The organism is Dyella amyloliquefaciens (assembly GCF_004296575.1).
GTDB lineage: Bacteria > Pseudomonadota > Gammaproteobacteria > Xanthomonadales > Rhodanobacteraceae > Dyella > Dyella amyloliquefaciens.
Genome location: NZ_SAYT01000002.1, coordinates 112,314 through 342,999, shown reverse-complemented (window position 1 = coordinate 342,999; position 230,686 = coordinate 112,314). Strand labels below are relative to the sequence as shown.

The following is a 230,686-nucleotide window of genomic DNA, read 5'->3' as shown; positions in this document are numbered from 1 at the left end:
GGACACGCAATGCCCGGGCCAGCCGGTACACTGTCGCCATCGACCCGGCCAGACCGCCCAGGCATGTCTCAGCGTGACCTAGACATCTATTCCAGCGCCCCTCTGCGCAATCTGCTGGCCGAAGAATCGGCCGCATTGATGCCGGGCCTGCAGCGATGCAGCGGCACGCATGGGTTGCTGGTGAGCGTTACCCCGGAAGATGCCCCCCCGATGCTGCCCCTGCTGGGCAACTGGACGCGGCTCAAGCTGGAGGGAGACCGCTATACCGGCGACCTTGACGCCCGCGGCGACGAGCCTCTGCCGTTCCTGGACGACGCTTTCGACCTGGTGCTGCTGAGGCATGCCCTGGAGGTGTCGGCCACGCCGCAGGATCTGCTCGAAGAAGTATCCCGCGTGCTTGCGCCCGGTGGCGTCCTGGCCATTACCGGCCTGCATCCCTTCAGTGCATGGTTGCCCTGGATGATGTGGCGCACGCGGGGGCGTTCACCGGCGATGCATTCGCCGATTCTGCTCGAGCGCTGGGTAAACCGCATCGAGCTGGACATCGAGCGCGTGGAGCGGGTGGGGCATCTCTGGCCCAGCAGCCGCGGGAGTTTCGACGCGACACATGTCTTCGGCGGCGGCTATCTGATGCTTGCTCGCAAGCGTCGGCGCATGGCCACGCCTATCCGCCTCAAACCCAAGGCCGTGCCCGCCACGGTGAATGTGGGTCTGGCACCGGGTGCCCGACGCAATGCGGCGTCCTGATTTTTCGTTTTGATGGGTGACAATGACTGAAGTGCAAGCATTTACGGATGGTGCGTGCCTGGGCAATCCCGGGCCGGGCGGCTGGGCTGCCCTGCTGCGCGCCAAGGGCACGGAGCGCATGCTCTCAGGTGGCGAGACGGCCACCACCAATAATCGCATGGAGCTGATGGCGGCCATTGGCGCGCTGGAAGCGTTGACGCGCCCCTGCACGGTGTCGCTCACCACCGATTCGCGCTACGTCATGCAGGGCATCGAGGAGTGGGTGCCCAAGTGGCGCGCCAATGGCTGGCGCACTGCCGACAAGAAACCGGTGAAGAACCAGGATCTATGGCAGCGCCTGTCCACGGCGGTCGAACGGCACCAGGTGCGATGGCATTGGGTGCGCGGACACAACGGCCATGTTGAAAACGAACGGGTCGATGTCGCTGCACGCGAGCAGGCCGAACACTTCAGGAGCAAGGCATGAGGCAAATCGTGCTGGATACCGAGACCACCGGTCTCGAGGTACGTCAGGGCCACCGCCTGATCGAAATTGCGTGTGTGGAGATGATCGAGCGTCGTCCGAGCGGTCGCCATTATCAGACCTATCTCAACCCCGATCGCGCGATCGATGAAGGGGCGCGCCAGGTCACCGGCATCGAAGATGAGTTCCTGCTCGACAAGCCGCGTTTCGCCGATGTCGTGGAAGAGTTCCTGGCGTTCATCGATGGCGCCGAACTGATCATCCACAACGCGACCTTCGACGTCGGCTTTCTCAATGCCGAGCTGGCGCGCCTGGGCGAGTCGTACGGCCGGATCGAAGATCGCTGCAGCGTCCTCGACACACTGATGATGGCGCGCGAACGCTATCCCGGTCAGCGCAACAGCCTCGATGCGCTGTGTAAGCGACTGGGCGTGGACAACTCGGCGCGCGACCTCCATGGCGGCCTGATTGACGCTCAGCTGCTCGCCGAGGTTTATATCTCGATGACCTCGGGCCAGGTCGTGCTCGACCTTGGCTTCGAGGGGGCGCACGAGCAGGGTGCGACAGTGGCGCTGGCACCAGTGGTGCTGCATCGCCGGCCGCGCGTGTTGCGCGCGAACGACGACGAGCTTGCCTCGCACGAACGCCGCCTTGATGGGCTCGACAAGAGTGCCGGTGGAACCAGCGTGTGGCGTCGCGAGGATGCGCCTGCGATCAACTGAGCGCCTGGCGCCTCAGTTGATGCGCGCAAGGATCGCCGTGATGTTGTCGCTGCCGCCGGCATCCAGTGCGGCGAGCAAAAGATGCTCCACGCTTTCCTGTGCGGAGAGATCACGGCGCGACACGACGCCGGCCATGGCGGCGTCGCTCACTTCTTCGGTAAGGCCATCGGTGCACAGCAGGAAGCACATGCCCGGTTCGAGTCGACCGCGCGCCATGCCGATATGCAATTGCTCCGGCGCCGTGATGCCGAGTGCCTGGGTGATCACGTTGCGCTGAGGATGACGCGCCGCCTGCGTGGCGTCGAGCGTGCCTGCTGCGACCAATTCCTGCACCAGTGAATGATCGTGGCTGACCTGGCGCAGGTTCTTCTGCCACAAGTACACGCGGCTGTCGCCGACCCATGCAACCTCGTAGGTATCCGCGTGCAGGCGCAATGCGGCGATGGTGGTACCCATCGGGCGTGAATCCTGGAAGCCGCGGCTGTGCTGGATCAGCCGCACGTCGGCGGCACGCACGGCCTCGACCAGGCTGTGACCGCGTGTCACCAGATCGGTTACTGCATCGCGCACCAGCGCCGAAGCAACTTCGCCATGCTGGTGACCACCCATGCCGTCCGCGACGAGGAACAGGCCGAGCGAAGCGTCGGCGTAGTAAGTGTCTTCGTTGCGCGTGCGGCGCAGGCCGACGTGGGTTCCGTGTCCAAATTCGATCATGGGAAGCCTGGTATGGCGGTGCGGTGCGAGCATGACGGAAGTGGGGGGAATGCGCAAAGAATCGATGGGGTGGAAGTGAAGCGACGCGCGAGAACCATTCACTTGTCATCCTCGCGAAAGCGAGGATCCAGTGACGTTGGTTGCGCGCTTGTTCCAGATTTGCAGATGGGATTTTGGACTGTGGCGATGCAGAGCCTCACACGCATGCAGGGTGGGATTGTTGGGGCCTTCCCTGGCCCGACCCCTTCGCGCTTTCGCGCTGCGGGGCCAGCCTGCGGCTGTCCAAATTCGTTCCAGACGAATTTGTCGAACCCGGTGGGTTCTCACCCGGCCGTCACCCTCAGAAAAACTGAAACGCCCGGTGATCATGCAAGGTGGGATTGTCAGGGCCATCCATGGCCCTGACCCCTTCGCGCTTTCGCGCTGCGGGGCCAGCCTGCGGCTGTCCAAATTTGCTCCAGGCAAATTTGTCGAACCCGGTGGGTTCTCACCCGGCCGTCAACGTCAGAAAAGCAAAACGCCCCACGAGGGGGCGTTTTGCTTTTCTGGCGGAGAGGGTGGGATTCGAACCCACGGTACGCTTACACGTACGCCTGATTTCGAGTCAGGTACATTCGACCACTCTGCCACCTCTCCAAAGCGGTGCGTGTGGTCCACGCGAGCCGGCAATTGTACGCACCGGATGACAGTGTGGCAATGGGGGCGATGCGGTTTATTGCAGGGAGGCGCCCCAGCGTCCTTCGCGAGGCAGGTAGTGGTTGCCAGGGTCGAGTGAGACGACGACGCGGGTGGCGCGACCGGTGATCTCTTTACGCGGAAAGAAGCCGAAATAGCGGGAATCTGCACTGTTGTCGCGATTGTCGCCCAGCAGCAGGTATTGGCCGGCCGGTACGGTCACGGGACCAAAGTCGCTGCTGTGGCCTTGCGCGGCAATTGACCAGCGTACGGCGTGGTGCAGGGAGTCGATGGTCTCGGTGGCGTAGAGCGCGGGGTCTTCCCGGTCGTCGCGTATACCCTCGACTCGGGTCGGTTGATAGCCGGCATATTGCCCGTTCACATACAGCAGGTTGTGGCGCAGTGCCACCGTATCGCCGGGAATGCCGATGACGCGCTTGACCAGGCGTTCTCCTGCCGCTGCCGAGTCGAGCACCACGATGTCGCCCCGTGCGGGATCGGCCAGATGCAGCAGCGAAACATGGGTGAATGGCAGGCGCACATCGTAGGCGGCCTTGTCGACCAGGATGCGATCACCGATGCGGATGGTCGGTTGCATGGATCCCGTCGGCACCACGTTCCAGTCGGCGACGGCGCTGCGGAACACCAGCATGCCGAGCATGAAGACGATGAAACCCTTGTTCCTTGTCAGGAGTCTGGTCAACCGCTGCATGGGTGTTCTCCGTTCGCCCGTCAGTCTGGGTGGACCTCCACCAAAGATGAAGGTTCCGGATTGCCAGGAGAGCAAGCCCTGAACCGCGCCGGTGGCAGCGGAGGGGGAGGCTGGAGGTACGTTTCCCTGGGAGTACCTCAATGATTCCGACCGCCTTGCTTCTCATGGCCGCTGCCACGGCATCGCCCTCCGTCCATGCAACGCCACAGACGGTGGTGCGCGCGATGTTCGACGCCTTCAATCGCCATGATGCGATGGGGATGGCCGTCCTGTATGCGGAGGACGCCCGGTTGTCGTCGTCAGACTTCTGCACGGTACGCATGGGACGGGCAGGGGTGGTGCGCACGTATCGCGCGCTGTTTGAGCGGCTTCCCGATATCCACGATGAGGTGCAGGACGTGCTCATCGACGGCGATCGCGTGGCCGTGCGTTTCGTCGCGAGAAGCGGGCAGGGTGCAGGCTCGCTGGCGTTGCCCATAGCGACCTTTCTCGTGGTGGAGCAGGGGTTGATCCGCTCGGACGACAGCCTGTTCGATAACGCGGGCCATCCTTGCGAATCCTGACGTCGGGGCAGCAAAAAGGCGGCGCTTTCGCGCCGCCTTCTGCTGGCTGCCTGGAACTCAGGCGGCCTTTTTCTTCTTGGCGAGACGCAGCCAGGTATCGACCACGGTATCGGGATTCAACGATACCGACTCGATGCCCTGGTCCATCAGCCACTCGGCAAGATCCGGGTGGTCGGAGGGACCCTGGCCGCAGATGCCCACGTACTTGCCCTTTTCGCGAGCCGTCTTGATCGCCAGCGCCAGCAGCTTCTTCACCGCCGGGTCGCGCTCGTCGAACAGGTTGGCCACGATGCTGGAATCGCGATCCAGGCCCAGGGTGAGCTGGGTGAGGTCGTTGGAACCGATCGAGAAGCCGTCGAAGATCTCCAGGAACTCATCGGCGAGCAGCGCGTTGGACGGCACCTCGCACATCATGATGACCTTGAGGTCGTGCTCGCCCTGCTTGAGGCCGTTCTTGCCCAGCACCTCGATGACCTTGCGGCCTTCGCCGAGGGTGCGCACGAACGGGATCATCACCCACACGTTGTCCAGGCCCATCACTTCACGCACGCGCTTGACCGCCTTGCACTCCAGGCCGAACGACTCGGCAAAGCCCGGATCGACGTAACGGCTGGCGCCGCGGTAGCCGATCATCGGATTCTCTTCGTGCGGCTCGTAGCGCGAGCCGCCGATGAGGCCGGCGTATTCGTTCGACTTGAAGTCGGACAGGCGCACGATCACCGGCTTCGGGTACACCGACGCGGCGATGGTGGCGATGCCTTCGGCGAGGCGATCGACGTAGAACGACACCGGGTCGGCATAGCCGGCCATGCGCTCGTCGATCTTCTTCTTGGTCTCGGCGTCCTGCTTGCCGTATTCCAGCAGCGCCTTGGGATGAACGCCGATGTGGCTGGCGATGATCATTTCCAGGCGAGCCAGACCGATGCCGGCGTTCGGCAGCATGCCGAAGTCGAAGGCGCGTTCCGGGTTCGCCACGTTCATCATGATCTTGAGCGGCGCTTCGGGCATGTCGCCAAGGTCCGCGGTGACGCGGTCGAACTTCAGCTGGCCCTCGTAGATCATGCCGGTGTCACCTTCGGCGCAGGACACGGTGACTTCCGCGCCGTCGGGGATCAGGTCCAGCGCATTGCCGGTGCCGACCACCGCGGGCACGCCCAGCTCGCGGGCGATGATGGCGGCGTGGCAGGTGCGGCCGCCGCGGTTGGTCACGATCGCGGCGGCACGCTTCATCACCGGCTCCCAATCGGGATCGGTCATGTCGGCGATCAGCACGTCGCCGGCCTGCACCTTGTTCATGTCGGCCAGCGAGCGGATCACGCGGGCCTTGCCGGCGCCGATCTTCTGGCCGATGGCGCGGCCCTCGGCCAGCACCTTGCCCTTCTCGTTGAGGTGGAAGCGCTCGAGCTGGGTGGCGTGCGCACGCGACTTCACCGTCTCCGGGCGGGCCTGCACGATGTAGAGCTTGCCGGTGTTGCCGTCCTTCGCCCATTCGATATCCATGGGACGACCGTAGTGCTGCTCGATGATCAGCGACTGGCGCGCCAGTTCCTGCACATCCTCATCGTTGATGCAGAACTTGTTGCGCAGGTCGGCCGGGGTCTCTTCGGTCTTGACGCGCTCACCCGGCGCGCTGGAATAGACCATGCGCAACTGCTTGGCGCCGAGGCTGCGACGCAGCACCGCCGGCTTGCCAGCCTTCAGCGTGGGCTTGAACACGTAGAACTCATCCGGGTTCACCGCGCCCTGCACGACCATTTCGCCCAGGCCGTAGGAGCCGGTGACGAAGACGACGTCGCGGAAGCCGGACTCGGTGTCCAGCGTGAACAGCACGCCGGAGGCGCCCACGTCCGAGCGCACCATCAGCTGCACGCCGGCGGAGAGGAACACGTCCTCGTGCTTGAAGCCCTGGTGCACGCGGTAGGCAATGGCGCGGTCGTTATAGAGGGAAGCGAAGACCTCTTTCACCTTGTGCAGCACATCTTCGATGCCGACCACGTTGAGGAAGGTTTCCTGCTGGCCGGCGAACGAGGCGTCCGGCAGGTCTTCGGCGGTGGCGGAGGAGCGCACGGCCACGGCGATGTTCTCCGCACCCGCGTCCTTGCAGAGCTTGGCGTAGGCGTCGCGGATGGCGTTGTCCAGATCAGTCGGCAGCGGCGTCTCGGTGACCCACTCGCGGATTTCCTTGCCGGCGGTGGTCAGCGCCTCGACGTCGTCAACGTCCAGCGAGGCCAGGCGTGCCTGGATGCGCTTGGCCACGCCGCTCTTGTCGAGGTACTGCTGGAACGCATCCGCGGTGGTGGCGAAGCCACCGGGCACGGACACGCCGAGTTTGGCGAGATTTCCGATCATCTCGCCCAGTGACGCATTCTTGCCGCCCACCTTGCCCAGGTCGGTCATGCGCAGCGTGTCGAGCCAAAGCACCAGGTCGTTCAAGGGAGTCTCCTCAAGAGCTCTTAGTTTCGAAGTGGCTTGGCCGGTTCGGTCCAAAAACCGGCAACAAAGAACTGGTATTGTCCGCTGTCGATGGTGCGCAGCACAAGAAGACCATTCCGCGCAAAACCCACGCCAGCTGCATACCAGTCAGGCGGGAGTCAAGCAAAGACAGGCTTTATGCGTTGCGCTAAGGTGATGGCCAGGAACAGTCAGGGACTTCGGGTTAGCCATGCAACGAACCGTTTTCTTCATCTCCGATTCCACTGGTATTACCGCGGAAACGATCGGTAACAGCATCCTGGCCCAATTCGAGGGGGTCCAGTTCGACAAGCATCGCCTGCCGTTCGTCGATGACGCGCATAAGGCCGAGGCTGCCGCGCTGCGCATCAAGACCCGCTACGCCCAGACGGGCGAGCGCCCGATCGTGGTGAACACCATGGCGTCGCGCGACCTGTGCGAGATCGTGGCCGAAAGCGGGGCCCTGATGCTGGACGTGTTCGCACCCTTCATTGGTCCGCTGGAGGAGGAGCTGGGCGCCAAGCGGTCCGGTGCGGTGAACCGCTCGCATGGCCTGGTCGATTTCGACAAGTATGAGGCGCGCATCAACGCGACCAACTACGCCTTGTCGCATGACGACGGCATTGATGTGGACTATGCCCAGGCCGACCTGATCCTGGTCGGCGTATCCCGTTCGGGCAAGACGCCGACCTGCCTCTACATGGCCTTGCATTACGGGGTGAGTGCCGCCAATTACCCCCTGACCGACGACGACCTGGACAAGCTGGAACTGCCCGCGAGGCTGCGCCCTTACAAGGACCGGTTGTTCGGTCTCACCATTGATCCACAACGGCTGGCGCAGATCCGTGAGCAGCGGCGCGCCGGCAGTCGCTATGCCAAGTTGGAGCAGTGCAGGTGGGAGCTGGCGCAGGCTGAAAAGTTGATGCGTCGCGAGGGCATTCCCAACCTCAACACCACTCACGTCTCCATCGAGGAGATCGCCAGCAAGATCTTCGATCGCTTCGGCATCGAGCGCACCATGTTCTAACGAGGAGTCATTGCCGCCCATGAGTGTCGTACTGGACAGCCGCAACGCCCTCCTGCCAGGCCGCTTCGGCTTCCTGATGGGGTTGTATGCGGAGAACTACCACCGGCTGGTGAGGTTGTTTGCGCCAGAGGAACTCGCGCCGGGGTTCTATGTGTCCAGTGTGGACGATGGGCTGGACGTGCGCCTTCAGGTGCAGGAGCGGCACCCGTATACGCTGGAGCTGGAGCTCACCTACAACTTTGTCGATGCGCATACTGGGCAGCCGTCGCCGTCGGCACAGTTGCGGATGTATTCCGATGCCCACGTGGCCGAGGCGCTGCATTGCCACCCGGGGCGCCATCTGTGGCAGGTGCTTGGACCGTTCCCGCCGGCACATACGGTGCTGCAGCACCGGCTGCGCATGAACGGGTTCCTGTCGCGCTGGCTGGAATACCTGGCGGAGCAGGGTCACTCGAAGGGGACGCTGGAGCGTCTGGAAGACCATCGTTCGCCGGATGAGGCTGCGCTTCCGTAGGTGTCTGCGGTGCGTGAAAGTCCGGTATAGCCAAATATCGCGAAGCTGCGGTCGCGGAAAGCCGTGCAGGCTTTTCTTCAGGCAACAAAAAACCCGCCAATGGCGGGCTCTTTGTAAAGTGGCGGAGCGGACGGGACTCGAACCCGCGACCTCCGGCGTGACAGGCCAGCATTCTAACCGACTGAACTACCGCTCCACGTTTTTACAACTTCCAGTACTACACCAACAGATTTCATCCTTGACCACTCTTGCCGCTACGCCGGAAACCGGTTTGGCTTTAGAGTGGCGTCCCCACGGGGATTCGAACCCCGGTCGCCACCGTGAAAGGGTGATGTCCTAGGCCTCTAGACGATGGGGACGTATCTAAATTTGGTGGAGCCAGGCGGGATCGAACCGCCGACCTCCTGCATGCCATGCAGGCGCTCTCCCAGCTGAGCTATGGCCCCGTGTGCCTCTGGAAGCCCGAAAGAATAGGTTGGGATTGCGATTTCGTCAAGCGCTCGCGACGAAATTTCTTCAATTATTTTTCACGTATTAATCACAACAAGCAGTTACGTCGAGTCGAAGACGGGGGCTTGATGTGCGACGGACGATTTCTTCGACACATTCATCGGCGTGAGCAACTCACATCGCTGCGCAGGGCTGTGCAGCGCGAGTTCGATTGCTAGTCTTGCAAGACGTCCCCACGGGTTTTGTCGATGCACGATTTGCACTTCATCCAGGATCTCGCGACGGTCATGTTGATCGCGGGACTGACCACGGTGATCTTCCAGCGGCTGCGTCAGCCGGTCGTACTCGGTTACATCATCGCTGGCGTGCTGGTGGGGCCTTATACGTTTCCCGTGGTCTTCATCCACGATGAGCAGACGATCCGCACGTTGTCAGAACTGGGCATGATCCTGCTGCTGTTCGCGCTAGGGCTCGAATTCAGCCTGAAAAAGCTGCGCGAGGTCGGTGGCGCGGCGCTGGTGGCGGCTGTATGCGAGATCGTGCTGATGCTGTGGCTCGGCTACGAGATCGGCCGGTTCTTTGGCTGGAGTTCGATGGACGCGTTGTTCCTCGGCGCCATGCTCTCGATGTCCTCGACCACCATCATCATGAAGGCGCTCGATGATCTGAACCTCAAGCGCGAGCGCTTTGCCCAGCTGATGTTCGGCATCCTCATCGTCGAGGACGTGCTGGCCATCGTGTTGATGGCGTTGCTTACCGGCATCGCCAGTACGGGCGGCCTGGAAGCCAGCGAGGCCGTGGGGGCGGTGGGGCGCCTCACGTTGTTCATGGCGGTATCGCTGGTGGTCGGCTTGCTGCTGGTGCCGCGTGTCGTCGACTACATCGCGAAGGTGAGTCGCGACGACGTGCTCCTGGTGGCGGTGCTGGGCCTGTGCTTCGGCTTCTGCCTGCTCGTGTCGGAGATGGGGTACAGCGTGGCGCTGGGAGCTTTCATGATCGGCGCGATCGTGGCCGAGTCGCAAAGCGTGGAGCGGGTGGAGCGCATCATCGGCCCTGTGCGCGACATGTTCAGTGCGATTTTCTTCGTGGCGATCGGCATGCTGATCGATCCGGCCATGCTCAAGGAGTATTGGCTGCCGATCCTGGTCGTGACGGTGGTCGTTGTCATCGGCAAGGTGCTGACCTGCGGCTTCGGCACTTTCGTCGCCGGCAATGGTGGTCGCACATCACTGCGTGTCGGCATGGGCTTGGCGCAGATCGGCGAATTCTCCTTCGTGATCGCCTCGCTGGGCCTCACTCTCAAGGTCACCAGTGGTTTCCTCTATCCGGTGGCGGTGGCCGTATCGGCGATCACCACCTTCCTGACGCCTTACCTGGTTCGTTCGTCGGACCCGCTGGCGGATGTGCTGAGCAGGCGCCTGCCGAGGACATTCACGAGCGCGCTGGCTGCGTACACCGACTGGATGGGCAGCCTTAGCCTGAGCGGGCAGGGTGCGGTAGTGGCGAAGATGATCCGCCGCCTGGTGTGGCACGTGATCATCAACATGATGCTGGTGGTGGCAGCGTTCCTGATCATGTCCTACCTCTACCGACGCGGTTTCTTCCATTGGGATTTCCTGGCGGACCGACCACAGGTGAAACGCAGCCTGGCCTGGTCGATCGCCGCGCTGATTTCGCTGCCGATGATCGTGGCGGCTTACCGCAAGGCTTCCGCGTTGGGCATGCTGCTGGCGGAACTGAGCATTCCCGAGCGAATCGGTGGCGCGTACAACATGCGCATTCGCGCCGTCCTTGCACGCTTCATCCCGTTGATGACCATGTGGGTGCTGGGCCTGCTGGTGGCGGCACTCGCATCGACCATCCTGCCTCCGCGCGAGGTGGCGGTGGTGCTGGTTCTGGTGTTGCTGTTGCTGGCCTGGCTGCTGTGGCGAGGACTGGTGCAGGTGCACGCGCGCCTGCAGGCGGCGCTGCGGGATACGCTGGAAAAACCCGGTCGCTCCGGGGATGGTCACGCCTGATGGTGGTCGCAGCATCCCTGAGCATGTGCAGAAATCGTAAAAAACCGCGGTAAATCAGCCAAGTCGTGAACTTTTAATCACGACTGACGGTCGTAGCCCCCACAGCGTTGCCAAGACTCGACAAGGACCGCACAATGCGGGGCCTGCCTCCATCGGGGGGGGCTTAGTCCGGTAGCGCCGGCACACTCAAATACGAGGGAGTTCCAAATGAAGCAATTTTTGCGTCCCACGCTGACGGCGGCCGCGCTCGCTGTTGCCCTGGGCATGACCGCTGGCGTGCACGCACAGGCTGCGAAGACTGCCGCCCCCGCCGCTGCCGCACCGGCTGCGGTCGACAAGACCAAGGCCAGCTACGTGGTCGGTTGGGATCTGGCCAGCTCGCTGCCGCCGCTCGTCCGCGAGGAAGTGGATCCGGCGACCGTCGCCCGCGCCCTGCAGTCGGCGCTGTCGGGCCAGAAGCCGACCATGAGCGAAGCCGAAGCCAAGCAGGTGCGTGACGCGTTCGTGGCCAACCTGCAGGCAAAGGCCAAGGCCGAGTACACCCAGGTCGCCTCCAAGAACAAGACCGAAGGCGATGCCTTCCTCGCCAAGAACAAGACCGCTCCGGGCGTGAAGAGCACGGCTTCGGGCCTGCAGTACCAGGTGATCAGCCAGGGTACGGGCGCTCGCCCGGGTCCGGGCGACACCGTGCAGGTGAACTACGTCGGCACCTTCGTCAATGGCGAAGTGTTTGACGATTCGTCCAAGCACGAAGGCGGCGGCGCTGCGTCGATCCCGCTCGCCGGCGTGATCCCGGGCTTCCGCGAAGGCATGCAGTTGATGCAGGTCGGCGGTCACTACAAGTTCTTCATCCCGTCGAACATCGCTTACGGTGCGCAGCCGCAGAACGGCTTCCCGCCGAACGCGACGATCATCTTCGACGTCACCCTGGTCAAGACCGGCGCGACGCCGGCTGGCGAGCAGGCTGGCGGCGCGAAGTAATCGGCCAGACGTCTCTTTCGAGACCATGCACGGGGCGCGAAGCAATTCGCGCCCCGTGTTTTTTTAAGTGACGACTGATGGTGCGGAAGGCGGTTCTGATCTGGATTGGCGTGCGGTAGCGCACGGTCCTGCTAGAATCCCGAGCCTTGCCTTTAGGAGTTGTTGCGACAATGAAGGTCACCATCTTTGGCACCGGTTATGTGGGTCTGGTCACCGGAGCCTGCCTGGCAGAAATGGGTAATCACGTCGTCTGCGTCGACATCGACGCGGGCAAGGTGGCTCGCCTCAAGCAGGGCGAGATTCCCATCTACGAGCCGGGCCTGGAGCCCATCGTCAAGCGCAACCATGCCAGTGGCCAGCTCGATTTCACGACGGATCCGGCGCCGGCCATCGAGCACGGCCAAGTCCTGTTCATCGCGGTGGGTACGCCGCCGGACGAGGACGGCAGCGCCGACCTGAAATACGTGCTCGGCGTGGCTCGCACGATCGGGCAGCACCTGGACCGTTACACCGTGGTGGTCAACAAGTCGACCGTGCCGGTAGGTACGGCGGACCGCGTGCGCGAGGCGATCGCCGGTGAGCTGGCGAGGCGCGGTGTGTCGGTCGAATTCGACGTGGTGTCCAACCCGGAATTCCTCAAGGAAGGCGACGCGGTTGAAGACTGCCTGCGCCCGGATCGCATCATCATTGGCAGTTCCAGCGAGCGTGCAGTCAACGTGCTGCGCAAGCTGTATGCGCCGTTCAATCGCAATCATGACCGCACGGTGGTGATGGACGAGCGCTCGGCCGAGCTGACCAAGTACGCGGCCAACGCGATGCTGGCCACCAAGATCAGTTTCATGAACGAGATCGCCAACATCGCCGAGCGCGTGGGCGCCGATGTGGAGCTGGTGCGCCAGGGCATCGGCTCGGATCCGCGCATTGGCTATCATTTCATCTATCCGGGTGCCGGTTACGGTGGCTCGTGTTTCCCCAAGGACGTGCAGGCGCTGGAGCGCACCGCGCGAGGCGTGGGTTACGACGCGCGCCTGCTGGGCGCGGTCGAGGCCGTCAACCATGATCAGAAGACCAAGCTGTTCGAGCTGATCTCGCGTCATCTGGATGGACAGCTGAAGGGCAGGACGATCGCGCTGTGGGGTTTGGCGTTCAAGCCAAACACCGACGATATGCGCGAGGCATCCAGCCGTAACCTGATCGAAGCTTTGTGGAAGGCGGGTGCCAAGGTGCGCGCCTTCGATCCCGAGGCTCGCGAGGAAACCCATCGCATCTACGGCGATCGCGATGACCTGGTGCTCTGCGATAGTGCCTATCAGGCGCTGGAAGGCGCCGATGTACTGGCTATCGTGACGGAGTGGAAGGCCTTCCGAAGCCCGGATTTCGCCCGTATTCGCGGCATGCTCGGCAGTCCTGCGATCTTCGATGGCCGCAATCTGTATGACCCGGCGGCGGTCGAGGAGGCTGGCCTGGCGTATTACGGCATCGGCCGCGGCCGGAGCCTGAGGCGCTGATCATGTCGGACGACTCGCTGCAGCAGCGCCTGACCGAACTGGAAGTACGGCTCACCTTTATCGACGATACGGTGAGCGCACTGGCATCGGCGGACGCGGAGCTGTCCATGCGCATCGCCGCGCTGGAGGATGTGATCCGAGGACTGCGCAGCGAGCTGTCGTCGCTGCGCACGTCGCAAGGACACGATCCGCATAGCGAACCGCCGCCGCCGCATTATTGATTGATCCTTACCCGTACCTGCACCACGTCAGCGAGTTCAGAACATGGCCGAATCCCTGCGCGATCAGCTGCTCAAGAGCGGCATCGTCAAACAGGTCCGCGACGAAAAGCGCCCCAGTCCTCCCAAGGGCGCTCCTTCCTTTAAGGGCGGCAAGCCACCTCATCCCAAGCAGCACGGGGCGAACAAGCCCCAGGGCAAGGGGCAGGGCGAGATTGATCTCGCCAAGGCCTACGCCATTCGCGCCCACACGGAGGCGAGCGAGCGCAAGCAGGCCGAGCAGGCCGCCGCCGAAGAGGCTCGCCTGCGTCGCGAGCGCAAGCAGAAAATCCAGCAATTGCTTCAGGGCAAGGTGCTCAACAAGCCTGAAGTCGATCATGTCCGGCATTTCGAGTACGGCGGCAAGATTCGTCGTGTGCACGTGGATGCCGAGCAGTTGGCCGCGCTCAATGCCGGTGAGCTTGGCGTCGTGCAGCAGCAAGGGCGCTACCTGTTGGTGACGCGCGAACTGGCCGAACAGGTGCGCGAGATCGATGCGCAGCAACTGGCCTTGCTGGTCCAGGCGGGTAGTGCCGGCGGCGTGGGTGAGGATGGTGTTCCCGACGATCTGATGTGGTGAAGCCTTCCGGCGCGAAACCATGCGTCCATAAAAAAACGCCCGGCGACAGCCGGGCGTTTTTGTTTGCACCTGTCGATGGCAATCAGGCTTCGACGTCTTCCGTCTGCTCGGTCGTGACGGCCAATCCAAAGCCGGTCTGGGCGAGCGTGGGCAGATCCCAGCCCTGCTTGGGCGAGAAGCGCTCGCCGTGACGCTGGGCGAGCTTCTCCAGCTTGCCCCGGATCACGGTGGCGCCTTCGCTGCGCACATACTGGATCGGGCCGCCGCGGAACGGCGCGAACCCGGTGCCGAAGATCACGCCGGCGTCGAGCAGGTCGGCATCATCCACCACGCCATCGGCCAGGCAGGCGACGGCTTCGTTGACCATCGGCAGGACCATGCGGTCCTGCAGGTCGGCGGGAGCGACATAGTCCGGGTCGACTTCGGGCTTCTGCGGCTTGCCGTCCTGCCAGACATAGATGCCCTGGCCGTCCTTCTTGCCACGCTTGCCGGCAGCAAGCTTGTCCTCGAGTCCCGGAGGCAGTTCCAGGCCAAGGAAGGGAGCCAGCTCCTTGCCGACAGAGGCGCATACGTCCAGGCCCACCGTATCGGCCAGCTCGATCGGGCCCATGGGCATACCGAACTTCTTGGCTTCCTTGTCCAGCACGGGCCCGGGCACGCCCTCGCTATAGAGACGCATGGACTCGAGCAGGTAGGGCATCAGGATGCGATTGACCAGAAAGCCGGGCGTCCCCTTCACAGCGACAGGGAGCTTGCCGATCGCCTTGCAGAACGCGAGCGCGCGCTTCTCTGCGGCCGCATCGAGCTGGTCATGGCGGACCACTTCCACCAGCGGCATCTGTGCCACCGGGTTGAAGAAGTGCAGGCCAAGGAAACGCTGCGGCGCCTTCAGTCCCACGCGCAATTCATCCAGTGGGATGCTGGAGGTGTTGGTGGCCAGCAGCTCATCCGACTGGAACTGGGGTTCGATGGTGGCGTACAGCGCCTTCTTGGCTTCGGCGTTCTCGTAGATCGCCTCGATGGCGAGGTCGGCCGTGGCCACGCCCTTGCCCTCGACGTCGGCGCGAAGCCTGCGCGCAGTGGCCTCGACCTTGTCCGCAGTCTTGAGCTTCTTTTCGTAGAGCTGACGGGCACGATCCAGCGCTGGCTGGATGTACTTCATTTCGCGGTCCTGCAGGGTGACCTCGAAGCCCTTGAGTGCTGCCCAGGCCGCGATGTCGCCGCCCATCACGCCGGCGCCAACCACGTGCACGTGCTTGATGCCGTGCTCGATGCCGCTGCCCTGGGCCTTGAGTCGTTCCTGCAGGAAAAAGATGCGGATGAGGTTCTGCGCGGTGGAGGTTTCCGCGAGCTTCGCCACCGAACGGGCCTCGAGCTTGAGGCGTTGCTGGATGCTGGGGCCTCCGCGCTTCCACACGTCGATCAGCGCGAACGGGGCCGGGTAGTGTTCCTTGCGTACCTTGGCGGCGGTCTGCTTGACCACCATCGGCGCCAGGACCTGGCGAGCTACCCAGGTATTGGTCGCCCAGGCCTTCGCGCGCTGCGCAAAGGGGCGGGCATGGGGGCGACGCAGGAGTGCCCTTGCCTCTGCCAGCAGTTCGGCCGGGGGCGCCAGACGATCGACCACGCCCAATGCCAGGGCGCGCTTGGCCGACAGTGCCTTGCCGGTGAGCATGACCGGCAGCGCGTCGGTCGCACCGATCAGGCGCGGCAGGCGAGCTGAACCACCCCAGCCGGGATGGATGCCCAGCATCACCTCGGGCAGGCCGATACGGGTTTTCTCATCGTCCGCGGCGATACGCTGGCGGCAGGCCAGGATCAGCTCGGTGCCGCCACCCATGCAGGCGCCGTGCACGGCAGCCACGGTCGGGCAGGGCAGGCGGGCCAGCGATTCGAACACGCGCTGGCCGTTTTCGATATTTTCCAGCACGGTGCCGTGCTGGGCGTAGGTGACGAATTCCTTGATGTCGGCGCCCACGGCGAAGCCAAAGGGCTTGGCCGAATGGATCAGGACGCCCGCCGGCTTCTCGATGGCCAGGCGTTCGACGATCTGCCCGAGCTCGTCCAGCACTTCGCGCGAGAAGGCGTTGACGTTGCTGCCGGCGCGGTCGAGGGACAGCGTGACGATGCCACTGTCGTCCAGGCTCGTCTTCCAGTGATTGAAGCGCAATCCTTCGAACATGGGGGTACTGGGGTGACCGGGAAGCTTCGCACCATACCTTCCCGTAGCGAGGAATGCGAGACAGCGCCGGCGGCCTGCCGAGGCATTCATGAAGATCCTGTAAAACCGCATCCTGTGAGCTGACGCATGAAATGCGTCACGGAATCCGACAAGGCTTGCATCCCACCTAGGCGAACACCTTCAGACCACGTAATTTAGGCCCGGATGAGTACCGCTATTGCCCCTTCACCCAGCCAGACCGGTGCCGAGATTCTCGAGCGCATCCTGAGTGCGCGCAGCAACCTGATCGCGCTCGAGGGGGGCGAGGATCTGGGGTTGATCGGGCAGTTGCGCTCGCTGGTACGGCGTAGCGGTCAGGCGGTCTATCTGTGGACTCCCGATATCGGCCTGGGCAACCTGCGCGAGGAGCACATCGGTCTGCCGGGCTCGCAACGCCTGAACATCGCCCTGCGCTATATGCAGCAGAGCAATCATTTCGGTGTCTACCTGTTGCAACGCTTGCCCCTGCCGCTCGCCATGGCCGATGCCACGCTGTTGCGACAGATGGCGCGCGCGACCACCGGCCACGTGCGGCGCGTCGTGCTGCTCGATCCCCCCGAAAGCGTGATCACCAGCTTCAACGACGTGCTGGCTCGACTGAGTTGCCATCCCAAACCGGCGCAGCGTCCGCGCCTGCGAGATGGAAAGTGGCAGCTGGCATGACGGGCTCCGCTGGCATCCTCGTTGTCGCCGCGCAGCGTGAACTGCGTCGGGCACTGTTCGATACGTTCGAGCGCGACGGGCATTTCATCGTGCATTCCGCCCGCGATGCCACGCACGCGGGGATCCTGCTGGAGGGACGTGCTCCGCTCGCCTTGATCGTGGTGGTGTTCGATGGCGACGGACGCGACGCTGCGGCTGGGCTTGGCGGGCTGCGTCAGCTGCCAGCCTGTGCCGATGCGCCGCTGATCGCGGTGCTTGACGACGCAGCCATGCTCAAGCCCACCGTGTTGCCGGCGGGCGTGGCGGATTGGCTGTATGCCTCGCAGATTGAGCACGAACTGCTCGCGCGCTGGCAGCGCGTGCAGAAGGCGTTGCTCGCTGGCATGACGCCGGGTGCGCTGCCCGCCTCGGGTGAGGGCGACTATCGGTTCGCTTTTGATGAAGTCGACAGCGAATGGCTGGTGATCGACGCTGCACGCGGCCGCATCCTTGAATACAGCGCCGCGGTCGCGCGGCATAGCGGCCTTGGTGATCACGAATTGCGTGGTCGTCCGCTGCAGGACGTATTGGCTTTCGCTGAGGTAAGCGCCGAGCAGGTGCTCGCCGAAGGCGCCCGCCACTGGTATCTCTGCCGTCGCCGCTCCGTGCGCGGAGCCGACACGGGAGAGGCCAGTGCGCGTGCCGTCCGGCATGCCGGACGCGATGCGGTGGCGCTGATGTTCCGCAGCGATCGCGCGGGCGTACGCGCCGAAGTTGCCCTCGGCTTGCTGGCAAGGATGTTCGGGTCCGGCAGCGGCGATGAGGGCATCGCCGAAGCGGCGCGACTGCTTTACGAAGAAATGGGGCTGGATTACGTCGCCGTATGGTCAGCCAGGCAGGACGAGGGCGGCGCGCCCGTGCAAGTGGTCCAGTTCTGGCGTGGCGACGAGCAGCTGTGGCCCGGCCCGCACATGCAGAGTTCACTGCGGCTGGTGCTGTCGGGACAGGCGATGATGCACCAGGCCGATGCCGCGCGCCTGGCCCCCATGGATCCCTTGCTTGAGCAACTGGGCCTGGCCGGCTTCGCGGGCTGGCCGTTGCAGGATGAGCGCCGTACCGTCCTGGGTGCCTTGCTCGTTGGTACCCGGCAGCCGCTGCCTTCGCTCGCCATCGTGCAGCCGGTGCTGCGTTGTGCGGCGTCGCGTTTCGCGCATGCGCTCGAACTTCGCCACACGCGCGAGCAGGGACGCGCCGAGGGCTTGCTCGACGCGTTGACCGGCCTGCCGAACCGCCTGCTGTTCAACGATCGCCTGGATACGGTGATCCGCGAAGCCAACCGCACCGGCGAGTCCTTTGCCCTGTTGTTCGTGGACCTGGACCGCTTCAAGACCATCAACGACACGCTCGGTCACGCAGTGGGCGACCAGGTGCTGCTCACCACCACGCAAAGGCTGCGCGGTTCCGTGCGCGCCTCCGATACGGTGGCGCGCTACGCCGGTGACGAGTTCGTGGTGATCCTGCGCCATATCCTCAAGAGCGAGGACGTGTTGCGCATCGCCGAGAAGATCGTGCAGGTCATGGGCGCGCCGCTGCGCATCGACGATGGCACGGAGCTGCAGGTCACCGCATCGATCGGCGTGAGCTTCTTTCCGGATGACGCACCCGATGCGGAAACCCTGCTCAAGCACGCCGATGAGGCGATGTATGCGGCCAAGAGCCTGGGCCGCAACAACTACCAGATCTTCGAGGGCAGCGCGCAACAGTCGCAGCAGCAGAACCTCGCACTGAAATCGGGCTTGCGCCACGCGGAACACAAGGGCGAGCTGCGTGTGTTCTACCAACCCCAGGTCGACGCCAAGAGCGAAGACATCGTCGGCATGGAGGCACTGGTCCGCTGGGAGCATCCGGAGCTCGGTTTCATCGGTCCGGGCTTCTTCATTCCGTTGGCCGAGGAAACCGGCCTGATCGTTTCCATTGGCGAGTGGGTGCTGCGCACGGCCTGTCGCCATGCGCAGGAATGGGAGCGCCGCTTTGGCCTGCGCCTGCGCCTGGGCGTGAATCTTTCCGCCGTCCAGCTGATGCAGCCCAACCTGCTCGAAGTGGTGGCCTCGGCGTTGGATGACAGCGGGCTGGAAGCGGGCCTGCTGGAGATGGAGGTCACCGAGAGCATCAGCATCAAGGAGGCCCCCAACCTGGTGGAAAACCTGCAAGGCCTCCATCGGCTGGGGTGCCGGATCGCCATTGACGATTTCGGCACGGGTGCAGCCTCGCTCGATTACCTGCGCAAACTGCCGGCCGACCGCATCAAGATCGACCAGAGCTTCGTCAAGAACATCGGCGTGGACCCGGACGACGAAGCCATTGTCCGTGCCACCATCGAGATGGCCCATCGCCTCAAGCGTGGCGTGGTGGCCGAAGGCGTGGAAACCGAGCAGCACATACAATTCCTGAGCGCCAACCACTGCGACGAGTTGCAGGGCTTCCTGTTCTGTCGCCCGCTGCCGCAACCGGCGTTCGAGAAGCTGCTTCAGGAGCGCCAGTCCCTTCTGGCAGGGATCACCGGCACTGCCGCCTGACTTGCACGCACTGCTGAGACCCCCATATCGATAGTCGAGCCAGGTGCCTTGCGCACCCGGTGGCCCGGTTCCGGGAAGGGACGGGTGGGCTCGCCTATGGGTACGCCTCAGGCATGTTCATGCGTTTCACCTGATGGTCGCCTGCGGGCGACCTCCCCCCTCAGGGGTTGGTAAACGTGCCGCGGCATGCTGAACTAGGACGCGATGCGCTTGTCTGAGCAACTCGCTCCCATCCTCAGGGCATCCCAGGCGCTTGGCAGCATCGACGAAGGAGACGGCCCGGATGGGCGAAAACGAACTGGACAGTGCACTGGTCGAGCGTGTCCAACAAGGGGACAAGCGGGCTTTTGACTTGTTGGTACGCAAGTACCAGCACAAGGTCATCGGACTGGTTTCGCGCTATGTGAAGAACCAAAGTGAAAGCGAAGACATCGCACAGGAGGCGTTCATCCGCGCCTGGCGCGCCATCGGTTCGTTCCGTGGCGAAAGCGCTTTCTATACCTGGCTGTACAAGATTGCCGTGAACACGGCGAAGAACCACCTGGTCGCCATGGGACGCCGCCCCCCGACCGACGACATCGCGATCGACGATGCCGTTTTCGTGCCCGGCGCGGACCGCATGCAGGAGAGCGCCACGCCCGAGCGCGAACTCATGCGGCAAGAAATTGAACAAACCGTGTTTTCCACTGTCCAATCGCTGCCCGAAGAATTACGGACCGCGATTACCCTGCGTGAAGTGGATGGCTTGAGCTACGAGGAAATCGCCGAAGCCATGGGTTGTCCGATAGGTACGGTACGTTCACGTATTTTTCGGGCTCGTGAAGCTATCGATGAGAAACTGCGGCCGCTCCTGTCCGACCGCGAGGACAAAAAACCATGACTGACAACCAACGCGAAAACCTGTCTGCCGGCATGGATGGCGAACTGTCGAAGGAGGAACTGCGATTCCTCCTGCGGCGGGTCGACCATGACGCGGCGTTGCAGCAGGCGTGGTCGCGCTATCACGTGGCCCGTGATGGCCTGCGCCGCCAGCTGCCACCGCTGGCCAGCGGCGGCTTCGCGGCGCGCGTCATACAGGCCATCGAACAGGATGGTCTCGCGGTCCGTGGCAAACCCCGCCGGCATTGGCTGCACTGGTCCGCAGGTGGCGCCATCGCCGCCGGCGTCGCCGTAGCCGCGCTGATGGTGGCGCAGCCAGCCGGCCAGCCGGATCAGTTCTCGCCGCAAGTGGCATCGGCACCCAGCCGGACCATTGCGCAAGACAGTGGGGCCGCGTTGACCGGCACCTCGGGGGCGCCCGCAGTGGCACCACCTGGGCTCAACGTGTACTCGGAAGTGCCGTACCACATCAGCCAGCAGGCGTCCGCCACGCTGGAGGGTGACAACCGTACGCTGCTGTACTCGCGCAACAGCATGTCGCCGTATCGCGTGGCGCGCTATCCCGCCAGCAATGGTGACGGCAGCTACCTGTTGTTGATCCATCCCGACCAGGCGCAGCAGCCGTCGACCCAGGCGCCCGCCACCCCGCAATGACGCACGGCCGTGTGTCGCCCGCCACGGCCTTGCCCCTTTCTGAATCCACGTGTCCCATCAGGCCTGCCCTGCGGGCTGGTGAGGCGCGCGCGCCAAACACCACGGAGGACTAGATGAACCGATTCACCCTGCGCACGCTTTCATGCGGTGTCTTGATCAGTCTCGCCTTGGCTGGCGGTGTCCAGGCGCAGAGCGCTGCGCCTGCATTGTCGGGGCTGCCGGATTTCACCGGCATCGTGCAGAAGAACGCTCCGGCGGTCGTGCATGTCGAGGCGAAGTACAGCGGCAAGAAGACCCCCAAGGGCCGCGCTGGCGCCAGGGGCATGCCGGATGCGCCGGATGACGACGATCCGCAGATGGAGATGTTCCGCCGTTTCTTCGGCATGCCGATGATGCCGTCGCCGGAAGATCAGCAGCACACGTCGCTGGGCTCGGGTTTCATCCTCTCCAATGACGGCTACATCCTTACCAACACGCATGTGGTGGACGGAGCGGATACGGTCACCGTACGCCTGCAGGACCGTCGCACGTTGACGGCCAAGGTGGTGGGTAGCGATCCGCAGTACGACATCGCGCTGCTGAAAGTGGATGCCAAGGGCAGCCTGCCTGCCGTGACCGTGGGTGACTCGCGTTCGCTCAAGCCCGGCCAGTGGGTGCTGGCGATCGGCTCGCCGTTCGGCTTCGACTACACGGTGACGCAAGGCATCGTCAGCGCCGTGGGCCGCAACCTGGGTAGCCAGGATCAGCCGTATACCTCGTTCATCCAGACGGATGTGCCGATCAACCGGGGCAACTCCGGCGGGCCGTTGTTCGACCTGCAGGGCCGCGTGGTCGGCGTCAATTCGCAGATCTATTCCAACACCGGCGGTTACCAGGGCGTGGCGTTCTCCATTCCGATCGACGTGGCCATGAACGTGGTCAAGCAGATCAAGGAGAAGGGCTATGTGTCGCGCGGCATGTTGGGCGTGGTCGTTCAGCCGATCACCGACGATATAGCCAAAGGCCTCCAGCTGGATGACAGGTCCGGTGCGCTTGTTGCACAAGTGAATAAGGGAAGTCCGGCGGAGAAGGCTGGCTTGCGGGTCAGGGACATTGTCCTGGCTTTCAATGGGCAGCCCATTACCTCTAGTGCGGACCTTCCCCCGTTGGTTGGTCAAGTGGCACCGGGCTCCAAGTCAACTGTTGAAATCTTGCGTGACGGCAAGAGGCAGAACGTGCCAGTGGTCGTTGGCGAGATGCCGCGTGACAGCACGGAGGGCACGACTTCTGGCGGAAAGGATCAACCTGGCGGCCGTGCAGATGCCGGTGCGTTGGGCCTGTCGGTGCGGGATATGGACAACGATACCCGTCAGCAGCTTGGCCTGAAGAATGACGAGGGCGTGGTAATCAGCAATATCACCGGTTCGGTTGCCGCCCGCGCCGGCCTGCAGCCGGGCGATGTAATCCTCATGGTTAATCGGAAACAGGTGAATAGTGCCGCAGCATTTAATGAGGCCATTAAGAGTCTGAAGTCGGGTGACACCGCGTTGTTGCTTGTTAAAAGGCAGGGTCAAAGCAGCTTTATTGCCCTGACATTGCCATAAATCGGGAGGTGCCTCTCCGGGCACCTCCCGGATCATCGGCGATTTCGTTGCTTAGACCTCAATGACCGGCGCATCCGAGCAAGCGAGAATCTTTCCATGGTCAAAGTAGCAGCAGACATCATTTCTACATTCAACGGTGATTGAAGCAGCGTGCTTTGCGTTGATGCCTTGACCGGCGGCGATTGAGGTGGATGGGGTTGAAAGCATGGCCATTGCCAGGAAGCAGCCCGATTTTGCAAGGAACGATTTCATAATCATATTGAATTTCCCTCAGGTTGTTTGACCATATTGAGCGAGTCGCAAGAAGGCGCGGCTCGTCCCTCAGGCTGAGTGGCGAGCGGAAGCTTTTGGATAGGCGTAGCCCCCCAATGAGGGTGGGTTTTGAGCTAACCGGGGTGTACAGGCGCGGTGCGCCAGGGTTCGGGCGTGGCAGCGCCTGGCAGCGCAACCGTAGCCGGCGGCGGGAAGGCGGGTGCTTGGGCTGTCGTCGTCCCGCCGCCAAATGGCTTGCCGGCAAGGGGTGGCGGCCGTCTCGGGGGCCGGCAAGCGCGAACCTGCGTGAGATGCCCGGCTGGCGCCGGTTCCATGCGATAATGCTAGGTTCGTATGATCATCCCGGTCATGCGCTGCCTGCGCGCCGCGCAGGGCAGTGAACGCAGCCAGCGTGTTCCATGGAACTGATCCGAAATTTCTCCATCATCGCCCATATCGATCACGGCAAGTCGACCTTGGCCGACCGCATCATCCAGATCTGCGGCGGCTTGACCGAGCGCGAGATGGAAGCTCAGGTACTCGACAACAATCCGATCGAGCGCGAGCGCGGCATCACCATCAAGGCTCAGTCCGTTTCACTGCCGTACAAGGCACGCGACGGCAAGACCTATCAGCTCAACTTCATCGACACCCCAGGGCACGTGGACTTCTCCTATGAAGTCAGCCGCTCGCTGGCCGCTTGCGAAGGCGCCTTGTTGGTGGTGGACGCGGCACAGGGTGTGGAAGCCCAGTCGGTGGCCAACTGCTACACGGCGGTGGAAATGGGCCTGGAAGTGGTGCCCGTGCTCAACAAGATCGACCTGCCGACCGCCGACCCCGAGAAGGTGAAGGGCGAGATCGAGGCGGTCATCGGCATCGACGCGGATGACGCTGTCGCCGTCAGCGCCAAGACCGGCCAGAACGTGGTCGAGGTGCTGGAAGCCATCGTGGCTCGCATCCCGCCGCCGAAGGTAGGCGACACCGATCGCCTGCAGGCGCTGATCATCGACTCGTGGTTCGACAACTACCTCGGCGTCGTGTCGCTGGTGCGCGTGGTGCAGGGCGAGATCAAGCCGGGCGACAAGCTGCTGGTGATGTCGACGGGGCGCGCGCATGAAGTGAGCGAAGTGGGCGTGTTCACGCCCAAGCGCAAGAAGCTCGAAAAGCTCTCACCGGGTGAAGTGGGTTGGATCACCGCTTCGATCAAGGACGTGCATGGCGCGCCGGTAGGCGACACGTTGACGTCGGCTGGCAAGCCGGCCGAGAAGCCCTTGTCGGGCTTCCAGACCATGCAGCCCCGCGTGTTCGCCGGCCTGTTCCCGGTCTCGGCGGACGACTATCCGGCGTTGCGTGAGGCACTCGACAAGCTTCGCCTGAACGATGCGGCGCTGTTCTTCGAGCCGGAAAGCTCCGAGGCGATGGGTTTCGGTTTCCGTTGCGGCTTCCTTGGCATGCTGCACATGGAAATCGTGCAGGAGCGCCTGGAGCGCGAATACGACCTCGATCTCATCACCACGGCGCCAACCGTCGTCTACGAGGTGCTCAGGAGCGATGGCTCGATCCTGATGCTGGACAATCCGGCCAAGTTGCCGGCCTCGCACCTGATCGGCGAGATCCGCGAGCCGATCATCGTTGCCAACATCCTTACCCCCCCGGATTACATCGGCAACATCATCACGCTGTGCGAAGAGAAGCGCGGCGTGCAGCGTTCGATCCAGTACCTCGCCACGCAGGTGCAGATCACCTACGAAATGCCGCTAGCCGAGGTGGTGCTGGACTTCTTCGATCGCCTCAAGTCGGTGTCGCGCGGCTATGCGTCGATGGACTACCACTTCGAGCGCTTTGAGGCCGGTCCGTTCGTGCGCGTGGACGTGCTGATCAATGGCGATCGCGTGGACGCGTTGAGCCTGATCGTGCATCGCGTCCATGCCGAACGTCGTGGCCGCGATCTGGTCGAGCGCATGAAGGATCTGATCCCGCGTCAGCAGTTCGACGTGGCGATCCAGGCTGCGATCGGCGCGCAGATCGTCGCCCGTTCCACGGTGAAGGCGCTGCGAAAGAACGTGCTGGCCAAGTGCTATGGCGGTGACGTCAGTCGCAAGAAAAAGCTGCTCGAGAAGCAGAAGGAAGGCAAGAAGCGCATGAAGCAGGTTGGCCGCGTGGAGATTCCACAGGAAGCCTTCCTTGCCGTATTGAAGGTGGATAAATAAAACTGCGGATCCGGTGCCGACGCACCGGCCAACCTTTGGAGTAGGGCATGGATTTCGACTTTTCGGCGATTCTGCTTGGCCTGACCGTGCTGTTCGGCGTGGTGTGGGGCCTGGACCGCCTGTTCTTCTACGGCCCTCGCAAGGCCAAGGCCGAGGCAGCTCGCGCCGAGATGCGCGAACCGATGGTCGTGGACTGGGCGCGCTCGCTGTTTCCGGTGGTGCTGGTGGTGCTGCTGCTGCGCTCATTCGTGGCCGAGCCCTTCCGCATCCCTTCGGGGTCGATGATGCCGACGCTCGACGTGGGTGACTTCATCCTCGTCAACAAGTTCTCCTACGGCTTGCGCATGCCGGCCTTCAACAACAAGTTCCTCAGCCTGGGCGAACCCAAGCGCGGCGACGTGGTGGTATTCCGTTTTCCGGGTTACCTGTGCGAGGACGGCGGCAAGCTGGTGCGCAGTGGCGATCAGAGCTGCGCCGATCCGCACGCGCCGGTCCCCAGCCAGAACTGGATCAAGCGCATCATCGGCATGCCCGGTGACCGCGTAGAGATGCGCGGCGACCAGCTGATCGTCAATGGCGAGCCGGTCGCCGCCGATCTGCTGGGTCCGTACGAGGGCGATCCGAAGCGGGCCGAGTCACGCCTGATGCTCGAGATGGGCGCCACCGTGTGGAACGAGCACCTGCCGAACGGCCAGGGTGGCGTGGTCAACCACCTGACCGCCCGCATGCCCAACTATGCCATCCCGCCTCCGCTGCCCAATGCGCGGGTCCCGCTGGTAGTTCCGCAGGGCTGCTACCTGGCGATGGGCGACAACCGCTACAACAGCACCGACAGCCGCTGGTGGGGGTGCCTGCCGGAGCAGAATCTCGCGGGCAAGGCTTTCCTGATCTGGCTGAGCTGGACGGGTTCGGGTGTGGCCTTCCATCGCATGGGCACGGTCATCCATTGAGGCAAATCGTGACGTGTGTTGATCGGACCTGAGTGACGGCAGCGCTGCTTGCAGCCACAATGGCTGTGCGGCACCGGGCTCCCCCTGAATAGGGGGAGGGTGGCCGCCGCATCAACCAGGTTTCGCCACAGAACGGCATAGCGAGGGGACTATGAAATCGAAGCAGTCGGGCATCACCCTGATCGGGTTTTTGTTTGTGTTGGCCATTGCGGGCTTTTTCGGCTTCATGGCGATGAAGCTGGTGCCCTCGTATATCGAGTTCATGGGTGTCAACAAGGCCATGAGCCAGGTGGCTTCGAGTGGCGTGGAAGGCAAGACGCTGGACGACCTGCGTCGTGACCTCATGTTCAAGATGGGCTTCCAGTACGTGGACGATGCCACCATCAAGCCGAAGGACATCACCGTCAAGCGCAGCGGCAACAGTGCTGAACTGAATGTCTCTTACGACAAACGCGTGCCCTTCATGTACAACATCGACTTCCTGATGCATTTCGAGAAAAGCGTGATGCTGCAGGGCAATGTCGGTGGCTGACCTTAGGCCCAGGATTTGACCCGACTCGCTTACCGTTTTCGTGATCCCGCGCTGGGTCAGTTGGCGCTGACCCATCGCAGCGCGGGCAAGCCGAACAATGAGCGGCTGGAGTTCCTCGGCGATGCTCTATTGGGTGTGGTCGTTGCCGAGCTGTTGTATGAAGCGCACCCCCATGCCAGCGAAGGCGAGCTGTCGCGCTTGCGCGCGCAACTGGTCAACGGGCAGGCGCTTGCGGTCATTGCCCGTGAGCTGGAGCTGGGCGACGAACTGAAGCTGGGTTCGGGCGAGCTCAAGAGTGGCGGCTTTCGCCGGGATTCCATCCTTGCCGATGCGTTCGAGGCGCTCGTTGCGGCGGTTTACCTCGATGCGGGGTTTGAGGGGTGTCGCGATGTAGTACGCGCGCTGTTCGAGCCCTTGGTGGCGGCTATTCCTCGATCCTCCAAGGATGCCAAGACGCGCCTGCAGGAACTCGTGCAGGGCAAGGGCTGGCCACTGCCGCAATACGAGCTGGTCGATAGCCATGGCGAAGATCACGCCAAGACCTTCGATGTGATCTGCGAAATCACCGAGCCGACGGCCATCCGGGCCGAGGGCCGTGGAAGCAGTCGACGGGCAGCCGAGCAGGAAGCCGCGGAAACCGTGCTGCATCGCCTGCAGGAGCTGCAGGACTGATATCGGCCCTGGCTTAGTCCGGGCCTACCCCGGAAAAGGCGTTACACCCTTTCGCCGGCAACGACTTACACTTACTTCCGTTCCTCCTACGGGACGCCCCGGCCCATGCCGGCGCGCCAGCGGAAACCCGAAACAGGCTTTGAGCATGAACGACAACGACGACCTCGACCTCGGCGCGCCCGCCGAGCTGCCCCACGATGACTTCCGCTGCGGCACGGTGGCCCTTGCGGGGCGCCCGAACGTAGGCAAGTCGACCCTGCTCAATGCGCTGATCGGTTTTCGCCTTTCGATCGTCAGTCCGCGCCCGCAGACCACGCGCCATCGCATCCTCGGTATCGCCACCAGCGATGCTGGCCAGATCATGTACGTGGATACCCCGGGCCTGCACCGTGGCGCCAAGCGCGCGATGAACCGCAGCCTCAACCGTGCCGCCCGCTCGGCGATCAGCGAAGTCGATGTGGTCGTGCAGGTGATCGAGGCGGGGCGCTGGACCGACGAGGACGAGGCGCTCTACGAAGCACTGGTCGAGCAGAAAGTGCCGCGTCTGCTGGTCATCAACAAGGTCGACCTCGCCAAGGAAAAGTCGGCGATGCTGCCGTTCGTGGCCGAGCTGATGACGCGACATCATTTCGATGACGTGTATTACATCAGCGCGCTGAAGCAGAAGGGCCTGAAGGAGCTGGAGCAGGGCATTCTCAAGCGCTTGCCGGTGCAGCCGCCCGTTTACGGTGAGGACGAAATCACCGATCGCAGCGAGCGTTTCCTTGCGGGGGAAATGGTGCGCGAGCAGCTGATGTTGCGCCTGGACCAGGAGCTGCCCTACGCCACCACGGTGGAAATCGAGCAGTTTCAGGACCGTCCGGACGGCGTGGCCGAGATCCATGCCGTGATCTGGGTCGAGCGCGATGGGCAGAAGGCGATCGTCATCGGCAATGGCGGCGCCCAGCTCAAGGCCATCGGCAGTGCTGCGCGGCGCCATATGGAGCGTGCCTTCGAGCGCAAGGTGTTCCTGCGCTTGTGGGTGAAGGTGCGCGAGGGCTGGGTCGACGACGAAACGATGCTCAAGAAATTCGGCTACACGGACTAAATCCGCCAGCCAGGCCGCCGTCCTCGCCACTTTGAACCGGTCGCCTCATGCGCATCGAGCAACAGCCGTCCTACGTCCTGCACGCGCGACCCTATCGCGAGACGTCGCTGCTGCTCGAATGCCTGACTCGCGATCACGGTCGCATCGGCGTGGTGGCCCGCGGCGTTCGCGGCGAGAAGGCTCGCCTGCAGCGCGCGCAACTGGAGCCATTCCAGCCGATCGCGCTGGACCTGATGTTTCGTGGCGAGCTCGCCACCCTGCTGAACGTCGAGGGCGTCGGCGCGCCACAGCGCCTGCCGGGCGAGGCAGGACTTGCAGGTCTTTATCTCAACGAGCTGGTGGTCCGGCTGACCGGACGCCAGGACCCCCATCCCGAATTGTTCGAGGCCTATGCGCGGACCCTGCGGCGGCTGGCCGATGCCGAGCCGTTGGCCTGGACCTTGCGCCGCTTTGAGCGGGATCTGCTGGAGGCGGTGGGTTATGCGCTCCAGCTGGCATTCGAGGCGGAATCAGGCGAGCCGGTGGACGAGGTGCAGGTCTATCGTTATCACGCCGAGATGGGGCCGTCCCCGTGCCGCCCCGGGACGGCCCATGCGTTGCGAGGCCACGACTTGATGGCGTTGGCCGAGGATCGGATGCCTGACGTGGCTGGCTTGTCGGCCCTGCGCGTGATGATGCGAGAGGTCATCCGCTTCCACCTGGGTGGAAGCGAACTGCATGCCTGGCACGTGCTGGGTGGCGCCATGTCCCGGCGTTGAATTTCCCGGGCGGCTGTCCTGGCGTCAGGCGGTTTCGGTATCGAGGGCTTCGATAGTGGCCATCAGTGCCTTGCGGAAGCGCGACAGTGGCGCCAGCGAGCCGGAATGACCCAGTTTCAGGTGGCGTTGCAGCAACATGGCTTGCGTCGCGAGAGCCGCGGCGCCGCAGAACCCACAGGATGAGCGCAGGCGGTGAAGGCGCTCCGCCAGCGAGGCGGGGTCGTCGCGCAGCACGTCCAGATCCTGGTACAGGCCAACCAGTTCGGCGCGAAGCAGGGTGCGCATGGCCTTCACCACGTCCGCATCGCCCATGGTGGCAATGGCCTGGTTGTCGTCCAGCAGGGGTTGGCCCGTGGTGCCTGCCTGAACAAGAGCCAGGATGCGCCGCAGGTCGGCGACATTGCAGGGCTTCTGCAGCACCTCGCTGAATTCGGCCGCCAGTAGGCGCTGGCGTTCGGTGGCGTCCATTTCGGCGCTGGTGGCAACGGCCGTGCAGTCGCTGGAGCGGGCGGCCGGGTCCTGCCGGAGTGCGGTCAGCACTTCTTCGGCGCCCGCGCCGGGCATGCGGCAATCGAGCAGCAGCAGGTCGAAGGCTTCGTCGTGCGCCAGGGTGATCGCAGCGGTGCCGTCGTGGCAAGCCTGGGCTTCCAGGCCAAGGCTACGCAGGGCCTCGACTAGAAAAAGGCAGCTGGTGGGGTCGTCGTCGGCGACCAGGGCGCGGACGACTGGAGGGGCGCTGCGGGCGCGCGAAAGGTCGCTGGAAAGCGTGTTGAACATGACTAGTCCGTGTCGTTCAGCTGATTTTGGCAGAATGGCGCCTCATGCGCTCCACATCAAGTCATCTGTTGCTCATTCTGGTGGTCCTGCTCGGAGCGGGATTCATGCCGTCCGCGTGGGCGGACGTGGCGTTGGGGGCCAAGGCTGTCAGCATTCCCGGCCTGAAGATGCAGGATGTACAGGCGCGGCTGGGTGAGGATGGCCAGGGCGGCCTGAGGCTCACCCTGCGCGCCAGCAAGGCCGAGGTCCCTGCAATGGGCTGGAGGCGTGTGGGCGTGGATGTTCAGGGCACCCTGCAGCGCGACATCCACATGCGCTGGTTGTTCGACGGGGCGGTGCAGCTGGCGGGAGCGCCAGGCGGCGCACTGGGAAATGCCACCGTCGGCATGATCATCGACGAGGCGGCCAATACCCTGGAGATCGACTTCAGCCAAGGGCAGGCCCAGGCCACCACCGCCTTGCCGCTGGATCAGCCGACCCACGCACAGATCAGCCTGAAGGGCGTTCCGGTCTTGTGGCTGCAAGGCCTGTTGAGCACCGTCTGGTCGGGCCGGGCCACCGCCGGCAAGCTCGATGCTGACATCGCGCTGGACATGGCCGAGAAGGGTATCCAGGCGTCAGGCCAGTTCGCGCTGAGCGGGGCAGGCTTCGACACGCCGAGCGGAACCCTGGCCGGGCAGGGAGTGAACGGCAATGGCCGCCTGAACATCGACAGCACGGGGACCCCGTCGCGCATCGATCTCGATGCGAGCCTGCGAGGGGGCGAACTGTTGCTTGGCCCCATCTTTGCGCATCTGCCGGATCACCCGGTGCAGCTCAGCCTGGCGGCCGCCGCGCAGGGCGGCGCCATCGACCTTACGCGTCTGCGGGTGGCCGATGCCGATGCCTTGCAGCTGGACGGCGCGATGGCGTTCAACGCCAAGGGCGATTTGCAGCGCTTGAAGCTGGATCGCCTGCAATCCCGATTCCCCGCGGCCTACCAGCGTTACGGGCAGGCCTGGCTGGCTACCTTGGGCCTGCGTGATATGCGAATCGAAGGACAGCTCAACGGCTCGATCGATATGGGCAGCAATGGCCTGCGCAGCTTTGCCTTCGAGACCGAGGGGCTGGATGTGGAGGACGGGTCGGGCCACCTCTCCACCAAGGGGTTGCGTGGTGGACTCGATTGGGCGGCGGACGGCGATCGTCCGGCGACGACGCTGGCCTGGCAGAGCTTGCAGGTCTATCGCATGGCGAATGGTGCGTCCCAGTCGCGCTGGCAGAGCCGCGACGGCGCACTGAGCCTGCAGCGCGGGCTCGACGTGCCGGTGCTCAATGGGCGCGCACGCATCGGCGATTTCGAATGGCGGCCGGCGGCGGTCAAGGGGCGTCGCCTCTCAACGTCCGTGACCTTCACCGGCATCGACATGGCGGCTTTCTCACGTGCCATGGGTTGGCCGGAGTTTCCCGGCACGTTGGGTGGCGCTATTCCTGCGCTGCGCTGGTTCGATGACCGCGTGGAGCTGGATGGCGGCCTTTCGGTGAACGTGTTCGACGGCTTCGTCGATATCACCCGCCTGTCATTGCAAGGCCCCTTCAGTCCCAGTCCGGTGCTTACGGCCGACGTGCAGCTGCGGCAGCTGGACCTCGCGGCCATGACCAGCGTGTTCGATTTCGGCAACATCACCGGCCGCCTGGATGGCTCGATCGACGAGCTGCGATTGGTGAACTGGAATCCCGTCGCATTCAAGGCCAGCCTGCTGGCTGGCGGCGGTGGACGCATCAGCCAGCGCGCGGTAAACAACCTCACTGCGGTTGGCGGCGGTGGCGCCGCGGCAGGTTTGCAAGGTGCGGTGCTGAAGCTGTTCAAGACCTTTGGTTACAAGCGCATCGGATTGAACTGCACGCTGCAAGCTTCCGTGTGTCACATGAGCGGTCTGGAAAATGAAGCGGATGGCTACACTATTGTCGAAGGCAGTGGCTTGCCGCGTCTGCAGGTGATCGGACATCAGACGCAGGTGGATTGGCCCACTCTGGTGCGCCGCCTCAAGAGCGCCATCGAAGGTAACGGACCGGAAGTCCACTGAGCGTCCCCACACCGAAGGAGTCGAACATGCGCAAGCTCGTCTATGGATTACTGACCATGCTGGTGGTCGCGTTGGTGGGGTGCGTCACCATCAACGTGTATTTCCCCGAAGCCGCCGCCCAGAAGGCGGCCGACCAGTTCATCGGCACGGTGCTCGACAGTGCGCCGGAATCGTCGCCGAAGACAGAGCAGCCGGCGGCGCCGGCGAAGAAGGACAGCCAGCCGTCCGCGATGTTGCTTGACCTGCTGATTCCGGCGGCCTATGCGGCCGACGCGCCGAATATCCGCATCCAGACGGCCACCACCGAGGCAATCCAGGGCCGCATGCAGGAGCGCTTCCGCAGCACGCTCGCGCCCTTGTTCGACAGCGGGGCGATCGGCTTCACCCAGGATGGCTTGGTGGCCGTGCGCGACGCCGCCAAGCTGCCGCTGGACCAGCGAGCGGGCGTGAATGCCGCCGTGGCCGACGAGAACCGCGACCGCAATGCGCTCTACCGCGAAGTGGCCAATGCCAACAACCACCCGGAATGGGAGTCGCAGATCCGCAGCACTTTCGCCAAGGGCTGGATCGAGCGGGCCCGCGCAGGCTGGTATTATCAGGACTCTTCGGGCGTCTGGAAGCAGAAGTAAGCCGTTCGCCCCTCTTTGCCCGACTGCCGCGCCCGGGTCTCCTGATCCGGGCGCGTGCGTTTCTGGAAGACGTCGTATCCATGAATGAACTTCAAGCCACCATTACCGACCTGACCCACGAGGGCAAAGGCGTCGCCCGCATCGACGGCAAGGCCGTCTTCGTCAGCGGCGCGCTGCTGGGCGAGGAAGTGAAGCTGCGCATCCGCAAGCGCCACCGCCACTACGACGAGGCGGAGGTGGTGGAGCTGCTCACGCGCTCGCCGCATCGCGTGGAGCCGCGTTGTCGTCACTTCGGTCAATGCGGCGGCTGCTCCTTGCAGCATCTGGATGCCGTGTCGCAGATCGAAGTGAAGCAGCGCGTGCTGAAGGACAACTTCGAGCGGATTGGCAAGGTGGAGCCGGCCCTGTGGCTGCCGCCGCTCACCGACGAACCCTGGGGTTATCGCCGCAAGGGACGACTGTCGGTGCGCTCGGTGGCGAAGAAAGGGCGCGTGCTGGTTGGTTTCCGCGAGGAGAGCAATCCGCGCTTCGTTGCCGACATCAGTCAGTGCGAAGTGGTACATCCGGCACTGGGTCCCAAGATCGGCCTGCTCGCCGAGCTGGTGAGCAGCATGGATGCGGCCAATGACATCCCGCAGATCGAATTCGCCGCGGGCGACGACGTCGTGGCACTCGTGTTCCGCCATATGTCGGCCTTGAGCGATCGCGATCGCGATGCGCTGGTCGCATTTGGCAAGGAGCATGGCTTTGCCATCTACCTGCAGCCGGGTGGTGTGACGAGCGTGCATCCGTTGTGGCCCGAGCATCCGCGCCTGGCGTTCCGCATCCCGAGTGGCGACGCGGCGTTCGACGACGTGGAACTGGAGTTCCGTCCGCTCGACTTCGTGCAGGTCAATGCCGGCATGAATCAGCGCATGATGGCGCTGGCGATGCAGCTGCTCGATCCGCAGCCGGGCGACCGCGTGCTCGACCTGTTCTGCGGTCTCGGCAACTTCACCTTGCCTATCGCTCGACGCGTGGCCGAAGTAGTGGGCGTGGAAGGCGAACATGGCCTGGTGGAGCGTGCCGCCGAGAATGCGGCGCGCAACGACATCACTCACGCCCGTTTCGAGGTGGCCAACCTGTTCGAGGACCAGCGCCAGGCCCACTGGGCCCGCCAGCCCTGGGACAAGCTGCTGCTCGATCCGCCGCGCGCGGGTGCGGACAAGGTGCTCGAGTACCTGCCGCACAAGGAAACCCAGCGTATCGTGTACGTGTCGTGCCATCCGGGTTCGCTCGCGCGCGACGCGGGCATCCTGGTGCAGAAGCACGGCTTCCGCTTGAGCGCGGCCGGTGTGATGGATATGTTCCCGCATACCGCTCACGTCGAGTCGATCGCATTGTTCGAAAGATGATTACCGGGAGCTGCCGTGGGTATTGAGATCGAACGCAAATTTCTCCTCAATGGCGACCACTGGCGTGATGCCGCCTCGCACAGCGAGCGCATCGCGCAGGGTTACCTGGTGGGCGCGCAGGCATTGCGCGATGGCACGGCGCTCGCTTCGGTGCGGGTGCGGCGCATCGGCGAACGCGCCTGGTTGAACATCAAGTCCGCGCAACTGGGCATCGAGCGCGCGGAGTACGAGTATCTGATTCCGCTGGCTGACGCCGAACAGATGCTCGCCACGCTTTGCGACGGAGTGCTGGAAAAGATCCGTCATCACGTCGTCGTGGATGGCGTGCTATTCGAGGTGGATGAATTCTTTGGCGACAACGCCGGGCTGGTGGTGGCTGAGGTGGAGCTGCCCAGCCAGGACGCGCCGTTCCCGCGCCCGTCGTGGCTGGGGCGCGAAGTGAGTCATCTGGCGCGCTATTACAACGTCAACCTGATCGCACATCCGTATGGGCAGTGGAGTCAGGAAGAGCGACAGGCCGCAGGAGAGCCCACGGCATGCTGATGATCGGCCTCGCGGGCACCACCCTGGTGCCGTCGGAGCACGCGTGGCTCACCGCGCCGGGCGTGTCGGGCGTGATCCTGTTTGCGCGCAACTTTGCATCGCGCGAACAGTTGATGGCACTGGTCGATGCGATCCGCGATGTCGGTGGTGAGGACATGCTCATTGCGGTCGATCAGGAGGGCGGCCCGGTGCAGCGTTTCCGCGAGGGGTTCACCCGCCTGCCGCCGCTCTCGACCATCGGCGCCGAATACGGGCGTGACCCGGAGAATGCGATTCGCCTGGCCGAAGAACATGCCTGGGTGATGTCCAGCGAGCTGCGTGCCAGCGGCGTGGATTTCAGCTTCGCACCTGTGGTCGATCTCGCTCGCGGCAATGCGGCCATCGGCCCGCGCGCGTTCCATGCCGATCCGGCCATCGCCGCTGAACTGGCACAGGCCTATGTGCGCGGCATGCACCTGGGCGGCATGGCGGCGGTGCTCAAGCACTTTCCGGGGCACGGCTCGGTTGCCGTGGATACGCACAAGGCCACGGCCATCGATCCGCGTCCGCTCGACGAGATCCGTCGCGACGACCTGGTGCCATTCGTGGAAGGCGTTGCCGCGCATGCCGAGGCGGTGATGATCGCGCATGTGATCTATCCCGAGGTCGATGCGCAACCGGCCGGCTTCTCCAGACGCTGGATCGGCGAGATCCTGCGTAGCGAGCTTGGCTTCGGCGGTGCGGTGATCAGCGATGACATCAGCATGGCGGCGGCCGGTGCAGCCGGCGGCGCGGCCGAACGTGTGCATGCCCACCTGGATGCCGGTTGCGACCTGGTGCTGGCGTGTTTCCCCAATGTCGTGGACGAGGCCATCGCGGCCGTGCAGGGGCGTGCGGCCGCAGCCCCCGAGCGACTGGCCGCCCTGCGTGGCGCCGTGGCGTCCACCTGGGAAGGGCTTCTCGACAACCCACAGCGCGATCGCTTCATCGCGCGCGTCACGGCGCTTAACGCCGTGGAAGGATCATCTGCAGCATGACGACCACCCCTTCATTGGCGGCAGCCCTGGCTGATGCCGACCTGTTGTTCGACCGCGCGGACCTGGAGTCGGTCATTGCCGACATGGGGCGCCAGATCGATGCCGAGCTCGATGGCGAGCGCGCCGTGTTCCTTACCGTGATGAATGGCGCGCTGATCTTTGCCGGTCATCTTGCGTTGGCGATCCGCACGGACGTGGAGTTCGACTATGTCCATGCCACCCGTTATCGAGGTGCCACCTCGGGCAGCGAGCTGCACTGGCTGCGCGAGCCGGCGGCGGATCTTGCCGGGCGTACCGTACTGCTGGTGGACGACATCCTTGATGAGGGGCATACCCTGAAGGCCGTGCGCGATGACTGCATGCGCCGTGGCGCGCGTCGCGTGCTGGTGGTCAGCCTGTGCACCAAGCAGCACGATCGCCTGACCGATGGCATTGCCTCGGACTTCAACGGCGTCGAGTTGCCGGATCGCTATGTGTTCGGTTTCGGCATGGACTACCACGAGCAGGGCCGCAATCTGCCGGGCATCTACGCACTGAAGTGAGCCTGCTCGTGCCGGCGTGGCCGGCGTCAGCGCAAGGAGTGGACGCATGAACATACTCGGGATTTCCGGCAGCCTGCGGCAGGCCTCCTTCAATACCGCCTTGCTGCATGCCGCCCAGGAAGTCGCGCCGGCAGGGATGAACATCCTTATTCATCGCCTGCACGAGCTACCCCTGTTCGACCAGGATGTGGAAGAGCAGGGCGATCCGGCACCCGTCACGGCCTTCAAGGAGGCCATTGACAACGCCGACGGCCTGCTGATCGCCTGCCCGGAGTACAACGGTGGCATCACCGGCGTGCTCAAGAATGCCGTGGACTGGGCGTCGCGCATTGGCAAGGCACGACAGACCGCCGTGCTCACCGGCAAGATGGTGTGCATCGTGGGTGCGAGCCCCGGCATCACCGGTACGGTTCGTGCGCAGGACGCGCTGCGACTGGTGTTGCGCCGTGCCGGTGCACGCACCGAGCCGCAGGGTGACGTGCTGGTGTTTCAGGCGCACACCAAGATCATCGAAGGCAGGCTGGCCGACGAGCGCTCGCGCGAGGCGCTCGGCCGACACCTGCAAGGATTCGCCGACCGGCTTTCGGCCGAGGCAAAGAGCTACTAATTGAAACAGGAACGACCCGTGACTATCGATTTGGCCGTCATTGGCGGCAGTGGCTTGTACAACTTCCCGGGGCTCGAGAACGCATCGCGCCATAGCGTCGACACGCCGTTCGGCGCAGCCTCGGGTGACGTGGTGATCGGTGACTTCGCCGGTCGCCGGGTGGCCTTCCTTGCCCGGCATGGCGAAAGCCACACCGTGCCGCCGCATCGCGTGAACTACCGCGCGAACCTGTGGGCATTGCATTCGCTGGGTGCCCGCCGGGTCATCGGCGTCAATGCGGTGGGCGGTATCCGCAGCGACATGGGGCCGCGGGTGATCGTGGTGCCCGACCAGATCATCGATTACACGCACGGTCGCTACACCAGTTTTTGCGATGTGGAAGGTGCCGAGGTCCGCCATATCGATTTCAGCGAGCCCTATACCGAGACGCTGCGCCGACAGCTGATCGAGGCAGCGTCGTCTGCAGGCGTGGCGGCGATCGACGGCGGCTGCTATGGCGCCACCCAGGGGCCGCGCCTGGAAACCCGGGCGGAGATTGCCCGCATGAAGCGCGACGGCTGTGACCTGGTCGGCATGACCGGCATGCCGGAGGCGGTGCTCGCCCGTGAGCTGGAACTGGATTACGCCTGCCTTGCACTGGTGGCCAACTTCGCGGCCGGCTGCGGCGACGAGGCGGAGATCAGCATCGAAGAAATCTTCGCCCATCTGGCAGCAGCTACCGCCGAAGTACCCCGCATCCTCGGGGCGTTGCTCAAAACATGAGCAGTGGTCGGCTGTTTTGATCGTGCGAAAGGACTACCCATATTGCGCTTTGACATGAAACATGTTGATACTTCCGCTGTGCCAGGGGCGGCGGACCAAGGGGTCAAGGTGGTTCAGCGCTATACCGTGGTGCATCCAGTCCATGATTCAGAGGTTCACGCAATGCGTTTCGGTACGGTTAAGTGGTTCAACGACGCCAAGGGTTTCGGCTTCATCGCACCCGAGGACGGTGGGGAGGACGTGTTCGTCCACTTTTCGGCGATCAACGCCAAGGGCTTTCGCAGCCTGCAGGAAGGTCAGCGCGTGAAGTTCGAAGTCACCACGGGCCCGAAGGGCGCGCAGGCTTCGGGCGTCGAAATCGCTGGTTAATCGACGAGTCGGCGCACGCGCCACTCATCGAGGTGATTAAGGAAGCCCCGCGTCGAAAGGCGCGGGGCTTCCTGCTTTCTGGAACGAGATTATCGGAGCAGAGATGGCAGACCGTAGAGATTTTCTGAAAGCTTCGCTGCTGGGTGCTTCCGCCCTGGCATTGACTGGCAAGGCAGACGCGGACACGCCGTTGCCTGCCAAGGGCGCCACGGGCGCTCGCGTGATCTCCACCTGGGACTTCGGCGTTGCCGCCAACCAGGCGGCATGGGCAGTCCTCTCCAAGGGAGGCCATGCGCTGGATGCCGTCGAGGCGGGCGCCATGATTCCCGAGGCCGACCTGAAGAATCACAGCGTGGGGCGAGCGGGTTATCCCGACCGCGACGGCCAAGTAACGCTCGATGCCAGCATCATGGACGCCGATGGCAGCTGCGGCGCCGTGGCTGCCCTTGAGCACATCGCGCATCCGATCCAGGTGGCGCGTCGCGTCATGGAACGCACGCCGCACGTGCTGCTGGTGGGCGATGGTGCGCTGCAGTTCGCACTGGAGCAGGGCTTCAAGAAGGAAGAGCTGCTGACGCCCGAGTCGGAGAAGGCCTGGAAGGAGTGGCTGAAGACCGCCCACTACCAGCCCTCGGCCAATAGCGAGGTGCGTGACTACGGCAAGACCGGCCTGCCGGGTGGCAAGGACAATCACGACACCATCGGCATGCTGGCGATCGATGCCAGTGGTCGCCTGGCTGGCGCCTGCACCACCAGCGGCATGGCCTGGAAGATGCGCGGCCGCGTGGGCGACAGCCCGATCATCGGTGCTGGCCTCTATGTGGATGGCGATGTGGGTGGTGCGACTTCGACCGGTGTGGGCGAGGAAGTGATCCGCAATGCCGGCAGCTTCCTGGTGGTCGAGTTGATGCGCCAGGGTCGTTCGCCGCAGGAGGCCTGTCAGGAAGCGGTCATGCGCATCGTGAAGAAGCGACCGAATGCCTCCAAGGATCTTCAGGTCGGCTTCCTGGCGATGAATCGCCACGGTGAGGTAGGAGCGTTTGCGATCCAGCCAGGCTTCTCCTACGCCGTATGCGATGCGAAGCGGCAGGACGGCCTGTTGCCCTCCAAGAGCGTGTACTGACATGGCGACGCGCGTGCTCGAGGTTGCCGCCAACTCGCTGGACTCCGCGCTGGCCGCGCAGGCCGGCGGTGCAGGGCGCATCGAGTTGTGCACGGCGTTGGAGCTCGGCGGGCTGACGCCTTCGCATGGCGAGATTGCCTTGGTGCGCGAGCACGTGCGTCTGCCGTTGTACGTGCTGATCCGTCCGCGTGCGGGCGATTTTCTCTACAGCGAACACGAGCGGGCGACCATGCGTCGGGACATCGAGGCATGCGCGGCGCTCGGTTGCGATGGTGTCGTGTTCGGTGTGCTGGATGCCGATGGTGACGTGGACATGGATTGCTGCAGTGAGCTTGCTGCAGCAGCCGGTCGGATGGGCATCACCTTCCATCGCGCCTTCGATCTTGTGAGGGACCCGGAGCGCGCGCTGGAAGATCTCATTTCACTGCGCGCGGAACGGGTGCTCACCTCGGGCGGCGCGCGTTCGGCGCTGGAGGGTGCCGAGCGTATCCGCGAGCGCATCGCGCAAGCCCACGGACGACTGGTAGTGATGCCGGGCGCCGGCATCACGCCCGCCAATATCGCGCATGTCGCCGCGTTGACGGGGGCCGACGAGCTGCATGCATCGGCGAAGCGTGGGCATCCTTCCGGCATGGCCTATCAACCGGACGACACCCTCGGCATGGCTGGCGGCGAGATCCGCACCGACGAAGACGAGGTGCGTGCACTCATGCGTGCCTGGGCAGCGGCGTAGGCGTTTTCCTACGTCTTAGGCTGGATTGAAGCGACAAGGCAGCGGCATACCCTCGGCAAGGTCTTGCGGCTGAGGGCATGTTCATGCGACGTTGGAACCTGGCTCTGCTTGTCCTTATCGGGACGCTCGCCGGCCCCGCGCTGGCGCAGTTGGCACCTCCGCCGGCGCCGCCGCAGCGGCCCGTGCAGGACACCTACTTCGGCACCACGCTTACCGACCCATACCGCTACATGGAGAAGATGGGTGACCCCGAGGTCGCGGCGTGGTTGAAGGCGGAGGGGCGCTACACCTCGGCCGTGCTTGACTCCGTGCCCGGCCGCGCGGCCTTGTTCAAGCAGGTGGCCGACCTGGCCGGCGCCTTCACGCTGGTGACGGACGTGGTGCGTAGTCATGGCGCGCTGTTCTACAAGGAGCGCGCTGCCGGTTCGGACAATTTCGACCTGTGGGCTCGCGACGCCCAGGGCAAGGCGCGCAAGCTGGTCGATCTGGCGGCGTGGCGTGTGAGGCACGGCGGCAAGCCTTACGCGGTGGACTATTTCCTGCCATCTCCCGATGCCAGCAAGGTGGCGGTCGGCATCTCGGCCGGAGGGTCCGAGGACGCGTCGCTCTATGTCTATGACGTGGCGAGCGGCAAGCAGATCGCCGGCCCACTGGCGCTGGCCGGATTCGGGGCGACGGCCTGGACGACTGACAGCAGGAAGGTCTTCGTCCTGCTGCAGACCAAGTTGCGCGACGGGGCGCCGGAAGCGGACAAGCTGCTCAACATCCGCAACGTCGCGTGGGATCTCCAGCATGAGCCGGTCACGGTGCTGGGAGGTTCGACGAGTGCCATCAAAATGCCGCCGGAAAAATTCCCCGTGGTGCTGGTGCGGCCCGGCGCGACGGTCGCGCTCGCCAACATCGTCAATGGCACGCAGAACGAAATGGAAATCTGGTCGGTGCCGGTGGAGAAGGCGGCAGACCCACGGGCTCCCTGGAAGCCGATGGTCAAGACGTCCGATGGCGTGACGGCGGTGGACGTGGTGGGCGACCGCGTGTTTGTGCTGTCGCACCAGGATGCACCGACGTTCAAGGTGCAGGCATTCAAGATGGGCGAGCCTTTGTCGGCGGCGAAGACGATCGTCGCGGCGCGGCCGGGCCGTGTCATCGAGGGATTTGCCGCGGCAGCGGACGGTGTCTATGTCTACGCGCGACGCGGCGTGTATTCCGAGCTGTTCAAGGTGTCGTTCGAGGGTGGCGATGAGCAGTCGATTGCCTTGCCTTTCAAGGGCTCGGTGTCGGGGCTGTCCGCTGATCCCCGTGTGCCCGGCCTGTTGTTCAGCATGGACAACTGGGTGACGCCGCTGACGGTGCTCGCCTATGACCCGGCGAAGGGTGCGTTGGCCGACCAGGGCCTTGGGCGTGCGCCGGCACGCTTCAATCCGTCCGCCTATGCGGTGGACGAGTTGTCTGCCAAGGCGAAGGATGGGGTGTCGATTCCGTTGAGCTATGTGGAGAGCAGGCACGCCCGGCATCCGCAGCTGCTGGTGATGTACGCCTACGGCTCGTACGGTATGACGCTGTTTCCGGCATTCACGCCCCGCTGGGCCAATCTGCTGGACAACAACATCGCATTCGCTGTCTGTCATGTGCGCGGTGGCGGAGAGCTTGGTGACGCCTGGCGCCTCGCGGGCAAGGACGCCAACAAGCCCAACACCTGGCGCGATCTCATTGCCTGCGCGGAGGATGTTGTTGCCCGTGGCTACACGACGCGCGACAAGCTCTTCATCCTTGGCGGTTCGGCCGGCGGCATTACCGTCGGGCGCGCGATGGAAGAAAGGCCCGACCTGTTCGCGGGCGTGATCGATCAGGTGCCGGCAGCCAACACGGTTCGCCAGGAATTCTTCTCCAACGGTGTGCCGAACATTCCCGAGTTCGGCACCGTGAAGGACGCCGCGGGGTTCCGCAACCTGCTGGCGATGGACAGCTACTTCAACGTCAAGGACGGCACGCGTTATCCACCGATTCTCATCACCACCGGACTCAACGATCCGCGCGTGCCATCGTGGGAGCCGGCCAAGTTCGCGGCGCGGCTGCGCACGACGGGATCGAAGTCACCGGTGCTGCTGCGCGTGGATGAGGAGGCGGGGCACGGTATGGGGTCGACCAAGGCGCAGATGGACGCCTTGTTCACCGATATCGTCACCTTCGTGCGCTGGCAGGGTGGCGAGCCCGGTTGGACGCCACAGGCGACGCCTGTCGGAGTCGCCGAGGCGGACAGGTAAGGTGTTGCGTCAGGCCGTGAACTGTAGTCGCGCAAGTTCCGCGTAGAGACCACCTTCGGCCAGCAGGCTCTGGTGCGTGCCCTGCGCCACGATGCGGCCGCCATCCATCACCACGATGCGGTCAGCACGCTGCACGGTGGCGAGGCGGTGCGCGATGACGAGCGTGGTGCGGCCCTTTTCCAGTCGCTCCAGCGCCTGCTGGATCGCCGCTTCGGATTGGGCATCGAGTGCGGAGGTGGCTTCGTCCAGTAGCAAAAGCGGAGCGTCACGCAAAATGGCGCGCGCGATCGCAATGCGTTGGCGCTGGCCACCGGAAAGCCGTACGCCGCGCTCGCCGAGCTCCTCGTCATAGCCCTTGCTCATGGCGCGGATGAACTCATGCGCCTCGGCGGCCGTGGCCGCCTCGCGCACCTCGTCATCGTCCGCGTCCTGGCGACCGAAGCGGATGTTGTCCGCCGCGCTGCCGCCGAAGATCACCGTTTCCTGCGGCACCAGCGCGATCGCGCCGCGCAGTTCGGGCAGCGACAGGGCGCGCAGGTCGACGCCGTCGAGCGTGATGCGCCCGGCCTGCGGGTCGTAGAAGCGCAGCAATAGCGCGAACACCGTGCTCTTTCCCGCGCCCGATGGGCCGACCAGGGCTACCGTTTCGCCGGGGCGAATCGACAGGTCGAAGTCGTACAGCGCGGGGGCGTCAGGTCGCGAGGGGTAGTGGAATTCCACGTGGTCGAAACGCAGCGCGCCCTGCACGGGCTTGGGCAGCGGGGTGGGCTGTGCGGGACTGGTGATGTCGGCGCGCTCCTCGAACAATTCGCCGATGCGCTCCATCGCGCCGGCGGCGCGCAATACGTCGCCCCACACTTCGGAGAGGCCGGCCAGCGAGCCGGCGGCGAAGATCGCATACAGCACGAACTGCCCCAGCACACCGGCACCCAGCGTGCCGTTCAATACGTCGCGTGCGCCTGCCCACAGCACCAGGGTGATGGCGCCGAAGAACAGCACGATCACGGTGGCGGTCAGCGCGGAACGCATGCCGATGCGCTTGCGCGCCATGGCGAGCGCGCGGGTGATGGCTGCGCCGTAGCGCGTGCTTTCGATGTCCTCGCGCGCATAGGCCTTCACGGCGGGCGCGGCGTTGAGGGTCTCGTTGGCGATGGCCGCAGTGTCGGCAAGGCGATCCTGGCTGGCGCGCGACAGTTTCTGCACGCGGCGTCCGAACACGAGGATGGGCAGCATCACGGCGGGGATCACCAGCGCCGTGAGGCCGGCGAGACGTGGGCTGGTCCAGATCATCATGGCAGTGGCGCCCAGCAGCATCACCGCGCTGCGCAGGGCGACCGAGATGCCTGAGCCGATCAGCGCCTGGATCACTTCCGTATCCGTGCCCAGTCGGGAGATCAGCTCGCCGACACGGCTGCGTTCGAAGAAGCTGACGTCGAGCCGGATCACATGCGAGTACAGCTTTGCGCGCAGCGATGCGAGCGCGCGCTCGCCCAGCAGGGTGATGCAGTAGTAGCGGGCGGCCGTGGCGAAGGCGAGCACCAGGGCCACACCGAACAGGCCGAGGAAGGTTGCGTTGATCGCCGAGGCGTTCGAGTGGATGAAGCCCTGGTCGATCATGTGGCGCACCGCCATCGGCAGCACCAGGGTGGCGCTCGAGGAGATGCCCAGGAAGACCAGCCAACCGATCGCCAGCCTGCCGTGGGGCTTCACGAACGGCCAGAGCTGCAGCAGGGCGCCGACACGGCGCGCGGGGCGTTGCGGGGTGGCGGGTTCGGTCATGGGCGGCATCGGGTTCCGAAAGGGGGTCGAGGGCCGGATTGCCCTCGCAACCCAACTACGTGGGGCGATGCGCCTGCGATATCAATCCAGCCGCCTGGCGCCGTGGCGGCCGCGGCTGATGTCGGTGACGCGGGCCTGCGCCTCGGTCACGCGATGTTCGGGCAGCTGGATCTCCAGCGTGGCGCCATCCGCGCCGAATTGCTCGTCCACGATGTCCGCATCGAGCTCGCGCAAACGCGCCTTGAGCAGGGTGAGCTCGGCAAAGTCGCAGTTCACGCCCAGGCGCGCCATGGCGACGATCGGCATGCGCTCGGCTCGCCTCAGGCACTCCGCTGCGGTGCCGCCGTAGGCGCGCACCAGTCCGCCCGCACCCAGCTTGATGCCGCCATACCAGCGTGTCACCACGACCACGGCGCGATCGATGCCCTGGCCTTCGATGGCTTGCAGGATCGGACGCCCGGCGGTGCCGCCCGGCTCGCCATCATCGTTGAAGCGATAGTCCTGGCCGATGCGATAGGCCCAGCAGTTGTGCGTGGCCGCGACGTCGCTCACCTGCCGGATGAACTCCAGCGCCTGCACGGGCGTGTGCACCGGCGCGGCCTGGGCGAGGAAGCGGCTCTTCTTGATGTCCTCGCCGTGCTGGCAGGCCGTGGCGAGGGTGTACAGCGTGTCACTCATGATGCGCTTGCTGGCTTTGCAGGTCGTCGGGCACAGGGATGTCCGGATGAGCTTGCCGGAACGCGGCGAGTCGCTGCAATGCTTCGTCGCGGCGTTGTTGCGCAAACAGTCCGCGGATCTTGTCCAGCTCCTGCTCGGGACTGTCGGCAGGATTGGCAGCGGTCGGGTCGGGTGGCGATGCGGCCGGCGGTACGGCGGCGGGCGCGGCCATCATTCTCGCAGCCATGGTGTGAATTGCATCTTCGCTGCCGCGCTCCTGCTTGGCCATCGGCGATGGTGCATAGGTCTGCGCGGCGGCGGGTGCCGACGGTGCGGGCAGCGGCGCGGATTCCACCATGCTCTGGTCTTGCGGCGCAGGCGTCGCTTGCCGTGTCGTTGGTGTGGCGGCGAGCACGCGCGGCTTCAGTGCGGAGCGGATGGTCTCGTTCGTGCGTGGCGTCATGGCCGTAGTCGGCTGCACGGGCGCGGGTGTCGTGGTACCCGCGGGTTCGGCCGTGACCTTGGCGGCCGGGGCGATAGGCGCAAGAGAGCGGTCGCTTGCGATGTTCGGTGTGGGTGCGGGCACGTAGCCCGAGGCTTGTTCGTGCAGATGCCAGCTGACGCCGGCAGCAAGCAGCAGCACGGCGGCGCTGGCCGCGGTGATCGGCCAGCGAGGACTGCGCCTTGCGGGTCGCACGGCATCGGCGGCCGTGCGTCGTACGGCCTGGTCGAGCGACGGCGAAGGCTCCTTGCGAGGCAGGCTGTCGTACAGCGCCTTGAGTTCGTCTTCGCCGGGCAGCGAATCGTCGTCGTGATGATCGTGCGTGTTCATTCGGCCAGCTGCTCGCGCAATCGGTTCATGGCGTAGCGCAGGCGCGATTTCGCGGTTTCGCGTCCCACGCCGGTGACTTCTGCAATCTCCTCCACGCTCAGGTCATGCTCCAGGCGAAGCAGCACGGCAGCGCGCTGTTCGTCGGGCAAGGATTCGATCGCACGCTGCAGGCGCCGGCGACGCTCGAAATCCGACAGGACATGCTCGGGTTGCTCGTGTCCTGGTGCCGGCAGGTTATCCAGTGCCTGCTCGGCGGCCTCTCCATCGGCCATCGGGCGCTTGCGACGATAGCTGTCGATGAGCAGGTTATGCGCAATTTGTAGCAGCCAGGTGCTGAACTTCGCCTGCGGCGTGTAACGTGCGCGCGCTGCGACGACACGGCTCCAGGTTTCCTGGAACAATTCCTCGGCCAACGCGGGGTCCCGTGCGCTGCGCAGCAAAAAGCGATACAGGGCGCCTCGGTGGCGCGCGTAGAGCGCGTCGAACGCCGATAACTCGCCTCGGGCATAGGCAAGCATCAACGTTGCGTCGTCATCCCCGGAGGCATCCATGGATGACGAGATTAAGCGAAAGCGGCGGTCAATGCCCGGCGATGCGGGTGTGAGCCGGAACGGATCGGGCATGGTGCGATGGGGTGAGGGAAGGGTGCATACCGGTGTAACGCGCGTGCCCCTCGATCGGGGTTAGGGTGCCAGCGGATTACTGGGGCGTGTACGTCCAGACCCTTGCTTCGCTGGCGATGCTCAGGATGCGGCCGTTTCGCCGGATCAGGTGATCGGTCGTACGGTCGCGGGCCAGCGTCATGTCGCCCAGCTTTGCAGTCGAGACGGTCTGCACCGTGGCACGCTTGCGGTCGGGCGAAAATTCGATGTTCTTGATCTCGTAATCGATCTTCAACGAAATCCGGCCACCCGTGGCGACGCTCAGTTGCTGCATGGCTTCGATGGATCGCTTGATGCGCTTGCACTGGCCGGCCTTGTCGAAATGCTCTTCGAAGTCTTCGCCATCCTGTCGGGATACTTCGCTGCCCGCGAAGTCGTCGCTGATGCGGGCACAGAGGAAGTCGCCATCGAAACGGCGCGTGGCATCCATGTCGGCTTCGTAGCTGGCGCGGACATCCGCCTCGGTGATGCGGCGGCCATGGTCGAAGTACCACCATGCCAGGCCGGCGAGTATCGCCAGCAGAATCAGCTTCTTCATTGCTCTCTCCCTGAGTGGACCAGCAGTCAGCTGCCGGCGGCGCTCGCATCCTTGATGCAGCGCAAGTTCTTGCGACTATGCATCACGCCGATCGGCGTGTCACGGGGTTGGGATGACAGGGCCTGGCGTGGGGCGGCTGAAATCCTCAGGGGTGAGCTTCTGCGTCAGTCGGAACACACCCTCATGCACGAGTCGCGGCAGCACCACATCCAGCACGGTGCTCTGGTGGGCGCCGAGGGCGTCGAAAAGATCATCGCTGGACGTCATGGCAGCCAGCGCATGGTGAACCAGCCCGGCAAGATCAGCCGGCTGCACGCTGGCGCTGTAGGGGCGATGCGCCTCGATGGCCGCGCGCAGTGTCTTCCGGCTGCTGACCGGATCGGCGACCCGTGGGGTGCCGGCGAGCAGGGCGTGATTGAGGAACAGCGACACCACGTGGGGCTGGCGGCTATTGGCCTGACGGTCGAGCATGAAGCCTTGCGGCATCCAGTCCGGGTTCGGCGGCGTGCCGGCGTTGAGCAGCATGCGACTCCCGCGCAAGGGTTCGCCGGCCTCGTCGGTGAGCCGCACGATCAGGAGGCTGCGGGGATCGTGGATATGCACGCGCGGCGAGAAGGGGCCAACGGGTTCGAATTCGACGCGCTCGGCATCGCGCTCGGTGTTCTCCGCATCGAACGCATCGCACAGCTGCTGATAGCTGGCGGTGTCCTTCACGCGAAGGCAGCGCAGCAGGGCATCCACCGTGGCAGGTGGTGCGGAAGCCATGATGCCCTGGTCAGTGCCGGAGTGGGATGCACCGGGAATCAGCTTGAAAGCCGTGCGCGACGCCTGCGTGACATGCAGTGCGAGCGTGTCGATGGCTGCATCGTCGTCGCGCGCAAGCACGGCGTGGCGTGCATTGAGGTTCGCAGCGGCGATGCGCACCACGCCATCGGAACCATCCTCGCCGGTGTAGCTGTTGATGTGGTCGTATAGCGAGCGATCGGGACGATCGCCGGTGAGTACGAACAGGTACTGGCCCTTCTGCGCCGGATCGTCACCGTGGATGTGGTCGAGATTGAGTGACAGTGATTCGGCGCTGCCCAGTTCCAGCCAGTCGAGGATGCGCTGGCCTGGCTCCACGCCATCGAACCATGCGTGCAGTCGTCCAAGCACGCTCTTGCCGAGTTGTGCCAGGGCGGACCCGAAGTTGGCAGGCGCCAGCATCATCAGGTGGGTGAGGCGAATGGTGCTGTAGGCGCCGGGACGCTCACGCTGCGCCCGCAGCCATTCGCGCACCACCGGGCCGCCGGTGGAGTGGGTGATGCAGGTAAAGCTCGCGTCCAGCAGATGCAGGTCGCGCAGGGCGCGGTCGAACGCACGCACCACGTCGGGCATGGTCACGGCATCGTCGAAGCTCACGTATTCCGACAGCCAGATGTCGGCGGTGTCGAGCGTGACGCCTTGCGCCGCCGCCTGCTGTTGCAGGCGCTGGGGCAGGGGGCCGTAGGTCGAGGTGTTGGTGACGCTCCAGCCGTGGACGAAAACGAGTGTGGTCATGACCAGGTTCCCTGCCGGGTTGAGATGCCGCCCTCCAGGCTGCGGGCTAGCGATGGGCTATCGCCCCGCCTTGCGGCAAGGCCCTAAGATGCCACGACTCTCCACGGATCAGGAAAACCCATGCTCTCCGTCCTGTTCGCGATGATGCTGCTCGCGTGGTGGTGCTTTCGGCGACGCTGGCGTCGCTTCGGCACGGTGATGGCGACACTGACGGTGGTGCTGTTGTTCGCAGTGGGGTCGGGTGCGATACCGCGCATCCTGCTGCATCCCTTGCAGGGCCATTATTCGCCGGCGCCGCGGATCGACTGGGCCGGAACCAATGTGATCGTGCTGCTGGCCGGCGGAACCGCGGTGGTTGGTGACGAGCCCCTGCAGCCTTCGTATTTCGCTGATGGCCGTGTGCTGCGTGCCGCGCAGCTGTATAGCGAATGCCACGCGGCCGGCAAGGTGTGCAGGCTCCTGGTAACCGGTGGAGACTCGCAGGATCATGGCGAGGCGGAGTCGGTGGTGTACGGTCGTGCCCTGCGTCGGTTGGGTATTCCCGAGACGGACATCCTGCTCGAAACGCGCAGCATGACGACCTGGCAGAACGCCCAGTTCAGCCGTCCGATCCTCGTGGCCCAGGCCCCGCAGCACGTGGTGCTGGTGACTTCCGGTGTGCACCTGCGTCGCTCGTTGCTGTATTTCGGGCACTTCGGCATCGAGCCGCAACCCGTGGCGGGTGACTGGGTCAATCCGCGCAGGGAGCTCTTCCCCGACTCGTGGAATGTGTTGCTGACGGACGCCTGCATGCACGAGTACCTGGGCATCCTTCGCTACTACGTTTACAACGCCCTCGGCATGAACGCGCCGCCATCGCCCCGTCTGGGCGATTGAGTGGCTGCACCCCGTTCATTTTCCAGCCAGCTACGGCGGTTATATCCACGTAACCTTGGTGGATTAACCAGCCGGGTTTCCCCCATGGATACCGATTCGACGCCCCATCCGCACACCCGTGCGGCGATTCCGCTTGCTCCTTCGCTGGATCCGGCGCTTACCGAGGCACACATGCCGCGGCAGTTCCGTCCACTGGAGCTGCGGGTGGCGTGGATCGCCGCGCTGGCCATGGCCCTGGGTGGCCTCGTCGCGCTGGTCGCTCGCGCACTGACGGCGTTGATCGGCCTGGTGACCAACCTGGCGTTCTATGGGCGCGTGAGTACCGAATTCAGCAGTCCCGCCGGAAATCATCTGGGCTTGTGGGTCATCGTCGTGCCAGTGGTCGGCGGGTTGATCGTCGGCGCCATGGCCCGCTGGGGTTCGCGAGCCATCCGCGGCCACGGGATCCCCGAGGCGATGGAGCAGGTGCTGCTCAACGAAAGCCGCATCCCGCCACGCATGACCTGGCTGAAGCCGGTCTCGTCGGCCATTGCCATCGGCACGGGCGGCCCGTTCGGTGCCGAAGGTCCGATCATTGCCACGGGCGGTGCGCTGGGATCGTTGCTGGGCCAGTTCCTCCATGTGACGGCCGATGAGCGCAAGACGCTGCTCGCGGCTGGTGCGGCCGCCGGTATGGCGGCGGTGTTCTCCGCGCCGATCTCCTCGGTGCTGCTCGCGCTCGAGCTCCTGTTGTTCGAACGTCGCGCCCGTTCGTTGATCCCGGTGGCGCTTGCCGCCGCCGTGGGCACGGGTGTGCGTTATGTGCTGGAAGGCAACGAGCCGATGTTTGCCATGCCGGCGCTGGCCGCGCCGACGCTGGCGGCGCTGGCCGCCTATATGGTCATGGGGCTGGTGACAGGCGTGGCGAGCGTGGGTATCACCAAGCTCACCTATGGCATCGAGGATGCGTTCGAGAAGCTTCCGATCCACTGGATGTGGTGGCCGGCTCTTGGCGGCGTGGTGGTGGGTGTGGTCGGCTATGTGATGCCGGCGACGCTCGGTGTGGGCTACGACAATATTTCGATCGTGCTCAGCGGGCAGATCGGCATGGCGGCCATGCTCACGCTGTGTTTGCTCAAGCTGGTGTCATGGTCGGTGGCGCTGGGCAGCGGTACCTCGGGCGGCACGTTGGCGCCGATGTTCACCATCGGTGGCGCCCTTGGCGGCGTGATGGGTGCGGCATGCGTTGCGTGGTTGCCGGGCCTGCACGTGGATCCGCACATGGCTGCGCTGGTATGCATGGCGGCTATTTTTGCCGGTGCCTCGCGCGCGTTCCTGACCTCGGTGGTATTCGCGTTCGAGACGACGCAGCAGACGCAGGGGCTGTTGCCGTTGCTCGCCGGTTGTGCGGCGGCTTACCTGGTGTCCGGCCTGCTGATGCGCCACACCATCATGACCGAGAAGATCGCGCGTCGCGGTGTGCACGTGCCGTCGGAGTACGCGGCCGATCATCTGGAGCGCATCAGCGTCGGTGAGGCTTGCAGTCGCCATGTGGTGAGCCTGCGCGCAGCGCAGTCGCTGGGCGAAGTTCGTGACTGGCTCGGGGAAGACAATGCCCAGACCCGGCACCAGGGCTTTCCCGTGCTGGATGCCGATGGACGGTTGCTGGGTGTAGTGACGCGTCGTGATCTGCTGGCTGCGGACAAGTCCGCGGATGCACTCGTGGGCTCGCTGGTCCGTCGCCCGCCGCTGATGGTGCGCGAAACCCACACCTTGCGCGAGGCTGCCGATCACATGGTCGAGGCCGACGTGGGTCGTCTGGTGGTGATGGGCGGTGAAGGTGGCGGACACATGGTCGGCATACTCACTCGCGGTGACCTGCTGGCCGCTCACGCGCGTCGTCTGCGCGAGGCGCGCGAGGCAAGCCGTCATCTGGGGCGCAAGGGCGCGGCCTGAGAGCCGCGCCCCTGGTTGCTCAGGCAGCCTTGAGCGACGCGATATCGATCACGAAGCGGTACTTCACGTCGCTCTTCAACATGCGCTCGTAGGCGGTATTGATGTCCTTGATATCGATGACCTCGATATCGCTGGCGATGCCGTGCTCGGCGCAGAAGTCGAGCATCTCCTGTGTTTCGGCGATGCCGCCGATGGCGGAGCCCGAGATGGAGCGGCGACCCAGGATCACCATGCCGGCCTGCACCGCTGGCTCGATCGGCTCCAGCAGGCCTACCAGGCAGAGCACGCCATTGAGCTTGAGCGTGCCCAGGTACGGGTTGAGGTCGTGCGGCGAGGGCACGGTGTCGAGGATGAAGTCGAACTGGCGTGCCACGGCAGCCATCTGCTTCGCATCGGTGGACAGCACCACATGGTCGGCGCCAAGGCGGCGGGCTTCCGCTTCCTTGTCCGGCGTGCGAGTGAACAGGGTCACGTCGGCGCCCATCGCCTTGGCGAACTTCAGGCCCATATGGCCCAGGCCGCCCAGGCCGATCACCGCCACCTTGCTGCCCTTGTCGATCTTCCAGTGGCGCAGCGGCGACCAGGTGGTGATGCCGGCGCACAGCAACGGTGCCGCCGCCTTCGGATCCAGCTTGTCGGAAATGCGCACGACGAACTTGTCGGACACGACGATGCGCTCGGAGTAGCCACCGAAGGTCGGCAGGCCGTCATGGCGATCCTTGTCGTTGTAGGTCCAGGTCGCGCCGTTCTCGCAGTACTGCTCGAGGCCGGCGCTGCAGGAGCCGCAGTGCTGGCAGGAGTCGACCATGCAGCCGACACCGACCATTTCGCCGACCTTGAACTTGCCGACCCTGTCGCCGACCGCGCTGACGCGGCCGACGATTTCGTGGCCCGGCACCACCGGATAGATGCTGCTGTGCCACTCATTGCGAGCCTGGTGCAGATCCGAATGGCAGACGCCGCAATAGAGGATGTCGATCACCACATCGTCAGGCCGCGGGTCGCGGCGTTCGAACTGATGGGGTGCAACCGGGGAAGTGGCCGATTGAGCGGCGTAGCCGCGGATGGAGAGAGCCATGCATAACTCCTGGGGACGGGTGACGAATGCGTAGACGTTGAAGTATGGCGGGCAAGCGCGTGTGTCGGGTAGTCGGATCCTGTTTGATCCTTGCCTGATCCTGCGCGAAGGTGGAAAGGGCACTCGTCATCATGTGCAGGAACAGGCAAGCTTGTTTTGCTCAATGTTTCGATAAGGTCATGAACAGCAAGCCTTCAAGTGCCTCGGAATACTCTCGTCTCGAGCAGGATCGCGAGGAATTGACGGCCCTGGTTGAACGATTGGCGGCTACAGAGGGCGTGCATGCCACGGCGTGGCCGGCGCTCAGCTTGTTCCGGGCCGATTCGCCGGGAGTCCCTGTCTGCGCCATGTATGAGCCGGGGCTTGGCCTGGCATTGATGGGGGCCAAGCAGATCCTGCTGGGGCAGCAGACCTTCGTGCACGAACCTGCCTCCTATCTGGTCACGTCGGTGGACGTGCCGGTGTCTTCGCAGGTGCTGCGCGCAACGAAGAACGAGCCCTGCCTGTGCCTGACGTTCCGGCTCGACATGGCTCGCATACGCGAGATGTTGCCCGAGGTGGTGGACGATCGGGCGGCGGGCACGCCTGCAACCGGCATTTCGCTGAGTCCCCTGGATGGAGGGCTGCTCGATCCGCTGCTGCGTCTGGTCCGTCTCCTCGATGCGCCACGCGATCTCGCCATGCTCGGGCCGTTGATCGAGCACGAAGTGCTCTATCGGTTGCTCACTGGCGGCCAGGGCTCGCGGCTGGTGCAGATAGCCACCTCGGGCAGTCAGGGGCATCAGGTGTCGCGCGCCATCGAGTGGTTGCGCAGGCACTACGACGAACCGCTGCGCATCGACGAGCTGGCAGGGCGCATCAACATGAGCAGTTCATCGTTGCATCACCACTTTCGTGCGATTACGGCCATGAGTCCGCTGCAATACCAGAAGCAGCTGCGGCTGCACGAGGCGAGGCGACTGTTGTTGGCCGCGCAATGCGACGTGGCAACTGCCGCCCATCGTGTGGGCTACGAAAGCCCGTCGCAGTTCAGTCGCGAATACAGCCGCCACTTCGGCGCGCCACCGCTGCGCGATGTGTCGCGTCTGCGATTGGCGGAGGTCGTAGCCGAATAGCGTCGCCATGCAGAAGCGCACCCGGTGCGCGAATGCCTTTCGCGATGACGCGCAGTCCCATCGCGCACTGGGTGCGCTCCTACACAAGAACGAGAACCCGAATCTAGTAAAGGGAATGCATGAATCTGGCTTTGTTCGATTTCGATGGCACGATCACCACCAGGGAGCTGTTTCGTCCGTTTCTGGAATTTGCCGTGCCGTCGATCAGGTTGCGTTGGGGCGGTCTGCTGCTGTCGCCGATGGTGCTGGGCTACAAGCTGGGCATCGTGCCTTCCAACACCATGCGTGCGAGTGCCGTCCGGCTTGGCCTGCAGGGTATGGACGAGGCGCATGCGAACGAGCAGGGGCGTCGTTTCGCCCGAGACATCATTCCCCGAGCCGTGCGCGACAATGCGCTCGAACGCATCCTCTGGCACAAGCAGCAGGGCGACCGCGTGGTGGTGGTCTCCGGTGCGCTGGATATCTATCTCTCCCATTGGTGTCGGCAGCACGGTCTTGAGTTGCTGTGTTCGGAGCTGGAGAGAAATCAGGGCAGGCTCACCGGGAGATACAGGGGCGCGCAATGCGTGGGTGCGGAGAAGCGTCGTCGGGTTCGCGCGGCATACGACGTCGATGCCTATCCGGTCGTCTACGCCTATGGCGACACGCACGAAGACCGCGAGCTGTTGCAGATGGCCCATCGCCGCTACTTCCAGTGGCGCGAGGTGGCCTGAGCCGAGCGCCGCCTCCATTAAACCCTGCTGCACCCCGAGGCATCCAAGCCGGACTTTGCGTGCAGGCGGCCGGCGATGGTCGCCTGCGTGATCTGCCTCAGGAGATGCACATGTTGCCAGCTCGTTCGTGGAAGACCGTTGCAGCCGGAACCCTTGGCCTGATCATGGCGCTGGCCGCGCCAACGACGATCGCTCAATCGAAGCCGGAACCCGTCCAGGTCATGATGGTTGGCCTCTTCCACCTGTCGAACCCGGGTCACGATCTCCACAACATGAAGGTGGACGACGTGCTGGCACCCAAGCGCCAGGCGGAGCTGGCCGCCATCACCGATGCGCTGGCGCGGTTCAAGCCCGACAAGGTTGCCGTCGAGTGGCCGCGTGATGCGGTCGACGAGCGCTATCCCAAGTATCTGGCCGGCACGCTGGCGCCGTCGCGCAACGAAGTCGTGCAGCTTGGCTTTCGCCTGGCCAGGACGGCCCATTCCACCGGCGTGTATGGCATTGACGCTGATGGCGATTTTCCCTATGAGCCCGTCAAGGCCTATGCCGATGCGCATGGCCTCGCCGGCCTGCTCGACGCCGAGAGTGCCAAGGTCGACCGCCAGATGGCCGAGCAGCAGCGGCTGCTCGCCGAGCAGGGCCTTTCGGCGGCGCTGCGGCGGGTCAACGACCCGGCCGTGATCCAGCAGGACAACAGCTTCTACCGCACCGCGCTGCGCATGGGTTCGGGTAGCGAACAGCCCGGTGCCGAGCTGCTCACCGCCTGGTATCGCCGCAACTTCCTCATCTGCGCGAACCTGCTGCAGCTGGCGAAGCCGGGCGACCATATCGTGGTGTTCTACGGCAGCGGCCACGCATTCCTGCTGCGGCAATGCGTGAGCGAGACGCCGGGCTTCCAGCTCGTGGAACCGAACGACTACCTGCCTCGCTGAGCGGGTCGCGTACGATTTTGCGGGGTTGTGGCAGGTTGGCTTGCTCGACCCGTGCCTAACGGCACTGGTGTCCTCGGTTGGCCTGCCGCTTCTATGGCGGTTGCATCCGACACCAGCATGGCTGCGTCTGTTGAGCGCAGCGGGGAGCGTGCGTGTCGGGCATCTGCGTAGCTAACTGCCATTTGGCCTTTGCGAGATTCCTGATGAAGCTAGATTTGCCTGTTTGTGGTCGCACCGCCCGCGCGGGGCGTGGTGCCGCCTGGTTTGCTGCCGTGTTTGCCTTGGGCGTGGTCATGTCGCCGTGGTCGCTCGCCATGGCGGCCGAGGGCAAGGACGCCAAGCCGGCTGCCGAGGCGGAAAAGAAGGCCGACGCGGAGCTCTCGCCGCTGCCGGCCGACAAGACCATCAAGCAGAGCGTGCGCGTGGGTGGCCGTACGGTGTCCTATGAGGCGACCGTGGGCACCATCCCGGTGCGCGACGCCAAGGGCAAGAAGATCGCCGACGTGGTCTACACCGCCTATGTGGTGCCGGGCAACGACCCGCATCGTCCGGTGACGTTCGCCTTCAACGGCGGTCCGGGTGCTTCGTCGGTGTACCTCAACATGGGTGCGATCGGGCCCAAGCGCATCCAGTTCGGCGTGGATGGCGATGCGCCGTCCGATGCAGCCGTGACCAAGGACAACCCCAACACCTGGCTCGACATGAGCGACCTGGTGTTCATCGATCCGGTCGGCACCGGCTTCTCGCGTTCGCTGGAGGACGAAGACAAGACCAAGAAGGATTTCTACTCCACCGAGGCGGACATCAAGTACCTCTCGCGCGTGGTGTACGACTGGCTGGTCAAGCACGGCCGCCTGCGCGCTCCCAAGTACGTGATGGGCGAAAGCTATGGTGGCTATCGCGCGCCGCGCATTGCCTATGAACTGCAGACCCACATGGGCGTGGGCGTGAACGGCCTGGTGATGGTGTCGCCGTACCTCGATCCGGCCGCCATCGGTGATGGCGATGCGTTGTCGCCGCTGCCGTGGATGATCAACCTGCCGTCGATGACGGCGGCCCACCTGGAATCCCAGGGCCGACTGACGCCGGCTGCGATGACGGATGTGGAGAACTATGTCCGCACCCAGTTCGTCACCGACTTCCTGGCGGGGCGTTCGGATCCGGGCGCGATCGGTCGCATGGTGCAGAGGGTGTCGGGCTACACCGGTCTTGATCCGTCCGTGGTGTCCAAGCTCGACGGTCGCGTCGACATCGGCACCTACCTGCGCGAGATCCACCGTACCGAGAAGAAGATCGGCAGTGTGTACGACTCCAACGTCACCGCATTCGATCCGTTCCCGGGTTCGGCGCGTCGCCAGTCGGGCGACCCGATCCTCGAGGCGCTGCTGGCGCCGACCACCAGTGCGATGGTCGATTTCGTGACGCGCGAGGTGGGCTGGAAGACGGATGCGCACTACGAGGCGCTGTCCTTCACCGTCAACAACGCCTGGGATCGCGGTGAGTCCGACGACAAGCCGGTGGCCGACCTGCGCAAGGCGATCGCCAACGACCCGAACATGAAGGTGCTGATCGTGCACGGCTACAACGACCTGTCGTGCCCGTTCTTTACCTCGCGCCTGATCATCGACCAGATGCCGACCTTCGGTCAGCAGCAGCGCGTGAAGCTGTCGGTGTATCCGGGCGGTCACATGTTCTATAGCCGCGACGGCAGTGCATCCTCGTTCAAGGCGGATGCGGCCCAGCTCTACGGCGCGAAGTAAGCCGCACAGGCAAGACAAAGGCCCGGCCGCCGCAAGGCGCGCCGGGCCTTCTTTTTTTTGGTACTGATTACTGCTTGAGGTCGGCCGGCGGCTGCACCAGGTAGCCCATCGACCTCAGCGTCGCGAGATAGCCCGTGGGCGACATCAACTGTTCCATCGTCAGTACCGCGACCGTGCGCCGGTTGCGCGTGAGCGCGAGGTCGGCTTCCTTCACCCATGCAGCGTTGATGCGTTGGGGCAGGTCGTTGACATTGAGCTGATGCTCGAAATCACCATTGATCGCGCTCACCACGCAAGGTTCGCGGCTGCCCTGCATGAGCTTTTGCAGCGTGGACGTGTCGCCGGTGGCCCAGGCATTGGCGCGCTCGGTGAGCTTGGACATGTCGTGCTCGATGATCTGCATCGTCTCGTCGAGACAGGCGATGCCCTGCTGCTGGTCGCTGTCCACGCTTCCGGTGGGCTCCGCTACCTTGCGTATCACCAGTTCATAGCGAACGGGCACCTGCCGGGCGCCGTGCTTGCGCGCAAGCTTCTCGACGATGTCCTCGATGTCGGTGTCGCCCGTCAGGCCGTGGGCGCTGAGCGCCTGGGTGAACAGCTGCTCGGCGACGATGATCGGGCGCTGGTACTCGTAGGCGTCGTCGTCATGCAGGTACTCGCGCCGCAACACCCGCCAACGCTCGTACATGTCGGAGGGCAGAAGGTGTTCCAGCGTCGCACCGCCCGGGTTGAGGCGTGCCGCCGGCTGCAGTGCCAGGCGGGAGAACAGGCTGGGCGGCATCTTCAGGCGTGCCGAAGGCGCCTCGAGCATCTCGCTGGATTTCCCCAGTGCCTGCTCCAGTTGTGTCCACTGCCAGGTGGCGTACTTCGGCAGCGGCGAGATGGTGCCGAGGATCCACAGCACATGATCGCCCTTGCGAACCTCCCACAGCGCCGGTCCGGGCTGTGCTCCCCGCACGGTGACCGCCTGCAGGTTGATGGGTTTGGCGGGTGTTTCAGGCGAGCTCGTGGTGGGCGCTGGCGGGGCCTGTTGCGCCAGGGCGCTGGCACTCATGAGCAGAGCGCCCAGACACAAGGCTAATTTCGTGGGCATCCGTCGGGCTCCACCGGGGGCAAGGGGCATATCGGGGCATGCCGGGTTGGGTGTGAAGATTGAACACCACCCGGCACCCGGGCGCCACAAGCGGCGAAAGCGGGTTCATGGGGCGTAAAAGCTCGCGGCGCCGGTCAGCCTGGCGTCGCGACGCTGCACTCAGAGTTCGCGCATCACCATGAGCCGGATTTCCGTCATGTCCTCGATGGCGCAGCGCACGCCCTCGCGGCCGATGCCGGAGAGCTTGATGCCGCCGTAGGGCATGTTGTCCACGCGGAAGCTGGGCACGTCGTTGACGACCACGCCGCCTTGCTCAAGCTCGTTCCAGGCGCGCATGGCATGGGCGAGGCTGTCGGTGAAGATGCCGGCCTGCAGGCCGTAGTCCGAATCGTTGACCATGGCCACGACCTCGTCGAAGTCGCGGTAGGGCGAGAGCAGGGCGAAGGGGCCGAACACTTCCTGGCGATGCACCTTGGCGCTGGTCGGCACGCTTTCCATGAGGGTCGCCTCCAGCATGGCGCCGTCGCGCTTGCCGCCGCACAGCACCTTGCCGCCCGCCTTGCGGGCCTCCTCGATCCAGCCGTGCAGGCGCTCGGCCGCGGCCTCGTCGATCATCGGGCCAAGGAAAGTGTCCTTCTTCTTCGGATCGCCGGCCTTGAGCTTCTTCACGGCCGCAACGAGGCGCTTCTTCAGCTCGTCGTAGATGTCCTTGTGCGCGTAGATGCGCTGCACGCTGATGCAGCTCTGGCCGGACTGGTAGAACGCGCCGAACACCAGGCGATCGATCACGCGATCCAGGTGCGGGCCCTGGTCGGCGTCGATGATGCAGGCGGCGTTGCCGCCCAGTTCCAGCGTCACCTTCTTGTGGCCGGCGCGCGTCTTCAGGTCCCAGCCGATCTGGCTGCCGGTGAACGACAGCAGCTTGAAGCGCGGGTCTTCCACCAGCGGGTTGGCGTGCTTGCCGTCCAGCGTGAGCACCGAGAACGCGCCCTTGGGGAGGTCGGTTTCGGCCAGTACTTCGCCGATGATCAGCGCGCCGATCGGCGTGCGTTCGGCCGGCTTGAGCACGAACGGGCAGCCGGCCGCGATCGCCGGCGCCACCTTGTGGGCGACGAGGTTCAAGGGAAAGTTGAACGGGGTGATGAATGACACCGGCCCCAGCGGCACGCGCTTGGTGTAGCCGTGATAGCCGTCCAGGCGCTTGGCGAGCTCCAGGTTGATGGTTTCGCCGTTGACGCGCACGGCCTCCTCGGCGGCGATGCGGAAGGTCTCGATGAGGCGGGTGACTTCGCCGTCGGAATCCTTGATCGGCTTGCCGGCTTCCACGCATAGCGCATAGGCGAGTTCCTCGCGACGCTCAGCGAAGCGCTGCGCGCAATGCTGCAAGACCTGCTGGCGTGCCCATGGCTTGAAGTCACGCATGGGGCCGGTGGCCTTCACCGCAGCGGCGATGGCTTTCTCGGTGGCCTTGGCATCGGGTACGGCCACGCGCGTGGCGACCTTGCCGCTGTACTTGTCCAGCACGTCCATCGTTTCTTTCGAGGTCTGCGGCTGGTTGGCGAGGTAGTAGGGATAGCTTTTGGCGAGCATGGAGACTCCAACGATCAGACGGCTGCGCTGAGCCGGCGGATCTCTTCGTTGAGGATGCGGTGATTGTCCGAATAGTCGATGGCCAGATCGATCAGGTGCACGCCGCCGGCGTCGAACACGCGCTGCAGCGTGGGCAGGAATGCGCCGGCGCTGCCGGGGCGGTGGCCGTGAGCGCCATGAGCTTCGGCGAACTTCACGAAATCCGGGTTGCCGAAGGTCATGCCGTAGTCGGCGTAGCCCATCTCGGCCTGCTTCCAGCGGATCATGCCGTAGGCGTCGTCGCGCAGCAGCAGGATCACCAGGTCGAGCTTGAGGCGTACGGCGGTTTCCAGCTCCTGCGCATTCATCATGAAGCCGCCGTCGCCGCAGATCGCCAGCACCTTGCGCTCGGGGTAGACCATCTTCGCCGCCATCGCCGAGGGCAGGCCGGCGCCCATGGTGGCCAGCGCGTTGTCGAGCAGGATGGTGTTGGGCTGGCGTGCACGGTAGTAGCGCGCGTACCAGATCTTGTACATGCCGTTGTCCAGGCATAGCACGGCGTCGTCAGGCATGAAGCTGCGCGTGTCGTCCACCACGCGCACCGGGTGCATGGGGAAGCGATCGTCGCTCGCATGCTCCTCCAGCTGCTTGTGGAAGGCCTCGCGCACGCGATCGAAGAAGCTGAAGTTCCAGTGCTCTTGTGCCTGTAGCGCATCGGTGAGGCGTTCGACGGTGTGAGCGATATCGCCCACCACTTCGATCTGCGGAAAATAAACCGCGTCGACCTCGGCGCTGGAGAAGTTGATGTGGATGACCGTGCGCCGTCCCTTGCGCATCAGGAACGGTGGCTTCTCCACCACGTCATGGCCGACGTTGACGATGGCGTCGGCCGCGTCGATGGCCCGGTGCACGAAGTCGCCATCGGACAGCGCCGCATTACCCAGCCACAACGGATGGTCCTCGTCGATCACGCCCTTGCCCATCTGCGTGGTGAAGAACGGGATGCCGAGCTTGTCGATGAAGGCGCGCAACGCCACCGTGGTGCGCTGCCGGTTGGCGGCCGCGCCGATCATCAGGATGGGATGCCTGGCCTTGCTGATCGCCTCGGCGGCCTGCACCAGGGCGGCATCGTCGGGCGAGGGACGGCGCGCGTACTCGGTGGGCAGCAGGATTGCTTCCTCGACGCTGTCGCGGGCGATGTCCTCGGGCAGTTCCAGGTGTACCGCACCGGGGCGTTCTTCTTCCGCCCGGCGGAAAGCTTCGCGGATGCGTGCCGGAATCGTCGCGGCCGAGACGAGCTGGCGTGTGTACTTGGTCAGCGGCTGCATCATGTCCACCACGTCGACCAGCTGGAACAGGCCCTGCTTGTGTTCGCGGATCGGCTTCTGGCCGGTGATCATCAGCATCGGCATGGCGCCGAGTTGCGCATAGGCCGCTGCGGTGACGAGATTGGTGGCGCCGGGGCCCAGGGTGGAAAGCGCCACGCCGGCTTCGCCGGTCAGTCGCCCCCATGTCGCGGCCATGAAACCGGCGGCCTGTTCATGGCGGGTCACGATCAGGCGGATCGATGAATCTCGCAGTGCTTCCACCAGGTCCAGGTTTTCTTCGCCCGGCACACCAAAAATGCTGTGTACGCCTTCGGCTTCCAGTGCCTTCACGAACAATGCCGCTGCCTTCATGCCGCGCTCCCGTGATCGGAACGCGAAGGATGCGGGATGGATCGTTCACATCGCGTGAGCCGAATCGATTCGCACGCTCGCCTGTAGGAGCGCACCCAGTGCGCGAAAAGCCTACGGAGCGGTGATGCTGCGGTTCTGCGATCGCGCACTGGGTGCGCTCCTACAGAAAGCTCGTGTCACTGCTTTTTCGGCGCTCCCTGTGCGGGGTTGGGGCCTGCAATCAGAGGCAGCTCGCCATCCGCAAGCCGCCCCCGCAGCTTTGCCCCTTCAGTGACGCCTTGCGCGGAACGCACGACCTTGCCCTGCTCATCGAACAGGATCGCGTAACCGCGGTCCAGCGTGGCCAGCGGGCTGATCGCATGCAAAGCGCGAGCCGCCTGTCGCAGCGTGAGTTGCTCGCGTTCCAGGCGTCGCTCCATCGACTGGCGCAGGCGTTGCGACAGTTCCGCCAGGCGGCGGCGCAACAGCAGCAGGCGCAGCCGTGGATGTTGGGCGATCAGGCGTGCGTGGGCGCGTTCCAGCGCCACGCTACGCATGCGGGCCTGCTCGCGTTGCACGCCAAGCAGCCTTCGCTGGAGGTTGACCAGTCGCTCGCGGTCACGAGCCAGTCGCGCCTGCGGCTTCTGCGCCTGCAGGCGTGCATAGAGATGATCCACGCGCTGGATGCGCGACTGCAGCTTGCGTTGTTCCAGCACGGCGAGGCGCTGCTGCAGTTGCTGCAGGTGCCGCTGCATCGCTGCGGCGTCGGGCACCAGCAATTCGGCCGCGGCCGAGGGCGTGGGGGCGCGAAGGTCCGCCACGAAGTCGGCGATGCTGAAATCGATCTCGTGGCCGACGGCGGACACCACTGGCACGGCGCTCGCATGAATCGCGCGGGCCACCTGTTCGTCGTTGAACGCCCACAGGTCTTCCAGTGAGCCGCCGCCACGGGTCAGCAGCAAGACATCGTAGCGACCGCTGGCCGATGCCTTGCGCAGCATGCTGGTGATCGCCGGCGGTGCTTCGCGACCCTGCACGGGTACGGGCAGCACGTCGACCTCGGCCAACGGCCAGCGCCGCGACATCACGCTGAGCACGTCGCGGATCGCCGCGCCGGTGGCCGAGGTGATGACGCCGATGCGGCGTGCATAGCGCGGCAGGGGGCGCTTGCGTGCCGGATCGAACAGGCCCTCGGCATCCAGGCGTGCTTTCAGTTGCTCGAATTCGCGCTGCAGGGCGCCTTCACCGGCCGGCTCCATGTGCTCGGCGACCAGCTGGAACTCACCGCGCGGTTCGTACAGGCCCACGCGCGCCCGTACCAGCACATGCATGCCATCCGTGGGGCGGAACTTCAGCCAACCGGTCTTGGGGCGGAACATGGCGCAGCGCACCTGGGCGCCGGCGTCTTTCAGGGTGAAATAGAGGTGTCCCGACGCCGGGCGCGCCACGTTGGACAGCTCGCCCTCGATCCAGATCAGCGGCAGCGCGTCCTCCAGCAGATCACGCACCAGCCGGTTGAGCGAACTGGGCGTCAGGATCTGGCGAGGCGGATTACCGCCGGGGTCGTGGCTGTAGTCGTCGGGCGAGCGCATGGACGCGGGAGCCTAGCACGACCGGAGAGGCATGAATGCTTGGATTACATTCGCTTGCCGGATCAAGCATAGCAAGATCTTGAAGCAAGCCGCCTATCTCATTGATAGTTAATTATTAATCCTGCGGTGGGTCGTCGAGTTCCACCGCGCGCTGGCGAAACCGCCTTCTCAATCGCCACGCACGAACCCCAAAGTTGAGGGCCAGCCAGGCGGCCACGGCACCCAGAGGCCAGCCGATCACGGCGGGCCAGAGGAAGCCCACGACGGCTAGCGCCGTCAGGGCGAGGGTGCCGGTTATCAACGGGCCCGAGGCGGTGTCGCCCAGGACGCGTCGGTCCGTCAGCGCGGCGCCTACGGTATTGGCGATGCGCAGTGCCCCCGCCGCTGCGCGCCCCGAGCTGCCGCCCATGGGGCGCGGGCGTGGTTGGGTGTAAGGCACCTTGCTTTGCACGTGGTCCCGGTGTGGCCGCCAGCGGCGCGGAGCGAGCACGATTTCGGTGGCGTGTTCCAGGTCGCGCTCGTACTGCTCGGCCAACTGCCGGGCGAAGCCGCTGTCTTCGACCGCCACGTCGATCTCGCGGTTGCTTAGCCAGCTTGCCACGTTGAGATTGGAGGAGCCCACGCGCGCCCAGAGCTTGTCCGCCACCGCGGTCTTGGCGTGCAGCATCGAGCCGTTCCATTCGAAGACGCGGACGCCAGCTTTCAGCAGCGGCCGGTAACCGGATCGCGACATCCCGGCCACAGCAGGAATATCGCTGCTGCCAGGCACCAGCAGGCGCACGTCCACGCCATCGCGCGCCGCCGAAGCCAGGGCCTGCACATAAGGCGCGATGCCGATGAAGTAGGCGTCGGTCAGCCATAGCGTCCGCTTCGCCATCGCAGCGATGAGCTGGTCGAGGCGATACATGCCTGCCGTGGCGGGCTGGGTCGCGATGACGCGCAGGGCCACCGAGCCGGCCGGCTCCTGTGGTTCGGGGCGTGTCGGGAAAGGGGGCAGTGGCGAGCCGATGTTCGCCCAGCTTTCGGCGAAGGCGTGCTCCATTTCGGCGACAGCCGGGCCGCGAAGCGCCACGCCGGTATCGCGCCATGGCGCCACGCCGCGCGCCGGATCGCCCAGCCATTTCTGGCTGATGCATACGCCGGAAAGGAAGCCGTGCACGCCATCGACCACCAGCAGCTTGCGGTGATCGCGGCTGATCCAGCCGAAGGGTTGACCAAGCTGCGGCGGATTGAAGGCGCGTACTTCGCCGCCGGCCGCACGCAACGGTCGCCAGAAGCTGTCGCGCGATTGACCCTTGCAGCCCAGCCAGTCGTACACCACGGCGACCCGAACGCCGCGTTTGGCGCATTCGACCAGGGCGTCGCGAAACTCCCGCCCGACGGCGTCGTCGCGAATGATGTAGTTCTCCAGCAGTACTCGCTGGCGGGCGCCACGGATGGCTGTGAGCCACGCGTCATAGTGGGCGGCGGCATCGATCAGCAGCTCGACGGCATTGCCACCAAGCAGCGGTGCACCGGCGGCGCGGCTCAACGCCTGTTCGGCTAGCAGTCGGGCAGGCGCGGACGCGAGCTTCGGATTCATGGGGGAGAGTAGGGCATGTCATCCGGCTTTCTTCAAGCCGCGTTCACCCCGTGCGTGCGTCCAATACGCATCACTCGACTGGTGGTGTCGTCCCGATGAACCTTCTGTCATGCTCGTTCCATGTCGCCTGAGCAGTGTTTCACCGACATCGAAGGCTGCGCCCATCACATCGCCGAGCGACTCGGCCCGGACCTGCGCGTCGCTGCACCACTGGGTCTCGGCAAGCCGCATGGCTTGCTCAACGCGATCTATCGGTTGACCAAGGCGGACACGTCGCGCTCGCTGTCGCTCTATACAGCGCTTTCGTTGACGCGTCCGCGGCCTGCGCCCGGCCTTGAAGCCCGCTTCCTCGGCCCCTTCGTGGAGCGCCACTTCGGCGCCGATGCGGTCGATCCCGAGTATGCCGTGGATCAGGCGCGCAACGCGTTGCCTTCAAACGTGGCGGTCCACGAGTTCTACATGCAGTCCGGTGCCTTGCTGCACTCGGGCAGTGCGCAGCGCAACTACATCAGCCAGAACTACACCCATGTCGCGCGCGACCTCGCGGTGCAGGACATCAACCTGCTGGTGCAGCTGGTGGCGCGACGCGAGACACCGGAAGGCGTGCGTTACAGCCTGTCCTGCAACCCGGACCTCACGCTCGACTTCCTCGAACAGGTCGTGCAGTCCGGCAAGCCACGCCCGCTCTGCGTGGCGGTGGTGCATCCGGACCTGCCCTATGTGAGCGGGCATGCCGAAGTGACGCGCGATTACTTCGATATCGAGTTGCGCACCGAGACATCGCCGCCCTTGTTTGCCGTGCCCCGGCAGCCGCTCGATGTCGTGGAATACGCCCTGGGCATGCACGCGAGCGCGCTGGTGCGCGACGGTGGCTGCCTTCAGATCGGCATCGGTGCGTTGTCGGATGCGCTGGTGCATGCCCTGCGCTGGCGACAGCAGGACAACACGCAGTGGCGTCGCGCGTTGGTGGCGCTCGATCCGCGCGGCGGCACCCATGCCCTGGCGACGCGCATAGGCGGTCTCGCGCCGCTGCGCACCGGCCTCTATGGCGCGAGCGAAATGGTGATGGATGGCTTCATGCACCTGCAGCAGGCGGGCATCCTCAAGCGACGCGCGTGGGACAACATCGGCCTGGAGCGCGCGGCGGCCAGTGGGCGGTTGTCGCCCGAAACGCCGGGTGGCCATTACCTGCGCGGCGCGTTCTTCCTTGGCTCGAAGGCGCTGTACGACTGGGTGGCGGCGCTAGAGGCCGAAGACGCAGATGCGCTGGACATGTGCCGCGTTTCCAACGTCAACCAACTCTACGGCGATCATCAGGTGCTTGCTTCGCTGCAGCGTCGCGGCGCGCGCTTCTTCAACACCTGCATGATGGCAACCTTGCTCGGCTCGGCCGTTTCCGATGGATTGGAGAACGGCGAAGTCGTCAGCGGAGTCGGTGGCCAGTACAACTTCGTGGCGATGGCCCACGAGCTTCCGGATGGCCGCTCGGTGCTGCTGTTGCGTTCGACGCGCGAAGGACGCAGCGGAGTCGAGACCAATATCCGCTGGAATTACGGTCACACCACGATTCCGCGCCACCTGCGCGACCTGTTCATCACCGAATACGGCGTCGCGGACTTGCGCGGCAAGACCGACAGCGAATGCATCGAAGCGATGCTCGCCGTTTCTGATGCGCGCTTCATCGATGCCCTGTGCGCCGAAGCCAAGGCGCACGGCAAGTTGGCAGCGGACTTCCAGGTGCCGGAGCGCTGGCGCAACAATCGACCGGAATTCCTTCGCGACGCGCTGGCTCCCTGGCAGGTCAAGGGGGCGCTGGTGGCATTCCCCTTCGGCAGCGACTTCACTGAAGTCGAGCAGCAACTGTTGCCGGCGCTCACCTGGCTGAAAGCGCGCGGGAACAGCTGGCGCGGGCGGCTCGATATCCTTGGTGCTGCCCTCAAGCCTGGCGACATGGTTCGTGGTGAAATGGAGGCGATCACCCGGATGGGTTTCGACGCGCCGGCCGGCATGAGCGACCGCCTGTGGCGTCGCCTGCTCAGGGCCGCCTTGCGCAGGACAGGGAGCCCGGCAGAACCGGCGAGCGTCAAGCCGGAACAGGACGGAGGCGAAGATGCAGAAGGGTAGTTGTCATTGCGGGCGCGTCACCTTCGAGGTAGAAGGCGATCCCGCCGGCGTGGTGGAGTGCAATTGCACGCACTGCAGCCGCAAGGGGTTCCTGCTGTGGTTCGTGCCGCGCGAGCAGTTTCACCTGCACGCGGCCGACGATGCCTTGTCGAGCTATCAGTTCAACCGGCACGTGATCGACCATCGCTTCTGCACGCAGTGTGGATGCCAGCCTTTTGCCTATGGCAAGGATCCGAAGACGGGTGCGGAGATGGTGGCCGTCAACGTGCGTTGCCTGGAAGGCGTGGACCTGGCGTCCATGGAACGGCGTTCGTTCGACGGGCTTCACCTGATGTGAAAGCGTGCCACTGGCCCGCAGGAGCGCAGTCCGCGCCCCTGCGGTGATCGCGTCAGCTCATCAGCAGCGACTGCCCGAGTTCGCGCAGGGCAGGCAGGTTGAGCACGTGCAGGCCGTGGCGGTCGAGGGCCACCAGGTCGCGCTGGCGGAAGCGGCCCAGCAGGCGGCTCACCGTTTCCGTGGTGAGGCGCAGGTGATTGCCGATATCGGCGCGGGACATCGGCAGAGGCAGGTAGTCGGCGGACAGGCCCAGCAACGCACGGCGATCGCGCATGTCGACCAGAAAGGCGGCGAAGCGCTCTTCGGCCAGGTAGTTGCCGCCACTGAGCTGCAGGCGGGAGATGCGATGGCTCGCGGCATTCATGAGATGCCAGGGCACCTCCGGCTGCTCCATGGCGACCTGGCGCACGGCTGAATACGGGAAGCGGCAGAACTGGGTCTTGCCCAGCGCCACCACGGCGTTCTCGTGCAGCTCGCGATCGATAGCGTCCAGGCCGATCATTTCACCCGGCAGATGGAAGGCCAGCACCTGTTCGCGGCCCGCCACGTCCACCGCCACCGTCTTGGCCATGCCCGACTGGACGGCATAGAGCGCGCGGAACGGCGACATGGGGCGGTAGAGGTACTCCCCGGTGCGCAGCGGGCCGATGCGTTCGGCGATATGGCGCAGGCCCGAGAGCTCGGCGCGGTCATAGCCGCTGGCCTGGCAGACGGAGGCATGTCCGCAGCCTGCACAGGAGGGCGAAGGGGTCATGCGGTTGGCGCCATCCTGGCGTGAATATGTCTGAAGCATGGTGCGCTGAGGCCTCCTGGTCCTTGCTCGGTATCCAGGGCGCCATGATCCTCGCAAGCGGGACGGGAATGGCTGTGCTGCGCGTTTATGCCGCATCGCTGAACCACGTTTCCGGCTTGCTAGGGCGGCCCGGGGCATTCGGTTATCCTCTTGCAGTTGCCGCACCCGCCCGCGGCCCCGAAGTGCAGCCGAATCCATCCATGAGCGACCAGTCTTCCTCCCCCCGTTCCGCCCAGCCCGCTTCGCGTCGTCCGAGTGTCGGCGTCAAGATCGGCAAGATCACGGTCGGCGGTGGCGCACCCATCGTGGTGCAGTCGATGACCAATACCGACACCGAAGACCCGTCGAGCACCGCCAGGCAGATTGCCGAGCTGGCCCGCGCGGGTTCCGAGCTGGTGCGCATCACGGTCAATACGCCGGCCGCCGCGGCCGCGGTGCCGCGCATCCGCGACAAGCTGGCCATGATGGGCGTGGACGTGCCGATCATCGGCGACTTCCACTACAACGGTCACCAACTGCTCGAAGCCGAGCCGGCCTGCGCCGAGGCGCTGGCGAAGTACCGCATCAATCCCGGCAACGTCGGTTTCGGCAAGAAGAAGGACAGCCAGTTCGCTTCGATCATCGAGATGGCGCTGCGCTATGACAAGCCGGTGCGCATCGGTGCGAACTGGGGTTCGCTCGACCAGTCCATGGTCGCCATGCTGATGGACGAGAACCACAAGCGTGCCGAGCCCTGGGATGCGTCGCATGTGGCGCGCGAGGCGCTGATCCGTTCGGCGCTGGATTCGGCGATTCGCGCCGAGGACATCGGCCTGCCGCGCGATCGCATCATTCTTTCGTGCAAGGTCTCGGGCGTGCAGGAGCTGATCGCGGTGTATCGCGATATCGCCGGCCGCTGCGACTATGCGCTGCACCTGGGCCTGACCGAGGCCGGCATGGGCTCCAAGGGCATCACGGCGTCGTCCGCTGCACTGGCCGTGCTGCTGCAGGAAGGCATCGGCGACACCATCCGCATCTCGCTGACGCCCGAGCCGGGCGCGTCGCGCACCGGCGAGGTGATCGTGGCGCAGGAGCTGCTGCAGACCATGGGCCTGCGTGCGTTCACCCCGCTGGTCACGGCCTGCCCGGGCTGCGGTCGCACCACCAGCGAATTCTTCCAGGAACTGGCCCGTACCGTGCAGTCGCACGTGCGCGAGCAGATGCCGCTGTGGCGCGTGAAGTACGACGGCGTGGAGAACCTCACGCTCGCCGTGATGGGTTGCGTGGTCAATGGCCCGGGCGAATCCAAGCACGCCAATATCGGCATCTCGCTGCCGGGCAATGGCGAGGCGCCTTCGGCACCCGTATTCATTGATGGCGAGAAGGCCATGACCTTGCGTGGCGACAACATCGCCAACGAGTTCATCGGCATCCTCGACAACTACGTGGCCACCAAGTACGCCAGCCGGGCTGGCTGAAGCGACGCATGAACGGCGTCGCGAGCGAAGCACTCATCCTCGACGCCTGGCAGGCCAACGCGCAGGCATGGGAACGTGCCGTGCGTGGCGGCGTCATCGAAAGCCGCAAGCTGGTGACCGACCGGGCCATCGTCGAGGCTGTGCTTTCGCGCACGCCACGCAAGGTGATCGACCTGGGCTGCGGCGAGGGCTGGCTCGCCAGGATGCTGGCCGCGACAGGCATCGAGGTGACGGGCGTGGATGTCGTGCCGTCGCTGGTGGACGCCGCGCAGAAGCAGGGCGGTGGCTCGTTCAGGGTCATGTCCTATGAAGACGTGGCCGCCGGTGCCTTGCATGAGCGCGCGGATGTCGTGGTATGCAATTTCTCCCTGCTGGGGCATGCCTCGGTCGATGGCTTGCTGGCAGCCGTCCCTGGCTTGCTGGAGACGGGCGGGGTGCTGCTGGTGCAGACGATCCATCCCTGGTCGGCTGGCGTGGAGCCCTACCGCGATGGCTGGCGCGAAGGTTCCTGGGCCGGTTGCGGCGAGGGCTTCGGCGAGCCAGCCCCGTGGTACTTCCGCACCCTGGACGGCTGGATGGCCAGCTTCCGGGGTGCCGGTTTGCGGCTTGTCGACCTGAAAGAGCCCATCCACCCTCACACAGGCAAGCCCGCGTCCGTTATCTTCATGGCGGGGTAAGCCTTGGGGGCAGGGAATGAACAGGCATCGCGCAGTAGCGTTTCGTGCCGTTGTTCAGAGTGGGCAGAAGCAATGGCTGGTGCCGTTACCGTTCGATCCGATTACCAAATGGTCCACGCCGGCGCGTCCGTTGTGGCGATGCGGCCATGGACATCGTGTCCGTGGCAGCCTCAATGGACAGACGTTTCGTGCGCTCGTGGTGGAGCGTGCGGGCGGCTTCTGGCTGTTGCTGGAAGAGTCGCTCGCCATGGCTGCCGAGCTGGGCGCAGGACAATCGGTGGATGTCCTGCTCGAGCCGGATGACGCATGATCCACGGGAGCGTGACTGGGTCGCCTGGCAGGCGCCACGTCTACGGGTATGCTGCACGCGCTGTGACAGTTCCGGGCGGATGCCGGGACGGCGAATAGGGAGGAACGGTGACCGTCAGGCCACAAATTCGCACTGTTGCCATTTATGTGACGCTGGCGTTGGCATGGGTCTACCTGTCCGATCGCCTGGTGTTTTCGCTGGGCTACGACGAGCGCACGCTGGGTTGGCTGCACAGCCTGAAGGGCGCCATCTTCGTGGTGCTTACCGGGGCGTTGCTGTACTGGCTGATCGGGCGCGACATGCGCCGGCTGGATCGACTCAATCACATGTTGCTTGGCGGCAACGAGCAGTCGTTGCGCGTGCTGGTATCCGCCATGGACGCCCGGCACAAGGAAACCCGAGATCATTCCGAGCGCGTCATGCGCATGACGGTGGCACTCGCGCGCATCGCCGGACTCGAGGGCGACAGTTTGCGCAACGTGCGATTCGGGGCGCTGCTCCACGATATCGGCAAGCTGGCGTTGCCGGATGCCATCCTGGTGAAGCCGGGGCCGCTTACCCCTGAAGAAACCGCCGTGATGCGTACGCATCCCACGCTGGGGCGTGACCTGCTCATGCGCACCGCGTTCCTGCGTCCAGCGATCGACATTCCGTATGCGCACCATGAACGGTGGGACGGCACGGGTTATCCGCGTGGATTGGGTGGCGAAGACATTCCACTCGCGGCGCGCATCTTCAGCGTGGTCGACGTATGGGATGCCTTGAGTTTCCCGCGCGTCTACAAGCCCGCTTGGCCCGAGGACGAAGTGATCGATTATCTGCGCAAGGCGGCGGGCGGCCAGCTGGATCCGGACATGGTGGCGCTGTTCCTGCGGCACTACGACGAGCTGAAGGCGATTGGGCTGGATCCGGTGGCGAGCCACTGAGCGACTGGCCTGGCAGGCGAGCTGCAATCATCGGCGGCCATCATGGGGCCCGAGGCGCCACTGGCAGAAAGCGGATGCTTCTAACGTCCGGGCGTCGCCGTTAGGCTGTGCTCACCGTATTGGGAGTGGAAGTCCATGCTTGCCTTCCTGGATTACGTTGCCTTCGGCCTGTTGGGCCTCCTGCCTATTGCCAACCCACTGACCAGCGCCACGGTGCTGCTCGCGTTAACGGGGCGCTATCCCGCGGCGGAGCGTAATCGACAGATCAACCGGGCCACGATCTATTCGATCGTCGTGCTGCTGGTGTGTTTCTACGCTGGCAATGCGGTGATCAGTGGGTTCGGCATTTCGATCCCTGGCCTGCGCGTCGCCGGTGGCCTGATCGTCAGCTATATCGGTTTCGGCATGCTGTTTCCCCCGGCGCGCGTGGCGGAGGACGAAGTGCAGGCGGAGATGGCCTCGCACGAATCGACGGCCAAGCTGCCGGATATCGCGTTCATTCCGCTCACCATGCCGTGCACGACCGGCCCGGGCACCATCGCCTTCATCATCAGTGCTTCGGCGGCGGCCTCCGAGAATGGCGTGCTGTTCACGCCGATGATGCACGCCGTGGCGATCACCACGACGCTGTTGTTCGCCCTGGTGTTCTGGCTTTGCCTGCGCGGCGCCACCAGCATCATGAAGTGGCTGGGCGAGACGGGCATCGATGCGCTGGCGCGCCTGATGGGTTTCCTGCTGGTATGCATCGGCGTGCAGTTCGTCATCAACGGCATCCACGAACTGCTCAAGGTGTGGGGCTTTGTCGTCGCCTGAGGTGTCGCGCGCTCTCTGCTTGCCGGGTCATGATCTCTCCCGGGAAATAACGGCTTCGTTCTGCTGGAGCCCGGCCGCAATACGCTACCCGAGGGAGGCGCAGAACGTGCGTCGGTACTGCGTGGGTGAGGTGCGGTAGGCACGCTGGAAGTGTTGCCGCAAGGTTACCGGTGAGCCCAGCCCGATCGTCGCGGCGATGCGCTCCAGCGGCAGCTGGGTGGTCTCGAGCAGGCGCTGTGCTTCGCTCAGGCGTTGCGACAACAGCCAGTCGCCGAAACTGCTGCCGGTGAGCTGGCGGAAGTGGCGGGTGAAGCTGCGGCGACTCATCGCGGCCTTTTCCGCGATGTCGTCCAGGCTGTGCTCCTGGTCGAGGTGGCGCTGCACCTGTTCGAGCAATCGGGCCATGCGGCGATCGGACGGCGCCTCGGGCATCGGTTGTTCGATGAACTGCGCCTGCCCGCCGCGACGGAACGGCGGTACGACCATGCGCCGGGCGATGCGATTGGCCATGTCCGCACCCAGCATCTCGCGCACCAGATGCAGGCAGCAGTCGATGCCGGCGGCGGCACCGGCCGAGGTCACGATGTTGCCTTCATCGACGTAGAGCACATCGGCATCGACCTGTACTTGGGGAAAGCGCTCGGCCAGATCGTTCGCCCAGCCCCAGTGGGTGGTGGCCTGCCGGCCATCGAGCAGGCCGGCGTGGGCCAGTACATAGGCGCCCAGGCACAGGCCGACCACACGTTTGCCCCGCGCCGCGGCCTTGCGCAGCTGCAGCAGCAGCGCCTGCGGCGGTATTTCGGCCGGGTCGCGCCAGGAGGGCACGATGATGACGTCCGCGTGCGCCAGTTCGTCCAATCCGTAGTCCGTGCCGATGGAAAAGCCCGCGGCACTGGTGAGGCGTCGCCCTTCGGCCGAGCACACGCGCAGGCGGAACGGCGAACTGCCTTCCGGCGAGGGTGACTGGAACACCGCGCAGGGCACGGAAAGATGGAACGGAAGGATGCCCTCGAAGGCAACCACGGCGATGCGTATGCGTCGCATGAGGGATATTCCTGGTGGCCCGATCACATCGATCATTGTCCTTCAGGCCACTCGTGTGCAAGTGCGCCGCCGGCGCACCATGCACTCCATCCAAACACGCAAGGAGCTGTGCCATGGCTGTCTCTCCCCGCCGCGCGCTGATCGTGGTCGACGTGCAGAACGAGTACTTCACCGGCAACCTGCAGATCGAATACCCGCCTTCGTCCGGCTCGCTGGCCAACATCACCCGGATCATGGACGCCGCCACGGCGGCGGGCGTGCCGGTGATCGTGATCCAGCAGGATTCACCCGCGAACGGACCGGCATTCTCCGTGGGCAGCCATGGCTGGCAGTTGCACGATGAGGTCGCCTGGCGCCATCGCGACGCGCTGTTCAACAAGCCGCTGCCCAGTGCCTTCAGCGACACCGGCCTGGCCGCATGGCTGGAGGCGCATGCCATCGACACGGTGACCGTCGTGGGTTACATGACCCACAACTGCAACGACACCACCATCAAGCATGCGTTCGATCGCGGCTTGTCGGTCGAGTTCGTGCACGATGCCTCCGGTGCCGTCTCGTACGCCAACCGCGCCGGTTACGCGAGTGCCGAGGAGATCCATCGCGTGTTCAGCGTGGTCGAGCATTCGCGGTTCGCGGCGGTGCTGGGTACGAACGAGTGGCTGCAGGCGCTGGCTACGGGCGAAGTGCCGGAGCGCGGTGACATCCTGGGTTCGTACCGGGCCGCGCAGTCGCGCCAGGCTTCAGCGGCTGCCTGAAGGAAGCACCTGGGCCAGCGGCGTGAACTCCTTCCACGGGCCCGGCTGTCCTGGCAGGTGGGCGAGCTGGCTCACGGTGCGCAGGAACTGTGGGCGTGGGTATTCCACTGCGCCCAACGCCAGCAGGTGGGCATTGGTCACCTGCGCGTCGATCCACGGAAAGTCCCACTGGCGTAGCAGTTGGGCGAGTGCGGCGAGCGCGACGCGCGAGCCGCCACTCTCGCGACTGAACATCGATTCGCCGCAGAACAGGCGGCCGACGGCAATGCCGTAGATGCCGCCGACCAGTCGTTCCTGTTCCCAGACCTCGACGCTGTGCGCGTGCCCGAGCGCATGCAGCCGCGTATAGGCCTCGACCATGGCGGGCACGATCCACGTGCCGCTCTGGCCGGGGCGCGGTGCGGCGCAGGCTTCCACCACCTCTCGAAATGCGTGGTCCACGGTGATGTGCCACGACACCTGCGCAAGGCGACGGCGCAGGCTGCGGTTGGGGTTCAGTGCCGGGGTATGAAAGACGCAGCGTGGGTCGGGCGACCACCACAGCAACGGCTCGTCTTCGTTGAACCAGGGGAAGATGCCCTGCGCGTAGGCCGCAAGCAGGCGGCGCGGCGAGAGATCGCCGCCGAATGCGAGCAGGCCGTTGGGCTCGTCCAATGCCTTGCGCGGGTCCGGAAAATGCTCCGGCTTGGCCGTATCGAGCAGGGGCAGTCGAATCATGGCGCCTGGATCATCGGTAGGGCGAGTCGGGGATGTCGGTACATGCTACCGGCACGGCGATGTGGTTAGCATGTCCCACCCTTGCGTCCACGGAGTTGGCATGCGTCGTCGTTACCTGTGCTGGATGGCCTTGCTTGCCCCTGCGGCCATGGCGTCCTCGCCATCGATCGACCCGGCGCTGGCCAGCCGCATCGATGCTGACGCGCAGGTGGTGCTGCAGCGTACGGGCACGCCAGGCGCGACCATTGCGATCTATCGGTACGGCGCGCCGCTCTACGTTCACGCGTATGGCCTAAGCGATCGCGAGCGCAACACGCCTGCGATCACGACGACGCATTTCGAAATAGGCTCCATCACCAAGCAGTTCACGGCCGCCGCGATCCTCCAGCTGCAGGAGGCCGGGAAACTCGATATCAACGCCACGCTGGCTACCTATCTGCCGGATGCGCCACACGCGAAGGAAGTGACGCTGAAACAGCTGCTGTCCCACACCAGCGGCATGCCGGAATATCTCGACGGGCCCGACGTCGAGGCGTGGGCCGTCAAGCCGGCGACGTTCGGCCAGATCATGGCGCGCATCAAGGACCGGCCGCTGGATTTTCCGCCCGGCACGCGCTGGTCCTATTCCAACAGCGGCTACGTATTGCTGGGCCGGGTGATCGAGGTGACGTCGCACGAGTCGTACGAGCACTACGTAAGGACGCATCTGCTGGCGACGGCAGGCATGACCCACACGACGACGGTCGCTGACGAGGCGCGCGTGGCGGGCATGGCGAAGGGCTATCGACATGTGGATGGCAAACTCGGGCTGGCGCCGACCATCCATGCCACGGTGGGCTGGGCCGCGGGCAACCTGGTGTCCACCGTGTCGGATCTGGAGCGCTGGAACGTAGCGCTGCAGGGCGGAAAAATCGTGCGCCCCGCGGACTACGCGCTGATGACAACGCCTGCGGCGGGAAGCACGGACTACGGCCTGGGCCTGTTCGTCGACACCCTCGACGATCAGCCGCGCATCGGCCATACCGGTGGTTCGTTCGGGTTCACCACGTCGAACCAGTATTTTCCGAAGCAGGGCATCCAGATCATCGCGTTCACCAATGTGGGCGACAATCCGGAGCCGGGGCAGATGCTGGTGACGGCGACGTTCGAGGCGCTATATCCGGATCTTGCCGCTGGCGCGCGCAAGCCCGCTGCCGGTGAAGTCCCTGCGATAACAGACGTGGCGCGCCAGGCATTCGCCCGGCTGCAGGGCAGGGGCGACGATCTTTCCATGTTCGACGACAGGCTGAAGGCGAAGATGGATTCTGGGCTTTCGCCGCGCATGGCCAAACAGCTGTCGCCATTCGGTGCGCCGTCTTCCTTCATCTACAAGGGGCAACGCCCGGACAAGGAAAAGAACCGCGTCTGGAACGACTACCGGATCGACTTCGGTCCCGGCAACAGTCTTCCCTTCGGTGTGGAGCTGGACGCCAACGGCAAGGTGGCCGGCATTTCCATCGGCTAGGACATGCCTGCCTGCGCGATGTGCGCGTAGGGGCTGTGCTGCAGCAGCTCCCGGGCGTAATCGTCCATGGCTTCCGCTTCCTGTGTCAGCGCCTGGCGCACGGCGTCGCGGAAGCTCTCGTTGACCAGGTAATGGCGTGAGTGCGTGCGCACGGGAAGAAAGCCACGTGCGAGCTTGTGTTCGCCTTGCGCGCCCGGTTCGAAGCGTTGCAGTCCGTGCCGTATCGCGTGCTCGATGCCCTGGTAGTAGCACAGCTCGAAGTGCAGGCCGGGTACGTCCACTTCCGCACCCCAGTAGCGGCCGTACAGCGTGTCGTGACTCTGCAGGAACAGCGCCATTGCCACGATGTCACTGTCCATGCGCGCCATCGCCACCTGCACGGCATCGCCCATCGTTTCGCCAAGCGCCGCGAAGAACGGGCGGGTAAGGGCGGCATGGTTGCCCTTGCTGTCGAAGGTGGCCTCGTACAGCGCATGGATGCGTCGCCACTCGTTGGCTGTCAGCTCGCTGCCTGTGCGCATTTCGATGGCGAGCCCGCTCGCGGCGACATGCGTGCGTTCCTGGCGGATGTTCTTCCGCTTCTTGTGGTTGAGCGCGGCGAGAAAGCCGGCGAAGTCCTCGTGCCCGTGGTTGCGCCAATGGAATTGCACGTCCGAACGGCTCAGCCAATCGCCATCGAAAGCGGCCAGTTCGTCGTCGCGAAGAAAGTTGGCGTGCACGGAGGAGAGGTTCATCCGCTCGGCGAAGGTCTTCATCGCGCCGGCGAGCGTCGCTTGCAGTGTGGCAGTGCGAGGGCCTTGTCCTGCCAGCAGGCGAGGGCCGGGCACAGGTGAGTAGGGCGCGGCATTGAGCAGCTTGGGGTAGTAGTCGCCGCCGGCGCGCTCCCATGCGCTGGCCCAGCTCCAGTCGAACACGAATTCGCCGTGCGAATTGCCCTTGAGATAGAGCGGCGCCGCGGCGACCAGTGCGTCGTTCTCATAGAGGCCGAGATGATGCGCACGCCAGCCCCAGTCGGGGCGGATGCAGCCGGTGCGTTCGAGCAGGGCAAGGAAGGCGTGCGAGACGAACGGGTTGTCGTCGGGCCGCAGCGCATCCCACGCCTCGGCGGGGATGCTGGCAATGCTGTCGTGGAAGCGGGCTTCGATCACGTCTCAGTCAATACGCGGATGGCGCGATGGGCCTCGTGCTGTCGGCAGGTGCGGCCCTTGTGGGCTGCGTCCAAACCTTCATGCCTCAAGACACTGGATCCCAGCTTTTGCTGGGATGACGACAATGAAGCGTGGCGGGATACGGAGTTCCTCATCTTCAAGCTCGTCATTCCCGCGAAAGCGGGAATCCAGTGACTTGCCACGTAACCGTCAGCTCGCCGGACCCTGCTGGTCGAGCCAGCGCTCGGCGTCGAGCGCGGCCATGCAGCCGAAGCCGGCGGAGGTCACCGCCTGGCGGTACACGTGGTCGGCCACGTCGCCGGCAGCGAACACGCCCGGCACCGAGGTCATGGTGGCCATGCCGGCCAGGCCGCTGCGGATCTTGATGTAGCCGTCGTGCATGTCGAGCTGGCCGTCGAAGATGCCGGTGTTCGGCGTGTGGCCGATGGCGACGAAGAATCCGGTGACCGGGATATCGCGCGTCACATCGGAGTTGATGTCCTTCACGCGCACGCCGGTCACGCCGGTGTTGTCGCCCAGCACTTCATCGACGGTGTGGTTCCACACCAGCTCGATCTTGCCGGCAGCCGCCTTCTCGAACAGCTTGTCCTGCATGATCTTCTCGGCGCGCAGCTTGTCGCGGCGGTGCACGAGATAGACCTTGCTGGCGATGTTGGACAGGTACAGCGCTTCCTCGACCGCGGTGTTGCCGCCGCCGATCACCGCCACTTCCTGCTCGCGGAAGAAGAAGCCATCACAGGTGGCGCAGGCGGACACTCCCTTGCCCTTGAAGTGCTCTTCGCTGGCAATGCCGAGGTACTTGGCGGTGGCGCCGGTCGCGATGATCAGCGCGTCGCAGGTGTATTCGCCGGAATCACCCTTCAGGCGGAACGGGCGCTGCTTGAAGTCCACCGTATGGATGTGGTCGAACACCATCTCGGTCTTGAAGCGCTCGGCATGCTCAGCCATGCGCTGCATCAGCGCCGGTCCCTGCAGCCCCTCGACATCGCCCGGCCAGTTGTCCACCTCGGTCGTCGTCATCAGCTGGCCGCCCTGCTGCAGGCCGGTGATCATGGTCGGCTTGAGGTTGGCGCGTGCGGCATAGACGGCGGCGGTGTAACCGGCGGGACCGCTGCCCAGGATCAGCAGGCGGCTGTGCTTGGTGGCTGTGTTCATGCGTTCCTTCTATCCGCCAACGGCGGTGGTGTTCGTGGATGGGTGGAATCCGGTGCCGGTCGCGGCGGCGACCAGGCTCCTGGGTATGGTGTTTCGGCGCGCCCCGTATATGGAGGTTCCGAACCTGGTTTTCATCGAGGCAAGGCCTATCCCTTTGACTTTGCTGCAAATGCGCAAGCGTGGCCTGCGCGCGCATCGTGGCGGGAATGTGAAAACGGCCTGCCCGCCATGGCTATAATCCTTCGGGTTTGCTGGCGACTCGTATAGTCTTACGCTCCATGGCCTTGCGACGGTTTCTTCAAGTCGTGTCGCAGGTAACGGAACGAGGCTTCCGGACCCGCAAGGATGGGGAAGTCGCCGGGCCGATTCAAGGCTGCTGGATCGGGTTTGCCACGCCGGTTTCGGTGTGGCGCCGGTGCCGCTTGATGGTTTCCCTCACAGGATTCATTCCCCGTGCGTGTCGGTACTCCCCCCGAAACCAGGACCCTCGAGAGTGGCATCGCCCCCATTCCCGCCGTTGCCCACCTGGCGCGCCAGGCCTGCATCACGAATATGCTGCGTGTCGCTCCGCAGGCCTCGTCGGTGGCGATTTCTGCCGCTATCCTCCCCTACGTGCAGCGTCTGGCCGGCGGCAATGAATCGTGCCAGTTCGAACCGCTGCAAAGGGGCATCAACGTCGACAACGGCGAGCTGGTTCATCCGGCGCTCAAGGGCATGATCTAAGGTCTAGCCCGCCGTTTCGACGGATGTAACAAAGGTCGGCCGCCATGATGGCGACCGGTCTCACGACAGACGACAGGAAAAGGACCACGGTGCCGCGTAGCGCGAACGTCAAGAAGGAAAAGCAGCGCGAGGGACTCAGCGAAGAGCTGAAGCGCCGCCTGCGCGAGGCCGGTGCGCTGCTGTTGCTGCCGCTGGCGCTGTACCTGCTGGTCTGCCTGTTCAGCTACAACGACCAGGATCCGAGCTGGGGCCATGCCGGTACCGTCGAGCACGCCCGCAACTTCGGCGGCTCCATCGGCGCCAATATCGCCAACGTGCTCCGCTACATCTTCGGTGTGGTGTCCTACTGTTTCCCGCTGCTCCTGTTGTTCCTGGGCATCCAGGTGTTGCGCCATCGCGGCGAACGCACGGTGCAGCCGTGGGAGCCTTCGCTGCGCCTGATCGGTTCGGTGTTCTTCTTCATCACCGCGCCGGCGCTGCTCTATCTCAATTTCAACGACGAGCCGGTGCTACCCCAAGGCGTGGGCGGCATCATCGGCATGTGGGTCGGCCGCGGCCTGCTGAGCGCGCTGGGTGACAAGGGCGCCCCTCTGCTGCTGCTCGCGCTGTTCCTGGTGGCGGTGACGCTGGCCACCGGTCTTTCCTGGTTCAAGGTGATGGACCTGACCGGGCAGGGCGTGCTTAAGCTCGCCGGCTGGTTCGGCGGCAAGCTGCGCGAGGCGCCGGAAGTGCTGGCCGCGCGCCAGGCACGCGCCGAGCGCGAGGTGGTCAAGAAGACCGAGGCCGTGAAGCAGGCCAAGCGCGAGCCCGTGCGCATCGAGACGCCACCGCCGCCGGTGGTCAAAAGCGAGCGCGCCAAGCTGGAAACGCAGATTCCGCTGTTCACCGGCGCCTCGGTGCCGGGCGAGCTGCCGCCGCTGTCGCTGCTGGACGAGGCGCCGCCGCAGGGTCCGGGTTATTCCGAAGAAACGCTCGAGGTCCTGTCGCGCCAGGTCGAGCTGAAGCTCAAGGACTTCCGCATCGAAGCGAAGGTGGTCGGCGTCTATCCGGGCCCGGTCATCACCCGCTTCGAGCTGGAGCCGGCTGCGGGCGTGCGTGGCTCGCAGGTATCCAGCCTCGACAAGGACATCGCGCGCGGCCTTTCCGTGGTCAGCGTGCGCGTGGTCGACGTGATCCCGGGCAAGAACGTCATCGGCCTGGAAATCCCCAACGCCAAGAAGCAGATCGTCTACCTCTCCGAGATCCTGCGTTCGGAAAAGTACGACCAGATGAAGTCGCCGCTGGCGCTGGCGCTGGGCAAGGACATCGCCGGTCGTCCGTCGGTGGCCGACCTGGCGAAGATGCCGCACCTGCTGGTGGCCGGCACCACCGGTTCGGGCAAGTCCGTGGCGGTCAATGCCATGGTCCTGAGCCTGCTCTACAAGAGCAGCCCGAAAGACGTGCGCATGATCATGATCGACCCGAAGATGCTGGAGCTTTCGGTCTACGAAGGCATCCCGCACCTGCTTGCGCCGGTCGTGACGGACATGAAGGAAGCGGCCAACGCGCTGCGCTGGTGCGTGGCCGAGATGGAGCGCCGCTACAAGCTGATGGCCGCCGTGGGCGTGCGCAACCTCGCCGGCTTCAACAAGAAGGTGAAGGAAGCCGAGAACGCCGGCCAGCCGCTGCTGGACCCGCTGTTCCGCCCGAACCCCGAGATGCCGAACCTGGCGGCCGAGCCGCTGGAGCCGCTGTACCACATCGTGATCATCATCGACGAGTTCGCCGACATGATGATGATCGTCGGCAAGAAGGTCGAAGAACTGATCGCCCGCCTCGCGCAGAAGGCGCGTGCCGCCGGCGTGCATCTGATCCTGGCGACGCAACGCCCGTCGGTGGACGTGATCACCGGCCTGATCAAGGCCAACATCCCCACCCGCATCGCGTTCCAGGTGTCGAGCAAGATCGACTCGCGCACCATTCTTGACCAGTCGGGCGCGGAAACGCTGCTCGGCCACGGCGACATGCTCTACCTGCCGCCGGGCACGGCCACGCCGGACCGCGTTCACGGCGCCTTCGTGGACGACCACGAGGTGCACAACGTGGTGAACTGGCTGAGGGCGCAGGGTTCGCCGCAGTACATCGAAGGCGTACTGGAAGAGGTGCAGGCCACCGCGGACGGCAAGTTCATCAACGACTCCGGCCTGCCGCAGGACGGCGAGGAAGGCGGCGACGCCGACGCGCAGCTCTACGACAAGGCCGTGCGCATCGTCACCGAGTCCCGCCGCGCCTCGATTTCCGGCGTGCAGCGCCACCTGCGCATCGGCTACAACCGCGCCGCGCGCCTGATCGAACAGATGGAGCAGGACGGTGTGGTGAGCGCGCCGCAGCACAACGGCAACCGCGAAGTGCTGGCGCCGCCACCGCCGAAGCATTGAGCAGCCGGACGCCACGGCTCTCGGCCGTCATTCCGGCGCAGGCCGGAATCCAGTAGCGGCGAGACTCGATCTTCGCCCCTGTGTCGCGCATGAGGTTTATCGCGACAACCCGGCCATATCGCCACTGGATTCCGGCCTGCGCCGGAATGACGGGCCGGCGTCGCCGCGATGGCGGTCCTGAAGAACCGTGCGCTTTGCCATTAAGCTTGCACCCGTCAAAATTCGCCGATCCGCCTCCCTTCCAGGGCACCTATGAAACGCTCGCTCCTCCTCGTCGCTGCCACCATCGCGCTCTCGCTCGGCAGCCTCGCCCATGCCGCCGGCCCGGCGCGCAGCAAGCTCGACGCCTTCGCCAATGGCCTGCATTCGTTGACCGGCAAGTTCTCCCAGACCATGAGCGATGCCAACGGCCATCCGGGCAAGCCAAGCTCGGGTACGCTCGCGCTGCAGGCGCCGCGCCAGTTCCGCTGGGAAACGCTGGCGCCGTCGAAGCAGACCATCGTGGCCGACGGCAGTCGCGTGTGGTTGTACGACCCGGACCTCGAGCAGGTGACCGTGCGCGTGCAGAGCGCCGAGGAGTCGCACAGCCCGCTGACCGTGCTGACCGACGTGAAGCAGATGGACAAGGACTTCAACGCGGTGGAGCAGGGCGAGCATGACGGCCTGAGCTGGCTGCGCCTCACCTCCAAGGCGAAGGATCCGCAGTTCGACTACGCCGACCTTGGCTTCGATGCCAATGGACTGGCCCGTATGGTGTTCCGCGACCAGCTCGGCACGACGACGGACATCCGTTTCTCGGGATGGCAGCGCAACGTCGACGTCCCGGCGTCCACCTTCAACTTCGTCCCGCCGCCGGGCGCAGACGTGATCGGCGACCTGCCGGTCATCCAGACCCAACCCATCAAGAACTGATCGCGCCATGCTGCGCCAGCTGCCTCGCTGGGCCTGGATTGGCGGCGGGCTGCTGGCGTTCATTGCCGGCAGCATCAATACGGTCGGTTACCTGTGTTTCCGGCATCAGCCGGTTACCCATCTGACCGGCACCAGCACCGAGCTGGGCATTGCCATGGCCAACCTGGATGCAGGAGAGATCCTGCATTGGGGCCTGACCATCGGCGCGTTCCTGCTGGGCGCAATGCTCAGCGGATTCATCGTGCAGCAGCGCACGTTGCAGCTGGGCAGGCGTTATGGCGTCGTGCTGATGATCGAGTCGGCACTGCTGTTCGCTGCCACGCCATTGATCCATGGCGCCAGCGACCTTGGCCTGTACTTCGCGTCGATGGCCTGCGGGCTGCAGAACGCCATGGTCAGCACCTATAGCGGCGCCACGTTCCGCACCACGCATCTTTCGGGCATCTTCACGGATCTTGGCATCTACGTGGGGCAGGCCTTGCGTGGCCTGCCGGTGGATCGCCTGCGCATCCAGGTGTGCCTGCTGGTGGCGAGCCACTTCATTGTCGGCGCCATGGCCGGCGCATTGGGATTTGCGGTCTTGCAGGAGCGTGTGTTGCTGGTGCCTGCCGTGGTCACCGGCGCCGCGGGGCTGGGCTACACGATCTATCGCAACCGCATGCTGCGCCGGCGCTGACGGCGCAAGGCTTACTCCGCCGCCTTCGCGCGATTGCGTCCGTTGCGCTTGGCTTCGTAGAGCGCGCCGTCCGCGCGCGACAGCCATTGCGACAGCGATTCGCCTTCCTGGTAGGCGGCCACGCCGATGCTGATGGTGACGGCAACGGTAGCGCCGTCGTGCTCGAACGGCGTGCCGGCGATCGCGCCGCGGATGCACTCGGCGATTGCCATGCTCGGTCCGAGGCCGGTGCCCGGCAGGCAGATCACCAGTTCCTCGCCGCCATAACGGCCGATCAGGTCGATGCCGCGGCATTGCTGGCGCATCGTCTGGCACACATGGCGGATCACGGCATCGCCCGTCAGGTGGCCATGCGTATCGTTGATGACCTTGAATCCGTCCAGATCGAGCAGCGCGATGCAGGCCTCGCCCTCGCGTGATTCGAGTCGCACCTGCTCGGCCAGCTCAAAGAAGCGGCGTCGGTTCAGGGCTCCGGTCAGCGGGTCGGTGCTGGCCAGTTCGTCCAGTCGCTGGTTGGCGATCAGCAGGTCGTGCGTGCGCAGGTCCACCTGCTGCTGCAGCTGCTGCGCCTGACGCCGCAGGTACAGCGTGCGCAGCTGCGTCACCAGGTAGAGCAGCGCGAGCAGCAGCACGCCGAACCCCACCAGGGCGGCGATGGTTTCGTACCAGCGGGGTGCGACGGTGACCGACAGCGAGCTTTCGATCGTACGGGGCTGCATGCCCTGGGTCTGCGCGCGCAGGCGCAGCAGGTAGTCACCGTGCGGAAGGTTGGTATAGATGGCGGCGGGCTGGCTGCCGCGCGGCACATGGACCCAGTCCTCGTCCATCCCGTCCAGGCGGTAGCTATAGCTGGTGTCCGCCGTGGCCTGGAAATCGAGCAACGCAAAGTCCACGCGCAGGCTGCGGCTGTGCGAGCCCAGATGCAGGGATTCGCCGGGCCGCGGTAGTTGGCCGAAAGGCAGCGGATTGCCGTTGATCGCGGCCAGGGTGACGGCAAGGGGTGCGTCGGTGGACTCGGGTGGCTGCCAGCCGGGCCGCAGCACGGTCAGCCCGCCCAGTCCCCCGAACAGCAGTTCGCCATCGGGCGCGCGTGCCGCGGCGGCATAGACATAGCTGGCGATGTGCAAGCCGTCGCGTGCACCCAGGTTGTGCATGGCATGCGTGTTGCCGTCCATCATCGAAATGCCGTTCGGCAGGCTGACCCACAGGTTGCCGAGGTCGTCGGACAGCGCGGCGTTGATGTTGTCGCTGCTGAGGCCGTCGCGCGTATCGAAACGCTTGAAGCGGTAGGGCTCGCCGGCCGCCCGCGATTCCAGCATGGCCAGGCCGCCGTAGGTGCCGATCCACAGGTTGCCTTGCGGGTCGGTGGTGATCGAGCTGGCCAGATTGTTGGGCAGGCTGGTCGGGTCGTCGGGGCGATTGAGCAGGTTCTCGAAGTTGCGGTCCTGCGAGCCGTTCGCGGCGACGCTGATGCCGCGGCCGGTCACGTACCAGATCTGGCTACCCACCCGCGAAATCAGTCGCACGGTGTCGCTGGCGAGGCTGCGCGGGTCGCTGGGGTTGTTGCCGAAATGGGTGAGGGCACGCGTGTGCAGGTCGTACCGGTAGACCCCGTCGTAAGTGGCGATCAGCAGTCGGTCGCCGTCGGGCAGCAGGTGCAGTACCGGCGAAGCTTCGAGCATCGGTATGACCGAATTCTGGATGTCGAGTGTCGCCGGATCGATCCGCGCAAGCCCCTGTGTGCCGACCCAGATCGTGCCATCGTGGGTTTCGGCGAAGGCTTGCACGTCACGTCGCGCCTGGTCGCCGCCAAGCTGAAGGTGGTGGATGACGCCGTGGTCGAGGTCAATGAGCTCGATGTTGCCGGCATTCATGCCCAGCCAGATGCGCCGATGCGAGTCGACGAAGATGGTGCGCACGTTCGAGCTGGCCAGTGCGCGTGCGTCGTGCGAAGAGGGCAGCAGGGCAAAAGCCTTGCGTGCTTCGACGTTGTTGCGCGCCACGCCGAGGTCGGTCGCGACCCAGATGTTGCCCGAGCGATCGCGCATGAGCGCACGCACCGCGTCCCCGGGCAGGGAAGAGGGCATGGCGGTATCGTGGGTGATGGCACGCAGCGTTCCGTCGCTTGGCTTATAGGCCAGTACGCCATCACCGTCGGTGGCCAGCCAGAGCGTGTCGGGGTCCACCTCCACGAAATCCCGCACGGTGGCGCGGCGCTCGTGATTGCGCTGGAAGCCGCTGAAGCCTTCGACGGCATGCCAATGTTCGTTCGCGTCGCGATAGACCGCGCCGGCCTGCGTGCTGCCTACCCACAGGCGTCCCGCGCGGTCCTCGTCCAGTGCCCAGATGCCATCGTTGAGCACGGCATCCACGGTGCCGCGGTCCGCGGGCCGAGGAGCGCGCTCGAACGCATGGTCGCCCTGATGCCGGACGAACAGGCCGTTGTTGTTGCCCAGCCAGAGATTCCCGGCCCGATCCTGCAGCACGCTGAAGTTGCGCGGCGAGGTGCCGGCGCCGGTGGGCACGACGACGATCTGGTTGGTGTGCAGGTCAAGGCGATCAAGGCCGTGTTCGCCCGCGATCCACACGCCGTCGTTGCCATCGCGCGCCAGTGCGTAAATCTTGCGCGAGCTCGTGCCGTCCTTGCCGACCGGATAGGTGTGGAACGCATTGTGCAAAGGATTGAAGCGGCTCAGTCCACCCGAGTTCGTGGCGATCAGCATGCCGCCATCCGGCAGCGCCAGCAGGGCGCGCACATAGGCGTCGGGAAGATCGGCCTTGGGACCGCCGGTGGCCGTGAACACCTGCATGCGAAAGCCGTCGTATCGCACCAGGCCGCTCTGCGTGCCGATCCACACCAGTCCACGCTGGTCCTGCGCGAGAGCTGTCGTCAGCGAATGTGGCAGGCCGTCGCTGACACCCACCCGGTCGAACCAGGGCATGTCGAAGGCCGCCCAGGGATCTTCGGCGGCCCGCGCACCGAACGACAGGCCCGCGAGCAGCAGGAGCAGCCAACAGCAGCGCACGAAGCGGATCAGCGGATGGATCCTCGGCAGGAGGCACGTGCGCGCAGCGAACACGGTCCACATGTGGGCGCGTGGTCCGGGACGACAGTTCGCTTGTATCGCCATGGCCTTCGCCCCACCGATAGCTCCCGCTGAAAGCGCACCAGGCGCGGTCCACATGATAACGGCTGGCGGGGGATTTCCCGAGATGCCCTATGATCGGCGGATGACTGTGCGAGCGGTGTTACAAGGTTGCGTCCCGCTGGGAGCGCGCGTATCGAGTGTCTGCAGCCCCGGCGCTGTCCCATCCCCGCGATCATTCCCATGCGGCTGCTGATCGTCGAGGACTCGCCCACGCTGGGGCCGGACCTGCGCATCGCGCTGACCCGCGACGGGCATGCGGTGGACCTCGCCGTCGATGGTGTGCAGGCGCTGGCCTTCGTGGCCGCCTATGCCTATGACGTGGTGGTGCTCGACCTGATGTTGCCCAAGGTGGATGGCTGGTCCGTGCTGCAGCGGATCCGCCAGGGGGAGGGCAGCCCCGGCGTGCTGGTGTTGTCCGCGCGCGACCAGGTGGCCGACCGGGTGCAGGCGCTGAACCTCGGTGCCGACGATTACCTGGTGAAGCCCTTTGCCTACGACGAGTTGCTGGCGCGCGTGCTGGCCATTTCGCGCCGTGGGCAGGTCCAGTTGCCGCTGCTGCGCGCCGGGGCGCTGGAGGTGGATCCGCGTGCGAGGCTGGCCCGCGTCGATGGCGCGGTGTTGGCGTTGACGCCCAAGGAATACGCGCTGATGGAGGCCTTGCTGGTTCAGCGCGGCATCGTGCTGGCACGCGGCGAATTGTTCGAGCGACTGTATGACGCGCGCAGCGAAGCGTCCGACAAGGTGATCGAGGTGCTGGTGAGCACGCTGCGCGCCAAGCTCGCGCGCGCCGGCTTGCCCGAGTTGATCGAGACGCGACGCGGGTTCGGCTATGTCGTGGCGTAACTGGCTGCTCCGCTCCATCCACGGGCGACTGCTGCTCACGCTGTGCGTGGGGCTGAGCCTGCTGATGGCGCTGATGTTCGTGTCGCTCGACTACAGCATCGACCGCAAGATCTACCAGCGGCTCGACGACGACCTGCTGCAACGGGCGCGGGGCATTGCGGCCCTGCTGGAAACCCCGCCCACCGACGTGGCGATGGCGCGCCTGCAGACGTTGCATCCCGCCTATGCTGGCGGCGGCCATACGGAGTTCCTGCAGGTGTGGGATGCCGAACGCCGCACCCTTGTGGTTTCCGGCAGCAATGCGGCCGGCCGGCTCGAACTGCCATCCGGCATGAAGGCCAATCAGCCGCTCTTCTACGATCTGGCCTTGCCCGACAACCATCGCGGCCGCGCCGTCGCCCTGCGCCTGCTGTTTCCTGGCACGAGCGAGCCGGCCACGCTGGTGGTGGCGGAGGAACGGGAGCACGTCGATCGTTTCGAGCGTGGCGTGCACGTCGCACTGTTGATCGGCGTGCTCGCTACCGCCCTGTCGGCGGCGTTGCTTGCCATCATTACGGTGAGGCGGGGCTTGCGGCCCTTGCTGCGGTTCGGTCAGGTGGCGCGCACCCCGAACGAGGCACCGCACTTGCCGCAGACCCAGCTGCCGCGCGAGCTGACGCCATTCGCCGAGGCACTCAATGGCGCCTTCGACCGGCTGCATGCGGGGATGGAGCGCGAGCGCCGTTTTTCCCACGACGTGGCCCACGAGCTGCGCACGCCGCTGGCCGAAATGCGGGCTGCGGTGGAATTGGCGCAGCGCGATCCTGGCCAGGCGTCATCGCTGGACAATGCCAGCGCCGCGATCGATCGCATGCAGCGCTGCATCGACAGCCTGCTTGCCGTGTCGAGCTATGAATCGGGCCTGGCGCAGCCGGAACTCGAGCCCATGGACCTGGTGCCCTTGCTGCGCCGGGCCATGGGCGCGGATGCGCGGATCAGTGCGAGCCTTCCTGCGGAAGCCTGGGTACAGTCTGATCCGGCCTTGCTCGAACGCATCGTCGACAACCTCATGCTCAATGCGCGCGAATACGCGCCTGTCGATAGCGGCATCAACGTGGCCTTGGCCAGGACGCAGGGACAGTGGCATCTGCGCATCGGCAACGCGACGCCCGATCTGAGCGAGGCGGATCTGCCGCACCTGGGTCAGCGCTTCTGGCGGAAGTCGCCGGCTCGCGAAGCCACGCTTCATGGCGGCCTGGGGCTGGCCCTGGCCGGCACGCTGGCAGGCGTGCTCTCCACCGAGCTGCGTTACGAACTGCGTGAAGGCGTGCTATGGGTAACGTTGGGGCCGTTGCCGGATATCGAATCGATTGAGGCTTAGCGGGCTGGTGCCGCCGCAGTCGCTTGACCTGGTCCCGAAATTAAGCAAAACCAAAGCCTCGTGCCCGAAGCTGGTCGTTGGTCGGGCTTAGGGCGCGTGCATCGACAGCCCTGCGTCATCGTTTTCGCCAGAGAGGTCATCATGTCAGCTGCCCGTTACACGCCATGGATGCGTCGCTTTCACTGGGCGATTGCCTGGTTCATCGTCTTTGCCCTGGTGCTGATCGAGGTCAAGGGCTGGTTTCCGCGTGGTTCGGCCTCACGCACCGCGGTGAAGTGGGGGCACATGCAGTTCGGCATCGCGGTGCTGCTGCTGATGGTGCCTCGCCTGCTGGTCCGCCTGCGCCATGCGGCACCGCCGATCACACCGGAGCCGCCGCGTTGGCAAGCCTTGCTGAGCAAGCTGGTGCACCTTGCGCTGTATTTGCTTGCGTTTGCCGTGCCGCTGCTCGGCGTAACGATGATGTTCATTGCCGGCAAGCCGTGGAACCTGCTGGGGCTGCCGTTGCCCGTGCTGGCGACACCCAATCCCGATCTTGCGCACGCGATCGAGGACATCCACGAGACCATCGGCAACGTGCTGATGTGGCTGGCCATCGCCCACGTGGCTGCTGCCTTGTTCCATCACTTCGTGCAGCGCGACGACACGCTGCTGCGCATGCTTCCCGGAAAACGCAACCGCTTCCGCTGAGGGTTGGGTCCAGCGCGTCGCAATCCACCGCGACGTGCTGCCGCGGTAATACCTTCGCCGTCTTAAGCAGCTTCAAAGCTCGCGCTTCAGATACTCGCCGCAGCATTGCTACGGGAGATCTTGCATGCGTCGTTGGTTTGCTGGCCTGGGGCTGGCGTCCCTGGTGGTTACGGCCGCACTGGCTGCTGAGCCGGTGGTTGCCATACCGACAGCGCGTGCCGCGCGCGTCGATCGCGTGCCGCTGGATCAGTTGCCTGCCACCGTAAAGCTGCCCCTGGAAGGAACGGCCGTCGTGGTCACTCCGTTGGGTGGCATCGCACTCGAAGTGTTGGTGCGCGAGGGCGATACGGTCAAGCGCGGGCAGGTGTTTGCCCGCCTCCAAAGCCGGGAGGCGATGACGCTGGCCGCGGATCTGTCGGCGGCCCAGGGTGCTTACCGGGTTGCTGCCGCGCAGGCGGGACGCGACGAGCAGTTGCTCAAGGAAGGCATCGTGCCCGAGTCGCGGCTGCAGGCCAGCGTCGCCTCGCGCGACGCCACGGCGGCGCGCGTGCGCGAACTGCAGGCGGCTCGTGCCTGGGCTCCCGCTGCCTCGGGTTCGGGCATGGGGGTCTACGAGCTACGCGCCCCGATGGACGGTCGCGTGATCGAACGCGCCATGCAGCCGGGTGGCACGTATGACGCGTTGGCCAAGGCCTTCGTCGTCGTGGCTGGCCAGCGCGTGATGCTCGAGTTGCGGGTGCCGGCTTCGTTCGCGACCCAGGTGCGCCGCGGCCAGGAGGTGCGAACCCGCGAAGGCGCCATCGCGAAAGTCAGCGAAACCGGCGGCGCACTGGATGTGGCCAGCCAGACGGTGCTGGTTCGTGCGGAGGGTGAGGCGGGTTCCCTGCTGCCGGGCATGCAGACCAGCGCCACGCTGTGGTTGCCTGCGCCGCAGGATGCGGTATCCGTGCCGAGTGGCGCGCTGCTGGGCGAGGGCGGCGCCGCCCTGGTTTTCATGCGCACCGCCACCGGTTTCCGCGCCGTGGACGTGACCGTGCTGGCTCGCGACGGCGAGTCGCGGCGCACCGTGCGCGGTGGTCTGAAGCATGGCGATGAAGTCGCCACGGGCATGCTCGATACGCTCCGGGCGCGTACGTCTACGGAAGGGCAGTGAGATGCTGCAGCGACTCATTGCATTCTCGCTCGCGCAGCGCCTGCTCGTGCTGGTGGTGGCCCTGGGGCTGGTGGCGGCCGGCGTATGGGCGTTCCTGCGCCTGCCCATCGACGCGTATCCGAATATCGCGCCCACCCAGGTGAAGCTGATCCTGAAGGCGCCCGGCATGACGCCCGAAGAGGTGGAAAGCCGCGTCGTGGTGCCGCTGGAAATGGAGCTGCTGGGCGTACCCAGTGCGGTGATGCTGCGCTCCACCGCCAAGTACGCCATCGCCGACATCACCCTCGATTTCGAGGAAGGCACGGACATCTATTGGGCGCGCCAGCAGGTGGCCGAACGATTCGCTGGTGCGTCGGCCGAGTTGCCCGCCGATGTGAGTGGTGGGCTGGCGCCGATGTCCACGCCGTTGTCGGACATGTTCATGTTCACTATCGAAGGCGGGCATCTTTCGCTGGCCGAGCGCCGCAACCTGCTGGACTGGACCATTCGTCCCGCGCTGCGCACGATTCCCGGCGTGGCCGATCTCAATGCGCTTGGGGGCGAGGTCCGCAGTTTTCTCGTGACGCCCGATCGTTCGCGTCTTTCCGCGGCCGGGCTGCATTTCCGTGACGTTGTCGACGCCATCGGGCGCAACAACCGCAACGATGGCTCGGGACGTTTGCGTGACGGTGAGGATGCCCTGATCGTGCGTACGGCCGGCGCCATCGCCACGCTCGATGACTTGCGGCAAGTGGTGATTACCATGCGAGGTGACGTGCCGATCCGCGTGGGCGATGTCGCCAAGGTCGGTTACGGCGCTCTGACCCGCTACGGCGCCGTTACCCGTGATGGTGAGGGCGAAGCGGTCGAAGGCCTGGTGGTCGGCCTGCGTGGCGCCGATGCATCGCAGACGGTGATGGCGGTGCGCGAGCGGCTGGCCGAGCTGCAAGGCAGCCTGCCGGCCGGGGTGCGCATCGAGACGTTCTATGACCGCAGCGGCCTGATCAAGCGTGCGGTGGGCACGGTGCAGAGTGCCTTGGTAGAAGCCAGCGTGCTGGTGGTGATCCTGTTGCTGCTGTTCCTGGGCGACGTGCGTGCGGCGCTGGTGGTCTCGGTGACCTTGCCGCTTGCCGTGCTCGGTACCTTCCTGCTGATGCACTTCGTCGGCATGAGCGCCAACCTGATGAGCCTGGGTGGCCTGGCCATTGCCATCGGCATGCTGGTCGATGCGGCCGTCGTGGTGGTGGAGAACACGGTGAGCCGGCTTGCTCCGGCAGCGCACGGGGAGGAGGCGCCTCTGCCGCGCCTGCATCGCGTCTATCGCGCCGCACGCGAAGTGGCGGTGCCCGTCACCGCGGGCATCGTCATCATTGCGCTGGTGTTCGCGCCGTTGCTGAGCCTGCAGGGCCTGGAGGGCAAGCTGTTCGCCCCGGTCGCGCTGACCATCGTGTTTGCGCTGGCGGCATCATTGCTGCTGTCGCTCACCGTGATACCGGTGCTTTGCTCGCTGATCCTGCGCGAAGGCGCCCATCGCGAGCCCTGGCTGATGCGCCAGCTGGAGCGTGGCTATCGTCCGTTGCTCGACTGGTCGCTCAGCCATGGCCGCGCGATGGCAGCGATGGCCGCCATCGGTCTCGCTGTTGGCGCGGTGGCTTACGTGAGCACCGGCAAGACCTTCATGCCCACCATGGACGAAGGCGACATGCTGGTGCAGCTGGTGAAGCCGGCCTCGGTGTCGCTGGAGGCCTCGCGCGACCTGGACCTGAAGATCGAGCGCGCCATCAAGGCGAAGCTGCCGGAGGTGGAGCATGTGGTCGCCCGTCTCGGTTCGGATGAACTCGGCCTCGACCCGATGGGCCTCAACGAGACCGACATGTTCCTGCAGCTGAAGCCCCGCAAGGATTGGCGTGGCCCGGATGCCGCGTGGCTGGAACAGCAGCTGCGCGAGGTGATGAGCGGCTTCCCCGAAGTGGAGTTCGGCTTCACCCAGCCTATTCAGATGCGCGTATCGGAAATGCTCACCGGCAGTCGCGGCGACGTGGCAATCAAGGTTTTCGGTCCCGACTTGCAGGTGCTCAACGAACTGGCGAACCGCATGGCCGCCGTCCTGGAGCGTACGCGGGGCAGTCAGGACGTGCTCGCCCAGACCCAGGAAGGCATGCGGTACCTCGGCGTGCAGGTCGATCGCCAGGCGGCGGGCCGGTATGGGCTGGACGTCAGCGCCGTGCAGGACGAACTCCGCGCCCAGCTCGAAGGAAGCCAGGCGGGTGTGGTGATCGAGCAGCAGCGTCGCACGCCGATCCTGGTGCGCGGTGATGAGCAGGTCGCCAATGCGCCCGAACGTTTCGGCCAGATCAGCGTGGCCCGCGCCGACGGTGGCGAGGTGCCGCTGGAGCATCTCGCCACGCTGGAGGCAACCAGCGGCCCGGTGCAGGTGCGTCGCGAGAATGCCTCGCGCTATGCGCTGGTGCAGGCGAACGTCAGTGGCCGGGATCTGGTCGGCTTCGTCGATGAGGCGCGTGCGGCCGTGGAAAGCGAAGTGCAGCTGCCCGCGGGTTATCGCGTCAGCTGGGGCGGACAGTTCGAAAACCAGCAGCGTGCCGCGGCGCGACTGGGCCTGGTGGTGCCGGCAGCGCTGGGCATGATTTTCCTGGTGCTGTTTTTCACTTTCGGTGCCGTGCGCGAGGCGCTGCTGATCCTTTGCAATATCCCGTTTGCCCTCGTCGGCGGCGTGGTCGCGCTGTGGTTGTCGGGTCAGTACCTGTCGGTGCCGGCGTCGGTGGGCTTCATCGCCTTGCTTGGCATTGCCGTGCTCAACGGCCTGGTACTGGTGTCGTTCTTCAACCAGCTGCGCGAATCCGGCATGCCGCTGGAGCAGGTGGTGCGCGAAGGCGCGCTGCGCCGGCTGCGTCCCGTACTGATGACGGCTTCCATTACCGCGCTGGGGTTGGTGCCGCTGTTGTTCGCCAGCGGCCCTGGCTCCGAAGTGCAGCGACCCTTGGCCGTGGTGGTGATCGGTGGCCTGGTGACCTCCACGGCGCTCACGCTGTTGCTGCTTCCCGTGCTGTTCCGCCGCTTTTGCGCCGCGAGGTAAGCCATGTCGAACGAACTGAAACGATTGACCCTGGTGGCGTCGCGAGCACTGGAAGAGGACCTCGTGGCGACGCTGCTGGAAATGAAGCCGGCCTTGCCGGGCTTCACCACGGCGCACGTCGCCGGCCATGGCGAGGGCTTCGCGCGGTCGCGGGTGGTTGAGTGCGTGCAGGGGCGCATCGATCGCGTGCTGCTGTGGCTGGTGCTGCCCGAGTCCTCGGTGGATCGGGTACTGGCGCACCTGTGCGAGGCGTTGCCGCAAAGCGAGGTGGTGTGGTGGATCGAGCCGGTGGAAAAGATGGGGCGTCTGGCATGAAGCGATGGTTGGGATGGTTGCTGCTCGCGGGTTGTGCGGCGGCAAACGCGGGCGACGCGGATGATCCGATGCTGCCGCCGTCGGAGCTGGTGCTGCGCGCCATCAGCAGCACGCCTGAGGTACGTCGCGCCGAAGCGGGCGTGTCCACGGCCGATGCCCTGGCGCGCATGCGTGCGTCCGGCAGCTACGAAGGGCAGGTGACGGTGATTCCCCAGCGTCGCCGCGTCGAAGGCGATCGCGACTACAACGAGTGGGAGCTGGACGTGACGCGCCCGATCCGTCTGCCGGGCAAGGCGCGGCTCGATCGTGAAATCGGGGCCAGGGGGCTGCAGGCCGCACAGCTGTCACTCGAAGATGCCCATCACGCCGCCGCCCGGCGCCTGCTTGCCGCATGGTCGGACTGGCAGCGGGCGAGGGTGGCGCGCGAGCAATGGCAGCAACTGGTCGACATTGCCCGGCGCGACCGGGATGCAGTGGCCCGTCGTGTCGCTCTGGGTGATGCCGCCGAGCGTGAGCGCCTCGCCACCGAGTCGGCGCTGGCGCAATCGCAAGCGTCGTTGTTGCGCGCACGATCGGCCCAGGCCCAGGCGGAGCTGGCCTGGCGCAGCGTATTTCCCTCCTTGCCATTACCCGAGCGTGAGGCTGCCAACGCCTATGCGCCACCCGCGCTCACCGGGAGCGATGAGGCGTGGGTGAGGCTGATCATGGTGCGCAGCCATGAGGTGGGGGCGAGTGAAGCCCTTGCGCGCCAGAAAGACGCCGAGGCGCGCCGCGCACGCGCCGACCGCGTGCCGGATCCCACCGTAGGCATCCGCATGCTCAATGACCTTGGCGGACGCGAGCGCGCCTATGGCGTAGTGCTTGGCATTCCGTTGGGCGGCAGTTATCGCAGCGCGGAAGCCGCCAGGGCGAGTGCCGACGCACTCGCGGCGGAAGCGGATCTGGCTGGGGTAAGGCGTGACATCGAGCAGGGTGCGCGTACGGTGGTCGCGTCGGCGCGCGCAGGTCATGCCATCTGGCAGAGTCAGCGCGACGCCTTGCAGGCTGCGAGTGCCAGTGCTGCCAAGGTGGCGCGTGCCTACGCCCTTGGCGAGGCCGGCATCGCGGAGCTGCTGGCTGTCCGGCGCACCGAGCAGGAAGCGATGCTTGCCGAGCGCCAGTCCGCCATCGATGCACTGGAAGCGCTTGCGCGCGTGCAGGTGGATGCCCATGCGATCTGGCATCGCCACGATGCCGACGATGACCGACCCTCCGCTTCCGGCCTGTCGGCATTGCCTGACATCGAGGGTTGATCGACCTCCCGGCTATCGCTGCACCCCGCATGGCACACTGCCCCATGACAACCCGGGCGGGTAGGGACAGATAGGTCATGATGCTTCTATGGATGGTTATTGGCACGGTGCTGGGGGCCCTCGTTACGGAGGGCAGCGTCTCCGGCTTCGTGTTCGGGGCAGCGCTCGGCCTGCTATGGGGTCGGCAGGGGCAGTTGTCGCGTGAGCTGAAGGAGGTCCGCACGCGGCTGGCTGCCTTGTCGACGGTTGCTCCTGCGCACGGCAAGGACGCCGACGAGCGCCCATGGACGACCGCGGCCGAAGTGCGCGACGCGATGCGCGAGTCCGAACCGCCGGCCATCCCGTCACCGGCGCCACCCGTGCCGCCGCGCAGTGAGCGGCCCGTTCCTGTAGCCCGTACGGCAGCCACGCCACCGAGGCCCGCGCCGGTAGCGCCAAACCAGCCATCCGGGCTGGATCGCCTGCTTCAGCGCGTTTGGCGGTGGTTCACCGAAGGCAACGTGCCGGTGAAGATCGGCATGCTCGTGCTGTTTGCGGGCGTGGCGGCCCTGCTGAAGTACGCCTCGGATGCCGGCCTGTTGCACACGCCGCCGGCGCTGCGCGTTTCCCTGATCGCCCTCGCGGCCATCGCGGGCCTGGCCTTCGGCTGGCGCCGGCGTCGTGAGCAGCGCGTGTTCGCCTTGTCCGTGCAGGGCGGCGCGATTGGCGTGCTGATCATGACGGTGTTCGCCGCGTTCCGCCTGTATGACCTGATGCCGGCAGGTCCGGCCTTTGCCCTGTTGATCGTGCTGGTGGCTGGCATCGGAGTGCTGGCCGTGATGCAGGACGCGCTGGCCCTGGCGGTGCTCGGGCTGCTTGCCGGTTTTGCTGCGCCCATCCTGGTGTCGACCGGGCAGGGCAGCCACATCGCGCTCTTCAGCTACTACGCAGTGCTGAACTTCGCCATTCTCGGCATCGCGTGGAAGCGCTCGTGGCGCGTGCTGAACCTGCTGGGCTTCATCGCTACGTTCGCCATCGGTTCCGCGTGGGGCGTGTTGCGCTACGAGCCTGCGCTGTTCGGCAGTACCGAGCCGTTCCTGGCGCTCAATTTCCTGTTTTACCTCGTGATTCCCGGGCTGCACGTGCTGCGCGCGCCGGTGGATCGCAAGCTGGTGATCGACGGCTGCCTGATGTTCGGCAACCCGCTGGTCAGCTTGTTGCTGCAGGGCGCGTTGCTTCGCTGGGACGGCACCGGGCTCGCCATCTCGACGCTGGTGACGGCGACCACCTACGTGGCAATCGCCTATGTCGTGCGCCGACACCCCGCGATGCGCCTGCTGCGCGACACCTGGGCCGTGCTTGCGGTGGCCTTCGCCACGCTGGCGGTGCCACTGGCGTTGCGTGCCGACGTCACCGGTAGCATCTTCGCGCTGGAAGGCGCGGGACTGATCTGGCTGGGGCTGCGCCAGCAGCGCCGCCTGGCATGCTGGGGTGGTCTCGCACTGCAGGTATTCGCGGCTGGCGCGTTGTTGCTGGATCGCTACCACCACGGCAGTGGCGACTGGATGCCGCTGCTCAATCGCGCCTTCATCAGCGCCTTGCTGCTGGTTGCGGCGGGGTTCGCCAGCAGTCGTGTCTACGCACGCCTGGGTGGCGATGGTGCGACACCCCGCCTGTTGGCGGTGGCGCTCTATGCATGGGGGCTGATCTGGTGGCTTGGTGCGTGCGGGCAGGAGATCGATCGCTTCGTGCCCGTCACCTGGCAGTTCGCGGCGTGGCTTGGCTGGCTGGCGTTGACGGCATGGGGTGCTGCGGAAGCTGCGCGACGCAAGCCGCCGCACGAGCTTGGCATCGTGCTTTCCTGGAGCCCGTTCGCGTGGATGCTGGTGATGGTGCCGCTGTTGTTCGGCGCCGGCTTCGTGGCGCAGCAGCCGTTGCACCGCTGGAACCTGCTTGCCGTCGCCGCCGCCGCCGTGCTCGGCTGGCGCAGCCTGGTCTGCCTGCGTGACTTCGGCTTGCCCGCGGCCCTGGCACATCTGGCATGGCTGTGGCGCTGGGTGCTGATCGCCGCTGTCGCCATCTACGTTTCGCTGGATCGCACGCGCTGGCTGTCCGACAACTGGGTGATGCTGCTGAGCGTCGCACCGCTGCTGCTTGCCTTTGCCTGCACGCAGTGGCATCCGCGTCTGCTGGCGCTGCCGCAGATCGAGCGTATGCCGCTATGGCTGCCGCCGTTGCGCTACTCGCTACTGGTGGTGCTGGGCCTGCTCGGACTGATGGCGCTGCTCCAGGGCGGCAATGCGTCGCCGTTGCGCTTCATTCCGTTGTTCAACCCGGTGGAGCTGCTGATGCTGCTTATCGCCGGCAGTTATGCGGTCTGGCTGACCGATCCCGCATTGCCGTCGATGTGGAAGCCATGTCGAGGTCCGGTGCTCGGCGGCATCGTGCTGGTGCTGGCGACCGACTTCACCCTGCGCGCCGTGCATCAGCTGGCCGGCGTTCCCTGGGACGATGCCTTGGCCAGTTCGAGCCTCGCGCAGATGTCGCTCACCGTTGTTTGGAGCGTGCTCGGCCTGTTTGCGTGGGTGTGGGGTTCGCGGCACGGGCAACGCCTCGCATGGCTGGCCGGCGCGGTCATCCTGGGTGTGGTGCTGGTGAAGCTGGTCGTGGTCGACCGACGCCATCTGGGGAACCTGTTTGGCATCGCCTCGTTCATCGCGTTCGGCCTGCTGTGCAGCGTTATCGGATATCTGGCGCCGGCGCCGCCGCGCCGCTCGTCGTCTATGGAGGAAACCAGGCATGCGTCTTGATGTTCGCTGGGTGGCACTGACCCTGTGCCTGCCACTGGCCGTGGCCCATGCCGGCACGGATACCGATTACGCCTATGCATTTCCGCTCGACACGAAGGAAACGGCCGAGGCCTATCGGGTCGTGCTCAGCCCCGAGGTGTATGCCTCGGTCAATCCGTCCGCCGGTTTGCGTGACCTGGTGGTGGTGAATGCGCTGAACCGTCCGGTGCCGTTCGGCGAACTGCCGTTGCCGTCGCCGCTCAGGCATGACTTCTTGCTCGATGCGCGGTTGCTCCCGGTGCCCGTCAATGCCGCCACGCACGATGGCGTGCAGATCGAACGCAGCACCACTGGCGGCATCGTCATCAGTCAGCCGCCGAATGTGCCGTCGCCGCAGCGCCCGCGTCAGTGGCTGGTGGATGCAGGGCGCGCAGTCAGTCTTGATCACATCGTGTTCGATGCGTCCACGCTGCAGCAGGATTTCCAGGTGCGCCTGGCGGTCGATGTCAGCGACGATCTGCGCGAGTGGACTGCGCTGTCCGGCGATGTCGGCGCCACGCGTGTTCATGGCGAGAGCGATCAGGTCGAGCAACTGTCACTGCCATTGAGCGGTTCCGTGGCGGGTCGCTACTACCGCATCCGACTGGTCGACGGCGATGTGGACTGGAGTGACGACCATGTACCCTCCGTCCAGCTCATGGGCAGCTATGCCGATGCCGTCGCCGATCGCCTGTCCCAGCTGCAATGGCTGCAGGCCGCGAACACCGGCAGCAACGGCAACGATTACGACTACACGCTGCCCGCGTCGCTGCCGCTGGAAGCGGTGAAGGTCCTGTTGCCTGCGCCGAACACCGTTGCCCGTGTGCACGTGCAGTTGCCGCAAGACGAGGGTACGTCGTCGTGGTTCGATCTCGCCACGCTCGATCTGGTGCGCGCTGCCGGCAAGGTGGGTGAGGCGGATGCGCAATTCGCGCCACGCCGGGTGCAGCACCTGCGCCTGCACAGCGAAACACCGCTGGCCGATGCGCCGGTGCTGGCGATTGGCTGGCTGCCGCCGCAGTACTTCTTCATGGCCGAAGGTGCAGGTCCGTATCGGCTGCTGGCAGGCAGCTATGCCTCGCGCCGAGGCGAATATCCGGTGGCCGAAGCCTGGGACCGGCTGCGCGCCAGGTACGGCGAGTCGTGGACGCCGCCCGCAGCAACGCTTGGCGCTCGTGTGGACGACATGGGCGCCGAAGCGCTGAGCGCGCCCAAGGTGCCCTACGACTGGACTCGTCCCTTGCTGTGGGGCGTGCTGGTGGTCGGTGCGCTCGCAGTCGCAGGCATGGCGCTGAGCCTGCTGCGCCAGGCGAAGCGGGACGAGGCGGGCTCCTGAGCGGGCGCTGATCACCGTCTCATGGCCGACGCGGACGCCATTCGGCGTCCGCGTCGCGCCGATGCCCTATCATGCGGGGCATGTCACGCAGCGATATGTACGACGCGCCGGGCCTGTTTGCCGAGCCCGACGATCTCAAGCCCCTGGCCGAACGCATGCGGCCGCGCACTCTCGATGAAATCGTGGGCCAGCAGCGCGTGCTGGCGCCGGGCAAGGCGTTGCGCCGTGCGCTGGAAGCGGGGCGCGTGCATTCCATGATCCTGTGGGGCCCTCCCGGCTGCGGCAAGACCACGCTGGCCCTGCTGGTGGCGCGCTACGCCGACGCCGATTTCCGCGCGATCTCGGCCGTACTCTCCGGCTTGCCCGAAGTGCGCAAGGCGCTGGCCGAGGCCGAGGCGAACTTCGCGCAGGGGCGGCGCACCGTGCTGTTCGTGGACGAGGTGCACCGCTTCAACAAGGCCCAGCAGGATGCCTTCCTGCCGCACATCGAGCGCGGCGTGATCATCTTCGTGGGCGCCACCACCGAAAACCCCTCGTTCGAACTCAACTCCGCGTTGCTCTCGCGCTGCCGTGTGCACGTGCTGGAAGCGGTGACGCCGGACGACATCGTGATGGCGCTGCGGCGTGCGCTGGAAGACAGCGAGCGCGGCCTCGGCACAATGCAACTCGAAGTTGCCGATGACTCGCTGCGCCTGATCGCGCAGGCCGCCGATGGCGATGTGCGCCGTGGCCTGACCCTGCTGGAAATCGCCTCGGAACTCGCCGAAGACCACCGCATCGACGAAGCCACGCTGACCCAGGTACTGGCCGATCGCACGCGCCGCTTCGACAAGGGCGGCGAGCAGTTCTACGACCAGATCTCGGCGCTGCACAAATCGGTGCGCTCCTCCGATCCCGATGCGGCGGTGTACTGGCTGACCCGCATGCTCGATGGTGGCGTCGATCCGCTGTACCTCGCGCGCCGCATGACGCGCATGGCGGTGGAAGACGTGGGTCTCGCCGAGCCGCGCGCATGGCGCATGGCGCTGGACGCGTGGGACACCTACGAGCGGCTCGGCAGCCCCGAAGGCGAACTGGGACTCGCGCAGCTGGCGATCTGGCTCGCCATCGCGCCCAAGAGCAATGCCGCCTACATGGCCTACAACCAGGCGCGCGCCGTGGTGCGCGAAACCGGCACGCTCGAAGTGCCGATGCACCTGCGCAATGCGCCGACCAAGCTGATGAAGGGCTTGGGTTACGGCAAGGGCTATCAGTACGACCACGACGCCGCAGGCGGCATCGCGCTGGACCAGCAATGCCTGCCCGATGCGCTCGCTGGCACGGTGTTCTACGAGCCGGTCGAGCGCGGCCTGGAACTGAAGCTGCGCGAGAAACTGCTCAGCCTGCGCGAAGCCCGCGAGCAGGCCCGCAAGAAGTAAGCCCCGTTGTTCTCGAGGATTCGCCATGTCGATCGTCTGGTACTACGACTTCATTTCGCCGTTCGCCTGGCTGCAGTGGCCCAAGATCAAGGCGTTGGCCGCGGAGCATCCGATCACGTTGCGGCCGATCCTGCTCGCCGGCATCCTTGACCTGTGTGGCCAGAAGGGCCCCGCCGAGATTCCGGCCAAGCGCGAGTTCACCTATCGCTACACGCTGTGGCGCGCTCGCCAGGCCGGCGTAACGCTGAACTTTCCGCCGTCGCACCCGTTCAACCCGCTGGCCGCATTGCGGCTGTGCATTGCGGCCGGCAGCAGCGGTGCCGCCACCGAAGCCATCTTTGACTGGATATGGGGGCATGGCCGGGCAGGCGACAGCATCGAGGCGCTGGCGCCGGTTGCTGCTGCGCTGGGTATCGACGACCCCGTCGCGGCCATTGCCGATCCGGCGGTGAAAGCCCAGCTGCGCGAGAACTTCGATGCCGCCGTGGCGGAGGGCGTGTTCGGCGTGCCGACGCTGTCGATCGATGGTCGCCTGTTCTGGGGCGATGACGCGCATGAGTTCGCACTGGCCTGCCTGCGCGATCCGTCGTTGTGGAACGAGCCGGAGATGCAGCGGGTCGCAGCGCTGCCCATCGGTGCGGCGCGCCAGGCCTGACCCGGGGCGCAGACTTGCAGCGGCCGTCGCGGCGGACATAGATTGAACTGACCAACAGTCACGCGGGGAGCACCGTCATGCGGGTACTCGTAGCAGCCCTGATGGGTGGGATTGTGATGTTCCTGTGGGGCGCCATTGCACACATGGCGCTGGGCCTGGGTAACGTGGGCATGCGGCAGCCGGTCAGCGAGGACACGGTGCTGGCCGCGCTGCAGCCGGGCCTGGGCAATCGTCCCGGTGTCTACATCCTGCCTTCCGTCGACCCGGACAAGATGCGTGACAAGGCCACGATGGACGCCTACTCGGCCAAGTCCAAGGTGTCGCCGTATGCCTTCATGGTGTATTTGCCACAGGGCGAGGACCTGTCCGACATGAGCGCCCAGTTACCGCGCCAATGGGCTTCGGACACGCTGTCGGCGCTGGCGCTGGCCTTCGTGATGGGGCTGGCGACCTTCAGCTTCGTGACCCGGCTGAGCATTGCGCTGGCGGCGTCGGTGTTCGCGTGGCTCAGCACCATGGTGCCGTACTGGAACTGGTACCGCTTCCCCACCAATTTCACCGTCGCTGCGCTGATCGAGCAGGTGATCGGCTGGCTGCTGGCGGGTGCGGTCATGGCCTGGTGGCTGGGGCGCAATCACCGCCGAACTGGCTGAGCGGTGCTTCAGGTTCTCATGCCCGTCCTTCTTGCCGAGACTGGATGGGCCTGGCCGGGTGCTCCCTTGTAGGAGCGCACCCAGTGCGCGATTGCCTTACGCCTCAGTTCTCCCTATCCGTCATTCCTGCGGAGGCAGGACAAGCGCGAAGCGCGCAGAACGCCCGTAGGGCGGCCCCGAAGGGGCGAGCGCAGCGAGTCATCCAGCGACTTGGCTCTTGGCCTTCGGCCGCGACGTCTCCGCCAGCTTGCCCGCCTGCCGCGGGCTTCCGAGCCGCTGCCGCGGCCCGGGTCACTTTCTCTTGCTTGCCCAAGAGAAAGGAACCAAAGAGAAGGGCACCCCGCGTGGCGCTGGCCGGGCTGCGCCCAGCCAGTCCGTGAGGGGCGGCCGGGCTTTTCGACCGGGCTCCTGCCCGGACGAAAAGTGCCCGACATCCCTGTCGGGCACCCCTGCGGGGCCTGATCGACCACCCCTCACCGCCACACAGGGGCCACGTGAAGGCTCGTGCCGCTGCGCGGCACATTGCGATGCGGAGATTCAGGCCTCTGTCCTGATGGTGGCCTCTGTTCTGGCAATGACCTCCGCTCTTTTGTAGGAGCGCACCCAGTGCGCGATCGCCTTTCGCCTCAGTCGCCATCGCAGGTAGCCACCTCTCCCTTGTGGGAGCGCACCCTGTGCGCGACAGCCTCTCGCCCCGGTCCCCATCATCATTCCCGCGGCCCCGCGTTCGTGAGGCAAGCAAGGCACCCAACCAGGCCCGCCTCCTGCCTGCGCTAGCCAGCAAAAATTTCCCCGCTCCATGTCGAAACCCCCTCTACCCAAACGTCGCCATAGAGAAGGCCCCACAACCAAGGAAATCCGCAAATGCGCCAGCTCATCCTGAAGATGTCCATATCGCTCGACGGCTTCGTGGCCGGCCCGAACGGTGAGATCGATTGGCTGTTCCGCAGCAGCGATGAAGGCAGTCGCCGCTGGGTGGAAGAGACGCTTTGGCAGGCGGGGCTGCATGCGATGGGCAGCCGGACGTATTTCGACATGGCGCGCTTCTGGCCAACGGCAAACCACCCCATGGCCGCGCCCATGAACGAGATTCCCAAGGCCGTCTTCACGCGGCAGAAAGCCCTGGATCTCCATGCAGGCCACACCACGGCCGCCCTGCGCGACGCCCAGGCGCAGGAAGGGGCGGCTGAAGTGCCGGCCCACTTGGAAAGCCTGAGAAGCTGGGCCGAGGCCGAAGTGGCCCATGGCGACCTGGTGGCCGAGGTCAATAGGCTCAAACAGCAGCCGGGCAATTTCATCCTGGCCCATGGCGGCGCCAATTTCGCGCAAAGCCTGGCGGCGGCGGGCCTCATCGATGAATACCGGCTCGTCATACACCCGGTCGTACTGGGCAAGGGCTTGCCGCTCTTCAGTCAGGTGGCCAAGCCGATGGACCTGGAGCTTTGTTCGGCGACGCTCTTTCGCTCCGGCATTGCCGCGCACGTCTACCGGCCCGCCAGCCAGCCCTAGTCCCATCCGGCGGCAGGGCTGCACGTCGACCGAGAATCCGCTCGCAGGCGGGTAGTGACGGGCGTCGAACGGGCCATCCCGGCCCGTTTCGGCCCCGACATTGCGACCCTCGCCGCCCGGCAGCGATAATCCCCGGTTCCGATGCCCTGATTTGGACCCATCATGCTGGACCCCGCACTGCTGCGTTCGCGCTTGGCCGAGACTGCCGAGCGCCTCAAGGAAACCCGTGGCTACGAGCTCGACGTGTCCGCCATCGAGTCGCTGGAAACCCAGCGCAAGCAGCTGGCCACCGAGACCCAGGAGCTGCAGAACCTGCGCAACACGCGGTCCAAGGCGATCGGCCAGGCCAAGGCCAAGGGTGAAGACGTCGCTCCGCTGATGGCCGAAGTCGCCGGCATCGGCGACAAGCTCAAGAGCAACGAGGCCGCGCTTGCCGACGTGCAGGCCAAGCTCGCCGACATCTCGCTGGGCATTCCCAACATCCCGCACGAGTCCGTGCCGCTGGGCAAGGACGAAACCGAGAACGCCGAACAGCTGCGCTGGGGCACCCCGCGCGCGTTCGACTTCGAGGTGAAGGATCACGTCGACCTCGGCGCTCGCCACGGCTGGCTCGATGCCGACGCCGGTGCCAAGCTTTCCGGCGCACGCTTCACCGTGCTGCGCGGCCAGCTCGCGCACCTGCATCGCGCGCTCGCGCAGTTCATGCTCAACCTGCACACAGGCGAGCATGCCTACCTCGAATGCAACGTGCCGCTGATCGTCAACGGCGAAACCATGCAGGGCACCGGCCAGCTGCCGAAGTTCGAGGAAGACCTGTTCTCCACCCAGGTGGGCGACAGCAAGCGCTACCTGATCCCCACCGCCGAAGTGGCGCTGACCAACCTGGTCGCCGACACCATCATCGAAGCCGACGCGCTGCCGATGCGCCTCACCGCGCACTCCATGTGCTTCCGCGCCGAGGCCGGCAGCTACGGCCGCGACACGCGCGGGATGATCCGCCAGCACCAGTTCGAAAAGGTCGAGATGGTGCAGATCGCCACGGCCGAGCAGTCGCATGCCCAGCTCGAGGAAATGGTCGGCCACGCGGAGAAGGTGCTGCAACTGCTGCACCTGCCGTACCGCAAGGTGATGCTGTGCACTGGCGACATGGGCTTCGCCGCCATCAAGACCTACGACCTCGAAGTGTGGCTGCCCAGCCAGAACACCTATCGCGAGATCTCCTCGTGCTCCAACTGCGGCGACTTCCAGTCCCGCCGCATGCAGGCCCGCTGGCGCAACCCCGCCACCGGCAAGCCGGAGCTGGTGTACACCCTCAACGGTTCCGGCCTCGCCGTGGGCCGCACCCTGGTCGCCGTGATGGAGAACTACCAGAACGCCGACGGCTCGATCACCGTGCCCGAAGTGCTGCGCCCGTACATGCGCAACCTCGAGCAGATCGCCTGAGCCCGACGCCATGAGTAGCCAACGCTGGGACAAGGTGGAACTCGCAGCCAGCTACACGCTGCTGACCATCCTGGCCACCGAACTGCTGACCCGCCTCGGACTGGTCAGCATGTTCGAGATCCCCACGGTGGACCTGGTGCTGAGCATCATCGCCACCGTGCTGGTACTCGGCGCCTTCTGGTTCGCCCGCCATAGCCGCAAGCTGCGCTTCGCCGTAATCGCCTTCGCCTCAGCTACCCAGCTGGTGCCGATGGTCATCCGTCAGCCGGTGCTGCTGCTGCCTCTGATCGGCGCCGCCGTTCCGGTCGGCATCATGCTGTGGGCGATGTTCGCGTTGTCGAAAAAGGGGCAGGGCAGAGCCCATTCCTGATAGGATGGCGACCCGCGATGGCGAGCCTGGGCGACCCTTGCTCGTCATTCCCGCGAAAGCGGGACAAGCGAAGAGCAGAACGCCCGGAGGGCGGCCCCGTAGGGGCGAGCGCAGCGAGTCATCCAGTGCCTTGCACTGGACACAACCAAGCCCGGAGAGATGGCCGAGCGGTTTAAGGCAGCAGTCTTGAAAACTGCCGTAGGTGTAAGCCTACCGTGGGTTCGAATCCCACTCTCTCCGCCAGATACGCAAACGCCCCCAACTGGGGGCGTTTGCGTATCTGATGGACAGACGGGGATGAGAACCCATTGGTTCGACAAATTTGTCTGGAACAAATTTGGACAGCCGCAGGCTGGCCCTGGAGTGCGCAGCGCGGAAGGGTTGGGTGCATGGATGCACCCAACAATCCCGCTCTCTCCGCCAGAAACGAAATCGCCCCCGCTTGGGGGCGTTTTCGTTTCTGACTGAGCGACTGGGTGAGAACCCACCGGTTCGACAAATTTGTCTGGAACTTGTTGGACGGCCGAAGGCCGGCCCCGCAGCGCAAAGCGCGGAGGGGTTGGGTGCATGGATGCACCCAACAATCCCACGGCCGTGACGTGCGTCCCCGCTGAGGCAGCCGGCACTGGCTACCGAACATTCTCAAAAGGACTCTGCTTCTCTTGTTCGGAGAACGGTCAGAGGCAGTCGTTGAGTGTCCGAGAATCCGAGAGCAAATTACTGGGTAGTCAGTTATGAGAACAGAAATCTAGCTTCGTTCAACAAGATCGATAAGACGCAAATAGCGTGGATCTGATATCAGATCAGGTTCGGCTTCCGCAATCAGTGCTAGCACCTTGGGTAACTCATACGGCGAATGGGTGAGGGCTCGAGGGGTGGCTCTGTTCATCAAGTCTAGCGTTGCTTCAGGGAACCGGGTGGTAATCGGCCCTTCTCCGCTGAATTCTTTGGTGAACCGGTAGAACGGATGGTCATTTGCCTCCACGGGCACCAAGAACTTCTTCACTGCTTCATACACAATTGGGAACCGATCTCCGGTGTCACCAAGTAGACCGATCCACGCCCGCACCGATGCTGAGGTTCGGTATCGGCGCTCTCTCGGCCAGTCTTTGTTGATTAAGGGGGCGACGTGTTTGGCCCAGCCGCTCTCGTTTTTCTGTCCAACTTGGCTCAACCAGGAAATGAATCGGTTCCGAGTATCATCGGACATGGCGCGGAAGACTGAGCGCATTTCGCTTCGTGAAAGACCAGTCGGCTCATCCGGGTGAGACATCCGCATGAGGCCTAGCCATTGGGCGGCTACCGTTGAGAGGTCGCGATTCCAGGAGAATTCTTCGACCCAAGGAAAGAGGTCGATCAGCAGCGGTTTTATTATCTCTGCCAACGGCGACCAAGGTATTCGCCCGCTATGAAGAAACCCGTTCCACGCGGGCTCCGAAGCCGAATGCTCGAACGCTAACATCGGAATAAGACGCTCTTTTGTCCAGGCGGGATCAACAAACATAAGCCAGTTCAGCTTTGCGCACGCTATCGACACAGCATGATCTGAGCTCTCACCCGATGCGGAGAAGAGGCGCTCGACGCGAGACTTGATGTGATCTGGAATCAGTGAGAGCGCCTCTTGTTTCTCTCCAGGCACTGCATGGAATAAGGCTTCAGCACACATGCCAATGGGGCCATTGATTGCATGATCGAACGTGCGCCGGGACCGTTGAATGACTTTTCCGCCTTGGTGGATTTCGCCCAAGCCGCTCTTTGATGCATCTACTCCACCGCTCAGGATGCCATCGACGATGTGATCGTAGACTGCCCAGCCGAGGTCGCCATCAAACTCGAGGGCAGCGACTAAATTCTGTTGGAGCCATCGGCCCAGCGTATGGCGTAGTTCCACAATGGCCGCATATGGAAGGCGTGCTACGCGATTCAGGAATACTCGCCTCAGCCTAGGACTGATGTCTGCGGGAAGGTTGTTGATCATGGACGACCAGAATGCCTCTGGATAGTCGCCAGCCTTTCCTGCAATCGTTAGCGCAGACAGCGCCTTTCGTGGGTTGGCTTTTACCAGGCCAGTGAACGGTCGCTTCTCGGTTAAGGTTCCAACGTCAAGCTTCAGATCTTCCTTTGCTCTGGAAACTATCTCGTTTGCAGGAAGGTTCAGGACTGCATCTGGTCTTTCGTCCGTGCCGACCCAGCCCGTATGGGAGCCTCCTTCGATCACTGTTGAGGTCGCCCAAGTGTCACTCCATCCCTGAATGCCGCTGATCGACTCGGCAAGTTGCTCACTGTGGCCCGCCGTCAGTTCACAACCTTGTAGTTCGAGATATCGAGCGTACTTGGCGGCGAAATAAACCCGCAATTCTTGGAATTCCTCGCTAGACCAGTGGGAAAGCTGATCGGGGCCCGTCAAGATTCGGTCGGCGATCCGATTCCGGTTCTCCTCGGAGAACTCTCTCCATCGATCCACCAAGAGAAAAAGGAGCTCTCGGCCCACGGCGACGTCCCAGAATGCCTCTTGATCTAAGGACAAGACTTCCTTGGCAACTTGGTCGGCCTCGAAGGCATCTGCTTTGTTGAACGCATAAAGCTTGGCCTTTCGGAAGAAGAACCGGTCCGTTGCAGGCCAGGTCGTTGCATGCGCATTTGCCAGTTCTGGCCGCGTAACAGCCATTCGGTCAATGAGTTGGACGAACCAAGCCATCGCCTCCGCGGCTTTGGTGACGTGCTCCCTCCCATTAACCTCACGGTTTGGATAGCAGGTTGGTGCATGGAAGTAGACGGGCTCGATGTCCCGCAATAGCCCCGAAGCGACGGTTAGCTGTTCTTCCAGGATGCCGAATACCTGTGGCAAAACATTGTCAGGAACGTCGACTTCTTCGTTGTGCCGTTCAAGGATGATGACATCGCACTGGCCCAGGTCGCTGAGATCAGTTTCTTCCCATGTTGCCAACGGCGGCCTGGACTGCTTGAAGCCAGACGGCGGCTTGATTTCCAATCGCGGTGTCGCGATTCTCTGAAAAGCTCTTAGTACACTCGAAGTCCAACCTTCCGCATTGACCCGCGTCTTCAAATCGAACCACTCGCCATCCCACTGACGATTACGAGGATCTCGATGGTGTTCGAGGATGAGATTCCAGATATGACGAGCACGCTCACTGAGCGTTTTCGACTGCGCTACTTGCCACTCCAGTTGCTTCAGGAGTCGCGGATGAAGCCCATTTTGTCGAACCGCCCACCAAGCAAGCACGGGACTATCAATGGACTTGCTTACCCAGTTGATGAGGTGGCCAAGCCTAACCGGTACTGCTTCAAAACCTTCGGACTGGCGCCCGCTCAGTCGATGAAATTCATGCGGATTGTCGTCTCCTTCACGCCAAACTAAGAGATTGTCATTGGTGACTCCCTGCTTGCGATCTTCCTCGGAGATATCGCCTCGATCGTCATCCAAACCGTAGACGGCTCCAGGGTCGAAGGCTTCTGCGTTGTCGCCGTAGCCTCGAGTCTGTTTCACTGACCGAACGTTCGCATCCATCACGCATACCCATTCCGGATGAGGTGATGGATCGGCCTCTGAGAACAACCTCGCCCCTTGTGCTGTGCGCAGAACATGGGCAAGTTGGCCGCGTTCGTGAGCGGTCAGACCCTTTGGGTCTCGCCGGCTTTTGGCGATTACAGATGCACGCCACTTGCGCGGATCGTCGGCCCGATCTGCCCACGCTTCCATGGTTTTCCACAGGTCTGGATGATCGGAATAGGCTATAGCTGTGACGCCTCGGTCACGCCACTTGGCTTCGATTTCCTCGGGAAGTCCACGATCGAATGCATAAAGTCTAGATCGGTCAAACTGGCCATCGTGATTGAGGCCTTGAAGAAGATATTTGACTGGCGGGTCTTCCGCCTGGTAGCCGACTAAAACGACGGTATATCGTTCTAGGAGATGCCGAATGAAGTTGGTCGCCCATCCTTCTGACAGGTAGGCACGTCCGAAGTCTGCGCTGCTCAGTACGTAAGGATGAGTTTCGGCGGTTGCGTCTACCAGTCGCCCATGTAGATACGTGATCCCCTCGATCTTTGATCCGAAGTTCAGGTCGGGAAGAGCTGGAGCTACATGCTGAATCAGGTGCTCCGCTTTCTGGCCTACCTCAAACAACCGATCGAAGTTTGTCGTGACGATTTGCGGTACGCCGCTCTGGTTCGAAGAAATCCGCTTAATTAGTTCGTGCTCGCGTCCAAAATCTCTCATTTTCAGGGAGGAGCTCAGCCGCTCCGTGACAAGGGAGTTAACTTCATCCTTGCCATATTCAAGGTGAAGGAGGTTGAAGATCTGGTCGAGCGGAACATTCGTTGCAGATTGACCATCCAGCCATGGCCGAAAAGCGATCATAATTTCCGAATCGGCTGGTGGGTCAAAGGAGTTGATGACGTACTGAGTGAGGCCGACAAAGGTCGGCATTCCAGATGGCAATGAAACCCCAGCGCCGCACAGAAACACGACGCGTCCAGCATCACAGCGTTCCAGAAGGATATCCGGTATAGAGGGGCCGTCGGGATGGAATCTCATGAGCTCAACTTGTCAATGATGTTCGCGAATTCTACTGTGGGATTGGCGGGTCTTCGCCTATTGTGGTGCCTTGCAAATCCGGATGTCCTTCAACGCATCTTCCATCTGGATCGCTTTAGCGGGCTTCGAATCGCGCTGTTCGACTATGTGCCTATGGCGGAAGGGCTAACAGTAGACGCAAGCATGGCTCGACTGTGAACATGAAGGTTACAGGCCCAGCCTTTATCGCCAAGCTTGATGTGCCGGCATCCTTCTTTGAGTGGTCGTGTCAGAATATGAGGGCGTATCGACCTTATTGGCTGGATTACTACTATCCAAGCTTGAAGTCGTTACAGACACATCGCGAAAGGCAACGTGGAGTGATGTGCGAGCCCGGTCCGAAGCGGACGCTTTGGCGAGAGTTCATGGCTCAATAGGTCATTGAGTGCCGACATACGTATCGGCACTAAGCTAGGTCGTAACGTAGTGATCCCCGACAGGCTATGCCAGTGTCGTTTGCTACTTTCGACAAGCCACTTCGACGTCGATAGAAACGCATCGCTGGTGGCCTCGACACCAATGTCGTGAAGCGCGGGCCGCATGAGCGGCAACCCATACGACCCGCTGACCATCACCAACTGGAACGGAGTTGATCATGGCTGCACGCGATCATACGGGACGCATTCGTCCGTCCATCCCCCTCGATGGCATCCTCACTTCCTGTTCTGTCGCCCCACATGCGGCGGGTAGCGCAGTTCACGGCTGCACGTGTCAGCTTTCGCCGACAGCAATCATTGGCTACGGATATATCCCACGCCCCGCGCTGCGGCGCTTGATACGAAGTCCTAAGTGAGCATTTCCCGCATCCGTTGATCGCTTCCGCGGCTCTTTGGCTTGTCAGTTGCCGCACGGCCCCTCAGCGATCACTTACATCGTCCCCGGCATACGCCGACACGGAAGCCTGTAGGGCTTGATCCGTCGTTGAGCCGTGCCTGACAAGAAAGGAAGCCTCATGAGCCTGATTCATATCGATCCGCTGATGGACTTTGACCCATCCATGCTCTTGCGCAGCCCAGGCGAGGTGCTGCTGCTCGACTACATGCTTCCGGCAACGCTGAATCACCAGCAGCTCGCCCGTCGCACAGGTATCCGGGCACCACATCTCAGGGAGTTCATCACCGACGCCCGCCCCATGACGCCCCGGCAAGCCATGCGGCTCGCCCTCGTGCTGGACACATCTGCGCTCTATTGGCTGGTGCTGCAGGCCCGTTACGACCTGGCCCGCGAAGCTCAAAGGCCCTCAGTCGATCGTTAGGTGTCAGCGCCTTGCAACCGCCGCGTGCAGACAGGGAGGCGATCAGGGCTGCCTGGTTGCTCAAACAGATATAGGCGAGGAGTGTTTTTTCTGCACGGCGGCGGCCTGCTGACCTTGATGGATAAGATCACGACCCTTTTTCGTCATAGGGTACAAGTGAGTGGGCCGGACCTTGTCGCTAATGGGTGCTACGCAATGCGCGCTTTAGCGAGTGATTGGCATGGTTCCAAGCCAGCTACTGCAAGGCCGCAACTCGTCCACGGCGGCTATTCCTCTTCGCCCGGCTTCTTCACCAGCTCATGCTGGTAGTACGTATCGAGCGGGTCATCGAGGATCGCGTACGACGACGACAGGTTGTGCGGGTCGGGCTCAAGCCATGTGTCGATGTTTTCGGGCTTCAAGGCAATGATGCAGCGGTCGTGGCCTGCCTGCTGCACTTCGGGCGGCGGGTCGCGTGTGATGGCCGCGAAGCCATGGAAGCCTGGTCGGTCGCCCTCCGGTTCGACGTACCGCCACAGGCACGCCAGGATCATGTCCTGATGCGGTTCCAGCGTGAACGCAATCTCCACTGTCTGCTCGCGCTCTCCCGGTGCCAGTTGCCGATGCTGGTTGTTGTGGAGGCTGACGCTTTCGTAGAAGCGGCTCGCGACCACGACGCCGTGCTGGTAGCCGAACAATCCCTTCCAGACGGTTCGCAGGCTGTCCTTGCGCGCGTTGTAGCAGCCTGGCTTCGCTTTTTCATCGGCTTCGGTCCACCCGATCGGTCGCGCGCGATATCTCATGGGCACGATCAGGCGTTCTCCGGTCGCCGGGTCACGGATCAGGACAGGCGCGTAGTGCCCGGGCCAGATGCGGCCGTAGCCTTCGCCCTTGGCAAGCGTCGCGAGTTCTTCCAGCTTCGCTCGCGCAGCATCAATCTTGGTCTTTGCGATGCGCTGGTCGTTGGCCGCTTTTTTCGTGGGCTTGGCGGACGCCAACACGGCCTCAGCTTTGACCAAGCGCTCCGTCTGTTCGGCCAGTTCCTTCTCCAGTACGAGAGACACGCTGCGGTATGCCTCGATTACCGCGTTCTTGACCTCCTGCTCGCCTTCGTTGCGAGGGAGCATGAAGGCGTCGGCCATGGCCTTCGGCATGACCTTCATGAGGTCGCCGTTCTTCTTGCGCTCCCAGAAGACCTGCACGAACGACTTGAAGTCGAGCTTGCCGCCGTAGCGTTCGTACTTGCGGTAGTCGGCGTAGACCTGGGCGGAGTAGCACACGGCACGCTCCCTATGGGGCAGGCGCCCCATGGAAGGTCAGCATACTCTCGAGCTTATCGGCGACCCACTCGTGCTCTTGCCCGGCTTCTTCCAGGAGCGAATCCGCCTCGCCGGCGAAGGCTGGCCAGAAGTCCGCCGGGTCCGGGTACTCGTCGAGCAACCTCGGGAGGTGGCCCTCGATGAGGTTCAGGGCTTTCTGCAGATGGGCGCGAGGGGTCATGGTGGGCACCCTATAGGCGCCGCATCTCAAATATGGAGACGGCACCGGCCCAGTAAATCGGTGATCTGCGGAGCGGAGACGGGCGCGACAAAGCCGCCATCCTCATGCCCAGTCGCCATGGCGCGATGCGCGGTCGACTCGCAGCGCCTCTGGCGTCTTCCCAATCTAGTCATTGAATGCCCGAAAGGACGAACTCGGATACTCGGTGCCGCGGAGGAGGTCGATCTGGCTGGCCGAAAGTTTTATCTGCGTCAGGTAATGCGTCGCCAGGTCTTTCCGGGGTTTATTGATGACGCTTCGAAAGTTGTCGCCTCCTTCTTTCAGGCGGCGTTGCCGGTTGCTCCATCTTTACAGTGCGCCCCCGCGACAAACGACCGGCGTGTCTTGGAGCAAGGCCTGGTGATCAAATGACCGGTGGAAGAGCGCGAGGGCGTCCTTGTTGCCGCGTGCAATCTGTTCCTGGGTAAGTGGCGGGCCTTGCATGAGGCGGGGCGCCAGGTAAATGGCCTGAATCAACCCGTTCAGCTGGTTGGCATAGGTGCTATCTGCTCCCAGCTGAAGAAGGCGATTCATGACGTACTGCGTATAGATGTCATTTTTGGTGACGAGTTCAAGCGGATTGTACTGGTCGCCGTGGCCGCCACGTGCGAGAAGGGCAACGATGCGCCAGTCGCCTCGCGAAAGACCATGGGCAATGTAGTTGGGCGCATCGCGTAGATAGTCGTCGATGTCCTGCTGAGAATAGGTCAGGTCAACGCCCTCACTTTGATAGAGCGACTGGACGTAGCAGGCCTGTGCGTCGGTGTCGCCCTGTGCTGCTGCTGCCTTGGTTGCCTCGTAGAAGAATTTGGCAGTGGCCGTTTCCTTGGGGCACGCTTCGGCCGCCTCGCTCAGTTTGTCGGTCCGCGCTCGGTTCATTTCGATGCTGTTTGCGCACGCCGCGCGCCGGCCCTCCGTTTCAGGAGTTTGGGGCAGGGTTAGACACGCATTGATGATCGACTTTGCGGCAAAGGCATTGTTCCGCAGGAAGTAGCAATCGCGGCTCGCTTCGAATGTCGCCTTGATGGCCTGTGCATCCGCGCGAGGACTGGCAGGGTCTGGGTCTGGCGGCGTGGCGCGCAGTTCAGCCTTGTCCCCCTTGGATCGGGCGGTAGGCGTCTGGCTTGTGGGTGCCGCGATGTTTGGCGTGCCTGGCGTCCGGGGCGATGACCTCCAAAACATCCAGGCCGCAGTGGCGACGATCAGGCTTCCAGCGCATGTCACGGCGAGGCGAGTTCCATTCATGCGGGAAACTTATCAGCACCCAGGCGCTGAGAGAATGCGTGCCCGGGCGAGGTGCTGCGGCGATGAAAGGTGGCGCACCAGACTGTGAGATGCCCACTTTCGCGACCAGGCCGAGGCTACGGCGCGTGGCTGAAGCACTCCCGCAGTTACGTAGTTTTACGCAACCGGCACCCCGTAGATTTCCCGTCGCGCCCGGCTGAGGTCGGCGCGCATGCTTTCCCTGCGTGCCACGCAAACGTGCTGACGACCAGGGCGCCAAGAGGCAACGCGGGTGGCGGGCCGTCGTTGCATGTCATTCCGATGGATGGCGGATACGCGCAAGGCGAGGACGGTGTCGTTGCACGGTGCTGGCTGGCCTTTCAGGTGCGAGATGCCGAGCCGGATGTTGTTCACATGCTCAGGGGGCATCAGGCCATGCAAAGAGGCCGAAGGTAGGCGTAGAGGGTGCGATGGAGACAGAGCCATGCACGAGCGGGCAGGTCCGTGAGGTGTTGAGAGAAATGGCTAAAAGGAAGACGGCCACCATGGACGAGTTGGAACAGGTGCAGCAAGGGTCGATGTGGTTGACGCTGCACATACAGCGTTACGGTCTCGGCGCTGATATGCCCGATGTTGTGTGGCAGTTTCTCTCGGATGCCGACATTCGCCACAAGTCGCCCGCTTACGGAGAATTCCAGGTGTCGCGCCTCCTCACTGCCTTGGCAGAGTGGGAGGTTCAGGACCAGCGCTCATAGGGCAGTGGCTTGCGACCAGTGGCGGCTTGAAGAGTGGCCGTCACTTGCGACGTAGATGATCGGGCAGGGGTGTTGTCGTAGGCGGGTAACTGAAATGGCTACACACGCGGTGCCAGATTTTGTTGCCGAGATCTGTCTCCTTCCGGGAGAACTCGGCGACTTCCACAGCCACCTCTCCGGCGGTGAGTGGCAGACTGTCTTGGAGATCAACCACGAGTTCTGGTCGGCGACCATGCATTTCGATGGCGAGCACTTGCCGGGCGAGCTGTTCGAAGCCGAGGTCTGGTTGCTGCTGGCTGACGTGGCGCTTCCGATGTTCGGGCAGGGGGCGAGCTTTGCCATCTGGGAGGATGGGTCGCACGCTTTTGGCAGCGTGAAGCGGCTGACTCATGGTTCGGACCTGGAATCTCCCATTGCCCAGAGAGAGGTGTCAGTCGGCGCGGGTGTCATGCGGGCAGGGGCGGGCGCATGACGAGCCACCCGACTGCAACACCATCATGGGCGGCAAGGAGCACGACTGGACGCTGGGAGCCAACGGGTACCCCGGCGAGCATCTGAAGATGCAGGCGAACTGCATCTGGGCCTTCAGCGACCGCGGCAAACTGCAGGTGAATCCGCGCATCTTTGAAGTGCGGGCGCAGGTGTCGTTCTAAGGGCCTGGTGCATCGGGCGGCGCCCCGGCAAGCACTTTGGTCGGAGTGGGACTTCAGCGAACTGGACTCTGACGCCGCTGAAATGGAACCCCGACTCCTGTTCCGATCTTTGCGCGCATCAGAGCCGAACCCGTGTCGCCACGCGCGTGATCACCAGCCACGCGAACAGTGCGACGCCGATACCGGTGACGAGCGAACCGATGCCCAGCACCGGATCAAGCCTGGGCACGCCTTTGAGCTGCGCGGCGAGCGCGATCAGCATCGCCGGCAGGCCGATGTTGTATAGCCAGAACTGGCAGCGGGCGAGGCGCCCCTCGGTAATGGCGGGATAGGCCAGGCCGATCAGGCCGAACAACGACATCGACACCCAGCCGAGCAGATTGAGGTGGGCATGCACGGCCATCAGCGAGTGATCGCCCGAGCCGCCCATGACAATGCCCAGTGTCACGGCGATGGCAAAGTAGACGACGGCCACGCGGAACCACGTGCGGCTGTGCGGGTTATCGGTCATGACGTTCTCCTCATTTGTAAGGGTTTGTCAGGGGCACGGGATAGCCGTGATGTTCCAGTCTTGTTCGCTATCACCCGCGCTATCGCCGGGTATTCGTCAATCAGGGCGGCACGCCTTTTTGGTGATGCGCCAGCCGAGCGTCACCCATGGCTCAATGAGTGGCGTGCTGCGTCTCTCTGCCTCGCTGCGCCCGATCCTCGGCATGGGCGTGAGCATCGCCCATGCGTCGAGTGCGGACTGCACGACACCATTCCCCGTTTCGCTGCCCCCGATGCTGGCCTGACATTCCCTGTGCTCGCGCAGCATGCAACGCCGCGTTAGCCGACCATGGCCCACGGTAAGCGTCTATTGACCGGATGGCCGAGGCTGCATGGTCGTTATGTGGACGAGGACGTCAGCTGCCTGGGAGGCAACTGCCTTGGCATGTGGGGTGTATCAAACCTGCTGAACGTCGCCGGAGATGTGCGGATAAGCGAAGTCGGGCGCACCTTCCATCGGCGAAGTACTGGCACGCTGATGAGGTGGCCGAGTGGTGGCGCGCGATACGCAGATGTCCAACTTGCGTATAGCGATGCGAAGGCAGGGCAGGCCTTTGCAGGTGCCCTGCGCTGCAAGCGTGCCAGCGCGTCAGCGAACGCGCGTATACGTCACCTGCAGTTTGTCATTCGGGGTGCCCGTGACAAATGAGTCGCCGTAGAAGGTGACGACCACTTCTTCCGTCTGCGTCATGCCCTTCACCTGCTTCGCGACGACGTTATGCGTGATGACCGTGTTGCCTTCGACCTCATAGGTTCCGCCGGAAGCGATGAAGGGAGCCCATTCGTCATACTTGGCGATCTTTTCGGCGTCGGTCGGGTGCTCCGGGTCTTTGGGTGCCGGTGCCTGTTTGCGTGGCCCGTTGCTGTTGTCCCTGATGACGCTGTAATAGCCCTTGTAGAGCAGCGCGATGCTCGGCTGCGGATGAGTATCCGTGCCTGCGTCAGTTCCCGTCCTGACGATTCTCGTCACCATCCAGACGCCCTCGAGAGACTGCGCGCTCATTGCGTTCTGCGCACCTACGGTCGACCCGGAGGCAACGAAAGCGAAGGCTGCCAAAAGAGGCAGTGATAGCGAACGCACCCATAAGGCGGGCTGTGCAGTTTTCATGGCATTACCCCCTGGCGATTGGACCGACCCAGGCCTCGTCTGGCGGCGGGCCCTGCGCCGGTCCAGCGATGCCGCCGGCAGGAATCGACTGTCGTCGGTTAATCACCGTAACTCCTCCACTCAAAAGCGGCCGAACCACCCAGCAAGTGGCGCGTGCTGGCTTTTTGAAGAAGCGTATTCATTGAACTATGTCCGTGTTCTGGGCAACGGCGATCATCCATCTCGGGCCGGAGCGCACAAGAACGTTGGTAAGGATGCCGGACCGGCCGGGTACGGGCTCGCCTTTCATCGTGGTTTGGCCTGCAAGGTGCCAGGTGGATCTGGTCACGATGACATCCGGGCTAAGTTGCCTGATGGTCGTGTCGTCAACGGTCAGGTGGCTCTGCTTGAATATGGTTGTGTGCACGAAGGTGTGGGCCTCCTTGATGGCCGAGCGGCTACGCCAACGCGTTCCTTCGATGTTGACGAAGTCGGCATCTTCGGCAAACAGGTTGGCGAAGGCATCCATATCGTGCGTGTTCCAGGCGCGCTCCATGGCGGCGATGGTCGAACGTGCCGCCTCCGCATCCTGGCTATTCTCTGCATGGCAGATTGGCGCGCCGAGCGTAGTGATCGCCGCCAATAGCAGGGTAAATACGTGACGCAATGACATGTTCATTTGCAAATCCTTATGGTTTTGCTTGGGCTTTTGGCCAAAGTTAGTTGAGCCCAGCGGTGCGTGCCGCAACGAATCATGCCTCCCATGGCCCGCGCCGGCTGAGCGTTCCTGGTCAGGCGCCGTCGATGTGAGATGACGTGGCTGGGAGGGCCATCTGGCGAAGACGTGTCGCGATGAAGAACAGCTAGAACATCATGATGACGACAAACAGTCGATTGGCGAGTCCGTAGGGCATGCCTGGGTGCAATGTCTTGAACTGCAAAAACAGCGCGAGGATCAGTAGCAGCGCGAAGCCGACGCAACCCGACCGATGGGTTCGCCAGCGAGAGTTGTGCAACGAAACTACGGCTATTGTCACTGCGGCAAGTACAAGACTTGCCACGTTGACGTAGAAGCTCATGGCATGGATGTTGCCGGATGTTGTCGATGGCGCTCCTGGCAGGTCGGTTGGAAATACCGCAGTGATTGCGGATCCCATTGCCGTGATCGCAAACAGCGCTGTTACAAGCCAGGTCGCCATCGAGCCAGGGACGCTGCCCGCAAAGGCCACGCTGAGCATCAAACTCCCAAGGCTTATGCAGGCAAAGGCGGCTGTCATGACGCTGCCCCATCGGCCGACTGCGTAGTCGCTAATCATGTGGGTCGAAGGCGCGTAGTCGGGACGCAATAGATGCATGACCGCCAGGCCGAATGTAAAGACGGCGAAACAGGCGATGGCGGCATTCGCGAACAGCGGGGCGTGTGGGCCAGTTGTGGAGGGGTGCATGAACACTCCTTGGCGAATCGGTCAAGGCGGGCCCTGTGGTGAGAATGGTGCATTTCGAGCGTGATACTACGGCCCAGGTTCGGCGGGGCTATCGACTATGATTGCTATGCACATTGGCATATCGATGGGCAATGAAGGCGCGCTATCCAGTTCGGGTCGGTCGCTATGTCCTGGCGGGAGAGGGCGTTCACATAGTCAAGCCCCATGGGATCGTTCTCCGGCAGGTAGCGGCTATGCTGCAAGCCCAAGGCGTAGCCAACGACGTGCGTGGCCGCGGCATTCGTGAGGTCGCGGCCAGGCTGCTCGACCAGTTTGATTCCGTGTGCCCGGGAGCCTCATCGTCACCGCGCCGTATAACCCGTGTCAGGTGCCCACAACATGAAGTTCAGCGATATCGAAAAATCAGCCCTGCAGCTAAACGATCTCTACGAACAGCTTGAGATCAAGCGATGGGGACGTGTTTGGAGCACGGGAGAGCTTGCGCTTGGTTTCGTGGGTGACGTCGGCGATCTGGCGAAGCTGATCCAGGCAAACGCGGGTATCCGGAATATGGATGACTGCAAAGCCAAGCTTGGCCATGAATTGTCGGACTGCTTGTGGTCGATCATCGTGCTTGCCAACAAGTGCGGCATCGATCTGGAAGCGGAGTTCGTCAAGAACACCAGGGAGTTGAGCGAACATGTATCCAGCGAGCTGGGCACATGACATGCCGTGATCCAGGGACGACTATGGACTTCCGATGGTCCGCTCGGTAACGGACATGGGCAATGGAGAGGCAAGCAATGAGCGATTCCATCCCCGGCTTTGCTGCAATCTATCGGTGGCGGGTGCGTCCGGGCATGGAGGCTCAGTTCGTCGAGGCTTGGACGCGTATCTCCGAGCTTTATCTGGATCGGCACGGATCGCTTGGTTCACGGCTGCATCGTGGTCCGGACGACATCTGGTACAGCTACGCACAGTGGCCGGATGAGGCCGCGCGGGTGAGGGCGTTCTCGGCGGATTCGCTCGACAAGGAAGCCGGGGAGCTGATGCGAGAGGCCATTGCCGAATCTCTCCCGGAGATAGTTCTGGAGCCGGTGGTTGATTTGATGGTGCCGACCCGCGGCGCGAAGTCCGAAAGTTAACCATTCGGGCCACTGTAAAAGTCTGCTTTCGACCTCTGGCGCACTGAGCCGTCCAAGGTCTTCTCATCGAAAGGGTGGTTGTCGCATGGACACATCAACTCGAGCGGGAAAGGGCCTCTGGGTGTTTTTGGCGAGGCTTGCTCGTGCCGTGCGTTGGTTATTCCTGGTGGCGTTGGACCTGGTCTCGTTGGCCATTGCCCTTGCGATACTGTTTTCACTCCGGCTTACCTGGTAGCCGTTGATAGTGATGCGCTTCCCACGCATGAGCGAAACCTGCCCGTGGTTTCCATGGCGAGGGCCCGTCGCTTTTCGCGCATAAGAACTTTGGCCGGACGCCAAGGTCTCCTAGCTGCAGCTGATCGCCCAAAGACGGTCAGTCCGGGCGGGGTGAAAGCGTCATGGGGAGAGGGAAGGGATGGAACCCGCATACCGTCGTGTGTCTGCTCGCCGAATCCTGGCTTTGGCCGTGGCCATGGGATGCCATGGCGTTGTGCTGGTGGTGCTGCTGATGCCCGCCTCACCTGACGACCCACCGCGCGTCATCGCGCAGATGCACGACGCGCAGATCAAGGTGCGTTGGATTCCATCACGATCACGCGCCGCCGCGGCACCGGCGACGGTGCCATCGGCGGCACCCACCCCGATCTCCCGCGCGAGACCTTCGTCATCGCACGCGACCGAGTCGAAGGCGGCACGGCCCACGACACCCGGCACCGCACCCGATGTCCCGTCCCGGCTGGTGTTGCCGAACCCACTGGCGCTGCCCGTGCAGCCCGCTGGAGCTTCGAGCACCACGGCCGATGCCGGATTCCACAACCGCGTACACGACGCCCAGCACTCGCGGGACGTCCGAGGGATACCCGGGTCGGATCGGCGCATCGTTCCCGGCATCGTGCTGATCGACCCTCGGAAGCAGGGCGTCGGATCGGTGTTGCGCAACGTGCAGCGCCTTTTCGGTATCACCCAGCACGCCTGCATGGATGTCGACGCCCTGCACCAGCTCTCGCCGGAGGAGTTGGCCGCGCGCCACCTGACGCAGGAGGACCTCGACAAGCAGGCCGAGAAGTACCAGTGCAACGAGCCGCTGGGGCAGCACTTCTAGTCCTGCCGGCAGGGGCCTGGGCTGCTTATCCGGCCACGATGTCGTATGCCTCGACGCAAAGCCGGCTCCGTGGAAAGGTCGGCTTCGGCCACTCAGTACGCTGTTTGATGTCGCTGGCATGGCGGTCGCGGTCGCCGGGATTGCACCTGTGCATCCGGAGCCAGTGCTTAGGGCCACCGCTTGTCCCTGGTTGCCCACTTTTCGTCCCCGCATCGCGTCAATCCGACCCAATCCATCTGGTCCGGTCGCCGCTGGCCGGCGAATATCGGGGTCCGCGCTGACGTGCAGCAAAGTCGGCCAGCAAACGTGACTCCACCGAAAGGAAGCGCATGGACCCCCGATTTGGCCCCGCCTTGAACTTGGCCTGGTTGACCGTTCTTGTTTACTGGCTCTGGAGCGCTCGTCGCGTAAAGGCGCCGGTACAAAGCGAATCCTTGGCCAAGCGCTTCGTTGCTTATTGGCTGCCGTTGATCCTGGCTTTCTTGCTGCTGGGGCCAGGGGAATGGTTTGCCGGTTGCCCGCTCAGGGAGCAGTTCGTGCCGCACTCCATCGCCTTCCAGTCAGCGGGGATTTTCCTGTGCTTTGCGGGTGCCGCCATCGCGTGCTGGTCGCGGCATGTTCTTGGAGGGAACTGGAGCGCCACCGTTCAATTGAAGAGCGACCACCGGTTGATTACGCGTGGGCCCTACGGCCTGATTCGGCACCCCATCTACACCGGGTTCCTGCTGCTGTTCCTTGGCAATGCCGTGCTGGTGGGCGACTGGCGCGGACTCGTGGCGGTTGCCATCGTGTTTTTGTCGTTCTGGCGGAAGCTTCGTCTCGAAGAACGCTGGCTGTCCGAACTTTTTGGCGACGCATACCGCCAATACGCAGCCCGGACCAGCGCGCTCATACCTGGGTTGCTTTAGCTTCACGCCAGCCACGGTCTGCTTCGGACCACAAAAGCAGCCATGGCGGCCAGTCGCTTATCCCTGAGCATCGCCGGCAAAGGGCAGGGAACTCTTTCCTGGAGCAGGAATGTCCGCAGCTGAAGCGGACATTCCACTGGGAGGCCGCCGTGTCAGGGCGTTGGCCGATCCCTCGCCGCAACAAGTTCGCTCAACCGTTCACCGGGTGCCGATACGCACTGACGATCAAGCCGCTGCTGTCGAGAAGCAGGTAGATCGTTTCCGCGCCGTTGCTGCGCTCGACAACATAGCGGTCCCAACCGAAGTCGGTAACGCCGCCGAACTTGTAGGAAGTGACGGGGCCGAGGCCGGCCAGGTACTTTTCACGTCCTGCCTTTTGCTCCTGCCGCACCCTTGCAAGTTCCGGGCTGATGCCGGCGCTGCCGTCAGGGTCGCTCAGCAGAAGCTGAAGCGCCTTCTCGCTGCCGGGGAAAGGCTTCTGGTCGGCAATCCTCTTGGCCAGGGCCTTGTTGATCTGGTCCACTGCCGCCTCGTTCACGCGGGCGGCATTGACGGCAACGTGTCCTTTGATACTGCCCGTCAGTGCTTTCGTGTTGCCCTGCACGTCCTGGATGAAGTCGACCGTGGCATCCATGCCTGGCACGAAGAATTGGGTGTTGTTGCGAGGGTAGAGGTCCATGGGCCCCTTGAACGCGACCTGTCCGCTGAGGCGGAGCACAAGATGGTTGTCACTGCGCGTAACCGTGATGGCAGACAGATCGCTGACCTTGTAGTAACCCACGTACTTATTCAGCACATCCGGGCTGAGTGTCACCGCGTTATCGGTGGCCTTGGTGTTTGTGTCCGGTGGTGTGACCTGGGCAGCAACCGCCGCTACGCCTAGCGAAAAACAAGCGAGGCCGATGGCTGTTGCACGCGCCCACTTCTTTGGTTTCAGGAGCATGAGCTTGATCCTCTGTTCAAGGAACGACACGGATTCCGACATGCCAGCGGCGACGCCGATGGTCGTCGAGCGGTACTGCCCAACTTCAATTAAGGTTTCGCAGTATTCGTGCAGATCGCCGCCGCTCTGAAGAACACGGGCATCGCAATCCACTTCCACCGCGCGCCGCAGCCGGTGGAATTGCCACCACAGCGCGATATTCCACGGGAAGAGCACGACGAGTGCGAGCACGAGTGCAAGCAGTTGCGGATCACGCGCTCGAAGATGCGAGCTTTCATGCGCAATGACATGCTTTTGCTGGGCCTTGGGAGCCTCGGCAAGCCAGCCCGGCACGACAATGTGGGGCTGCAGGATGCCGATGACAGCCGGGCCGATCTTGGGCGAAAAGAGCACCTTGGTCCCGCAGAGATGTCCTTCTTTCCAGCTTCGCTTCTGTCGGTGCAACGAAGCTGTGGCGAAGGCGAAGACGCCAAGCAATAGCGCGGAAAGGGCCAGCCATAAACCGCCTACGGCCGTGTTCACCCTGTGTGCCGTTGTCGCATGCTGTTCAGTGACGACCCAGTCGAACATGCCAGCAGGCATGGGTATCGACGTTGTTCCGCGCAGCACAAGCGTGGTCGCCGGGGCGTTGGCGTGGAAGGTCAGCGGAATCCGGATCGAGGCAAAAGCGATCATCACGGGCAGGAGCAGGGAGAGGAGCATGGTGCTCAACCAGATGCCGCGCGTTGCCACCTGGCGTTGCTTCGCCGCGTGCTCACCGATCAGTGCGGCCATGCTGAGAAGCACGGCAACCAGTGTCGCGTAGGTCATCCAGGGGAGCATCAGGGCTTCTCCTTGTCCAGCCGCTCGGCCAGCAGCTTTCGCATGCGCGCCATCTGTTCGGGGCTGAGCTTCTGGTCGGACACCAGATGTGTCAGCAGCAGTTCGGTGGACCCACTGAAGAATTTCTCGGTCAGGTGCTGAAGCGCGCTCTTCTGTGCCGTCTGCTGCTTGATGCTGGCGAAGTAGCGATGCCCCCGGCCTTCCTCGTCGTGATTGACGTACCCCTTGGCTTCAAGGGTGCGGAGCACCGTGAGCACGGTCGTATAGGCCAGGTCATCCTTCAGGCGCTCGCGGACTTCGGCCACCAGCGATGGACCGTTGTCCCACAGCACTTGAATGACGTCCGCCTCCCGGTCCGTCAACGAGATCTTCATGGGCATGCCTGCTCATCTACTAGTCTTATAGTTAATAAAACTCACGCGGGCCATGCTTGTCAACTATATCTTTAGTAGATGGTTTGGCGATGAGGGTTGGGGGCAGGGCCTCGCCGCGGCGCTGGAGCACAGCAAGCATCATCAGCGATGCAGCAACGCGCGGGCGTTGGTCGCAGGGTTCATCCTAAGTCGGTCAGTGGTGGCGCGTAGAAGCCAGGGTGGCCACGGCAATGACCGTCCATTGAATCGACTGCAATGCTTGCCCCTGCGGGTATCTATCTGCCCGACCGATGCCTTCACTGAGAGACTGCCCACGTAGTCGTGGGTTTGACAGCTTTCATCTCACGCCGGGTGATCCATCGCCGCGTTGCCGCTTGCACGGTACGCACGGCGCGACATTTCGCCCCGGTCTTAACCATTTGTTATCGATCGAACAGAAGCGGGCGGGAAGGTCATCGATGCTGGGGACGAAAAGAATCGTCTATCTAAGTATCAGTAGAGCCTCACCATGTCCCCATCCATCGTTCGCCCCTCCATTCGACGCGCCAGCCTGACCCTGGCGATTTCCGCCTGTCTCGGCATCACGGGTTACGCGCATGCCGCATCCCCGGCCGTGATCTACCAGGACAATCTGTCGGGCAGCGCCAACTACGGTGTTCCCGGCAACAACGTCCTGGTCTTTGGCACGGATAACACGGACACCAGTTTCGCTGGCGTCATCAACAATGCCGGTAGCGCCAGCGATTCGAATGCCAATCAAGGAGCTGTGGTGAAGACCGGAACCGGTACGGTCACCATTGACGGCGCGACTTTCAATGGCGGCTCGACCTATGTAACCGGTGGCGGATTCGCGGTCACTTCCGGCACGGCGTCCATCGATTATCTCGGCCTCGGCGAACTGGGCAATGGACTCCCAGGGTCAACCGATTCGGGCACGTTGAAGGTCAGTGGCGGAACGCTATCGCTCGGCCAGCTCCAGGTGGGCGACTTCGGCGGCACGGGCACCGTGACTCAGAGTGCAGGACAGGTGGTCTTCAATGGCGGCAGCGGTGCGCAATCGCTCAACATCGGAAACCAGGGCGGCAACGGTACCTACAATCTCAGCGGTGGCTCGGTAACGTTCGGCAGCGGACAGTCCGACTTTGTGGTGCTGGGAAGAACCTCCGGCAACTACGAGTTCGGAAGCGGTACGCTCAACCTCAGTGGTGGGTCGTTCATTCTGAATAGCGGCTCCATGTTCCTGGGATCGAACGCTGTATCGACGTGGGGCGAGGGCGGCAACGAGGGCAGCGGCACCATCAATCAGACGGGTGGCACGCTAACCGTTTTCAACAGTGCGCAGCTTTACCTCGCCGCAGTCGGTAGTGGCACCTACAATTTGTATGGTGGCACCCTGCAGATCGGCGGTTCGTCGCTTCACGGCTCTTACAACAGCTACCCGGCGTCCTATGCCTTCAACCTGGGTGGCGGCACGATCCAGGTCACGGGCTCTGCGCTGAACGCCGACGTCGATGCCACTCTGGTCGATGGCACAACGTCCAACATCGACACCAACGGCATCGGCGCAACATGGTCCGGAACGCTGTCGGGTGGCGGTGGCCTGAACAAGATGGGCGGGGGCGTGCTGACGCTCACCGGCGCCAATACCTATGCCGGCGGCACGACCGTTACGGGCGGCATGCTGCAGGTCGGTGCGGATGCGAACCTGGGTGCAGCTACCGGCGCGATCACCTTGAATGGTGGCGCGCTGGAAAACACGGCCTCGATCACGACCTCGCGAGCGATGACGATCGGCATCAACGATGGCGTTGTGCTTACCGATGACGGCACCACGTGGGCCACGTCAGCCGCGGTCACCGGCGCAGGCGAGCTAATTAAGGTCGGCAACGGCACACTGGTCCTGGCGGGTGGTTCCTCGCTCGATCAGGGCACCCTGGTCGCTGGCGGTACGCTCGTCCTGCAAGGCGGTACGCATGCCTCCCAGTCTGCACCTGTGGTGACCCTGCGCGGCACCGATCCGGTTGCGCTATCGGTGGACGGCGCTACGCTGACGAGCGGTGCAGGCGCGTTGCTCGCAGCGGACAATGCCGCCGCTGCGACGCTCACGGTGAGCAACACCTCGTTGTCCGCCGCAGGGCAGGACCTGTTCGACGCCAGGAATGGCAGCCAGGTATCCCTGGTCGCCGACAACGCCCAGTTGGCCGGCAACATCGTCTTCGCAGACAGCAGCCAAGGCAGCATCAGCCTGACGCATGGCAGCCGGTTGTCCGGCAGAATCGATCCGGCGGATATCGCCATCGATGCGGGCAGCAGCTGGAACATGACCGGCAGCTCGCAGGTCAACACGCTGACGCTGGCCGGCAATGTGGCTTTTGCAGCCCAGGCTGGCGCCTTTGCGCCGAAGACCCTGACCGTGCAGTCGCTGGTTGGGCAGGGCGGTACCGTCACGCTCAATGAAGTGCTGAGCAACGGCGCGACCGCGGGCGATGTGCTGGCGGTCAACGGCGGCAGCGTCAGCGGCCACACCAACCTCGGCATCAACAACGTGGGTGGCCTGGGCGCTGCCACCACGGGCAACGGCATCCTGGTCGTGCAGTCGTTGAATGGCGCCGACACCACGGCACAAGGCAGCAAGGACGGCTTCGCCCTGGCCGGACCGGTGCGGGCAGGTGCCTTCGACTATCACTTGCAGGCAGGCGACAGCAGCGGCCAGGGCCAGAACTGGTACCTGACCAGCACTGCACCGGCTCAGCCGGTTGCACCGAGCGATCCGGTGGCACCCGTCGCGCCGGTGGCGCCATCAGAGCCGGCAGCAGCCGTCGCGCCGATGCCACCCACGGAACCGCTGGTGGCTGTCACGCCGGCCTATCGCCCGGAGACTTCACGCCTCCCGGCAACGATGAGCATGATGAACCAGATGACCAGTCTGGCGCTGGCAACTCGCCATGACCGCGAGGGTGATGTTCCCGCGACCAGCGACGGCAATCCGTCCCCGTGGGCCCGCATGATTGTGTCCAATGTTGCTGACAGCAGCGCTGGCAATCTGTCGGCCGCCTATTCGGGCAGCATCACGGGCGTGCAGGTCGGTACGCCGGTGTGGCACGCAACGGCGCGTGACGGCTCCTCGCTCGAGGTCGGCGTATTCGGTTCGGCGCTGGATGGTCGAGGTGATGCGCAGGGCACCGTAGACGGCGTGCAGAATGCAGCGGCGGGCGCCTTGAAGACACGTGCCTATACGCTCGACGCCTATGTCACCTGGCAGGGCGCCCATGGCGCGTACGTCAACGGCCTGCTGCAGGGCGCACGCCTGCAGGATCGCACCTCGGTGATCGATGGTCGCGTCAACGGCACGAGCCTGACGGCCGCGGTAGAGGTCGGCGACGTGTTTGCAGTCAACGATCACTTCTCCATCGCCCCGCTTGCGCAGGTCAGCTATCAGTACGGCCATTTCGATGGAACCGCGCTGCCGGAAGGCACCCAGGTCGACTTCGACCACGCCTCCGGCGCCAGCGCGAAGCTGGGCGCCCGTGCCTCCTGGGATCTCACTGGCGCCAACCATGCGTTGGTCAAGCCGTTCGTCGAACTCTACCTGGTCCACCAGGCGGCGACCGATTTCACCGCGAGCTACCTCACGCCCGTCAGCCGCACTTCGCTCGACAGCCAGTTCGGCAGCAACAGCGTGGAAGTCGGTGCCGGCTTGACGGCACAGCTGAGCGACCGCTGGAGTCTGTACAGCAAGCTGGACTATGCCCGCTATGTGCCGGGCGGTGCATCCGGTGGCCATGTGGCTACGGTGGAGGCAGGAGCGCGCTTGTCGTTCTGATGAAGGTAATGAGCGGCCGACACCCGTCCAGGGTGATCGGCCGCTCGCTTGTCGCGCGACGGATGGATGTCGTGATCCTCGCGACGCGGCTCACAAGGAGGTGGGTTCGCAGCGACGTGATCGCTATATGCGAACGAAGTCCACCCGATCTGTTGCCGAAGGAGCGGACCTGTCTCGACATGTCGGCCCGACTCCACCGGAGGGTGGCAAAAAAAGCACCGTCGCCTGCCACTAACCAAGGGTGATCGAGCGAGACAGGACTGCATGCCGATGACTGTCGTTGAATGCGTTCTCGCACTTGTCGGGTTCGCGTTGCCATTGATGGCGCTGGCCTTCGCTTCCATTACGCTTCGACTGCGTGCGGTATTCAAGCTGCGCTCTATCCGGGCCTGCTGCAGCAATCCGCCGCATGTCTGGAATCGAACAGATCCCTGCCTGCGCATTCCTTAGGATTGCGCCCGCATATCGTTGGCCAGGATGCGGCGGGAGGCAGTTCCACTTGGCCTCGCGAACTGTATTGCCCCGGTCGACGACATCTGTGGTGACGTTTCAAAAGGCAAGCCGGTGAGTGCCTTCATAACCCCGGCAGCGCAGGTTTTGGCCATCCGCATTGCGGCGGTTTGAAGTTTCGTTAACCGCATACCCCCAAGATGACTTCGCTGGCAGCCGGGAAAGACCGGCCATCGCCCTCGTTCCGGGTGCACGGAACACTTACCCTTCGGCGTGCAAAACACAGCTCTTCCGGAGGGCGATGGAGTCGCGATGCACGGTTTTGCGGGGGTTCCGTAGCGGGGTGGTCATCACCCATCCATCACGCTGCGCTGATCGCACTATCGAGCCATCAGCCGTTTGCGAACAACTGGCCGCGATAGTGGGTTACACGCCAGTACAACTGTCATCTGTCTTACAGCCGACCGCGATGAGTGTTCCTAACATGACATTCAACGCAATGCTCATTTCATCTCATGGTCTTCAGCGCCTCACATATCAGCCGATCGAGCAACAGCCACCGGAACAGGCAGGCAGTGCATCCGAGTGGGCCCGAGCTGAGCGCCGCCTTGCTGAAGAACATGGTGTGGGCGCGCGATTGCGATGAATTCACCCTTGGTGAACTCGCAGCCCTCGGCCGGGTGGTGGCCTTGACGCAGGGTGAAAGCGTGATTGCCCGTGGTAGAAAGACCGATCAACTCGGCCTCGTTCTTTCCGGCATCCTGAAGCTCAGTGCCACGTGCTGCAAAGGCAGCCGGCATATCGCGGGATACATGCGTGCAGGTGACCTGTTCAATCAGCTGCCCGTTTTCGACGGCGGTGGATCCGCGTACGACTATGACGCGAAGACGGACCTGGCCATCGCCTACTTTGATAGATCGTCCATTTTCCAGCTGATGGGGAGGGACGCCAACTTCAGCCTGGTGATGGCACGCTCGCTCTGCGCTCGCGCACGCCGGCATCACCGAGATCTGATCAAGGTCTGCTTGCTGCCCCTGAGAGAGCGCTGCGCCTTGTCGATCATCGAACTGGCCGAGCAGTTCGGCATATCGACGACGGATGCTGCGACCCCGTCCTTTCGTCTGGCGCAGCAAGCGCTTGCCGACATGGTTGGATGCTCGCGGCCGATCCTCAACAAGGAACTCAAGGCGCTGGAGAAGCTTGGCTTTATCGCCATCGCCAACTGCAACATCACCATCACCGACCTGCCAGGGCTGGGCGCCGTTGCTTGTCGTCATCACCTTTAGACCTTGCCATTTGTCTCGTACAGAACAGAACGCAGGTGGCCAGGTACGTCAAACTCCTGCCGGATCACGAATGCATGCCGTGTGCACGTCGCCACGGAACAAGCCGTGTATCCGAACGCTCGAGGAACGCACGTGGTTGCCGAGGTGGTGGGTCAGTGTTACGAGTCGTGGAAAAGCTTCAGGAGAGAATCCCTCCCCAAGCCAACCCCGGATGAATTTTGGCCGTTCAAGGCGGGATTCTTCCGCGGCTACGGCTGGCTGAAGAGCCAGCTCGCTCCAACGCTGGACGACCAGCCCGTGGCACTGGTCTCCGAGTTCGATGTGGAGTTTCTCCGCGGGCGTTCTGATGGCTCACGGTGGCCTGCAGGCACCCGGCTGTATGCCTCGCCCTACGCCACCGAGACGGATGCACTGGACGCTTCCCGCTGGCGCAGTTTTGTCAGGGCGCTACAGGACGGCGATCGGCGATTCCTCGATGCGTTCCTTCAGGACATCGAGACGATGGGGCCCGTCAACGCCCGGGGCATTACCGAAGCGTTTGACGAAGTGCTGTTCCGGCGGACACGCCTGTCGCTGCAGCCCATCACGTCCCCGACTGCAGCGTTCTCCAGCAATGCTGAAGGAAATGAGACGATCCGCAGCGCCTGGTAAGGCAGTATCGGTGCGCTTCGCCTTACGCCCTGCTCACGCTTTTCCGCGCGAACGCTGGCCCTGGTTGGAGGGAAGGCGCGCCGGCATCCAGAATTCGTACGCAACGCTTTCCGTCGCCCGCAGGGGGCTGGTCTGCCAAGGGTGATGCTGGTGCAACCGAGGCTTGTATCGGCAAGGTTGGCCCCGGCGTGGAGCCCGCACGGTCAAATCCCGGCGAATACCGCTCACCGATGCTCGATAGCCTGCATGGACAGGGCCGATAAGCCTTGCTGAACCCAGGCGCGGGATACGGGCCGTGCCCTCGCGTTCGACTTTTGAGCGACTAAACAGGAATGACGGGATTCAATGGACGCGGGCTGCTTGCGCGGCCTTTGAGTGCATGTCCGCCAGCCACTGCGTCCGCAATTGCTTGCCGTGGCTCTCGCCAACGCGACGGATCGCCTGCTCGGTGTCCGTGTCCAGATGCAGGGGCTTGATGGGAGCTGCACCGTTTCCCGGTGCGCCCAAGCTGGGTATGGCGCAAAGCGCGCTATGCAGTTGCGCCGCGTAGCATGCCAGCAGCTCGCTGGCTTCGCCCGGGCTCAAGCCGAATGCAGCTGAGTCCACCACCTCCTGTGCATGCAGGACCCACTCCGTGAGCTGGTCCAGGTGGCTACTGGGCCTTGTCGCGTTACGGTACTGGCAATCCAGTTCGCCCAGCAGTTCTTCGCAGTCGAGCCTGGTCCGCACGCTCTCCGACACACTCATTTCCTTCCTCACTTGCAGACATCTACTGACCCACGACGATGACGGCGCGGTGGCCGGGTTCATCGCCTGCTTTCGATTGACGACGCGTATCCGGAAGGCCGACAACCTTGCGGTCTCCGCGCGGGCAAGAAAGCGCCGCTACGCTTGGCAAGAGCACGATTCACGCAGATGCGTGATGTCGCTCCAGCCACGATCGACGCGGAATATAGGGCGATGGCTGATGCCGGTTCTGTTAGGGAAAGTACAAATCGAAGTGCATCGAAGCGCCGGGCGTGAGCGCTCGTCTCCGAGGAAGCGTGCGGCAATGACCGAAGTCCAGCTTGCCCATGCCAGCGGAGTTCGCGGTCTTGTCGCTGCCTGGCTTGCAGGAGGCTATTCGGCCGCCCCGTTCCCCACCTGGACGTATCCGCGGAATGAGGGTGCAGGGCGGCACAGTTCTGGATGGATTTGCTCCCGTCGGAGCCAGCGCCCCGAGCTACTGCGCGAGGACCCACCCGTCATCGGTCTTGATGAATCTCTGGCGCTGCACGCCAGCCGGGCCTTGAACGTCGCACTCGTAACCGTGGTCGGCGGACTTGCAGCCGAGCACCTTGATGGCGTCGATCTCCTTGGCGTACAGGTCTGCGGCCTGGGTGCCTCCGATGGAGGTCATCTGTTTGCGCACGGCGATCTTCACGTCATCCGCGCTTGGGCCCGACGAACAGGCGGCGAGGGTCAGTGTGGCCAATGCTACGGCGATCAGACGTTTCATGGGGATGTAAAAGCAGGAAGGGAGGCTGCGCGTCAGCACGGCGATTCGCTCGACATTTCGATGCCGCCGGACTGCGCGGGCTCGGGGAGGTTCAGGGCCTTCCGCGTGGTGGAGCACTTGATGTCGATGGGGCCGAGGTCTTTGCCGTTGATCGTCAGCAGCGGCTTGCCCGTCTTGCGGTCGACTGCCGTGATGGCATCGATGCCAAAGATGATGGTGTCATCGTGAGCGGGGCTCGAGATCGTGGCGAGCGGATGACCTTCGTACTGGGCGTAGACATTGATCGAGCCTCCGCTGGCGTCGCGCTGGGCTGCCAGGGCAGCCTCGATCGCTCGGGCCTCGGCTTCGTCCTTGGGCTTGTAGATCGCCTCATGCCCGCTCGCCACGCGCGGGATACCCACAAAACGGAAGCTCCACGCACCGTAGGGATGACGATTGCCTACGCTCTTGAACACCCCCACGGCGGAGCGCTCGTCGTCACTGGAAAAGAGCACCTTGAAGCCGCCCGTCGATGCGTCGTACGGAAAGACCTGCATCAGGCTTCGGGTGCGCACCGCATAGTCATGTCGCTGCTGGGCATCGCCATAGGCCTGGTCGAGCTCGGACGCATGGGCCTTGGCAATGTCGGCGCGCTTGAAGCTGTCGGTTTCGGCGCGGTAATCGGCCAGGTAGTCGAAGGCGAGCGCGGCCGTATCCTTCGGCGTCGCTGACCAGTAGGCCGCCCGGACCTGCCTGATCAGTTCCAGGTAGGTCGGCTCGGGGAAACTCGCCGGCGAAAGGTCGATGACCTCATAGGCATCCATCGGCTTGGCGGCGCGTCGTTCCGGGCCGCTCTGGCTGTGGCTGGGCGTGCTCGCGCTGGAGGCATCTGGCTGGGCGGTAGAGGATTCGTGCTGGCCGCAGCCGGCGAGCAGCGTGGCCGCGAGCAGGCCGCAAAGGAGCGAAGGGCGGTTCATGGTGGTCCTCGGGTGGCGAAAGGGAAGGCAATCGAGTCGCCTTACCACCCCATACGGACTTCCGGCCTCAAAAGCGCCATGCCGTGAAATGAATCTGGCACCATGGCTCCGCGGCGCATGACGCGGCCGGTCACCGCTGTGCGGCGGCGAGCCAAGTCATGCCCAGGCATTTTCCCCAAGCCTTGCTCATGACGAATAACTCCACTCGCCCCCTGTCCGCCGAACTGCTCGCCACGTCCTACGACGAACTCAAGCGCATGGCTCATTCGCGTTTGCGCAAAGGCGAAGCCTTGACCCTGCTCAATACGACGTCCCTCGTGCATGAGGCCTGGGTTCGCATGTCCAGCCGGAACGGCCCATGGGAGAGTCGCGCCCATTTCTTCGGCTATGCCGCGCAGGCCATGCGATCGGTGGTGGTGGATGCGGCGCGTGAACGATCGGCTTTGCGTCGCGGCGGTGACCTGCAGCAGGTCACCCTGGCGACCGAACTGCCGGCTGCCCCGGGCGATGCGGAGATCCTTCGTGTCCACGAGGCACTGCAGGATCTCGAAAAGCTCGATGAGCGTCTCGCTCGCGTGGTCGAATTGCGCTACTTCGTCGGCCTGGATGAATCGGAGGCGGCAGAGGCCTTGAATGTCTCCCGCCGCACGGTGCAGCGGGACTGGATGAAAGCGCGCGCCCTGTTGTGGGAGGCCATGGCGTGACGCAACCCAATGCGATCTCCTGGTCCCAGCTCTCGCCCTTGCTGGACGTACTTTTCGACCTGCCACCGAGCGAGCAGGAGCGGCAGCTGGTAGCGTGGGAGGAAAGCACTCCCGCCGTCGCGGCGCGGCTGCGCGAGCTGCTGGCTTCGGCCAGTCACGCGGATGCATCCAGTTTTCTGGAAACGCTGCCGGTCGTGACCGGTGCAGATCCTTCCCATCTTTCTACGCATCAACCCGGAGACGGGGTGGGCCCGTGGAGACTGCGCACGCAAATCGGGCGCGGCGGCATGGCTGAGGTATGGCTTGCGCACCGTGAGGACCAGCTGATTGATCGGGATGTGGCCCTCAAGCTGCCATTGCCCGGATACGGCACGGGGCGTCTGGGTGCGCGTTTCGCCAAGGAGCGATCGATCCTGGCTGGGCTGAATCATCCGCACATCGCCCGTCTCTACGATGCGGGTATCGATGCCAACGGTCAGGCCTGGTTGGCGCTGGAACATGTGGCGGGCGACGATATCGTGGGGTGGTGCCGTCAGCATGAGGCGAGCACAGCGCGGCGCCTCGAACTTTTTCTGCAGGTGTGCGATGCGGTGCAGTACGCCCATGGTCGGCTGGTGCTTCATCGAGACCTGAAGGCGGGCAATGTAAGAGTCAACGAAGAGGGGCAGGTGCGCTTGCTCGACTTCGGGATAGCGCAGCTCCTCGATGCGGACGAGGAGTCTTCCTCTTTGTCGCTTGCCGATGGTGTGCCGCTTTCACTGGACGGTGCGGCGCCTGAGCAGGTTCTCGGTGAACGTCTCGGCATTGCGGCGGACGTTTACGCACTTGGGGGGCTCCTCTACAGGCTGCTCAGCGACGAAAGCCCTTATGAGCCGGTTCTGGCCGGCCGGCGGGCACTCACGCAGGCCATTCTTGACCAAGTACCACGGCGGCCGAGCGAGCGGGCAAACAGTCCTGCACTTCGGCGCGCCCTGAAGGGCGATCTGGATACCATCATTCTGAAGGCGCTGGAGAAGCGTCCGGGTGATCGCTACGCCACCGTGCGAGACCTGGCCGGCGACATCAGGCGCCATCTTCGACGTGAGCCTGTCATCGCCCGTCGCCCGAGTGTTCACTACCAGGTGGCTCGTTTCATTGGCCGCCACAAAGTGGCCGTGCCGGCTGCGGTGGCAGCGATCGCAGCGTTGGTTGCGGTCACCGCTATCGCCTTGCAGCAGGCCCGGGTGGCTCGCGCACAAGTGGCGCGCACGGAGGCCGTCAATCAGTTCGTCCTGGGAATCTTCAATCCCAAGAACCAGCCCATTCCCGACACCAGCACCCGGAACATGCCGGCACACGAGCTGGTGGCAATGGCAGCGGCGCATGTCGCCGACAGCATGCCCGATCAGCCCGAGGCTCGATTCCAGTTGATGCAGGACCTCGCGGCACTGACCACCAGTCTGGGTATGGCCGATGCGTCGTCCAAACTGCATGCGGCGCGGCTTGCTCAATCATTGGCGCAGATGGGAGAGGACAGCCCGGAGTATGCCGACGCACTGCTTGATCGGACGTCGGAGCTGGAGGGGCAGGGGAAATACCCGCAGGCCTACCAGGATGCGCAGAAGGCGCTCGCCATCTACACGGCCGCGGGCATTTCCTCGCCGGACCGTTTGGCTCGCGCCCACTACCAGGTGGCCGCCTTCGGCATGCACTCGCATGCTGCCGGAGATCCCGAGGACCTCAAGCATCTTCTGGCGGCGGCGGATCTCTGGCGCGGCCGCTATGGCAAAAGTGAGTACGGCTCCGTGATGGAGCGGCTCGTCCAGTTCTATCTGCTGGCCGATCGCCCGCAGGAGGCCTATGAAGCCGCGCGATCGGGCATGGTCAACAATCGCATCCAGTTTGGAGAGCGCAGCTGGAAGACTGCGGCGGCTGAGGAGCAGACAGGGCTGGCGTTGAGTACCCTTTTGCGGCCGGCAGAGGGCGAACCATTGCTACGCCAGGCCCTTGCCACACAGCAAGAAGTGTGGGGCGACGGCCACTTCCTGGTCGCCCGGTCGAAGATGTATCTGGGCAACCTGCTGGCAGCCTCTGACCGACACGAGGAAGCCAACGTGCTGTTGCGTGAAGCATCAGCGGAGATTCATGCCGATCAGTGGAAAGGCAACAAGGTGGTGTTGACGGGCTTCATCGACGACGCCAATGCGGAGCTGGACGATAAGTGGGGTGATCAAGGCCATGCGCTGGCGACATGCGAGCCCTACTTTCAGGGCGTGCCCGCGATGCAGGCGCCTGTGCACATCAGGCTGGATCTTGTTTGCTCCCACGTTGCACTGACTGCCGGCAGGACATCGATTGCTCAACAACTGGTGTCCGATGCCGCCGCGACGGTGGCTGCCAATTGGCCCACCGATTACGCACGCATGGCGCCGGTTTGGCGCAGGCGCGGCGACATCATGTCGGTGTCCGGTGATTCCACCGGCGCCATGCGCGCGTATTCGGAAGCCATCAGGCTGGCCGACAGGGATGATCTGGATACGCGCTCCGGGGCGTGGCAAGGTCTCGTTTCATTGGATGGCGGTGACCTCGACAAGGCCCAGCGCCTGGCGATGGTTGAACTGCTGAATCGGATTGAGTCATTGCCATCGGCCCACTTCTACCGGCTGTACGCAGACCGCCTTCAGGCGTCCATCCAGCGACAAAGCCAGTAACGACTGAGCTTGGCTGCCGGATCAGGGAGACCATCCCATATGAACCGGTAGCTGGCTGGCTTCAGAATATTTGCATTCGATCCGGAGCGGGCACCTGAAGGCAGCATGGATCGCACGCGGCGTTCTCGCCGTCATGACGGTCATTCAGTTTCGGGTGAGGCCCATGCTTGGCCACGCCGCCTTGGTGGCCTTGGTGGTCGCCTATGCACCGGCGTACTTCGCGGCGTGGCATCAGCCCGCGCTCGTTCCTTACTGGCTATCGCTTGGCGCCATCGGCCTAGGGACTTTTGCCGTATTCCATGGCGAGCGAAAGGGGGGCGTAAGGGGAGGGCAAGGGGGCTTGAAGTCCCTGCTTGCGGTCCAGAGCGGGCCTGCCGCTGTTCGGGAAGGCCGCCAGAGGGCCACTTGAGCGAGGACTTTGTCAGATATTTGGACTTTGGGCCGGCGATCCTCTATTGTGTGCCGGCTGAGTTTCAAGGGTCACCGTGAATTGTGGCCGGATGCTGTAGATTGCGATTCAACTACACCGTTAACCCCCCTTCCTCCTTGCAACCAGCTTTTTCGCCGCTTTGCGGCCTTACTTGTTCCAAGGAGAAATAAAATGTCCCAAGCAGAAACCGGTACCGTCAAGTGGTTCAACGACGCCAAGGGCTTCGGCTTCATCAGCCGCGACAAGGGCGGCGATGACGTGTTCGTGCACTTCCGCGCGATCCAGTCCTCGGGCTTCAAGAGCCTCGTCGAGGGTCAGAAGGTGTCCTTCGTCGTGACCCAGGGCCAGAAGGGCCTGCAGGCAGACCAGGTGCAGGTGATCTAACAGATCCCTGTCAGGTTGAAAAAAAAGCCCGGCCTTGTGCCGGGCTTTTTTTTGCGTCGAAGGTTTACCGCGGACGGCTGGTTGGCGCGCGCCGAAGGCGTCGCGACAGCTTACGCATCGGTGGCGGTGGATGCCTTTGCGGGGGACTCCGTCTTGGTGTCTTCGCGCGTCGCTAGTTTCTTGGCCTGCTTTTCGTCCTGCTTCTTCTTCTTTGCGATCTCGCGCTGGCGCTTTTCGAACGAATAGTTTGTCTTTGCCAATGGAGTACTCCTGGGCAGGATGGTGAGGGGCTGGGTATGCGAAGTGTATTCGCCGGCATGGTCGTGAGCGAGTAATCCCTGTGCAACTGGCTCGGGTCGCGTACCAGTGGCGATGGACTCACGATAGTCGGCGCGAACAGCTTTGCAATAGGCCCCGTTCATCACAAACCGGCGACACACCGAAGGTCGGGTCTCATAGATGCTGCAGTTCATGCGCGTGCTGCTCAAGGCCACGCACCAGCCGTCCTTGCCGCGCTTCATGATGCGCAGGCCTTCGGGCGAGTAGGTGGTCAGGTGGTCCGGGATGGACTCCTCCGGCTGCAGGATAACCGTGAGACGACAGCAAATCGCCTCACACGTTGAGCAATGCGCGGCACCCTTGGCAGGACTGGTTGGAGAGTTCATGCGAAAGAAGCCTCCGGGCTTCGGTGTAGCGTAGCCGGTTGCCGTAGTGCGGCGAGCGGGCAACCATCCCTGGGCAGTCTTTTCTGCGGGCCCGAAAGGTTGTTCCGTCCATGGCAGGCTGGCGAGAAAGCTATGGCAGGGCCGGTTGAGTCGGCCATCACCGTAGTCAAAGGATGGACCTGCCGCCTGGTGATCTCGGCGAGCACAACTGCAAGTCCAGGCTCAGTGATCGCGACAAAGACTTCGATGTGATCTATCGGTGTTCCGGCGTGCGGCAGGATGGGCATCGTTGGCAGGCGATGCATGCAGGTTTGCATTCTACGCGACTACGGTCTCAGCCACGGCGCGAGGCGACGGTCCGTGCGGACGGGTCATTACGCCCACCGTCGGGCGGCCCGATGGGGTGCCGGAAGTGACGAGGGTGTCGCCAAGCACGGAGGGTCCTCGCTCATGCCTTTTCATATGGCGCCGCCATGGTGTTACGGCGGCGGTGAGGATCGGTCGGCACAAGCAGGGCGGCGCTTTCGACTCCGGGCGGCTCTTCGGCGCGGCGCAGTGTGGACCGGCCGGTAAACCGGGCTCTCCGTAAAACTACGGTTTGCTGAAGCACGCCTTTGCGGGACGATGGGGCGTGGCGGCCGCCTGGTTGCGCGGGAAATCGATGATCGTCACTCCGGTCATCGTCATCGGGCCCAAGGTCTCACATCACCCGCCATGCGATTGGTAACCCGAACCTTCACCCTCAGTCATGGAGGCATCCTATGAAAGGTCGACGCTTCGTCCAGATGTCCATGGTGCTGTGCGCGCTGTCCCTCTCCCACATCGCCAGTGCCGCCAGCCTGGAATGCACCATGCGCTTCAACCTGTCCGGCTGGTCGGTGATCTACAAGCACATGAGCGGTACCGGTGTGGTTACCTGCAAAAACGGCCAGACCATGAAGGTCAAGATCGAAAGTCATGGCGGTGGACTGACGGCCGGTAAATCGCGAATTGACAATGGCGTCGGCAATTTCAGCGATATCACCAAGATAAGCGACGTGCTGGGTACTTACGCGCAGGCGGATGCGAGCGCAGGTGCCGTGAAGGCCGGTACGGCACAGGTGCTCACCAAGGGCGAGGTCTCGCTTGCGTTATCAGGCGCGGGCCAGGGTGTCGAGCTTGGTGTGAGCGTAGGTGGCCTGACGATTTCGGAAGACAAGTAGGTTGAGCTTTTCTGAAAGCTCGTCGTCCTCGAGCAGATGCTCCGGGAAGGTCCGCTTCAATCCCGAGGCCGAGCATGCTGCTCAGGTCCGCTTCCGACCCGAAGCGGACCTGAGGGTTGGGGGCTAATGAAGTATGCGAATCACTGAAGATCAAACCGACCCACGCTCTTTGTCAGCCCTGGGGGGCGAAGCGGCCATGGTGCGATGAAGCTGCTGCTCACTTCCGGCGGCGTCAGCAACCAGAGCATCCGCGACGCCCTCGTCGGCATGTTGGGCAAACCCATCGCGGAATCCACCGCCCTGTGTATCCCTACCGCGATGTACGGCATGCTGCCCGGCACCGCGGTCATGACGTGGCGGCAGATAGCCGGGCAGACGTCCACGCCCATGGTCGAGCTGGGATGGAAGTCCGTGGGAATGCTTGAGTTGACTGCGTTGCCCAGCATCGCCGCGGAGAACTGGATCCCCCTGGTCCGGGAGGCCGATGTGCTGCTGGTATGCGGCGGAGACGTCCTGTACCTGCATCACTGGATGCGTGAGTCCGGCCTGGCGGATCTGTTTCCGTCGCTACGCGAGACGGTCTATGTGGGGCTGAGCGCCGGCAGCATGGTGATGGCCCCGTGCGTTGGCGAGAGGTTCGTGGGCTGGAAACCGGCCGCTGGCGGAGACGGTGCGCTGGGCCTGGTCGGCTTCTCGATCTTTCCGCATCTGGATAACGTCATGTGCCCGGAGAACACCATGGCCCACGCCGAGAGGTGGGCCGCGCGCATGCCGGTGCCGGGATATGCGATCGACGACGAGACGGCCATCAAGGTGGTAAGCGGCGGCGTCGAGGTCGTCTCCGAGGGGCACTGGAAGCTCTTCGAACGCTAGGGCGTCGAGTCACGATCGCAGCGTGGTCATCCTCCCGGGTGAAGACCTGGAGTCCGCGTTCGGCCCTATGCGGGCCTGAAGGTGATGGCCGTCGAGCGCTCTGCCGCGTCAGGGTGCCGGGAAGGTGCCCGGCCCCCTTTTGGGTCGGCAGTCTCTTACGGCTTCGTCAACGCATCCCACTCCTGCGCTCCGCGTTCAAGCAGTGCGGGGCGATCTTCGGTGAGTATCCAGCGCTGCTTGATGAGTTCGTCGAGCGCGGCTGCATAACGGTCCAGGTAGTCCTGGCGGCCTGCATAGCGTTCGCTGATCGATGGGCGAGGATCGTGCTTTGCCTCGCGCTCTGCGGGAGTCCTGGGGAAGGGCAGGAACGAGCCCTCGAAGGCGACACGCTCACCGGGCGCGCCGATGGACGGGTCACGCAGGTTCCAGGGGGTATAGGTCGCCAGCGGCACGCTGACCTGAGGCAGGCGCACGCCATCGAGTTCGTTGCCGTCGGCATCGACCTGCGGCACGAGTACGGCGAAAGGTGCGCCGACCCGCGGGGGTTGGTACTCGACGATGCCGCGCGACCAGTTCGGCCCGAAATCGATGTGCTTGGCATGGCTGGCTTCGTGCGGCAGGTTGACGCCGGGCAGCTTGGGGAAGGCGTAGGCGCTCAGTGGGACGAGCGTGTGGTCGGCGATTCTCGGATAGCTGCTGGCCGGCGGCTCGATGCCGCTGCGCACCCATGCATCCATGTTCGAGATCATCGCGCGCCAGAAATAACGTATCGGCAACGGTGATTGCGGCTGCTGGCCGACCAGGTCGCCCGTGCCGCGCTCCGGCGGGAATGGCACGGAGTAGTGCTGGAGTCCGGTGAAGTGATAGACGCGAACGTTCGGCGAGAGAGTGGCATCGCGCTTTCCATCCGCCGTCATGGTGACAAGCGATGCGACGCGGCCCCAGTACTCGTAGGACGTGTTCGACAGGAAGATCTTGGGTACGACATGGTCGGCGTTGGCGCGATCGAGCAGGCCGGCCTTTGCGCCGGTCTGCGGGTCGACCTCGGGCATGTCGGTGAACGGGAAGATATCGGTGGCGAAATTGACCGATGCCGTTGGAGTGGCGTCTCGCGATGGTTGGGCGAAGCGATAGTTGAAGTTGCCGCGACCCGCGCCGGCGACGTGGGCAAGCACGCCATCAAGCGCGATGCGACCCTGTTCGTCGGCATTGAAGCCTTGATAGAGAAAGTCGCGCAGGAAGCGGCCGTTCTGCGAAATGCCCTCGCCGTAGACGCGCTGTGCGTGAACGAACGCATCCGGCGCGTGCTTGAGGTAGGAGGCGACGTCGCGTACGGCGGCGAAGCCCAGGCCGGCTACCACCGGGTCGGCCACTACGTAGACGTATTCGTAGATCTTGCCGGGTTGAAAGCCACCGTCGAGATGGATATGGCGATCGCTCGGCACGAGCGCTCCGTTGACCTCGTGTGCGAAACGCCAGCGCGAGCGCGGAATGATCGTGCGTGGCGCGTCGCGCGAGTCGCGAACGGTCAGCGTGTTGCGCGGATCGTCGGGTGCGGCTACCGGATACTCCTGGCCGCCGATCTTGCCGACGATGAGGTGGCCAAGCGGGATGTCGTCACGCGCTTGCGAGGGCATGACGTCGCCGCGCAACAGTCCGGTGATGGTCTTGCCGTGATCGCGCGCGACAGGTGCATACAGGCGCAGTGCCGCCTCGCTGCCCGCGTCCCATTGCCAGCCCAGCGACACGATGCTGTAGCCGTTGCGAAGCAGCCAGCCGTCGCCCGCGTCCTTGTTGATGTCCGCGTCGCCACCATCGACCAGCGCAACAATGTGGTTGCCGCCGCGATTGGGGTTCTCGAACAGCACCGAATCGTTTCCCTTGCTCGCGTCCTTGGGCTGGATCGCGATGAAGTCTGCCGAAAACTCGACCTTTCCGTCCTTCAGATTGACCGCGTTGCCGAGGTCGACGATGGCGCGGTTGTGTGCATTCGCAACGGCGACGGAAAAATACACTTTGCCGGCAAGGCGTTCGTACGCACCGCTCGTCCCGAATACCTGGCCGCCAAGGATGTCGCTGCGGGAGACGATATCGACCCGGGTGACTTCGGCGTGGGCCGCGAGCGTGAACAGCAGAGGCAGAACATACCTCAGGGTGCGCAGGAACATGGATGGTGACCCCTGGTTACGGCAATTTGATGCGCAGGCGCTCCGCGCGCTCGCTGTCCGAGAGTAGCAGTTCGTCGTCGTGTGCCGATCTGCATTGTTCAAGGCGGTCGCTGTGGCGCAGGGTGATCGCGCCCTGGGAGGACGAGATCATGGAGCGTGGCATGCTGGACCGGCGTGGCTATAGCCGTGCACGCAGTCGCAGGCCAACGATCGTGGCGTTGCCGACGCTGGTCAGCCCATCTCCTGTCCGGTTCAGTGATTTCTTCAGCGCGGGGCTCACGAATTGCACGTCTGCAGTGACGTTGAGCCAGTGGGTGACCGCCACGTTGTAGTAAGCCTCGATGGCATCCTCGCGATCCAGGCCCAGCCCCAGTTGTTGACGCAGCAACGGAATGAACGTGCCGCTGAACCTGGTGCTTGCCACGCCGATACCGAAATTGTCGTCGGGGCGGGAAGGGCCGACTCCCTTGCCGCCGATACCGGCGAGATAGGCGTACCGGATGGGGTTGGGGTTTCCATCGGATGCCCCGAACGAGAAGAACAGTCCGACGCCGTGTGTCTGGTCGCCGTTCGGTTGCCACAGGTATTGATCGAACGCGTAGTTCACCGACCAGCTCTCGGCTTTTGTGTTCGCGGCTTGAGCACCCGGCGTCAGGTTGGGGAAGTACTGGGACAGGTATTGCGCGAGCGTGGGCCCGATATCGCCAAGACGCGGAAAATCGTTCTGCAGCAGGAGCTCATCCAGGTCCGACGGCGTTTGATTCAGCGAGAGACGACGCTTGTCGCTCCACGCAAAGCTGAGCCCCTGATGGCCGGCTCGCTGGAACGGATGGATCGTCCATTGGGCGCCGCCCGTGACTATGACGCCATCATCAAATGCTTCGCCCAGGTCGTTGCTGTCCGGCGTCCCGCTGGGATCGAGCGCGTAGACCGACAGGTTGAGATCCTTGGTCGCCTGGAAGATCACGCCCGCGCCGAAGGCGGACTGGGGCACCTGTTCGGTTGTCACGGGGAAATTGAAGGCGCCGTTCAAGAACTGGCTGCTGTAGTCGCCGTAGAACTCCTGCGCACCCTGGTCAAACGTATTGAACTTGCCGATGGCTACGGCGAACGCGTCGGTGAAGTACTGGGTGAGGGTCGCGTTCATGAGCACGGTCGTTCGCTCGTTCGCGCCCGGTACCAGGGTGGCGGTATTGATCGCGATGATGGCGCCGGATCTTTTGTTCATTGATCCAAGGCCGGTGTCGGCCTGGACATTGATGAAGCCTCCTTTCCAGAGCCCGAGTTTCTGCGTGTCGATGTTGAGGGTGTAGTCGACATTGCTCCATGTGTTGCTGCCCGTGCTTCGCCCGCCGCTTACGACGGCAATCGGGGTGGCCAGTACATCCACGTCGAACTGAACACCCTTGCGAGCCAGATCGTCCCGGAGTTCACCCCAGTCGCCGGTCAGTCGTGGGCGGGATGCCAGGTCGCCGCCCCAGGTGGGCGGCGCGCTGGCTTCCTGGGCTTGCGTGGCACAGGTAGTGCCAAGCCAGACCAGGCCTGCGAATGTTTTCGACCGCCAGCTGATGGAATGCCCGCGTCGTCCATGGAACGATGTGCTCGCGTGGGCCAAGAGGGAAGACCTCCGTGCTGCCTGGTGGCCATACAAGCATGGGCGAGCACCATGCGGCCTCCGAGAAAGTACGGGGAGGCGTTGCGTAAAACTACCTAGGCAAGCGCATCAGGGCGCCGGGTGTTGCATGCTCCCGGACTGCGATCCGTCGCCAATTTCGTTACGGGTGCTGCCGCAGTCAGTTGCTGCGTTGACTGGGCTGCGGCGACGTTCTCTTGAGTTCGCGCGTCGTGAGGGAAGGGGCGGCGCCATGCAGCGCAGCGATGCCGGGACAAAGGCCGGTAGACTTTTCCGCAAGGCGCCGGCCTGATCGAGCCGGCGCCTCGCGTTCTGACTCAGCGCGTTACAGCCACTGCCTCAGTGGTGATCGTGATCGCGATCATCCGGGTCCTGGTCTGGCGTAAACGAGACGCCGCGAAGCACCTCGGCAAACCTGGCCGAACGTAGCGTCACGAACTTCTCCTGTGCGGCGATGGTGGCGTCGCTGTTCTTCAGCGTGTCGCGAATCGCCACCAGCTGGTTCGGGTCGGCGCCCGTATCGCCGTTGCCGCTGACGGTGGATGTGGTGGCCCAGATCGTCACCTTGCCGTCGTGATCGACACGACCCACGAGGTTGCGCAGGCCGTCGGTCGCGGGCGACCAGGGCAGGCCCGTAGCGGTGTTGATGCCGGTCGGATAGCCGCTCACCGTGTACGCCTGGCCGAGGTTGAGGCCCGCCTGCAACGTGTAGGCCAGTGACCAGGTCTTGCTGTTGCTGTCGTACACCCACTTTTGCAAGCCCGCTGTGGTCTGCGCGGCTGCATGCGTGTACAGACTGGCGTCGGCTGCATAGCCGTCACCCTCATCGGCCACATACAGCGTGTTGGCGTCGGCGAACCACAGCGAGAACGGATACGAGACGGGCTTGGCGGTCTTCGCCGGCGTGGTCGGGAACCCGGCCAGGATGCACATATTGGTCGGCAGGCCGTTGCTCAGCAGGGTGGTTGCGTCGTAAGCCAGTGGGGCGCTGGGCAACGGGGCACCGGCCACCGGCACACCAACGCCGTTCGGGCATGCCGTGCCGGTGGTATCCACGAAGTACACCGTATTCACGCCATTGCTGCCGCTGCCCTTGGTGAAATACACCACGTCGTTGTGCACGGTCATGCCGCGGAAATTGTCGTCCTTGCCGATCTTGTCGGCCTTCAGGCCAAGCGCGGCGATGGAGAAGCTGGCGAGAGGAGTGGTCGTTCCCGGGTGCTGCGAGATCTCGGGCAGGTGTGCCGGCGTGATGAACTGCGCGCCGGCGCCAAGGACGATGCCGGCCGGCTGCGGATTGCCACCGTTCCCCGCGTTGCCGGCCGTGAAGAAGTAGTCGGCTCCATGGCGGTTGAGCAGGATGGCGGCGCGGCCGTTGTTGCCGCTGTAGGCATTGGTTTCAGTGAAGCTGAAATGCCCTTTGCGATCCACCGTGGCCACTGCGCGGTAGATGTTCTGGCCGTCCGGGTTGGTCGGATCCACGGCGCCGGGCGTATTGGAGTTGGACACGTCGATGGCGTTCACGGGAGCGACGTAACCCATGAACGTGAGGTACTTGTGATCCTGCGACAGGTGCAGTGCAAGCTCGGACTTCGAGCTGAAGCTGGTCACCAGCTCGCCTGCCGGTGCCGTCGGAAGCAGGCTGTTGGGAACCTGCAGCGAGTCGACCAGATGGCCGTCGGGCGTGAGCTCGTCAAGGTAGATGCGTGCCGTGATGCCGAAGCTGCCGTCATACAGGACGTCGTTCCACACATACGGGTAGGTGCCGTCGAACGGCGCGCCACTGGCGGCGGCGCAGCCGCCCGTCGTGCTCGCGCAATTCACCGGCAGGATCGCGCCAACCTGTACATTGCTGGCCTTGTTGTCGTACACGCTGCGGCTGAGGACAAGGTTGCCCGGATAGAAGCGGAAGTCGCGCCGATTCCATGAGTCATCGGCATGGGCGAGCGCGCCGGTGCCGAGCAAAACGAGCGCAAGGGTCGCGCCGATACGCTGCCGAGCAAAACGGTTTGTCATGGTGGTCTCCAGGAGGTCGGGCCTGCCCAGGATGGGCGAGCGGGATCACGCTAGTGCTGGCTCATGAAGAATTCTTTACAGGATGGCCTGGCGTGTTACGAAAGAATGGACGTCCATACGGCCATATAACGAAGCGTATTTCGATCTTCGAAAGAGCGTGCGAAATAGGGTGGCCCGATGCGTGACAGGCTTGATACACTCGGGTCCGGATTGTGTGGATTTGGCGTCCGGTGCAAGTTTCGTGTATGGCAAATCCGTCCATCGTGTCATTCGCGAGCCCGCAACTATCTGCGTTGCATGCCGGGCGGCGTTTGGGTCGCGCCGTGCGCAATCGCCAATCCTGTCCACGAACAAGAACGGTCCGCAACGAATACGAGGCATGACATGAGCTTTCGCATCCTTGTCGCTGGAGGTACCGGCCAGGTTGGAGCAGCACTGGTGCGAGCCTTGCTCGCTACCGAAGCATGCGCCGGGATCGTCATGGTCAATCGTCGGGCGGCGCCCGTGGCGGTCGATGCGCGTCTTCGCCAGACCGTCATGGACACCGGTGACCCCCGTTTTTCCGAGGAGATAGCGGAGCTCGCCAGGGAGTTTCGTGCGCAAGGCGGTCCCTTGTATGCCGCATCGTGCATCGGTATCGGCAAAGGCAGTGCGCAATGGAGCGAACAGGACATTCGAAAGCTGGAGATTGGCGTGGTCGGCGCGTTCGCGCGCGGTTGCCTGGAGGCGGGAGTCGACACATTCGGCTTGCTTTCGGCTGCGGGCAGCAGCGCGAAGAGCCGGATTCGCTACGCCCGCATCATGGGTGAAAAGGAAGATGCCGTGCGCAACCTCGGGTTCAGGCGTCTGGCCATTTTTCGCCCTGGCATCATTGCTGGCAACGCGCACACCCCTGGGCTGCTTGCTCTTCTCGGGCGCCTCATTCCGGGCTCGTTCGGGACGATCGGCCAGGATGTCATCGCGCGCGCTTTTGTCGGTGAGTTTCTCCACGGCTCTGACGGAACGACGGTGCTGGAAAATGCTGCCATGAGGCGTCGGGCGCGATCGTCCTAGTGGCGCCATGGTTTCTGTTTTTCGGGCACTGTCCCGCGCTCCGCTTGGCGACTCAGTTTCGACTCGCGGGATAAGTCTCCCGCATCAACAGGGCGATGATCAGCGCGAGGCAAAGGCCAGCCATGAGGGGCCTGGCCGCAAATTGGGCAAGCGCAAGAGAGGCGGGTGCGACGCCCTGTTCAAGTCCGGAGGCAGCACGCATACCAGGCCTGCTGATCATCAGGCCGGCGACGACGGACATGATGCCGCTGACCAAGGCAGCCGACGTGCCGATGTATTCCTTGGCAACGACGTCGGCGGCGGTACTGAAAGCCAGCATATGGACCGCATTGCCCAGACCAAAAACAAAACAGAGCACCATGTCGAAGGCGCGGCTGGCTGTCGGAACATAAAGAAGAAGAGCCAGCGTGCACAGCTGCACGACAAGACCGATAAGGATGGGCAGCTTCCGTCGCCGCATGCGGTCGGAAACCCAGGGAAAGATGAAACTTCCGACGGCACTGCCGAGCCACAGCAGGGAGGAGGCGAGGTTGGCCGATTCGCCGCCAAACCCCCGGATCGTCATGAGTTTCGGCCCCCAGACCACACCAAGGCTCAGCAGGACGCCAAAACACAGGGCGCCAAAGATCGCTGCTGCCCAGGCATGAGGCACTCTGGCCACTCGCGCGAGCGAGCGGGACACTCCCTGGAGGAGCGTGACCGTGGCGTGTCCGGATGGGGTGCGTATCGGCTGGGCGTCACGCAGCCAGAGGATGGCAACACCAAGGAGTAGTGCGCCTCCCGCCGCCGCGCCATTGAACAACGGTCGCCAATGAAGAACGGGCAGGGCCCAGGTAAGAAGGTTCTGGCTGAGGACGGCAAGCAGCGAAGAGGTGAACTGAACGAGTCCGAACATGAAGCTGAATCTGTCCCAGCCGAACCAGGTGCCGCCGATATAGCCCGCACCCACAAACCCCGAGCATGAGCCGAGAGCGACCAGGGTTTGTGCCAAAAGCAGCATCCCGTAGCTTCTGGCGTTGGCAAAGGTGAGCACGCCCAGCGTCACCAGTCCGATGGCGGGCAGCAGTACGCGGCGTGCTCCAAGACGGTCGAGTAGCGGCCCGCTTACGAACTGGCAGGCGGCCATGACCCAGGTGTAAATCGCCGCGATATGGCCTACTTGCGAGATCGATAGCCCAACGTCCTTCTGTACGCTGGCATTGACGATGGAGTAGGTGGTCTGAAAGCTGAAGTAGTAGCTGACGAACGCAACCGCAATGCACCAGGCAGCCCACGCTTTCGCGCCGCCGTGGTAAATGGGTGTGGAGGGTGTGTTCATCGCCGCGCCAGGGACATCAGCGATCCGCTGGAAGTCTGTGTTGCCCTGATGAATGGTCAGGAACGGGCAAGCGAATGCGCGTGTCGCGCCAGCGCGTCGGACTATCCACGAGGAGGAAGGTGGTCTGTGGATGCGGCTGCAAGATTTGAAGCGTGGCATTCATGGCGTCCCTCCCACTCGATCACGCCGGGACAGAACAGGCTTGGCGATAGATGCTGCGCCAGGGGATAAGAGAAGTCCACGGCCACACTTGGCCGCCTTGGTGCAGGTCGACCCTTGTCCGCGCGTGGCGTTCATGTCGATGTCGCCATGTCAGTGGTCCGCTGTCGCGGTGGATGCTGAAGACACACTCCATGACGATGTGAGCGGCGTTCGTCATGTGGACGGCGTATCCGCTCGCGGCTACGACGAATTTCGCGGAAGTCTATACGCCCGCACGCGGCTGCCTTTGTTCATCAGCCATCGTCTTCCCATGGCCGTCTTCCACGTGCGGTGATTGGAGTGCGCTACTGCCGGCGTCCCGCTATACGCAGAGCGAACAGGTAACGTGGTTGTCGCAAGTTCTTGCTGTAACCAAGCGCTAAATCACTCGCAAATCCGTCGAGATTTTGCGCAAGGAAATAAACAGCTGTGATAACGTTCGCGCGGCAACATCACTTGGGGGAGTGAGCGTGCATTTGCCTTTTCCGATCGCCAGCCACGTTGCCTATGGCAAGCCGGTCGTGCCGCTGCCTCGCGAGCTAGGGCAAGCGGTCCAGTATCGCCAGCGGCTCCCTGGAAATAGCGCGAGCCATGGTCTGCATCACAAGGAATTCCCGGTCACGCGCTAGTCGTGTTCGGCTGACGGTGCCTGGTCGTTACCGTTGCCAGCGTTGATGCCCGGTCTAGCGGTCGAGGTTGTGCCTGGTTGGCAAGCTTTGGTCGCTTGGTGGCGTAGTCGCTTGAATCCGTTCGCGCTGGAATGGCGAACACTGTTCATCTGGTCGAATGCTTGCAGACAGGGGCTGATGATTCCGCAGGGAGAGCACACATGGCAGTTCGAAACTGCCGTTTCGTTTGGACAGGGATCGGGGGATCTGGCCTGAAGCGCGACCCATACGTACGACGTGACTTCTCGCCACCGGCCTGGTTGCGGCCGGCGCGTTCGCGTGACGGCGAATCAGCTCCCCCTGGCAAGGGTTCGATATCGGTTTCAGCCTTCGGCTCGCTCCGAAGCGCGTGAAAGTAGACGAGCGGAAGCTCACAGGAAGGGACGCAGGCAGTCCGGCAATGACTGTTGATGTCCGATGACTTTTACTTGGATGAGGTAAATCATGCGCAAGTTGCTACTCACTGTGTCGTTGGGCGCCGCAATGGTTGTGGCTCCCCTGGCCAGTCACGCACAACAAGTTGGAAACGGTGACCTGTTCATCAACGGAAGCGTCGGCCAGTCGCACTCCAACGTCGACGAACTGAACCACAAGAACGACACCGGCTACGGTTTGAACTTCGGCTATCGCTACAACGATACCTGGGGTCTTGAGGTCGGCTATGTGGATCTCGGCAAGCCCAACGCCTCCGGCAGCGTGCCGGGCGGCTACAGCTACAACGTGAACCTGCAGGTCACCGGCTGGACCGTTGGCGCCAATGGCAAGTACAACTTTGCGCAGCACTGGTTTGTGAGCGGACGCCTTGGCGCCTTCTTCTCCACGACCAAGCTCGATGCGAATGCGGCTGGGCTTTCGTACGATCAACATGCGCACGATACCAATTTCTACGCTGGCGTCGGTGCGGGCTACAACTTCAATCGGAACTGGAGCCTGGGCATCAACTACGACCACTACTCGGCCAAGGCGGACGGCATTCTGACGAAGACCAATACCCTGAGCCTGCTCTCGGGGACGCTCGAGTACCGTTTCGGTATCTGATCGACCTGGCGTTGCAACCAGGCGTAAGGCGTTTGCGGGCCGACCACGTTCGGTCCGCGAACGCGGCTTCTACATGGCGGCTGGGTCATGTTGCGCTCAGTAGCCCAAAGAACAGGCGCCGATCCGTCACCTGCGCGGAAGCGTCTCCGTAGCAGCCGTGGCGTGTTGCAGGGAAGCCTTCTTCAGGGGGTCGACCATGAAACGGATGTTGCCGCTGGCGTGCCTGTTGGCCGCCTTTACATCGCTCTCGCATGCCTCAACGGTGCGTGCTGACAAGTTGCCGGCACCGACCACCATGACCTGCCTGCAAATGAAGCAGGATATTTCCTATACGCTCAAGCGGGGATTGCTCCGCATTCCCTGGGACTACAAGCTGGAGCGCGGTGCTTATATCTCCGAGCACCAAGACGCCGATGGTGTCTACTATCGAGCGCCGGCCGGGGCGATTACGCTTCGGCGCGCCGACCTCAGTGACAGTTCGGCGGGTGGGCATCGTTCGACGTTCGAAGGTGGCATTTATGTCCCCAACGATCCTGCCGTCGCGCCGACGATCTACGAATACTATGGAACCAGTACCGGCGCGACGCGGTTCGCGCCCGACATTACGGATTGCTCGACGGTCACCTATACCGTTGACCCCTTAACCCACAAGGTCAATGTCTGGGCCATCGGGGCGGCCACCGGCATCGGTGCCGCCACGGGCATGGCGATCCATCCGCAGGTGCATGCCAGCTACGGGCAATCCGTGGGAGTGGGCCTGGTTGGCGGCTTGATCGGTGGATTGATCGTCGGCGCCATGGAGAACAGCAAGATTGGAGAGATCGTGGCGGGCCCGCCGCTGGACGATGTTGCCGTCGACAAGATCAAGGCGTTGGCAGGAGAGAAGGTGGCCATGACGATTCATGGGCATGCGGCTGGTTCGGTCGCTCCGGTCGCTCCGGTCGCCGCGCCTGCTACCCCGGCGACGCAAGTCGAGACGACATCATCGGATGCGAGTGACGCGGCCCAGGCGCCCGCAGGCTCGATGCCGGACGCGCCGGTTGCCGATCAGGCCACTGCCATCTCGACCGTGGCCGCCGTCACCACGGCCAGTTCGCCATGGGAATCGCAGGCACAGAGTGTGGCGAACCAGCTGGGCTGTGGTGCGGTCAAGGCCACTGCCACGGGTGGCTATATCGCGCCATGTGGTTCGCATGGCGTGTATATCGAGTGCGATACGGGCCGCTGCCGACCCACGCACACGGTCAAACCGGACGCGTACGAGTAACGTCGACGGATCGATATACGCCACTGAAGAACGAAGTCGCCGTGCCGGGGAGTGGCCACGTCCCCGGCACGGCTGCGCCCTCTACTCGTCGGCATCATCGGTCCGCACGATGGCAATGCCATTGGTGGCGCCGCTGTTAAGTGTGACGTTGCCCTCGAGGTCGAAGTTGCCGTCGCCATCCACCTTGAAGATGGAGACGTGCGATACGGCACCGGTGCCATCGACAACGGCGGCGAGATTGTCGCGGTAGGTGATATCGGTCGGATCGCCGTTGAACGAAGCAACGACGGCTTCCTCCTGCACGATCGAGTGTCCGGAAACCAGGTAACGGGACACCGAGTGACTGGGTGAATTGGCCGAGAACAGGAACGGTCCGTCCAGCGTGACCCAGCACGGCGCCATCTGCGTGCCGGAGCCCGTGACGGTCAGGACGGCATCGTTGCGCACGAGGCTTATTTCGTTGGCGTGCGCGATGGTCACGTAGGCGTCGTCGCCGCGCGTGGCAAGTCCGAAGGGTGCGTTGACGTTCGCCGGAATATTGGCCACCAGCCTGGTCGTGCCGGTGACGGCTCCATTGTTCGCCAGGCGCACCGTTTCGATGGCGTTGCTCTTTTCCGTGATGATGAGTTGCGGGCCAATGACGCCCACCTGGGCGGCTGAGCCGTCGGCATGCGCCAGCTGTGCGTTGCCGTCGGCGATCGAGCTGACGCCGTATCGATCGATGGGATGGGATTCGATATGCGCCGCGGTCAGGATATACAAATGATGATGGCCGAAAGCGACGCTGACCGGGTTGGTGATTGCCGGCACGAGCTTCGCCAGTTGCAGTGGCGTGGCGTCGCCGGTCTTTCGGAAGATCGACACATTGCCGGAGCCGAAATTGACGACGGCGAGCAGGTCGCGGTTCTGCGCAATGCCTCCGGCATTGCCGCTGACGCCACCTGTGCCTCCGGTTCTGGCTTGCTCGACCAGCGCACCGTGGGTGTTGTAGACCAGTAATGCGTTGTTCGGCGCATTCGATGAGGTGGCGATGAGATCGCCCTCGTTCCAGTCGTCGCCAGGCTGTGCGTGAACGGCTCCGGTCACCATCAGTCCCAGCAGGGCCGATCCAAAGATTGCCTTGTTCATGATTGTTCCCCGATGTGAGCGTCAATGATTGCGGCCATGCGAATGGCCGCAATGGTTCGCCAGCAGCGACCGCGCGCGTCGCTCCCTTGTCATTCGCGCGGACCGCTTGTCCAGTTACGCCTGCCATCGTTGGCAGGGGAGGTTGCCGTAACGCCGATTGCGTGCATTCAGCGTCAGGTGAAGAACGGTTGGTGCGGGCGCCGGCTATGGCACGAAGCAGGCCGCTCGTCCTTCGCGGGACGCCCTTCGTCACGTCTTCCTTGCCTCTTCGTGCTTGCACGGTCATGGTCGAAAGTGCATGCCGACCTTTCGGTTTGCCGGCGTACATCCCTGCCCATAGGAGTTGATACGGGGGCGCGTAAGGCGCCACCCAAGCGTCACTTGCCTGGTGCCAGCGGATTGCACCGGTCTCAACGGCTTTGCGAATGAGAAGGCTCGCTGGGGCGCTTTGCCGCAACGAGCTTGTCGCGTGCCCTGATCGTGCATAGATCTGCGGGTGACCGGCGCGTTGATGCCTGACAGGCATTCGATGCGTACCGGCGCTTATGTTGCGAGTAGTACTTCATGACTGATTCCATCCCCTCGTCCGTGACGATTTCGCGCGAACTGTTCGACTCCGTGATCTCCGCCTTGACCAATCTTCGCTTCATCGGCGAATCCCTCGCCCATTTGCAGGGCAAGGACGCCGAGGTCTTGCCGCATACGCAGCACGCATCGGCAGTGATCCTTGCGCTGTTCAAGGCAGCGTTCTGACGTTGGAGCGTGCGTTGAGTCAGGCAAGCCCCGGCCGACCTCGCTCGAGGCGGCATCGGGAGAAGCCAGGAGCTGCGCTGACACCCTGATTGCGCGGGTGGCCGCTAAGCGCGTCGTCGGCGGCAATCAGGCCGTGTTGGCGTGGCCGTTGTTCTCTTGCGCTCAGAAGCGTTCGTCGTGTCTGCGTGGGGGGCAGTCACGTCAGCCCTTTGCGTGGCCAAGCTCGTAGTTCTACTTAGTCGCGCAGGGTAGTTTTTCGCTGGCAGTGGCATCGAGGATTTCGCACCATCGACGCATACTTTGCGTGAAGCTTGTTCCGCGTGTGGGATGTGCTGCCGCTTGCCTTTGGACTGCCGAGGGACCGCATGCGCCGTCTAGCAGGCCTATCCACGATGCTCGTGGTGTCGATGTTCTGCGGCACGGCGGGCGTCGCGCAGGCCACGGAAGGCGCTGGCGGTTTGTATCTCCTGGGAAGCCAGGCACTGGGCGCCGGATTGGCACCTGCTCCGGGCTGGTACGTATCGAGCGCCATGGCCCAGTACAGCGGACGTGTCGGCAGCGCGTCCGTCGGTGGCGTGACGCTGCTGTATCTCAAGAAGCGTGTCGACAGCGCTGGCGTCAATCTGCTGTATGCGCCCAAGACACACATACTGGGTGCGCAGGCCGCGATATCGGTCACGTTGCCTTATGCCTATCTGCGCCTGACCGGTGAAACCACGGGACGCATCGAGGGCGTGCATTCGGTGAGCAACACCAGCCTTGGTGATGCCGCGATCACCGGCCGCCTCGGCTGGAAAGTCAACGATGCGTTCTCGAATGCCGTGTCGTTGACGCTATGGTCCCCCACTGGCGACTACAGCAAGGGTTTCAGCGCCTCCATCGGGCACAACCGCTGGGCATGCGACATGCTCTGGGCGATGACCTACATCTCGCCAAGATCGCACCTGGAGTTCTCTGCCGCGCTGGGATACGGCATCAATGGCACCAATCCCCTGACACATTATCGCAGCGGTGACGAGGCGCATCTCGAGCTCGCCGTCGGAAAGCGCTTCTCGCCGCACTGGGTGGCGGGGCTCGCTGGTTATGCCTATCGGCAGGTGACCGCTGACAGCGGCATTGGCGACAGGCTGGGCAGTTTGAAGGGGCGCGTTTTTGGTGCCGGGCCCGCCGTGAACTACAGCACGCGCCTTGGTGGGCACGGCATCGCGGTAGGCGCCCGCTACTATCGCGAGTTTGGCGCGGTAGATCACTTCCATGGCAACGTGGTGATCCTGTCGACCACCATCCGCCTGTAGCGAAGCCGTTGCTGCGCATCCCTTGATGGGCGGAGCCGTCGTCAGTAGAACGCCTTGCGCACCTGCGCCCAGAACCGGGTGGAGGTATCGACGCGACCGGCGAGCAGGTCGGGCGGGCCACTGATGGGCTTGGCAACGGTGGCCGCAAGATGCCAGCCATGCGTGGCTGTCCAGTTCACGCCGACGCCCAGGCTGTCCAGTCGCGCGCTGTTGAGGCCGTTGAGGAAGGGTTTTTCGTAGACCTCCACGCGGCCCGTGTCGAAGAAGGCAGTGAATTGCCACACGCCCGGCACGGATGAGAACACGGTGTCGTGCCGGTATTCGACCGTGCCGAGGTTTCCTATGGAGCCCGCGATCACGCCGATGTCGTAGCCGCGCACGCTGTCGGGGCCACCCAGGAAAAACTGTTCGGAACTGTCGAGATTCTTGTTGGCGGTCTGGGCAGAGAAGCCGAGGTAGAGCGCATTGGTCGGGTTGAGCTGCTGCAGGCGGGAGATCGACAGCTCGAACTTCGTATAGCTGCCGGAGGTCCTTGCGCCGAAGTAATCGAAGAAGGCGGTCTGGAAGTTGTCGGTGAACAGGCGTCCGTAGTCCACCGAAAGACGCGCGTTGGTGACGCCGGAGGCGTCGATCTGGTCGCCGGCCAGCGTCGCGCTCCAGCGGTCGATGTGCCGGTCGTTGTCCAGTCCGATCACATCCACCCGGTCGTCCAGTCGGCGGTGATCGTACTCGACCATGGCGTACACGTTGCCCGCCGTGTTGCGGATGATCGGCTGCGACAGGAAGATGCTGCCCACCGTGGCGGTGCCGTGCGCGTCGAGGTTCTTCGCATCGCCCTTGAGGCGGTAATCGAGGCCGGACAGGGCGATGCCGATCGTCGTGCCGTAGCCGTTGAGCCGATAGCGGTATTCGCCGCGCCCGTATTTCATGCCGCTGCCGCTGGTGGTGGCATCGAAATCGAGCAGGTCGCCTTGTCCGAACGGACTGTTGATCGCGAAGCTGCCGGTAGCGCGTATGTCGCCGGTGTATTGGGCGGCGAAGTTGTCCAGCCCGACTTCGCCGGTGTAACGCGGCTGCGGCGTGACATCCACCTGCAGGTCCGAGGTGCCGACGGCCTGGCCGGGGCGAAGCGTGGAGTTGGCGGTCGCACCGGGAATGTCCGAAAGCAGCAGGAGGCTGCGTTCGAGCGTGTACTGGGTGACGGCCTGATCGGCTTTCAGTGGCGCCAGCGAAGCGTTGAGCACCCGGTCGGACACGTAGCTCTGGTTGTTGACGGTGACGGCGCCATAGCGCGCCTCCGCCACGTCGATGCGTACGACCCCATCCTTGATCGTCTGCGCAGGAACATAGGCGGTTGCCAGCGGGTAGCCATGCTTGTGATAGACGTTGCTGATGCGTAGGGCGAGCGCGTCCAGGTCGCCCAGCGTCAGCTCGTGTCCCTCGCCGGAAGCGACTTCGGCATGCAGCAGTTCGGTTGGCAGCTCGGTATTGCCGGTGATCTGGATGCTGCGCACCATGAATCGGGTGGTGTTCCTCGAGGCCTCGTTTGTTTGCGGCTGGATGTTCAGATCCAGCTTGGATGACGGAGGTTGTACCGGTGGCCGTGTCACCTGTTGCAGGATCTGACCGCTACTGACCGGCGGCGTCACCGGCTGGGTCTGTGCCCATGCCGCATGGGCGTTCAGTGCGATGGAAATGGCCGCGCAAAGGCGAACGCCCCGCGATGTGGTCAAACGGATGGATCGCATAAGCGCAAGCCTGTGGTTGCCCATGGGGGCGCGTCGATGAGAGGCGGTGTGGCGGGTCATGGCGACTTGTTCGATGGCAGGCGCACGCCGCCGTCAACCACCTGCAAAGGCAGGCCCGGATGGAAGTCCGAACGGATACGGTTCCGCTCCAGCGGGTGATCGGCCTCCAGCTTCTGGTTTCCGGTGTACGCGCCGGTCGCGTTGTCCCGCGCGGTGCCGTAAGGCGTGTCGATCTCGTTGTGGGCCATCGGCGATTGCAGGGCCGCCAGGAAGCCGAACGGGAACGGATTGGGAAGCGGAGGCGTCGGTGGTCCGATCGGCTGGGTGATGTCTGCCGTCAGGCCGGTCGGCTGCACCAGCACGTAGTTGCCCGCGTCGGCACCGCTGATCGTCATGCTGGTGTTCACGGGTTTGTCGTTGCCGACATTCGGGTCGTTGAACAGGCCGGTCGCGTCATTGCCGAGCACGACATCGTCGCTGCCCAGGATGCCGGCGAGCGTCGCACCGGAAAGGCTGTCGAGGGTGGTGCCGTCATAAGGACGGTCGGTGGTCTGCGTGCCGGTGACGGTCAGCGTGGCGGGCGTCACCGTGACCCAATCGAATCCGCCGGCCAGCGTGTAGTTACTCGCAAGGGCGTTGCCATTGCCGGTGAGCGTGAAGCCGGCAAGACCATTGGGCGCGAACGCCTTTTGGTTGCCCACGTTCTTGTCGGTGAGGACGCCGCTACCGCCGAGCGTGAGCGTTTCGCCGTTGACGCCGGTCAGCACGCCGCTGTTGCCGAACAGGCTCGCGGACGCAAGCGTCGTGGCATCGTAGACGCGGGTGCCGGTGAGGTTGAGGATGACCGGGTTGATGTTGGCCTGGGTGACGGCGGTGTTGTTGAACGTGTAGTTGCCTGCATCGGCGCCGCTGGCGCTGATGCCATCCACCGTCACTTGCTTGCCGGTGCCCGCATCCTTGCTATCGAAGTTGGCCGAGCTGTCGCTGAAACTCACGTTGTCGCCGGCAAGCACGCCGTTGCTGCCGAGGCTTACCGTGGCGGTCGTGTTGCCGTCGTAGGTCTTGTCACTCGCGCTGGCGCCAACGTTGATGGGCAGGCGGGTAATGGTCACCCAGTCCGTGCCGCCTGTCAGCGTGTAGTTGCTGGCCAGGGTGCTGCCGTTGCCAGTGAGCGTGAAGCCGGCCAGGCCATTCGAGGCAAAGGACTTGCGGAAGCCCACGTTCTTGTCGGACAGCGTGCCGCTGCCGCCAAGGGTCAGCGTTTCGCCATGGACGCCCGCCAATACGCCCTGGGTGCCAAACAGCGATGCGGCGGCAATGTTGCTGCCATCGTAGGTGCGCGTGCCGGTCAGGTTGAGCACGAACGGGAAGATGTCCGCGGCCGTTGGCACGATGGACGGGTAGATATAGTTGCCTGCGTCCGTGCCGGTGAGGCTGATGCCATCGACGATGATCGGGACGCGGTCGCCGGCATTGGGAGAGACGAACTCGGCGGACGTATAGCTGATGGTGACGTCGTCGCCGGCAATGATGCCGCCGTTGCTCAGGCCAAGCAGCGTTGCCGCGGTGGTCCCGTCGTAGGTCTTGTCCGCAACACTCGCGGTCACCAGGATAGGCTTGGGCGTGATGGTGACCCAGTCAGTGCCACCTGCGAACGTGTAGTTGCTGGCCAGTGCGCCGTTGTTTCCGGTGAGGCTGAAGCCATTGAGGCCCAGCGGCGCAAACGACTTCTGCTGACCCACATTCTTGTCGACCAGGGTGCCGCTGCCGCTGAGGGTCAGGGTTTCGCCGTCGGCGCCGGTAAGTACGCCCTGGTTGCCGAACAGACTGGCATTGGCGGTCGCCGTGCCGTCGTAGATGCGTCGGCCCGTGAGATCCAGGATGAACGGCGTGATGTTGGCGGTGGTGGTGGCGATATTGTTGAAGCTGTAGTTCGCCGCGTCGGCGCCGCTGTCGCTGATGCCGGTGACGGTGACCAGCTTGTTGTTGCCCACGTCCTTGCTGGCGAAGTTGGCGGCGGTGAAGTTGAAGTCCACCGTGTCGCCGGCAATCAGCCCGCTGGGTGTCAGCAGGGCGGCCTGGGCCGCCGTGGTGCCGTCGTACACCTTGTCCTGTGCGGTGACGGAAAGGGTGATGGCCAGTGGCGTGATGGTCACCCAGTCGATGCCGCCGTCGAGCGTGTAGTTGCTTGCCAGCGCGCCGTTGTTGCCGGTCAGCGTAAAGCCCGCCAGGCCCCCGGCTGCAAACGGTTTCTGCACGCCGACGTTCTTGTCCATCAGGGTGCCGCTACCGCCAAGCGTTAGTGTTTCGCCATTGACGCCAGTGAGCACGCCGTTGTTGCCGAACAGGTTTGCGGCGGCATAGGGCGTGCCGTTGTATACACGTGCACCGGTCAGGCTGAGGATGTACGCAGTGATGTTGGCGCTGGTGGTGACCGAGCTGGGGAAGGTGTAGTTGTTGATATCGCTGCCGCTTCCGCCAATGCCGCTGACGGTAATCGGAATGTTGTTGCCCGCGTTGGCCTGGGTGAAGGCGGCATTGGTGTAGACCAGCGATGCGCTGTCACCCGCGACCAGGCCGTTGACGGTAAAGCTGCTGAGCTGCGCGGCGGTGGTGCCGTCGTAGACCTTGTCCTGGCCGACGGCCGTGACCGTGAGTGCCTTGCGGGTAATCGCCACCCAGTCGCCGACGCCCGTGCCCAGCGTGTAGTTGCTGGCCAATGCGCCGTTGTTGCCTGTCAGTGTGTAGCCCGCGAGTCCGTTGGTGGCGAACGGCTGCGCGTTGCTGACGTTCTTGCTCGCCAGCGTGCCGGTGCCCGACAGCGTGATCGTCTCGCCGTTGACGCCGGTGAGTACGCCGTTGTTGCCGAACAGGCTGGCCGCCGCGTTGGCCGTGCCGTCGTAGACACGGGTCCCCTGCAACATCAGAAGATACGGCGTGATGTTGGCGCTCGTGACAGCGGTGGTGTTGAAGGTGTAGTTGCCGGCGTCGGTGCCTGTCGCGTTGATGCCGCTCACGTTGACCGGCTTGTTGTTGCCGACATTCGGGTTGTTGAACAGGGCGGAGCCGTAGGCGAAGTTGACGACGTCGCCGCCGAGCACACCACTGCTTCCCAGCGTGACGGTGGCGTTGCTGTTGCCGTCGTAGACCTTGTCCTGGCCGGTGGCTTGCACCGTGATGGCCAGTGGGTTGATGGTGACGAAGTCGTTGGCCGGCACAGCCAGCTGGTAGTTGGCGGCCAGGCCCGTGCCGTTGCCCAGCGCAAGCGTGCCCAGGCTGGCCAGTGCCTGCTTGCCGACATTCTTGGACACCAGCGTGCCCGAGCCGGACAGGCTCAGGGTCTGGCCGTCGAGGCCGGTGATGGAGCCGAACACCGAGGCATCCGCATTGACGGTGGCGTCGTATGTGCGAGCGCCGTTGAGGCTGAGAATGTACGGCGTGATATTGGCGGCCGTGGTCGCCGTGGTGTTGAACGTGTAGTTGCCAAGGTCGGCGCCGGCGCCGCTGATGCCGTTGACTGTGACCTGGATGCCGTTGCCGACATTCGGCGTGGCGAAATTGGCCGTGCCGTAGCTGAGGGTGAGCTGGTCGCCGGTCAACACGCCGGTCGAGCTGACGTTCGCCGTCGCGGTGGTGGTCGTGTCGTACACCTTGTTCTGTGCCGTGGCGTCAACCGTAATCGCCAGGGGCGTAATGATGCCGTCGGTGAGCGCGGAGGGCTGGCTTAGCGTGTAGTTGGCCGCGTCCGCGCCGCTGATGGTCATGGTGCCGGGGGTGACTGTCTTGCCGGTGCCGACGTTCTTGTTGTCGAAGGTTCCGCTGGTGTCGTTGCCCAGGGTGACCGTGTCGCCGGAGAACACGCCCACCAGGGCGGAGCCCTGCAGCGTGGCGTTGGTCGTGGCGTCATAGACCTTGGGCACCGAGGTGGTGCCGGTGACGGTCAGGTTATAAGGCTTAATGGTGACGGCATTGTTCGCCGGCGCATCGAGCTGGTAGTTGGTGGCCAGGCCACCGCCGCTGCCGTCCGCCAGGGTAAGCGTGCCCAGGCTGGAGAAGGCTTCCGTGCCGACGTTCTTGGAGACCAGGACGCCACTGCCCGAAAGAGCGAGCGTTTCGGTGGTGCCATCGACGGTCACGCCGTTGAGTACGCCGCTGTTGCCAAACAGGTTGGCGTTGGCGTCAGGTCCGGCGTCGTAAACGCGCGTTCCGGTCAGCTTGAGTATGTAGGGGGTGATGTTGGCGGTGGCAGTGGCCGTGTTGTTCTGGAAGACGTAGTTGCCCGCGTCGGCGCCGCTTTCCGTGATGTCGGCGACATTGATCAGGATGCCGTTGCCCACGTTCTTCGTCACGAACGTGGCCGAGCCGTAGCTGAAGACGACCGTATCGCCCGACAGCACATCACTGCTGCTCAGGTTGACGGTGGCGTTCGTGGTGCCGTCGTACACCTTGTTGTTGCCGGTGGCGGTCACCGTGGCCGTGACGATCAGTGGCGTGATGTTGGCAGTCAAGTCCGTCGGCTGGTGAAGCGTGTAGTTGCCGGCGTCGGTGCCGCCGATCGACATGCTGGTGGTTACCGGCTTGTTGTTGCCGACGTTCTTGTTGTCGAACTGGCCCAACGTGTCGTCGCCGAGCGTTACCGTGTCGCCACTGAGCACACCGCTCAGGGTCGCGCCGCTCAGTGCGGCATTGGTGTTGCCGTCGTACACCTTGCTGGCTGCCACCGTGTTGAGCACGTACAGGTCCGCCGGGGTGATCGTCAGCCAGTCGGTGCCGCCGACCAGCGTGTAGTTGGTGGCCTTGGCACCACCGCCGGTGCCGGTGAGGGTGAAGCCACTCACGTTCATGGCTTTCTGGTTGCCAATGTTCTTGTCGGCCACGGTGCCGCTGCCCGACAGCGTGAGCGTTTCGGTGACGCCGTTGACGGTCACGCCGTTGAGTACGCCGCTGCTGCCGAACAGCGCGGCGTTGGCGATGTTGGTGGTGTCGTAGATGCGGCTGGCCGTCAGGTTGAGGATGCGCGCAAGAATGTTGGCCGTGGTGGTGGCGCTGTCGTTGAGCAGGGTGTAATTGCCTGCATCCGCACCGGTCAACGCAATGCCGGTTACCGTCACCGGGAGATTGGTGCCTACGTCCGACTGGGAGAAGGTGGACGAACCGGCGGTGTAGCTCACGTTGTCGCCGGCGATCAGGTCCGGAATGGACAGGTAGTTGACCTGCGCCGCATTCGTGCCGTCGTACATCTTGTCGATGCCGGTGACGCTTACCGTGACGCCCAGTTTCGTAATGTCAGCCACCAGGCCGGTAGGTTGGATCAGGTTGTAGTTGCCCGCATCGGTGCCGGAGATCGTCATGCTGGTGGCGACAGGCTTGTTGGTGCCCACGTTCTTGGTGTCGAACGTACCGACGGTGTCGTTACCCAGCGTGACGACGTCGTTGAGCAGCACGCCATTGAGCGTCGCACCGGTCAGGGCGGCGTCGCGGTTGCCGTCGTACACCTTGCTGTGGGCCACCGTGTTCAACACGGTCAGGTCGGCCTTGGTGATGGTGACCCAGTCGTTGGCAGCCACGTCCAGCTGGTAGTTGCTGGCCAGGCCCGTGCCGTCGCTCAACGCCAGCGTGCCCAGGCTGCTGAGCGGCACCTGCACGCCGACGTTCTTGCTCGACAGCGTGCCGACGCCGGACAGGCCGAGCGTCTGGCCATTGACGCCGTTGACGAGGTCGTTGACGGAAAACACGCTGGCGTCGGCATGGGTGGTGGCGTCATACACGCGAGTGCCGGTGAGCGTGATGATGGCGGCCGTGATCTCTCCCAGCGGCCCGGTGGCCGTCGTGGGCAGCAGGTAGTTGGACAGATTGGTGCCGAGCGGCGAGGTGAAGTTCGACGGTTCCAGCGTGGCCGTCAAGCCGATGTTGGTGCCGACATTGGGCGACAGATAGGCACTGCTGGTCGAGCCGTTGATGGTGGCGCTCTGGCCGCTGACGAGACCGCTGATGGTGTAGTCGCTGGGTGCGAGCGAAACCGAGGTGGTGCCGTCGTACGCCTTGATCGGATTGCCGGTGATGCTCACCGTCAGCGGCCTGGGTGTGATGTTGGCCGTCAACCCGTACGGCTGCGATACCGAATAGTTGCCGGCCTGCGCGCCGCCGATGGTGAAGCCGCTGCTGTTGACGAGCAGGCTGTTGCCTACGTTGGCGGTGATGAAATTGCCGGTGCCGCCCGCGACGTTGAGCGTCACGTCATCGTTGCCGAGCACGCCGGACAGGGATGCCCCGCTGGTATTGATGGTGGCCGTGGTGGTGCCGTCGTAGACCTTGTCGTTCGCATCGGCGCCGATGATGGTGAGCGGGGCAGGGGTGATATTCGCGGCCAGCCCGCTGATTGGCTGCAGCAGGTAATTGGCTGAGGCACTCCCCGAGATGCTGAAGCCGCTGGCGCTTACGGCGATGCCGTTGCCCACGTTCGACTGCGCGAAGGTGCCCGTGGTGCTGGTGTTGAGGGTGACGTTGCCCTCGTCGCCCGCCACCAGACCGGAAAGCGCCGCGCTGGCCACGTTGAGCGTCGCTGCCGTGGTCGTGTCATAGATCTTGTTGTTGGCGTACGCGTTGATGATGTACAGCGGCGCCTGGAGGATGCTGCCCGGGCCGGCGGCGGATGTCGGCAGGTCGTAGTTGGTCAGCAGCGTTCCGCTGTCGGCGGTGAAGTTGCTCGGTACGAGCGAGCCGCTGACGGTCCAGTGGCCGGCATTGGCGCTGGAGTAGCTGAATCGGGTCGTCGGCGTGATGGTGGCGCCCTCGCCAGTCACGAAGCCGTCGATCTGGAATTGATAACAGGTCACGCAGGCGTCGGCGGTGCCGTTATAGATCTTGGTGGGGTTGTTGATGATGGTGGCGGTGAGCGGCGCGGGGATAATGGTGCCGGTGCCGTAGGCATCCACCGGGAAGCTGTAGTTGTTGAGGTCCGTCCCGGGATCAGGCGTGAAATACGATTCCAGCATCGTCGCGTGCACCGGCTGCGAGCCCGCGTTCTTGCTGGCGTAGTCGCCGGTGACGGTCTGGTTGACGGTAGCGCCCTGGCCCGGCGCAAAACCCGATAGGGTGAAATCGCCCGCAGCGATGATGGCGATGGTGTTGCCGTCGTAGACCTTCGACGGGTTGCCGGTAATGGACACCGTGAAATTGCCGTCGATCGGCGCCTTGTAGATCGTGCCCATGCCGGTCGCGGTGGTCGGTAACAGGTAATCGCTCAGCAGCGTGTTGGGGCCGGCCGTGAAGTTGCCCGTCGAAAGCGACGTGGTGACGTTCCAGAAGCCGACGTTGGACGAGGCGTAGGTGCCGGTGGTCGGTACCGGGCTGAGAGTGATCTGCTCGCCCGGAATGGTGCCTGTCACCGTGTAGTTGCCCGGGCCCAGCGTGGCGACATCGTTGCCGTCGTACACCTTGCTCGGGTTGTTGACGATGTCGACCTGGATGGGTTGCGGCTGGATGATGCCCGTCGCGCTGGTCAGGCTGGCGGGGAAGCTGTAGTTCGACATCGACGTGCCGGCATCCGGACTGAAGTCCGATGCCGTCAGCGTGGCTGTCACCGGGATGTTGGTGCCCGCGTGCTGCGTGGCGTAGCCGCCGGTAACCTGCGTGATGGTGGCGCCCTGGCCGGCCACGAATCCCGAGATCGTGTAGTTGGACTGGTTCAGGGCGACGGCCGTGGTGCCGTCGTAGATCTTGGTCGGGCTGCCCTGGAAGTCGATGGTCAGCGGCGCGGGCGTGATGTTCGCAGTGATCCCGGCGAGGCTGCTCACGCTGTAATTGCTGGCGGCCGAGCCGCTCAGGGTGAAGCCGTTGACCGACACCGCCAGGTTGTTGCCCACATTGGACTGGCTGAAGGTGCCGGTGCTGCCGGTGGTCGATAGCGTGACGTTGCCCTCGTCCGAGGCCACCAGGCCGCTGATGCCGGCGCTGCCCACGTTGAGCGTGGCGGAGGTGTTGCCGTCGTACACCTTGTTGTTGGCGGTGACGCCGGTTACGGTCAGCGGCCTGAGCGTGATGTCCGCCTCCAGGTAGCCGGCCGGCTGCAGGAAATAATTGGCCGCCTTGCCGCCACTGAGCGTGAAGCCGCTGGCGATGACCTGGATGTTGGTGCCCGCGTTGGGTGACACGAACGCCGCGCTGGCGCCCGTCGTGCCGAGCGTGACCTGTCCGGCGTCGGTGCTGATCAGTCCGAACAGCGTGGCGCCGCTGGTGCTCAGCGATGCCGTGCGTGTGCCGTCATAAACCTTGTCCGACGTGGTCAGTCCGCTGACGAGCAGGGGCGCCTGGTCGATCGTGCCCGTTCCGGTCGCCGTGGTGGGCAGGATGTAGTTGGAGAGGCTGGTGCCGCTGTTGGCGACGAAGTTCGTCGGCGTGAAACTGGCGCTCATCGCGATGCCGCTGCCGGCATCGGGTGTGGCGTAGCTCACTGAGCTGGCCTGGTTGACCGTGGCACCCTGGCCCGCCACGAATCCGCTGAAGCTGTAGTTGCTTGATGTGAGCGTGGCGCTGGTGGTGCCGTCGTAAACCTTGGTCGGGTCATTGACGATGCTGGCCGTGAGCGGCGCCCTGGTGATGGTGCCGATCGCGGCGCTGGTCTGGCCGGTGCCCTTGTAGCCGTAGACGGGAATGGTGCCCGTCGCGTCGAAAAAGGTGACGTTGGCGATCGAAGTGGGTGAACTCACCACCAGGCCGGTGCCCGCGTTTGCCGTCGCATAGGTGCCGATCGCGCGCGTCACCTGATCACCATTGACCAGGCCGGACGTCTGCAGGTTGGCGCCGGTAAGGATGGCGGTCGTGGTGCCGTCGTACACTTTGCTCACCGTGCCGGTGAGGCTGGTAAGCGTCACCGTGGGCGCGAGGCTGTAAAGGAAGCCGTTGCCGCTGCCAGCGGGTGCATCGGGGTAAGGGGCGTTGTATTGGATGAACGACGGAGTGAGTCCTCCCGTCGTGTTGCGAGTGGGATTGCTCGAGTAGATCAGCCACGGTGCCGATGTGCCTGTGCTCACCGCACTGGCCCCGCCGTTGTTGATGAAATTGCCTGCGGTAACGAGAGTGACGCCCGCGCCACCCACCACGGAGGCGCCCGACCCGATCGTCAGGTTGGCCGCGCGTGCGAACATGTTGATCTCGCCGGCGCCGCTGATCGCTGCGTTGACGTTGATGGCGTTGTACGCATCAAGCGTCAGGCTGGCGGCAGCATTGCTCCAGCTGATGGGCGCGGCCACGGTGATGTCGCCATTGCCCGGGCTCTGCACGCCCGCACCAGAGGCGCCGTTTGCCGTGGTCTGCTCGACGACATTGGTGCCGCCATTGAGCGTGGTGGAGATGGTGGTGGCAGCGGCGCTGTCGATGGTGAGATCGGTGGGGTCGACCAGCCAGGTGCCCGCGCGACCATGCGGAGCCGCGGCGGAAATCTGTGCATCGGGCGCCAGCTTGAAGTGGGCCGCCGAGGTTTCGATGGAGCCGCCACTGCCTCCGTTCGGCGCGCTGGCATCCAGTTGGCCGCCCACGTTGACCTGGCCTGCCGTCATGCCGCCCAGCAGCGTGATGGTGCCGTTGTGGTTCTCCACGGTTTGCGCGCGCACCTTGCCCGTGTTGTTCACGACGCTGGCGAGCAGTGAATCCTTGGCGCCGGCCGTCATGACCACCTGACCACCATCGGCAACGATCAGCTGGTGATTCTCGGCAAGGTTGTTGAGCGTGCTGCGGTCGACCTGCACGCGCACGAGCCTCACATCGTCGAAGGTGAGGGTGACCGCGCTGCCACCGGCCAGTGCGACGGAACCGAGCCGCGCGCTGATCACACCCTGGTTGGATACCTGGTTGCCCACCAGGGCGACGTAGCCACCGGAAGCCGCCTGGATCACACCCTGGTTGACCACGCGTCCGGTACCGGAGCCGCTGAAGGTGTGCTGGTTGCCGGTCAGGCTATCGGCACCCGGATCGAGCGTGGATGCGACGAGTCCACCCACGTTGACCTGCGCGCTCTGTCCGAACAGGACGCCGTTGGGATTGATAAGCCACACCTGGCCGTTTGCATTCAGACGTCCAAAGATGTCGCTTGGGTTGTTGCTGAAGACGCGATTGACCGCAATCGCACTGCGGCCTGGCTGCACGAAGTTGACGGTTTCGTCGGCACCGATATTGAAGCTCTGCCAGTTCAGCTGCAGGGTGGGGCTGTTCTGCTGGATGGTGGTGATGAGGCCGGCCTGCTGGATGCTGCCGCTACCCGCAATGACCTGGCCGCCAGAGGGGCCGTTGGCGGCTTGCGCGACACCAGCCATGGCCAATGCACTGGCGAGCAGTGACAGCTCCAGTATCCGCCGGTGCCTGCGGCACGAGGTGCCGGTGGATGAGGCGGATCGATCGCGCGCCAGTTCCGATGCAACAACCCACTGGCGAAGGGCTCGATTCCAGCACAGGCGATAAATCCGATTCATGGTGTTTGCACCTCTGAAAGACCGAAGCCGCAAGTCCTGGAATCGCCGGCGAGTGAAGAAAGCCTCGCGGCCTTGGGCTACGGCCTGGCTTCGGACGATCTATCTCGCGGCGTGGGAACGGCGCCGCGAGCCATGGCGGTCGGCATGGAGACGAGTGGATTCGCTCTCATGATGACCTCTGTCGATGGTTTGCATGGCGCCCGTGTGCGCGCGATGTGGGAGGGTTGGCGGAGGGTGCGCATGCCAAGAATGGGGAAGGTTCTGACATCCGACTCAAGGCAGCGCGCCGTGCGCTCCTCTTCAATGGTCGTGCTGTCTTGAGGGGTGCAGTCTGTCGCGGGGCACCCTCCTGCACGAAACCATGCACGTGTTACCTCCCGACTTCTGGGCGTCTGTAGTCTTCGCAGGGGCGATGAAGACGAAGCAGGATCCCTTGCGCGAACGCATGTTCATGCGTGCGTTGGGAGCATGTGCCACCGTTGAAATTCTCGCTACCGCAAAAATACCTACGGGAAACTGTCGCCCGCGTTGCCTCTTTCAAGCCATGGCGCGGAGCTGTTGTGCTTTTATCGTGAAAGGGTGAACGGCCTGCCGCGGTTGGGCGCACAAACCAACTCGAGTCGCATGGACTTCTGCAAACTTTGAAGTCGCTGCGTTCTCATGGATCGGCAGCGGACTGAAGCAGGGGATCGTTGAAAAGGTGCGCGCTCCTCGCTGTCGGTCTCCGATAGCACGAGACGATTTCGTTTCACTTCATCCATACAAGGCTGTACAGGTTGCCGAACAGACGGCGGCCTATCGAGTGCACGGAATGACCTCACTGTTCGTCCTGTGCTGTGAAGCACTTGCTTCCGCCCGAGCGGGCTGAAGGCTAGAGCTGGTCGACTTTCTGCAAGAACATCAATTCCGATGGGGTCTGAAAATCTCTCTGGCTCCGGCCGGCTGCGGGCACTCGCTTACGGCTAACTCGGGAGAGGTCCGTTCTTAGACGCATGGCGGGCCTCTTTGGGTTCATCCAAGGGATCCATGGCAGGTCCTTGCCCGTAGATCTACGTAGCAAGCATTGGTACTTCTTCGCTGGTTTCAATTTCTTGCGGCCACCATCATCGGTCGCAAGAACCAAGCAAGCTTCCCATCTGCGGCGTTCGCGATGAGCGATGAGTCGGGTTTGAGATGGCGACATCAGGGGCAAATCAACGGGCGTTCGCAAGAGCGAATTCATGTCTGGAGGTCGCGTTATGAAAAGTAAGAGATCGAGGCTTGTGTCCTCGGTTGGCCCGCTGTTGCTCGCCAGCCTGGTCATGATGGGTGGAATCATCGGTTGTTCTCAATCCGGCCAGGGCATTGGGTCCGGCCAAGCCAGTACCACCGGGGCGAGCGCTCCCAGTATTCCAACTGGCGAGCCCGTGGTCCCCGAGCCGGTCAATGCAGTGACACCGCCTCCTCTCCCGGCTGTCGCAAACAATCCCGCAAACAACGGGAAGCGACCCAATATCGTGGTGATCTGGGGTGACGATATCGGCATGTGGAATGTCGGCGCCTACACGCACGGAATGATGGGTCACACGCCAAACATCGATTCCATCGCCAGGGAGGGCATGATCTTTACTGATCAGTATGGTCAGCCCAGTTGTACGGCCGGTCGCGCTGCGTTTGCGATGGGCCAGCTGCCGATTCGTACCGGCATGACCACCATCGGCATTCCCGGATCGACGCGCGGTATACAGAAGAGCGATCCGACCATCGCGGAGGTGCTCAAGTCAGTGGGCTACGCCACCGCTCAGTTCGGCAAGAACCACCTGGGTGACCGCAACGAGTTCCTGCCGACCGCGCATGGTTTTGACGAGTGGTTCGGCAACCTCTACCACCTCAATGCCGAAGAGGAGCCCGAGCAACTGGACTATCCCGGCCAGAAGAACCCCGCCTACAAGGACAAGTATGGTCCGCGCGGCGTGCTGCATACCTGGGCCACGGATACGGACGATCCGACCAACGATCCCAAGTTTGGGCGGGTGGGCAAGCAGAAGATCGTCGACACGGGGCCGCTGACGCGCAAGCGCATGGAGACCATCGATCAGGAAGTGACCGACGAAACGTTGAAGTACATGGACAAGGTCGGCAAGGGAGATAAGCCGTTCTTCATCTGGTACAACTCGACGGCCATCCATGTCTGGTCGCATCCCAATCCGAAGTACGTGCAGATGGCCGTGGACGAGGGGAGAGCGGAAGAGGATGTGGTTCGCGCCCGCATGCTTGAGCATGACGAACTGGTCGGAAAGATCCTGCAGAAGATCAAGGATCTTGGCGTCGAAGGCAACACCATCGTCATCTACAGCACCGATAACGGCAACGAGTACATGTTCTATCCGGATGGAGGAACGGCACCGTTCCGCGGCGAGAAAGGCACGACCTGGGAGGGCGGCCTGCGCGTGCCGATGCTGGTCAAGTGGCCGGGTCACATTCCCGCCGGCCGCGAAGGCAATGGCATACAGAGTCACGAAGACACCTATGTCACGCTGGCAGCCGCTGCAGGTCTTCCCAATCTGAAGGATGACCTGCTCAAGGGTTACACCATGAACGGCACGAAGTACAAAGTGCACCTGGATGGCTATAACAATCTCGACTATTGGACCGGCAAGACCGACAAGTCGGCGAGGCGAGAACTGTTCTACTACGACGAAACCGATCTCATGGCGGTTCGTGTCGATGGATGGAAGATGCACATCGGCGTAAAGCACCACGGAAGCTGGTTCGACGAAAAGTCCTTCCCCAGCGTTCCCTACATCGTGAATCTGCTGATGGATCCGATGGAAAAAGTCACGCCTGACTCCGAGGAGTACCAGTACGAGGGTCGCAAGTTTGTCGCCCAGAAGTTGTGGGCGCCAACAGCGGCGGTACCTTTCCTCGCCGCTCATCTGAAGAGCTTGCAGGACTTTCCACCAAGTCAGGGTTCCGACACCTTGAGCATGAAGAAAGCCATCGACGGCGCCATGCAGAAGCTGCAGAACCCGAACGGCAGCAGCAACTGATCGCCACTTGGCTACAAAAAGGCACAGGGATTGCTCCCTGTGCCTTTTTCTTTTGGAAACGGACGATCCGTGGAGCCCGGTAGTTGGCGGCCTCACGCCGTCACTGGAACAGCGGGGCTCAGTCCAGCGGGACTTCGAAAATGGCCTTGAGGGTCAGCTTGTCGCTTGCGCCGTTGAGGCCGTGGCCGATGCCGAAGTTGAAGGGAAGCGGGCCGCCAGTGACATCGATGGCGGCAAACAGCTGCTGGTCCTGCTTGTGCGGAGGTTCGAAGTTTCCGACGGAGCCGAAGTCGTTGTAGTACTCCAGGCCTAGCGCGGTGTCCTTCGCCACGGTTCGCGCGATCTTGAGGCCGGGATTGAAGTCCGGCCTGTCGCTGACATGGCGGGAACGATACGTCTCATCGATCACCGGATTGAACGACACCAGCCATAACGGGCTGCGATAGCCGACGATGGGGCGAATCTCCACCGCGGGACGGCCTTGCTCGAACCGTTCGTTGACGGCGGATACTTCGACATTGAGGCCGTAGAAGATGCCCGAGCTTCCCTCTTCGGGACGCTGCGGAATCCACTTCAGCCGGAAGCGCGGACCGGGAAAGTAGGTGCTCCCGGTGCTGTCATGCACGATCGGGAGATACAGGCCGGCTTCCAGCGTGTCGGTGAGGCCGTAGGACCACTCCATGGTGGTGCGGAAACCATGGTTCGGAGTGATTTCACCAGGCCATTCCGGCGTGGAGCGACCGTCCACCGTGGTGTTCAGGTGAAGCTCCAGCCCGACCTGGCCGCGCTTGTTGATGCTGTCGTCATAGACCTGGATTTCATCGGTCAGGTCGGCGTGGGCAGTGCGTGCATACAGCCCGATCAAGGGCGCGCACGCCAGGGCGATGAGCGGGATGAATCGTCGCGTCGACGACATGGGCGCGGCAAGCAAAGGCATGGTCAAAGTCGCTGTAATTCGTATCGGACCAGCGCGGTCAGGCGCCCGGTGCCGGACACGAGTCTTCTTCCAGGGCGGCAGACCGGACGCGTCGCGCACCTTTCGCACCGAAAGAAAAGTAGATGAAGGCACCCAGGCAGGCGTAGCCACCGAGAATGCTGGCGGGCAGGATATTGCCGCGTCGCGCCGACTCGATGATGTCGAGCGTGATCGGAAGCACCATGGCGACACAAAGTATGATCGCCGCAGTGGGGATATAGCCGATCCACACCTTGCCAACACGGAAACCACCCAGCGGCACGCGGAACGGGCGGGGAATATCCGGGCGCGTGGTGCGCAGCCACATCAGGCTCAGTGCGACGATGCTGAAGGCGAGTGCCGTGCCGATGCTTACGAAGTCACCCAGGATCGACAGCGGGAACAGTGCGGCCAGTACGGCGGAGATGCCGCAAACCAGGATGCAGCCGATCCACGGGGTGCGGAAGCGCGAACTCAGGCGCGCGAACACCGGCGGAAACAGCCCGTCCTGCGCCATCGCATAGCAGATGCGCGAGTGGCCGTAACCGTTGACCAGCAGCACGGAGGAGAGGCCGGCCAGGGCGCCCACCTTGATCATCACTGCAAAGCCGGGATGGCCAATGCGATCAACGGCCACGGCGATCGGATCAGGCACGCCCAGTTCGCGGAACGGCACGATGCCGGTAAGCACGGCGGCGACGACGATATAGATGAGCGTGCTGACGCCGAGTGCGCCGAGAATGCCGATGGGCATTGCTCGCTGCGGATTGGCGGTCTCGCCGGCCGCGGTGGAGACCGTCTCGAAACCGAGATAGGCGAAGAACAGGATGGACGACGCGCGCAGCACGCCTTGCCAGCCGTAGGTGAAGCCACCTTCGTTGGCGGGGATGAGTGGCGTCCAGTGATGCACGTCGACCGCACCGATACCGATGGCGACGAACGAGGCGAGTACGGCGAGCTTGATCGCCACCAGCAAGGTGTTCACCCATGCTGCCTTCGATACGCCAAGGACGAGTACGACGGCGATGCAGGCAAGTGCGCCCGCGGCGACCAGGTTGAGTCCGCCGGTCTGGTGGAAACTGATGTGGCCGTCGACCACCGACGACTGCAGCCAGGAAACCGAAATCGCGTCGGGCAGATGAATGCCGAAATTTGCCAGCAGGCTGGTGAAATAGCCTGCGAAACCGACCGCCAGAAGCGAGCCCGCGAGGCCGTATTCCAGCATCAGCAGCCAGCCCAGCGTCCATGCGTACACTTCGCCCATCGCGGCGTAGCAATACGCATACGACGAGCCGGCGGCAGGCACGGCGGCAGCGAGTTCGGCGTAGCACAGCGCGGTGAGCGAGCATGCCGCGCCGGCGATCAGGAACGAGATCATCACGCCCGGGCCGGCATAGCTCGCCGCGGCCGGGCCGATCATCACGTAGATGCCTGCACCCACGATGCAGCCGATGCCGAGCAGCACCAGCTGCAGCGGCCCCAGCACCTTGCGCATGCCGTTTTCCTGGGTCTGCCGCTGCAGGGTTTCGATCGACTTGCGCGCGAACAGGCGGGAGGAGGTCATGCCTGGGCGTTCCCGCCGCGATGTGCATTGAACAGCTGCATCATCGCGATGAGTTCCGCGTGGCCACCTTCGTTGCCGAGGCCGGCGATGATTTCCGGATAGACGTCTTCGCGTTCGTCCTGGCCGAGCTTGAACTTCGACTCGACGCCGGTCACGGTCGCGCGGAAGGCGATGATGCGCGTGGCGAGCAGGGCATAGCGGGCCTGCATGTCATCGACGCTCCAGGCGTTTTCGCGGCCGGTTTCCATGGCGTCGACGAGGTCGCGAACGATGCGCTCGAGGTTCTCGGCGTCGTCCAGGAATTCGATCTGCACGGAGAAGTTGGCGTAGGCGTAGTTCCAGGTGGGCGCCTGGGTGCGGTCGGTCAGCCAGGACGGCGAGACATAGCCGTGGGGGCCGAGGAACAGCAGCGACGCGCTTGGGTTGGCGCGCAGCGCCGCGACTTGGGGATTGGAACGCCCCATATGGCCGGTCATGCTGACGATATCCGAGCCAGCGGTGCGCTCGATGCGCATCGGCAATGGCGTCACGCGCAGGCCGGCATCGCCCGAACAGGCAAGCAGGGCCAGCGGGTGCTTGGTGACCAGGTCGGCCACGTCCGTATCGGTGATTGCCTTGAAATAGTTGCTGCTCATGTTGCCTCTACCGTCCGGGTGCGTTGCCGAGTCGTCATGCGTAATTTGCGTCGTGCCCACCACAGTGCCCCGCCGAACACGGCCATCGTGATCAGCCAGAGGCCGACGAACAGCACGACGACACGTCCGCCGATGCCAAAGAATTCGCCGGTGTGGATGGAGTAGAACGAGTTGTAGATCTTGTTGTTGAGCGGCAGCCTGGATGCGGGCACATCAAGCAGCACGCGACCGTCCTGCGCATCGACGAGCACCGAGGTCCAGCCGAACACGCGGCGTGAATCGCCGTCCTGGCGGAAACGGATCCGGTACCACGGATGGTCCGTTGCCGGCATCTCGATCATGGCAATCGGCGTGCCCGGATAGCGCGCGATCGCAGTCGCCAGCGCATCGCCGAAGGGCACGGCGAACGGTACGTGACTTTCGCGGGCGGGCGGCTCGGGGCGTTGCACGCCCATCCAGTCGTCGATCGGGTATTCCTGCAGCACGCCGGTGGTGACGGTCACGACGGTGACTGCCGCGAATACCAGGCCCAACGCGCGATGCCATTTGAACATCTTCACGGGCAGCGGGCCCGCCGTGCCGGGGAGCAATACGCGGCGCCACGGCTGCCCGCGCCGGGGCCACGCGATGATGATGCCGCCAATGATGTTGGTCAGCAGCAGGAAGCCACTGACGCCCATGAACCACATGCCACGCTCGCCGGCGAACAGGCTTTCGTGGAAGTCGAGCGCCGTCTGGAACAGGCCCGGTGCCGGGTAATCGTGATCGCGCGGACGATCCACGACCAGTTGGCCTTCGCCGTCGACGCGCACCGCGCGGGTGCGGCCGTCCGGCGCCTCCATCAACAGGTCGTAGCGGTTCTTCGAGCCTTCGCTGGGGACGACGATGGTGAGAGCGGATGGTGCATGCTCCGCCGCCAGCCTGGCGACCGCTGTCGCGAATACGGCGGGCTTCAGCGGCTGGTTGGGGCCCGCGAGGGTGGCGTCGTCGATTTCCCCGCGAAAGACCAGCAGCGTGCCGGTCGCGGCCTGGAGCAACCAGAGCAGGCCAAAGGTAAGGCTCAGGTATTTGTGCGCGGTGCGTAGAAAGGGCGACATTTCCTCGAAGCCTTCGTGACGATCATGGGGAGGCTGTCAGCTAATGTCGTGGTAAAGGCCCCCGGAGGCTGCTCACTTGGGGACTTTCGTCGTTGCAAACGGGCCATTTTTTTACGGTGCCTGCGCCGGCGTACGGGACGGCGACGCGGCGGGGAATCTGCTCAGCTGATCTGCGAACCCTGCGTTGATTCGGTGACGGCGTAATGCGTCGGCGGTGCGCCGAACGTGCGACGGAACACGGCCGCGAAGGCGCTGGGGCTGTTGTAGCCGACATCGAGTGCGGCCGATGCCACCGAGTGGCCGGTGGCGATGCGCGAAAGCGCATCGATCAGGCGAACCTGCCTGCGCCAGGTCTCGAAACTCATGCCGGTCTCACGGCGGAACGTACGCGTGAAAGTGCGCCGGCCCATGGCTGCCGCATCGGCCCATTCGTCAAGCGGGGTGTCCTGCGCGGGATCGGCAAGAATCGTGCTGCACACGTGGGCCAGGCGCTTGTTGGCGGGCATCGGCACAAAGAGCGGGATGCGCGGCGCGGCGCGGATCATGTCCAGGATCAGCGCCATGATGTGGGCTTCGGTGCCTTCCAGTGAATATTCGATGGGCAGCTCAGCCGCGGCGATGATCAGTTCGCGCAGCAGGTTCGACACTTCGAACACGTGGCAGGACTGCGGCAGGTCGGGCGCGGCTTCCGGCGAGATGTACAGGGTGCGGATCTGCACGCGACCGCGACAGAACACTTCGTGTTCGACGCCGGGCGGCACCCAGATCGCGCGCTGCGGCAGGGCCACATAGCTCGCGTTCTGCGTGGTCAGGATAGTGACCCCGCTGATGGCATAAACGAGTTGTGCGCGCGGGTGGGAATGCAGGGGGTCGTGGAAACCCGAAGGGTATTCGTCCGTCAGCACGGCGATGGGGCGCGGCACGTATTGGTAGTCGATGCCTTTCTTGCTTCGCTGCATTTGGAGCCTCTGCACAATGCTGAACAGCTGGTACGGCTATGGCGGTTTTGTGACGAACCGCCAACCTACCGCCAATTCGTGGCCTTGGGAAGCTAGTCGGGCAATCTGTCGGCGCGCCCGGGAAGGCCTGCAAGTTACGTGAAAACAATGATTTGGCCAGCAGGCTCGGGCGGCTTCGCCAGCAAATGATTCTGATAGTGCCAGCAGTCACGATCGCCGCCTGGGCGCGGCCGCCGCTCGCAGATGCATGAGACGCTAGCCCTCTAGGCGGCCAAACATGCCAGCGGGTACGCCCTCCGGACGGTCATTCCCTGGCCCATGCAGTGCTCGTCGCATCGCATCACATACATAAGGAGTGGCCGCTGCACGCCGGGCGGGCCGGGTCGGTCGATTGGCCCACTCAAGACAATAAACGATCCATCTTCGATGGCGGATTTCGGGGCGTTGGCTACATTGAAACCACGCAAGGCGGCACCGGAGGCATAGCGCCATCCGTCACGCCATCACCGAAAAGAACGCCGTTCGGAGGCATCGTTGCAAAGCTTTGGACCTTCCGGTACCAGCCCGGAAACGCAGGTTGGCGATTCGCTTGACCCGCAGATTCGCCGTTTCGTTTCTGCCCTGGCGGAAGCCTGGGCGCAGCATCCGGAGGTGGCGTCGCTGCCCGTCACGGAAAAGCGCCGTATCGCCGAGATCGTGCGTACGCCGTGGCGCCAGGGCGGACCGGTGATGACGGAGACGCGCGATATCAGCCTTGCCACCCGACACGGGCCGGTCCGGGCACGGCTTCATCGCCCCACGGGTGGGGATGAAGCGCTTCCGGCGTTGATCTACCTGCATGGCGGCGGCTGGACGATGTTCAGCCTCGATACGCACGATCGCATCATGCGCGAACTGGCCGCGAGGTCGGGCGCAACGGTCGTCGGTATCGATTACAGCCTGTCCCCCGAAGCGAAATTTCCCCAGGCCCTGGAAGAGATCGTGGATGCGGTCCGCGGCTTGCACGGCCAGGCGCGCGCGCTGGGCATCGATCCCGAGCGCTTCGCGATTGGCGGCGATTCGGCCGGAGCGAACCTTTCCGTGACGACGAGCCTGCTCTTGCGGGACGCCGGCACGGGACCCGCGTTGCGCGGCATGCTGCTGATCTACGGCTGCTTCATCGACGAGATTTCGCCCGAGGCGAGCAGCGGGTTCGGCGCCGATGGCAATCTGCTTACCACCGCGGAGATGGCCACGTTCTGGCACAACTATCTGGTCCGTCCCGAGGAGGTGCTCAATCCGCTGGTGTCGCCTTTGCGCGCCGAGCTGGCTGGCTTGCCTCCTGCCTTCGTGATCGGCGCACAGTGCGACGTGCTTGCCGAGCAGAGTCGTGCCTTCGACGCGAAGCTGAGCCAGGCGGGTGTGGACGTGCAGTTCATCGAGTACGCCGGAGCCACGCATAGCTTTCTCGAGGCCGTGTCCATTGCGGACGTCGCCGAGCGGGCCATCGCGGATGGCGCGGCATGGCTGCGGAAGTCGTTTCAGCAATAAGTGGCGGGGCAGGCCTCGCCATGAAGCATTCAGGCAAATAGCAGCAAATGACGATGGTCACTGTCGGACACCGGAACGCAACGGTGCGGCGGCGGGCGCGATGGCCCGAGCGCGACGACTAAAGACCCCGCCGAGTATGCACGGCGAGGGCAAGAGGACGAGAGTGACCATCACGGAATTCATCAGCAGTCCGGACAAACTCGGGGGAGGCGTCCATGGGAGTTGTCGTACCTGTGAAGGGGAATAACTATGATCGTTCGTGAATCGGCCGGCACGCACCGCTCCTGGCAGCGCGGCCTGCTGCATATCGCCGTGTCGCTGGCACTCGGCACTTCTGCGTTCGCTGCCTACTCGGCACCCGTCGACGCGCAGACGGACAACACCAAGAGCACCGATGCATCCACGGATGCGGCCAACAAGAAGGCTGCCAAGCAGCTGGAAGGCGTGGTGGTCAGTGCGCCGAACTACGTGCCCAAGCAGACCAATGACGCGGTCAAGCTGGCGATTCCGCTGATCGAAACGCCGCAGTCGGTGACGGTGATCCCGCGCGACCAGATCGATCTGCTGGATTGGCAGAACCTCAGCCAGGTGGTGCGCTACACCTCCGGCGTGATCGGTGAAAACTACGGTCCGGACCCGCGCTACGACTGGCTGACACTGCGTGGCTTCACGCCGCCGGAATACATCGATGGCCTGCAGGCGCCGATCGGCTCGGTCGCCAGCGTCGGTCTCGACCTGTACGGCTTCCAGAACGTTGAAGTGCTCAAGGGCCCGTCGTCGACGGTGTACGGCCTTTCGCCTCCGGGCGGCATCATCAACCTGACCAGCCGTCGTCCCGAGGCGCAGTTCAGTGGTGAGCTTGGTGCCCAGTACGGCAGCTACGGCAATGCCCAGCTCAACGGCGACTTCACCGGCCCGCTCGACGCCGATGGTCACTTCCTGGGTCGCCTCACGGCTGTGTGGTTCGACAAGGGCACGCAGACCGATGGCGTCGACACCGATCGCCAGTACATCGCACCGGCAGTCACCTGGGTGATCTCGCCCGATACGAACCTGACCCTGCTGAGCTACTTCCAGCACGACGACGTGTATGGCGACGGTGGCGGCTTCCTGCCGATCTACGGCGTGGCACTGCCCAATCCGCTGGGTACGGTGCCGACCAACCGCAACCTCGGCGAGCCGGACTACAACCATTTCGCCCGCGACCAGTACGGCGTCGGTTACGACTTCAGCCACAAGTTCAACGAAGACTGGCGCTTCGAGCAGAACCTCAAGTACTTCTCGAACGACGTCAAGATCAAGCAGGTCTACGGCGCCGGCCTCGAGCTCAATGCCGATGGCACGCCGACTGACTATCGCACGGTCGATCGCTACAACTTCCCGTTCAACGAGAACGTGAAGTCGTTCAACGTGGACTCGCGTGTCGAAGGCAAGGTCGAAACCGGCCAGCTGGATCAGAAGTTGCTCTTCGGCATCGACTATCGCCGTTATACCGATAGCGCGGCTTACGGTTTCGCGGTGGCGCCGTCGATCGACCTGTTCAACCCGGTCTACGGTGCGGCCATCACCACGCCGCCGCTCTTCCCGTATACCCAGGAAGTGCAGAAGCAGACCGGCTTCTACGGCGAAGACCAGTTCAAGATCGACCATTGGGTGCTGACGCTGGGCGGCCGCTACGACCACGTCGAGTCGGACAACTTCGGCAAGAGCACCACCGATGACAAGTTCACCTATCGCGCAGGCCTGAACTACCTGTTCGAGAACGGCATCGCGCCCTACGTGTCCTACGCGACGTCGTTCCAGCCGGTGGCTGGTGCGGATTTCAGCGGCAATGCGTTCAAGCCGACCGAAGGCAGCCAGGTCGAAGCCGGCGTCAAGTTCCAGCCGACCTTCCTGCCGAACGGCCAGAACATGCTGCTGACCGCAGCGCTCTACGATTTGAAGCAGAAGAACGTCCTGACGCCCGATCCGGATCCGGCACACGTGTTCTTCAGCGTGCAGACGGGCGCGGTCGAGGTGAAGGGTGCCGAGCTCGAATTCGTCGCTCGCCTCAACGAGATGTGGAGCTTCAACGGCGCCTATACCTACACCGATTCCGCGGTGACCAAGAGCAACGGGTCCGATCTGGGCAAGGAGCTGGTGCAGGTGCCGAAGCAGATGCTGTCGGGCCTGGTCGACTACACCGAGGCAAGCGGCCGACTCGGCGCCAGCCTTGGCATGCGCTATGTCGGCGAGAGCTATGGCGACCCGGCGAATGCCTTCCGTACGCCGCCGGTCGTGCTGTGGGACGCCACGGTGCACTACTCGATGGACAAGTGGCTGTTCCAGCTCAACATCGCCAACCTGTTCGATCGCGAGTACCTGTCGCGCTGTTCCAGTGATTCGCAGTGCTTCTACGGCCTGCGTCGCGCGGTGAACCTCACGCTGACGCGCAGGTTCTAAGCGCATCGCATGAAGCTTGTCTCGTTCATCCTGGCATGCTTCGTGGTGGCCTCGGCGGCGGAAGTGATTCCGCGCGCCGAGGCTGCGCCTGCACCACGGGATCACGACAAGGCGTCATTGCCTTGGTTGAGCGATCCCTATCCGAGCACCTACACGCCGCTGCCGCGGCAAGACACCTTGCTGGTCAACGCCACCGTGCTCGACGGTGCCGGCCGTCGCTTCGAGCACGCGAACCTGCTGATGCGCAACGGCAAGATCGTGGCGCTGAGCACGACGCCGATCAGCGTGCCGGCAGGTACGGAAACGATCGACGCCAAAGGCCGCTGGGTCACCCCGGGCATCATCGACGTCCATTCGCACGACGGTGCCTTCGCCGCTCCCTTCACCAGCCTGGATCTGGAGGAGTCGGACGTCAGCGAGACCAGCAGGCCGGCGACGCCCGACGTCTGGGTCGAGCACTCCATCACCGTGCAGGACCCCTCATTCGCCCGCGCGCTTGCTGGCGGAGTCACCACACTGCAGATCCTGCCTGGCTCGAACAATCTGATCGGCGGCCGCAGCGTCATAGTGAAGAACGTCCCTGCGACTACCGTGCAGGCGATGAAATTCCCCGGTGCTCCCTACGGCCTCAAGATGGCCTGTGGCGAAAGCCCGAAATATGCGTTCGGCGAAAAAGGGAAGTTTCCCGGCAGCCGCATGGGCAATGTCGCCGGTGTCCGCGACGAATTCCTCGAAGCGGCGGAATACCGGCAAAAATGGCTGGACTATCTTTCAGGCAAGCGCGACAAGCGGCCGGACGATGACCTGAAGGAAGACACGCTGGTCGGCGTGCTCAACGGCGACATCCGCGTGCACTGGCATTGCTACCGCGCCGATGACATGGCGACGCTGTTCGACCTCGCCAAGGAAGAGGGCTTCCACATCACGGCGTTCCATCACGCGGTCGAGGCGTACAAGATCCCGCAGCTGTTCGTCGCGAACCACACCTGTGCCGTGGTCTGGTCGGACTGGTGGGGCTACAAAATGGAAGCGCTCGACGGTATCCGCGAGAACGCGGCATTCGTCGATGCGGCGGGCGTCTGCGTCGCCCTGCATTCCGATTCGCCATGGCTGGGGCAGCGCCTCACGCTCGAGGCAGGCAAGGCGATGGCATCGGGTCGACGCGCGGGGCTGAAGATCAGTGCCGAGCACGCCATCCAGTGGGTCACGCTCAATTCCGCCAAGATCCTCGGACTGGACACGCAGATCGGCTCGCTGGAGCCGGGAAAGAACGCGGACCTGGTGCTCTGGTCAGGCGATCCCTTCAGCGTCTACACCAAGGCAGATCAGGTCTTCATCGACGGTGCGCTGGTCTACGACCGGAACGATCCTGCGCGCCGGCCACGTTCGGATTTCGAACTCGGTGAGCCAAGCATGTCGGACAAGCCCGCGGCGGTTGGCGATGACCAATAGGCGCGGGTCGTTCGTATGCATGGTCGCCGCGGGCCTGGCGCTTTGCTTTGCGTTTGGTGATGCGGCGGCCGGAAGCGCTGTAGCCATCATCCATGCCCAGGCGTGGACGATGATGGATGCCAGTGGCGGCCGCATCGACGATGCCACCATCGTGATACGCGATGGCCACTACGAGTCGGTGGCGCGAGGGGCGCCGCCGCCGTCCGATGCCCGCGTCATCGACGCGGCGGGGCATCTGGTGACCCCGGGCCTGATGAACGCGGATACGCAGCTTGGACTGGTCGAAGTGTCCTCGTTGCCGGAAACCCGCGACTACGGAGTGAATCGCGGTCCGCTCGGCGCGGCGTTTGACGTGCAGTACGGGCTCAATGCGAACTCGATGTTGCTGCCGGTCGCGCTTGGCGACGGGCTGACGCGCGCGGCGACCAGCCCCACGGCTACGCCGGACCCGGTTTTCCTGGGTATGGGTGCCGTGCTGCGTGTCCAGCCGGGTGGCGACATTCTCGATCGTCCCAGGGCGGCCATGTATGCGGGAGTGGGTGGCCTGGATATCCGGCGTGAGGGCGGTTCGCGCAGCGCGCAGTGGCAGCTGCTGCGCAATGCCTTCGACGAAGCGAAAACCTTCAATCCGTCCAGGTCGGCGGCGGTACCGCGCGATCAGCTGCAGAACGCCGTGAACATCGCCGCTCTGCGCGCCATGCTCGATACGCACATGCCGCTGGCGATACGTGCCACACGTGAATCGGATATCCGCCAGGCGGTGGCGCTTGCGCGTGACTACCACCTGCGGCTGATCGTGGTCGGCGGCAGCGAGGCCTGGCGTTGCGCCGACCTGCTCGCCGCGAACAAGGTTGCCGTGGTGCTCGACCCAGAGGCGGATATTCCCTGGACGTTCGATGACCTTGGCTCCCGTGCAGGCAATGCGGCGATGCTGGTGAAGGCCGGCGTGACCATCGCCTTCAGCGTCTCGGGTAACACCATTCAGCTCAGTCACAATGCCGGCTCCGCCGTGCGTGAGGGCGCCGGCCTGGCGGTGGCGAGCGGTCTTCCGTATGCCGAGGCACTGAAGGCGTTGACGGTCAATCCCGCGCACATCTTTGATATTTCCGATCACTACGGCAGCATGGCGCGGGGGCAGGACGCCGATCTCGTGGTATGGGATGGCGATCCGCTGGAGCCGTCCACGGCGGCTGACGTCGTATTCGTTCGCGGCGTGCAGGCGGGGCGGGTGACGCATCAGTCGCTGCTGCGCGATCGTTATGCGCCTTCGCATGCGCAAGACCGCTGGCCGGCTGCCTACCGTCCCTGATGCGCCGTGTGTTGTTGATAATGTTCACTGCTGGAAACGTGATGTCATGCGCCTGAATCGATTGCTGTTGCTCGTCGTGTGCTGCCTCGTCAGCGGACTTGCTGTTGCGTCCGACGACGCCTTGCCCCTGACGCCGGCGCGGCATGTCCGCTTCGATACCGACGAGGGCACCTGGGTCTCGCTGGACGTGGCGCCGGACGGTCGCAGCATCGTGTTCGACCTGTTGGGCGATCTGTACACGCTGCCCATCGGTGGTGGTACGGCGACCCCGATCACGCAGGGACTGCCTTTTGACTCGCAGCCGCGGTACGCGCCCGATGGTGCGCACATCGTTTTCGTGAGCGATCGTTCCGGCAACGAGAATGTCTGGATTGCCGACAAGGACGGCTCGCATCCCCGGCAGATTTCCCGTTTCGACGACAATGCGGTGTTCACCTCGCCGACCTGGTCCGCGGACGGGCGCACGATCTTCGTCTCGATCTTCCACTCCGACCTCACGGCCTATGAGGTGTGGCGATTCGCGATCGATGGCGACGGCAAGGGCGAGCGCGTTACGCACGGCAAGAGCTACGACGCGCAGCCAAAGGATGAGCGCTACAGCGCCCTGGGCGTCGTGGCGGCACGCGATGGCCACACGCTGTATATGGCCGGCCGCTATGGAACGTTCGACGAAGACATGACGCTCCCGATGTGGAGCATCGAACGTCGTGACCTCAGCACCGGCAGCAGCGACACCATCATTACGGACCAGGGCAGTGCCATGCGTCCGGCCCTGTCGCCGGATGGCAAGAGCCTTGTCTACGCCATCCGCGCCGAGGGCAAGGCCGAGCTGCGTGTGCGCGACCTCGCCAGTGGCGCGGATCGCGAGCTGATCCGGATGGTGCAGCACGATGACCAGGAGGGCCTGTCGACGCGCGATCTGATCCCGGGCTATGCATTCATGCCGGACGGGCGTTCGCTGATCGCCGCCTACGAGGGCAAGATCCACCGGATTGACATGGCCAGCGGCAAGGCGGTGGTGATCCCGTTCCACGCGCATGTCGATCTCGGCGTCGGTCCCTCCCTGCGCCAGTCCTTCAAGGACGGAACCGGCCCGGTCAGGGCACGGCTGATCCAGGCGCCGGCGCTTTCGCCGGACGGCAAGCACATGGCGTTCTCGGCGCTGGGCCGCATCTACACGATGGACCTGACGGCGAATGCACGGCCTCGCGCATTGAGCCCGGCTGACCAGGCGGCATTTCAACCGTCGTGGTCGCCGGACGGCAAGACCATCGTCTATATCACCTGGAGAGCGGCGGACAGCGGCCAGATCTGGCGCGTCGATGCGAACGGCGGCGTGCCGAAGAGCATCGCGCCCGCTGCCGCGTACTACACCAATCCCGTGTTCACGCCGGATGGTCGCAATCTGGTCGCGCAACGTTCCAGCAACACCGAGCGCATGCGCACCTACATGGAATACGGTCCGCTGCGTGAAGCCGATCTGGTCCTGCTGCCGGCGAGCGGTGGCGAGGCGAAGGTGCTGGCACACGGCAGCATGGGTGGCGTGCCGCATTTTGCCGGCAACACTTCCGAAGTGAATGTGGTCTTCGACGAGGGCCTGGTCGCGGTCAAGCTCGATGGCTCAAGCAAGCGGAAGCTGGTTGCCGCCACCGGCCCGGGCTTTTACTTCCAGGAGGGACGGGTGCCGGTCGACGACATGCGCCTGAGCCCGGATGGCCGCTACGTGCTGGTGCAGACGGTGCAGCAGTTGTTCCTGTTGCGCATGCCCGAGAAGGAGGGGCAGACGGTCGATCTCGCCGCGCCGCCGCTGGCGCACCGGAGGCTGACCGATGCCGGCGCCGACTTCTTCGGCTGGGCTGACGGCGGCAAGAGCGTGTTCTGGGCGATGGGCTCCACGCTGTATCGCCAGCCGCTGGCGGATATCGCCATGGATCGCGCAGGCGAAGCCGGAAAGGGCGCCAATCCGCGTCCCGGCAAGGATGGCGTAGAGGCTTACCCCGCCGTGGTCGAAGTGCCGCGCGACGTCCCGCACGCAACCATCGTGCTGCGTGGCGCGACGGCGGTGACGATGCACGGCAACGAAGTGCTGAAGGATGCCGACATCCTCGTCATCGACAACCGCATCGCGGCCATCGGCAAGCGTGGCGAAGTGAAGGTGCCCAAGGGTGCGGTCGTGCGCGACCTGTCGGGCAAGTTCGTGGTGCCGGGCTTCATCGATACGCATGACCACTGGGCGGAAGTCCGTCGTGGCGTGCTGGACATGCAGAACTGGAGCTACCTGACCGACCTGGCCTATGGAAAGACCGCGGGCCTGGATCCGTCACCGCTGTCGATCGACATGCTCGCCTACCAGGACATGTTGAACGCCGGACTCTCGCTCGGGCCGCGTGTTTATTCGACCGGGCCGGCAGTCTTTTCGTATAACGACTTCACCAGCCTGGATCAGGTGCGTGCGTTGCTTGCGCGCTATCCCGATGCGTACCGGACGCACAACCTCAAGGAATACCGCACCGGCAACCGCCGCGTTCGCGAATGGGTGGTCATGGCGTCGCACGAACTCGGCCTGCAGCCGACGACGGAAGGCGCGCTGGACATGAAGCTCGATCTCACCCAGATCATCGATGGCTTCGCCGGCAACGAGCACGCGCTGACGGCGGCGCCGCTCTACAAGGACGTCATCCAGCTGCTGGTGCAGACGCGCGTGAGCTACACCACCACGTTGCAGATTTCGCACGGCGGCCCGCCGGCGCAGAACTATTTCATCGAACGCGACCTTCCGCAGACGGATGCCAAGCTGCAGCACTTCTCGCCGCCACTGCTGGAAGAGAAGAAGTTCTCTCGACGCCATTGGTATGCACCGGGCCAGTATGTGTTCGGCGACATCGCAGCCGGCGCGGCCAGCAGCCAGCGGGCGGGTGGCCTGGTGGGCATGGGCTCGCATGGCGAAGTGCCTGGCTACGGCATCCACTGGGAGATGCAGGCCCACGCTGCCGGCGGCATGACCCCGCATGAAGTGCTGTACGCGGCGACCATGGGCTCCGCCGAGACGATCGGTCGGCAGGACGAGATCGGCAGCCTGGAGGTTGGCAAGTTCGCGGACATGGTGGTGCTTGACCGCGATCCCCTGGTCGACGTGCGCAATGCGCTGGCGATCTCCGCGGTGATGAAGAACGGGCGCCTTTACGATGCGGCAACCCTGGACGAAATCTATCCAGAGCAACGCAAGCTCCCGAAACAGTGGTACAGCGACGAGCGTAGTTCGCAGTCCACGCATTGAGGCCGGGCAGGGCGGCGTCACGGATGAATCCGACGCCGCCTCGGTTGGCCCATGTCGACTCGCGACACGTCGCGCGGTCGATCGCCTGGTGAGTTGTGCCCTGCAAGGCAAGGAATGGATATGACCCGGATTGCATTCATCGGTGGCGGCAACATGGCGCAGAGCCTGGTCGGTGGCCTGCTGCGCACCGGCGTCGCCGCCAGTTCCCTCAGCGTGGCCGAGCCCCATGCGGAGACACGGCAGAAGCTGGAAGCCACGTTCGGCGTGACCTGCCATCAGGAAAACCGCGCGGCCGCCGCCGACGCGGACGTGCTGGTGCTGGTGGTGAAGCCGCAGGTAATGCCGCTGATCCATGGCGAGCTGAGGGAAACGCTGGCCGTGCGGAGGCCCCTGGTGATTTCCATCGCGGCCGGCGTCCGCATCGATCAGCTCGAACGCTGGTTTGGCCACGACCTGCCCATCGTTCGCTGCATGCCCAACACCCCAGCGTTGATCGGCGCCGGAGCGACCGGGTTGTGCGCCAACACCAAGGTGAGCCCCGAGCAGCGTGCGCAGGCCCAGCAGCTGATGGACGCGGTAGGGCTGACTCGCTGGATGGATGACGAGGCGCTGATGGATACCGTCACGGCGATCGCGGGCTCCAGCCCGGCCTATTTCTTTGCCATGGTCGAAGCATTGGAAGAGGCTGCCGTCGCGCAGGGGATGCCGCGCGACGTCGCCCGATCACTGAGCGCCCAGGCCTGCCTGGGTGCAGGGCGCATGCTGGTCGAGAGTGGCGAGGATCCAGCGCTGCTGCGCCAGCGCGTGACCTCGCCCAAAGGAACCACCCAGGCCGCGCTGGAGAGCTTCGCTGGCGACCACTTCGACCAGGTCGTTGCCCGTGCGGTCGCCGCCGCCACGCTTCGTGGCGGTGAACTGGCAGCCGAGTTGGATGAGGGCATTTCCGGTAGCTCGCCGGTCTCATCCGCTGAGACCTGAGTGCCGCAAGCTGGGGGCGTCGACGCGGCGCGGGGGAAATCTTCGCCGTTTCGTCGGCGCTTCGCCGGCAAGCAGTGAACCTGGCCCGTTCCACGGTTAAGCTTGCCGCCCCCCATTCATGCCCTCTCGAATCACCCGATGAATCTCCGCACCATTACGCTGTTTGCCGCGCTCGCCTGCGGCCTGGCTTCGCCTGCCGCATGGGCCGGCAAATCGCCCACGCACGCCGTGCGCGTCGGCTCCTACCGCGTCGAACGCGATGTGAAGCCCGGCCGCAACAGGGTAGTGGGTACGCTTTCCAATACCGGCCGCGTGCGGGTTCACACGGCACGAGTCAGCTTCCGCCTGTTCGATGCCAAGGGGCGCGCGATTGGTCGTGCGACCGACGAGGTGCACAACCTCAAGCCGGGGCAGACGTGGAAATTCCACGCCCTCGCACGAGGCAACGTCAGCCGCGCACGGCTGCTAAAGGTCGAGGCGCAATAAGCGCTGACGGGGCATCTGTACGCGGCTCGTGACGCTTCCGTTGCCTGGTCTGGTAGCGCGGAGCGGCGCATCCGCCTGACGCAAATTTTTTGATTCTGTTTGGATCCAGGTCAATGGAGTGACCTCGGGCTCTCCTTATGCTCGGGCGCTTTCGTGCCCCATCGATAGGGATCCCTATGCTCAAAGTACCTCGCCTGCAGCCCAAAAGGTCCGAAACCATCGGCGTGAGACTGACGGTTTCGCGGGTGTCCGATGGCGCCATCGAGGTGGCCGTGAGCACGCCGGAGCGCCTCAAGGTAAGGCAGCCGGCCGAGCGTGGCGGGCGTGCAAAACCCGCAGCCGCTGCGCGCGTGAAGAAGCTCGGCGGAAAATAGCGCGTCGAGATGGATTTCACCTGAGCGTCGATAACATCGACTGCCGTTGTCGGGCAGCCTGCCGGGCGTGATGCCGCGGCTGGATCGAGTCACGCGACCACCTGTCTTCCTGTTCCTATGAATTCGATCAAAGCCTATATGGCTGGCCCTGATGTGTTTCTGCAGAACGCCCAGGAAAAAGCCGATGAAATACGCGCGCTGTGCCTACGGTACGGCGTGGAGTCGTTGATTCCTGCCGACAACAACGAGCCTGGGGATGAACCAGGGGCTCAGTCTGAAGAGGCTCTGTCGCTGCGGATCTTCCGGAAGAATGTCGCCCTGATCGATCGAGCCGATCTGGTGTTTGCCAATCTTGAGCCCTTCCGGGGACCTTCGGCGGATGTCGGTACGGTGTGGGAGATCGGATACGCCTTTGCGCAAGGAAAAAGGGTCTTCGCCTACTCATCGATGGCGTCCCATTATCTGGCCCGGGTCAGCCCGAAAAAGCCCGTTCAAGGAGCGGACTGGGTTGATCAGGAAGGCATGCTCATCGAGAATTTCGGCTTGTTCGACAACCTCATGATTCACCACTCGCTGGACGGACTTTATCCGGATCTATCATCGCTGCTGTCCTCCCCGGAGGTTCAGGGTTATCTGCGATCTGCCGGGGATGGCTGCGGCCAGGAGGCCTGAGCATTTGCTGCGCAAGAGAGATCCGTCGACCTTGATTCGTCCACGCATGGGATGCGAGGGGCGTCGATGTCGGATACGCAACACCCCATCACGCCCATGTTTGCTTCGGAACGGGGCGCCATCCGTCGGGGTGATGTGCCAGGTCCGACTATCGAATCAGGTTGACTCGGTCGCCGCGCCCTTGAACGTCACGACAAGCACATCGCGAAAGGCGGGCTCGTTCGGAGTGAGCGGGCGCACCGGCGTCACGCCGTGATAGACGCTGTGGTCATCGATCAGTGCGGCATCCAGCGGATGCGTCAGCGTGAAGTCCCCCAGCTGTCGCCCATCCGGCGTGTGGATGGTGGTCGTGCCACTGGCGATGTTCTGGCGGTTCACCAGCAGGACGAGCACATGGTCCACGCCATCGCGATGGCTTCCTTCCGGCGTGGGCTCGCCGGCCGTGTCTGCCGTGGCCTCGATGCGAAACTGATGCACCTCGATGTGCCAGCGGTGTGCAGGTGGTGCCACCTGGCCAAAGAGTTGCTGGCAGAAGCGGAGGATGGTGTGCAACGTGATACTGCCGACGATGGCGTCGGTGACCGGCGCGAACCAGCGCTGGATATCGCCTTGCAGGACGTTGTACTGCAGGCTCTGGAAGTGCGCCTGATGAGGCTGAGGTGTCACCGGACCATCGGCGGTGGCCGAAAACGTCGCGTGGCGCCTGCGGCGAAACCGTCCCTTGGCGGCCAGATAGGCATCGGGCTCCAGCTGGTTCCAGCTTTCGACAAAGCTGTCCCAGTCTGTCAGCTCACCCGCCGAGGCGAGCAGTTGCCGCATGTCGTCGCCGTGTACGAAGGCAAAGCCGGGTGAGCGCACCTGGTCGATGATGGTCTGGAAAAGCGGGCTGGCTTGGTTGTGCATGGTCCCATCATAAGTAATCGCGGGCATCGAGGCGGCATGTTGCGCATTGATGCCTGCGCCCAGGTTTCATGGGGCGGACTCATGCGCCAGGTGTTGCGCCACCTTTGGGATGGCAGTCGCCATCATGTTCGTGAGCATCCTCGCTACCAGAGTCGCGTGCGCCTGGCGGGTGGAAGAAACATCGGGTCGCCTTCCTTGACCTTGAAGGCTTGATAGAACACGTCCTGGTTGGAAGCGGCGCCGATCACGCGAAAAGGATCCGGCGCGTGGGTGTCGGCCAGTGCCTGCGTGATACCCGCCGGTGTCTTGATCGGCTCCGATGCCCAGATTCGCGCAAAACCCAGGAAGAATCGCTGCGCGCCGGTGAAGCCATCGAGTACCGGCGCCGGTTGATGCTGGAGTGAGATGAGGTAGGCGTCGTAGGTGATCGCGAGGCCGGAGTTGTCGGCGATGTTCTCGCCGATGCTCAGTTCACCGTTGAGGTGCTGGCCGGGCGCCACTTCGTAACCGTTGTATTGATCGATCAATGCATGTGCGCGGCGTTCGAATTCGGCACGGTCTTGAGGCGTCATCCATTCGACTCGCTTGCCGAGGCCGTCGTACTGGCTACCCGCGCGGTCGAAGGCATGGGTCAACTCATGGGCAATGAAGAAGCCCAGCCCTCCGTAGTTGACGGCATCGTCGGCACCCGCCTGGAAATAAGGTGGCTGCAGCAGCGCGGCCGGCAGCACGACCTGATTGCGACTGACCGAGTAGTAGCCGTTCACCGATTGCGGCGACATGGTCCACTCTTCGCGGTCGACGGGGCGGCCCAATTTGTCGATCTCGAGGCGAGCCAGCAGCGCACGCGCTCGCATCCAGTTTCCGACTGCGTCGGTGGGGCGGGTCACCAGGCTCGAATAGTCGCGGATGTGATCCGGTGCGCCCATGCGTATCACCAGGTGATCCAGCTTGGACAGGGCGCCGTGCTTGCTGGTGTCGCTCAACCAGTCGGAAGCCTCGATGCGCTGACGGAAGGCCGTGATGACATGGTCGAGCACGGTGCGCGCCCGCGCCTGCGCTTCGGGCGGAAAATGACGCTGCACGTAGAGCTGGCCCAGTGCGTCACCCATGGCGTCCTCGAGCACGCCCATGGCGCGCAGCCAGCGCGGTCGACTCGCCGTGGTGCCGTACACGGTTCCACTGAAGAAGCGATCGGCCTCGTCGCGATAGGGTTGCGGCAGGAAGCGTGCGAGATGGTCGATCAGCCGTAGTCGCAGGTAAGCGCGCCAGGTGGGAACAGGAACTTGACTGAGGAGCTTGCCGTACTTTGCGAAGTAGTCCGGTTCGCTGACGTTGAAACGGGTGACGGCCGCAGGTATGCCGATGCCATCCGCAAACAGGCTGAGGTCCATCCCGGGGAAGGTCGAGGCCAGTTGAGGGCGGCTTTCGCGATGCGAGGTGGCGCCGGGCACGCGCGTGGCGACCTGCGTCCACTGCGCCCTTGCCATCTGGGTTTCGAGTGCCACCACGGCGCTGGCCTTCGAGGCGGCGTCCGCAAGCCCGGAAAGTGCCAGCACGCGTTCGGCATGGCGCACATAGGCGTCGCGGACGGTCGCGAACCGAGGCTCCGCGCTCAGGTAGTAGTCCCGCTCGGACAGGCCAAGATCGGACTGGACGAAGTCGGCGAGGTAGCGATGAGGATCTTCGTCATCGGGATGCACCCAGGTGCCGATGCCCACGTCCAGCCCCTGGGCGGAGAGCATCGCGATGATCTTCAGGACATCGTCGGGCGTGGCAGCGGCATCGATCCGCGCGAGATAGGGCGCAAGCGGCTGCAGGCCGGCCGCGTCGATGCGCGCGGTATCCATGTAACTGGTGTAGATGTCCGCCAGCTTGCGCTCGTTGGCGGTCGCGCCCGATGCGCTCGCCAGTCCTTGCACGTCCTTGTCCAGCGCCTCATAGATGCCGAGTTGCAGCTCCCTGCCTGCGCTCCAGCCCGGCATATAGGCGGGGCCTTTGACGCGCTTGATCCAGCCGCCCACGGCGAACTGATAGAAATCCTCCTGCGGCGCAACATGGCGATCGATGTCGGCCTCGGCGACGCCGGACGGTGGCTCCGATCTGGGCGCGGCCATGGCACTGGACGTGATGGCGCCGAGGCAGAGCAGGGCCGAACGCAGGAAGAGCCAACGCATCGCCAATCCCCCTAAATATGTTCAATGAAACGTAACATGTGACATATAAGGGTGCAAGGCGGAGAGTTTCCGGCTAAATTCCAGACATGAATGACTTCATCCACTCCCAGGGTCTCATCTTCCTTCCGCACGTCCTGAGGCGGCTGGCAAACCGTTTCATCGATACCTGTGATGACATTTTTCCGGAGCTGGGGCTGTTGGTTCCCCCGCGCCTGGTGTCGTCGGTGCATCTGTTGTTCGAACGCGGCCCCCAGTCGATCACGGACATTGCGGCGGCGATCGGACAGTCCCACCCGTTCGTCATCAAGGCGGTAAAGCAGCTCAAGGCACTCGGGCTGGTCGATACGCGCTCCGACCCGAAGGACGGGCGGCGCACCATCGTGAGGCTGACGTCCAAGGGAAAGAGCCAGGCACAGCGATTGCTGGACGTGCGGCCAGTTTTCGAGGCGGCGTATCGCCGGCTGATGCGTGAGGCCGATGCGGAGATATTCGAATCGCTCTGGCGTCTCGAGGACGCGCTCGGCAAGAAGGATTTTTCGGACCGCATCGCCGCAGAGCGAGGCGGTGATTCCGCTTGATCATCGGAAGCCTGTTTTGCCTATGCCTGGCCGGATCCACGCACCCAGCCGTAGGGCTGCGTGACGCCTTGCCACAGCCACCTCATGCTGTCCCGCAGGGGTGGGACGTGAGATGATGTCTGGAGCCTACTCCAGGCTTGGTTGGGGACGCAGTTGATCCGTCGAAGGACACCACTACGGTTGGTTGCATGGCTGGCTATCGCCGCCATGTGGCTGCTGGTGGCTGCGCCTACGATCTCCCGGACGCTGCCTGCGACGGATGCCTGGCCTGAGCTGGGCGCCTGGTGTACGGGGCACGGACTCGACCTGCATCATCCTTCCGCGCCAGACGCCCCGGCGCTGCATGCCGACGAATGCGGCTACTGCGCACTGCTCGGGCACAGCCCGCTGTTGACGGGCGCTGCGCTCGCCACGCCTGTTGCCTTCGTGTTGCCGGCGCTTGCTCCGGTGGGCGAGGCGGGCTGGCACTGGCGGCCCTTGCCGCTGCTGAGTGCGAATCCACGCGGGCCGCCGCAGGCCTGACTGCAAACGCCAGACTGGATGGCGCGCCACGGCGCGTGATGGATCCCGTATCGGAAGGCTGTTCGTAAATGCTGGCATGCGTCGCGCTGGATGCGCGACGCTGGTTGCCGCGCATGCGCGATGGCTTGCAGCTATCCCGGTATCGCCCTGCGTTGCCGGTGACCCAAGGATGTCCTGCCATGTGTTGTTCTTTTCTGCGTAGCGCGCTACTCGGCTTGCCGCTGAGCGTGCTCGCTTCTTCCATCGCACTGGCCCAGAGTGGGCCGGCCGCCGATGGTCCCGACGTGGTCGATGGTCAGGTGACCAGCCTCGGTGCGGTCCGCGTGACCGCCGATACGCCGGCGCTCGCCGCTCCCGGCTTTCCGTCCACGGCGGTCAATATCCCGATCGAGCGCGTCGAGGCGACCATCAATGCCGTCGACGTGGAGGATGCCGCCAAGTACCTGCCGAGCATCTTCATCCGCAAGCGCAACTACGGCGATACGCAGCCGGTGCTGGCGACCCGCACCTGGGGTGTGAACTCCAGCGCGCGCACGCTGGTATATATCGATGACATCCCGATCTCGGCGCTGGTCGCCAACAACAACACGATTGGCGCGCCGCGCTGGGGCATCACGTCGCCCGACGCCATCGACCACATCGATATGCTCTATGGACCGTTCTCGGCGGCGTACGCGGGCAACTCCATGGGCGGCGTGATGCGCATTGTCACGAAGATGCCGGACAAGACGGAAGTCACCATCAAGCAGACCGAGGCGGTGCAGTCGTTCGATCTGTACGGTACGCACGGCAACTACAGCACCAGCCAGACCACGCTCACTGCCGGCGGACGCAACGGCGACCTGGGCTGGTTCTTTGGCGCCAACGCCGCGAACAGCTTCAGCCAGCCGCTGTCCATGATCACCGGCACCTCCACGCCAGCCGGCACCAGCGGCACGGTCCCCGCGCTCAACAAGCTGGGGCAGGTCGCCAACGTGTACGGCGCGGGTGGCCTGCTGCACACGCGCATGCTGGACCTGAATGGCAAGCTCACTTACGACATCACGCCGCAGTGGCGTGCGACCTATCTGGTCGGCTACTGGAGCAATCACGGCGAGTCCGGGGTGGATAGCTACCTGACCAATGCGTCCGGCGCGACCACCTACGGCAAGATGGCCGGATTCGCCAGCAACACCTACGACCTCAGTGCTCACCACCTGATGCAGGCGCTGTCGCTCAAGTCCGATACCAAGGGCGACTACGACGGTTCCTTCGTCCTGACCCACTACGACTTCCTGAAGGACAGGCAGTGGTCGCCGGCAGGTGTCGTCAGTGGCACCGACTTCACCACCAATGGCCGACTGGCCAGCTACGACGGCACGCAATGGACGACGGTCGATGCGACCGGCTTCTGGCGTCCACAGGGTTACGGTGGCGCACACGAAGTATCGATCGGCGCGCACGCCGATCAATACGAACTCAACAATCCAACCAGCAATCTTGCGGACTGGCAGGATCCATCCAGCCGCACAACGCTGTACTCGTCGGGGCGAGGCAAGACCCAGACGCAGGCGCTGTGGATACAGGATGCCTGGCAACTCGCTCCGGCGTGGCTGCTGACGCTGGGTGGGCGTTACGAGTGGTGGAAGGCGAGCGACGGTTACAACTACAGCGGCAAGACTGCGGTGAGCCAGCCGGAGGAGAAGGCGGATGCGTTCTCGCCGAAAGCTACCTTGCAGTGGAGCGTGACGCCGGATTGGCGTGTGACCGGCTCGCTCGCCAAGGCCGTGCGTTTTCCCACTGTAGGCGAGCTGTACCAGCTGGTGTCCACCGGCTCGACCTACAGCGTGCCCAATCCCGACCTGAGGCCCGAGACCGTGCGTAGTGGGGAGCTGGCCGTCGAGCACGCGATCGACCAGGGCTTGCTGCGGCTGTCGCTGTTCCAGGAAAACACGCGGCAGGCGCTGATTTCGCAGACGTCGACGCTACCGAACGTGGCAGTGCCGGTGACCTACGTGATGAACGTGGGCGAGCTGCGCAATCGTGGCGTGGAGCTGGTGGCGCAGAAGGACAACGTGCTGGTGAAGGGGGTGGAGCTTTCCGGCAGCATTACCTTCGTCGACTCCACCATCCTGTCCAACGACAGTTTCGTCAGCTCCGCAGGCACCACGTCACAGGGCAAGCATGCGCCTTACGTGCCGCGTTGGCGCGCCACTGCAGTGGCCACTTACCGACCCGACGAGGCCTGGGCCTTCACCCTGGCGGGGCGCTACAGCGGCAAGCAGTACTCCACGCTCGACAACACCGACAACACCGCCCATGTGTTCGGCGCATTCGACAGCTTCCGGGTCTTCGACCTGCGCGCGCATTACCAGATCAACGATCATCTGGCGGCTTCGTTCGGCGTGGACAATTTCACCAACGAAAAGTACTACCTCTACCACCCGTTCCCGCAGAGGACGTATATGGCGGACTTGAAGCTGAGCCTGTAAGCCGTGCCGGCCTGACGCCCGGGGGATTGAATCCGGGCGGTCGGGAATCGGTGCGCCCATGCAGGGGCGAAGAAAGGCTAATCGAGCAGGATCGGCTCATGCCTGCCTGGCAGGCGTACCGAGTAGCCTTTCCCGGTGAGGCAGGTTTCAAGCGAGCGCATGCCGCGCTCATATTCGCCGTGGACGAGGAATACGCCCCGGCGTGGCTGCGGGCCGAGCCACGCCACCAGCTCATCGCGCCCCGCATGCGCGGAAAAACCGTTGATGGTCCAGATTTTCGCGTTGACGGCGATGTCTTCGCCGAAGATCTGTACGCGTCGCGCACCATTGACGATGGTGCGGGCCAGCGTGCCTTCCGCGGCATAGCCGACGAAGACGATGCTGCTCTTTTCCCGCCACAGGTTGTGGCGAAGGTGATGGCGAATGCGTCCGCCGTTGCACATGCCTGAGCCTGCCATGATGATCGCGCCGCCCTCGATGCGGTTGATCGCCATAGAGTCGGAGGCGTCGCGCGAGAAGCGCAGGTTCGGCATGGCGAACGGATCGTCACCTCGCAGCACCTCGATGAACTCTGCATCGAAGCATTCCGGGTGGCGTCGGAAGATTTCGGTGGCGGAGATCGCCATCGGCGAGTCGAGGAAGACTGGCGTATGCGAGGGGATGCGTTGCTGCCGCATGCCCTGGTGCAGGTAGTACAGCACTTCCTGGGTGCGCTCCAGCGCAAAGGTGGGAATGATGACGTTGCCGCCGCGGCCCAGGGTGGAGCTCACCGCCTCGTAGAGTTCGTTCACCGAATCGGGCAGGGCCCGGTGGTCGCGGTCGCCGTAGGTGCTTTCCATGACGACGAAGTCGGCGGGCGGTGCCGGCGTGGGATCGCGCAGGATGGGGCGCCCCGGACTGCCGAGATCGCCGGAAAACAGGATGCTGCGCACCTGTTCGCCATCACGGAGCTGAAGCAGGATGCTGGCCGAACCGAGAATATGGCCCGCATCGAGAAATTGCGCCTGGATTCCGGGCGCGACGTCGACGGTTTCTCCGTAGCCCACCGGGTCAGCAAACAGCTCGAGTGCGTTGAAGGCGTCCTCCAGCGTGTAGAGCGGCGGCTGGGTCGCTTCGTTGCGGCGACGGCTGCTGCGTTCGGCGCGGGCGGCATCCTCTTCCTGCAGGCGCGCTGCGTCGAGCAGCACGATGCGGGCGAGGTCGCGCGTGGCCGAGGTGGCGAGGATCTGGCCGCGGAAACCTTCGCGCACCAGGCGTGGAATGCGTCCCGCATGGTCAAGGTGGGCATGCGTGAGCAGCAGGGCGTTCACCTGGCCCGGCTCAAAGCCAAAAGGTTCGGCGTTCGCCTGCTCCTCTTCCCGTGAGCCCTGAAACATGCCGCAGTCGATCAATACCTGGCTGTCGCCGCATCGGACCAGATGGCAGGAGCCGGTGACCTGTCTCGCCGCGCCGTGGCAGCTGTAGAACATCGACGGGGGCATGACTGGCGCTCCTCAGTGATACGTGGCACACGTCGCCGGGCGATGCCTGGCAGCCCGCGAGTGGGAATGGCGTCGGACGGTCAGTGCTGCATCAGTATTGGCACGTTGATGTGTTGCAGGATATGGCGCGTGGCGCCGCCGAGTACGCGCTCACGCACACGCGAGTGTCCGTAAGCCCCCATCACCAGCAGGTCAGCTTTCGCGGATTCGGTTTCACGCTGGAGGGCCGCACCTGCCTCGCCTGGCGTTGCATGTACTCGGTGGATACGGGTCTTGATGCCGTGATTGGCGAGATAGGCGGCAGGGTCGAAGTGGGGCGTGTGCTGCTGCTCGTCCTCGTAGGAGGGCGACTCGCCATCCAGCAGCAACACGTCGCTGGCTGCGCGTGCAAACGGAAGGGATGCATGGATGGCGCGGATCGACTCGATGCTTCCGTTCCAGGCCAGGGCAACGCGCTGCATGCGCACTGGCCCGGACCACGCGGGCGGCAGCAGCAGGCAGGGCGTCCGGCAGGTGAGCAGCACTTCGCCCAGCACATCGAACGCACTGTCTGAGTCGATCATGTCGCGCTCGAACACGATGAGGTCATGCCAAGCGCCCAGCTGTCTGGTTGTCTGGGGAATACCGGAACTGGCCGCCATCCACGAGGCCCGGTGCACGCCGGACTCGCGTGCCATGGCGAGGAACGCGTCACGATCTGCTGCGTTCTCATGCGGGACGTCGAGCAGCAGGGCGATGACTGAAGGGTCGGGATCGCCACCATGAAGCATGCGCAGCGATGCATCAACGTAACAACCCGTGAGCCTCGCGTCGAATGTCGCGGCGAGTGCCGCGGCAGTGATCGCGGCGGGGCTCCAGGGTGAAGTGGATGTCACCAGCGCCAGAACGTCCGTGGGCGCACCGGCCAGCGGTTTCGAGGAAAGTGTTGCACTCATGGCGATGGCATCGGCAACTCGAGCGTGTGGATGACTTGCGATGGGTCTTCGGGATCCAGTCGGCACTGGAAGCCCAGTGTCGACGCCAGCCTGCGCATGGCCAGGTTGCTGGCCGCGTCGATCGAAACCATGTGCCTGAACCCGTGGCGTTCGGCTTCGTCGATCAGATGACGCATCAGCAGCACGCCCAGCCCCAGGTGTTGCCATGCGTCGGCAACCGTAATCGCGCACTCGCAGGCGCCCTCGTCCAGTGTGGCGCAGTAACGGGCCACCCCGATCTCGCGAAGCTCGCCTTCGACACGTACCAGGGCGATGAATGCCAGGCGTCGGTCGTGGTCGACGTCCATCATCTGGTCGATGAGCGCCTCGCTTGGCTGCTTGAAGTCGCACAGGAATCGCTGGCGTCGCGTTTCCGGGGACAAGTTGCGTATGAAATCCGTCTCCAACTGGCGATCGTCGGCACGCAACGGGCGGATCAGCACGGGTGCTCCGTTGCGCAGGACCTCGTGGTACTCCGCGAAGGCGTTCAGGCGTGCCTTGCCCAGGGTGCAGGGGACAAGGCGGATCTCGGGGGCATGGGTAGCAAAGGACATAAATCCTCCTGGCAGATGATGATTCGCCAGGCCGGGCTCCATGTCCTGGCGGTTATTGCGGTTGGCGCGACTGCAAAGAGGGCATTCGCACCCATGTCGGGCGAGCGGACCGAATCAACCGCCCGCCATGTTCATTGGCAGACCAGCACGGGAACTTCGCTGCCCAGCAGGACCTTTTGCGTTTCGCTGCCTAGCAGGAGGCGCGTCATGCCGCGGCGCCCATGCGAACCCATCACGATCAGGTCGCATTGCTTCGCCTTCGCGACGCCAAGGATGGTTTCGTTGGGGTGCTCGCCAAAGTCCGCTTCGCCGGCGAAGGGGACGCCGGCGGCCTCCGCCAGTGCCTGGATGTCCGCGAGGTATTGCTGGCCATCCGTCTTGGCCTGTTCGTTGTAGGCGAATTCTGTGGCGGCCAGTAACGCACCCATGTACGCAATGGTCTGAAAGGGAGGAATGACATGCAGGACCGTTATCCTGGCCTGGCACAGCTTGGCCAGTTCGATGGCCTTTTCGGCGGCGCGCCTGGAAAGATCGGAGCCGTCGATCGGAATGAGGATGTGCTTGAACATGGATGCCTCGCTGCAAGCCGCGCCAGCGGCGAAAGGAAATGACATCTAGCGTCGCCTATGCCTTGTGCAACGCCTGTCATGACGGTGCCTGTAGTCAGCGTAGTCCTGTGGCAGACGGGCAGGGCACCCTGGCGTCAATCTGCCGCACGGAAGGAAAGCGTTTGGCCATCCGTGTGCACATTGCGCAAACAGTCGCTGTTTAGACTGGATAGGGACAGGCCAAGGGAGGCGCGGCGATGTTTCAGAGCATCCTTATTCCGGTCGATGGATCCGAGCATGCCTTGAGGGCGGTGGACGCCGGTGTCGAACTGGCCGGTCGGCTGCGGGCAAGGGTGTACGGCCTCCATGTCGTACCGCCGTTGCCGGCCATTTCGTATGTGGCCGAACTGATCCAGTCACGCGATTCGTACAGCGACCTTGCCAAGGAGCGGGCACAGAGTTACCTCGACGAGATCAGCAAGCGGGCCGCCGCCGCAGGCGTGCCCTGCGAAACCGAATTCGTGTTCGATCTGCGGCCCTACGTCGCCATTGTCGCCACGGCGGCAAAGCATCATTGCGACCTGATCGTGATGGCCTCGCGCGGACACCAGGGTATCGAGCGCGTATTGCTGGGCAGCGTCGCGCACAAGGTGATGATCAGCTGCGACGTGCCCGTCCTGGTCTGTCACTGAGGCGGGGTGGGGCAGGGACGACCGCCGGGAGGCGCGATGCGACTTCGCCGCCGGCGGGGCGGGCGATCTCTGTTGCGTCGCAATATGCAAATCAGATCTGATCGGCGGGCGGCACGAGGCGGTGCTTCACCTGGATGGCATCCAGCCGTTCGCATACCCAGCCGTGATCATCCGGTCCGGCGTTGTCCTGGACGGCCTGGGCAAGCTTGTTGAAGGCATCCCAGAAGTCTGCCGCATGGGGCTTGCTGCTCTCCAGGCCGGGAATGAAGTCATCCAGTGCATCGAGCATCTGATTGAGTTCGGCGTGTGACTTGGCCATGGGTCCAGCCTACACCTCGTGCCGATGAATTGGGCGCGAAAGCCTTAGCCAAAGGGTCACAGCCGCTTAACGGCCACGCAGGCAGCTTAAATATCCCACCTCCGACGAGCGGTGCGCATCATGGAACGGGACCGCGAAAACGACCTTCTTTCCCGGGCTTGCGATGAGCTGCTGGAGCAGAATGCCTTGCTGCAGCAGGAGGTCGAGTTGCTTTGCGCCCAGCTCCGCCGGTATCCGGCCGGGGAAACGCAGATCCGCGAAGCGCGTCGCCAGATGGAAGAGCTGACGGAATCCTCGCGCGGCCACACGCCGTTCCCATCGATGGCCGGCCTGGAGGCTGGTGCCTATTAGGGCGCATCCGCGGTTGCCGGCCTGCAAATTCCACGTTGTCGATGCTCCGCGTGCGTGTGGATGCACCGTCGTGCGGACCATCCACGATTTCGCTTAGCGCAGGGCGCGGCTGCGGACACTGCGTGTGGCGCGGGTCACGCGGATATCGTCCGATCCGCGAACGACATGGACGTCCGGCAAGGTTCCCAGGTAAGTGAGGAACGCTTCCGTGTCCCGGGCATGGAAGTGGCCAGAGATGCGCATGGCAGCGATGGAGGCATCTTCAATTCGCAGCGGCTGGGTGCTGTATGCATTGAATCGTCGCGCCACGTCGGCCACGGTGCATCGCTCGAAATGAATATCGGTCGGCAGCCAGGCGGTGCTCAGGCCAAGATCGGCGTGATGATCGATGAGATCCAGCGAGCCATCGCGATGCATGCTGGCCTGTTGTCCAGCGCCCAGGTCGGCGATGAGCTGACCATCGGCAGCGAAGTTTGCGGAGGTCCCGGCATCCTGCTCCCGCTGCCATATCTTCACCCGGCCGCTGACGACGGTTACGTTGCCGCCATCGGCCGACTGGTGCGCGTCGAACACGGTGCCGATGTCCTCAAGCACATTGGCCCCCAATTGCACGTGCAATGGGCGCGTTGCGTCATGACCGATATCGAACAGCGCACCGCCGCGTAGCATGCCAAGGGTTCGCTGCTGCGCATCGAACCGAACGGCGAGCACGCTGTCCCGATCCAGTTGCACCAGGGTGCTATCGGGAAGCGTGACCCTGCGAACTTCGGTCGGACCCGACGCGTACATCGTCCAGGTGCCAGGCCTCGGCGTCATCGCTGCGGCCGCTCCGACGGTCAGCACGATGAGTGTGGCGATGGCTTGCACAACCCAGCCATGCAGGCGGTGTCGGAGCAGTGTCGTTGGTAAGGTCGCGGCGGACTGGGTTGTCATGCGAGGTGGATTCACGGTGTATCCGCTCAAGACCACCCCTGGGTCCGGCGCACTTGGCGGTTGCAGTGCTGCCGTGGTGGCGAATTCACTGGAGCGCACGGATGGGGCGCCAGTGAATTCGTTTCAGCGATGACGCTAGTGCGCCTTTGTGACCGTTGCGTGAATCATTGAGGCATTACGCCGGGCTTTCGTGAAAGAGCCGTGACGGTCAATGCGTCGCGCGTAACGAATCTGAGCATCCGGTGCGGTTGATGCCGATCGAGGACTTACGTTCCTGCTCGTGCGTGAGGCACATTCGATGGGCCGGTTCCGGCCGTTCTCGCGGTGGTGCCGGCTTCGCATGATCCAATGCATTTCGGACCAGGGACCAGCTAAGGAGGGAATACTCATGCAGCACACAGGAAGTCGTCGCTTCGTACGTCTCGTTGCCGCAGGTCTGGTGGTCATGGCGCTGGCGTCAGCCAATGTCATGGCGGCAGGAGGCTTGCCCGCCTCCGGATTGGGGCAGTCATGGCCCAATGCCACGGACGTCAGTGCAAGCCCGCGTTGGCATGTCTATGTCTTCGAAAGGAATGGTGTCCGCTACGTGCAAATCAACGATCTCGGCGGAAAGGTGCGTGCCGCGTTCGCCAGCTCAGGCGGAAACTTCCTTGCGTTGCCACTGGGCGTGGATGCCACGCGACTGGCTACGCCCGAGGAGCCGCTGGTGGCGTCCGGGCAGACGCAAGGAGATATCGTCTATCAGGACGCGAGCACCAGGGTGCTGGTAGCGCCGCAGGCCGACGGCACGGCCCGCGTCTATGCCGCCAATGGAGACTGCAAGGATCCGATCGAGTGCAGTTCCCGCATCCAGTAAGACGCGATCAGGTGTAACACCAGGGCGCCTTCAAGCGGAGGCGCCCTGGTGGATCGACACCGAGCGCAGGGAGTCGTGCAGCAGCAGCGTCACGCTCAATCCAGGCTGTAGGTCGCGCACGTGAACGTCGCCGCCATAGATGTGTGCACGGTCGCGAATCGCGCCCATGCCCAGGCCGCTGGCGCCAAGCAGGGTCATGGCCTGTTTCCAGGACGCCTCGCCTTCGCGGGGGAACGGTTCGCTGCGGCGATCCGCATCTTCCGTGACAGGTTCGCCCGTCACGCGCATGACGACCCAGCGGCGGCCGCCGGTGTAGCCACCGCGTAGTTGCAGATGCACATGCTGCATCGGGGTGCGCGAGAGCACGTACACCAGCACCTCGCAGGCAAGGCGATAGAGCGTCAGGTGGACATCCGGCGCCAGCTGGCTCAGGCCGCGACCGGACAGGTCGCACTGGTAGGTAGCTCCGGCGAGGTGAATGGCCTGGGCGAAGGGGCCCTCGCGCAAGGTGGCGGGTACGCCGCGTTCGCGCCACCCGCGCGGATGCAGCGCATTGGCGAGCCGGTGCATCTCGTGCTGGGCAAGTACTACGTGCCGGGAATAGATGTGCTCTTCGTTTGCAGGCAGCACGTGTCGAAGACGATCCAGCAGGCGATTGTGGTTTTCGCGGATGCTCTGGCCGATATGTTCGAGCGCATCCGCTGCCTGGCGCATACGCAGCTCTTCCAGGTACAGGCCCTGCTGCGCCAGTTGGAACCCGCGCAAGGTGTCGAGCTGATTGGAGGCGGCGTTGTGTGCCTGGTGCGCGATGCGTGAGCCGAGCAAAAGCAGGGTGGTCACGGCGAAGGCGATCAGCGCCTGCGCCTGGATGACGCCAGGGTCACGCACCATCGTGGAGGTCATCGTGACGGCGAAACCCGCCAGCGTGCCGCCTATCGCCGCACCTTGCCAGCCGTAGCGCGAAGTCAGCCATGCCACAGGCAGGAACATGGCGATGCGGAACACCTGCATGTTGTCGCCCTGGCTGCTGAGTACCAGCCCGACCAGCACGAACAGCGGGAGCAGCACGCCGATCAGGCAGTCGCGGGCGAGCAGGCCATACCAGCGCGATGCGCTGCGCAGCGGTTGGCCCGCCCGAGGGAACGCAAGATAGATGGCAATTGCGGACGGCGCGATGGCGATGGCACCCAGGTAGTTGCCCAGGAAGTATCCGAAGACGATCTGCTTGGTGACGGAGAGTGTCGTGCCATCGGGCGGCAGTCGGACGGCAGCGAGCGTCGCGGCGTCGCCCGCAGCGGTAAGTGCTGCACCGGCGAAGATCACGCCAAGCAGCATGGCGACATTGATCTCGCGCGCCCCGAGCATGAGTCTCGCCTGTCGCCTGGCCCACGCCACGGCCAGCGACAGCGGCAGGATGGGGGGTGTCGCCGCGAGTGCGGCCCAGCGCCAGCCGAAATCATCCCGGCAATACCACGCGTGTTCGCCCACGGGGATCAGTTCGCCGACGATCAGTGCAGGCCAATACCGGTAGGGAAGCAGGAGCAGGCAGGCGATGCGCAGGCCGGCAGTCAGGTTCCAGTGCGAAACGGAAACTCCGCGGAGCAGCGCATATGCACACGCATAGGCTACGACGATCGCCAGATGGCGCCCCCATCGACGCAGCACACTTGCTTCCCCCATGACTACCTCCCCATGTTCGCCGCCGTCTGCAGGTTCACGTGGACCTGCAGTTTTGCGGCCGGCCGATGTTGCGCGGCCGGTCAGGTGTTGAAACGCTACTTATCACCACGCGACTTGTCGTAGCTCGTCGCGCATGATGCCGGAAAGCGGGCTTCGTGACTTCTTGCGGTCGACATGGCGACGCGCTCGATCTTCCACAGCGGAATGTGCCACGGGAAACGGTGACGCTGTGGTGAAAGAGCGCATGGGACTCGACGCTCTGGCACCCCGCGTGGTTACGCCTGTGCAGTCGATCACATTGCGCCTTGCCTTATCGATCAATCTGTTGCGCGATCATCTCCACGCACGCTGGTGATGCCTACACCTTCCCGCATGGCTTTGGTGACGGGCGTATTGGCAACGATCTCGAGCAGTCGCTGCCACTGCTCATCGGACAGCGGGCCGCTGGCATGCAAGACGCGCTTCACCTGCAGCTTGCCGTCGTCGTCGCGCTCCATGGTCAGTTCGGCACGAAACTCGCCCAGGTCCCATCCCTTGCGTTGCGCATACATGCGCAACGTAATCGCCGTGCATGCCGCGAGCGACGCCAGGTAGTAATCGAATGGCGCGGGCCCGGCGCCCTAGCCGCCGAGCTTGAGAGGCTCGTCGGTATCCATGGCGTAATGTCCCGCCTGGATGTGATGAAGATAGTTGCTGTCGGTGGAGACGACGGTGGCGGACGAGACGCGGGACATGGATCAGGGCTCCTCGATGGGTGGCGCGCAACGCATCGAAGCTACGCAATGTGGAGGCGCGCGCCAAGTGGCCTGGGGTGCCGTCGCCCGAATGCCATTGGACCATGGTAGTAGCTGTTTTCCCGGCGCCCGGACTCACTCAGCGATGCGACGTCGACACGGCGGCGATATAATTTGCTGCATGTGCATATCCCCAGCTTCAGGCCCCGACGTCGAGCGCTCCTGAAACCGTCGGCACATGAACCGATATTGCAGGCATGCGTGGCGCGCCATGGCATGCACCTTCCCCCGGATGATCCTCGCCATGCGTTCCTTTGCACTTCCTGTCGCCATCGCGTTCTGCCTTGCCCTGGCCGGCTGCGCCACCAGTCGCGGACTGCACACCACCGGCACGATGACCGATCCCGGCAAGCTCGCTTCCGAGCGCAGCCTCGCCGACGTGCAGCTCAGCCCGACCGCATGGCCGACGCAGGACTGGTGGGTGGCCTATGGCGACCCGCAGCTCACCGCCTTGATCGAAGAGGCGCTGAAGAACAACCCGAGCCTGGACCAGGCGCAGGCGCGGGCCCGCCAGGCGCAGGCCGTCGCCGACAACGTCGACGCAGCGCGCATGCCGCAGGCGAAGCTCGATGCTTCGATCACCGGTGCGTATCTTTCCAAGAAGAACCCGATCTATCCGCCTTATGTGCTCGGCACGTTTGCGTGGAGCAAATCCATCCTGGGCGAATTCTCCTGGGATATCGACCTGTGGGGCGGCAAGCGTGCCGAATGGGAAGCCGCGCTGGGTCATGGTCGCGCCGCGCAGATCGATGCCTACGCAGCGCGCATCGAGCTTTCGGTGAACGTGGCCCGCGCCTATGTGCGCCTGGGCTACGCGTTCGCGCAGCAGGACGTGGCCGAGGCGGAGCTGAAGCGCGCCGGCCAGTCGCTGGATGTGACGCGCAAGCTGGTTGTCGGCGGCCTGGAGACCCCGCAGCAGGAACACCTGGCCGATTCGCAGATGGCCGGCGCGGAACAGCAGAAGGTGGCCGCCGATCGCGCCATCGATGCGGCGCGCAGCAGTCTGTCGGTGCTGCTGGGGCAGGGGCCGGATCGCGGTCTCGCCATCGAGCGTCCGCACATGCTGGATCGCGGCCCGGCCGTGCTGCCGGACAAGCTGCCGGTGGACCTGCTCGGCCGTCGCGCCGACCTGGTGGCGGCGCGTTGGGAAATCGAAGCGGCAAACAAGGACATCAAGGCCGCGAAGGCGGACTTCCTGCCGAACATCAGCCTGACTGCGGTCGCGGGTTTCATCGCCGTCGGCGGCAGCACTAATGTGCTGCAGCTTCCGGCGCGCCAGTATGCGTTCGGTCCGGCGCTGAGCCTGCCGCTCTTCGATGGCGGCCATCGCCGCGCCCATCTCGCCATGGCCGATGCGGAATACGACGCGCTGGTGGCCCGCTACAACGGATTGCTGGTCAGTGCGCTGAACGATGTCTCCGACCAGGTTTCCGCGCTGGCTTCGGTGCGCCAGCAGATCACGCTGGAGAAGCGCTCGGTTGACGACGCGCAGAAAAGTTGGGATGACGCGATGCTCGCCTACAAGGGCGGCCTCAAGGGTCCGCTCACGCCGCTCACAAGTCGCCAGCAGTTGCTGACCGCGCAGCAGCGTCTCGCTGCACTGGAGAGCCAGCAGGCCGATCTGTCCATTCGCCTGATCGAAGCCCTCGGTGGCGGCTTCGACGGTACGGCGGAAGTGGCGGATATCGATGCCGCCAAGCTGCAGCAGGCCTCCGCGGCGCAGTAATTCGCCAGCCGGCCGGGTTTCCCTGGCTGAACGCAGGCCCCGGCCTCGCGTGAAAAGCGCGCCGCGCGTCCTTATATTGGTCTGACGCCGCTACGCCGGGAGGTTCCTGGCGTGGCTATCGGTGCGTCATGGCGGGCGCATCGCCACTGCACGTCGGGAGGCGATTCCTATGGCTACTGGCTGGGCCGGCGACGGCGCCGTACAAGAACAGATCGACGCCACCGTCGAAGACGCGGTGAAGCGCGCCCGCAGCCGCCTGCAGAAGGGGCCGAGCCTGGAGCGCTGCGAAGAGTGCGATGCGCCGATCCCGAAGGCGCGCCAGGCGGCCGTGCCGGGCGTGCGCCTGTGCGTGGCCTGCCAGGAAGCGCATGACCGCGACGAGGCCGCATTCAGCGGTTACAACCGCCGTGGCAGCAAGGACAGCCAGCTGCGCTGAGCTTGACAGTGGCGCGCGCCACGTTGGTCAATACGGGGCTTACTCGCCCTAGAGTGCTCGAACACATGACCATGTCTCTCCCCATCGGCCGTCATTCCACTTCGATGATCCGCAAGGTGCAGCCATGAGCGGCCGCCTGAGTCCGTTGGCCGGCAAGCTTGCCCCGAACGAATTGCTGGTGGATGTCGAGCGCCTGCGCGATGCCTATGTGGATCTTCGGCCGGACCCGGCCGTGCCGGCGCAGCGTGTGTCGTTCGGCACGTCGGGGCATCGCGGCAGCTCGTTCGACCGCAGCTTCAACGAATGGCACGTGCTGGCAATCACCCAGGCGATTTGCGAATACCGCAAGGAGCAGGGCATCGATGGTCCGCTGTATATCGGCATCGATACGCATGCGCTGTCGCAGCCCGCGTTCGAGAGTGCGCTCGAGGTGCTGGCCGCCAATGGCGTGCAGACCATGATCGCCAAGGGCGGCGAATACACGCCGACGCCGGCGATTTCGCACGCCATCCTCACCCACAACCGCGGCCGCGCGCATGGGCTTGCCGATGGCATCGTAGTCACGCCGTCGCACAATCCACCCGATGGCGGCGGCTTCAAATACAACCCGCCAAACGGTGGCCCTGCGGATACCGATGTCACCGGCTGGGTCCAGAAGCGCGCCAACGCACTGATCGAAGGCGGCCTGCGCGACGTGCGTCGCGTGCCGTACAACCAGGCAAAGCATGCATCGACCACGCACGAGCATGATTTCATCGCGGCCTACGTGGGTGACCTGGGCAACGTGATCGATTTCGATGCGATCCGTGGCAGTGGCGTGCATCTGGGCGTCGATCCGCTGGGCGGCTCGGGCGTGCATTACTGGGCCCCGATTGCCGAGCGCTATGGCATCGACCTTACCGTGGTCAACGACACTGTCGACCTGACCTTCCGCTTCATGAGCGTGGACTGGGACGGCAAGATCCGCATGGATCCTTCGTCGTCGCACGCGATGCAGAGCCTGATCAATCTGAAGGACAGTTACGACGTGGCCTTCGCCTGCGATACGGACCACGATCGCCATGGCATCGTCACGCGCAGCACCGGCCTGTTGCTGCCCAATCATTATCTCTCGGTGCTGATCGACTACCTGTTCCGTCATCGTCCGGAATGGCGCGGTGATGCCGCCGTGGGCAAGACCCTGGTGAGCACGGCGCTGATCGATCGCGTCGCAAAACGCCTCGGTCGCCGCCTCTACGAGGTGCCGGTCGGCTTCAAGTGGTTCGTCGATGGCCTGTTCGAAGGCTCGCTGGGCTTTGGTGGCGAGGAAAGCGCCGGCGCCTCGTTCCTGCGTCGCGATGGATCGGTGTGGAGCACGGACAAGGACGGCATCGCCGCTGCACTGATGTCCGCCGAAATCATGGCGCGTACGGATCGCGATCCGGGCGAGCTGTACCGTCAAATGACGGCTGAGCTCGGCAATCCGCTGTCACAGCGCGTCGATGCGCCGGCCAATGTCGAGCAGAAGGCCCGCCTTTCCAGGCTGTCGCCGGATCAGGTCAAGAGCACGAGCCTCGCTGGCGAGAAGATCGAGAGCGTGCTGGATCGCGCGCCGGGCAATGGCGCCTCGATCGGCGGCATCAAGGTGACCTCGGCCAACGGCTGGTTCGCCGCGCGCCCGTCGGGCACCGAGGACATCTACAAGATCTACGCCGAGAGCTTCAAGGATGAGACGCACCTGGAGCAGTTGCTGCAGGAGGCGCAGGCTATGGTGGATGGGGCGCTGGGGGCCGGCTGAGGCGGCGAGGCCTCGGCTAGCTGGCCAGTCCCGCAAATCGTGTATCTGGTGGCCTTGGCTCTCTCGGGAGCCAAGTCACTGGATCCCTGCGTTCGCAGGGATGACGAGCCAAGTGTTGTCGGGCGTTGTATTGGCGATAACGTTTCATTCGTCATTCCTGCGAACGCAGGAATCCAGTGCCTTTCGCAGATCGAAGCCACTGAATTCCCGTGCTCGCACAGATATCGAGCTGATGGACCTCAAACCGGCGGCGGATTGCGTTCGCCAAAACCCCGCTGGTGCCAGTACGGATACGCCGGCGTCAGCTCGCTGGCGGCATCGAGCTTGGCCACCTGTTCGCGGGTGAGGTCCCAGCCCACGGCGCCGAGGTTCTGCTTCAGCTGCTCCTCGTTGCGCGCGCCGATCACCACGGTCGATACGGTGGGACGCTGCAGCAGCCAGTTCAGGGCGATCTGCGGCACGCTCTTGCCGGTCTCGGCCGCCACTTCGTCCAGTGCATCAACCACGCGATACAGGTATTCGTCGTCCACCTGCGGGCCGACGTCGCCTGTCTTGTGCAGGCGGCTGACGGCGGGCAGGGCGGCGCCGCGGCGCAGCTTGCCAGTGAGGCGACCCCAGCCGAGCGGGCTCCACACCACTGCACCCACGCCCTGGTCCAGGCCCAGCGGCATCAGTTCCCATTCGTAGTCGCGGCCGATCAGCGAGTAATAGGTCTGGTTGGCAACGTAACGCGGATAACCGTGGCGATCAGCTGCCGCGAGTGACTTCATCAGGTGCCAGCCGGAGAAGTTGGATACGCCCACGTAGCGGATCTTGCCGGCACGCACGAGATCGTCCAGCGTCGACAGGGTTTCTTCCACCGGCGTCATGGCGTCGAAGCCATGCAGCTGGAACAGGTCGATGTAGTCAGTGCCCAGGCGCTTGAGCGCGGCGTCGCAGGCCTTGAGCAGGTGATAACGCGACGAGCCGACGTCGTTGGGGTTCTCGCCCGAGCGGAACGTCGCCTTGGTCGAGATGAGCACGCGATCGCGGCGACCCTTGATGGCCTCGCCGAGTACGGACTCGGCGGCGCCGTCGGAGTAGATGTCGGCGCTGTCGAACATGGTGAGACCGGCATCGAGGCAGATGTCCACCAGACGCTTCGCTTCCGCGACGTCGGTATTGCCCCAGGCGCCGAAAAACTCACCCTTGCCGCCGAACGTTCCGGTACCAAAGCTCAGCACCGGCACCCTGAAGCCCGATGCACCCAGTTGCCTGTATTCCATGAGATGACCTCGTCGTGGTGATGGGTTGTCGATGGGGGCGTGAAGCATCAAACCAAGCATGCACGGGCATCGATGAAATTTTCTTCATCTCGACGCGGTGGCGCGCCTGTCACGCGATGGACATCTCGGCGATGGCCTCGGCGTGCAAGGTGGTGGTGTCGAACAGCGGCACCGGGGCATCCTCATGGGTTACCAGCAGCATGATTTCGGTACAGCCAAGGATGATGGCTTCCGCGCCGCGCGATGCCAGTTCCTGCATGACGTCGCGCAGCACGTCGCGCGAGGCGGGCTCGATCCGTCCCTGCACGAGTTCGTCGTAGATGATGCGGTGGATGGCCTGGCGGTCCTGCGGGCCGGGCACGAGCACGTCCAGGCCATATCGCTGCTGCAGTCGGCCCTTATAGAACTCCTGTTCCATGGTGAAGGCCGTGCCGAGCAGGCCAACACGCCGGTGGCCGGACGCCTTGATGCGCTCAGCGGTGGGGTCGGCGATATGGAGCAGGGGCAGGTTGATCGCAGCCTGCACCTCATCGGCCATCCGATGCATGGTGTTGGTGCAGATGGCGACGAAGTCCGCACCGCCACGCTCGAGCCGGCGCGCGGCTTCGATCATCAGTCCGGTGGCGGCGGCCCAGTCGCCGGTGTGCTGCAGCGCCTCTATCTCCGCAAAGTCGAATGACCACATCAGGCAGCGGGCCGAGTGCAGGCCACCGAGGCGGGTGCGGATCCGTTCGTTGATGATGCGGTAGTACTCGGCCGAGCTTTCCCAGCTCATGCCACCGATAAGGCCGATCACTTTCTGCGTCATGCGCTGCGCCAGGCTGGGACCGGCTTTCAGGGTAACCGCCCACCCCGGAAACCGGGCTCCCCGAACCTCCTGTATCTCATGCGGTGAGAGTGGCTCCGTGCTATCTTGATTACCGGCCCATTAATCAAGATAGCCCCTATGCCTCCTGCCGAACATGGTGGACGCCGCCCCGGCGCCGGTCGCCCGGCCGGTGAGCCCAGTCAGCGCATCCGCGTGCCTGAAAGCCAGGTGCAGGCGGTGCTGGCCTATCTGGACGCCTATCGCGAGCCGGCATCGCTGGACGCGCCCCGGCCGGTGTCGCTGACACCCTCGACTGTGGCGCTGACCGCCTTCCTCAGCCGCGTGCCGGCCGGCGTGCCTTCGCTGGCTGACGACGACGTCGACGAGGTGGTCGACCTCAACGAGCACCTGGTATTGCCGGGGCATGAGCCCAGCACCTTCATCATCCGCGTGTCGGGCTGGTCGATGATCGGCGCAGGCATTTTCGATGGCGACGAAGTGCTGGTGGATCGCGCCCTCGCGCCGCGCCAGGGCGATATCGTGGTGGCCCTGGTCAACAACGAGCTGACCATCAAGCGCCTGGGCAAGGTGGATGGGCACATCGCCTTGCTGCCCGAGAACGCACACTTCAAACCCATCGTGTTCCGCGAGGGCGAGACGTTGAGCGTGTGGGGCGTCGTCACCCGTTGCCTGCGCACCCTGCGCTGAAGGTTGCCGCCATGGGCCAGCTCGTCGCGCTCGACACCCTCATCCACACCCGCCAGGTGTGGCAGGGGCGAGCCGCGAGCCTGCCGGGTAGCAGTGAATCGACCGGCTGGCCGACCTTGGACGCCGCATTGCCCACCGGCGGCTGGCCCGATCATGCATTGACCGAAATCCTGCTGCCGCTCGATGGCATCGGCGAATTGCAGCTGGTATTGCCCACGCTGGCGCGCATGACGCAGGCGGCACGCAACGTGATGGTGATCGCACCGCCTTACGTGCCTTGCGTCGCAGGCTGGGAGGCGCGCGGCGTGGTGATGTCGAACGTGGATATCGTGCAGGCCGGTGCGCGCGACGTGATGTGGGCGGCTGAGCAATGCCTGCGTTCGGGCAGTTGCGCCGCCGTGCTGGCATGGCCAGCCCAGGCCGATGAGCGCGCGTTGCGCCGGCTGCAGCTGGCCGCGGATACGGGCAGGGCGCTGGCCTTCGTGTTTCGTGATCATCGCCATGCAGTGCAGGCTTCGCCGGCTGCGTTGCGCCTGGAGCTGGAAAGCCATCCTGCGCCGCGGGTACGCATCCGCAAATGCCGTGGCGGCAATCCGCCGGCGCAGGCCGTGCCGCTGGCCGCCGGCTGGTCGTGACGAGGCGACATCATGTTGTGGGCCTGCATATTGCTGCCGCAATTGGCGCTGGACGGTGTCCTCCGGCGACGCCCTCCCTCGGAGGAGCCGCTGGTGCTCGTCAGCGGTCCGGCGCAGCAGCGTGTCGTACATGCGGCAAACACCAGCGCGCGAGCTGCAGGCCTGTATCGAGGACAACGGCTGGCTGCCGCGCAGGCGATGCTGCATTGCTTCGCCATGCTCGAATACGACGCCGGCGACGAGATGTACTGGCATCGCCTGCTTGCGGCCTGGGCGTATCGCTACAGCGCTGAAGTCGGCCTGTTTGCGCATGCCGTCGTGCTGGAGGTGAGTCGCAGCCTGGGCTTGTTCGGACCATGGCCGACATTCGAAGCACAGTTGCGCGGCGACTTGGCCGCGCTAGGCTTCCGTCATCGCATCGCCCTGGCGCCTACACCGCAGGCGGCCTACGTACTGGCCGGGGTCGAGAACGGCATTGCCGTGATGACGCCATCCGCGTTGCGTGGCGCGCTTTCGCCCATTTCCGTGACGCATGCGCGCCTTCCCGGCGGTGCGGCCGACGCGCTTTCTTCGATGGGCATCCGCACGCTGGGGCAGCTGCTGTCGATGCCGCGTGCAGGCCTGCAGCGGCGCTTCGGCAGCGAGCTGGTGTTGCAGCTGGATCGCCTCATTGGTGAGCAGCCATCGCAGATGGACAGCTATCGGCCGCCCGATGCGTTCGAGCAGCGCATGGAGTGGACGCACGAGATCGAGCACGTCGAGGCCCTGATGTTCCCGCTGCGTCGCCTGACGGGAGACCTGGCGACGTATCTCGCTGGCCGCGATGGTGGCGTGCAGCGTTTCGAACTGGTGCTGGAGCATCGCAGCCTGCCGCCCACCCGCGTACCCGTGGGCATGCTGGCTGCCGCCCGCGACGCCGCGCTGCTGTTTGATTGCGCCCGTGGCCGACTGGAGCGCCAGGCCTTGCCGCAGCCGGTGGTGGCCATGCAGTTACTCGCACCGGACCTGCCTCCCTTTGTGCCCGCGGGGCGCGATCTGTTTGATGCCCGGCCCGCGCATGCCATGCCACTGGATCAGTTGCGCGAACGCCTGCGTTCCCGCCTGGGCGAGCATGCGGTGCAGCGCCTGCATCGCACGGTCGATCCGCGGCCCGAGCGGGCACAGACGTCGGCGCTCCATATCAAGGAAGCGCCGACACCCGAGACGCGACGGCGCCCCTCCTGGCTGCTGGATACACCGCTTCCGTTGCGCGGCCCGCCGCCGGAAATCCTGGCGGGCCCCGAACGCATCGAAACAGGCTGGTGGGACGGCGGCGACCTGCGTCGTGACTACTACGTGGTACGCACGGCACAGGGGCAGTGTGCCTGGGTGTATTGCGCGCCGGGCGAGCAGGGCGCGTGGATGCTGCACGGATGGTTCGCATGAACGACTACGCCGAGCTGCATTGCCTGTCCAACTTCTCGTTCCAGCGCGGCGCGTCGAGCGCACTCGAGTTGTTCGCGCGGGCGAAGGACTGCGGCTACCGCGCCCTGGCGATTACCGACGAGTGCTCGCTGGCTGGCATCGTGCGCGCACTGGAGGCCTCGCGCGAAACCGGCGTAGCCCTGATCGTCGGCGCCGAATTACAGCTGGAGGACGGCCCGAAGCTGGTGCTGCTGTGCGAGAACCTGGATGGCTACGTTGCCCTGTGCGCGCTGATCACGCGCGGCCGGCGCGCCGCGGACAAGGGCAGCTACTGCGTGACGCGGGCGGATTTCGTCAGCGGCCTGCCTGGCACGCTGGCCTTGTGGTTTCCCGGCGAGGATCCCGATCCGGAACATGGCACCTGGGTCCGCTCGCTGTTCGATGGCCGCTCGTGGATCGCCGTGGAGCTGCATCGCGGCCCCGACGATACGCGACGACGGCAAGCACTGGAGGCGTTGGGCCGCACGCTGGACATGCCGTGCGTCGCAACCGGTGATGTACACATGCATGTACGCCGCCGGCGCGCGCTGCAGGACGTGCTCACCGCCACCCGTCTGCGTTGCACGGTAGCCGAAGCCGGCGCGCTGCTGTTTCGCAATGGCGAACGGCATCTCAGGAAACGCGACGCACTGTCGGCCATCTATCCCGCCGATTTGATGGAAGAGAGCGTGCGCATCGCTGCACGCTGCACGTTCAAGCTCGACGACCTGAAGTATCGCTATCCCTCCGAGCTGGTGCCGGCAGACCATACCGCCACCACCTGGCTGAGGCAGCTGACCGATGAGGGCATTGGTCGGCGCTGGCCGCAAGGCATCCCGTGCAAGGTGCGCCATGCCATCGACAAGGAACTGGCTCTCATCGCGACGCTCGGGTACGAGCCATACTTTCTGACCGTGCAGGAGATCGTGAGCTTCGCGCGCAGCAGGGACATCCTTTGCCAGGGCCGGGGCTCGGCGGCCAATTCCGCCGTGTGCTTTGCGCTTGGCGTGACCGAGGTGAACCCGGAAACCACCGAGCTGCTGATCGAGCGATTTATCTCCGCGAGTCGCAAGGAGCCGCCGGATATCGATATCGACTTCGAGCACGAGCGGCGCGAAGAGGTCATCCAGCACATCTATGAAAAATACGGGCGGGACCGCGCCGCACTCGCCGCCACCGTGATCAGCTACCGAGGCAAGAGCGCGGTGCGTGACGTGGCGCGGGCACTTGGCCTGCCCATGGACCAGATCGATCTGCTGTCCAAGATATTCGCGTGGTGGGACGGTGAAGACGCGCTGGCCGACCGCCTTCTCGAGCGCGGTTTTGATCCTGCCAGCCCGCTGATCCACCGCGTACTGCAGCTTACGAGCGAGCTGCTGGATTTCCCGCGGCACCTCTCGCAGCACGTCGGCGGCTTCGTCATATCGGACCAGCCGCTCTCGCATCTGGTGCCGGTGGAAAACGCAGCCATGGCCGATCGCACCATCATCCAGTGGGACAAGAACGACCTCGACACCATGGGTCTGCTCAAGGTCGACTGCCTGGCGCTGGGCATGCTCACCTGTGTCCGCAAGTGCCTGGACCTGCTGCGCTCACACCATGATCGCGACCTGACCATGGCGACGATCGGCAAGGATCCAAGCGATGAGGACACGTTCAAGATGATCCGTCGCGCCGACACCGTCGGCGTGTTCCAGATCGAGAGCCGCGCGCAGATGGCGATGCTCCCCAGGCATCAGCCGACGACCTTCTATGACCTGGTGATCCAGGTCGCCATCGTGCGGCCGGGGCCCATCCAGGGTGGCATGGTGCATCCCTACCTCCGGCGCAAACGAGGCGAGGAAGAGGAGACTTACCCCTCCGATGCATTGCGCGGCGTACTCGGCCGCACCCTGGGCGTTCCCTTGTTTCAGGAGCAAGTCATGCGCCTGGCCATGGTGGCGGCCGGTTATTCAGCGGACAAGGCGGATGCCTTGCGACGCGCCATGGCGGCCTGGAAACGCCATGGCGGCATGGAGAAACATCGCGACGAACTGCAGCGGGGTTTTCTGGCCAACGGCTACACGCAGGAGTTCGCCGATCGCATCTTCGAGCAGATCAAGGGCTTTGGTTCCTACGGGTTTCCCGAAAGCCACGCCGCGAGCTTCGCGCAGATCGCCTACATCAGCAGCTGGTTGAAATGCCATTACCCGGCCGCCTTCCTGTGCGCACTGCTCAATGCGCAACCCATGGGTTTCTACGGACCCAGTCAACTGGTGCAGGATGCGCAGCGTCACGGCGTGGGCGTGCGTCCGGTCGATGTGCGATACAGCGCATGGGACAACCTGCTGGAGCCTGATCGCGCATCGAATGGCGGTTACGCCATCCGGCTCGGCTTTCGCCAGGTGCGCGGCTGCCGCGAGGACGCAGGGCATCGACTGGTGGCTGCGCGCACTCGGCATGCGTTCCTGGATGTCACCGATCTTTGCGCGCGCACGGGACTCGATCGGCATCATCAGGAAGTTCTCGCTGATGCCGGCGCCTTGCGCGGCCTGGCCGGGCATCGCCATCGTGCGCGCTGGGCCATGGCTGGCATCGAGCCTCAGCTCCCCTTGTTTGGTCATGCCAGCCCGACGGAAGAGGCAGTGGTGCTGCCGCCGCCATCGCAGGCAGAAAATACCCTGGCGGACTATGCGCGCGTCGGCCTCAGCCTTGGTCCGCATCCGCTACAGCAGATCCGTTCGCGTTTGCGTGCAGTGCGCTGCCTGGATTCGCGCGCGCTGCATGCGCGGCCGCATGAGAGTCATGTACGCGCGGCCGGCCTGGTCACCCAGCGCCAGAGGCCGCAGACCGCGAGCGGCGTCACCTTCATCACCCTGGAAGACGAATTCGGTCCCATCAACGTGGTGGTGTGGAGCCATGTCGCGGAACGCCAGCGCCAGATCTATCTGGAGGCGCGCCTGATGGGAGTGGATGGTCGTTGGGAACAGGTGGATGGCGTCAGTCATCTCATCGCGCAACGACTGATCGACCTGAGTCCGCTGCTGGGTGCACTCGACAGTCGCTCAAGGGATTTCCACTGACGTGCAGTGAAGATCGTCACCATGACGGCCCGATGTTTCAGTTGTGAAGCACTTCATGGTACGCAGCTGAATGCATGGTCTTCGCAAATGAACTGGCATGATCCTGCGCGTAGATCGCCATGGGCGTTCGTTCTTGCCGGGTAGGGCACGGACAGTCCGTACGAAACCGCGATCAAGCAACTCCTGCCTGGTGGCCGCCCGAACGACGGTGCCGCCGCGAATACCCGGCAGGTCCGCTCTTGGGGACCGACGTCTTGCTGACCTACGGTGAGCGACATGTTCAAGCATATCTTGCTGCCTACGGATGGCTCGGAGCTCTCTCTGCGTGCCGTAGACCTGGGAATCAATATTGCGATTGAGCATGGCTCCAGCGTCTTCGCACTGCATGTCATCAAGCCGCCACCTGGCGTCCAGCACCTGTCCGACATGCTGGTGATGCCCGAAGACGAGCGCACCCTGAAGATCACGCGCAAGGCAACCTCCTATCTTGATGAAGTTCGCCAGCGCGCCGAGGCGGCCCACGTGGAGTGTCATAGCGCTTACGAATTCGACCTGCGGCCTTACATGGCCATCATGGCCGCTGCGCGCAAGCAGCAGTGCGACCTCATCGTCATGGGTTCGCATGGCAGGACCGGGCTGGATCGGCTGCGGCTGGGCAGCCAGGCGAGCAAGCTACTGGTCAGTACCGACATCCCCGTACTCATCTGCCGTTGAGCCACCGGCAAGTCGCACCAATCCACGCACCCGAAAGCCTCTTCATTCCGGCATCGCGCTGGCGGCGCCAGTCGCCAGTTGATCGCCATGAACTGTCAAAAAGGCGTCTAAATGACGGTTTCCGGCAGTGACTGGGATTGAATGCCGCATCAGGGGTGTGAGTCGATGCGTTCGCCGGATCGGCGCGAGTACTTAAGTACGTTTCACGCAAAAGATCTTTCGCCTATCAAGTAAAAATACGGTACATCGCGCGCCAAATAGCGAACATAATTCGCCTGCGTTACATCTCAGAAACACGCGAAACTTCCGGTGTTTTTGGCGAAAAATGCTTCACGCCACCTTGATCGAATCGCGACCATTCTTCGTCGCGGGTGCAATACCCGCTGGGGTTGGGGGATGCAACTCTAAACATTGGGTGTCAGTCGTTTGGCCGGCCGATTCCGCGTACCCGCGCGATCGGTTTCTGAGCTCCGGATCCACGTACTGGAGGCACTGATGGACGGCACGAAGAAGATGAGCATGATGCAGTTGACCGTGTTGGTAGCGGTCAACATGATGGGTTCCGGCATCATCATGCTGCCCGCCAACATGGCGCAGGTTGGCGCGATATCGCTGCTATCCTGGATAGTCACCGCGTTGGGCTCAATGGCAATTGCTTATGGCTTTGCGCAAGCGGGCCTCCTCAACCAACGCGCCGGCGGCATGGCGGCCTACGCAGAAGATGCCTATGGCAAGGGCGGCTATTTCCTGACGTTCTTCCTCTATTTCCTGTCGCTGGCCATCGGCAACGTGGCCATCGCCATTTCGGCCGTGGGATATCTCGCGGCTTTCTTTCCCTGGCTGTCTTCGTCACCGATGTCTACCTGCATCGGCGTGATTGCGCTGCTCTGGCTTACCACCGTCGCCAACTTCGGCGGGCCGCGCATCACGGGTCGTATCGGGGCGATCACGGTATGGGGCGTGATCGTCCCGGTGGCCGGCCTGTCCATCATTGGTTGGTTCTGGTTCAAGAGCTCCACCTTCGCCGAGGCATGGAATCCGCAGGGCATGAGCCTGATGAAGGGCGTCGACTCCAGTATCTCGCTCACGCTGTGGGCGTTCCTCGGCATGGAATCGGCGGCACAGAACTCCGATGCCGTGGAGAACCCCAAGCGCGACGTGCCGATGGCCTGCATGCTGGGCACGCTCGGCGCCGCGGTGATCTATGTGCTGTCGACGACCGTGATCCAGGGCATCGTTCCGAACAAGGAGCTGGCCGAATCCACCGGCCCGTTCGCACTGGCCTATTCGCAGATGTTCAGCCCCGGCGTGGGATCGGTGATTCGCGCGCTGGCGATTCTTGCTTGCCTTGGCTCACTGCTCGGCTGGCAGTTCACCATTGCCCAGACGGCCAAGACCGCCGCCGAGGATCACCTGTTCCCGCGCTTCTTCGCCAAGATCAACAAGATGACGGCACCCGTAATCGGCATGATCGTCATGGGCGTGGTGCAGACCCTGCTGGCGTTCTCGACCGCATCGCCCAGCCTGAGCAAGCAGTTTGCGGTGCTGGTCAACCTCGCCGTGGTGACCAACGTCATTCCCTACATCATCTCCTTGTCCGCGCTGATGGTCATGATGCGCAAGGCCAAGGTGAACGACAGCACGTTCAAGCTCAACACCTTCGTGGCGACGGTGGCCATGCTTTACAGCACCTATGCCATCTATGCATCCGGCATGGAGGCCGTGCTGGGCGGAACCATCGTCCTGGCGCTGACCTTCCTGATCTACGGCTACCTGGCTCCGCGATTCCTTTCGGGCGCGGCGACCGGGCCGGTGCGCAATTAGATCGCCTGGTCGACGCATTGGCCTCAGGAGAGAACACATGTCAAGCATGAAAGGTGTCGCAGTGCGCAACCATCTTCTTCGCTGGATGTTCCTGGCGCTGCTCCTCGTGCCCATGCAGGCCGCGTTGGCACAGGGGCAACCAAGCACGCTCGACCGCATTCGCACGAGCGGCAAGATGACCATGGGCTTCTACAACGAGGCACATCCATTCACCTACCAGGGCTCCTCGGGCACACCCGACGGTTATGCCATTGCACTGTGCCGTGCCGTGGCCAGCGCCATCCAGACCGAGTTGAATCTTCCCAACCTGTCGACCCAGTTCGTCGCGGTCGATGCGGACGACCGCTTCAACGCCGTCAAGGAGGGCCGCGTCGACCTGCTGTGCGGCCCTTCCGTGCCTACCTTGACCAATCGCAAGACGGTCAGCTTTTCCATTCCCATCCTTGGCAGTGGCACGGGCGTGATGGTGAGAAAGGATGCGCCGGTCGCATTCCGCGAGCTGCTTGAGACGGGCCAGACGGCCAGCCACCCGGTATGGCGCGGCTCGCCCATGCTGGCCGCGCTGCAGCAGCGCACGTTCTCGGTGATCTCGGGGTCGCTGCAGGAGCAGTTGGTGAAGAATCGCCGCGAGGAGCTCAACGTCAACAGCGTGATCTCGCTGGTGCCCGATCTGGCGACCGGGCTCAAGCAGCTCCAGGACGGCAAGTCCGATGCCTTCGTGGCCGAGCGGAATGTGCTGTTGGATCTCGCCAAGCGGGACACCAGTGGTCAGCTCGTCGTGTTGAATCGCGTATTCGATTATGAGCCGCTCGCCCTTGCAATGAGCCGGGACGATGCGGATTTCCGCCTGCTCGTGGACAAGACCCTGAGCGAGCTGTATCGCACGGGGAAGGTCAATGCGATCTATGAGCAGTATCTGGGCAAACCCGGCAAAGCAACGCAGGACTGGTTCCGCAAGGCAGCCGTGCCTGAATAACGGAGTCGGCAAGGAAGCGCGTACTTAAGGGACGAGGCGGGAGCAACACTCCCGCCTCGACGTGCGCAAGGGGCATGAGGTCAGGCGGATTCGTTGCCTGGTGGCGCAACCAGGCAACCAGCAAACGCCAGCCCGGAGCGTGGCAGTCATACCAACCCCTCATGGGGGGAGGACAGCGTGAAGACGGGATTTCGGGGTGTTGGCTTCCTCTGTGTCTTGGCGCTGACAGCGCTGGTTGCCTGCAAGGGCGACAAGACGGCCCCGAGTGGCGCGCAGGCGCTACCCGTTGGCGTTATCACGGTCAGCAAGGCGGACGTACCGGTCGTCTTTGAATTCGTGGGTCAGACGCAAAGCTCGCAGGAGGTGGAAATCCGCGCGCGCGTCAACGGATTCCTGGAGCACCGGGTGTATCGCGAAGGCGCGATGGTGCATGCGGGCGACGTGTTGTTCCGCATGGATGCAAAACCTTTCAAGGCGGCGCTGGACGCCGCGCAAGCCGAGTACCGACAGCAGAAGGCACGCCTGGATACGGCTCAGGCCAACCTCAATCGCGTAAAACCGCTGGCGGCCAAGAACGCGTTGAGCCAGAAGGACCTGGACGACGCCACGGGCCAGCAGCAGGCCGCCGCGGCGGCGGTGGAGCAGGCCAGTGCCGACGTCACGACCGCCCAGCTCAACCTCAGCTACACGACGATCACCTCGCCGGTGGATGGGCTTTCCAGCTTCGCCAAGAAGCAGGACGGCTCGTACATCGATGCCAGCAACAGCCTGCTTACCTACGTGGCGAAACTGGACCCCATGTGGGTCAACTTCAGCCTGTCCGAGAACGAATTCCTGCAGTTCCGTTCGGAAGCCCAGTCGGGCAAGTTGAAGATGCCCAAGGATGGCGGCCTGGAAATCGACATTGTTTTGGCGGATGGAACTCAGTACGCCAAGCACGGCCGCATCTCGTTCTCAGATGCCGCACTCAATACGGAAACGGGAACGTATCTGGTGCGCGCGGAATTCGAGAATCCCGATGATGTCTTGCGCCCGGGTCAGTTCGTGCGGGTCAAGGTGCGCGGCGCCAGTCTTTCCAGCACGCTGTCCGTGCCACAGGATGCGGTGCAGCAGGGCGATCGCGGCGCCTTCGTATGGGTCGTCGGCGAAGAAGACAAGGCCAAGCAGCGCGCGGTGGAAACCGGCGGCTGGAATGGCAATGAGTGGGTCATCAACTCGGGCCTGCACCCCGGTGATCGCGTCATCGTGGAGAACATCGTCAAGCTGGCGCCCGACATGCCGGTCGCGCCCCATCCCTATGCGCCCACGCCTGCGCCCGCCAAGGTGGCAGGCAATGGAGGCGCGCAATGAGCATGTCGCGGTTCTTCATTGACCGTCCCATCTTCGCCTCGGTCATCTCCATCATCATCACCGTGGCGGGCGGGGTGGCGATGCTGAACCTGCCTATTGCCCAGTTTCCGGAAATCGCGCCGCCGCAGATCACGGTGTCGGCGACTTACCCAGGCGCCAGTTCGGACATCATCGCGCAGAACGTCGCCGCGCCCATCGAGCAACAGGTCAATGGCGCCGACAACATGATGTACATGAACTCCACGAGTTCATCGACCGGCAACATGACGCTCACCGTGTACTTCAAGATCGGCACCGATCCCTCGCTGGCCCAGGTGGACGTGCAGAACCGCGTCAACCTGGCGTTGCCGTTCCTGCCCAGCGAGGTGACGGCACAAGGCGTGTCGGTGCAGAAGCGATCGTCGGCCTTCATGATGGTGATCGCCATTTACTCGCCGGACAACTCGCTCGACCCGGCCTACGTGGCCAACTACGCCAATGTGTACGTGCTCGATGCGATCAAGCGCATCCCGGGCGCGAACCAGGCCTCGATCTTCGGCTCGGCTGACTATGCGATGCGTATCTGGCTGAAGCCTGACCGCATGGCCAAGCTCGGCATCACCACTGGCGATGTGCAGCAGGCGGTCGCCAATCAGAACCAGCAGTTCTCCGCTGGACGCATTGGTGCGGCGCCCACGCCCGGGCCCGTGCAGCAGACCTTTCCCATCGCCACCAGGGGCCGGATGACCGAGCCCTCGGAGTTCGAGAACATCATTCTTCGCGGCGGTACCAACGACGCGGCTGCATTGGTGCGCATCAAGGACATCGGCCGCGCCGAGCTGGGTTCCAAGGATTATTCGCTGCGCGGTCGCTACAACGGCAAAACGGCCACCCTGATGGCTGTTTACCAGCAGCCGGGCGCCAACGCGCTGGACGTAGCGAAGCAGGTCAACGCGACGCTTGCCGAGCTCAAGAAGAACTTCCCGCCCGGGCTGGAATACGAGGTGGCGCTGGACACTACCGAATTCGTGCATGAGTCGATCAACGAAGTGGTGCATACGCTGCTCGAGGCGGTCGTGCTCGTCATCCTCGTGGTGTACATCTTCCTGCAGAGCTTCCGCGCCACCCTGGTGCCGCTGCTGGCTGTGCCGGTGTCCATCATCGGTGCCTTCATAGGCATGAATGCGTTCGGCTTCTCCATCAACATGCTCACGCTGTTCGGCATGGTGCTCGCCATCGGCATTGTGGTGGACGATGCGATCGTGGTGATCGAGAACGTCGAACGAAACATGACCGAGTTCGGGCTGGATCCCAAGGAGGCAGCCAGGCGGGCCATGGACGAAGTCAGTGGCCCGGTGATCGCCATCGTGCTGGTGCTGCTCGCCGTGTTCATTCCCGTGGCGTTCCTGTCGGGCATTACCGGCCAGCTATACAAGCAGTTCGCCGTGACGATCGCCATTTCCGTGGTGCTGTCAGGTGTGGTGGCGCTGACGCTGTCTCCCGCGCTCGCCGCGATCATCCTGAAACCGGGCGCCCACAAGAAGAACCGTTTTTTCACCTGGTTCAATACCAAGTTTGATGCGATGACCAACGGCTACGGTCGGGGCGTCCAGCTGTCGATCAAGCGGGTGACGGCATCGCTGCTGTTGATCCTTGGCATGATCGTGATCACGATCGGACTGTTCAGGGCCATACCGACGTCGTTCCTTCCGGTGGAGGACCAGGGCTATTTGTTTGGCGCGGTGATCTTGCCTGATTCCGCGAGCCTCGATCGTACCGGTGAGCTGTCCAAGCGCGCCGAAGAATGGTTCCTCAAGCAGCCGGGCGTAAAGTCGGTCGCGGCGCCCGTCGGCTACAGCCTGATCGACTCCCAGAACAAGACCAACGCCGGCACGTTGTTCATCACGCTGAAGGGCTTCGCCGATCGTGGCGAAGGGCAGACGGCAGCCGACCTGATACGTGAAGGAAGCAAGGCCTTCCGAGGTTATACCGATGGCGTGGTGGTGCCGATCAATCCGCCGTCCATTCCCGGCCTGGGCACCACCGGTGGCTTCGAGTTCTGGCTGCAGAGCACGGGCAACGCCAGTTACCAGCAACTGGAAGGCAAGGTCAGGGAGTTCATCGCCAAGGCGAAACAGAGGCCCGAGCTTCGTAGCGTCAACACCACCATCAACACGCGGTCGCGGCAATTGCTGGTGGAGGTTGACAGGGAGCGCGCCGAAACGCAGGGCGTGGCCGTGCAGGACGTGTACACGGCGATGCAGACCATGTTCGGCTCGCTGTATGTCAGCCAGTTCCCCAAGAGCAGTCGCCTGTTCCAGGTGATCCTGCAGGCTGAGCCCGCCAATCGCATGAAACCCGACGACCTGATGGACCTGTACGTGCGCAACAAGGCCGGTGACATGGTGCCCATCAAATCGATGATCACCACGCGCTACGTACCCGGTGCCGACATCGTCACCCGCTTCAACAATTTCCCTGCCGCCAAGATCACGGGCGACGCCGCCGAGGGTTACAGCTCGGGCCAGGCCCTTGCTGCGATGGAGGAAACGGCGCAGGAGGTGCTTGGATCCGGTTACAGCTATGGCTGGAGCGGACAGGCCTACGAGGAAAAGAGCGCCGGCTCGACGGCGGCGGCGGTATTCGGCTTCGCCATCCTCATGGTGTTCCTGATCCTGGCGGCGCAATACGAGAAATGGTCATTGCCGTTGGGCGTGATCATGGCCGTACCGTTCGCCCTGTTCGGCGCGTTGATCGGCATCCTCCTGCGCGGCATGGAGAACGATGTCTACTTCCAGATCGGTCTCACTGTGCTGATCGCCCTGGCGGCCAAGAACGCGATCCTGATCTTCGAATTCGCGGTGGAGATGCGCGAGAAGGAAGGCATGTCGCCGTACGAAGCCGCGCTGCATGCCGCCAAGCTGCGCCTGCGTCCGATCATCATGACCTCGCTGGCCTTCATCCTTGGCTGTATTCCGCTTGCCATCGCCAGCGGCGCGTCATCGGCGAGTCGACGCTCGCTGGGAACCGGCATCATCTTCGGCATGCTGGGCGCCACGGTAATCGCCGTGTTCTTCATCCCGATGTTCTATTGGGGCCTGGAGGCCATGGCTGACCGAAGGGCGGCGAAGAACAAGAGCAAGCCCGCTGACCCGCACGCAAAGCCCGCGGACGGACTGGCACAACCGGGGCAGGAGGGTTGACCATGCTTACCCTGCGTCGCTCGCTGTTGCCATCAATGCTGTGCGTCGCCCTGGCCGGTTGCCTGATGGGGCCCGACTATCACCGTCCCGACGCGGACGTGCCGGCCGGCTACCGCTTCAACGACCAGAACGCCACCACCAGCTTCAATGCGAACTGGTGGTCCCAGTTCAACGATCCCGTGCTGGATGATCTGGTCAACAAGGCCATCGCACAGAACAAGGATCTGGCCATTGCCATTGCCCGCATCGAGGAATATCGGGGCCGGCTCACCACGACCAGCTCGGCACTGTTTCCGCAGCTTGGCCTGAATGCCGGTGCGGGCCGCGAACGCGTCGCCCAGACGCCGCTGACGCCGTCGTACGAAACCTCGCAGGTGCAGGTGAATGCGGCGATGTCGTGGGAGATCGACCTGTTCGGCAAGCTGCGCCGCCAACGCGAATCGGCCAAGGCGGACTTGCTGGGCACGGAATACGCAAAGCAGGCCACGCTGGTGTCACTGGAGGCCAACGTGGCCTCGGGCTACATCACACTGCGCGACCTGGACCAGCGGCTGACCATTGCGCAGGCGACGGTGTCGACGCGCGAAGATGCGCTGCACCTGTTCCAGGAGCGCTTCCAGGGCGGCGTGGTTTCTCAGGTGCAGGTTTCGCAGGCGGAGTCGGAGTACGCGGTTGCCAAGACCTCCGAAGCAGCGATCGAACAGCAGATCGCGCAACAGGAAGACGCGCTGTCCCTGCTGCTTGGCCAGAACCCCGGACCGATTCCGCGCGGCAAGCCGATCGACCAGATCACGCTGCCGGTGATTCCCGCCGGGCTGCCATCGGATCTGCTCAACCAGCGGCCCGATATTCGCGAGGCCGAACAGGCGCTGGTTTCCGCCAATGCACTGATTGGTGCGGCCAAGGCGCAGTATTTTCCGTCCATCAGTCTTACCGGACTGTTTGGCCAGGCCAGCACCGGACTGGGTTCGCTGTGGAAGGGGCCGGCCAGGACCTGGTCCTACGCTGCCGGTATCGCGCAGCCGATCTTCACCGGCGGAGCGATCTCGGGCTCGGTAAAAGAGGCCGAGGCCCGGCAACAGCAGGCCTTGCTCGCCTACCAGTCGGCGATCCAGAGCGCTTTCGCGGATGTCGACAACGCCCTTATCGGCGAACAGCGCACGAAGGATCAGCTGACCTTCACCGACAACCAGGTCACCTCCCTGCACACGTACGCATCGCTGGCCCGCGATCTCTATGAGGGCGGCTATACCAGTTACCTCGAAGTGCTGGATGCCGAACGAAGCCTGTTCAACGCGCAGCTCACCCAGTCGGGCCTGCAGGCACAGCGCCTGATCGAGGTGATCAACGTCTACAAGGCGCTGGGCTACGGCTGGCCGACGGAAGATTCAGTGGCGGATTCGCAGAAGCACTGAGCTGACGACGACTAGGGTGGTGCCTTTGGTGGATCCTCGCCCGCAACGGAAGCGTTGACCTCCGCATCCGGCGGCGGCTCGTTGATCCATGTCTGCAGCAACGCAAAAGTCACCGCGAGCAGCGTTGGGCCGACGAACAGGCCGACGAGGCCGAATCCCAGCAGGCCGCCGATGACGCCGGCCAGGATGAGCAGGAACGGCAGGTCCGCGCCACGCTTGATGAGGATGGGGCGAATCACGTTGTCGATGGTTCCGCAGAAGATCGTCCAGATGAAAAGGACGAGGGCGGCAATCGTGCGGTTCTTCCAGTACAGCCAGCCGACGCCGATCAGCAGTGGCAGGCCGGGCCCCAACTGGGCGATGCACAGGATCAGCATCACGGCCGCGAGCAGCCCGGCCAGCGGCACGCCGGCAATCACCAGGCCGGTGCCGCCCAGTACCGACTGGATCACCGCGGTCGCGATGATGCCCAGCGCCACGGCGCGAATCGACTTGGCGGCAAGTTCGATGGCGATCTCGCCCCGCTTGCCGCTGATCCGGCACGCAAAGCGGTGCACCGCATCTGCGGCGCTTTCGCCCTGGGCATAGAGGATGCCCGTGATCACCGTGGTCAGGACCAGGTGCAGCATCAGGCCGCCGATCGAGCCGAGCTGGGTGAGCGCCCAGTCGGAGATCTGCGCTGCGTGCGGCTTGATCCGTGCAAGCACGCCGCCGGGACCGGCATCCGTCAACGCCTGCCAGTCGGTTGCGATCTTCTTGCCGACCAGGGGAATGCGCTCCACCCAGTCGGGTGGCGGCGGCAACGCGTAAGACGGCATCTTCGCCACCCAGTCATGGATCGCGTCGGTGTGGTCCACGATGGTGACGACCGCGGCCGCGAGGGGCACCACGATGACCAGCAGCATCACGACGATCATCGCCAGCACGGCGAGTCCGCGTCGACCACCAAGCTTGCGCTGCATGCGGAGGAACAGTGGCCAGGTGGCGACCGTGATCATCGTGGCCCAGATCACTGCCGCCATGAACGGACGCAGCACGTACAGGCTGCCCAGCACGAACAGCCCGATGATGACGATCACCAGCAGGTGTCGCAGCAAGTCCAGTTGCTGGCGTGGAGCTTGGGCCATGACTAGCCTCCGCATTCCGAACGGGCCTCGTGATGGCCACGCGGCCTGCGTGGCACGTCACCGGGTAGACGGGCGAGGCGCTAGGGGTGCTTGCGCTCCATCCACGCCGTGAAAGCATCCGCTACCGTGTAGAACATCCGCTGCTCACCCAGCGCATCGTAAAGACTCGATTTGCGCACCGTGGCGAGCACCCCGGGACTGATGCCGGCCAGCCACAGCTCGGTTCCCGCCAGCCGCTGCTTCTCCTCGGCCTCGATCATTGCCATGAGCGCGGTGTACTCGATGTCGAAAATGGCATTCATGTCCAGGATGACGACCCTGGGCCTGGTCTGGACCAGCATGGGCTGGATCCGCTGTCCGAAGTGCTCCGCATTGCCGAAGAACAGCCGTCCCTCCGGACGAAGGATGAGCAACCCAGGCGTCGCCTCGTCTTCCGGGTGCCGGTCCGACACCGGCCGGAACACCAGTGTGCCGGGCTTGCGGCGCAATACGTGCAGTGCCGGGTTGAGCGACTGGTAGGACAGGGACATCAACGAGATGACGATGGCGACGAGGATGCCCTTGAGCGTGCCCAGCAGCACGACACCGAGCAGGGCGGCCACGGCCCACCAGAACTCCGTGCCCCGGATGGCGTGGATGGCCTTGAAATCGGCCGGCTTGAACAGGCCGATCGAATAAACCACGACGATGGCCGCCAGTGTGGTGTTGGGCATCTTCCCGATGAACGGAGCCAGCAACAGCATGGCGGCAAGCGCCACCAGCGAGGTTACCAGGCCCGCCAGCTGGGACTGCGCGCCGGCCATCCGGTTCACCGCGGTCTGGCTGGTGCCTCCGCCGGACGGCATGCAGCCGAATGGCGCACTGACCACGTTGGCCAGACCCGTCGCCCACAGTTCGCGATTCGGTTGCGGATACGCTTCGCCCGGCTTCACGAAAGCACGGCCCGCAGCGATCGATTCGGTGAAGCTCATCAAGGCGATGCCGGCCGCTGCCGGCCACAGCGACACCGCCATGGAGAATCCGGGCAGCACGATCGACGGCAACCCCGTCGGCACATGCCCGACGACACTGACGCCGTGCACGGCCAGTTGCAGCAAGGGAACCGCGATGATGCCCAGCGTCACCGCAACCAGCGGCGCGGGCACCTTCGGAACGAAGCGTTCCATGCCAACGAGCAGGGCGATGCTGATCAGCCCCACGGCCGCCGTCGCCACCGACGCTTCCGGCAGTGCCATCACGATGGCGCCCACATCGTGCACGAAACCGCTCTTGCTGATGTGCAGGCCGAGCAGCTTGGGAATCTGGTCGACGATGATGACCACCGCTACGCCCGCCTTGAATCCGGTCAGTACGGGAGCGGAAATGAAGTTGGCGACGAAGCCCAGCCGGAGCACGCCGGCCACGATCAGCATGGCTCCCGTGAGCAGGCACAGCATCGCCGTGGCTTTTGCCAGCTCGACCGCGTCACCGGTGGGCACCGCCTGCGCAAGCGCGGTCCCGGTGAGAATCGCCAGGGTGGTACTGGTGCTCACGCTCAGGGGGCGCGAGGTACCAACTAGCGCATAGACCAGCATCGGCACGAAACACGTATACAGGCCGACCTGGATCGGCAGACCGGCTACCGTGGCGTAGGCAAGCGCCTTGGGTAGCACGATGGCCGCCGCGGTGATGCCCGCAATGACATCGCCCTTGAGCCAGGCGCGCTGGTAGCCGCGGAGCCAGGGCATGAACGGGGAAGAGCGTTCCATCAACCGGCCTGCCAGGGATGGCGCGCTGCGTGTCGCACGCATGGATCCCGCTGTTTAATCCGATGTCGCATGCGCGCCTACTCCCCGGGAAGCATCTCGCCACGCCATGCTGCTTAGCCTTCGCGCACGGACTCGGTCATCGGGTGGCGCGCACGTTGGCGCGTCGCCACCGATCCATCTAGAACCGATACTTCACCAGCACCTGGCCACCGCTGAAGCGGAACGTCGCATTGCCCCTGAAACGATTCTGTTCCACGTCGGCATCGATCTTGTTGTACTGGTACTGCGTGATGATGGCCCAGTTTTCCAGGGGGTAGAACTCGACGCCGACGCGGAAGTTGTAGAGCGTGGCGTCGATCTGGTCGATGTTGGCCTTGAACGCTCCTGCATCGGTGACGAAGCGAGCCCATGGCGCCATCTGATAGCGATACGAAAGGCCTATCGAGGGGTCAGGCAGATCGGTGGAGGCCTTGCCTTCGGCCTCGCGGGTGGCCGAAGTGGCGCCACTGGCACCGCTTGCCGACACTGTTCCCTTCAACTTGAGGCTGAAGCTGTACGCCTGCAGTCCGCCGGATATGCCGAAGGCCGAGTTGTCGCCGATCCAGGCCCAGTAGCGATAGGTGAGACCGTAGGCATCGAGGGAGAACTTGGAGTTCAGCGCGGTGCCGAGCACCAGGGTCTGGTTGTTGAAATCCAGTGACCGGTTGAGCGTGCGCGAGTGGTCGGTCGAGTCGTGGTAGTAGTCGAACTCGAATTCATGCCGGTCCCAGGGGCGCCACGTGACGTTGAGGTAGGGCAGGTAGCGCGTACCGCCTTCGCCGAGATCGCGCGAGAAATTCAGCGTCGTTCCCGAATCGCGGACATTGCCATCCGCGCGAAGTCCTCCCGAAAAGCTGTTGGCGAACAAGCCGCCGCTGACCGAGAAGTAATCCAGCATGGGGTGGTCATCCGCCAGCGCGGTGCCTGAAACAAGCACGGTGCAGATGACGAAAACCGGCAGAACGATGCGTGATGAAGACATAGTGCCTCCGACGTTCATACCCACCCCCTGTGCTTTCGCTGCCAAGACAGTGATTCGTGCGCCAGTCCTTTGCCGTGGAGTGTGCTGCGTGCTGAAAGCCGCATCCGTCGCTTCTTGACGTATCCGTCGCGACTCGCAACTCATCACCCTTGCGACAAATATTCTCTGCTTCGGGCATTACTTTTTCCATCGGTTTGCCGTGAAAAACGATTGGAAATTGCAGCCCGCAGGAAGCTGCGTCGAAATCATCAAATGGATGTCCGTAGTTCTACCTAGGTAGTTTGACGGTGTTATGCAAATACAGTTGATTTGTTTGCCATGTAGCCGCAAAAGCCGCTGATTTTGAGCACTCCTACACATTCGGTGATGTATCTACGCACAAGCCGGAAACCTTGTGCGATCTCTCGGTAAACATCGTTGAAGAAGCACCCGCCAGAGTCGCAAGTTCGGGAAGGGGAACCCGGGGATTCATTGAAGTCGATAGCGCGCAAGCTCCTGTCAACCTGATCCGCGGGGTATCGCCATGTACGGAAAGAAATCCGGGCCCATGCCGGGAGCGGCGCGCGCATTCGCGCCGTTATTGCTGTGCGGTCTTGCCGTAGCCAGTACGGGTGTGCAGGCGCAGTCTTCCGAGACCGCCGAGCTCAAGGCGCAACTCGAGCAGGTAAAGGCGCAGATGCAGGCGCAGCAGCAGGTGATGCAGAAAATGCAGTCCCGCCTGGAAGAGCTGGAGGCGAAGGAAAGCGCGCAGGCAGCCGCAAAGCCAGCCGCTTCGCCGGCAGCGCCACTGGTCAGTTCGGCCTCGGCACCGGCGCCATCGACACCGCCACCGTACCGGCCACCTTCGGCCATGGCTGGCGCCAGCGAGCCGCTGCCCGAGGGCTATGTGCGACTGGGCGACACCGGCAACCTGCTCAAGATCGACCTGGTCGCCCAGCTCGACGCGATGGCCGACAGCACCTACATGGGTGCGCCCGACCTGTTCGTTCCTTCGTCCATACCGGTGCGCGGCCAGCCGTTCTATGACAGCGGGCGTCGTTCCGAAATGAGCGCCAGGCAGAGCATCTTCCGCATGGATTATCGTCGCGATACGGACTACGGCACGCTGAAGATCGTCTACAAGAACAATTTCTTCGGCAGCGGCACCGGCGACATGCCATACAACCTGCAGGCGTTCTACGGCGAGCTGGACAACGATCGCTACACCTTGCTTGCCGGCTACAACATCTCGGCGTTCACCGATATCGACGTGTTCCCCAACACGCTGGATTACGAGGGCCCGAACTCCTTCACCTTCAAGTACGGCCCGCAGATCCGCTTCTCTCCGGTGCTCTACCGCAGCGGCGAGAGCGCGCTGACGCTGCCGATGTCGCTGGAGAAGCCGAACGCCGACATCACCGTGCCGACCTATCTACCCATCATTGCGGAATACCAGACCTATTCGCGTCGCCCGGACATCACCCTGGGTCTTCGCTGGCAGGCGCCGGACTGGCATATCCAGTGGGCGAACCTGTTCCGCGACCTGCGGGTAGAGAACGCGAACGCCCAGACGCGCAGCACGTCGGGTTACGCCACCCAGCTCACCGGCACCACCAAGGTGTTCGAGCACGACAGCGTCCAAGGGTGGTTCAGCTACGGCAAGGGCTATGCGAACTTCCTGCAGGACATCTCCGGGCTGGGCCTGGATGCCGCGTTCAATCCCGAGGGCGACCTGCGCGCCATCCGTGCGCGCGGCTATGGCGCCGGCTACACGCACGCATGGCTGGATAACCTGACTTCCAGCGCGTCCTACGGCTACCTGCGCATCAGCCCGCAGTCGAACCTGCTGATCGACTCGACGATGCCCAAGAGCACCAAGTTCGCGTCGGTCAATCTCGCCTGGCAGTTCAGCGAGCGCGCGATGTTCGGTGTGGAATACCTGTGGGGCCAGAACATCGACCTCACCGATGCACGCGGCCAGGGCCAGCGCATCCAGACCACCCTGCGATATGACCTCAATCCCTGACGCCTGAGCGCCGACCGTGCCGGCCGGACGGGTCGGCGTTTATCACCAGAGGACTCTCCCATGTCGATGAACCGCCCGTGGATCCTGTATGTCACCAGCGACTTGCCGGATGAGGGCTCAGTACTTCGCCTTGCGCTGACCCGGCTCGGCCAGGCCGTGCGGGATCACGGCATCGAGGTGATCCAGGCCCTGAGCTGCGAAGATGGCCTCGCCATCGCGCGCGGCAAGCCGTCCTACTCCGCGGTGGCGATCGACTGGAACCTGGGCGAAACCTCGGCCATGGCGGAGAGTCCCGTGATGACCATCGTCCGTGCCGTGCGCGAGAAATCGTTGCGCGTGCCGATCTTTCTCATCACCCGCAGCATCGAGACGCCCGATGTTCCGCTGAGCCTGATTCGAGAAGTTCGCGAGTACGTGAATGTCGGTAGCGAGACCCCCGAGTTCTTTGCGAGACGCCTGAAGTTCGCGATCGACGATTACCACAGCGGCCTGCTGCCGCCGTACTTCAAGGCGCTGAAGAAGCTTACGGAAGAGGGTGCCTACCAGTGGGACGCGCCGGGGCACATGGGCGGTGCCGCCTATCTCAAGCATCCTGCCGGTGCCGAGTTCCACGAGTTCTTCGGCGAAAACATCATGCGTGCGGACATCGGCATCTCGAACGCCGAGCTGGGCTCATGGCTGGACGTCGAAGGGCCGCCGGCCGATTCGCAGCGCATGGCGGCGCGCGTGTTTGGCGCGGACTGGACGTTTTATGTGTTGGCCGGCTCCTCGGCCTCGAACCGCATCGTGGCCCAGGCGGCGATCGGCCGTGACGAGATGGTCGTGGCCGATCGCAATTGCCACAAGTCGCTCAATCACGCGATGACGCTGTGCGGAGCCCGCCCGGTGTACTTCCAGCCCAGTCGCAATGGCTACGGCATGATCGGTCTCATTCCGCCCAAGCGCTTTTCCAAGACGCACATCCAGGGCCTGGTGGCTGACTCGCCGCTGACGGCGGGCGCGAAATCCACGGAGCCGGTGTACGCGGTCGTCACCAACCCGACCTACGATGGCCTGCTCTACAACGTCGACAAGGTCACTGAGCTGTTGTCGGCCAGCGTCGACCGAGTTCATTTTGACGAGGCGTGGTACGCCTACGGCAAGTTCCATCCCATCTATGAGCACCGCTTCGCGATGGGCGTGCCGCGCGACATGAAAGACCGGCCCACCGTGGTCGCGGTGCAGTCCACGCACAAGATGCTTCCGGCCTTTTCGATGGCTTCCTATATCCACGTGAGCAACAGCAAGCGTGGCGAGATCGCGTGGTCGCCGATCAAGGAAGCCTTCATGATGCACGGCACGACCTCGCCGTATTACCCGCTGATCGCCTCGCTGGATATCGCCACGGCCATGATGGACGAGCCGTCCGGTCCGGCACTGTTGCGCGAGACGGTCAGCATGGCCG

General features: G+C 64.0%; 185 protein-coding genes, 5 tRNA genes and 1 pseudogene (1 of these 191 running past the window's edge). 122 read left to right on the top strand and 69 right to left on the bottom strand.

All coding sequences use genetic code 11. From position 1 onward, the window contains the following. Positions 1-63: 63 nt before the first annotated feature. The 3 genes from EPB08_RS06100 to dnaQ are packed head-to-tail and all read left to right on the top strand — an operon-like array spanning position 64 to position 1,932. Complete coding sequence (locus tag EPB08_RS06100) at positions 64-747, top strand: methyltransferase domain-containing protein (RefSeq protein WP_130618187.1); 684 nt, start codon at positions 64-66, stop codon at positions 745-747. Positions 748-769: 22 nt separating this feature from the next. After that, positions 770-1,213: a ribonuclease HI gene (gene rnhA, locus EPB08_RS06095; RefSeq protein ID WP_130618186.1), complete on the top strand. Its 444-nt coding sequence runs from the start codon at positions 770-772 to the stop codon at positions 1,211-1,213. Further along, positions 1,210-1,932, top strand: a complete 723-nt coding sequence (dnaQ, locus tag EPB08_RS06090) for a DNA polymerase III subunit epsilon (protein ID WP_130618185.1) — start codon at positions 1,210-1,212, stop codon at positions 1,930-1,932. Before rnhA ends, dnaQ begins: the two co-directional genes overlap by 4 nt. A gap of 12 nt (positions 1,933-1,944) precedes the next feature. Here the strand turns inward: dnaQ and EPB08_RS06085 are convergent, their stop codons facing one another. From EPB08_RS06085 to lepB (EPB08_RS06075), 3 genes are all read right to left on the bottom strand, one after another. Beyond that, positions 1,945-2,646: a PP2C family protein-serine/threonine phosphatase gene (locus tag EPB08_RS06085; RefSeq protein ID WP_130618184.1), complete on the bottom strand. Its 702-nt coding sequence runs from the start codon at positions 2,644-2,646 to the stop codon at positions 1,945-1,947. Between the two features lie 546 nt (positions 2,647-3,192). Next, positions 3,193-3,282, bottom strand: a tRNA-Ser gene (locus EPB08_RS06080). Between the two features lie 76 nt (positions 3,283-3,358). Next, a complete protein-coding gene (gene lepB, locus EPB08_RS06075) occupies positions 3,359-4,033 on the bottom strand; it encodes a signal peptidase I (RefSeq protein ID WP_130618183.1) in 675 nt (224 codons plus the stop codon). A gap of 140 nt (positions 4,034-4,173) precedes the next feature. Here lepB (EPB08_RS06075) and EPB08_RS06070 point away from each other — a divergent pair, with 140 nt between their 5' ends. Beyond that, positions 4,174-4,596 carry a nuclear transport factor 2 family protein gene (locus EPB08_RS06070; RefSeq protein ID WP_130618182.1) on the top strand — a complete coding sequence of 141 codons (423 nt, stop codon included), beginning with the start codon at positions 4,174-4,176 and terminating at the stop codon, positions 4,594-4,596. A gap of 57 nt (positions 4,597-4,653) precedes the next feature. Here the strand turns inward: EPB08_RS06070 and ppsA are convergent, their stop codons facing one another. Then, positions 4,654-7,029 (bottom strand): phosphoenolpyruvate synthase, encoded by a 2,376-nt coding sequence (ppsA, locus tag EPB08_RS06065; protein WP_130618181.1) that lies wholly within the window; start codon positions 7,027-7,029, stop codon positions 4,654-4,656. Between the two features lie 229 nt (positions 7,030-7,258). Between ppsA and ppsR the strand changes: the two genes are divergently transcribed. Both ppsR and EPB08_RS06055 read left to right on the top strand, forming a co-directional pair. Then, on the top strand, positions 7,259-8,074 hold the full coding sequence (ppsR, locus tag EPB08_RS06060) for a posphoenolpyruvate synthetase regulatory kinase/phosphorylase PpsR (protein WP_130618180.1): 816 nt from the start codon (positions 7,259-7,261) through the stop codon (positions 8,072-8,074). Positions 8,075-8,093: 19 nt separating this feature from the next. Further along, entirely contained in the window at positions 8,094-8,588 is a 495-nt protein-coding gene (locus tag EPB08_RS06055) for a DUF1249 domain-containing protein (RefSeq protein WP_130618179.1), read from the top strand. A gap of 119 nt (positions 8,589-8,707) precedes the next feature. On the opposite strand, the gene EPB08_RS06050 is transcribed toward EPB08_RS06055, so the two are convergent. The 3 genes from EPB08_RS06050 to EPB08_RS06040 form a co-directional block, all read right to left on the bottom strand. Next, positions 8,708-8,784 (bottom strand) — tRNA-Asp (locus tag EPB08_RS06050). Positions 8,785-8,871: 87 nt separating this feature from the next. Continuing rightward, positions 8,872-8,947: transfer RNA gene (locus EPB08_RS06045), tRNA-Glu, on the bottom strand. An 11-nt stretch (positions 8,948-8,958) separates the two neighbouring features. Next, positions 8,959-9,034: transfer RNA gene (locus tag EPB08_RS06040), tRNA-Ala, on the bottom strand. 252 nt (positions 9,035-9,286) lie between these two features. Here EPB08_RS06040 and EPB08_RS06035 point away from each other — a divergent pair. From EPB08_RS06035 to EPB08_RS06015, 5 genes are all read left to right on the top strand, one after another. Continuing rightward, positions 9,287-11,056, top strand: a complete 1,770-nt coding sequence (locus EPB08_RS06035; protein WP_130618178.1) for a cation:proton antiporter — start codon at positions 9,287-9,289, stop codon at positions 11,054-11,056. A 207-nt stretch (positions 11,057-11,263) separates the two neighbouring features. Then, positions 11,264-12,037, top strand: coding sequence for an FKBP-type peptidyl-prolyl cis-trans isomerase (locus EPB08_RS06030; RefSeq protein ID WP_130618177.1), 774 nt, complete (start codon positions 11,264-11,266; stop codon positions 12,035-12,037). A gap of 170 nt (positions 12,038-12,207) precedes the next feature. After that, a complete protein-coding gene (locus EPB08_RS06025; RefSeq protein ID WP_130618176.1) occupies positions 12,208-13,545 on the top strand; it encodes a UDP-glucose dehydrogenase family protein in 1,338 nt (445 codons plus the stop codon). Positions 13,546-13,547: 2 nt separating this feature from the next. Next, the gene (locus tag EPB08_RS06020; protein WP_205746293.1) at positions 13,548-13,766 is read left to right on the top strand and encodes a SlyX family protein; all 219 of its coding nucleotides are present in this window, start codon (positions 13,548-13,550) and stop codon (positions 13,764-13,766) included. A 43-nt stretch (positions 13,767-13,809) separates the two neighbouring features. Next, positions 13,810-14,382: a DUF2058 domain-containing protein gene (locus tag EPB08_RS06015; RefSeq protein WP_130618174.1), complete on the top strand. Its 573-nt coding sequence runs from the start codon at positions 13,810-13,812 to the stop codon at positions 14,380-14,382. 82 nt (positions 14,383-14,464) lie between these two features. Here the strand turns inward: EPB08_RS06015 and EPB08_RS06010 are convergent, their stop codons facing one another. Beyond that, positions 14,465-16,564 (bottom strand): 3-hydroxyacyl-CoA dehydrogenase NAD-binding domain-containing protein, encoded by a 2,100-nt coding sequence (locus EPB08_RS06010; RefSeq protein WP_130618173.1) that lies wholly within the window; start codon positions 16,562-16,564, stop codon positions 14,465-14,467. 204 nt (positions 16,565-16,768) lie between these two features. On the opposite strand from EPB08_RS06010, the gene EPB08_RS06005 reads away from it, so the two are divergent. The 5 genes from EPB08_RS06005 (at position 16,769) to EPB08_RS05985 (ending at position 22,937) form a co-directional block, all read left to right on the top strand. Further along, positions 16,769-17,266, top strand: coding sequence for a hypothetical protein (locus EPB08_RS06005; RefSeq protein ID WP_130618172.1), 498 nt, complete (start codon positions 16,769-16,771; stop codon positions 17,264-17,266). Next, positions 17,263-19,821, top strand: a complete 2,559-nt coding sequence (locus tag EPB08_RS06000; RefSeq protein WP_130618171.1) for a putative bifunctional diguanylate cyclase/phosphodiesterase — start codon at positions 17,263-17,265, stop codon at positions 19,819-19,821. Before EPB08_RS06005 ends, EPB08_RS06000 begins: the two co-directional genes overlap by 4 nt. 283 nt (positions 19,822-20,104) lie before the next feature. After that, positions 20,105-20,701, top strand: coding sequence for an RNA polymerase sigma factor RpoE (gene rpoE / locus EPB08_RS05995; RefSeq protein ID WP_130618170.1), 597 nt, complete (start codon positions 20,105-20,107; stop codon positions 20,699-20,701). Next, positions 20,698-21,354, top strand: coding sequence for a sigma-E factor negative regulatory protein (locus tag EPB08_RS05990; RefSeq protein ID WP_130618169.1), 657 nt, complete (start codon positions 20,698-20,700; stop codon positions 21,352-21,354). The genes rpoE and EPB08_RS05990 overlap by 4 nt, the downstream gene beginning before the upstream one ends. A gap of 113 nt (positions 21,355-21,467) precedes the next feature. Then, positions 21,468-22,937 carry a DegQ family serine endoprotease gene (locus EPB08_RS05985; protein ID WP_130618168.1) on the top strand — a complete coding sequence of 490 codons (1,470 nt, stop codon included), beginning with the start codon at positions 21,468-21,470 and terminating at the stop codon, positions 22,935-22,937. A gap of 51 nt (positions 22,938-22,988) precedes the next feature. On the opposite strand, the gene EPB08_RS05980 is transcribed toward EPB08_RS05985, so the two are convergent. Further along, positions 22,989-23,195, bottom strand: a complete 207-nt coding sequence (locus tag EPB08_RS05980) for a hypothetical protein (RefSeq protein ID WP_130618167.1) — start codon at positions 23,193-23,195, stop codon at positions 22,989-22,991. A gap of 413 nt (positions 23,196-23,608) precedes the next feature. Between EPB08_RS05980 and lepA the strand changes: the two genes are divergently transcribed. From lepA to recO, 6 genes are all read left to right on the top strand, one after another. Continuing rightward, entirely contained in the window at positions 23,609-25,399 is a 1,791-nt protein-coding gene (gene lepA, locus EPB08_RS05975; RefSeq protein ID WP_130618166.1) for a translation elongation factor 4, read from the top strand. Positions 25,400-25,446: 47 nt separating this feature from the next. Further along, positions 25,447-26,349, top strand: a complete 903-nt coding sequence (gene lepB, locus EPB08_RS05970) for a signal peptidase I (protein ID WP_130618165.1) — start codon at positions 25,447-25,449, stop codon at positions 26,347-26,349. Positions 26,350-26,500: 151 nt separating this feature from the next. Beyond that, complete coding sequence (locus EPB08_RS05965; protein ID WP_130618164.1) at positions 26,501-26,881, top strand: DUF4845 domain-containing protein; 381 nt, start codon at positions 26,501-26,503, stop codon at positions 26,879-26,881. A 15-nt stretch (positions 26,882-26,896) separates the two neighbouring features. Next, positions 26,897-27,553 carry a ribonuclease III gene (gene rnc / locus EPB08_RS05960; protein WP_130618163.1) on the top strand — a complete coding sequence of 219 codons (657 nt, stop codon included), beginning with the start codon at positions 26,897-26,899 and terminating at the stop codon, positions 27,551-27,553. 145 nt (positions 27,554-27,698) lie between these two features. Further along, positions 27,699-28,640: a GTPase Era gene (gene era, locus EPB08_RS05955; RefSeq protein ID WP_130618162.1), complete on the top strand. Its 942-nt coding sequence runs from the start codon at positions 27,699-27,701 to the stop codon at positions 28,638-28,640. A gap of 47 nt (positions 28,641-28,687) precedes the next feature. Continuing rightward, positions 28,688-29,398: a DNA repair protein RecO gene (gene recO / locus EPB08_RS05950; protein WP_130618161.1), complete on the top strand. Its 711-nt coding sequence runs from the start codon at positions 28,688-28,690 to the stop codon at positions 29,396-29,398. A 24-nt stretch (positions 29,399-29,422) separates the two neighbouring features. Here recO and EPB08_RS05945 read toward each other — a convergent pair whose 3' ends face one another. Continuing rightward, complete coding sequence (locus EPB08_RS05945; RefSeq protein WP_130618160.1) at positions 29,423-30,175, bottom strand: response regulator; 753 nt, start codon at positions 30,173-30,175, stop codon at positions 29,423-29,425. Between the two features lie 44 nt (positions 30,176-30,219). On the opposite strand from EPB08_RS05945, the gene EPB08_RS05940 reads away from it, so the two are divergent. The 12 genes from EPB08_RS05940 to EPB08_RS05885 all read left to right on the top strand — a co-directional run bounded on the left by EPB08_RS05940 (position 30,220) and on the right by EPB08_RS05885 (position 42,223). Continuing rightward, a complete protein-coding gene (locus tag EPB08_RS05940; protein WP_130618159.1) occupies positions 30,220-32,241 on the top strand; it encodes a translocation/assembly module TamB domain-containing protein in 2,022 nt (673 codons plus the stop codon). A gap of 26 nt (positions 32,242-32,267) precedes the next feature. Continuing rightward, complete coding sequence (locus EPB08_RS05935; protein WP_130618158.1) at positions 32,268-32,870, top strand: YdbL family probable chaperone protein; 603 nt, start codon at positions 32,268-32,270, stop codon at positions 32,868-32,870. Between the two features lie 80 nt (positions 32,871-32,950). After that, entirely contained in the window at positions 32,951-34,264 is a 1,314-nt protein-coding gene (gene rlmD / locus EPB08_RS05930) for a 23S rRNA (uracil(1939)-C(5))-methyltransferase RlmD (RefSeq protein ID WP_130618157.1), read from the top strand. Between the two features lie 15 nt (positions 34,265-34,279). Then, positions 34,280-34,807, top strand: coding sequence for a CYTH domain-containing protein (locus EPB08_RS05925; protein ID WP_130618156.1), 528 nt, complete (start codon positions 34,280-34,282; stop codon positions 34,805-34,807). Beyond that, entirely contained in the window at positions 34,801-35,823 is a 1,023-nt protein-coding gene (gene nagZ / locus EPB08_RS05920; RefSeq protein WP_130618155.1) for a beta-N-acetylhexosaminidase, read from the top strand. Before EPB08_RS05925 ends, nagZ begins: the two co-directional genes overlap by 7 nt. Further along, complete coding sequence (locus tag EPB08_RS05915; RefSeq protein ID WP_130618154.1) at positions 35,820-36,365, top strand: hypoxanthine-guanine phosphoribosyltransferase; 546 nt, start codon at positions 35,820-35,822, stop codon at positions 36,363-36,365. The genes nagZ and EPB08_RS05915 overlap by 4 nt, the downstream gene beginning before the upstream one ends. A 46-nt stretch (positions 36,366-36,411) precedes the next feature. Next, on the top strand, positions 36,412-36,972 hold the full coding sequence (locus EPB08_RS05910; protein ID WP_130618153.1) for an NADPH-dependent FMN reductase: 561 nt from the start codon (positions 36,412-36,414) through the stop codon (positions 36,970-36,972). Positions 36,973-36,990: 18 nt separating this feature from the next. Continuing rightward, positions 36,991-37,734 (top strand): S-methyl-5'-thioinosine phosphorylase, encoded by a 744-nt coding sequence (locus tag EPB08_RS05905; RefSeq protein WP_130618152.1) that lies wholly within the window; start codon positions 36,991-36,993, stop codon positions 37,732-37,734. Between the two features lie 162 nt (positions 37,735-37,896). Beyond that, positions 37,897-38,103 carry a cold-shock protein gene (locus tag EPB08_RS05900; protein WP_019465945.1) on the top strand — a complete coding sequence of 69 codons (207 nt, stop codon included), beginning with the start codon at positions 37,897-37,899 and terminating at the stop codon, positions 38,101-38,103. Positions 38,104-38,206: 103 nt separating this feature from the next. After that, positions 38,207-39,226 (top strand): glycosylasparaginase, encoded by a 1,020-nt coding sequence (locus tag EPB08_RS05895; RefSeq protein WP_130618151.1) that lies wholly within the window; start codon positions 38,207-38,209, stop codon positions 39,224-39,226. 1 nt (position 39,227) lies between these two features. After that, positions 39,228-39,959 carry a copper homeostasis protein CutC gene (locus tag EPB08_RS05890; RefSeq protein WP_130618150.1) on the top strand — a complete coding sequence of 244 codons (732 nt, stop codon included), beginning with the start codon at positions 39,228-39,230 and terminating at the stop codon, positions 39,957-39,959. Between the two features lie 83 nt (positions 39,960-40,042). Further along, positions 40,043-42,223, top strand: coding sequence for a prolyl oligopeptidase family serine peptidase (locus tag EPB08_RS05885; protein ID WP_165418421.1), 2,181 nt, complete (start codon positions 40,043-40,045; stop codon positions 42,221-42,223). A gap of 9 nt (positions 42,224-42,232) precedes the next feature. On the opposite strand, the gene EPB08_RS05880 is transcribed toward EPB08_RS05885, so the two are convergent. From EPB08_RS05880 to EPB08_RS05855, 6 genes are all read right to left on the bottom strand, one after another. Further along, positions 42,233-44,002 carry an ABC transporter transmembrane domain-containing protein gene (locus tag EPB08_RS05880; RefSeq protein ID WP_130618148.1) on the bottom strand — a complete coding sequence of 590 codons (1,770 nt, stop codon included), beginning with the start codon at positions 44,000-44,002 and terminating at the stop codon, positions 42,233-42,235. An 81-nt stretch (positions 44,003-44,083) separates the two neighbouring features. Continuing rightward, positions 44,084-44,680 (bottom strand): IMPACT family protein, encoded by a 597-nt coding sequence (locus EPB08_RS05875; RefSeq protein WP_130618147.1) that lies wholly within the window; start codon positions 44,678-44,680, stop codon positions 44,084-44,086. Then, the gene (locus tag EPB08_RS05870) at positions 44,673-45,491 is read right to left on the bottom strand and encodes a hypothetical protein (RefSeq protein ID WP_130618146.1); all 819 of its coding nucleotides are present in this window, start codon (positions 45,489-45,491) and stop codon (positions 44,673-44,675) included. The genes EPB08_RS05875 and EPB08_RS05870 overlap by 8 nt, the downstream gene beginning before the upstream one ends. Beyond that, on the bottom strand, positions 45,488-46,042 hold the full coding sequence (locus tag EPB08_RS05865) for an RNA polymerase sigma factor (RefSeq protein WP_130618145.1): 555 nt from the start codon (positions 46,040-46,042) through the stop codon (positions 45,488-45,490). The genes EPB08_RS05870 and EPB08_RS05865 overlap by 4 nt, the downstream gene beginning before the upstream one ends. Positions 46,043-46,190: 148 nt before the next feature. Beyond that, entirely contained in the window at positions 46,191-46,691 is a 501-nt protein-coding gene (locus EPB08_RS05860; RefSeq protein WP_130618144.1) for a hypothetical protein, read from the bottom strand. Between the two features lie 99 nt (positions 46,692-46,790). Continuing rightward, positions 46,791-48,230 (bottom strand): lipase family protein, encoded by a 1,440-nt coding sequence (locus EPB08_RS05855; RefSeq protein WP_130618143.1) that lies wholly within the window; start codon positions 48,228-48,230, stop codon positions 46,791-46,793. Positions 48,231-48,350: 120 nt separating this feature from the next. Here EPB08_RS05855 and EPB08_RS05850 point away from each other — a divergent pair, with 120 nt between their 5' ends. Further along, positions 48,351-49,106, top strand: coding sequence for a YdcF family protein (locus EPB08_RS05850; protein WP_130618142.1), 756 nt, complete (start codon positions 48,351-48,353; stop codon positions 49,104-49,106). A 171-nt stretch (positions 49,107-49,277) separates the two neighbouring features. Beyond that, on the top strand, positions 49,278-51,041 hold the full coding sequence (locus tag EPB08_RS05845; protein ID WP_130618629.1) for a chloride channel protein: 1,764 nt from the start codon (positions 49,278-49,280) through the stop codon (positions 51,039-51,041). A gap of 19 nt (positions 51,042-51,060) precedes the next feature. On the opposite strand, the gene EPB08_RS05840 is transcribed toward EPB08_RS05845, so the two are convergent. Further along, entirely contained in the window at positions 51,061-52,119 is a 1,059-nt protein-coding gene (locus tag EPB08_RS05840) for an NAD(P)-dependent alcohol dehydrogenase (protein ID WP_130618141.1), read from the bottom strand. A gap of 179 nt (positions 52,120-52,298) precedes the next feature. Between EPB08_RS05840 and EPB08_RS05835 the strand changes: the two genes are divergently transcribed. From EPB08_RS05835 to EPB08_RS05820, 4 genes are all read left to right on the top strand, one after another. Then, entirely contained in the window at positions 52,299-53,234 is a 936-nt protein-coding gene (locus EPB08_RS05835) for an AraC family transcriptional regulator (RefSeq protein ID WP_130618140.1), read from the top strand. A gap of 119 nt (positions 53,235-53,353) precedes the next feature. Further along, positions 53,354-53,947, top strand: a complete 594-nt coding sequence (locus tag EPB08_RS05830; RefSeq protein ID WP_130618139.1) for an HAD-IB family hydrolase — start codon at positions 53,354-53,356, stop codon at positions 53,945-53,947. A gap of 110 nt (positions 53,948-54,057) precedes the next feature. Next, entirely contained in the window at positions 54,058-54,879 is an 822-nt protein-coding gene (locus tag EPB08_RS05825; RefSeq protein ID WP_130618138.1) for a DUF5694 domain-containing protein, read from the top strand. A gap of 293 nt (positions 54,880-55,172) precedes the next feature. Further along, positions 55,173-56,639 (top strand): S10 family peptidase, encoded by a 1,467-nt coding sequence (locus EPB08_RS05820; protein WP_130618628.1) that lies wholly within the window; start codon positions 55,173-55,175, stop codon positions 56,637-56,639. A 67-nt stretch (positions 56,640-56,706) separates the two neighbouring features. On the opposite strand, the gene EPB08_RS05815 is transcribed toward EPB08_RS05820, so the two are convergent. The 5 genes from EPB08_RS05815 to EPB08_RS05795 all read right to left on the bottom strand — a co-directional run bounded on the left by EPB08_RS05815 (position 56,707) and on the right by EPB08_RS05795 (position 64,133). Beyond that, positions 56,707-57,693 (bottom strand): TraB/GumN family protein, encoded by a 987-nt coding sequence (locus tag EPB08_RS05815; protein ID WP_165418420.1) that lies wholly within the window; start codon positions 57,691-57,693, stop codon positions 56,707-56,709. Between the two features lie 198 nt (positions 57,694-57,891). Beyond that, positions 57,892-59,322: an aldehyde dehydrogenase family protein gene (locus EPB08_RS05810; RefSeq protein ID WP_130618136.1), complete on the bottom strand. Its 1,431-nt coding sequence runs from the start codon at positions 59,320-59,322 to the stop codon at positions 57,892-57,894. A 14-nt stretch (positions 59,323-59,336) separates the two neighbouring features. Then, positions 59,337-60,980 carry an acetolactate synthase large subunit gene (locus EPB08_RS05805; RefSeq protein WP_130618135.1) on the bottom strand — a complete coding sequence of 548 codons (1,644 nt, stop codon included), beginning with the start codon at positions 60,978-60,980 and terminating at the stop codon, positions 59,337-59,339. 176 nt (positions 60,981-61,156) lie between these two features. Beyond that, positions 61,157-62,551 carry an exodeoxyribonuclease VII large subunit gene (gene xseA / locus EPB08_RS05800; RefSeq protein ID WP_130618134.1) on the bottom strand — a complete coding sequence of 465 codons (1,395 nt, stop codon included), beginning with the start codon at positions 62,549-62,551 and terminating at the stop codon, positions 61,157-61,159. A 115-nt stretch (positions 62,552-62,666) separates the two neighbouring features. Next, positions 62,667-64,133: a phospholipase D-like domain-containing protein gene (locus EPB08_RS05795; RefSeq protein ID WP_130618133.1), complete on the bottom strand. Its 1,467-nt coding sequence runs from the start codon at positions 64,131-64,133 to the stop codon at positions 62,667-62,669. Positions 64,134-64,253: 120 nt separating this feature from the next. Here EPB08_RS05795 and EPB08_RS05790 point away from each other — a divergent pair, with 120 nt between their 5' ends. Both EPB08_RS05790 and EPB08_RS05785 read left to right on the top strand, forming a co-directional pair. Further along, positions 64,254-66,257, top strand: coding sequence for an acetyl-CoA hydrolase/transferase C-terminal domain-containing protein (locus EPB08_RS05790; protein WP_130618132.1), 2,004 nt, complete (start codon positions 64,254-64,256; stop codon positions 66,255-66,257). After that, positions 66,244-66,594, top strand: a complete 351-nt coding sequence (locus EPB08_RS05785) for a GFA family protein (RefSeq protein ID WP_130618131.1) — start codon at positions 66,244-66,246, stop codon at positions 66,592-66,594. The genes EPB08_RS05790 and EPB08_RS05785 overlap by 14 nt, the downstream gene beginning before the upstream one ends. Before the next feature lie 52 nt (positions 66,595-66,646). Here EPB08_RS05785 and EPB08_RS05780 read toward each other — a convergent pair whose 3' ends face one another. Continuing rightward, complete coding sequence (locus tag EPB08_RS05780; protein ID WP_165418419.1) at positions 66,647-67,387, bottom strand: helix-turn-helix domain-containing protein; 741 nt, start codon at positions 67,385-67,387, stop codon at positions 66,647-66,649. Between the two features lie 200 nt (positions 67,388-67,587). On the opposite strand from EPB08_RS05780, the gene ispG reads away from it, so the two are divergent. From ispG to EPB08_RS05755, 5 genes are all read left to right on the top strand, one after another. Then, a complete protein-coding gene (gene ispG / locus EPB08_RS05775; protein ID WP_130618129.1) occupies positions 67,588-68,844 on the top strand; it encodes a flavodoxin-dependent (E)-4-hydroxy-3-methylbut-2-enyl-diphosphate synthase in 1,257 nt (418 codons plus the stop codon). An 8-nt stretch (positions 68,845-68,852) separates the two neighbouring features. Then, positions 68,853-69,521, top strand: a complete 669-nt coding sequence (locus EPB08_RS05770) for a class I SAM-dependent methyltransferase (RefSeq protein ID WP_130618128.1) — start codon at positions 68,853-68,855, stop codon at positions 69,519-69,521. A gap of 16 nt (positions 69,522-69,537) precedes the next feature. Further along, positions 69,538-69,831: a DUF1905 domain-containing protein gene (locus EPB08_RS05765; RefSeq protein WP_130618127.1), complete on the top strand. Its 294-nt coding sequence runs from the start codon at positions 69,538-69,540 to the stop codon at positions 69,829-69,831. 107 nt (positions 69,832-69,938) lie between these two features. Next, positions 69,939-70,757, top strand: a complete 819-nt coding sequence (locus tag EPB08_RS05760) for an HD-GYP domain-containing protein (RefSeq protein WP_130618126.1) — start codon at positions 69,939-69,941, stop codon at positions 70,755-70,757. A gap of 135 nt (positions 70,758-70,892) precedes the next feature. Beyond that, positions 70,893-71,570 carry a MarC family NAAT transporter gene (locus tag EPB08_RS05755; RefSeq protein ID WP_130618125.1) on the top strand — a complete coding sequence of 226 codons (678 nt, stop codon included), beginning with the start codon at positions 70,893-70,895 and terminating at the stop codon, positions 71,568-71,570. Positions 71,571-71,654: 84 nt separating this feature from the next. On the opposite strand, the gene EPB08_RS05750 is transcribed toward EPB08_RS05755, so the two are convergent. Beyond that, entirely contained in the window at positions 71,655-72,614 is a 960-nt protein-coding gene (locus tag EPB08_RS05750) for a GlxA family transcriptional regulator (RefSeq protein ID WP_130618124.1), read from the bottom strand. Positions 72,615-72,727: 113 nt separating this feature from the next. Between EPB08_RS05750 and EPB08_RS05745 the strand changes: the two genes are divergently transcribed. Then, complete coding sequence (locus EPB08_RS05745) at positions 72,728-73,369, top strand: cysteine hydrolase family protein (RefSeq protein WP_130618123.1); 642 nt, start codon at positions 72,728-72,730, stop codon at positions 73,367-73,369. On the opposite strand, the gene aat is transcribed toward EPB08_RS05745, so the two are convergent. After that, positions 73,355-74,086, bottom strand: coding sequence for a leucyl/phenylalanyl-tRNA--protein transferase (aat, locus tag EPB08_RS05740; protein ID WP_130618122.1), 732 nt, complete (start codon positions 74,084-74,086; stop codon positions 73,355-73,357). The genes EPB08_RS05745 and aat overlap by 15 nt on opposite strands. Before the next feature lie 100 nt (positions 74,087-74,186). Here aat and EPB08_RS05735 point away from each other — a divergent pair, with 100 nt between their 5' ends. Next, positions 74,187-75,590, top strand: a complete 1,404-nt coding sequence (locus EPB08_RS05735; RefSeq protein WP_165418418.1) for a serine hydrolase domain-containing protein — start codon at positions 74,187-74,189, stop codon at positions 75,588-75,590. On the opposite strand, the gene EPB08_RS05730 is transcribed toward EPB08_RS05735, so the two are convergent. Beyond that, positions 75,587-76,738 (bottom strand): GNAT family N-acetyltransferase, encoded by a 1,152-nt coding sequence (locus EPB08_RS05730; protein WP_130618120.1) that lies wholly within the window; start codon positions 76,736-76,738, stop codon positions 75,587-75,589. The two genes, EPB08_RS05735 and EPB08_RS05730, sit on opposite strands and share 4 nt — an antisense overlap. Positions 76,739-76,948: 210 nt before the next feature. Further along, a complete protein-coding gene (gene trxB / locus EPB08_RS05725; protein WP_130618119.1) occupies positions 76,949-77,914 on the bottom strand; it encodes a thioredoxin-disulfide reductase in 966 nt (321 codons plus the stop codon). Here trxB and EPB08_RS05720 point away from each other — a divergent pair. From EPB08_RS05720 to EPB08_RS05700, 5 genes are all read left to right on the top strand, one after another. Next, entirely contained in the window at positions 77,913-78,152 is a 240-nt protein-coding gene (locus EPB08_RS05720) for a hypothetical protein (RefSeq protein WP_130618118.1), read from the top strand. The two genes, trxB and EPB08_RS05720, sit on opposite strands and share 2 nt — an antisense overlap. Positions 78,153-78,367: 215 nt before the next feature. Next, positions 78,368-78,637: a hypothetical protein gene (locus tag EPB08_RS05715; protein ID WP_205746292.1), complete on the top strand. Its 270-nt coding sequence runs from the start codon at positions 78,368-78,370 to the stop codon at positions 78,635-78,637. Between the two features lie 89 nt (positions 78,638-78,726). Next, positions 78,727-81,054, top strand: a complete 2,328-nt coding sequence (locus tag EPB08_RS05710; protein WP_130618627.1) for a DNA translocase FtsK — start codon at positions 78,727-78,729, stop codon at positions 81,052-81,054. A gap of 252 nt (positions 81,055-81,306) precedes the next feature. Further along, positions 81,307-81,966 carry an outer membrane lipoprotein periplasmic chaperone LolA gene (gene lolA, locus EPB08_RS05705; RefSeq protein WP_130618117.1) on the top strand — a complete coding sequence of 220 codons (660 nt, stop codon included), beginning with the start codon at positions 81,307-81,309 and terminating at the stop codon, positions 81,964-81,966. Positions 81,967-81,973: 7 nt separating this feature from the next. After that, positions 81,974-82,642 (top strand): YoaK family protein, encoded by a 669-nt coding sequence (locus tag EPB08_RS05700; protein WP_130618116.1) that lies wholly within the window; start codon positions 81,974-81,976, stop codon positions 82,640-82,642. An 11-nt stretch (positions 82,643-82,653) separates the two neighbouring features. Here EPB08_RS05700 and EPB08_RS05695 read toward each other — a convergent pair whose 3' ends face one another. Continuing rightward, positions 82,654-85,731, bottom strand: coding sequence for a ligand-binding sensor domain-containing diguanylate cyclase (locus EPB08_RS05695; protein ID WP_130618115.1), 3,078 nt, complete (start codon positions 85,729-85,731; stop codon positions 82,654-82,656). A gap of 240 nt (positions 85,732-85,971) precedes the next feature. Between EPB08_RS05695 and EPB08_RS05690 the strand changes: the two genes are divergently transcribed. The 16 genes from EPB08_RS05690 (at position 85,972) to EPB08_RS05615 (ending at position 104,951) form a co-directional block, all read left to right on the top strand. Beyond that, positions 85,972-86,634, top strand: a complete 663-nt coding sequence (locus tag EPB08_RS05690) for a response regulator transcription factor (RefSeq protein WP_130618114.1) — start codon at positions 85,972-85,974, stop codon at positions 86,632-86,634. Beyond that, entirely contained in the window at positions 86,621-87,994 is a 1,374-nt protein-coding gene (locus EPB08_RS05685) for a sensor histidine kinase (RefSeq protein ID WP_130618113.1), read from the top strand. The genes EPB08_RS05690 and EPB08_RS05685 overlap by 14 nt, the downstream gene beginning before the upstream one ends. A gap of 141 nt (positions 87,995-88,135) precedes the next feature. Further along, positions 88,136-88,684: a cytochrome b gene (locus tag EPB08_RS05680; RefSeq protein WP_130618112.1), complete on the top strand. Its 549-nt coding sequence runs from the start codon at positions 88,136-88,138 to the stop codon at positions 88,682-88,684. Between the two features lie 124 nt (positions 88,685-88,808). Then, complete coding sequence (locus EPB08_RS05675; protein ID WP_130618111.1) at positions 88,809-89,837, top strand: efflux RND transporter periplasmic adaptor subunit; 1,029 nt, start codon at positions 88,809-88,811, stop codon at positions 89,835-89,837. Between the two features lies 1 nt (position 89,838). Beyond that, complete coding sequence (locus EPB08_RS05670) at positions 89,839-92,910, top strand: efflux RND transporter permease subunit (RefSeq protein ID WP_130618110.1); 3,072 nt, start codon at positions 89,839-89,841, stop codon at positions 92,908-92,910. 3 nt (positions 92,911-92,913) lie between these two features. Further along, complete coding sequence (locus EPB08_RS05665) at positions 92,914-93,225, top strand: DUF3240 family protein (RefSeq protein WP_130618109.1); 312 nt, start codon at positions 92,914-92,916, stop codon at positions 93,223-93,225. After that, positions 93,222-94,517 carry a TolC family protein gene (locus EPB08_RS05660; RefSeq protein WP_130618108.1) on the top strand — a complete coding sequence of 432 codons (1,296 nt, stop codon included), beginning with the start codon at positions 93,222-93,224 and terminating at the stop codon, positions 94,515-94,517. Before EPB08_RS05665 ends, EPB08_RS05660 begins: the two co-directional genes overlap by 4 nt. A 77-nt stretch (positions 94,518-94,594) precedes the next feature. Further along, positions 94,595-97,306: a DUF2339 domain-containing protein gene (locus EPB08_RS05655; protein ID WP_130618107.1), complete on the top strand. Its 2,712-nt coding sequence runs from the start codon at positions 94,595-94,597 to the stop codon at positions 97,304-97,306. Next, positions 97,296-98,660 carry a DUF3999 family protein gene (locus tag EPB08_RS05650; protein ID WP_130618106.1) on the top strand — a complete coding sequence of 455 codons (1,365 nt, stop codon included), beginning with the start codon at positions 97,296-97,298 and terminating at the stop codon, positions 98,658-98,660. Before EPB08_RS05655 ends, EPB08_RS05650 begins: the two co-directional genes overlap by 11 nt. 71 nt (positions 98,661-98,731) lie before the next feature. Further along, positions 98,732-100,078, top strand: a complete 1,347-nt coding sequence (locus EPB08_RS05645) for a replication-associated recombination protein A (protein ID WP_425598240.1) — start codon at positions 98,732-98,734, stop codon at positions 100,076-100,078. A gap of 25 nt (positions 100,079-100,103) precedes the next feature. Beyond that, positions 100,104-100,733, top strand: coding sequence for a 2-hydroxychromene-2-carboxylate isomerase (locus tag EPB08_RS05640; RefSeq protein WP_130618104.1), 630 nt, complete (start codon positions 100,104-100,106; stop codon positions 100,731-100,733). 77 nt (positions 100,734-100,810) lie between these two features. Beyond that, entirely contained in the window at positions 100,811-101,386 is a 576-nt protein-coding gene (locus EPB08_RS05635) for a hypothetical protein (protein ID WP_130618103.1), read from the top strand. An 864-nt stretch (positions 101,387-102,250) separates the two neighbouring features. Continuing rightward, positions 102,251-102,895, top strand: a complete 645-nt coding sequence (locus EPB08_RS05630) for a dihydrofolate reductase family protein (protein ID WP_130618102.1) — start codon at positions 102,251-102,253, stop codon at positions 102,893-102,895. Between the two features lie 162 nt (positions 102,896-103,057). Then, positions 103,058-104,338, top strand: a complete 1,281-nt coding sequence (gene serS / locus EPB08_RS05625; RefSeq protein ID WP_130618101.1) for a serine--tRNA ligase — start codon at positions 103,058-103,060, stop codon at positions 104,336-104,338. A gap of 10 nt (positions 104,339-104,348) precedes the next feature. After that, positions 104,349-104,708 (top strand): LrgA, encoded by a 360-nt coding sequence (locus EPB08_RS05620; RefSeq protein WP_130618100.1) that lies wholly within the window; start codon positions 104,349-104,351, stop codon positions 104,706-104,708. 153 nt (positions 104,709-104,861) lie between these two features. Further along, positions 104,862-104,951: transfer RNA gene (locus EPB08_RS05615), tRNA-Ser, on the top strand. Between the two features lie 505 nt (positions 104,952-105,456). On the opposite strand, the gene EPB08_RS05610 is transcribed toward EPB08_RS05615, so the two are convergent. Further along, positions 105,457-109,266 carry an SIR2 family protein gene (locus EPB08_RS05610; RefSeq protein ID WP_130618099.1) on the bottom strand — a complete coding sequence of 1,270 codons (3,810 nt, stop codon included), beginning with the start codon at positions 109,264-109,266 and terminating at the stop codon, positions 105,457-105,459. A gap of 991 nt (positions 109,267-110,257) precedes the next feature. On the opposite strand from EPB08_RS05610, the gene EPB08_RS05605 reads away from it, so the two are divergent. Further along, positions 110,258-110,560 carry a HigA family addiction module antitoxin gene (locus EPB08_RS05605; RefSeq protein ID WP_130618098.1) on the top strand — a complete coding sequence of 101 codons (303 nt, stop codon included), beginning with the start codon at positions 110,258-110,260 and terminating at the stop codon, positions 110,558-110,560. Positions 110,561-110,826: 266 nt separating this feature from the next. Here EPB08_RS05605 and EPB08_RS05600 read toward each other — a convergent pair whose 3' ends face one another. From EPB08_RS05600 to EPB08_RS05590, 3 genes are all read right to left on the bottom strand, one after another. Then, positions 110,827-111,819, bottom strand: a complete 993-nt coding sequence (locus EPB08_RS05600) for an SOS response-associated peptidase family protein (protein WP_130618097.1) — start codon at positions 111,817-111,819, stop codon at positions 110,827-110,829. A gap of 10 nt (positions 111,820-111,829) precedes the next feature. Continuing rightward, positions 111,830-112,039, bottom strand: a complete 210-nt coding sequence (locus tag EPB08_RS05595; protein WP_130618096.1) for a hypothetical protein — start codon at positions 112,037-112,039, stop codon at positions 111,830-111,832. Between the two features lie 348 nt (positions 112,040-112,387). Next, complete coding sequence (locus tag EPB08_RS05590; RefSeq protein ID WP_130618095.1) at positions 112,388-113,323, bottom strand: hypothetical protein; 936 nt, start codon at positions 113,321-113,323, stop codon at positions 112,388-112,390. A 524-nt stretch (positions 113,324-113,847) separates the two neighbouring features. On the opposite strand from EPB08_RS05590, the gene EPB08_RS05585 reads away from it, so the two are divergent. From EPB08_RS05585 to EPB08_RS21245, 3 genes are all read left to right on the top strand, one after another. Continuing rightward, the gene (locus tag EPB08_RS05585; RefSeq protein ID WP_130618094.1) at positions 113,848-114,057 is read left to right on the top strand and encodes a hypothetical protein; all 210 of its coding nucleotides are present in this window, start codon (positions 113,848-113,850) and stop codon (positions 114,055-114,057) included. A gap of 94 nt (positions 114,058-114,151) precedes the next feature. Then, complete coding sequence (locus EPB08_RS05580; protein ID WP_205746316.1) at positions 114,152-114,529, top strand: hypothetical protein; 378 nt, start codon at positions 114,152-114,154, stop codon at positions 114,527-114,529. Positions 114,530-114,554: 25 nt separating this feature from the next. Continuing rightward, positions 114,555-114,710 (top strand): porin, encoded by a 156-nt coding sequence (locus EPB08_RS21245; RefSeq protein ID WP_229238233.1) that lies wholly within the window; start codon positions 114,555-114,557, stop codon positions 114,708-114,710. A gap of 118 nt (positions 114,711-114,828) precedes the next feature. Here the strand turns inward: EPB08_RS21245 and EPB08_RS05570 are convergent, their stop codons facing one another. The 4 genes from EPB08_RS05570 to EPB08_RS05555 form a co-directional block, all read right to left on the bottom strand. Beyond that, complete coding sequence (locus tag EPB08_RS05570; protein WP_130618092.1) at positions 114,829-115,221, bottom strand: hypothetical protein; 393 nt, start codon at positions 115,219-115,221, stop codon at positions 114,829-114,831. A gap of 627 nt (positions 115,222-115,848) precedes the next feature. Beyond that, on the bottom strand, positions 115,849-116,367 hold the full coding sequence (locus tag EPB08_RS05565) for a hypothetical protein (protein ID WP_130618091.1): 519 nt from the start codon (positions 116,365-116,367) through the stop codon (positions 115,849-115,851). A gap of 178 nt (positions 116,368-116,545) precedes the next feature. Continuing rightward, the gene (locus EPB08_RS05560) at positions 116,546-117,025 is read right to left on the bottom strand and encodes an SgcJ/EcaC family oxidoreductase (protein WP_130618090.1); all 480 of its coding nucleotides are present in this window, start codon (positions 117,023-117,025) and stop codon (positions 116,546-116,548) included. Between the two features lie 184 nt (positions 117,026-117,209). Further along, positions 117,210-117,791, bottom strand: coding sequence for a DUF998 domain-containing protein (locus EPB08_RS05555; protein WP_130618089.1), 582 nt, complete (start codon positions 117,789-117,791; stop codon positions 117,210-117,212). 378 nt (positions 117,792-118,169) lie between these two features. On the opposite strand from EPB08_RS05555, the gene EPB08_RS05550 reads away from it, so the two are divergent. The 4 genes from EPB08_RS05550 to EPB08_RS05535 all read left to right on the top strand — a co-directional run bounded on the left by EPB08_RS05550 (position 118,170) and on the right by EPB08_RS05535 (position 120,925). After that, the gene (locus EPB08_RS05550) at positions 118,170-118,496 is read left to right on the top strand and encodes a nucleoside triphosphate pyrophosphohydrolase family protein (RefSeq protein WP_130618088.1); all 327 of its coding nucleotides are present in this window, start codon (positions 118,170-118,172) and stop codon (positions 118,494-118,496) included. 77 nt (positions 118,497-118,573) lie between these two features. Beyond that, positions 118,574-118,915: an antibiotic biosynthesis monooxygenase family protein gene (locus EPB08_RS05545; RefSeq protein WP_130618087.1), complete on the top strand. Its 342-nt coding sequence runs from the start codon at positions 118,574-118,576 to the stop codon at positions 118,913-118,915. Between the two features lie 415 nt (positions 118,916-119,330). Continuing rightward, positions 119,331-120,017: a hypothetical protein gene (locus EPB08_RS05540; RefSeq protein ID WP_130618086.1), complete on the top strand. Its 687-nt coding sequence runs from the start codon at positions 119,331-119,333 to the stop codon at positions 120,015-120,017. A gap of 329 nt (positions 120,018-120,346) precedes the next feature. Continuing rightward, on the top strand, positions 120,347-120,925 hold the full coding sequence (locus tag EPB08_RS05535; protein WP_130618085.1) for a methyltransferase family protein: 579 nt from the start codon (positions 120,347-120,349) through the stop codon (positions 120,923-120,925). Between the two features lie 190 nt (positions 120,926-121,115). On the opposite strand, the gene EPB08_RS05530 is transcribed toward EPB08_RS05535, so the two are convergent. Together EPB08_RS05530 and EPB08_RS05525 are read right to left on the bottom strand one after the other, a co-directional pair. Beyond that, positions 121,116-122,690, bottom strand: a complete 1,575-nt coding sequence (locus EPB08_RS05530) for a M56 family metallopeptidase (RefSeq protein ID WP_130618084.1) — start codon at positions 122,688-122,690, stop codon at positions 121,116-121,118. Next, on the bottom strand, positions 122,690-123,064 hold the full coding sequence (locus EPB08_RS05525) for a BlaI/MecI/CopY family transcriptional regulator (protein WP_130618083.1): 375 nt from the start codon (positions 123,062-123,064) through the stop codon (positions 122,690-122,692). Before EPB08_RS05525 ends, EPB08_RS05530 begins: the two co-directional genes overlap by 1 nt. Before the next feature lie 508 nt (positions 123,065-123,572). On the opposite strand from EPB08_RS05525, the gene EPB08_RS05520 reads away from it, so the two are divergent. The 3 genes from EPB08_RS05520 (at position 123,573) to EPB08_RS05510 (ending at position 129,274) form a co-directional block, all read left to right on the top strand. Continuing rightward, positions 123,573-126,887: an autotransporter outer membrane beta-barrel domain-containing protein gene (locus tag EPB08_RS05520; RefSeq protein WP_130618082.1), complete on the top strand. Its 3,315-nt coding sequence runs from the start codon at positions 123,573-123,575 to the stop codon at positions 126,885-126,887. Positions 126,888-127,945: 1,058 nt separating this feature from the next. Then, the gene (locus EPB08_RS05515) at positions 127,946-128,623 is read left to right on the top strand and encodes a Crp/Fnr family transcriptional regulator (RefSeq protein WP_165418416.1); all 678 of its coding nucleotides are present in this window, start codon (positions 127,946-127,948) and stop codon (positions 128,621-128,623) included. Positions 128,624-128,755: 132 nt separating this feature from the next. Then, complete coding sequence (locus EPB08_RS05510; RefSeq protein ID WP_130618080.1) at positions 128,756-129,274, top strand: hypothetical protein; 519 nt, start codon at positions 128,756-128,758, stop codon at positions 129,272-129,274. A 342-nt stretch (positions 129,275-129,616) separates the two neighbouring features. On the opposite strand, the gene EPB08_RS05505 is transcribed toward EPB08_RS05510, so the two are convergent. The 3 genes from EPB08_RS05505 to EPB08_RS05495 all read right to left on the bottom strand — a co-directional run bounded on the left by EPB08_RS05505 (position 129,617) and on the right by EPB08_RS05495 (position 131,728). Next, positions 129,617-130,084: a hypothetical protein gene (locus EPB08_RS05505; RefSeq protein WP_130618079.1), complete on the bottom strand. Its 468-nt coding sequence runs from the start codon at positions 130,082-130,084 to the stop codon at positions 129,617-129,619. Positions 130,085-130,496: 412 nt separating this feature from the next. Beyond that, on the bottom strand, positions 130,497-130,772 hold the full coding sequence (locus tag EPB08_RS05500; protein ID WP_130618078.1) for a lipoprotein: 276 nt from the start codon (positions 130,770-130,772) through the stop codon (positions 130,497-130,499). A 32-nt stretch (positions 130,773-130,804) separates the two neighbouring features. Then, positions 130,805-131,728 carry a hypothetical protein gene (locus EPB08_RS05495; RefSeq protein ID WP_130618077.1) on the bottom strand — a complete coding sequence of 308 codons (924 nt, stop codon included), beginning with the start codon at positions 131,726-131,728 and terminating at the stop codon, positions 130,805-130,807. Between the two features lie 188 nt (positions 131,729-131,916). On the opposite strand from EPB08_RS05495, the gene EPB08_RS05490 reads away from it, so the two are divergent. The 3 genes from EPB08_RS05490 to EPB08_RS05480 all read left to right on the top strand — a co-directional run bounded on the left by EPB08_RS05490 (position 131,917) and on the right by EPB08_RS05480 (position 135,936). Next, positions 131,917-132,432, top strand: a complete 516-nt coding sequence (locus tag EPB08_RS05490; RefSeq protein WP_205746291.1) for an ECF-type sigma factor — start codon at positions 131,917-131,919, stop codon at positions 132,430-132,432. Continuing rightward, positions 132,429-135,122 (top strand): serine/threonine-protein kinase, encoded by a 2,694-nt coding sequence (locus tag EPB08_RS05485; RefSeq protein ID WP_130618075.1) that lies wholly within the window; start codon positions 132,429-132,431, stop codon positions 135,120-135,122. Before EPB08_RS05490 ends, EPB08_RS05485 begins: the two co-directional genes overlap by 4 nt. Positions 135,123-135,723: 601 nt before the next feature. After that, positions 135,724-135,936 carry a cold-shock protein gene (locus EPB08_RS05480; protein WP_130618074.1) on the top strand — a complete coding sequence of 71 codons (213 nt, stop codon included), beginning with the start codon at positions 135,724-135,726 and terminating at the stop codon, positions 135,934-135,936. 110 nt (positions 135,937-136,046) lie between these two features. On the opposite strand, the gene EPB08_RS21410 is transcribed toward EPB08_RS05480, so the two are convergent. Next, complete coding sequence (locus EPB08_RS21410) at positions 136,047-136,601, bottom strand: YkgJ family cysteine cluster protein (RefSeq protein ID WP_130618073.1); 555 nt, start codon at positions 136,599-136,601, stop codon at positions 136,047-136,049. 761 nt (positions 136,602-137,362) lie between these two features. On the opposite strand from EPB08_RS21410, the gene EPB08_RS05470 reads away from it, so the two are divergent. Beyond that, positions 137,363-137,803, top strand: coding sequence for a hypothetical protein (locus EPB08_RS05470; protein ID WP_165418415.1), 441 nt, complete (start codon positions 137,363-137,365; stop codon positions 137,801-137,803). A 204-nt stretch (positions 137,804-138,007) separates the two neighbouring features. After that, the gene (locus EPB08_RS05465) at positions 138,008-138,676 is read left to right on the top strand and encodes a Type 1 glutamine amidotransferase-like domain-containing protein (protein WP_130618072.1); all 669 of its coding nucleotides are present in this window, start codon (positions 138,008-138,010) and stop codon (positions 138,674-138,676) included. A 155-nt stretch (positions 138,677-138,831) separates the two neighbouring features. Here the strand turns inward: EPB08_RS05465 and EPB08_RS05460 are convergent, their stop codons facing one another. From EPB08_RS05460 to EPB08_RS05450, 3 genes are all read right to left on the bottom strand, one after another. Continuing rightward, positions 138,832-140,844, bottom strand: a complete 2,013-nt coding sequence (locus tag EPB08_RS05460) for an alpha/beta hydrolase domain-containing protein (RefSeq protein WP_130618071.1) — start codon at positions 140,842-140,844, stop codon at positions 138,832-138,834. 178 nt (positions 140,845-141,022) lie between these two features. After that, on the bottom strand, positions 141,023-142,459 hold the full coding sequence (locus tag EPB08_RS05455; protein ID WP_165418414.1) for a carbohydrate porin: 1,437 nt from the start codon (positions 142,457-142,459) through the stop codon (positions 141,023-141,025). Positions 142,460-142,816: 357 nt separating this feature from the next. After that, positions 142,817-144,493: a hypothetical protein gene (locus EPB08_RS05450; protein ID WP_130618069.1), complete on the bottom strand. Its 1,677-nt coding sequence runs from the start codon at positions 144,491-144,493 to the stop codon at positions 142,817-142,819. A gap of 384 nt (positions 144,494-144,877) precedes the next feature. Between EPB08_RS05450 and EPB08_RS05445 the strand changes: the two genes are divergently transcribed. Next, positions 144,878-145,546 carry a Rossmann-fold NAD(P)-binding domain-containing protein gene (locus EPB08_RS05445; RefSeq protein WP_130618068.1) on the top strand — a complete coding sequence of 223 codons (669 nt, stop codon included), beginning with the start codon at positions 144,878-144,880 and terminating at the stop codon, positions 145,544-145,546. Between the two features lie 52 nt (positions 145,547-145,598). Here the strand turns inward: EPB08_RS05445 and EPB08_RS05440 are convergent, their stop codons facing one another. Next, positions 145,599-146,864: an MFS transporter gene (locus tag EPB08_RS05440; RefSeq protein WP_165418413.1), complete on the bottom strand. Its 1,266-nt coding sequence runs from the start codon at positions 146,862-146,864 to the stop codon at positions 145,599-145,601. Positions 146,865-148,177: 1,313 nt separating this feature from the next. Between EPB08_RS05440 and EPB08_RS05435 the strand changes: the two genes are divergently transcribed. Both EPB08_RS05435 and EPB08_RS05430 read left to right on the top strand, forming a co-directional pair. Further along, positions 148,178-148,771, top strand: coding sequence for a porin family protein (locus tag EPB08_RS05435; protein ID WP_130618066.1), 594 nt, complete (start codon positions 148,178-148,180; stop codon positions 148,769-148,771). 196 nt (positions 148,772-148,967) lie between these two features. Then, positions 148,968-150,038 carry a hypothetical protein gene (locus EPB08_RS05430; protein WP_130618065.1) on the top strand — a complete coding sequence of 357 codons (1,071 nt, stop codon included), beginning with the start codon at positions 148,968-148,970 and terminating at the stop codon, positions 150,036-150,038. An 81-nt stretch (positions 150,039-150,119) separates the two neighbouring features. Here the strand turns inward: EPB08_RS05430 and EPB08_RS05425 are convergent, their stop codons facing one another. After that, on the bottom strand, positions 150,120-151,166 hold the full coding sequence (locus tag EPB08_RS05425; protein WP_130618064.1) for a hypothetical protein: 1,047 nt from the start codon (positions 151,164-151,166) through the stop codon (positions 150,120-150,122). 564 nt (positions 151,167-151,730) lie between these two features. On the opposite strand from EPB08_RS05425, the gene EPB08_RS05420 reads away from it, so the two are divergent. After that, positions 151,731-151,919, top strand: coding sequence for a hypothetical protein (locus EPB08_RS05420; protein WP_130618063.1), 189 nt, complete (start codon positions 151,731-151,733; stop codon positions 151,917-151,919). Between the two features lie 365 nt (positions 151,920-152,284). Then, complete coding sequence (locus tag EPB08_RS05415; RefSeq protein WP_130618062.1) at positions 152,285-153,214, top strand: SphA family protein; 930 nt, start codon at positions 152,285-152,287, stop codon at positions 153,212-153,214. Positions 153,215-153,255: 41 nt separating this feature from the next. Here the strand turns inward: EPB08_RS05415 and EPB08_RS05410 are convergent, their stop codons facing one another. Together EPB08_RS05410 and EPB08_RS05405 are read right to left on the bottom strand one after the other, a co-directional pair. Beyond that, on the bottom strand, positions 153,256-154,962 hold the full coding sequence (locus EPB08_RS05410; RefSeq protein ID WP_130618061.1) for a ShlB/FhaC/HecB family hemolysin secretion/activation protein: 1,707 nt from the start codon (positions 154,960-154,962) through the stop codon (positions 153,256-153,258). Positions 154,963-155,018: 56 nt separating this feature from the next. Then, a complete protein-coding gene (locus tag EPB08_RS05405; RefSeq protein WP_130618625.1) occupies positions 155,019-165,428 on the bottom strand; it encodes a YDG domain-containing protein in 10,410 nt (3,469 codons plus the stop codon). A gap of 1,496 nt (positions 165,429-166,924) precedes the next feature. Here EPB08_RS05405 and EPB08_RS05400 point away from each other — a divergent pair. After that, the gene (locus EPB08_RS05400) at positions 166,925-168,457 is read left to right on the top strand and encodes an arylsulfatase (protein WP_205746290.1); all 1,533 of its coding nucleotides are present in this window, start codon (positions 166,925-166,927) and stop codon (positions 168,455-168,457) included. 118 nt (positions 168,458-168,575) lie between these two features. Here the strand turns inward: EPB08_RS05400 and EPB08_RS05395 are convergent, their stop codons facing one another. The 5 genes from EPB08_RS05395 to EPB08_RS05375 form a co-directional block, all read right to left on the bottom strand. Continuing rightward, complete coding sequence (locus EPB08_RS05395; RefSeq protein ID WP_205746289.1) at positions 168,576-169,394, bottom strand: hypothetical protein; 819 nt, start codon at positions 169,392-169,394, stop codon at positions 168,576-168,578. Positions 169,395-169,431: 37 nt separating this feature from the next. Then, positions 169,432-170,976: an amino acid permease gene (locus EPB08_RS05390; protein WP_130618060.1), complete on the bottom strand. Its 1,545-nt coding sequence runs from the start codon at positions 170,974-170,976 to the stop codon at positions 169,432-169,434. Beyond that, complete coding sequence (locus tag EPB08_RS05385) at positions 170,973-171,611, bottom strand: FMN-binding negative transcriptional regulator (RefSeq protein WP_130618059.1); 639 nt, start codon at positions 171,609-171,611, stop codon at positions 170,973-170,975. Before EPB08_RS05385 ends, EPB08_RS05390 begins: the two co-directional genes overlap by 4 nt. Continuing rightward, the gene (locus tag EPB08_RS05380) at positions 171,608-172,708 is read right to left on the bottom strand and encodes a PepSY-associated TM helix domain-containing protein (protein ID WP_130618058.1); all 1,101 of its coding nucleotides are present in this window, start codon (positions 172,706-172,708) and stop codon (positions 171,608-171,610) included. Before EPB08_RS05380 ends, EPB08_RS05385 begins: the two co-directional genes overlap by 4 nt. Before the next feature lie 161 nt (positions 172,709-172,869). Continuing rightward, positions 172,870-173,667 carry an AraC family transcriptional regulator gene (locus EPB08_RS05375; protein WP_130618057.1) on the bottom strand — a complete coding sequence of 266 codons (798 nt, stop codon included), beginning with the start codon at positions 173,665-173,667 and terminating at the stop codon, positions 172,870-172,872. A gap of 534 nt (positions 173,668-174,201) precedes the next feature. Between EPB08_RS05375 and EPB08_RS05370 the strand changes: the two genes are divergently transcribed. The 9 genes from EPB08_RS05370 to EPB08_RS05335 all read left to right on the top strand — a co-directional run bounded on the left by EPB08_RS05370 (position 174,202) and on the right by EPB08_RS05335 (position 186,187). Beyond that, a complete protein-coding gene (locus tag EPB08_RS05370; RefSeq protein WP_130618056.1) occupies positions 174,202-175,197 on the top strand; it encodes an alpha/beta hydrolase fold domain-containing protein in 996 nt (331 codons plus the stop codon). 249 nt (positions 175,198-175,446) lie between these two features. Then, positions 175,447-177,639 (top strand): TonB-dependent siderophore receptor, encoded by a 2,193-nt coding sequence (locus tag EPB08_RS05365; protein ID WP_130618055.1) that lies wholly within the window; start codon positions 175,447-175,449, stop codon positions 177,637-177,639. Between the two features lie 9 nt (positions 177,640-177,648). Next, the gene (locus tag EPB08_RS05360) at positions 177,649-179,091 is read left to right on the top strand and encodes an amidohydrolase (protein ID WP_130618054.1); all 1,443 of its coding nucleotides are present in this window, start codon (positions 177,649-177,651) and stop codon (positions 179,089-179,091) included. Beyond that, positions 179,081-180,400, top strand: coding sequence for an amidohydrolase family protein (locus EPB08_RS05355; protein WP_205746288.1), 1,320 nt, complete (start codon positions 179,081-179,083; stop codon positions 180,398-180,400). Before EPB08_RS05360 ends, EPB08_RS05355 begins: the two co-directional genes overlap by 11 nt. Before the next feature lie 46 nt (positions 180,401-180,446). Next, entirely contained in the window at positions 180,447-183,677 is a 3,231-nt protein-coding gene (locus tag EPB08_RS05350) for an amidohydrolase family protein (protein WP_165418412.1), read from the top strand. Between the two features lie 120 nt (positions 183,678-183,797). Continuing rightward, the gene (gene proC / locus EPB08_RS05345; protein ID WP_130618052.1) at positions 183,798-184,655 is read left to right on the top strand and encodes a pyrroline-5-carboxylate reductase; all 858 of its coding nucleotides are present in this window, start codon (positions 183,798-183,800) and stop codon (positions 184,653-184,655) included. A 138-nt stretch (positions 184,656-184,793) separates the two neighbouring features. Next, positions 184,794-185,141 (top strand): FxLYD domain-containing protein, encoded by a 348-nt coding sequence (locus tag EPB08_RS05340; RefSeq protein ID WP_130618051.1) that lies wholly within the window; start codon positions 184,794-184,796, stop codon positions 185,139-185,141. Between the two features lie 224 nt (positions 185,142-185,365). Beyond that, entirely contained in the window at positions 185,366-185,515 is a 150-nt protein-coding gene (locus EPB08_RS21020; protein WP_165418411.1) for a hypothetical protein, read from the top strand. 117 nt (positions 185,516-185,632) lie between these two features. Beyond that, positions 185,633-186,187 carry a nucleoside 2-deoxyribosyltransferase gene (locus EPB08_RS05335; RefSeq protein ID WP_130618050.1) on the top strand — a complete coding sequence of 185 codons (555 nt, stop codon included), beginning with the start codon at positions 185,633-185,635 and terminating at the stop codon, positions 186,185-186,187. A 156-nt stretch (positions 186,188-186,343) separates the two neighbouring features. Here the strand turns inward: EPB08_RS05335 and EPB08_RS05330 are convergent, their stop codons facing one another. Both EPB08_RS05330 and EPB08_RS05325 read right to left on the bottom strand, forming a co-directional pair. Further along, positions 186,344-187,090, bottom strand: coding sequence for a 2OG-Fe dioxygenase family protein (locus EPB08_RS05330; protein ID WP_130618049.1), 747 nt, complete (start codon positions 187,088-187,090; stop codon positions 186,344-186,346). A 143-nt stretch (positions 187,091-187,233) separates the two neighbouring features. Further along, positions 187,234-189,267, bottom strand: coding sequence for a M13 family metallopeptidase (locus EPB08_RS05325; RefSeq protein WP_130618048.1), 2,034 nt, complete (start codon positions 189,265-189,267; stop codon positions 187,234-187,236). A gap of 86 nt (positions 189,268-189,353) precedes the next feature. Between EPB08_RS05325 and EPB08_RS05320 the strand changes: the two genes are divergently transcribed. The 3 genes from EPB08_RS05320 (at position 189,354) to EPB08_RS05310 (ending at position 192,838) form a co-directional block, all read left to right on the top strand. Continuing rightward, positions 189,354-189,845, top strand: coding sequence for a MarR family winged helix-turn-helix transcriptional regulator (locus EPB08_RS05320; RefSeq protein WP_130618047.1), 492 nt, complete (start codon positions 189,354-189,356; stop codon positions 189,843-189,845). Between the two features lie 180 nt (positions 189,846-190,025). Beyond that, a complete protein-coding gene (locus EPB08_RS05315; RefSeq protein ID WP_130618046.1) occupies positions 190,026-190,367 on the top strand; it encodes a DUF2946 domain-containing protein in 342 nt (113 codons plus the stop codon). A 179-nt stretch (positions 190,368-190,546) separates the two neighbouring features. Then, entirely contained in the window at positions 190,547-192,838 is a 2,292-nt protein-coding gene (locus EPB08_RS05310; RefSeq protein WP_130618045.1) for a TonB-dependent receptor, read from the top strand. Positions 192,839-192,915: 77 nt separating this feature from the next. On the opposite strand, the gene EPB08_RS05305 is transcribed toward EPB08_RS05310, so the two are convergent. From EPB08_RS05305 to EPB08_RS05290, 4 genes are all read right to left on the bottom strand, one after another. Beyond that, positions 192,916-194,319, bottom strand: a complete 1,404-nt coding sequence (locus EPB08_RS05305; RefSeq protein WP_229238232.1) for an MBL fold metallo-hydrolase — start codon at positions 194,317-194,319, stop codon at positions 192,916-192,918. 80 nt (positions 194,320-194,399) lie between these two features. Beyond that, the gene (locus EPB08_RS05300) at positions 194,400-195,254 is read right to left on the bottom strand and encodes a universal stress protein (protein ID WP_130618044.1); all 855 of its coding nucleotides are present in this window, start codon (positions 195,252-195,254) and stop codon (positions 194,400-194,402) included. Continuing rightward, positions 195,251-195,847 carry a GNAT family N-acetyltransferase gene (locus EPB08_RS05295; RefSeq protein ID WP_130618043.1) on the bottom strand — a complete coding sequence of 199 codons (597 nt, stop codon included), beginning with the start codon at positions 195,845-195,847 and terminating at the stop codon, positions 195,251-195,253. Before EPB08_RS05295 ends, EPB08_RS05300 begins: the two co-directional genes overlap by 4 nt. A 131-nt stretch (positions 195,848-195,978) precedes the next feature. Then, positions 195,979-196,416: a universal stress protein gene (locus EPB08_RS05290; protein ID WP_130618042.1), complete on the bottom strand. Its 438-nt coding sequence runs from the start codon at positions 196,414-196,416 to the stop codon at positions 195,979-195,981. 236 nt (positions 196,417-196,652) lie between these two features. Between EPB08_RS05290 and EPB08_RS05285 the strand changes: the two genes are divergently transcribed. After that, positions 196,653-197,087, top strand: a complete 435-nt coding sequence (locus EPB08_RS05285; RefSeq protein WP_130618041.1) for a universal stress protein — start codon at positions 196,653-196,655, stop codon at positions 197,085-197,087. Positions 197,088-197,178: 91 nt separating this feature from the next. Here the strand turns inward: EPB08_RS05285 and EPB08_RS05280 are convergent, their stop codons facing one another. Further along, positions 197,179-197,406, bottom strand: a complete 228-nt coding sequence (locus EPB08_RS05280; RefSeq protein ID WP_130618040.1) for a hypothetical protein — start codon at positions 197,404-197,406, stop codon at positions 197,179-197,181. Positions 197,407-197,526: 120 nt separating this feature from the next. Between EPB08_RS05280 and EPB08_RS05275 the strand changes: the two genes are divergently transcribed. Further along, the gene (locus EPB08_RS05275; protein ID WP_130618039.1) at positions 197,527-197,757 is read left to right on the top strand and encodes a hypothetical protein; all 231 of its coding nucleotides are present in this window, start codon (positions 197,527-197,529) and stop codon (positions 197,755-197,757) included. 93 nt (positions 197,758-197,850) lie between these two features. Here EPB08_RS05275 and EPB08_RS05270 read toward each other — a convergent pair whose 3' ends face one another. Beyond that, on the bottom strand, positions 197,851-198,720 hold the full coding sequence (locus EPB08_RS05270; protein ID WP_130618038.1) for a FecR family protein: 870 nt from the start codon (positions 198,718-198,720) through the stop codon (positions 197,851-197,853). A 358-nt stretch (positions 198,721-199,078) separates the two neighbouring features. On the opposite strand from EPB08_RS05270, the gene EPB08_RS05265 reads away from it, so the two are divergent. Beyond that, positions 199,079-199,546, top strand: a complete 468-nt coding sequence (locus EPB08_RS05265; RefSeq protein WP_130618037.1) for a hypothetical protein — start codon at positions 199,079-199,081, stop codon at positions 199,544-199,546. Positions 199,547-199,576: 30 nt separating this feature from the next. On the opposite strand, the gene EPB08_RS05260 is transcribed toward EPB08_RS05265, so the two are convergent. Then, positions 199,577-201,226 (bottom strand): MASE1 domain-containing protein, encoded by a 1,650-nt coding sequence (locus tag EPB08_RS05260; RefSeq protein WP_130618036.1) that lies wholly within the window; start codon positions 201,224-201,226, stop codon positions 199,577-199,579. Positions 201,227-201,543: 317 nt separating this feature from the next. Further along, positions 201,544-201,960, bottom strand: a pseudogene (locus tag EPB08_RS05255) (OsmC family protein). A gap of 304 nt (positions 201,961-202,264) precedes the next feature. Here EPB08_RS05255 and EPB08_RS05250 point away from each other — a divergent pair. From EPB08_RS05250 to pgm, 3 genes are all read left to right on the top strand, one after another. Then, positions 202,265-203,746 carry an efflux transporter outer membrane subunit gene (locus tag EPB08_RS05250; RefSeq protein ID WP_130618035.1) on the top strand — a complete coding sequence of 494 codons (1,482 nt, stop codon included), beginning with the start codon at positions 202,265-202,267 and terminating at the stop codon, positions 203,744-203,746. Between the two features lie 169 nt (positions 203,747-203,915). After that, on the top strand, positions 203,916-204,182 hold the full coding sequence (locus EPB08_RS05245) for a DksA/TraR family C4-type zinc finger protein (protein WP_130618034.1): 267 nt from the start codon (positions 203,916-203,918) through the stop codon (positions 204,180-204,182). A 124-nt stretch (positions 204,183-204,306) separates the two neighbouring features. Further along, complete coding sequence (gene pgm / locus EPB08_RS05240; protein ID WP_130618033.1) at positions 204,307-205,959, top strand: phosphoglucomutase (alpha-D-glucose-1,6-bisphosphate-dependent); 1,653 nt, start codon at positions 204,307-204,309, stop codon at positions 205,957-205,959. A gap of 239 nt (positions 205,960-206,198) precedes the next feature. Here pgm and EPB08_RS05235 read toward each other — a convergent pair whose 3' ends face one another. Next, positions 206,199-207,224, bottom strand: a complete 1,026-nt coding sequence (locus EPB08_RS05235; protein WP_130618032.1) for an aldo/keto reductase — start codon at positions 207,222-207,224, stop codon at positions 206,199-206,201. A 109-nt stretch (positions 207,225-207,333) separates the two neighbouring features. Then, the gene (locus EPB08_RS05230) at positions 207,334-208,032 is read right to left on the bottom strand and encodes an aspartate/glutamate racemase family protein (protein WP_130618031.1); all 699 of its coding nucleotides are present in this window, start codon (positions 208,030-208,032) and stop codon (positions 207,334-207,336) included. Positions 208,033-208,170: 138 nt separating this feature from the next. Here EPB08_RS05230 and EPB08_RS05225 point away from each other — a divergent pair, with 138 nt between their 5' ends. The 10 genes from EPB08_RS05225 to EPB08_RS05180 all read left to right on the top strand — a co-directional run bounded on the left by EPB08_RS05225 (position 208,171) and on the right by EPB08_RS05180 (position 223,341). Beyond that, entirely contained in the window at positions 208,171-208,740 is a 570-nt protein-coding gene (locus tag EPB08_RS05225) for a LexA family protein (protein WP_229238231.1), read from the top strand. A gap of 11 nt (positions 208,741-208,751) precedes the next feature. Next, positions 208,752-209,375, top strand: a complete 624-nt coding sequence (imuA, locus tag EPB08_RS05220) for a translesion DNA synthesis-associated protein ImuA (RefSeq protein WP_130618030.1) — start codon at positions 208,752-208,754, stop codon at positions 209,373-209,375. Positions 209,376-209,387: 12 nt separating this feature from the next. Beyond that, positions 209,388-210,800, top strand: a complete 1,413-nt coding sequence (locus tag EPB08_RS05215; protein WP_130618029.1) for a Y-family DNA polymerase — start codon at positions 209,388-209,390, stop codon at positions 210,798-210,800. Continuing rightward, complete coding sequence (locus EPB08_RS05210; RefSeq protein ID WP_130618028.1) at positions 210,797-213,880, top strand: error-prone DNA polymerase; 3,084 nt, start codon at positions 210,797-210,799, stop codon at positions 213,878-213,880. The genes EPB08_RS05215 and EPB08_RS05210 overlap by 4 nt, the downstream gene beginning before the upstream one ends. Before the next feature lie 276 nt (positions 213,881-214,156). After that, positions 214,157-214,594, top strand: coding sequence for a universal stress protein (locus EPB08_RS05205; protein WP_130618027.1), 438 nt, complete (start codon positions 214,157-214,159; stop codon positions 214,592-214,594). 495 nt (positions 214,595-215,089) lie between these two features. Continuing rightward, positions 215,090-216,418 (top strand): putrescine-ornithine antiporter, encoded by a 1,329-nt coding sequence (potE, locus tag EPB08_RS05200; RefSeq protein WP_130618026.1) that lies wholly within the window; start codon positions 215,090-215,092, stop codon positions 216,416-216,418. Positions 216,419-216,455: 37 nt separating this feature from the next. Next, positions 216,456-217,394, top strand: a complete 939-nt coding sequence (locus EPB08_RS05195) for an amino acid ABC transporter substrate-binding protein (RefSeq protein WP_130618025.1) — start codon at positions 216,456-216,458, stop codon at positions 217,392-217,394. A gap of 177 nt (positions 217,395-217,571) precedes the next feature. Next, positions 217,572-218,744 (top strand): efflux RND transporter periplasmic adaptor subunit, encoded by a 1,173-nt coding sequence (locus EPB08_RS05190; RefSeq protein ID WP_130618024.1) that lies wholly within the window; start codon positions 217,572-217,574, stop codon positions 218,742-218,744. Continuing rightward, entirely contained in the window at positions 218,741-221,926 is a 3,186-nt protein-coding gene (locus EPB08_RS05185; RefSeq protein ID WP_130618023.1) for an efflux RND transporter permease subunit, read from the top strand. The genes EPB08_RS05190 and EPB08_RS05185 overlap by 4 nt, the downstream gene beginning before the upstream one ends. A gap of 2 nt (positions 221,927-221,928) precedes the next feature. Then, a complete protein-coding gene (locus EPB08_RS05180; RefSeq protein WP_130618022.1) occupies positions 221,929-223,341 on the top strand; it encodes an efflux transporter outer membrane subunit in 1,413 nt (470 codons plus the stop codon). Between the two features lie 11 nt (positions 223,342-223,352). Here the strand turns inward: EPB08_RS05180 and ydiK are convergent, their stop codons facing one another. The 3 genes from ydiK to EPB08_RS05165 form a co-directional block, all read right to left on the bottom strand. Further along, positions 223,353-224,468: an AI-2E family transporter YdiK gene (gene ydiK / locus EPB08_RS05175; protein ID WP_130618021.1), complete on the bottom strand. Its 1,116-nt coding sequence runs from the start codon at positions 224,466-224,468 to the stop codon at positions 223,353-223,355. An 80-nt stretch (positions 224,469-224,548) separates the two neighbouring features. After that, on the bottom strand, positions 224,549-226,216 hold the full coding sequence (locus tag EPB08_RS05170; protein WP_205746286.1) for a SulP family inorganic anion transporter: 1,668 nt from the start codon (positions 226,214-226,216) through the stop codon (positions 224,549-224,551). Between the two features lie 178 nt (positions 226,217-226,394). Beyond that, positions 226,395-227,237, bottom strand: a complete 843-nt coding sequence (locus EPB08_RS05165; protein WP_130618020.1) for a hypothetical protein — start codon at positions 227,235-227,237, stop codon at positions 226,395-226,397. A 523-nt stretch (positions 227,238-227,760) separates the two neighbouring features. Here EPB08_RS05165 and EPB08_RS05160 point away from each other — a divergent pair. Then, entirely contained in the window at positions 227,761-229,242 is a 1,482-nt protein-coding gene (locus tag EPB08_RS05160; protein ID WP_130618019.1) for a DcaP family trimeric outer membrane transporter, read from the top strand. A gap of 60 nt (positions 229,243-229,302) precedes the next feature. Next, on the top strand, positions 229,303-230,686 hold the 5' portion of the coding sequence (locus EPB08_RS05155; RefSeq protein ID WP_130618018.1) for an Orn/Lys/Arg family decarboxylase. 953 nt of this gene lie beyond the right edge of the window; 1,384 of the gene's 2,337 nt are visible here — the first part of the coding sequence; it begins with the start codon at positions 229,303-229,305; the stop codon falls past the right edge of the window.

Bases quoted from the DNA above. Each gene is read 5' to 3' on its own strand.
- EPB08_RS06100 (WP_130618187.1), top strand. From the start codon at position 64: ATGTCTCAGCGTGACCTAGACATCTATTCCAGCGCCCCTCTGCGCAAT.
- rnhA (WP_130618186.1), top strand. From the start codon at position 770: ATGACTGAAGTGCAAGCATTTACGGATGGTGCGTGCCTGGGCAATCCC.
- dnaQ (WP_130618185.1), top strand. From the start codon at position 1,210: ATGAGGCAAATCGTGCTGGATACCGAGACCACCGGTCTCGAGGTACGT.
- EPB08_RS06085 (WP_130618184.1), bottom strand. From the start codon at position 2,646: ATGATCGAATTTGGACACGGAACCCACGTCGGCCTGCGCCGCACGCGC.
- lepB (WP_130618183.1), bottom strand. From the start codon at position 4,033: ATGCAGCGGTTGACCAGACTCCTGACAAGGAACAAGGGTTTCATCGTC.
- EPB08_RS06070 (WP_130618182.1), top strand. From the start codon at position 4,174: ATGATTCCGACCGCCTTGCTTCTCATGGCCGCTGCCACGGCATCGCCC.
- ppsR (WP_130618180.1), top strand. From the start codon at position 7,259: ATGCAACGAACCGTTTTCTTCATCTCCGATTCCACTGGTATTACCGCG.
- EPB08_RS06055 (WP_130618179.1), top strand. From the start codon at position 8,094: ATGAGTGTCGTACTGGACAGCCGCAACGCCCTCCTGCCAGGCCGCTTC.
- EPB08_RS06035 (WP_130618178.1), top strand. From the start codon at position 9,287: ATGCACGATTTGCACTTCATCCAGGATCTCGCGACGGTCATGTTGATC.
- EPB08_RS06030 (WP_130618177.1), top strand. From the start codon at position 11,264: ATGAAGCAATTTTTGCGTCCCACGCTGACGGCGGCCGCGCTCGCTGTT.
- EPB08_RS06025 (WP_130618176.1), top strand. From the start codon at position 12,208: ATGAAGGTCACCATCTTTGGCACCGGTTATGTGGGTCTGGTCACCGGA.
- EPB08_RS06020 (WP_205746293.1), top strand. From the start codon at position 13,548: ATGTCGGACGACTCGCTGCAGCAGCGCCTGACCGAACTGGAAGTACGG.
- EPB08_RS06015 (WP_130618174.1), top strand. From the start codon at position 13,810: ATGGCCGAATCCCTGCGCGATCAGCTGCTCAAGAGCGGCATCGTCAAA.
- EPB08_RS06010 (WP_130618173.1), bottom strand. From the start codon at position 16,564: ATGTTCGAAGGATTGCGCTTCAATCACTGGAAGACGAGCCTGGACGAC.
- EPB08_RS06005 (WP_130618172.1), top strand. From the start codon at position 16,769: ATGAGTACCGCTATTGCCCCTTCACCCAGCCAGACCGGTGCCGAGATT.
- EPB08_RS06000 (WP_130618171.1), top strand. From the start codon at position 17,263: ATGACGGGCTCCGCTGGCATCCTCGTTGTCGCCGCGCAGCGTGAACTG.
- rpoE (WP_130618170.1), top strand. From the start codon at position 20,105: ATGGGCGAAAACGAACTGGACAGTGCACTGGTCGAGCGTGTCCAACAA.
- EPB08_RS05990 (WP_130618169.1), top strand. From the start codon at position 20,698: ATGACTGACAACCAACGCGAAAACCTGTCTGCCGGCATGGATGGCGAA.
- EPB08_RS05985 (WP_130618168.1), top strand. From the start codon at position 21,468: ATGAACCGATTCACCCTGCGCACGCTTTCATGCGGTGTCTTGATCAGT.
- EPB08_RS05980 (WP_130618167.1), bottom strand. From the start codon at position 23,195: ATGATTATGAAATCGTTCCTTGCAAAATCGGGCTGCTTCCTGGCAATG.
- lepA (WP_130618166.1), top strand. From the start codon at position 23,609: ATGGAACTGATCCGAAATTTCTCCATCATCGCCCATATCGATCACGGC.
- lepB (WP_130618165.1), top strand. From the start codon at position 25,447: ATGGATTTCGACTTTTCGGCGATTCTGCTTGGCCTGACCGTGCTGTTC.
- EPB08_RS05965 (WP_130618164.1), top strand. From the start codon at position 26,501: ATGAAATCGAAGCAGTCGGGCATCACCCTGATCGGGTTTTTGTTTGTG.
- era (WP_130618162.1), top strand. From the start codon at position 27,699: ATGAACGACAACGACGACCTCGACCTCGGCGCGCCCGCCGAGCTGCCC.
- recO (WP_130618161.1), top strand. From the start codon at position 28,688: ATGCGCATCGAGCAACAGCCGTCCTACGTCCTGCACGCGCGACCCTAT.
- EPB08_RS05945 (WP_130618160.1), bottom strand. From the start codon at position 30,175: ATGTTCAACACGCTTTCCAGCGACCTTTCGCGCGCCCGCAGCGCCCCT.
- EPB08_RS05940 (WP_130618159.1), top strand. From the start codon at position 30,220: ATGCGCTCCACATCAAGTCATCTGTTGCTCATTCTGGTGGTCCTGCTC.
- EPB08_RS05935 (WP_130618158.1), top strand. From the start codon at position 32,268: ATGCGCAAGCTCGTCTATGGATTACTGACCATGCTGGTGGTCGCGTTG.
- rlmD (WP_130618157.1), top strand. From the start codon at position 32,951: ATGAATGAACTTCAAGCCACCATTACCGACCTGACCCACGAGGGCAAA.
- nagZ (WP_130618155.1), top strand. From the start codon at position 34,801: ATGCTGATGATCGGCCTCGCGGGCACCACCCTGGTGCCGTCGGAGCAC.
- EPB08_RS05915 (WP_130618154.1), top strand. From the start codon at position 35,820: ATGACGACCACCCCTTCATTGGCGGCAGCCCTGGCTGATGCCGACCTG.
- EPB08_RS05910 (WP_130618153.1), top strand. From the start codon at position 36,412: ATGAACATACTCGGGATTTCCGGCAGCCTGCGGCAGGCCTCCTTCAAT.
- EPB08_RS05900 (WP_019465945.1), top strand. From the start codon at position 37,897: ATGCGTTTCGGTACGGTTAAGTGGTTCAACGACGCCAAGGGTTTCGGC.
- EPB08_RS05895 (WP_130618151.1), top strand. From the start codon at position 38,207: ATGGCAGACCGTAGAGATTTTCTGAAAGCTTCGCTGCTGGGTGCTTCC.
- EPB08_RS05890 (WP_130618150.1), top strand. From the start codon at position 39,228: ATGGCGACGCGCGTGCTCGAGGTTGCCGCCAACTCGCTGGACTCCGCG.
- EPB08_RS05885 (WP_165418421.1), top strand. From the start codon at position 40,043: ATGCGACGTTGGAACCTGGCTCTGCTTGTCCTTATCGGGACGCTCGCC.
- EPB08_RS05880 (WP_130618148.1), bottom strand. From the start codon at position 44,002: ATGACCGAACCCGCCACCCCGCAACGCCCCGCGCGCCGTGTCGGCGCC.
- EPB08_RS05875 (WP_130618147.1), bottom strand. From the start codon at position 44,680: ATGAGTGACACGCTGTACACCCTCGCCACGGCCTGCCAGCACGGCGAG.
- EPB08_RS05870 (WP_130618146.1), bottom strand. From the start codon at position 45,491: ATGAACACGCACGATCATCACGACGACGATTCGCTGCCCGGCGAAGAC.
- EPB08_RS05865 (WP_130618145.1), bottom strand. From the start codon at position 46,042: ATGGATGCCTCCGGGGATGACGACGCAACGTTGATGCTTGCCTATGCC.
- EPB08_RS05860 (WP_130618144.1), bottom strand. From the start codon at position 46,691: ATGAAGAAGCTGATTCTGCTGGCGATACTCGCCGGCCTGGCATGGTGG.
- EPB08_RS05855 (WP_130618143.1), bottom strand. From the start codon at position 48,230: ATGACCACACTCGTTTTCGTCCACGGCTGGAGCGTCACCAACACCTCG.
- EPB08_RS05850 (WP_130618142.1), top strand. From the start codon at position 48,351: ATGCTCTCCGTCCTGTTCGCGATGATGCTGCTCGCGTGGTGGTGCTTT.
- EPB08_RS05845 (WP_130618629.1), top strand. From the start codon at position 49,278: ATGCCGCGGCAGTTCCGTCCACTGGAGCTGCGGGTGGCGTGGATCGCC.
- EPB08_RS05840 (WP_130618141.1), bottom strand. From the start codon at position 52,119: ATGGCTCTCTCCATCCGCGGCTACGCCGCTCAATCGGCCACTTCCCCG.
- EPB08_RS05835 (WP_130618140.1), top strand. From the start codon at position 52,299: ATGAACAGCAAGCCTTCAAGTGCCTCGGAATACTCTCGTCTCGAGCAG.
- EPB08_RS05830 (WP_130618139.1), top strand. From the start codon at position 53,354: ATGAATCTGGCTTTGTTCGATTTCGATGGCACGATCACCACCAGGGAG.
- EPB08_RS05825 (WP_130618138.1), top strand. From the start codon at position 54,058: ATGTTGCCAGCTCGTTCGTGGAAGACCGTTGCAGCCGGAACCCTTGGC.
- EPB08_RS05820 (WP_130618628.1), top strand. From the start codon at position 55,173: ATGTCGCCGTGGTCGCTCGCCATGGCGGCCGAGGGCAAGGACGCCAAG.
- EPB08_RS05815 (WP_165418420.1), bottom strand. From the start codon at position 57,693: ATGAGTGCCAGCGCCCTGGCGCAACAGGCCCCGCCAGCGCCCACCACG.
- EPB08_RS05810 (WP_130618136.1), bottom strand. From the start codon at position 59,322: ATGCTCGCCAAAAGCTATCCCTACTACCTCGCCAACCAGCCGCAGACC.
- EPB08_RS05805 (WP_130618135.1), bottom strand. From the start codon at position 60,980: ATGAAGGCAGCGGCATTGTTCGTGAAGGCACTGGAAGCCGAAGGCGTA.
- xseA (WP_130618134.1), bottom strand. From the start codon at position 62,551: ATGCGCTCGCCCGACGACTACAGCCACGACCCCGGCGGTAATCCGCCT.
- EPB08_RS05795 (WP_130618133.1), bottom strand. From the start codon at position 64,133: ATGAATCCGAAGCTCGCGTCCGCGCCTGCCCGACTGCTAGCCGAACAG.
- EPB08_RS05790 (WP_130618132.1), top strand. From the start codon at position 64,254: ATGTCGCCTGAGCAGTGTTTCACCGACATCGAAGGCTGCGCCCATCAC.
- EPB08_RS05785 (WP_130618131.1), top strand. From the start codon at position 66,244: ATGCAGAAGGGTAGTTGTCATTGCGGGCGCGTCACCTTCGAGGTAGAA.
- EPB08_RS05780 (WP_165418419.1), bottom strand. From the start codon at position 67,387: ATGCTTCAGACATATTCACGCCAGGATGGCGCCAACCGCATGACCCCT.
- ispG (WP_130618129.1), top strand. From the start codon at position 67,588: ATGAGCGACCAGTCTTCCTCCCCCCGTTCCGCCCAGCCCGCTTCGCGT.
- EPB08_RS05770 (WP_130618128.1), top strand. From the start codon at position 68,853: ATGAACGGCGTCGCGAGCGAAGCACTCATCCTCGACGCCTGGCAGGCC.
- EPB08_RS05765 (WP_130618127.1), top strand. From the start codon at position 69,538: ATGAACAGGCATCGCGCAGTAGCGTTTCGTGCCGTTGTTCAGAGTGGG.
- EPB08_RS05755 (WP_130618125.1), top strand. From the start codon at position 70,893: ATGCTTGCCTTCCTGGATTACGTTGCCTTCGGCCTGTTGGGCCTCCTG.
- EPB08_RS05750 (WP_130618124.1), bottom strand. From the start codon at position 72,614: ATGCGACGCATACGCATCGCCGTGGTTGCCTTCGAGGGCATCCTTCCG.
- EPB08_RS05745 (WP_130618123.1), top strand. From the start codon at position 72,728: ATGGCTGTCTCTCCCCGCCGCGCGCTGATCGTGGTCGACGTGCAGAAC.
- aat (WP_130618122.1), bottom strand. From the start codon at position 74,086: ATGATTCGACTGCCCCTGCTCGATACGGCCAAGCCGGAGCATTTTCCG.
- EPB08_RS05735 (WP_165418418.1), top strand. From the start codon at position 74,187: ATGCGTCGTCGTTACCTGTGCTGGATGGCCTTGCTTGCCCCTGCGGCC.
- EPB08_RS05720 (WP_130618118.1), top strand. From the start codon at position 77,913: ATGCGTTCCTTCTATCCGCCAACGGCGGTGGTGTTCGTGGATGGGTGG.
- trxB (WP_130618119.1), bottom strand. From the start codon at position 77,914: ATGAACACAGCCACCAAGCACAGCCGCCTGCTGATCCTGGGCAGCGGT.
- lolA (WP_130618117.1), top strand. From the start codon at position 81,307: ATGAAACGCTCGCTCCTCCTCGTCGCTGCCACCATCGCGCTCTCGCTC.
- EPB08_RS05700 (WP_130618116.1), top strand. From the start codon at position 81,974: ATGCTGCGCCAGCTGCCTCGCTGGGCCTGGATTGGCGGCGGGCTGCTG.
- EPB08_RS05695 (WP_130618115.1), bottom strand. From the start codon at position 85,731: ATGTGGACCGTGTTCGCTGCGCGCACGTGCCTCCTGCCGAGGATCCAT.
- EPB08_RS05690 (WP_130618114.1), top strand. From the start codon at position 85,972: ATGCGGCTGCTGATCGTCGAGGACTCGCCCACGCTGGGGCCGGACCTG.
- EPB08_RS05685 (WP_130618113.1), top strand. From the start codon at position 86,621: ATGTCGTGGCGTAACTGGCTGCTCCGCTCCATCCACGGGCGACTGCTG.
- EPB08_RS05680 (WP_130618112.1), top strand. From the start codon at position 88,136: ATGTCAGCTGCCCGTTACACGCCATGGATGCGTCGCTTTCACTGGGCG.
- EPB08_RS05675 (WP_130618111.1), top strand. From the start codon at position 88,809: ATGCGTCGTTGGTTTGCTGGCCTGGGGCTGGCGTCCCTGGTGGTTACG.
- EPB08_RS05670 (WP_130618110.1), top strand. From the start codon at position 89,839: ATGCTGCAGCGACTCATTGCATTCTCGCTCGCGCAGCGCCTGCTCGTG.
- EPB08_RS05665 (WP_130618109.1), top strand. From the start codon at position 92,914: ATGTCGAACGAACTGAAACGATTGACCCTGGTGGCGTCGCGAGCACTG.
- EPB08_RS05660 (WP_130618108.1), top strand. From the start codon at position 93,222: ATGAAGCGATGGTTGGGATGGTTGCTGCTCGCGGGTTGTGCGGCGGCA.
- EPB08_RS05655 (WP_130618107.1), top strand. From the start codon at position 94,595: ATGATGCTTCTATGGATGGTTATTGGCACGGTGCTGGGGGCCCTCGTT.
- EPB08_RS05650 (WP_130618106.1), top strand. From the start codon at position 97,296: ATGCGTCTTGATGTTCGCTGGGTGGCACTGACCCTGTGCCTGCCACTG.
- EPB08_RS05645 (WP_425598240.1), top strand. From the start codon at position 98,732: ATGCGGGGCATGTCACGCAGCGATATGTACGACGCGCCGGGCCTGTTT.
- EPB08_RS05640 (WP_130618104.1), top strand. From the start codon at position 100,104: ATGTCGATCGTCTGGTACTACGACTTCATTTCGCCGTTCGCCTGGCTG.
- EPB08_RS05635 (WP_130618103.1), top strand. From the start codon at position 100,811: ATGCGGGTACTCGTAGCAGCCCTGATGGGTGGGATTGTGATGTTCCTG.
- EPB08_RS05630 (WP_130618102.1), top strand. From the start codon at position 102,251: ATGCGCCAGCTCATCCTGAAGATGTCCATATCGCTCGACGGCTTCGTG.
- serS (WP_130618101.1), top strand. From the start codon at position 103,058: ATGCTGGACCCCGCACTGCTGCGTTCGCGCTTGGCCGAGACTGCCGAG.
- EPB08_RS05620 (WP_130618100.1), top strand. From the start codon at position 104,349: ATGAGTAGCCAACGCTGGGACAAGGTGGAACTCGCAGCCAGCTACACG.
- EPB08_RS05610 (WP_130618099.1), bottom strand. From the start codon at position 109,266: ATGAGATTCCATCCCGACGGCCCCTCTATACCGGATATCCTTCTGGAA.
- EPB08_RS05605 (WP_130618098.1), top strand. From the start codon at position 110,258: ATGAGCCTGATTCATATCGATCCGCTGATGGACTTTGACCCATCCATG.
- EPB08_RS05595 (WP_130618096.1), bottom strand. From the start codon at position 112,039: ATGACCCCTCGCGCCCATCTGCAGAAAGCCCTGAACCTCATCGAGGGC.
- EPB08_RS05590 (WP_130618095.1), bottom strand. From the start codon at position 113,323: ATGAATGGAACTCGCCTCGCCGTGACATGCGCTGGAAGCCTGATCGTC.
- EPB08_RS05585 (WP_130618094.1), top strand. From the start codon at position 113,848: ATGGACGAGTTGGAACAGGTGCAGCAAGGGTCGATGTGGTTGACGCTG.
- EPB08_RS05580 (WP_205746316.1), top strand. From the start codon at position 114,152: ATGGCTACACACGCGGTGCCAGATTTTGTTGCCGAGATCTGTCTCCTT.
- EPB08_RS21245 (WP_229238233.1), top strand. From the start codon at position 114,555: ATGGGCGGCAAGGAGCACGACTGGACGCTGGGAGCCAACGGGTACCCC.
- EPB08_RS05570 (WP_130618092.1), bottom strand. From the start codon at position 115,221: ATGACCGATAACCCGCACAGCCGCACGTGGTTCCGCGTGGCCGTCGTC.
- EPB08_RS05565 (WP_130618091.1), bottom strand. From the start codon at position 116,367: ATGAAAACTGCACAGCCCGCCTTATGGGTGCGTTCGCTATCACTGCCT.
- EPB08_RS05560 (WP_130618090.1), bottom strand. From the start codon at position 117,025: ATGAACATGTCATTGCGTCACGTATTTACCCTGCTATTGGCGGCGATC.
- EPB08_RS05555 (WP_130618089.1), bottom strand. From the start codon at position 117,791: ATGCACCCCTCCACAACTGGCCCACACGCCCCGCTGTTCGCGAATGCC.
- EPB08_RS05550 (WP_130618088.1), top strand. From the start codon at position 118,170: ATGAAGTTCAGCGATATCGAAAAATCAGCCCTGCAGCTAAACGATCTC.
- EPB08_RS05545 (WP_130618087.1), top strand. From the start codon at position 118,574: ATGAGCGATTCCATCCCCGGCTTTGCTGCAATCTATCGGTGGCGGGTG.
- EPB08_RS05540 (WP_130618086.1), top strand. From the start codon at position 119,331: ATGGAACCCGCATACCGTCGTGTGTCTGCTCGCCGAATCCTGGCTTTG.
- EPB08_RS05535 (WP_130618085.1), top strand. From the start codon at position 120,347: ATGGACCCCCGATTTGGCCCCGCCTTGAACTTGGCCTGGTTGACCGTT.
- EPB08_RS05530 (WP_130618084.1), bottom strand. From the start codon at position 122,690: ATGCTCCCCTGGATGACCTACGCGACACTGGTTGCCGTGCTTCTCAGC.
- EPB08_RS05525 (WP_130618083.1), bottom strand. From the start codon at position 123,064: ATGAAGATCTCGTTGACGGACCGGGAGGCGGACGTCATTCAAGTGCTG.
- EPB08_RS05520 (WP_130618082.1), top strand. From the start codon at position 123,573: ATGTCCCCATCCATCGTTCGCCCCTCCATTCGACGCGCCAGCCTGACC.
- EPB08_RS05505 (WP_130618079.1), bottom strand. From the start codon at position 130,084: ATGAACCCGGCCACCGCGCCGTCATCGTCGTGGGTCAGTAGATGTCTG.
- EPB08_RS05500 (WP_130618078.1), bottom strand. From the start codon at position 130,772: ATGAAACGTCTGATCGCCGTAGCATTGGCCACACTGACCCTCGCCGCC.
- EPB08_RS05495 (WP_130618077.1), bottom strand. From the start codon at position 131,728: ATGAACCGCCCTTCGCTCCTTTGCGGCCTGCTCGCGGCCACGCTGCTC.
- EPB08_RS05490 (WP_205746291.1), top strand. From the start codon at position 131,917: ATGACGAATAACTCCACTCGCCCCCTGTCCGCCGAACTGCTCGCCACG.
- EPB08_RS05480 (WP_130618074.1), top strand. From the start codon at position 135,724: ATGTCCCAAGCAGAAACCGGTACCGTCAAGTGGTTCAACGACGCCAAG.
- EPB08_RS21410 (WP_130618073.1), bottom strand. From the start codon at position 136,601: ATGAACTCTCCAACCAGTCCTGCCAAGGGTGCCGCGCATTGCTCAACG.
- EPB08_RS05470 (WP_165418415.1), top strand. From the start codon at position 137,363: ATGAAAGGTCGACGCTTCGTCCAGATGTCCATGGTGCTGTGCGCGCTG.
- EPB08_RS05465 (WP_130618072.1), top strand. From the start codon at position 138,008: ATGAAGCTGCTGCTCACTTCCGGCGGCGTCAGCAACCAGAGCATCCGC.
- EPB08_RS05460 (WP_130618071.1), bottom strand. From the start codon at position 140,844: ATGTTCCTGCGCACCCTGAGGTATGTTCTGCCTCTGCTGTTCACGCTC.
- EPB08_RS05450 (WP_130618069.1), bottom strand. From the start codon at position 144,493: ATGACAAACCGTTTTGCTCGGCAGCGTATCGGCGCGACCCTTGCGCTC.
- EPB08_RS05445 (WP_130618068.1), top strand. From the start codon at position 144,878: ATGAGCTTTCGCATCCTTGTCGCTGGAGGTACCGGCCAGGTTGGAGCA.
- EPB08_RS05440 (WP_165418413.1), bottom strand. From the start codon at position 146,864: ATGAACACACCCTCCACACCCATTTACCACGGCGGCGCGAAAGCGTGG.
- EPB08_RS05435 (WP_130618066.1), top strand. From the start codon at position 148,178: ATGCGCAAGTTGCTACTCACTGTGTCGTTGGGCGCCGCAATGGTTGTG.
- EPB08_RS05430 (WP_130618065.1), top strand. From the start codon at position 148,968: ATGAAACGGATGTTGCCGCTGGCGTGCCTGTTGGCCGCCTTTACATCG.
- EPB08_RS05425 (WP_130618064.1), bottom strand. From the start codon at position 151,166: ATGAACAAGGCAATCTTTGGATCGGCCCTGCTGGGACTGATGGTGACC.
- EPB08_RS05420 (WP_130618063.1), top strand. From the start codon at position 151,731: ATGACTGATTCCATCCCCTCGTCCGTGACGATTTCGCGCGAACTGTTC.
- EPB08_RS05415 (WP_130618062.1), top strand. From the start codon at position 152,285: ATGCGCCGTCTAGCAGGCCTATCCACGATGCTCGTGGTGTCGATGTTC.
- EPB08_RS05410 (WP_130618061.1), bottom strand. From the start codon at position 154,962: ATGCGATCCATCCGTTTGACCACATCGCGGGGCGTTCGCCTTTGCGCG.
- EPB08_RS05405 (WP_130618625.1), bottom strand. From the start codon at position 165,428: ATGAATCGGATTTATCGCCTGTGCTGGAATCGAGCCCTTCGCCAGTGG.
- EPB08_RS05395 (WP_205746289.1), bottom strand. From the start codon at position 169,394: ATGCCTTTGCTTGCCGCGCCCATGTCGTCGACGCGACGATTCATCCCG.
- EPB08_RS05390 (WP_130618060.1), bottom strand. From the start codon at position 170,976: ATGACCTCCTCCCGCCTGTTCGCGCGCAAGTCGATCGAAACCCTGCAG.
- EPB08_RS05385 (WP_130618059.1), bottom strand. From the start codon at position 171,611: ATGAGCAGCAACTATTTCAAGGCAATCACCGATACGGACGTGGCCGAC.
- EPB08_RS05380 (WP_130618058.1), bottom strand. From the start codon at position 172,708: ATGTCGCCCTTTCTACGCACCGCGCACAAATACCTGAGCCTTACCTTT.
- EPB08_RS05375 (WP_130618057.1), bottom strand. From the start codon at position 173,667: ATGCAGCGAAGCAAGAAAGGCATCGACTACCAATACGTGCCGCGCCCC.
- EPB08_RS05365 (WP_130618055.1), top strand. From the start codon at position 175,447: ATGATCGTTCGTGAATCGGCCGGCACGCACCGCTCCTGGCAGCGCGGC.
- EPB08_RS05360 (WP_130618054.1), top strand. From the start codon at position 177,649: ATGAAGCTTGTCTCGTTCATCCTGGCATGCTTCGTGGTGGCCTCGGCG.
- EPB08_RS05355 (WP_205746288.1), top strand. From the start codon at position 179,081: ATGACCAATAGGCGCGGGTCGTTCGTATGCATGGTCGCCGCGGGCCTG.
- EPB08_RS05350 (WP_165418412.1), top strand. From the start codon at position 180,447: ATGCGCCTGAATCGATTGCTGTTGCTCGTCGTGTGCTGCCTCGTCAGC.
- proC (WP_130618052.1), top strand. From the start codon at position 183,798: ATGACCCGGATTGCATTCATCGGTGGCGGCAACATGGCGCAGAGCCTG.
- EPB08_RS05340 (WP_130618051.1), top strand. From the start codon at position 184,794: ATGAATCTCCGCACCATTACGCTGTTTGCCGCGCTCGCCTGCGGCCTG.
- EPB08_RS05335 (WP_130618050.1), top strand. From the start codon at position 185,633: ATGAATTCGATCAAAGCCTATATGGCTGGCCCTGATGTGTTTCTGCAG.
- EPB08_RS05330 (WP_130618049.1), bottom strand. From the start codon at position 187,090: ATGCACAACCAAGCCAGCCCGCTTTTCCAGACCATCATCGACCAGGTG.
- EPB08_RS05325 (WP_130618048.1), bottom strand. From the start codon at position 189,267: ATGCGTTGGCTCTTCCTGCGTTCGGCCCTGCTCTGCCTCGGCGCCATC.
- EPB08_RS05320 (WP_130618047.1), top strand. From the start codon at position 189,354: ATGAATGACTTCATCCACTCCCAGGGTCTCATCTTCCTTCCGCACGTC.
- EPB08_RS05310 (WP_130618045.1), top strand. From the start codon at position 190,547: ATGTGTTGTTCTTTTCTGCGTAGCGCGCTACTCGGCTTGCCGCTGAGC.
- EPB08_RS05305 (WP_229238232.1), bottom strand. From the start codon at position 194,319: ATGCCCCCGTCGATGTTCTACAGCTGCCACGGCGCGGCGAGACAGGTC.
- EPB08_RS05300 (WP_130618044.1), bottom strand. From the start codon at position 195,254: ATGAGTGCAACACTTTCCTCGAAACCGCTGGCCGGTGCGCCCACGGAC.
- EPB08_RS05295 (WP_130618043.1), bottom strand. From the start codon at position 195,847: ATGTCCTTTGCTACCCATGCCCCCGAGATCCGCCTTGTCCCCTGCACC.
- EPB08_RS05290 (WP_130618042.1), bottom strand. From the start codon at position 196,416: ATGTTCAAGCACATCCTCATTCCGATCGACGGCTCCGATCTTTCCAGG.
- EPB08_RS05285 (WP_130618041.1), top strand. From the start codon at position 196,653: ATGTTTCAGAGCATCCTTATTCCGGTCGATGGATCCGAGCATGCCTTG.
- EPB08_RS05280 (WP_130618040.1), bottom strand. From the start codon at position 197,406: ATGGCCAAGTCACACGCCGAACTCAATCAGATGCTCGATGCACTGGAT.
- EPB08_RS05275 (WP_130618039.1), top strand. From the start codon at position 197,527: ATGGAACGGGACCGCGAAAACGACCTTCTTTCCCGGGCTTGCGATGAG.
- EPB08_RS05265 (WP_130618037.1), top strand. From the start codon at position 199,079: ATGCAGCACACAGGAAGTCGTCGCTTCGTACGTCTCGTTGCCGCAGGT.
- EPB08_RS05260 (WP_130618036.1), bottom strand. From the start codon at position 201,226: ATGGGGGAAGCAAGTGTGCTGCGTCGATGGGGGCGCCATCTGGCGATC.
- EPB08_RS05250 (WP_130618035.1), top strand. From the start codon at position 202,265: ATGCGTTCCTTTGCACTTCCTGTCGCCATCGCGTTCTGCCTTGCCCTG.
- EPB08_RS05245 (WP_130618034.1), top strand. From the start codon at position 203,916: ATGGCTACTGGCTGGGCCGGCGACGGCGCCGTACAAGAACAGATCGAC.
- pgm (WP_130618033.1), top strand. From the start codon at position 204,307: ATGAGCGGCCGCCTGAGTCCGTTGGCCGGCAAGCTTGCCCCGAACGAA.
- EPB08_RS05235 (WP_130618032.1), bottom strand. From the start codon at position 207,224: ATGGAATACAGGCAACTGGGTGCATCGGGCTTCAGGGTGCCGGTGCTG.
- EPB08_RS05230 (WP_130618031.1), bottom strand. From the start codon at position 208,032: ATGACGCAGAAAGTGATCGGCCTTATCGGTGGCATGAGCTGGGAAAGC.
- EPB08_RS05225 (WP_229238231.1), top strand. From the start codon at position 208,171: ATGCCTCCTGCCGAACATGGTGGACGCCGCCCCGGCGCCGGTCGCCCG.
- imuA (WP_130618030.1), top strand. From the start codon at position 208,752: ATGGGCCAGCTCGTCGCGCTCGACACCCTCATCCACACCCGCCAGGTG.
- EPB08_RS05215 (WP_130618029.1), top strand. From the start codon at position 209,388: ATGTTGTGGGCCTGCATATTGCTGCCGCAATTGGCGCTGGACGGTGTC.
- EPB08_RS05210 (WP_130618028.1), top strand. From the start codon at position 210,797: ATGAACGACTACGCCGAGCTGCATTGCCTGTCCAACTTCTCGTTCCAG.
- EPB08_RS05205 (WP_130618027.1), top strand. From the start codon at position 214,157: ATGTTCAAGCATATCTTGCTGCCTACGGATGGCTCGGAGCTCTCTCTG.
- potE (WP_130618026.1), top strand. From the start codon at position 215,090: ATGGACGGCACGAAGAAGATGAGCATGATGCAGTTGACCGTGTTGGTA.
- EPB08_RS05195 (WP_130618025.1), top strand. From the start codon at position 216,456: ATGTCAAGCATGAAAGGTGTCGCAGTGCGCAACCATCTTCTTCGCTGG.
- EPB08_RS05185 (WP_130618023.1), top strand. From the start codon at position 218,741: ATGAGCATGTCGCGGTTCTTCATTGACCGTCCCATCTTCGCCTCGGTC.
- EPB08_RS05180 (WP_130618022.1), top strand. From the start codon at position 221,929: ATGCTTACCCTGCGTCGCTCGCTGTTGCCATCAATGCTGTGCGTCGCC.
- ydiK (WP_130618021.1), bottom strand. From the start codon at position 224,468: ATGGCCCAAGCTCCACGCCAGCAACTGGACTTGCTGCGACACCTGCTG.
- EPB08_RS05170 (WP_205746286.1), bottom strand. From the start codon at position 226,216: ATGGAACGCTCTTCCCCGTTCATGCCCTGGCTCCGCGGCTACCAGCGC.
- EPB08_RS05165 (WP_130618020.1), bottom strand. From the start codon at position 227,237: ATGTCTTCATCACGCATCGTTCTGCCGGTTTTCGTCATCTGCACCGTG.
- EPB08_RS05160 (WP_130618019.1), top strand. From the start codon at position 227,761: ATGTACGGAAAGAAATCCGGGCCCATGCCGGGAGCGGCGCGCGCATTC.